This window comes from Paenibacillus sp. FSL H3-0321 (assembly GCF_038002865.1).
GTDB lineage: Bacteria > Bacillota > Bacilli > Paenibacillales > Paenibacillaceae > Paenibacillus_AQ.
This window is the reverse complement of the sequence record NZ_JBBODH010000001.1, coordinates 6,630,848-6,861,533: the sequence shown is the minus strand read 5'-3', so window position 1 is coordinate 6,861,533 and position 230,686 is coordinate 6,630,848. Positions and strand designations below refer to the sequence as shown.

The following is a 230,686-nucleotide window of genomic DNA, read 5'->3' as shown; positions in this document are numbered from 1 at the left end:
GAGAGATAAGCATCCTGAATAGCACCGTCACCAATGGTGGTCCGCATGGAGACCCGGTTCCCGTCACCGTCATACTTGTATGTGGTGATATCGCCGTATGCGTTGGTATTTCCGATCAGCCGGTTCGATGCATCCCAGCGGTTGCTCTCCAGCACCTGAGGGCCTGCTGCCTGCGCAACCTTCAGCAGTGCGTCAGGATTCAGGACTTTGTCTGCCCCGTATACCTCTTCCGTGACGCCAGATTCAAGATTTGCATCCGGCAGGCCGGATAATGAAGCTTCTTCAGCATCGGTTGGAATTGTTCCTGCTGGATTTAAGGATGGATTTGCAATCGATGACAGCGGATCTAATAGCTCCGACAATGCATCTGTATTGGTAACTGCATCTGCATTTGCGTCTGCGGCCCTGCCTGCTTTCAGTCCTTTTACTTCCTTATCCGAATAGACACTTTCCGGCACTGTAACCTTCTGCGCATTGGTCTTCGCCGTGAACAAGCTCAAAGCCGTTTCGCTGTCGATCCCGCTCACTTCCAGCAAATTGCCGCGCTTATCGTAGGCGTAGTCCTTGTAGTCGCTGCCTTTTTCGTAATGGGTCAGCTTGTTGGCCGCATCGTAAGTGTAGCTCTCCAAGGTGGTAATTCCGGCTTCAGTTGTTTCTTTGCCCAGACGATTGCCTACGGTGTCGTAGGAGTAGACGACCTTGGAACCATTCTGCTTCTGCACTTCAACCAGTTGGTTCAGCGCATCGTACGCATAATCCGAGATGTCTGCCGGACGCTGTGTGCCGGCCGGATTATCCTCATCGCTGCCGCCTTCCTGGCGTTCCGTGCGTATTTTGTTCCCTGCCGGATCGTAGACATAGGTCAGCTGCTCCAGAAGCGCGCCGCCCGGTGCCTGATGCTTCATCTCCAGCAGTTGTCCAACCCCGTCATAGGTATAAGTGCTTTGACCGTTGTTCGGCAGCAGCTTCTCCGTCAGTCGGCCGCCTGCATCGTACTGATAGCTGGTCGTCTGGTTCTGCGCATCCGTCACCTGCTTGATGCGGCCCAGCTTATCGTACGCATAGTTAACCACCGAGTTATCCGGATAGATCACTCTGCTGCGCTCTCCGGTTGCGGTCCATTCATAACGCACGTTATTGCCGTCCGGATCAATGACCGACGTTGGCCGGTTAAGTGCGTCATAGGTATATCTTGTGTTTCCGGTACTGTCCGTCATCAACTCACGGCGTCCCGCGAGGTCATATTTGTAATTTACAGTAAGATCGTTACCGTACTTAATCTGCTCCACTTGATTGCCTTTATTATAGGCATATACGGTTGTATTACTGTCCGGTTCAGTAACCTTCTGCAGGTTGCCGTTCTTATCATAAGCAAGGCTGGTCTTCTCCTGCAGCGGATTCACTGATTCAATCACCCGGTTCAGTGCATCGTAGTGATAGGAAGTCACTGCTCCCAGGGCATTGGTTTTGTCCAGCAAGTTGCCGGAGGCGTCATAGGTGTAATGGGTGGTGCTGCCCTCCGCATTCTTCACATCTGTTAACCGGCCCAGCGGATCATACGTAAAAGCAGTTTCACGCTGATTCGCATCCACGATCTTCTCTACATTGCCTTGAGCATCATAAGCATATGAAGTTTCGTACCCGAGCGCGTTGCGTACCCGTGTACTGCGTCCCAAATCATCGTATTCGTAGGTGGTCTTCTGGCCTGCCGCATCGGTGAACCCGGTCATTAGTCCGCGTGCATTGCGGGTTACGACCGTTTCCTCATTCAGCGGATTGATTGTCCCTGCATCCAGACCTCTGCTGTCGTATTTGGTCTTCCAGATGGAATGGTTAGGGTCGATGACGGCAATCTGATTACCGTTCTTGTCGTACTGGTATTCCGTTACCCCACGTAGCGCATCTGTTACCTTCACCAGTTGTCCCAGTGCATTGTAGTCATAATAGGTGCTATTGCCCAGTGCATCCGTCTCTTTGATGGTATTGCCAGCCGCATCATAACGGTAACTCGTCTTGGCATCGAGTGGATCGGTCACACTCAGCAGTTCATTGCGTTTACTGTAGGTGTAGGAGGTGAGGTTACCCTTGGCATCCTTCCGGGTGAGCATATTTCCGTTATCGTCGTAGGTATAAGTGCTCTTCCCGCCTTCAGCATCGGTAACTTCCTTTACTTGTCCGACACTGTCGTAGCTGTAAGCCGTTGTCTCACCCGCCTTATCTTTTTGCTCTATCACGCGGCCAAGCGCATCATACGTATTGCTGGTACTATGCTCAAGTCCGTCCTTCGTGCCGTTTAACCGGTATACCTGGTAAGAGCTGACGGTCTTTGTTCCGGCTTCATCCGTTTGTTCTTCCACATTGCCATTTGCGTCAAAAGTGACCGTGCTCGTCTGGCCAAGTGCGTTGGTTATGGAAACGGCACGGTCCTTCTTGTCATATTCGACACCTTGCAGCTTGCCATCGGCATCTGCCACTTGGGTGGTGCGGTGCAGGGTATCACGTTCAATCACTGTCGTATATCCGCTCGGGTCCTTAATTTCCTGTGCGAACCCGGCAGCATCATTGATATATGCTGTTGTATGCCCTTCGGCATCGGTTATGGAGACCGGAACCCCTGCACTGTCTCTGACAATGGTGACAGTGCTGCCGAGGGCATCCGTACTTGTGACAAGATTGCCTGCGGTATCATAATCGTAGGTGGAAGGGTTGCCGAGGGCATCGATCTTCTCAACCGGACGGTTCAAGGCGTTATAACGTGTGAGGGTGGAAGTACCATTCTCATCTGTCAGCTGAGTAACATTGCCGCGCTCGTCATATGCCAATTTCTCTTTATTGCCGTTAGCGTCTGTGATCGCGGTTACCCGGTCACTGCTGTCATAGCTGTATTTAACGATCGAGCCATTCGCCGCTTGCCGCTGAACGACTTGGAAATTATTATTCCACACATAAGCAGTATCTTGATCAAGCGCATTGGTCCACGTTGTCTTATTCGCAGTAGTAGCAATGGAAGAGGCCAATCCGGCAGCACTCACCGTTCTGGCAATCCCGGAATTCACATCGCTTGCTCCGCTCTCCGAGTAGGTCAAAATGGTCTTGCCTGCTCCCACTCCCGTATGAACAACAGGAGTCTGGTTCGGAGTCATGTCTCCGCCAAGGACGAATAGACCGCCCGTCTGCACATTCAAATTATTGTTAACACTGACGTTGTCACGAACGAACAGATCGCCGCCGGACACGGTTAGATTCGCCGTCTGGTTGTTGGATACGATCCCGCCAACGACCATCTCCTGGGCGATGTTCATTTCCACCCTTGTGTTAATGGACAAGTCTCCGGCAATCAATATCCGCTGCGCATCAATGGTCAGCCCGCCGCTGTTATAGGTCAAACTGCCCGTTTGCAGCGTATCCCCCACAGTTACGGAAGAATCATTGTTGAGATGAATCGTTCCGCCGGACCACAGATTGCCGTACAAGCCTTGAACCTTCTGCACATCCAGTGCAAGCTTGGTATTGGCATTAAGTCCCTGCTTCAGAATCAGCGTACCGTACACACGCACGGTAATATCCCGGTTCGTATTCATACCATCCACGATCAGCACCACAGGCTTGTTCGGCGACCCGAATGTTACGCTTTCTTCAAGATTTAAATGACCCGAACTGACAACTGCCGGGGATGTACTGCTGGCCGCAATTGCACTTTGGATGGCAGCAATCCCGCCTGGAGCGGCAACCGCAGAAGTAATGAAGCCATCCCGTTTGTTCTCGATGGCTCCGATGCTGCCCGCCAAATAGTCAGCAATGAGCGGCTTCAGCCCGGCAACCTGCCGGTATGCAGGTGCATGAGCAAGATTATGCATCGTACCGGACAAAATCACTTCATCCGAGTCCGGAATATCCCGTCCGTTCGCAGGATTTATCCCAGTCTCGCCGCCTTCCGACACCTCTCCCCGAACTACTGGAGCTACACGCCCTTCATAGCTGGATGAACTCGTCTGCCCGTAAAAATCGGTAAAGCCGGTCACGCGTTGATGGTCATCATAGGTCACGCTCATCGTGGCGGTCCCTTTGGCATCCGTAACACTAAGCACATGGTGCTTGTTATCATAGGTAAGCTTGGTTATAGCTCCGTCCACATCAGTAATCGAGGTCAGGTCTCCAGTGGCCGGGTCATAATGAAATGACATTTGGCGGCCGGTTGGATCACTTGCAGTCATCAGTTTCCCTGCTCCGTCGTAGCTTAAGCTCAGAGAAACCCCGGCTGTACTGACCGTTGCCAGCTTCGTACCCTGGTAAGCAAATGTGATCTTATTCCCGTTCAAATCCGTAATGGACTGCAGCAGCCCCTCTGCATTGAACCGGTAGAGATCGCCTTGAGGTGATGATAGAGTATACGCCCCTGCTGACGGAGCACTCAGCGTCCAGTCCGTGCCGCGCGGTGTCAGATACTCTCCTCCCGACAAAGGTACGTACTCAAAACGCGAGCCATCCGGGCTCATCACTTCTACCTTGCCGTCTTCTACCGCAGTCAGCTTCCATTCATAGCTGTGATGCCACCCTAATCCACTTACACCTGTAAAAGGGTCACGGCTTAAATAGTTCAGGCCGAATTGCAGCGGCATCAACGCCTGCAGCGAGATTGAATCACTGGAGTAGACAAAATCTCCCCGTGCCGGATCAACCGGTGCCTGTCCGGACGGGTTCACAATCCGCAGCCGATCCTGAAGTGCCGCTTCCGTAAACTGCGGCAGATCCCCGCTGTTTATAGCCCGGCTGGTTTGCGGATTGGTCAGCAGAATGGAGGTCAGGCCGCTGATTGTTCCCGCAGAGGTTGCAGACTGGTTCAATAATGCAATGTCCTGAGCCTTCTCCTGCATGGCCTGAACAGTATCCAGCTTATAATAATAGGCTGCCAGCGCCTCCCAGCTGAGTGAAAAAGCAGGCATAGGCGCACGCAGCACTGCGAGCGGCTCCGAAACCCCCGAGTACTTACCTTCCTCTTTCGCTCTTGCCGTGATATGCACGGCTTTACCCAGCGTTATCCCGATCTGTTCACTCCATTGTCCTGCGCTGTTGACAGCAATATTAGAGTACAGCCGTTTTTCCCCACTGGACGGATAATAAAGTTCCACTTCCAGCTGGGCCCCTGGTTCAGCAGTTCCTGAAACCACAGATTGTCCTGCAGCAGCAGGTTTGATCTGCAAAGCTGCCGGAGGAGGCAATTCATCGCCTCCAAGGATTTCAAAGCTGGCGATCTGCCCGTAGTACACGCCAACACCGTTATACTCGGCAGGGGAGATACAGATGTTATAACGCCCTTCATCCAGCGGTACACCGCCGATTTTCCCGTCCCATTCATACTCATGAACGATATATTGGCCGTTAAGCTTCGTTGGATATTCACCGCTCTTAATCAGATCCCCGAGGAGCGGGGACGATCCGTCCCGCTGTGGAGTACAGAGGCTGATATTCGTTTTATGATACTCCTGACCGTTGTCGGCCGCGTTGAAGCTGAAGGAGATTTTAACCGATTTTCCCGATTCCGGGTTAAGTTCACTGGGTTCAATCCGCATATTGGTAGCTGCATAGGCCGGAGAGATGAACTTATCCAGACCTGGAAGGATGGGAATATAAGAAATGACCAGCAGCAAAGCAAGCATGAGGTTAAAACGTGCCTTCATGCTGCCGCCGCGCCACTTCCTTTTGAGCGCTCCGAATTTCATGATTTGATCTCCTATCCGTTATAAGTTAGAGTAATTTCAGCTCAGCCAGCAGCTTGTACATCACGACCGCTGCTTCTGCTCTCGTTGATGAGTCTTTAGGCTTCAAAAGCTGTCCGTTACCCTGCACCAGCTTCTTGCCCACCGCTGCAGCTACGGAATCCCTTGCCCAACTGCTAACGCTGCCGTTGTCCTTATATCCGCCCAATTCAGCTTCAAGCTTGGCAGATTCTGCAGCAGAAGCCCGGCTGCCGATAGTGCTGTCTATTGCCCGCATCAGCATCACCATCATCTGTTCACGGGTCAGCGGATCATTACCGTGAAAAAGTCCACTTTCTCCCGTTACGATTCCTGCCGCTGCAGCTGCTTCCACATAAGGGTAGGACCAGTTCGCAGCTGAAACATCACGGAAAGCCGGCGTCTCCGGCCGCTGCGGCTGCAATCCAAGAGTTGCTGCCAGCAGCTTGGTGAATTCAGCCCGGGTCAGGATCCCTTTTGGCGCATAAGCGGTTCCGTTCATCCCGTTCACAATCCCCCTAGCCCCCAGCACCTCTACAGCTTGCTGCGCCCAGTGGCCTGACATATCTGTGAATTCAGCTCCGCGCAGCATTACCGCATATAGTCCGGAAGCTGTAATTCCGGTTTGAACAACGGCGTCTTCCGCCGCAGTCACTCCGCCAATATAGTTCCATATGCCTTTTGCCGGATCGTTGCTATAGATTCCAAGCTTCTCACGGCCTGTCGTCCAAGGCGCTTCCTTCGGGTACCCTACCGTCAGCTTGGCCGGCTTCAGGAACGGAGCACTCGCTTGTACCTGCCACGCTGAACCTGCCTTCAGCAGTTTTTTGCCGGTTGCGTCGAGCAGTACTTCTTTCTCCAGCTCAGCTTGGGCCAAGCTTACAGTGGTATTGTCAGGGAAGGTTCCTGCTGAAATCTCCAGCCGTGCCCAGCCATTCAGTACAGACAAAGTACCTCCAGCACTTCCGATAACCTGACTGTCCTTGGCTCCGGTTACTACAGGGGTCTTCACTTCCGGGGCTGAACCCGGGTTCGGATCTGCGCCTGGATTTGGAACTGCACCTGGATTTGAGGTTGTCCCTGGAGCTGGAGTCGTTCCTGGGGTTGGGGTTACCCCTGGACTTGGAGTGGCTCCCGGACTCGGAGGGGTTGATCCTTCTTTCAGGTCAATCGACTCTATGTAATCATCCTTCTTGCTGTAAAGCAGTTTATCCCCGGTAATGCCGATCAGCTTCGTTCCGGGCTCTATTGCTGGCAGTGATTTCACTGCATATGTAGAAAGGTTCACTTGCTGCAATGTGGCAGCACCGTCCCTCTCCTCTTGAAAAACTGCCTGCCCTTCACCTATCGACATGAAGGCATACTGGGTTCCTCCAGGCTTCATCTCGGTGAGATCCACAGGCAGAGCAGTCAGATCCTTGATATTCAGAATCACATATTTGCTCTCGGAAGCCCCATTTTTTTGCTTAAACAGTACATCGCTGCCGTTAAAAACAAACCAGTCCACATAGCTTGCTCCGCCCAGACTAACCAGTGCACGCGTAGCTCCGCTTTTCAAATGGAGCAGACTGAGCCCCCCGTCACGGGCATTCTTATACACCACATTGCCACCGGCCAGCACCGGGAAACGTCCTTCGCCGAGGTCGGCTTCAACACCCGTAGCCAGATCATGATAGATCATGCTGCCGTAATTTTTGCGCTCGTACCAAACCACACCGACTCCATCCGTAGTCGGATTGCCATATGTGCCAGACTGTTTGTTAAGCTTTCTTCGTGTACCCGTCTCAAGATCGGCAGTGTAAATATCCCAGTTCAGTGAAGACTCCTGCTCTGTTCCTTTGTCGGCCCACACTGCAACGTTGCCGCTCACATAAGGCGCATCCTTGGCAGATGAACCCGATGTAAGAACAGTGCTGGCACCACTGGCCTGATTCATCGCGTGAACCTGCTTCACCCCGTCAGCCTCTGCTTCCAGCCATACGATCCGGTTGCCGGATACGTTATAGTCCGTTCTACCCGGATCGGTCCCGGCAGCCAAAACCTGCTTCATGCTAAGGCCTCCGCTAAACAGGCCCACAAGCATACTCACCGCCACTGCGGACACAACCGTCCGCGAAAACTTCCCTTTCTTTCTAAACCTCATTTACTTCTCTCCCCCAGCGCTATTTGTAGGCACGCCAAAAAACCAAGTGCCTTGAGCGGCCCGGCTGTCTTAACATCCTCCTTTGGATGAAGTAGACCCGTGGCTTTGCGTCTCCGACTTTCGTACGGATTTGCCTTTGTTTCAAACTCGGTTTTTTCTGTCCCGTTATGGGTATGCAGGTGTGACTTTAGTTGTACAGGACTCTTTCTTTATCGGAATTTATCCCTATAAAATTAATAAGTTCTAGTTCTCCCTTACTTATATACCTTTTCCTTTTTTCGGAAATAGGTCTCGTTCTTCGGCATGTGTAAAGATTTAAAACAAATTTAGAAACAAAAAAACGGCATCTCTGCCGTTTAATTGTGTTATAGACTCTCAGGATTCGAACCCAGGCCTTATATAAAGGATTTCACTAACTACTCCTGCTTTAAATGCTTGGCTGCGGCTGCAGGTGCAAACAGTGAGCTTGCAAGCAGAGCTACCGTTCCTTTATACACTGCGTGCGACGCTGCGACACTTCCCAAATGTCCTCCTATGTGCAGGTGAATCACTCCGTGAAGAGAGGACCAAATCGTACCTACAATAAATTCCGCATTTGAATCACCAGCAATTAGGCCTTGCTCTTGAGCGCTGACAATCACGGACAACAAGCGCCGCATAGCAGTAACAGTGCCTTTCATGCTCTGCTCATCCGGTTTGAAATCTGCAAATGCTCCCCCAAACATCAATTTATAGTAGCTGGTATAGCGCTGGCCAAATTCCCAATACACTTCTGCCAGATTAATTAAATACTGCTGCAGATCCTCTGACTGTGAAGCACTCTCAAATTCGCTCGAGAGTATTTTGCAGCCCTCCAGATATAATTGCTGGGCTAAACCTTCTTTATTAGCAAACAGACTGTAGATGATCTTGGTCGAGCAACCCATCTTCTGAGCTACTTTTCGCACGGTGACAGCTTCCGGCCCTTCTTCCTGAAGAATAAAGGCTGCTGCATCAACTACGAGTTGACGAAGACTAGCTGTGTTCTGTAAGCGGGCTTCCTGATAGGTTGTCAGCTTTCTATTGCTTGCGTCAGCAAAATTGTTAGGTTCATTCAACTTAATCGCCTTCTTTAGTTATGTTGTTATTCTCGGGAAACGCAGTTTCCAATCATATACCACGCATTCTATACAGTCGATTCCACAAAGTCAATCCTACATACACATATCTTCTTGCAAATTTTTAAAAAGAAGGTTTGACTTTCTCCAGCCAGCAGGTTACTATGATTTCAACAGGAAACACCGTTACCAACTAACAAGCTAATATTGCTTTGGGCACTGCTTTTAAAGTAATTTTTTTTGCTCAATCGGTAACATCGTTTCCTAACGAATACATCGTTTTAATAGGAGGAGTAATTATATGAATATTCAAGGAAAATGGTCGCTAGTCACGGGTGCCTCTTCCGGCATTGGCGAACAATTTGCAATACAGCTGGCTAAACAAGGAAGCCATCTGGTTCTCGTAGCCAGATCTAAGAACAAACTCGATGACTTGGCAGCGGAACTCGAAAGAAGCTATAACATCAAAGTCGAAGTCATAGCTATGGATCTTACGGAAGCAAGTGCACCAAGGGAATTGTTCCAGCAATGCCAGCTGTTGAAGCTTGAGATTGAGCTGCTGGTCAATAATGCCGGATTTGCCACTCATGGGATGTTCGAGCAAATCTCAGGCCAGCGGCAGCATGAGGAGATTATGTTGAATGTTGCTGCCGTCGTAAATATGACTCATTTATTCTTGCCGGATATGCTGCGCAGAAGCTCTGGTACTGTGATCAATGTATCGTCCACTGCAGGATTTCAGCCGCTCCCCTATATGGCTGTGTATGGGGCAACCAAAGCTTTTGTCTTGTCCTTTACAGACGCATTATGGTGGGAGAATCGTGACCGTGGAGTCCAGTTCTTCGCACTTTGTCCCGGTTCTACAGATACGGATTTCTTCACCGTCGTGGGGACGGACGAAGCTTCAGTCGGGAAGAAAGCAACTCCACAGCAGGTAGTTGAGACTGCGCTGCGCTCACTCGCGAAAAAGAAGATATACACTATTCCAGGCTCGCAAAATTACCTCGGAGCACAGTTGTCCAGATTCGTTACCCGAAAACTGAGTCTGCGGATTGTTGGAAACATGCTTCGCCCAAAATAGCGTATAATGAACAAAATAGAAAATCCACAAAAAGGGGATAGGATACATGATATTGAGCATGAATTGGATTACGCTCAGGGTGCGGGATCTGGAGGCATCCCTTAATTTTTATCACAGCATTCTGGGACTTCCGATTGACCGCAGATTTGAGAGCAGAGGAAGACAGATTGTTATGTTAGGCACGGAGGGGCAGCCCAAGATCGAGCTTATTCAGGGAAGCGACCCGGCTCTGAAGCCGGAATGCGGTGTATCCATTGGGTTCGAGGTGGCGTCGCTGGATGAGGCAATAGAGAGTTTCAAAAGCCAGGGTATCCCGGTAGCGCGTGGTCCGATTACGCCGAATCCACGCATATCGTTCTTTTATGTACTGGATCCGGACGGTTTCGAGGTACAGATTGCAGCGCACAGCTAAGCCTGTGTTTTCGTCTTTTCCCTATGGAGCAGAAGCAATAAAGCTGCACCCCGTCACAAGATTCATAAATCACCCGAAACGGGGCACGGCATTCAGACAAATTTGTTTCAGTGTCCTGCTAGGGTGTTAGTTAACTTTGGTAAACAACCACTTCTGAGCATCAGTTCCATTGTCGGTCCATTGCTGGACCACTGCCCCATCTGCCGTAGAAGATCCGGATACGTCTATGGCCAATCCGCTCACTTTGGAAACAAGTTTGAAGTACCCGCCTCCCGCATCCACGATTCTCCACCGCTGGGCATTGGAACCATTATCGTCCCATTGCTGAAGCTGTACACCGGTGGAAGTACTTGAGCTTGGAACATCCAATACTTTTCCGCTATGCACTGCTGTAAGCTTGTAGTATCCGTCGCCCGTACTCTCCACCTTGAATCTCTGGTTATTGGCAGTGTAATTGGTCCATTGCTGCATTTTCGCTCCACTGGCTGTGGAAACGTCTACTACATCCAGCGCCTTGCCGCTCACCTTGTTTGTTAAGGTATAAATACTGCCGCTTTCGATGTTTGGCGAAGTGGATGCCTGATACACGCGTACATAATCAACCAGCATTTGTGCCGGGAATGGAGTTGAATTGTCGGGACTGCCCGGCCAATTCCCGCCCACGGCAAGATTGAGCAGTATAAAGAATGGCTTCTGGTATTCTTCCGTATTTCCAGTTCCGTTCTCAATATAGAAGGCATTATATTGGTTGCCGTCTACAAACCACTTTATATAATTTGCATCCCACTCAATGCTGTAGACATGGTACTGGGAAAAATCCAGGTTGCCGGATACCTGTCCATACTCAGCATGTCCATTGGCATCCCAATGCACTGTGCCATTAACAAAGGCATTATTGTTTACACGTTCCATAATGTCGATTTCCCCGCACTGAGGCCAATGCGCCGAATCGATGTTCGTTCCAAGCATCCAAAATGCCGGCCATATTCCCTGCCCTGAGGGCAACTTGATTCTCGCTTCGATTTTTCCATAAGTAAAACTTTTTAATCCTTGAGTCTTTATCCTTGCAGAAGTGTAATTTTTTCCGCCATAGGATTCTTTTAGTGCAGTAATGACGAGATTCCCCCCGGTAACTTTCAAGTTCTGCGCACGGTTGGTGTAGTACTGCAGTTCATTGTTTCCCCCGCCATCGCCGTTAACTTCGGCAGACCAATTGCCAGTATTCAGAGAATTCCCGTCGAATTCGTCGCTCCATACCTGATTCCAGTTAGAAGCTGCATTTGAATGCCCAGCGGGTACTAAAGAAATCAAGAGTGTGAACAGAAGTAATAGAACCAGAACTTTTCCCCTTCTCAACATCATCTTTCCCTCCTCTTAAAATGAAAGTTTTAATAGGACGCAGGAAAACAGACGGTAACAGTCTACCCATGATCAGCCCAGTAATATCACCTCACTTATTTTCTCTTATTTCAATGCACGGCGCGCGCTCCGCACATTTGAAACCCGGAATAGCCAGAGCATAAATACGTGTTTTCCACACTGTATAGGTGCCGACGCCTTTGGAGGGGGGGCAGTCTAATCGGCCCACATTATTGTTATTCCAACCGGTTTCGTATATAAACGCCTGTTGTCTTCGTTACAGGGATAGTTTCACAGGAAGTTATGTAAGCGCAAACATCTTGTATGAACCTATTATAAACCGGTTTCGGTTCATCAATCTACCTAAATTTTGTCCAATTTTCAAAAAAATAGTGGATGTAATGTTAGGAGCTCGCACAACTTAGCAGCCTTGATGCTGAGACATCCTCACAATCCGGCGATAATAAACAACAGTGAGCACAGCGAACAGAAAATAGATGAGCGTATATACCGACATGGCAATAGCTGCCGGGAAGGTGAGGTTGGATAAGGACAGCGCAGAAGCCGCTTTTACGGCGAAGATGGAATGCAAAAGCCCGATCGCAAGCGGTATCGCGAATACAAACATCTGCTTGCGGATAATGCCGCCCATGATCTCACGCTCTCCGAATCCGAGCTGCCATAGAATCGTATAGCTATCCCTCTCCTGCTCCGCCTCTGTCATTTGCTTGAAATACAGAATACTGCCCGTGGAGATCAGGAAGATCAGGCCGAGAAAACCTGCTATGAAAATGATCAGCCCGAATTTTCGGAGCGACCCTTTATAAAAGCTATCGAAATCGGGATTGTCCCCCTCTTCCTTGACATATTTCGCATAGATGCCAGATGCCGCCGCACGCTCATTCTTATCCGCAATTTGGTAGGTGTCGATCACAATCGCTTCATATGCAGGGGAAGATGGCATTTGCTCACGAATAGCCCTTATCGAGTCCAGCGGCATCACCAGCTGATGACCGTTTAAGCTGAAATTCATGGCATAGCGATCATTTCCCCGTGTTAATTGTATGTTGGCGTGAACCCCACTTGCCCCGAAATCAACAGCTTCTGGAAAAGTAACCGGAAACGGCTGCTTGCTTAGCGCCTTCTTGAGGCCAGTGTACCAGACGGCCTCACCCTGTCCTGGGACAATAATGTCTGCACCGCTTGCCTGCAATTGCTCTGCCGCGAGCAACAACAGGCTGCGTCCGTCCCCTTGCCCTTTACCGATCGTGCCAGGCAGCCGGACAGCCTCAACCGGTTGATGAGCAAACGCAATTCCGGCCTTCTCCAGCTCAGAACGAAATGACTTTCCATCCCGCTCATTATTGGCAAAGATAAAGTCGTAAGGCAGCATTGCTCTAGACTCACTCTCCGCCGAATAGTACAGCGAATAAGAGATGGCTACCATCGTCAGCGTCATCGCAGATAGAATGGTAATCAGGGTGAGCGAGTTCGCATTCCCTTTCATGCGATGCATGATCGGGGCTAGCGACAAACTGTTTTTTAGCCCGAGCTGTCCATCCTTCCCCTTTCGTATCCGGAAGAACAGCCAGCCTATCGTCACACGAAACAGCAAATAGGTCCCAAGTATGGTCGAGGCAAGAATAACAAGCACCTGCTGGAACAGATTTTGGCCGAGGGTTTGGCTGGAGAGCAGATAGCCCGTAACGATCAGTCCAATCCCAAGCAGCCCCATCAAAGCGGACAGAACAGTCTTCGGCTCTTGCGGATAATCGCCCTGCTTGTCCGCCTTGAATAAATCGAGCAGCGTTGAGCGGTAAACCTTGAACAGCATTTGTACCATGGTAAGGCCGATAAGCACAGTAAATACGATGACGGTCTGCAAAGCGGCTCCACTCGAGAAAGAGAGGGTTACAACGCTTTCTATACCGATCAGTTTCATCAGAATAAGCATAAAAATCCGCGCCACAAGCGCTCCCCCAACTATTCCGATCAGGAGCGCCCCCATCCCCAGCAGTGCACTCTCCGTGATGAGCAACCTTGCTACCGCGCTGTGCGTCAGGCCCACCAGCTGATACAGCCCGATTTCCTTGCTGCGGCGTTTCAGAAAAATGCTGTTCGCGTAGATCATGAATACAACCACAATCGTGAGCACCAAAATTCCGGCCACATCAAACACCAAAGTAAATGGAATCTCGCCGAATGATGCTGCCATTACCGATGAGTCATTCTGCAATGTGGCGAACACGAAATAAAGGGCTGTACTGAAAATTAGTGCAAAATAATATAAGTAGTAATTTTTAATATTTTTCCGCACACCACGGATAATCAACTCAAACAGTGTCAATATGATCACCCCCGAGCACGGCCTGCACATTCAATATATCTTTAAAGAAAGCTTGCCGTGTCTTGCTGCCTCGGTACAATTCGGAATACAGCATTCCGTCCTTCAAAAACACGACGCGGCTGCAATAGCTCGAGGCCACAGGATCATGAGTCACCATCATAATGGTAATATTGTGCTGCCCGTTAAGCTCCTCCAGCATTCCCAATAGAGAGGAGGCCGCCTTCGAATCCAAAGCACCAGTCGGCTCATCCGCAAATACGATGGAGGGCCGGTGGATTAATGCGCGTGCAGCAGACGTCCGTTGCCGCTGCCCCCCGGAAATTTCATTCGGATATTTATGGGCAATCTCCCCGATGCCGAGATCTGCAGCCATGGCCTGAAAATCAGCCTCCACCGACGCTTTCTTCATCTTATCGAGGGAAAGGGGCAGCAGGATATTCTCTTTTACCGTCAACGTATCAAGTAAGTTGTAATCCTGAAAGATGAAGCCCAGCTTCTTGCGCCGAAAAGCAGACAATTCGGTATTTTTCATAATCGAGACGTCCGTATCTTCGACGAGAATTTTCCCTTCCGTCGCTTTATCAATGGTCGCCAACACTTTGATTAAAGTCGACTTTCCCGACCCGGACGGCCCCATGATTCCGACAAACTCACCTTCCATTACACGCAGGTTGATGCCCTTCAGCACCTGCTGAACATTTCCCCTGACACCAAATGATTTACGGACTTCCTGCGCATGCAGCACGGTTCTCAGCCCATTGTTATGATTCATCTCCATAGCCTCAGGTAGCCTCCACTCTGATATAACCTTCATTTTAGAGAAACAGGCCATGCCCGTCGCCCGTATCAGATGACAAGCAGGAGGTTCTACGTGACAATATTATCATATTGAAGTCCGGACAGATTCGAACGCATTGACCGCGGTGAAGGTCATCTGCATGGCCGTTCCTGATTGGGGCTCCGACTCTACCGTTAACCTAATCCCGATTTTGTCCGCGACAGTTTGAGCTAAATAGAGTCCCAGTCCAGTTGCCGCATTTTGCAGTCTGCCGTTCCCTCCGGTAAAGCCTTTATCGAAGATACGCGGCAAGTCCTGTGCGGCGATGCCCGGTCCTTCATCTCTAATCGTAAATCTGACAGGCCCAGCCTCTATGACTGTAGTTGACAGTACAATCATTCCGCCCTCCGGGCTATAGTTAACCGCATTCGTCAATATTTGCCTGATAATAAAACGGCACCATTTGCGGTCTGTTCTAACTAAAGTCTCTTCGCCTTCAAACTCAACAGCTATGTTTTTCTCCATACACCAGGAGCTAAGCTCACGTACTTCCAGTGCAGCAAGCCGCTGAATTCCCGTCTGTTCCAACACATAATCAGCCTCAAGTGTCGGCAAACGTGAAATGTATAATTGCTGGTCGATGAGTAAATGAATCCGCAGCCATTCCGATTCGATTTTACGCATCGCCGGATGGTCTCTGTTAGCATCTATGATTAACTTCACCGCAGTCAGCGGCGTCTTTACCTCATGCACCCAGGCAGCGATATAATCCTGCTCCATAGATCGGGCAGAATGGCTCTTCGATATTTTATGCCAGTACCAGTGGTCCACTGCCCGTAAGAGCTGGCTCGTCGCCTCCTCCTGATACAAAAAAGTTGACGGCAAGGTTTCAATCCAATCCTCGTGGATCCCTTCAGCCAGTTCTGCCAGCGCTCGCGGATACCTCGTTTCTTTGCGAAAACGCCACCCAAGGAAAACGATCATCGCCAGAATTAGCAGCATGTTTAAATAGAGCATCGAATTTCCACGGATGGAAATGCCATTGTCGATCCAGATCAGCAAATCTACAAACAACAATGAGAACAGGAAAAACACAATCCAGCTTTTCCTGTCATACAGATAGCGGAGGAATAAACGTTTCCCGCTCATAACGTACACGCCATATATCCAAGTCCTTTTTTTGTTACAATCGCTTCTTCCAGTTGAAAAAGCGCCAGCTTTTGACGTAGCCGCGTTATGTTCGCTGTCAGCGTATTGTCGTTGACGAAGGTCTCATCATCCCACAGCTTGCGGATCAGATCCTGGCGTAAAATCACTTTATCCTTCTCCTTGACGAGCACCACCAGAATAAAAAATTCGTTCTTGGTCAATAACACGTCCTGCCCATCCTTGCGGATCAGGCCACGCTTCATATCAATAATGGTGCCGTTCCATTCGATAAGGTCATCAGCTTCCTCTCTATAAGCATAGGTCCGGCGGAGAATCGCTTGTATTTGCGCGAGCAGCACGTCTATATGAAACGGCTTTTGAATATAATCGTCCGCCCCCATATTCATCGCCATCACCATATCCAGCGGATGATCGCGCGAAGATAGAAAGAGAATCGGCACTTTTGACACTGCCCGAATTTCCCGGCACCAGTGAAAACCATCATACATTGGAAGCTGTATATCTATGATGACCAGCTGGGGCTGCACTTTAATGTAGGTGCTCATCACATCATCAAATCGCTCCGGTCCCGTGACATGAAACGACCACTGCTCCAATCGTTCCTTTAAGGAAGCAAAAATGGCCTCATCATCTTCGATAATAAATATATTAAAATCCATATCGGCCAACTCCCTTCCGGCTGTTGCTCCTTCATCATACCATTCCGTGCTTCCATACAAAAAGGGGAGGCAAATGAATCGCCCCCCACTGTAATGAACTTATTGCGGAAGCAGCATCGTGAACAGCAGAGCCGCCAGTTCCTGCTTGTTCAACGCCCGCTGAGAGCCGTAATCGAACATGCCGTTCGATTCGGTCACCTCCGGTCCATGCAGCTTCCAGATGACCGCAGAGCTGACAGCATCGGCAGCCCATTTCGACGTGCCCGGTGCAAGGACAGCCGTGGAATCCGGCACCCTAATTCCCGTTACAGTAAGTAAGCGGCAGACGATAGCCGCAGCTTCTTCGCGAAGAATCGGACGGTCCGGTTCGAACATTCCGCTCCCTGTTCCATTCAGCATACCGGCCTCGACAGCGGCTTGAATATCCTTTCGGTAGGGAGAATTTTCAGTATCCTTGAATACAGACGGATTTGAAGATTCAGGGATGCTCCATATCGCGTTAAAAGTATGGATGAACGCTCCACGGTTGACCGTTTGCGTAGGCTCGAATGGCTCTGACAAATCATCCGTTAAGAAGCCCAGTGACTTTAAGCTAAGAATGTAGCTGGCATACGGATGATCGGCCGATACATCCGGGAATTCGGCTGGATCCTCCGGTATTTTGGCCGCATAGCTGTATAAATTAGAGTATTTCATATAAAGGATACGGCCCTCGGCATCCGCCTTGAAGGCTAAAGGATTCCCCTCCTCATCATCGAACAGCAGCTCACCGGTCTGCTTCAACTGGTGACGGCTAAGCATATCGCTCACCCTTAGGGTGCCATCTCCTGCCACTTCGACTTTGGTCAATAGTTTAATCCGCAAATCGGAGTACAGGCCTTCAAACTTGGCAAGTTCTTCCGCGGACTGTACCTTGAAACCCTTCGCTTCATACGGCGATTTGCCACTCGCATAATAATGATTCATAAAAGCGGTAAACAGATCATTACGCAAATCCTGATTCGTATTGTAAGAAACGAAAACACCCGTTTTACGGTCAGGTAGAATCCATAGCAGCGAACTATAGCCCAGAATGTCGCCACCTTTGGAGATCACAGCTTCACCCTTCGTTTTGGCCGGAAGAACGGGCGATTCAAAGCCATATGTCATATCCGGCAAATCCGGATGGATGGCCATCTGGTAAGCCGACATTGCCTTCACCGATTCAGGTGATAGGATAACCGTACCGTCCGCCGCACGGCCATCATTCAGAAAAGCTTTCATAAACAATGCCATATCGGAGGCGGTCGATAACATGCTGCCCTCCGGCCATTCACTCGGCGAAAACCCATACACCGGAATAGCATTGCCCTCCGCATCATAAGAGGTTACAAGCCGGCGGGTCAAATCTTTGGTCATGCTAAAGCTGCTTGAAGTCATACCGAGCGGCTTGAACAGATGTTTTTGCACATAACTCCCGAAGGATTCTCCACTTACCCTCTGCACAATGTATCCTTGCAGCCTGGAAGCAAAATTATCGTACATATAGGACGTTCCCGGCTTGCGAACAACAGGGGGGAACACATCGTAGATGCTTTCTTTTAAAGAAACCGGTTTCTGGGAAGGGTCAAATAAATAGCTGGCATCCGTAGGTTCGCGTACTTCAAAACCGGTCGTATGCGTCAACAGATGCTCTATCGTTACCGGTGTATCGAAGGGATTTGTTACTTTATAACCATCCAGGTACTTTTCAATGTTGTCCTGAAGCGAAATTCTCCCTTGATCGACAAGTTGCATAATGGCTGCGGCTGTAAATACTTTGGAAACAGAGCCGACCCGGAAGGTACCCAGGTTGGCATCTACCCGTGCCTTCGACGTTTTATCAGCTACGCCATACCCTTTGGAGACAAGCACCTTCCCGTCTTGAACGACAGAGATCGCAGCCGATCCGGCTTTTTGCTTGATGGCATCCCGGGCAAAAAATGCGTCAAGAAACGCCTCAACTTCCTTCGCATCACGGGGCCCGTTCTTTAAATCTCCCGGGGCAGCGCTGCTGAGTGCGGCAACTTGTTGGACCGAGGCTAAATGATCCGATGGCTCAGACGGCTGAGCATACGCGCTTGCTTCACCGGCAAGAGTCAGCAGCAGCAGAGCGGCCAGCATGCCGGAGGTGCGGCGGGTTTTGTTATTCCTATTCTTACTCAACGAAAATCCTCTCCTTGCTTCCCTTAAATTTGGGCTTAACCCAAGTCAGATCGAACAGGCAGTTCCAACCAACACATTAATTGTATGGTTAAGCGCAAACCCTGTCGTTCGATCCAGGTGATAAGCAGGAGGGGGTTTGTTACATTGTTGTCACTTTGGGAATCAATTTCTAGCGAGATGAGTTATCGCTTCGATCAATTCTTCCTCGGATAGACCGTTCTCCCGGGCCAGACGGATATGAAAGGGCAACTGCTCGGAAAGTCCACCAGCGACTAGCGCCGATACCGTAAGGAGACTACGTTCCCGAAGCGATAATTGCTCTCTCCGCCATACCTCCTCGAAGAGCACTTCTTCCGAATAGCGGGCAAACGCTGGGGCAATCTCCCCAAAGGTTTCAAGGGCTTTCGATGCAATTTTACGATGCTTCATTCCAATCCCCTCCTTTCCTTCTATGGATGTTCAATCATTTGTGCGATGCCACTACCAAACGTCCAGTCCTCAAATTCCGTATCGACCAGCACGACGAAGACGTCTTCTTTCCTGATGTGGAGGGTGTTCGACAACAGTTGAGCCAACTTGCTGTAAAAACTCTTTTTTTGCTCCGTGCTTCTTCCGGATTTGAGCGTGATTTGAATAAAGAGCAGTCCATCCGTTCGCTCTATGTTCAAATAATTCGGACTATAGTAAAACTCACTTGCTTTGTGTGCATGAAATACTTGAAAAAAATCATCTTCAGGTACGTTAAAATGCTCAACTAGAGCACTCATGATATCACGGCTAATAATGGGTAATTGCTCCGCATCGTATTTATTTTCCATGTAACTTACCCTGACGAATGGCATGTTCACTTCACTCCTTTAGCGATTTATCCTTATTGTACTCCCCATCACTTATTCTGTATAATTGAATTAAATGATATAAAAATTCAATTTTTCCGATGGAGATATAGACTATGGACTTAAAGGAACTCACTACATTTCAGACTATCCTTCAAGAAGGAAACTTCTCCAAAGCCGCCGCAAAACTGAACTACGCACAATCTACGATTACGAACCAGGTTCAGCGGCTGGAGAAGGAACTGGGCATCAAGCTTTTCAAACGAGGCTGGGATTCAGAGCTTACCGCTGCCGGGCAAATATTTGCAACAGAGATCGACAAGCTGATTCAACATTGGAACTATGTAGCAGAACAGGCCAAAGCTTTGCAAAAAGAGGAGATCGGCACTCTAAGTATCGGAGGACTGGAATCATTAACAGAACAGGTACTGCCAAACTCGCTGAAGCGGTTCCGAGACTATAAGCCCAATGTATCCTGCCACTTCGTAATCGGGAACACAGCCTCTCTGTCCCGTTCACTGCTTCAGAACGTATTGGACTTTGCCATATGCGGAGAACCTGCCGAGGCGGCTTCGTTTCACTTTGAGCCACTGTACAACGAGCGTATCTCTTTCATCGCAGTGGACAACCATCCTCTGGTGGGGAGAGACAGAGTCCCTTTTGAAGAATTACTGGGTTACCCAATCATATCCGGGGGAACTACCTGTTTATATTATTCGCGGTTATCGAAGCAATTTTCCCGTTACACGGAAACTCCTTTTCTGTATACAGTAAGTCATATCTCAGCCATTGCAGGGTTCGTCCGGCAAATCCCTTCCTCCATAGGAGCCGTTCTCGATTCTACGCCATTACCGCCAAATGTTGTGAGAATCCAAGTTGAACTTAAGGATTCCGCCATTCCGGTCGGCCTGCTGCAAGCACGCAATGATGAGTATATCTCCTCTTCCAAGAAGCTTTTGATGCAATATATAAAAGAAGAGCTGGGGCATGATCGACGCCGAAATTAAACGCAAAAAAACACGCCGGTATTTGGCGTGTTTGGTTCGCTTGTCCGATAAGAGCAAGAGCTTTGGAGGCCTTTGTATGTGCCGACCGCCCTGGTCCAAAGGATGCGGTCTATCTCTGCCCGTAATACCTTAAAGCCGCCGCCCTTAAAAGCGGCTATTGCCTAGAGAGTCGTGTTGACGCACGGCTCTCTTTGCATTGTACGTCTTTTCTATCCAAACTCCACGATTCAAACCAAATAAAAAACCACTCCGCTACCCGAACAGCAGAAAAAACGGCATCTCTGCCGTTTCTTCTGTGATGGACTCTCAGGGACTCGAACCCTGGACCAATTGATTAAGAGTCAACTGCTCTACCAACTGAGCTAAGAGTCCAAATAGATGTCTAATTATTCGAATTCCACTAGACTGGTATCTTTCAAAAAAAGAATTCATCTTCAAAAGACGCTTTAATATCATATAACTTTATATTACTTATGTCAAGAAAATTATTACTCGAGTTCTTTCATTATTTTAAAACTACCGGTTTTTGCGGGACAGCACATAGTAGACCGGGAGTCCGGCCAGCGTAATGCCGATACCCACAAGAGAACGCAGCGGATCACTGACAATTGTGCTGGCCAGAATATAGATCCCGCCTGCCACCCCTAAGATAGGGGTAACCGGGTAGAGTGGCACACGGTAACGTCCTTTCTCCTGCGGCAGTTTTTTACGCAAGATGAACACACCAAACACACCCATTGTAAAGAAAATCCACAACACAAACACCAGCAAATCCGTCAGCGTATTAAAGGTTCCCGAGAAAATATAGATGACCGCCAGCACACTTTGAAAAATGAGCGCATTGGCTGGAGTCTGGAACTTGGGATGGATACTTCGGAGTACCCGGGAAAAAGGAATCTGATTCTTCTCCCCCATTGCCTGAGGCACCCGCGCCGCGGTCATTAAATACCCATTCAGCGCACCAAGTACAGACACGATAATCCCCGCAGTAATGAAAGCTCCGCCGCCGCTGCCAAACAAAGCCTCGGCTGCATCAGCCCCAGGAGTCTGAGAAGAAATGATCTGATCGTAAGGCAGCGCCTTGAAAATTGCAATATTGAACAACACATAAACGGCGATCACGAACATCACACCAATGGAGATGACCTTCGGCAGGGTCTTGGCCGGATCTTTAATTTCACCTGCCATATTGGTCACGCTGATCCAACCGTCATAGGCCCATAATGTGCCCAGAACCGCCGCCCCAAAGCCCGCACCAGTCGCAGTAGCTCCAATCCCTCCAAAGCCGGGAGCCAAATCCGAGAATAAACCTACTCCTACGATACCTGCAACCGGAATCAGCTTTCCAACAGTCGCAACCGTCTGAATAATACCGCCGAATTTGGTCGCAATGACGTTCATGAGGAGAATGAATGCCAGAATGGACACCGCCAGCAGCTTCTGCTGCCATTGATTGAGCGGCAAAAAGTATCCGGAGTATGTGGCAAACGCTATCGCCAGCGCCGCAACGGAGGCCGGATAGGAGATTACAGCCTGCACCCAACCCAGCAAATAACCGAATACCCCGCCGTACAGTTCACCTAGATAAGTATAGAGACCTCCTGACTTAGGAATGGCGGCTGCGATTTCCGCCACGCTCAGCGCCGAGGCCAGCGTTATGATTCCTCCAATCCCCCAGGCCAAAATACTCATCCATGCCGTACCCGCATGATTCAGCACAATACCAGGCTTCAGAAAAATCCCCGATCCGATGATCATCCCCACCACAATGGCCAGAGCTTCAATGAATGTTACAGTTTTTGTCAGCGGCTTCGTATTCATAGTGAAGTTAAAAGTCCTTCCTGTCACGAAATTATAGATCTCCCGGTTGTATTATATGTATTGGGGAACTGCAGCAGCTTCACCGGTTCATCCGGGTTTACGCGAAAATCACGTATATATAGTTTACGACATAACAGCAAAAAACACATCACGAAACCGCAAGGTGTATAAGGAATTTATCGGGAATTCCGTATGCTGATTCTTCTAATAACGGATACGCTAAAGGGTCTAAATATTCGCTTATTTTTTAAGTAATTGTGTGCTAATATATTCTGATGAAACGTCACCAGTCTCCACACCTATTCTGCAGAATCTGAGGGGGCTTCCTAACAATGCATGAGAAAAAGGTTTCTTGGCTAGAGCTTTTTTATGATTTGTTATTTGTAGCTGCTGTTTCCAAAGCTACCCATGTATTACTGCATGTCGAGCATAACAGTATTTCCGTTGAGCATCTGGTGAAATTCATCCTGATTTTCGTTCCGATTTGGTGGGCTTGGGTAGGGCAATCCGTATACATCAACCGATTCGGCCGTGACAGCAATGCGCAACGGCTCTTTATGATCGTGCAGCTGTTTTTTGTTTTGATCATGACCGCCAGTCTTGATGTGGACTTTGATGCGAATTATTTGCCGTTTTTTGTCGGATATATCGGTTTAAGGAGCTTAACCGCCGTCCAGTATGTGCTCTCTTCGCGGACAGAGGCTGCACATAAGCAAAAAACAGCCCGATTCTTAGGAGCCTCCTTTGGGCTGGGGATCGTTATCTCCTGCGTTTCCCTCTTTTTTGACTCCTCAGTACGGTATTTGTTTCTATATGCAGGCATTGCTGTGGACATTATTGTACCTCTGCTCGGACGAAAGATTTTGGTCAAGACGCCTATTCATACTGCGCATTTATTAGAACGATTTGCGTTGTTCACCCTGATTCTGCTTGGTGAGTCGGTAGTCAGCATGCTGTCTGTCCTGCAATCCTATAAATTCACAGGATCTTCTGTTTTATTTGCAGCCCTGGCTTTTCTATTAGTGATAGCCATCTGGTGGCAATACTTCGAGAATGTGGAGAAGCACGTAGACAAATCGAAACAAACAGCAGGACAGAGCCTCATATACGGACACTTGTTTATTTATTTTTCACTCAGTATGATTGCCGCTTCCATACAACTTCTCTTTATAGATCAATTGGAGTACGTATTTATGCTTTGTTTTGCCTTTGGCTCTGTGCTGATCTATTATATTTCCGTGATGTTCATACTCTATCAGTACAAATTCAATCATCTTAGACCCAGCTTCACCGTTGTTACTCTGTTAACCGGCATTCTTTGTGCCCTGTTTACCCTGGACCTATTTATAGCGGCTTCTCCACATCTTATATTAGGCGAGTTGATGTTGTTCTTCATCATTTTTGCCAAAGCAACGGCTTGAAATAGGTTATCACCTAAACGGCGGTTGAGCGAAAACACAAAGCAGCGAATCTCCCAATAACCGGGAGACCCGCTGCTTTGTTCGCCTTTCGGATTCTCGGGACGATTTCCGCCAGCCGCTATTTATTTTATGTGTCCCTTATACAGATTATCAAATAGGGACTCGGAGCAAATCTCCTCCAGTGAAAAACCGTTTTTCCCTTGCTCTCGCATGTTCTCTGCAAATTTGGCTACCGTATTCAGGGCTCTTGTGCTCTGCACAGGATAATGACCAACCGAGCTCTCAGCTGACAGCATCACGGCATCGCTCCCGTCCATTACGGCCTGAGAGACATCTGTTACCTCTGCGCGCGTCGGAACCGGATGATCGACCATGGATTGCAGCATTTGGGTGGCCGTAATTACATAGGTCTTCGACAGGCTGCACTCGCGAAGAATCGCTTTCTGAATAAAGGGGATACGTTCAAAAGGCAGCTCCACGCCAAGATCTCCGCGCGCAATCATGATTCCCTCGGACGCCTCCATGATGGATGGAAAGTTACGCACGGCATGAATAGTTTCGATTTTAGAAATAAGGCCAGGTTGACTATATTTCCCCAGTGAAGCTACATACTCTCGAATTTCCTCCAAATGCGACGCCTCACGGATGAAGGAACACGCAATCCAATCCACATGATGCTCCAGCAGAAACTGAAGATCCCGTTTGTCTTTTTCCGTAATGGCCGGCAAGTGAAGTACCGTTCCTGGAAGATTAACACCTTTTCGGCTGCCGATCATTCCACCGACTATAACCCTTGTAGTGATCCTAGACGGATGTTTGTCCGTCACCTCAAGCTTGACTTCCCCGTCGTTGATTAAAATAGTCGCTCCTTGTAAAATATCTTCCATTACACCAGGATTATCGAGCGCTGCGCGTTCCCGGCTCCCCGGTTCATCAGACTGGTCAAGGATAAACGTTTGGCCCTCATCTAAGCGAATCGCGTCCCCTTTTACGTTCTTCAGACGGATTTTCGGTCCCTGCAAGTCACCCATAATCCGCACGGGCTGTCCCGATTCGGCAGCGGCTGCCCGCAAAGCTTCGATTACCCGCTCATGCTCTTCATGGCTCCCGTGCGACATATTGAGCCGGGCAATCGTCATACCGCTCAGCAGCAGTTCCTTGAGAACAGCAGGAGAAGAACTAGCCGGACCTATCGTGCAGATCAAATCAATACTCATGTGAACTCACCTCTCAAACTTGATTGGCTTCCCTGTCTTTTCCTTTAGTTTGCATTGTTCGTTTATTCTAACTAAACTATACATGATTGAAACAGTTACCATTCACTTTATGGAAGGGAAGGGGAAACGACCATGAATACGAAACAATTGGACCGGATTCACACGGGAAAGGGCTTCATTGCGGCTTTGGATCAAAGCGGTGGAAGCACGCCTAAAGCACTGCTGCAATACGGTATTCAGGAAGACCGCTATTCCAATGAAGAAGAGATGTTTGAACGGGTTCACGAAATGAGGACACGTATTATCAAGAGCTCAGCGTTTGATTCCAAGCACATTTTGGGTGCTATTCTTTTTGAGAACACGATGGATCGTTTCATTGACGGGCAATTAACCGCCGATTATCTCTGGGAAGAGAAAGGCATTGTGCCTTTTTTGAAAATCGATCAAGGTCTGGATGAACTTGAAAATGGGGTTCAGCTCATGAAGCCTATTCCCGGATTGGATGACCTCCTGAAGCGCGCAGTGCAGAAAAAAATCTTCGGGACCAAGATGCGCTCGCTGATTAAGGAAGCAAATCCCGAAGGCATTCAAAAAGTTGTCGAACAGCAGTTCACCATCGCTAAGCAAATTGCAGGTTATGGTCTGGTGCCGATTATCGAACCGGAAGTGGATATCCACAGCGCAGATAAGGGACAAGCTGAGAAGCTTTTAAAACATGAGCTCTCCACTCAATTATCCGCCCTTGGCAAAGATGTAAAAGTCATGCTAAAACTGTCCATACCGACTGAGGACAATTTCTACAGCGATTTGATTGAAGATCCGCATGTGGTACGGGTCGTGGCTTTGTCTGGAGGCTATTCCCAAGCTGAAGCCAATGACAAGCTGGCACATAACCATGGACTGATCGCCAGCTTCTCCCGCGCTTTATCGCAAGGGCTCAGCGATCAGCTATCGGACGATGAATTCAATGCTATGCTCGCAAAATCTACAAAGGATATCTACGAAGCCTCCATTACCTAAGGGTGGCTATCGGACACAAAATAAACCCCGGGCTTTTATGCAGCTCGGGGTTCATTTATATGGAAGAGCCGTGATTTACATAGTTTGTTTCGTCGGAACTTTGGCTCGATTATGGTATGGTAGTACCAATTACATACCAAGGAGGATCCATGGATAGCATCCAGTATTTATCCCAGTTTAATCTTCTGAATAATCTGTCCACTGAGGACTTAATGGAGATGGAGGAGATGACTTCCATTACAGCAGTCCCGGCGAATACGTTGATCCAGACACCGTCGACATTTACAGAAGGTTTGTTTTTTGTCAAAAAGGGCAAGGTTCGTCTTTACCAGCTGAGCAGCACCGGCAAGCAATTTACGCTCGATATTCTGAGTGAAGGAAATGTTTTTGGCGAAATGGCCGGCATCTCGCTGGGGACAAGAGAGCTCTTTATAGACACGCTGGATGATTGCGATATTTGTCTGATGAATAAAGACCGCTTCGAAGGGTTCCTGCTGAGCCGGCCCCGTTTCATGTTGAACCTGATACAGACGTTAAGCAGCCAATTTAATGAAATGGGCAGTCTGATGTTGCAGTTGGCACTTGGGGATTTGCGGTTTAGGCTTGCGCATATTTTGCTGCGTTTGTCCCGCAGATTCGGCTGTGAAGAGCAGGACGGATTATCCAGGATCAACCTGTCCTTATCCCACCAGGAACTCGCTAATATGGTTGGAGCCACCCGTGAGGCAGTAAGCGGCGTCTTGCGGCAATGGAACAGGGACGGCCTGGTCCAGACAGGCTTTAAAACGGTCCGCATCCATCCGCAGCGACTTGAGAAGTTGATATCAGATCGTCTTTAAGCTGTAATCTGCATTACATCCTCCATGCGGTTGCTCAGGGTATTTTAAGGAAAGCAACCCATGAGGAGGTACTTTTTTTGATGAACGAAACGGCTTCACTTCCCGCAGATATCCTTAAGCGCAAAGGCGCCAACAAGGCTGCGGATATTCCGCAAAATGTACTGGAACTCTTAAATCAAGGTCTTATTGAGAGCGTCAATCTGACAGAATGGCTGGCAGTGGATCACCGGGCGTTATTGTCCATTGTGCTGAACACCTCCGGTCTTTCACATGAAGCAGAGGTAATGCTGCCAGCTTTAAATAAGCTTAAAGAAGACAAGCCGATGAAGATGATTCCGGCCATTGCAGCGCAGTGGAATCGCCTGCTGAGCGAGTTGCCCGAGACCGGGCGTGGCCAATTGTTCGCCATGCTGGCGTCACACCGCTCCGACAGCGTCCGCTGTTGGGCGGCTTATATCGTCGGAGTCACTCCAAATATGGATATTGCCGGCATACTGCAGCATATCCGCCCGTTTGCTGCCGATTCCCATTTTGGAGTGCGTGAGATTGCCTGGATGGCCGTAAGAGCCCATATCTCAGCCAATCTGGAGGCAGCCATCACCCTCTTGGCGAAATGGGTCCGGGACGAGGACGCAAATATCCGCAGATTTGCCGTGGAGTCGACACGTCCCCAAGGCGTCTGGGCAAAGCACATACAAGCTTTGAAAGAAAACCCAACACAGGGGCTTCCACTCCTTGAACCCCTTCGTTCCGATCCGGTCAAATATGTGCAGGACTCAGTGGCTAATTGGCTGAATGACACCAGCAAAAGCCAGCCGGATTGGGTGCTGCAGCTTTGCTCCGACTGGCTGGAGTCCTCTGACACGAAGGAAACGAAACGTATTACTGAGCGGGCGCAACGGACCCTTACGCGTAAGTAAAGCGGTGACGCAGTTTGCATTTCTAAAAACAAATCTCTGTATATTCTAATGTTCGAAAATGAGGGATACAACATGGAACCAAGATTAAATCATTCATGGATTCTAACGGAAACAGAAGCAATATTATTACAGCAAAAGTTATCCTTAAAAGTTATAAAAGAAGATCTATTTGCTGAAATTCGTTATATCGCTGGAGTAGACGTGGCATATAGTGAACAACGTGACTTGCTGATCGCCGCAGTAGTCATTTTAGAAGCAAACTCATTAAACATAGTAGAATCAGTGGTGGTTGAAGATTCTGTTCAATTCCCTTATATCCCCGGACTGTTTTCGTTCAGGGAGCTTCCCCCTTTAGTTAAAGCATTTAAGCAGATCAAGACCGCTCCTCAGTTAGTTGTCTGTGATGGTCAGGGGATTGCCCACCCGAGGCGATTTGGTCTGGCCAGTCATTTAGGTGTTCTATTTGATATTCCTACAATTGGTTGTGGAAAAACCAGGTTATTAGGAGAGTATGATGAACCCAATTTAACAAGAGGATCTATTTCACCACTGCAAGATCAAGGAGAGATTATCGGAAATGTTCTTAGAACACAGAATAATGTTAAGCCTATCTTCGTCTCCACTGGTCATCGTATTTCATTAGATACCGCTTGTGAATGGGTTCTACACCTATCACCCGATTATCGTTTGCCAGAGACAACACGTCAGTCAGACCAACTTGTTAAAAAGGCTTTAGTAAGTATCGAATAAACTTTATTCAGGGCGGATTACCGCCCTGAATATGTTATCCTGTCTTCATTTTCTAACCCCCGGTTAACATCAACAAGTTGCTAATTCGGATAGACAGATCTACCTTCTCATTTTCTGTTAACTGTGCACCTACATCATTTATATCGAACTGTTCCAGCTCCTTTGTGATTTCTACAAATTGTTCATTTCCCTTAATATCATATCTAATTAGTAACTCTACAAGCGTAGTTTTAACAACAATATTTTCGCTAAGCGTATTCGTACATTCACGTTCAAAACGCTCCAAGACTTTCTCTATCATTTCATTTTTATTATTCACTTTATTCATAATGATCCCAAAGAAATTCTTAACTTCTTTCTCCATTTCATGGTAATACCATCTTGTGTATGGGCAATAATCTACTGGAATATTATCAATTTCATCCAGTACCATATCTCTGCGCTCTAATATATCCTTATACTCATCAGGAGTTGTTTCAATTTGAAGCTTATGTACATCTAAAGAATTTAATGCCTCGACTATTCTTTCTTTTGCTTTAATGAATATTTTTGAATGCGTTAAGCAGATTCTTCCTTCTGAAATATATACAACAGCCTTCTCCATTTCCCCTCTACTTTGTACACCAAAATATGCATCAGCTGTACAGGCAATGGCTTCAGCGTCGCTCATCTTCTCGCTTTTATAATCAAAATATATTTCATAAAACGCACCAAATAATGCTTCATAATTTCGTCTCACCTATCTGTCTCCTTTATTCTCAACGTACGGATGATTAATTCGCAAGGTGTAATATCCCCCATTTTGTGTAGTCTTTAAGTTCATTCTATAGAAGGTTAATCTAATACATACAAATTATGATTGAAGCATTTTTTATGCTTTCTTTTTTACTGTATTAATAACCTCAAGTATATTATGTCTCAAATTATCAAGCATATTTTTTTCATACTGATAGTGGCCATCTATTCCTCTATGAATTATTGCATTCATGACAGGATGATATTCTTTATTTGTTGCATGAATTAAATCCTCAGCAAAATCAACTGCTTGTTTTTCACTGTATTTAAACTCGTTAATTAGTAATGCTACTATCAGAGCATGAGCCTGTGGTTGGTTTAACTCGTCCCTTTGAACAATGGCATTTAGTGCACCAAAACAAAATGCTGCGATAACCTGCCTCTCAAGCTCAGATGTATCTTCAAATCTAATTCCGATGAGTTCAAATAGTTCAGTTGAAAAAAGTCTTAGTTCACGTGATCCGTGATTTACTTTTAATCCTTCAAATTCATGCGGGTTTAAAAAGTCAGTCATTATCTATCTCCTATCATAAAATATATTAATAAGGGTTTAGTATATGTATAACGTACCTTTGGGCCATCTTCCCGTCCATCCACATGGACAGTGCCCGAGTTTGAGAACTTCTAGCATTTCGCTAAAAAACTTTGGACAGCCTTTAAACCCGGCAAACGCACGTTCAATACCTGCATTAAGCAATAACCAACTTAATGTATCACCGAACTCTTCTTTTATATTCCGCTCTTCAACACTATCATAAAGTTTAGCTATGGCTGTTTTATACTGTTGTGACTCTCTTACTGCAGCAACAATTGAATTGAAATTCCTAACACTATATCCTAATTTCCTCATAATAAAATCTGCAAGATTATCCCTACTCTTTGATATTACCTCCTCCCATTCATCTTTTTCGTCAAATTCCTCTGCTTTCTCCCACCCATCAACTTGTTGTACCGAACATAGTAAATCTATTTCTGCTTGTTTACCGCAATTTGTAAACCACTGAATATTCTCAAACTCGTTTAATAACTCTTGACTAACTATTATCTCTTTCATTTAGGATTAAACCCGCTTTCCATCAATATTATTAAGAGTTTTCTGTCTGTGAAAGTGGTCCGCTTGATACGCTTTGCAAAAAAAGACTTAGCTCAACTCAAATTCCGAGTGGAGTAAGTCTGCCAGGCTAAATTTTGGCCTGCGGTACTATGTATTAATCCTCAGGGAACAAATTTGGAAATCTATCTTGGTCAAGTTTAGGCAAAATAAGCAATAAGTCTGCCTTCGTCTGGATAATCACCATCCCATCCGCATGGAAAACCACCAGCCTTATAGATTCTAAAAACTTGTTCATAAAAATTTTCAACCTCACCGTTTATTGCACGATTGATTGCACAGTTTCTCAAATCCACTACAACAGTTTCAAAAAAATCGTGATAGGGGTGAGTTATTTGACTTCTAAGACCATCCGCTATTAATCCAGTTAATTCATCCAAACCCCTAGGTTTTTGGGTAGAATCTAATTTATATAACTTCCCCTTAACTTTTCCCATTTCAAGTTGTCTTATATCAGACCAAGTATACTCATCTTCACCAAAAACTTCAGTGCCGGCTAGCCTTTTCGCCTCTTCATATTGATTAATTATAACGATATTTTGGGCTCTCGCTATTTTCGGGAAATCCATAATAGAATTAGAGAATTGAATAACTTCCTCAACTAAATTGCTGTATATTCCGTTCTTCATAACTTATCAAACCACCTTTGCCACAAGTCTATCTGTTCCCGGGTTATACCTCTTCTGGTTTTCTAAATAAACATAGAGTATCTAAGGCTTCGAAAATGTTATCTCCGAACTTGAATAAAGAATATCCATTTTTTCCGTATACCTTCCCGGATTTCGAAATAAACATTATTAAATTTCCGCGATATGCTTCTCCAACTACAACAAGCGGCTCTTTTACTCGCGTCTCGAATTCCTCAAAGTCTTCTTTTTCATAATAATCCCCAACAGCTTCTTCAGGACTAAACATAAAGGTTTCCAAACTTCCATCGGGATGCTTAAATTTATATTCGATTCCACCAAATACTCTTAGTGCATCAATCACTGAATCGAATACTTGATACCCCATTGCTTCTAAAAACTTTACTGTCTCGCTTAAATCAACCTTATTATTTGGGTTCCAGCCTGCTTGTATCAGTATTTCTTTCACATCAAATGATAAGTTATTCAAATCGCAACATCCTGATAACCTACTTCAGTTACTTTTTCATTCAATAAACGAATTCCCACTCCATTCTCTATATCCCAGGTACAATCAAAAAGTATTCCGATATCTCGGCCTTCATAAATCCCTGCATATGAAACAACAATTCCAACCAAAGTAATCATCTCAAGAAGTTGGCTGGTTGTTGCAACTAAGGGATAATACTCATTAAATTCAATATCATAACCCAGTTCATATCGTTTTTGATGGTAATAGTCTAAAATGGGTTGCAAGAAGCTTTGCTGTAATTGCTGCCAGTTTTGCATTAATGATTGATACGCCGTATATTGATCTTCATCAAACTTGCCATCTTCTTCACCATCGATCATCAATGCAATCTCAGTTTCTTTTCCAAAAAAATGAATCGTAGTATCCTTAGCCCAAGTATAATTATACTCAAGTTCACCAAAAATCGGATCGTTTATTGTCATTTTAAAATCTCCTCTTTTTATTTGCCGCCGATGATGATTCTGTAATCCTTACCTGTAATAATAAACTCGCTATTTAATTCAATGAATACGCCCTCATATTTTCCGCTAAGTATTTCTTTAAGTTTTAACTTATCTAACCCTTCCTGAACATATAAAAATAGGTCTTTAATATTTCGATTTATAGGGTCTAGGTACATCTCGACTCTTATAATATCATTTAAATTTCTTTCAATATTGCTTATTTTGTATACTACTTTCTCAACATCCCCCTCCACCTTTGTATCATTACCGAACATTTCACCCAGTGTTGAGTAGTTCGGTTGTCCACCTATAAATATTTCCACCAACCCTACAACTAACTCCTGAAAAGAACTTTCTGAAAATTTCACTTTTAACAATTCCCAGGAGTTATCCACCATCCAGCTCATATCATTGAAATCATTATCACTATCGTCCAATACCCCAATAACTACAGGCTTTCTATAAAGAAACTTCACATTAATGCTTTCGTCATTATTTATAAACATTAAACTCCCTCCAATTTTCTGTGCTAGTTGAACTCGCTAAGACTTTTTATGATCCCATAAATTCCGATACATATAAAAAGGCTCACTCCTAACTCATGATTCAAGTTGGAATAAGCCTTTGAACGTTTGCCAAGTTTGTACGATGTATGTTCTGATAGAGGCTATCTTCATATTGAATCATTATCTTAATCGTCATCTAAATGAGGGGCTGACAACGCTTGTGATGCAGAAAGTTTTGGACTAGACATCTATCCCCCCCCTTTCAAAAATATCCTATAAATTAATGGATTACTTATTTTTACAAAATCACTCTTTAAGCGTTAATTTAAAATCTCTATCAATAATTACAAACTCATTGCTAACATTAACAAGTAAATCGGAATAACTCTCCTCGATCCTGCATTTAAGTTCATTCATATGAGGCAGTACTTGCATATGTAAATAAATCTCTGTGATTATGTGGCTATCAGGATGAAGAAACATTGTAACATTAGTAATGTCGTTTTCCTTCCGATTCACCTGATTAACAGTGTAGATAATCTTATTTTTGTCATCTACCCTCTTTTTTTCAATGCCGAACAGGCTACCTAAATTGATGTAATTGGGATTCCCTTTTCTAAATATCGAGACTAAATCAACCAACAAGCCGTCAAGAGGCTTTTCAAAGAAATCCTTTTGTAATGCTTCCCATTCATGATCCGTAAAAGTAAACCAAATAGGGCTTACCGCTGAAGTATCAATCATCCCAGGTTTTGATCGTTCGTATAAATCTCTTTTTAAACCAACTTCGTCATTATTTGAATACACTATACTTTCCTCCAACTTTATACAAAATGACGAAATCTTTTAATGCGTATTGGTTATTTCTTATTCAAGATCTTTTCTTATTCTTTTTTTTGAAATACATACCTATCTTTAATATACCTGCGTTGCAAGAATTCTGTGAAAGTATCTGTAATCTTATAAAAGCCATCCTTCTTTTTACCTTCTGAGTAAAAGTATACAGGTGGATTTTCCCCTTCATCTAATTTAAAGAAGCAAAACATACAACCTTGACTCATCCAAAAAATAAAATCGTTTGAAGTAAGTTTTAGAGGTACATTGTTTTCTGCTAACAATTCTGCACCCCCTTCATTTAACTCTAACAATTCATCCATAAAACATGATTCACCGCGCAAAAAGGTATGATCAGTGCCGTTTCCCATTGTTTCAAGAAATTCAATATAAGCCATCGGTAATGTTTGATCACTAATCATTTTTCTCACATTAATTAAATCTTCGTTTGTACAAGGACTCATAGGAATTTTATCAATTCTAAATTGTGAGACCAACTCATTTAAATATTTCAAAATGTTTCACCCTCATTAGAGTCATTTACTTTTTAGCTAAAATATTCATTTACTACTGCAGTTAATCGGTCGTTTCCTAACTCAATGTTAGTCAAATAATAAAGGAAATAATCTTCTACTTCACTTTGATTGAATAAACTCAGATATTGAAATGCAAGTAGTGTAGTATTATGTAATCCATAATTTTTTCCCACTTTTGTTTTTACATATTGAATCGCTTGATTAATGAATCTATTGTCTTTAGTCTTAAAGAGAACATTAAGAACGAATGTAATCTCATCCTCATTCTCTATTTCAAAAATCTCACGCACCTCATTCTCTTCTAATTCTTCCTGAAATAGCTGTTCCTTAACCAAATTAAATATACTCAAAGCCTCTAATTCATCATTATAATAATCCTCCCAAAAACTTAGATAAGCAAATTGCTTCGGCAATAGAGCTGAGCTATTATTGGGCTTGTTCCACAATATCCAATCAGAGTTCACTTTAGCGGATACAACTTTAAATAAAGAGATTGAATAAGGCACAACTTGATTGACATCATTTTCTACTCTGAAAAATTTCTCGCCATTTTTACTGGTTTCCACAGAATAAACTATATATTTTTTATTCATTGATAGATTCTCTTTTTTCGCTAAATCCTCTTTAAGGCATACTCTCATTTAGCTTGCTCCTACCTCCAGTTTGCTTCATTAGTTTCCGTCAAAATGCATGGTTCTCTTTCTGTCTTGCTTGAAGCTCTGTTCGATTAGCCGCCCGTTACTGTGTCTTATGCTTCATCATGCTGTAGATGATGTTTACAAGCCTAAAGCATTTCTTTCGGCACTAAGTAACCCTCTCAAAGAAAGAAATCTTGAGAGAGCGAACTAGCACCCTCAAGATTTAAGTTATGCTAAACCTATTCTTTTGAGAAATTGATACCAGTCGTCTAAATGAGCATCAGGTATCAGTTCCTCGTATTTTCCGCCAAAAACGTAATTAAGCAAAAAATAATGGAAATCCCCTAAGGTTTGGCCCACCCTAGCTGGATGACCTTGACAGAAACAGTATACTTGTCCAGAATTCTTATCAATCACTAAAGGCTCATATAAAACTTGCCCAACTTCAATCCAGTTTTCTATTCCTCCCAAGAAATCAGAAACACGAGACTGATGTGAAGGAAATTCATCGAATGACCATAAGTCAACTGCTCCACACCTTGCACCATCGGATTCTTTCAAGAACTCAAAATACTGTTTAATACAATCATCGTTGGATTTAATACCTGTGTTACCTTCATTCAATTCACCAAAAATTATACTATCAGGTTCGGCTACCAGTTTTTCTTTTACCTTTTTTATTATAGACAGCTCATTGATATATTTAACCTTCTCGTCCACCAGACTTTCTCCCCTTCTATTGTTAAAGCATTTTAATGTGCGTACAAACATAATGAAGAAATCTTTATACAGGTATACAGGTATTACATGCGTTATATGTATTTTTGATTGAATACGGGCGTTCATAAGTTCACATAAAAATCCATAGCTTATTGCTGCGGCTAAATCTTTAACTTTTAAAATATTTAAGATATTTAGAACTACCCTTAGCTTCGGGCGGCGTATGTTATAGTTGCGATATATTTTTTATCACGGGTTATTTCACATCATGTTATCACAGAGGGTATCTTATAACCGTATATTATACTTTAAGTCCATAAAAATACTTTTGCCCCTTCTCCCAGTTTTTCTTTGAAAGTCCTTTGACATAATTAATAAAACCTTTATAGTTGTCAGCATTTATTACTGTGTAGTAATCGCCTGGCACTTTCTCCCCGGACCAAATCGATAGTAAGGATGGAACTAACTCCATTTCAAGACGCTGTCCGGTATTAGCGGCAATCATAACTCTTTCAATTAATTTTTTTGTTAAATTACCAATAAATATAATTTCTTGATTATAGTAATACTTTTCCGAGTTACAACTGTTAATGTACTCCAAATAATAATGACCAATCTCTTCCACGGCTGCACCATCACCTAAATGCTCTTCATATTCAATAAAAGCATCTATCGAATCCCTTATAATGATCGACGTATCATTAATTTCATCCCAATCTTCAAGTAATGCTAATAGATATGGAACAACTTCGAGAGAAAGCGTTGTAACTGCCGCTGAAGCAAATGTATTAACCACATCTTCTGTAGCATTTTCTAAAAACAGAAGATTGTTCGAGTCTCTTAAATCTTCATGCGTACAAATTGAGCAAAAAATCCGAATGCAAAAATTTAATATTGCTTCATCTTCAGAATGATTTAACAAGTGAATTAAGAGTGTTTTTTGCGTAAAATCTCCTAACTTGAAAAGTTCTACGAGTTGGAATATAACATCTTGTTCCGTCTTTGAACGTAAAATGCTTTCTTTAATATCCGAAATATTGGAATTTGATATTTCACCATACCAACTGCTATTCATAAGGTGCGTATAGTTCGCCATTTTCCACCACCCTTTTATTTTTTCCTTCGTCCAGTATCCATCTGCCACTGAGACTCTTGCCATGACACATAACCTGGTGTGCGAAATAACAATTCATCTAGTTCTTTATCAATAACTTTAGGAATTTCATCGTAGTTTAAAAAATACACAAAATCTTTATTTTGATCATCGTAAGTGACAGAAAGGAGTCCACCATTATACTCTACAGCAGCTTGGAAAACACCCTTGTACCATGTAGCAGCAGTTCCATTATAAATACACCAAGAACACATCTCATGTACATCCTCAATAGAGTAAAAGGGGCCAGCATAAATATATTCAGTTTCTTGTTTACAAATAGGACATATTTTATTGCTCCTACCTATTATTTAAGCGCTTAAATCCATTGTATCTGTTCGGTTTTCAATCTCAACATCCTCAAAAAATCATGTATATAATTCTTAAAAACTGTTTCAAAGCTTTGAATTGGAACATATTCCCCCAAGATTCAGCAAGCAATCCCTTTTCATTAAAAGAATTCGTTGTAAGTACCAAACACCTTCAAACTTAGTCACCACACTTGTTATTTAATCAAACTTTTTTTGTGATATAATGGCTGCTCCATTCAGTTTCATAATCCGGTTTCATAGTCTTCTATTAGGTGGGACCAATATCCTTCAACATCTTTCATTGCTACGGGATCAATTTGTTCATACACCTTACGTAGCTTAATCGCATAATTATATGAAGTATATTCACCATTTTGGATCATTTTCATTGCCACTTTATTCCTAATTAACTGAAACAAAAAAAATGTTCTCAAATTTTTATTTAGCAAATAAATTTGAGGTTTATGATAGGAAGAGCTAGTGAAAAGCTCATCGCTACCCTCTTTTACGTACAGTCCATATTGTAAAAATGAGAAATGGCCAATTTTTATAACTCGCACATCTCCAATTACCAATTTTTGAAAAGCATTCGATTCATAGAATACAAAGTCAGCAAATTCTTCTGGGACTCCAATACCAATCATAAAGTTAGCATTTTCAAGGCTTATACCAATCTTTTTCAACGCATTGAAATCATAGTCTCGTAAATCCGAGTCATAATATCCCCGGATCTCTCGAATATCAAAATCCATGCTCTCACTCCTTTAACTTTTCAAGCTCTTTAGCAAGAAGCTCTTTACAATCATACTCCAAGAATCATCCCCCCTGATTATACTGCATAAGCTGCTTTCACTCAGTAGTTTCAAGCTCTAAGCTATCTATGAGTTGTAATGTTGCCGACGCGGCAATCCATCCTTCTGCTTTGCTACCGACACCAAATGCTCCGCGCGGGCCTGTGCTATAGACCGTACCTTCTTTTCTGCTTCCTGCACTAGTTGCTGTTTCTTCAATTCTGTTGTCACAACCTGTACACGTTTTGCCATTTGTTTCATCGTTCTTTGATTTTGAGTATGTAAAAAAGCTCCTTCCTACTCAAGGTTCAAGTGGGAATGAGCTTTGGATAGTCCATCAAGTTTGTGCCAAGTTATACTCTACCAGATACTCACACGCTGCTCTGGCGCTACATACATCGTATCTTTTTCTGTAATTCCATAGGTATCATAAAATTCTTTAAAGCTGGCAACTGTGCGATTCACACGAATCTTGTTAGCGGAATGTGTGTCATTACTAGAAAGATAAGCTACCACTTCCTTACTCATTGTTGTACGCCAAATCGTTGCATATCCTTCAAAGTAAGCTTTGTAATCCGCATTTTTCGTTTGAGACAATACTTGCAAGGAGGCGGCCATACCACCAAGATCAGCAATATTTTCGCTCACAGTCAAGCTACCATTATTATATACACCTGGAATGACTTCCAGTCCGTTATAATAAGAAATCACTCGCTCCGTTTTTTCTTGGAACTTCTTATAGTCCTCAGGTGTCCACCAGTTTACAGCATTTCCATTTTCATCATAGGAAGAGCCGAGATTATCAAATGCATGGCTGATTTCATGGGCTATCACCATACCAATTGCACCTAAATTTGTTTCGTGCTTCGCATTAATATCATAAAATGGTGCTTGAAGAATACCTGCTGGGAATACAATTTCATTATTGAGTGCGTTGTAATAGGCGTTAACATTGTAAACACTCATTTGCCATTTACTTTTATCCACAGGTTGACCCAATGTTGCTACTTCTGTTTTCCATGATGCTTTGCGAATAGCTACAAAGTTATCAAATAATGTTCCACCCTCTTTAATGGATACGATGGATACGTCTTTAAATCTGTCATCCCATTTATCAGGATAACCGATCTTGTAGGTCATTTTATCTAGCTTCAGCATAGCTTTAGCTTTAGTGGTTTCAGACATCCAGTCGAGCGCTTTAATACGCTCCTTGTACACCGCAATAAATTCCTTCACCATTTTTTCCACGTCTTGCTTCGCTTCAGCTGTAAAATGGCGTTTTGCAAACATTTGACCTAAGTAATCACTCATTACACTTTGTGTTAATTGAATTGCAATTTCATCTTGTGTTTTTTGACCTTGAATACCAAATAGATTAGCTTGGAAATCCAACGATGCTTGTTGCAACTCTTCACTTAATACGCTACTGGTATTAATAAGCCAAATCGCTTGCATATAGTTTTTAAAATCTTGCACATGCTCATCAGTCATTAATTGTGAAAGCTTATTGGCTTGCCCCTTGTCCATTACAATTAATTTATCCACGGAACCAAGCTGTAGCTGCTTCAAATAATTAGCCATATCCAGTGAAGGGAACAGCGCATCAAAGTCTTGGATCGTATATGGATTATAATATTTATTTACATCATTCTGGTCTTGAACGTCCATCGTTGCTGCTGCTATTTGCTTCTCAAACTCATACAATGAGTTTGCCTTTTTCTCGGCAACTTCCTTGCTGTCACCAACAAGTTGGTATAACTTGCTCAAATACGAGACATACACTTGTTTTGCTTGAGCATTGTTAGAAACATAACTCGTCTTGTCTAAAATCAAGCCTACACCTGCATAATATAATGCATTAATGTCACTTTTTTTAGCATCTGCCATGATACCAAATGATAAAATAGATCCAAAGCCGAGCTCTTTCTCCATCTTCAAGCCTACATTCATTACCTCCTGGATTGTAGAAGCTTGATTCAAGGATGCAATATAAGGTGCAATTGGCTTAATTCCCAAAGCATTACGATGCTTCAAATCTTGTGCATTCGTATAAAAGTCTGCAATTTTCTGTTCTACTGATCCTTTAGCATGTGTGTCCTTCACAACTTCTTGCAGCATATCTTTAATTCGTTCTTGATTTTGTTTATCCAATTCGTTAAATGCACCGTTGGTCATTTCTCCAGCATCAATGGTAGATGCATTCAGCCACTTTTTATTTACAAACTCATAATAATCATCACGAGGGTTTGTCCCCTTTAACGCTACCATTCTTTTAACTAGTGCAGTTAATTGTTCAAGTGTAACTTGATCCTTAGCTCCAAGTTTGCCATCCGTATAACCGTTAACGATACCTGTCGCAGCAATTTTAGTCATCTCATCTTGTGCCCACACCGGGATGTCACTAAAGGAAGACGCTGTATTTAAGCTACGCAAATCGTTTCCTTGTGGCTTCGGTAGGTCTGAGAATGCTCTACTTAGCATAATTAATGCTTCGGTACGAGAGACATACTCACCGTCTTTGGTTTTGCCTTGAGCATCACCCTTCAAAATGTCTTCTTTCTTCAAGCCAGGGTTGTAATCATCTGCAACATTTAATAAATAAGTAACAACCTCTTCTCGTGTCATTGCTGCTTTCTCATCCTTAGCCAGTGCATGTGGCGCTAGTGAAGTAAGTATCAAGGATGAAGACAACAAAAATGCTAATAATTTCTTCAAAGCTTCCCCTCCTCGGATAAAATAAAAACTAATTGGCATTATTTTCATATATCATTTTGTTATTACGTGGTGTTCGTTCTGAGGTTTCACTTTGCTATATGTCAGCATTAAGTTACATATTGGGATTAATCAACAGGCTTGGGCTGGTAACTATATTGCTTCGTTAAAGCCAATAAATCATCTTCTATCCCACGAAGTAAGTCTTCAGTAAATTGGGATATCCAATAGGAAGCCGTAATTGAAGCACCCATTGAATAATCATCCAGCGCAAATTCCACCAATACATCTAGTAATATGTTCATTCGGCACTGGATAGCCCCAGATTATAGGACTATATCCTGGAAGCCTACATCAACTATTTTTTCATCCTCAATTTTCACAGCAAGCCCATGTTCTATTTCCCAAGTGCAATTAAAAAGCAAACCAATTCTTCTAATTCCATTCTTACGTACTCTTCTTATAATCAATTGAGTAGGTTCAACTAATTTGCCCATTTCTTCTTTATTTTCTATAATGGGAGCAATCTTGTCAGCTACATCCTCCCCCACCATATCTCTATACTCCACATAACTTTCTTGATAATAGTCAAAGATTGCATCCTCTATTTTCGTTATCATATTTTCCATATTACCAACAAAATTAATATACGCTTCTTCTTGAGCACCTTGAAACTCACCTTCTTCGTTTCCATCAATACTTAAAATAACGATTCTCTCTTGTCCAAAGATCTTTACCTTCTGCTTTCCACTCCAGTATAAGTCGTATGTAATTCCACCAAATAATTCATGGTTAAGTCCAGCCATTATGTCATTCTCCTAACTTTTACTTAATAGTTGAGATATATTTGAAAAAACCGAGATAAAACGAAGGTAGCGAAAAACAGACCAATCATGGTAACGGAAAAGCGTTATTTAGGTTATAAAATTTTAAACATTTCTCTATGCCTTATATGATTCTGATTTAATAAAGTTATCTACTAGAAATTTATCATTTTCACTTAGACTCTCAAAAAGTTCATAGAATTTATCCTTGGCATTTTCATTGTCTAAAAGTGCTAACGTTGCTAAAGCAACGTGTCCCATTTGCCATGGCCCAAGAAATTTATTGTGTTTCAACAGTTCACTGAGTTCAGCTAATCTATCAACTATTCTTTGATTACAATAATTTCTTTCTATCGCTTTAAACATCGCCATAACAACAACTCTATAACTGTAAGCCTTCATACAAACAATTAAATCTTCATTTTGGATTGTATCATTTTCAAGTTCTTTTACTAATTCAGCTATTAAAGCCACTGTTCTTTTCCCTTCTAGGTTTTAGACTAGGCTCGCCTTCCTTCTCAACTTTCCGGCCAGCTTCTTCCAGGTTTGGTAACGCAATCACCTTATTTATGTATAACCCTGAGCGTATTCTGAAACCTCATATGTTTGATTTCTTTCAAAAATAACATCAGTACCAAAAATTATGACACCTTCTTTTGTTTCAAAGCCGTTAGTTAACTTTAGGAGATCCCTAAATACTTTGGGGAATTTAAAACCTATTTCTATCCCAATCTTGTTGATTTCATTTTCATCAACTGGAGGATAAAGATTAAAACTTTCTTAAGATTGTAGATTTGTCATTTAAATCCTCCTAGTCCAACAAAGAATCTGTATGCTTCCCCAATTACCTCATTACCACTAAAAGTTGGAAACTGGAGGTAACCAAAAATTTGCATACGACATGCATACACCTGTCAAAATATCAGGGTCATTACTCAGAGTGCTATAAAATTCATTTCAATATCAATTAATAACGCGGAAGTTCACCATTATATTTCTTTATCAAAAACTCTGAAAAGGTCTCACTTAATTTCGTGAAGTCATTTTGAATGTAAGACTCATCATAGCTTTCTTCAAAAAAGTAGACGGGAGGATTGTCTCCATCATCAAGATTGAAAAACCAATACATGTATCCTTGATGCCCCATAAAAACAAATTGATTATCACCGATTCTTTTATTAAAATTACATTCTTCTAATAGCTCCAATGCTCCTTCTTTAAATCCATTAAATCTCTCCATATTCCTAATACTATAATCCGAACCACTGAACATCACATAACCCCTGCCAGCGCATTCCATAAACTTCAAATATGCTTCAGGCAATTTTTTGTTATCTGCTAATTGTGTTATTAGTATCATGTCATTTTCATCACAAGGTTTAAGTTCGTTACTATAATGCTCCTTTAGGAAAATTAAAAATGAATCAATATTGTCTTCTTCCAAGTATTGCTTTTTAATATTATTCATCAAATACAACTCCTCTTAATATTTTTGAATTCTTCTTGAAATTGCTTTTATAAACATCATTGTCTCTAAATACACGGTAGGTATTATTTACAGAATTGCCTGTCCCCTTATTAAAAATCTTAAACTCTACTAAGGAAAGATGGTAGTTTATTCCGGTACAATATCCATCGAGGTATCTATTCGTTAAGTTGCGACCGATTTCAAAAACTGTGGAAAAAAAAGATAATAAAAACAGGTCAATCATGGGGTTATCTGACCATAATCGACCTGTTCTAAGTACGCTCTTACGTTATTAACCTTATACTTTCCAAAAATGTGTTATTGATTGATAATGAGTTCCTTCTATACCTACCCACTAAAATCACTACTTAAAAAATAAAATAATAGGATTAAAAATGATTTCAATATTATTCCTCATCATCTTCTAGGTCTTCACCACTCATAATATACTCTATATCTTCATCAGTGAACTCGTTACCTTCTGATACTGGATGTCCATTAGGATCTAACATCCCCATTACCGCTTTATCTCGGTCTGATACCATTATAGTATAATCTTCAAACAAAAATGGATTTGGTGGTAAATCTACAGTAACTCTCCAAGCAGGTCGAATATCATCATTCTCTCTATTTTCTAAATCTACTTTAAACGTATAGGCTTCGTCAAAAAACAAACTTTCTATTTGCTCATTAACCGTCCCATCCAATTCATGTTCTTGATGGTACTTTTTTGCGATTTCAATGGCTTCTTCTGGGGTCGAAACGACATCAATCGGGATTTCTTCTATTTTACGATGATGTCTAGGAAAATCTTTATTTACTGATTCTATCAACTTTTCAAGTTCTTCTTTAGTTCTAATGTATTTTTCCACTTCTGTACTCCTTTCAACTATTTAAATTTTAATCGTAATCTGTTGATATACTCAATTGAATGTTTAATTGACGCATCATCGAACAAATGTTGATTTTTCATTATTTGTTCAAATACATATTCTTCTCTGTCTAGACGACTCAACTTCATATAAGCGTCTTTCCCTATACCCAACCATTGTTCAGCGTGATAACCTTCGTGGTATATATTCACAACCGTAGGGTTTTTCTTTATAAATATCCTCCCTTTTCCATAATCGAATGCCGCTTCGTGATTACCTGTGAGTACCTTCCCTTTTTTATCCATTTTTACAGGTATCCCTAATTGTCCCCATTTCTCCTTGAATTGTTTCACCTGTTTCTTTGTTGCGAGTGTTTCTCCTATATCATTAGTTTGTTTATTTACTTTTCTATAATCATAACTTTCATTAGCTCTCTTATCACCTTCTCCGGTTCCCTTAGAACCCCCACCCTTCCCTTTCTTCAACCTACTCCGGCCCATAAGCATACTCAGGGTAAACACCGCTGCCTTCACAATATTCGAATCTGCATGTTCGCTCAGTGCATCTACCCCGGAGCCCATCGCCAAAGTTGCCAGGTAGTTGACTCCCATTCCACCTGCTAGGTGTAGCACTTTTTTCAGCTTTGAGTGTTTTTCCAGGAGGGTATTCATGCCGCTCTTCAGCTTGCCAGCTAGATCGAACGCGCTCACATTGCTCGCCAGCTTCTTCGCTTTTGTCAGCACTTTCCCTAGACCGGCATTCAGCGCATCCCCTGCGGTATCCGCTATTCTTCCGATCGCCTTCGCGACATCGGCTCCCTTGCTTGCCACGGTTTTGATTGCGCCGTAGGCTTTGCTCGCCTGCCCTGCCAGGTCTATTTTCTGCAGTACTCTCCTGACTTTGTTTCCCAGCTTCACTCCCGTCGGCCCCCAGCCTGCAAAGGGTACTGAAGCACCTACCGAAAGGAGGGCACTCGTATAATCCCCGCGTAGCGCATAGATCCCCGCATTCGCCAAATCTGCGATTTCTCCTACACCCGGGATCAGGCCCGCCACATCCAGCACCGTCTGGCTTACATCCAGCACCTTGCTCCAGAAGCCTTTTTTCTTCTTCTTTGGTTGCTCTTCGGGGGCGGCTTCTTCCGGCACGGCCACTTCGCTCACGAACGGGGCTTCGTATTGCGGCTCCAGGTCTTCCACCTGCACGGGCAGCTTTATGATGCCATTCATCGTCAGGCTGCTTCCCCGCAGGTCCGACATCCCGTCTAGCACCAGACTGCTGTCTCCGCATTGCAGGAACAGAATTTCCTTCGCTTCGATCTCTATACTCTTCTCGCTGTCCAGTACCAAATCCTGCACGGTGTTCATCTGGATGCCGCTATTACTCGTGATCGAGATGCCTCCGTCGTCCAGCGTGATGTACAGGCTGCCTTCGGTCGCGATCAGCGACATCTCCGCATCAGTCATCCGCATCTCTTTCCCGAAGTTCGTTCCCCAGCTCTTGGTCGCCGGATCCGCGGTCTTCGGTGACGGACTGCTTCCCCGTCTCACCGAACCCATCGCGAACGCATCTTGTTCACGCCCGCTTCCGAAATACACCTGCACCGAATCTCCCGCTTGCGGCATGCAGTAGAACCCGCCACCGTCACTCGCGTAGACCGCGGAGTACGGCATCCAGCTCGCTTCATTCTCGGCTTGGGTCGCATCCACGTCCAGATGCACTTTTACGGTATCCTTCTTGACCGCCAATATCTTGCCTTCCAGCGAGGCTCCTGCCAGTTCATCGTTGCGGATTTCATTTTCCCGGATCCCGCTGTGGGGACTGAGGGTATACGTATGTATGAGCATGCCCTGCATAAGCCTGCTCTCTGCCGCTGCTACCCGCAGCTCCTGTTCTTGAAATTGTACGGTATCTCCGAGTCCGAACCAGCGCCGCGTCTCTACCCGGTAAGAGGTAAAGTCTGCTTCTCTTACGTCTGCGGCTCCCGCCGACCAGGACATCTTCAGCGCGTGCAGATCTCTTGTTACTGTATAATTCTGATCCTTAAGCTCATGATATCCGCCATCCGGGACACCAAAATACAGCTTCGGCGCATCCGCCGTCACCTCCGGGATCACCACCGCTCCGAACCGGGATGCGATTCGCCGCAAGAACTGCCAATCCGTCTCGCGGTACTGTACCGTCAGCCCTCCCAGCTTCGTGCCGCTGCTCACGTAGTCGATGAGGTCAGACTTTGGGTAGGCTGATAATACCTGACGGATCACGTCCTCACATTCCATCTCGCTATGCTGAAACGAACGAATTCGTGGCTCGATGTCCAGCAGATACGAATAGGAAACAGCCTCCAGTTCCAGGATGTATACCCCCTGAACATCCCGGACACCAACCTCCTGGATGATCCCCTGAAACAGCTTGCGTATTTCTTGGCCCCGTTCACCAGTCTCGATGAGGGAGATATTCTCTCCGTTTGTGGTCATATCGATTTCCCGGTCCTGTTGTTCTTCGGGAAGAACAGCGGTCAGGAACAAGCGTGCATGTCCGCCTGCCTTCCGCTCCATATGTATGCTCTGGATGCTGTGCACGGGATAGGGCGAATGGCACTTGAGGTTCCATGTGCCTGTTGCGGCTTCCACAATGCCCATTGTCTCACTCCTCTCCTTTACATTACCGGATGGCCCCGCCGAACCCGCTCGTCGTCCCCTCCAGGCTCGATCCCCCAAGCTCCTGACCGTCATCCTCGATCACAATCCGTCCCCCATAAACACACTGGTTCACACATGTGCTGAGCAGCGCGGGATGTCCATCCACAAGCACATCTGTTTTTCCGTCCATCCACGAAGTCGAAATCCCCGGAACACACGGCGCCTTCTTCCGCCCTTCAATATCGAGTTTCCCGATCTGGACAGCCGGGTTCAATAAGCTGGTACAATTCCCGAATGGCATAATGTGGATCATCGGGTTCTTGTCCTCCACATTCAGCTGTGCTTTTTCTTTCAGGTGTACGCCGTGGCTGTAAGGGACTTTCAAGCGATTCAGCTGAGTTCCGCATGTACAGCTTAAGATTGCCCCGGCAACCACGTAGCTCGGCTCTGCCCCTCCTCCGTCCTGTTCCACAACATCCGGTCTCGTTATTCCTTTGATTTCTGCCATAGAGATTCCCCTCCTAAATTCAACTGCCTATGTTAGTTGAAGTGCCTACGATAAACGATTTCCATTTGCCTCACACCATCGGCTCCGCTGTTGTCATCTCTACCCGCTGCATACATAACCCAGTAAAGTCCCTGCGCAAAATGGCTTCCGCGAGGGCGAGGTTGATCAGGAACACATTCTCGTGCAGCCGATTATCCACGGCCTGGACAATCGGCCAGACGCAGGTCTGCAAGCAGTCCGCATCCGCCTTCAGCCGGGTGAGACGGCCGCTGCTGTCGAACTGGCTGTCTTCGTTCAGACAGGCAAGCTGCGGTGGAACCATGAACCAATAGGGGTACAGCTGCTCTCGTTCGGCATCCATCAGTCCGGCCAGCCGGAAGATCAGGCGCGGGGCAAAGGTCTGAAGCAGCTGCTTCAGCGGATCAGACCACAGCGGATAGGGCCGCTCAATGAGGTCCACAGCCACCGGCTGGTGACTGGGCTGCAGTGCAAAATGCAAATTGGCCCGCTCCAGTTCCCGTAAATCCTCCCCCTTCAGCCATTCCGGACGGATGGCTTCTTTTACACCACGCGGTTCAAGTGCCCCCCGCACACGCATGTCCTGTGAGAGCTGAAACCAGTCGTTTCTCATTGCTGTTCCTCCTTCAGCCAATCCGTAATGGCTTCTTCAGTGAACGGAAGTTCCGGCATTTCCGGACGTTCGCTGAGCAAGCTGCACGCGCCCGTGTCCATCTGCACTCCCATTAAGCAGGAGCCTGAGAAGTTCGTTCCACGCAGATCAGCTCCCCGGAAATCCGCATCGGTCAGATCGCACCATCCAAGCATCGCTCCGGTCAGCTTCGCCCCCGTGAATCTGGCACCCCGCAGCTTGGCCAGAACAAATTCAGCCTCGCTTAAGTCTGCTCCGGCAAAGGATACTTCATCGAAGCCCGGAATCTCCCAGTTCTCTGGATCAGGAAGCCCGCAATCCGCCTCCACCCGATGAAATAATGCCCCCACCAGACGACAATTCTCAAAGCTTGCACCGTGCAGCCACCCCTGATTCCATTCCGTATCCGTCAAATCACAGCCTTCCCAGACTGTACCCACCAGATTGCTCTCTGCGAAGCTGCTACCGCCAAAAGCGCTCTCGCGAAAGGCAGAATAACGAAAATCCATTTCACTGTAATCTCCGCCTGCCAGATCCAGCCGCTCCAGCGCGCCGTATCCGTAAGCACCTTCGATCCGCTCAGCCAGCCATTTCCGAATCTCGGTCTCATCCGTAGGGTCGCTATCCTTGCGGTAGACAGACTCGCTGATATCGAGATACTCGCCCACACGCACTTCAACAATTCCGCATTGCTCCAGCTCACGGAATCCCTCGGTAAGCATCGCCTCCGGCATCGCCGAGCGGAGCAGTGCAATGACATATTGATGCCCATGCTGCGATTCACGCAACAGCAGCTTCTCCAGGTCGGGACGGCTGATACCTCCGGCATACGGGGAACCCGGGCGTTGTCTTTCCTCCTCCAGCAGCAGCAGGAGCTCATCCAGATAGCCGAATGCCCAAGAAGCATCATACTCACCCGCCACAGAAGCAGGATCAAACAGCCACGTCTCATCCGAAACCTCCACCAGATAGACTCCGTGTCCTTCCTGCAGCCGGGTCCGAAGCATCGAATAGGTGAAATGCCCGATGGCTCCTTTCTCTCCTATGCTCTGCAGCTCCGCCACCTCCCGGCACAGCTTGTCAAAGTGGCGGATGAACGCCTCCTGTAGAGGCTTGCGGTTGGCCTGATACAGCTGCTCCCAATGCAGCAGCACCCGGTTACGAACCGGTTCCACAATTTCTTCCATAAACATCTCCATCACGGCAGTCTGAGCCAACAGCTTCCCCTCCTGTTATCGCTTGCTCCAGTTTAGGCTTTCCTTCATAGCGATACTAAACCGTTGTTTATAGGATGTTATCTGCACATCTTAGCTTAGTTCGTACGTACTTCAGTTCCGCTTAAAGCAGTCGTGCCGTCCATCTTCAGGCTGCTGTCCTTACAGATCAGGCTGAGCTGATCCTTGGCGGAAATGACAATGCTTTTATCCGCGCTCATCATGATATCTTCCTTAGCATTGAGCTTGATCAGCTTGCTGCTGATAATCTCGATCCCGCCGCCCTCACTAAGCCGGATATAGATCTCTCCGTCCTTGCCGGTCACAATTACCTCATCCGGCGTCATCTTCAGCTCCTTGCCGGCCGGTGTGCGGAAGAACTTGTGGTCAGGGTTGCTCAGCTTGTTGCTCTCGCCTTCTTCGGCATTTTGCCGCACCGAGCTGGTCGCTACCCCTTCTTCCTCCTTGTTCCCCGGAAAATACACCCGAACATGATCGCCCTTCTCCGGCATGACGTACCAGCCGCTGTTGCCTTCTGCCGTATACACAGATGAATACGGAAAGTCATGCGCTTCTCCTGCCTGCTGCTCCGAATCGATGTAGAGATGAATTTTGAGCTTGTCCTTGTTGATCCCGATTACCTGGCCTTGCAGCGAAACTCCGATAATTTTGTCATTATAAAAAGTGTTCTGGCGAAGTCCATGACGCGAGCTTAAAATATAGCGGTGACGAAGCAGGCCCTTCTTCATTTCAGTGTAAGCTTCGTATACATACAGCAGCTTGCCTTTGAATTCGATCGCATTGCCCAGATCCAGTACCCGGCCCGTCTCGACCTCATAATATATGAAATCATCCTCGCCTACCTTGGCTGACGTATTCTGCGTAGTGTAACGGAATTTGTCCATTCTTTTGCGAACCCGGTAGTTAAAATCCTGCAGCTTACCTTTCGAGGAGGTATCGAACACGCCAAAATAGAACTTCGGCGTATCAAAGACCGATGCAGGCATCAGACCGGTACGCAGACGTGAAGCGATCCGCTTCAGAAACTGCCAGTCTGTCTCTTCATACTGAAGCGTGAACTTGCCGATAGCCGCTCCATCTGTTGCCGCGTCCATAATATCAATATTTGAATAACCCTCCGCGATCTGATCCAGAAGCTGCGGGTAAGTCATGCTGTGGTTCTGGAAGGAGCGGCTTTTCTTGCGAATGTCCAGCTCATGGGTATGGGAGACCCCCTCTACTTCAAGGATATGGACACCGCGGTTCACCGACACACTCAAATTCAGAATAAGTCCACTGAACAGCACCCATTTGCCGCCTTCTTCATTCACCTGGGTGATCTCCACCACTGTATTCGATGAGCTCAACCGGACATAGCTGTCCTTCTTCTCTTCATCCACAATACCGGTGAATTTCACATAGGTGTGCTCATTCATTTGTTTCGTAATGGTTAACTCCTGCAGACTGACCAGTTCAAACGGGCTAACCCGCAGATTATCGTAAGATAAGGCTGGTTCACTCATGAGACTCGTCTCCTTCCTTCTGTGGAATGAACTGAATGGATTTCATCATGGCCAGTGCGACCGGCTTCCAGTCATCAAGCTCCTCGTCTGTACAGTTAAAGGTACACATCAGTGCCCGATCCTCAAATGAAGCGAACAGAATCAGATTATACAGATTGGCATTAACCGCCGGGGTCAAAAATTCACAAGTGGCGACCGGCTTGCCGTTAATGCTGAACTCATGGTCTCCATACCATTTCGTCAGCTTCTGCGTCCGGCGCAGCATCTGGATCATGGCCTTCTTGAAATCGGACAGCTCGTCCTCCGGCAGCGGGTTCATGGTGTGATTGATAGCAATGTTAATTCTGGCATTGGAAGTCGTATATATAACACTGGGTCGATGCTCAGAAGGATATTTCCGCTTTGCCATCTCCTTACTCATGAGCTTAAAGGTCTGCGGGATCAGCATGCGCATCGCACCGTCCAGCAGCTCCGTTTCCACAAAGGTGTGCGGCTCGTCTCCAATCTGCACCACCGGTGCGGTTAAATCCGGTCCTGCCTCTTCCGGAATCACTCCGTAATTATCCGCAGGCTGTCCGCCTGTATTGCCGTTAAGCATGGACACAATCTTCTCATCCCAATGCTCCATCTTCACCCCATCCTTCCAATAGTCGATTGATGCGCAGCCGTTCTACTCCACCAGCATTCGCTGCATACCCCCGTGGGCTTGCCCCTTATGTCCCTGTCCTCCGCGCGCATTTGTGAGAATCCGGTCCAGATAGCGGTGAATCTGCAGGCTCGGATAATCCCGGTATTCCTGTCCCAGCCGGCTCGCAATATAATGCAGGATAACGCTCCGGGCGATGACACCTTCATTCATACACAGCATGCCGAACATCACATCATGCGGATCCGGCGTACCGGTACGCATAAGGCGCTGAGCATAGTCCTGAAGCACAGCCGGAGGAAGGGTACTGGCACCGGGAGCCGCATAGGGAACCTGCAGCACCTGGAGCGTATTGTATTCGGTGGCCAGATCCGCGAAGCTCTGGTAATCCTTGCGCAATCTGGCCCCTTCCTTCAGCTTGAAGCGGGCGAGCTCCATCTCATGGGAACCGCTCCCGGACGCCGCATCTTCCAGTGCAAGCGAGGTCTGCCCCAGAGACAGGTCATGACCTGTCTCCAGCTCTGTGAAGCGGAGCTTCAGAACAGTCTCTTGACCTGTGGCCTTATAAGCAATTTCCGCCGGCTCCGTCATCATATAGAGCCGCCTCTCATGCAGAAGTATGCCGGGGCTTACCGATAACCGTTCGGCGTGTACCTCCACCTCTGCCCCAGACACAATTCCATCTGCATAATCCCTGTAGTACAGCTCCCAAAACTGCCGGGGGAAATCACGCAGATCCTCAAGCATCCGGGTCTTTAGAATCCGTCCCTTATGAAACTCAGGGTAAGTATAGGTGAACATTTGCGGCGCTCCTTTCCCAGACTTGCCTTTTTACTTCAGTCCATCAAAAAAGTCCAGTTCCGATGATTCATTCTCATAGGCGAACAGCCTTTTGTGACCCAGCAGCAATTGCTCATCACGGCGGGCCACAGGCAGGACATGGAAACCCCAATGCGAATGATCCGCGAACACGAAGAACTTCGTCTCCCCGTTCATAATGGAATCCGTATCGTCCTGCGGAATCTTCGTACCAAAGCGGGACTGGATGTCCTCGTACACCACCTGCTCGTAATTCTCCTTACGATTGACATATACACATTTCTGCCGCAGGGTTCCGTCGCTGCCGCTCACATACAGCTCGACCTCGGCCGTCTCGAACGGCCGGGAAATGCTGCCGGGCAGACCGTCACTCCGCTCCAGACTGTTAATCAATACCTTCTGCCGCAGGTTGTGGGTATACGCGCTGACCGTATAAGGAATGACCGCAGCCTCGTGGGTGATTTCCGCCTGAATTGCCCCCGTCTTTCTGGCACTGAGATAGCGGATCGCTCCCCGCAGGCATGCCAGCTTCAGATCAGGAACACGGCCTTCCGCCGGTTTCTGGCGGAATTCTATACTGCGCCCAGGTACGAACTCCTTCAGCGCTTCCCGGAAAACATCGATCCGGCAGGACTGGCCCGTCAGCTTAATCATCGAATACTGGCCAAGCCTTCCCTCCCGGTAGAACTCCTCCAGGAACTTGCGGACTACATCATAAATATCCGCCTTGATGAGCTGGGTTATCTCCTTGATGTTAAAGACCACATCCGGAAATTCAAATTCATCACGGAGTTCGCCGTTCCGCACCACGGACAGGAACCAGCGCTCCATCGTGGTAATCTGCAAATCGCTGTCCTGTCCGTCCTCGATGGCGGAGTGGAATCGGTTACGGAGCATACCTGTCTTGCGGAAGAATTGCTGCTTCATCTCTTCAGCAATCTCCCAGAGGAAATGGAAATTTCCGCGGACCCGCAAATATTCGTCCCGTGAACGATGCTCCCGGTGGGCGTAGGCCGTAGGAATAATCTGCTCCGCCTCCAAATACCGGCGATCGAGCTCCGCATATACACTCTGGACTCCCGCTTCATCGACCTGGCGGAACACATCCGCCCCCGGTGCTGCAATCAGGCTGTCAATATCGGTTGCGGCCCGCCGTCCGGAGTAATAATCCGCGAAGACAATCTTCATGAACTGCATAATTCTGTAAGTGATATTATTGCCGCCGAAATTGGTATCCCCATTCTCGTAGGTGGTGTGGATGTCCAGCTTGTAAGCAATCTGTCCGTCTTCCACAGTAAAGCGGCAGGAGGAAAGGTCGGTTGTGCCCCCGCCGCAATCAATTACCAGAGCTTGATACGGCACGCCCTCCATAAAGGCATTGCGTTCGATACCGTCGGCAATCGTGTTGTACAGCACCGACATTCCTTCATCGAGGGCATGCTCGCTCTCGATTTCATATTCGGGCAGAATCTCGCTGAACATCTCAAGGAACTGGGCCTTCATCTTCACAGGAGCAGACAGATGCAGCCGTTTGAACCTGCATTTGAACTGGTGCTCTGCCGTCAGAATTACATGTTCAAGGTAGGCGCGCACAATGTCCAGACGCGTCACTACAGCTGCATTGCCCTGGGCATCCACCACTTCCTCCTGTTTACTGTAATCGCTGATCCAACGCTTGATGCCGCGGAAGACACTGGCCCGGCTGCTGTAGCCCCCCCTGCGCATGCTCTTCAGCGCTTCATATCCGAATTCGTACAGGATATTGCCGGGTTCCGAGCAATCAGCGATGCTGACTGCTGCCGGGAGCACTTCAATCCAGTCCGTATTCTTAAAGGTTGTATCCGGAAAGGTCACATAATTAATCTCCTCCAGGCGTACACGTCCGTTCAGCAGGTCCTGGCTGCTGGGTTCCTGAATATAACCTCTATGCAAATAAGCACCCGCCGTCGTATTGGAGGTGCCAAAATCGATGGCAAGCACGGCTTGCGTCTGTTCCAGCTCACGGATGTCCAGATGGGCTAGCGGAATTTTAGTATATTGAATGTTAACAGGCGGAAGAGGCTTGTCCGAATAATAAATCTTGTACAAATACTCCGAGTCACGCTTGCGGAAAAACAATAGACTGTACTGGCGGTTCCTGCTTCTCTCCCATCTCGCTCCACTGTCGGCGGTTAAGTAGAAGGTGCCCGGCACGGCTTCATCCTGCTCCAGATTGAAAATCCCGCACAGCTCCATACTTTCGTTCACCAGCAGCACATTGGAGTCCGTAAGCCCTCCCGCTGCAGTAACGATGTAGCGGTCCAGCCTGTCCACCTTAAGCCCTTCGTACAGAATCAGACGTGCGGGAACACTAATCCCGCCATCACTGCTTAGCGGCGAGGTCATATGGCGGTTGATCGCCTGCTGAATCCGTTCGAACCCGCCCTTATGCACACGGCCGATACACAGTACATCATCCGCTCCCAGAAATTTCAGGATAATCCGGATCAACTCTTCGCGGTCCGTCTGCGGACCCAGCCCTTCTACCATCCGTTCTTTGTAGCAAATGTTGCGAAGCTGAAAGGTCGTCATGTCCATAAGCTCTGCCCGCGTATATCGGGTGGTTCCCCGAATGCGTTCACGGCTCGCAGCGTCAGGATGCAACCTGTATGTATAACCGTTCATGTTCGTAACCTCCTAGGCGGCTGCTCCCGCAGCATCCGAATCTGCCCTCTCTTCTTGCTCCTTTAATACAAGGCAATGCAATCCTGAACCATCGTGTGATCCACGTCGATAATGCCGAAATGGCGTTTCCAGTAAATCTCCGTTTCGAAGCGTACCGGTAAAAAAAGCTCCAAAATCAGTTCCAGCTTCTCCCTTGTCTCCGGGCGCTCTTCCTCACCGATGTAGAGCAGCAATTCGTCCTTATCCTCACAATTCGCATACAATGTGGAACGCGGGAACATCCGGACCAGCAGTTCCCGCAGAAGATGCACCGCTTCGCCGGTATCGAACAGCCGCAGAACATGCCCGGCGATGACTTCCTGCTCTTCCCGTCCAAACAGCTTCAGCCGCTGCCGGATCCGTTCTCCGAAGACTCCCTCCTGCATTTCCCGCAATGTGAAGCGGATTTGATATTCCCGTTTGTTCATCCCCTGCATCAGGTCCAGTTCAGCCAGGAAATGAATGATCAGATCGAATAAGGTCTCACGCAGTTCGGAATCCTCAGCGTTGTTAGGATCGAACAAGTCTCTGAAAATATCGTAAAAACGATAGTACGGGTTCACCTCAACCTCCTGCTCCACAGCAGCCGCATTGAGATCGGCATGGCTCAGCTCCATATAAGGTGAATACACCTTCGCCGGAACAAAGTGAATGTCGCTCCGCTTTATTCCCGACCGCCCCGCCCGAACCAGCAGATCCCAAATATAGTTCATACCCAGGCTCCTTCACAGCGGTACTCCGGAAAGACCAGTTGAACTTCAGAGACGAGGAAACTGAGCACATCGTCACTTAGATAGGATCCGGCAAGTGATCGGTCCCTGGCCACAGCGCTGAACAGAAGGCGCATCCGGTACTTATCCGTCTGTACGCGGACCTGGTCGCTGACGAAGCTATTCAGTTCATAAGTCAGCGGAATCTCTTGTCCCGGCGGCAGAATCTTGACATCCTCCAGTTCTACCTCTCGCGAAACTTCAAATGCCCCGGTCAAACGGGCAATGCCCCCCTTGGATCGAACCGGACTGCCGGCCTGACGGACATATCTGCCGATATACCCTTCCTGTCTGCGGTTCGACAAAAGTGGATAATGCATCCGGCCAATTCCAGAATTCATCGGCCTCGTCACCTTCAGCATGGTCCAGGAATCCGATTTATCCAGCGGAGATACAACTGTAATCTCTTCCTCCGAGCGTTTAATATAACGGATATTTGCTTCCTCGCCATCTACAAGATATCCGTGTTCTGTGCCTGTTCTTCTTAGCGGCAGCACATGCTCGTAATTCACCCGGTCAGCCGCCGGAACGGGAAAGCCGCCGATCTTCATCTCCATTCTCTGAATATTCCAGATCGGCACCAGATTCATATGTTTATACGGTTCCAATTCCTCCAACTGTATGGAAATCTGCTTCACCGTCTCTTGGTTGTCCCACTCCGAAGCGCAGGATATCAGGATGCAGTCCATAAATTTGTAGGCATAAGGGATGTGGACTGTTTTCCATGGCAGGCTGTTTTTACGGAATATCCGGTACAGTTCTTCAATGCGTTCGGTGTACACTGAGCTCTGCTTCAGCCGGACCGTTATCTCATACCGCCCTCCGCTGGTGATCATCTCACCCTTGAACTGGCGCTTGCTCCGGGCAAGCGAGCGAATCTGTGAGGTATCGCACTGGAGGAACAGCGTACATAACTTCATTTCCTCCTGCTTCGATAGTGCAGCCGCAACTTCAGCCAGATTGATAAACTGCGGCTCTGAATCGCCTGGGACCATGGGGTACAGGAATTCATGCAGTGGATCAAGCTCTTCGCGGGGACAGAGTGACGCATACACATCATGCCGCACCTCCTCCGGCTCCAGTTCATTAAAGACGCGCTCCTCAATTTGCCGGTTCAGCGTCTCCTGATATTCCACCAGATTCAGAAATAAACCGGTCATTACATCCTTCAGCATCCGGCGCTGCTCCAGATCCTCCATCTTGTTCAGACGGTCACGAATGATATCTTTCATGGCTGCACCTCCTCTTCAGCGGATTTCTGGACCGTTTCCTCTTTCGGCAGCGCGGCATCCACGCCGCTGCCCGGTTCTGTGCTCGCTGCACCTTTTGCGGCACTTTCCTCTAAACCCTTACCAGCTTCATTATTAGTTGAATCCCCTGTGATACTTCCGTTGTTATCCGTACTTTCATCTGGAGTCACCAGAGGCAAATCCATACCTCCCGTAAGGTCTGCAGCTCCGGCTGCATTCGGGTCTACAGCAGGTACAGGCGGGTTCAATTTCTCTTCCAGCTTGGAGATCTTGCGCTCCATTGCCAGTACCCGTTCCAGCATATCAATACTCTGATAGACCTCTTGTGCCGCTGCGTAAGCATCGAGCGCCCCGCTGTAATCAGCGGCTTCATTGTAACGGTCGCCCTTCGCTTCCAGCTTATCGGCCTGTAGCTGACTTACTTGCCGCTCCACATCCGATTTTTTGGCTTCCGCCGTTTCCAGCTTGGTTGTAATTTCGGCAAGAGCCTCTTTATAAGCGTTCTCCGTGGCGGAGGACCGCGCCCGCAGGTACAGCGTAATGGCGCCGCTGGAGTCACCGTTCTGGAATTTGAGATCTGCTTCCCGAAGCCAGTCCTGTACCTTCTGGAAGGCAGTCATCTGTCCCAGTCTGTCTTCAATCGCCTGCCGCTTGAAGATACTGTACGGTTCCGAAAGTTCCAGCGCTTTGGTATAGCTCGCTTTGGCTTTTACAATATCCCCCTCCTTGAGGTGGGCTTCGCCGTCAACCAGCTTTTGCGCAGCCGCCATTTTGTCTGTCAGCAGCTTTTTATGAATCCGGTCCTTGAGCTTGATCGAGTTGTTGCGGCCCAGACTATAGTCGGATACTGCCTTGCCATACTCCTGCTCTGTAACATACACGTCAGCACTCTGTTCGTACTGGAGCATATCGGCAGCTAATTCGGCCTTCTTAGCCGCACTTTTGACCTTATAGAAGATCCCGGCGCCACCTACCAGAAGCACCGTTAATAGAATAATAAGAATGCGTTTGATCCACTTCTTGCGGTTCTTCGGTTCTTCCTGATAGGTCTTATTAGCGTAGATACATGCTGCCGTATAATTGTCTATCCGCATCCGCTGTTTGCTGAGCATGACTTCCTCAAGCGTATCCGCCAGCATGACCGGGTCATTTGCCGCCTGAACAGAATCAATCATCTCCGCGTCCTCGACAGCCTGCCACAAACCGGAGGTGCACATCACCAGCACATCGCCATCTGCCAGCGGAATCTTCCCGGAGACATAAGGCTTCAGCTTGCCCGGCATCCCGGCATATTGCAGCAGATTGCCACGCTCATCATTCGTATCGATCTTGTCCTCGGCAATTTGTCCTTCGTCTGCCATCTGCTGGGCAAGGCTGTGGTCCCGGCTTTTCAAGATCAGGCGCTCCCCGCGAAAATGATACAGTCTCGCATTTCCGGCTGATGCCCATACCATCTTCGTATAATCCGTCACCACAATTAGTATACTGGCCTTCAGACGGACTCTTCGGCTCTCATAATGCAGCCACTCATGGGCAATCCGGATGTAATCGGTCAAACGCCGCCGGGAGAGGGTGGGTTTCTCCAAAAAGCTCTCCAGAATCGTCTGCACAATCATTTCGGCACTGTGAGCCTCTTCATCTGAATCCAATCCATCGGCAATGATATAACAGGCCTTATCCTCCAGCTCAACGCACCCGAAAAAATCCCGGTTAGTCATAAAAGAACCCGATTCGGAGACGAAACTCATTAAAAAATCGCTGTTCTCCTTCCTCATGCGTATCCCCATTTCCCGTATTGATGATTTATGCTATGTACCCGGCGGGACATCTCCTGTTCTACCAACGCCTCTCCACAATAATGACTGTAGCGTTATCCTGATGTACAAGCCTTTTCTCCTCTATCAAATCAATCATGGCCTGAGCAGCATCATAGGGTGACAGCGGCCGGGACAGTATCGTCTCCATTTCCATTTCCGTGAGCGTGTTGTATACCCCGTCGCTGCACAGCATAATCTTGTCCCCCTTATACAGCTGAAAAGGTTCTTCTGCCAGCTCCATGCTCCTGAAATTCTCGGACCCCAAATAATTGACCAGAGTCTTGCGCTGCGGATTGCCTAGCGCCTCCGACTCGGTAATCTCACCGGACAGATACTGTTCCTGCAGTGTGTTCTCCAGCGTATGCTTATGGTTAACCGGAATCAGAATACCGCTGCGGTATACGAACAACAGGCTGTCCCCTACCGCCCCCCAGTAGAGCATACTACTGCGGATCAGCGCCGCAACCAGCGTGGTTCCCCCCTGCACCCCGTGCAGCTGGTTCATAATTTCTCCATTGGCGTTCATCGCCGCATCACCGAAGAATTCCGGCGGATCGGGGAAGCGCTCCAGTTCCCGAAATTCTTTAACAAAAGTATGGACGGCCGCCGTACTGGCCACCCTTCCCCCGCTTAAACCGCTGATTCCATCCGCGAGCACAGCTAGCAATCCGAAAGGCATATTGACCGTCGCAAAATAGTCATCCTGCTCCTCACGCGCACCGATCGTCTGGCCGTTCCCGATTCCGTCCCCGGAACCGGTACCAGCCTTCGGCATCTTTTGAATGCGATGCCTGAACATAATCAGTGGCCAGATCAGCAATATCCAGACAACAATCATCCAGTATGGGGTCAATGCACTATCATCCAGCAGTTGCTTCAGCATATTCATTGCTGCTGCTCCCATTCAAAGTGAACACCGCACAGGGGAACAAAAATAAACTTGCTGCGTCCCAGCTGAATGACATCATAAGCAGCCAGCTCTACCGGGGAATATACCGCCTCGTTATTGTGATAGGCAAGTCCGGAAGCATCACCGGGCAGCAAGTAGAAATTGCGTTTCTTCGGATCATAGACAATCACCGCATGATTGCGTCTGGAGATCGTATTGTCACCCAGAATGCGCACATGCATCTCTTCCGAGCGGCCGATAAAATTCTTCTCCGCCATAATCCGGTAGTCCTGTCCCATTTGAGCCCCTTCAATACAGACCAGCCAACCCGTCACTGGTTCAATTCCGGTGGCCTCTCCTAAATACGGCATCGTTCTGTCATCTTCGGAGGGACGGGACGCCATAGCAATGGCTGCTCCCTTGCTGCCGGACGGAGCCGGGCTCTCCACGGTAAGATTACAGTAAGGACACGTGTTGCCGTGTCTTCTTGTGCTGAACATATGTCCGTTAGCGCATCTTGTCAGACTCATTCGCTCTCATACCCCCGCATGTGTTGTTCATTTCACCAGAATCCTCGTGTTGGCAATATAAATTAAGTCCCCCGCCTCAAGCAGGCTGGGTTCCTCGATTTCCAATTTAACTGCTTTGCTCTGATTGCTTTTGCGTATACCGACACCGCTGGAGGATTCAATATCCTCTATGTACCATTTGCCGGATGCTTTGTTCAGCACAGCATGCTGGGCGCTGATCAGAGAAGCATAAGGTGTATCTGACAGATCTATATCTGCTTCGCCGTGCCTTGAGCTTTTGCCGATCAGAACACTTGTCTCGCCTTCTATGTACCATTCCTTTACACTTTCACCGTCTTCACTCAGCAGCACCAGCTTTACAACCTTGCTGCCGGGTTTGACCTTATTCTGCACCTTGATCTTCTTGGTTCTTGTTCTGACTGCAATTATGACTACCGACAACAAAAGGATTGCTGCCGCAACCACCTGTGCCCCCCTAACCTTTGCAACCACAAATATGTAATAGAATATTACAGCCGAGATGGCTGTTATCAATAGATCCAGCACCAGGGTCCAGATCGACCTTCCTTGTTTCACTCCCATAACCTCCGCCTTACCGGGCTACGCCCCAGAATGACTGCCGGATCACTTCTTTCGGATTCCAAAATAGCGCTCGAACAGCTCCGATGCTTCCATACTTTTTGCTGGTTCAGAGTGTTTGGGAATATTCCGGTCACTCTGCTTTTTCTGCTGGAAACCAAAAAAACGTTCGAACTGCTCTTCCATATTTCCCGGATTAAAACTGACCCGCTCCTTGCCTGCGGATGGCTTCTCCGGCGGCTCTCCGGATGCTCGGGTTGTACGCGACTGCGACTGATAAGCCGTCCTTGACTCTTCATTACCTAGTACCTTATAGGCCTCATGAACCTGCTTAAACCGCTCGGCGGCCTGCGGATCTCCTCCGTTCGTATCGGGATGATACTTTTTGGCCAGCTTCCGGTAAGCTTGCTTCACTTCGGCGGATGATGCATTTGGGGCAATACCAAGCACTTCATAATAATCTGTCAATCGCCTCACCGCTTCCCGTTACGATTTAGAGATAAATAAACATTAAGAGGCGCATAAAGGCCCCTTAATGTTCTGAACATCAGGCAGACACAGCCAGCCCGATGTCCCAGTCCGATTACCTAATATTAGGCCGAAAATCCGCCATCGATTTTGGTAAGTTCGGTTTTGTCTTTCTTTTGTTTGATGTACAGTGTGAACTCACCTACACCTTCGGTGTCCCCGTAACGTTCTGTGTAATCCACAACGAATGCGTTAGGGAAATGGATCTTGCGCACTACTTGGTCTGCTGCAATAACTTCGAGCGTTACCTTGCGGTAGCAGTCCGCTTTTTCAGCAGGAACAATAGACCAGAGCGCCAGCTTGATGGTGTCATCTGCATTATCGCCGTCAGTAGCCGTGATAATTTTACCAGTGATGCGCAGGGTTGCTCCAACATCGGTCGATCTTGCGTTTGAATCATCCGGAGTGTCCGTGTCGTACACAACAGAACGAATATTGTCCATTCCCAGTTCGATTGTTTCTGCACCTTCAACTTTTAAAATAAAGCCCATAAATAAAAAACCTCCTCGAAAAATAGTGTTGAAATATGTATAAAGGCTAGCTCGGATGAACAAGCCTCTGATACCTTAATAAGTTCTTTGATATAATTCTTTATCGTTGTTATATGAATTATCAAGCCTTAACAGCGCTGGTTCCCTTGGTTATCATGACCTCAAGATTCTTCACATTGCCGTTGAAGACCAGATCTATATGGCACAGGTTGCTCTTCTCGTCGATAATATAGCTCATATCATCGCCTTCTTGAATGATCGAGTTAACCGATCCGCGTTTGCCCAACCAGCGGCTCTTCTGACTGCTCGGATTGTTGCTGAAGAACTTCACTATGTTCTCATGCTTGAAATCTCCGGTCTGGAAGCGCAGGAAACGTTCGATATAGGTGCTCACCTGTGTTTTGTAAATGGAATCATATCCGTCCTCTGACATAGCCATACTTCTCGATTTATATACGGTAATCCGTTTGATATCCGTATCCTGAAGCTGTGCGTTCTCAGAGGAGAAAATAAATCCGAAGTTCTTGCGGTTAATGGAGTCCTTGATTGTATTCGTGAACCCCGAGATTTCTTTGGTCATCGTTGTTACGGAGCGCAGACTGTTGTCTCCCGCTTCGATATCGAAGCGTACCCCCGGAAATTCCCGGTTTACATTCTTAAAGTTGCTTCTCAGATATTCAGGACATTGATAAGCAGCTACAATACCAGCGGCAACGTAAGCGGCTCCAATATATACGCCTTCGATCCATAACTTCAGAATGTCTTCTTTATCCTTGGACAATTCCACACCGTTCTCGGTCTGCAGCATTCTGCTGTCAATGATAACACCGGACTTCTCCTTAGGAATCACCGTGAAATTCGGTGCACTCGGGATCGCAAATTCACTGTATTCCTTCCGTGTCAATCCTGCACATTTGTCAATGTACTTGTCGATTCCGGCAGTAGCCATACTGCTGAACGTAGTGTCCTCGCCGGACTCGAAACTGAAGAACAACTGAACCTTGTAGTCCTTGATCACTTGCAGCAGCATTGTAAGTGATTCCATGCTGTTGCCATCCTGCTTGACCACTTTGTCGTTTCCGCGAAAACGTTCTCGGCTAACTTTGACCTTGCCGGTTGTCTCTAACTCAACGGAAGGAACAATCCCGAACCAGATCGTATCGGAGAATTCATTTTTCGAGTTCACTGTATTCAAATATGTCTCCAGCCGCGGGATATTGCTGCTCTTCACGAGCATATCCAGCTTGCTGTTGGCAATCAGCATTGAAGGCTGCATGCCTTTGTTTTTAACCGCATACTGGTCGAAGAACATCTTAACACCCAGTATTTTTTCCACTAGCGGCTTAACCGTCTTGACGAAATCATCTTTGGCATTCTTGTAGAATTCCAGGTATGTATTGTAATTCTGTACTTCCAGTGCGGCGTTGACTTCAGCCCGGACCGCCGGAAGCGGACAGAATGTGCGTACTACCAGGTCCTGCACATAAGTAGACGGAGATTCGGACAAAGAGCCGTAATCTTCAGCAAATACCTGTGTGAGGTCTGTATTTGTGCTTTCATCCAGAAGCATCAGGTCGGTACTGTCACTCTTGGGAGCCTCGATGATCTTCAGTTCACCGCTCTCACCGATGGTAAGCTGGCCTACTTGAATCAATTCGGAAGATGTATCTTCCTGGGCCCGGCCGAGCAGCAGCCGAGTCTTGATATCCTCGATGGCCAGAGGCAGCATAGCCATGACATTGTTATAGTTGCGGCTGGCTTCCTCAAACATAATATTCAGTTTATCGCCGACATCCAGTTTTTTGGGATCTCCGTCATCCAGCTTGTCATACTGGCCGTACATGTAGTGAATCTCTTTGCGGACCTGGCGGATATCATCCATAACCTTCTTTGGAGAGATCATGTCCAGCAAATTCTCAAATTTGAAATCAACATTCGTAATCCCTTGGCTTCTTTTCGTATCGATCAGCGTGAACAACATTCGCAGGAAGTCATTGCTCTGATCAATCTTAATCTCCGAAATGGTATCATCCGGAATGCCTTCAGGCTTCTTCAGCGTGTACATTACTTTCTGGTTCGCCGCATTAAAAAAGGAGTAAATGCTCGGTGAAAACTTGTCGAGGAACTCATCAAAATTGTGCACAAGAAGATGCTCATTAATCTCTTTGATCTTATCGTCACTCAAGCTGTCGATACCTTTTACATCCCCGACAATGGTGATCAAATCGAGCTTTTCCGGGTTGATTTCCTCAAAAAGCAAGGTTCGGTTCGTTTGATTGATAATGTCCATTCAGGCAGCATCCCATGTTAAAAAGGGCTCATGAGGATGCCTTCCCCCCTCCATTATTTTCTGTTGCCCGGCATGCATTCGTGAGTCTTTGGTTACACCATTCGACTAAATACTGCCATTTGATGCGATAATTTTTAGATTCATGGGACCCATCTTAACCAGTAAAGATAATTTTTGTCAATATAAAGGCATATAGTTCCATTTAATCATTTTTATTACTAACTAGACTTAAAGGACTATTTTGGAATTTTTCCTTATTTTCCCTCAAAGAGCAGCCGATGATAACCTTATCCCAGCATTTTATGGAGCTGCATCAATATCTTTAGGCCTAAACAGATACAAGGGGGGATTCCGCAGCTTATGTACTTTAGATCACTCAGGAAAATTGTAGTAGTGATGATACTGATTTCAGGTTGCTTGGCAGGGAACGGCGGGACTTCCAGCTACGCATCATCCGGCAAGGACTCTACCGCTCCTTCTCCGGCAGGAGGTCTGGATGCCATGTTTGTGCTGGATGTCAGCTACTCCATGAATCAGACGGACAAGGACCGGATAGCCGATGAAGTTATCCGCATGTTCATGGATATGAGCGGGGGGCAAAAAACCAGGCTGGGCTTCGTGGCCTACAACGACCGGATCACTTCTTCTGTCCCGCTCACGGATATTACGTCTTCCGGCGCGCGACAGCAATTACGGAGCAAGATCGACAGCTTGAAGCGGACCGGCTACACGGATCTTGGCCTTGGACTGCGGCGCGGCGCGGAGCTGCTGGAGAAATCCCGGACAAATGGCAGACAACCCTTCCTCATTCTTCTCTCCGACGGAGAGACGGACATTGGGAACAGCTCCGGTAAACGGACTTTTGCTGATTCAGCAAATGATGTGGACAAAGTCATTAACATGGCCCGAAAGTCAGGATACCCGATTTACACCGTCGGCCTTAATTATGGAGGCAAGGTTAATTCAAGTGAATTGGAGCGGATCTCAAGTGAGACGGGCGGTACCTCTTTTATTACCGGAAGTGCAGACGATTTGCCTGAAATATTTAACCAGATCTTTGCCAGTCAGATTCAATCCGTACTTACATCCGTAGCAGCCGTTACAGCAAATGGCTCCCTTCAGGAAATCACCGTGGAGATTCCTAATTCCAGCATGGCTGACGCCAATATTATCATGCTGTCGGAGCATCCGGTAACGGAGGCCCAGCTCTATTACAAATCAAGCAATGTAAGCTTCATCCAATCGGATAAATACTCGCTGATGAAAATCGTCAAGCCGGTTAAAGGCAATTTCGTGCTGAAATTCCGCGGACATGCCGGTGATCTTGTCAAAGTCAATCTGCTTGGCAATTATAATATGCGTGCCGAAGCCGCCATATCCGGCGGACAGAAAGCCCTCAAAGGACAAGCCACTGTCTTCGAGGCTGCACTATACGGAATAAACGACGGTTCTAAAGTACAGGATACCGATATTTACAATCGGCTAAAAGCAGAACTGATCGTAACACCCAAAGAAGGCAAAGTTGAACGGATTCCACTAACCAATACGGGAAGCGGCTTTCAGGGCACCTACATATTTCCTAAATCAAATACATACCAATACCATATCCGTGTAGACGGTTCGGATTTCTACAGAGAAGGCAAGACTGCAGTCATCGAGATTAACAATCTGCCGCCGGTCGCTTTGAATAAATCCATTGATTTGTCCAAGGATGACGGAGCTGTTAAGCTTGACTTAACCAGCTACTTCGAAGATCCCAATAAGGATTCGCTTACTTATACCGTGGATACAGAACAAGGAGATCGGAGCCTGGCTCAAGCAGACATCAAAGATGGACAACTCTTATTGTCTTCGCTGCATTCAGGAAAGTCCTATCTCTCAGTAACAGCCACAGATGATGAAGGCGCCAAAGTAACCGCCCGAATCCCTGTACATATCACTTCCATGGTGGAAAAGATGCTGCGTATTGGCGTACTTTCCGTACTGTTACTGATCGCTATTGGACTGCTGTACTGGTTCGTGCTGCGACCTAAGCCAGTATTTCGCGGCAGACTGGAAGGTTATTTCCTAAGTACTGCAAGCGGTACAGATATTCCTGTGACCCACTGGCCGATGACCTCGTTTCAACAGCGCAGGATGAATCTGGCTGAATTGCTTAACATGATGGAGATCCGGGAACATGTTCCGGAAGCGGGGAATATCTGGTTCAAAGCCGGCAAGAATGAAACCTTGATCGTCCGGCATGATTCCCGCTGCACAGTCGTACATGGGCGAATCCCTGTGGAGCGTGGCAAGCAGGAAGTGCTTGAATACAATGACCGGCTCTATATTACATTCGAAGATGGTCTGACGGAGATTGAGATTCGTTACAAGGCCATTAAGCCAAAAACTAATATTTATGTAGGCCAGCAGAGGGATTCGGAAGCTATATAAGCTGTGGAGAATAACCGGGGGCTTGTGAGTGCTGCTTCCAGGCAAAAGAAAAGTGACCCTCAATTCAGGATCACTACCGGTTACTGTATGGGACAACCTTTTAGGGTTGTCCTATTTCTTTCCGGACGACAGATCCATCGCCGCCTTCCCAAGTACTGCTGTACCTTTCCACTTCCATAGAAAAGACTGAACTTGCAGTGCCCTCCTGAACTTGGCGAGTGACGGGCAACGTTGTTCCTGCCGCATGGCCAGGCCCCAATGAACTGTTCGCGACAGCCAGCGGCTGACTTCCGGATTCTTAGTCCTAACCGCAGGAATTTGTTCATCGAACAAGCGCAGCTTCACATCGGCAGGTGCTTCACCGCAGAAGCAGTAATGTAATAGCGCAGCCAGACTGAATATATCAGACATCTCATTATGAGGTGACAATTCAGAGTAAAGTTCCAAGGGAGAGTAGCATGCTGATGTAAAGATTGTCTGCTTCTCCCCTTCCTTAAGCGGAAGACGGACCGCAGACCCGAAATCAATAAGCTTCGGAGTGCCATCCTCCATAATCATAATATTGGAGGGCTTGATATCCCGGTGAATAATGCCTTGAGTATGTATATATTCCAGCGTCTCCACCAACGGCAGCAGGGTATGATTGATGAATAATGCGCGGTCAACCGCTCCACGTGCACTCAGCCACTTATCCAGAGATGTTCCCTGGCAGTACTCCATAATAATATATCCTGTCCCATTAGCTTCCAGATGAGCAAGATACTTCAGAAGATGAGGATGCTTCAATTCAGAAAGAAGCTCCGCCTCCTGCATAAACGAATGCAGAAGCTCATCATATTGGTCCAGGCTATTCCCCAATCGAATTTCAACCGTACGCTTATCAGCTTTTCGCCGAGCCAGCACCGAAGGATAAAACTCCTTAATTGCGACAGGTTTCCCCGTCTCCTTTTCCTTTCCCAAATAGACGATTCCAAGCTCACTGCGTGATATTACTTTTTTGATCTGATAGACGCCATTCAGCAATGTGTTACGCGGCAAGGCAGAAGCATTTGATTTTCCGTCCACAGCCAGCCCTCTCTTTTGTTAGAATTCTATTAGACTGCATGCAAATCGAGTGAACATGAATATTGCATTATTCGTATATGATGTTTATCGACCGCTGTTGCTCAATTTTTTAATCAGTCAGCAAAAAATCTATAAATGTTGTCAAAAAGCTTTTGATCCAGCAATGAAACGGCATCTCTACCGGACAAGTCACATATATATTTATACCTTTTTATATGTCATTTTTGCAATCTTTTTCTTCTTTGTAAATATAATCCTCTATCGAGGTTCTTACACAACACATCACCCGGGTAAGTTTGGTTATATACAAATTTGCCGTTGTAACACCCATACTCTGGAAATATACTTAAGTGGTATCGTGCTGAAAGCTATTGCCATGCAGAGCAGCACGAATAGGCGAGCCCCTGTGAAAGCGCTTAGATAGATTAGGTACCCTTGCATGGTGCTAATAATTTCAAGGAGGCATATATGTATGCTGTTTACTCTAGGCAGTACCGACTGTTCACCGGCAGAGGTAGGTTATGATACTTCGAGAACCGGAGTTTTGCACAACCACTTCCAGAACTTGATTGATCAAAATAAGATCCAGGCCGCATCTTACTGCGTCTCAAGGTATGGAAAGACCTTTATGCACGGTGCTATGGGACCGCTTTCGTTCCGGGAAGACAGGACCGAGCCGCTTTTACCGGCAACCGTTCATAATATCGCATCCATTACCAAAGCCGTTACCTCAGTAGCAATGGCCAAGCTTGTTGAGGACGGTATTCTCCGGTTTGACCTTCTTGTCAGCGCGTTCCTGGAGCAGTTTAACGTGGAACCTTTTAACAAAATCGATATCTACAGCCTTCTGACCCATACCTCGGGCCTGTTTCCCGACTGTGCGGGCAGCTTAATCCCCTATCATAAATCTTATTGGCAATTAATTGGTGAATATTTCGAAAAGTATAACCCTGAGAGTGGTGATCCGGACTGGATCACAGCCGCGCTGAGCTGCGGGGTCAATAAAAAAGTCGGCGAGGAATGGCAGTACTGCTCATTTGGCTTCTGCCTGCTCGGAGAAATCATCAAAAAAGTAACTGGCATAACTGCTGAACAGTACATAGAAGAGCAAATCCTGAAGCCTCTTGGCATGAAGGATACCGTTTGGGAACTGACTCCGGAGCTAGCCGGACGCGCCATTATAAGAAACGAGAGACATGAGAAGCGGCTAAATGATCTAATTAACGGTAATCAGCCAGAAGTCTCTCCAGAGGAAAAGCTGTGGGATACAGTCTCCAGCACCGGCGGAGGCCTGGCCTCTACGCCAGCCGATCTCATCCGGTTCGCCAACATGCTCCTGGGCATGGGAACACTGGGCGATACCCGTATCGTCGGCCGCAAAGCGGTTGAGAAGATCACGACCCGCACCCTGTACGGAGTTCCTGATTACTGCTGGGGTGCCGATAACAAGGACCGGAGCTATGGCATTGGACTGGATATGAGGAGAGGCCCCGCCTTCCTCTACTCTCCAACCAGCTATTTTCACGAAGGCGCTGGAGCCTGCTGCATGGCTATCGACCCTACAGAGCAGCTTGCCGCTGTATGGTTTGTGCCTTTTACCGGTGATAATTGGTACGCAGAGGGCCTATATAATGTAACTAATATCATTTGGTCTGGACTCACCTGATGAATAGCCTGCAACGCAAATGGCTCATTTGCCGGACGGTGGCGGAGGTAACCTACAAAGAGTGGAGTGCCTACCGCACTCATTCCATGGTGTCGATTATCGTCGGTCCTGTATATTTTATGGTGCAATATTTTATCTGGACAGCGGTATATGGAGAGCATGCTTCGCTCGGCGGTATCAGCCTCCCCCAAATGATCCGCTATTTCGGCGCTACTGCGCTTATCGGTTACCTGGTCATGGATTTTGCCGATTGGAACTTATCCATGCTTGTTCGCACCGGTAAATTCCTTACCTTTCATTTGCGCCCGATTCATCACCGTTCTTTCGCTTTGCTTCAGAAAATCGGGCATCGGTCTCTCGGTTTCCTGTTTGAATTTTCACCCTGCCTTTTGATCTTCATTTTTATTTTTGGAGTTGATATGCGGCCGGCAAGCTTTCCATGGATGCTTCTATCGGTGCTGCTTACCTTTCTAATGATTTTTTATGTGAACTACATGATTGGCCTGACTTCATTTTGGCTTGTCCAGTCAGCTGGAATACGAAGTGCTTTTATGTTGGTGTCGGGTATTTTTTCAGGTGCGCTTATTCCGCTTGATTTTTTTCCGCACTGGCTTCAGGTGATCCAGTTCTTCCTGCCGTTTCAGTACATGGCCTACCTGCCTGCAATGGTTTTTACCGGCCATTACTCACTTGGAGGCGTTGAGCTTTCCATTGAGCAAGCCGTGGGCATACAGGCGGCGGCCTTGTTAGTTACGTTCGGATTGAACGAGCTTGTTCGCCGTCTGGCTATGAAGCAGTTTACCGCTGTCGGCGCGTGAATGACCCCATGAAAGGACAGTTCTTTACATGAAACGGTATCTGGATATTTACAAGCAGTGCATGTATTCTGCTTTGCAGTCGGCTGCGGCCTATCGTATGAATTTCATTATCAGCAGTCTGATCACCCTGGTCGGCAACATTCTGTTTCCGCTGGTGACCCTGCTTATTTACCGGGCAGGCACCAGCTTTCCCGGTTGGAGCTTGTTTGAGGTGTTGTTGATCCAGTCTGTATTCACCATGTCCAGCGGCCTTTCGAGCCTTATTTTCGGCGGCGTTCTCTGGACCACAATGTCGCATGTCCGTGAGGGAAGCTTCGAGGTTATTCTTATGAAACCGCTGAATCCGCTGTTTTTTATTATTGCCACAACATTTTCTACAGAAAGTGTTGGCCTGTTTCTGGGCGGGGTTTCGCTATTCATTTTCTCCGCTATGCATGTCGGCGCCATTCCGGTCCTTTTCTGGCTCCAATTTGCCGGGATGTTTATCGCAGGGACGGCGGTCCTGGCAGGATTATCTCTAATGATGGCCGCTATGTCCTTCAAATGGGTGGGCAACTCGAGAATTTCCGAACTTGCTGACAGTGTGCTGCATATTGGAAAATATCCGCTGCCCATATTTCCGAAGGCTGTACAAGCTCTGGCCACGATGATAATTCCTGTGGGAATGGTAGGCTTCTTCCCTGCTTCCGCTCTTCTAGGACGGGTGCATGCCAGCGATTTCGCTGCTGTTCTGCCCTGCTTTTTATTTCTGGCGGCAGGAGTATGGGTTTACCGGCATATGATCAGATTGTACGAGGGGGTAGGCGGATGATGCCGGTCATTGATGTGAAGCATTTGACTAAAACGTATAAAACCTATAAGCGGGGCGCAGGTATGGGCCAGACCTTTAAGAGCTTCTTCCAGCGCGAAGAGGTTGTGGTCAACGCCGTCAACGATATCAGCTTTGCCATTGGGCAGGGGGAAATCTGCGGCATTCTGGGTCCCAATGGGGCGGGAAAATCAACGGCGATCAAAATGCTCTGCGGCGCGCTTTATCCCACAAGCGGTGAAATTCAAGTTCTTGGTTATTCGCCTGCCCGGGACAGGAAGCGCTATGTCGGCAAAATCGGAGCCGTATTCGGTCAGAAATCCCAATTGATCTGGGATATTCCGCCTATCGACAGCTTCAACATGAACAAGGCAATCTACGGAATCGCCAATCAGGACTTTAAACACCGTCTGGAAGAGCTGACGGGGATGCTGGATATTGCGCATGTGATCGAAAAGCCCACACGAGTGCTGTCCCTTGGCGAACGCATGAAATGCGAATTCGTCATGGCTATGCTGCACCGGCCGGAGGTTTTGTTTCTGGATGAGCCGACCATCGGGCTTGATGTGATCGCCAAGGTCAAAATCCGCGAATTCATTCACCAGATGAACAAGAAGCATAATATGACGTGTATTCTGACCACCCATGATCTTGAGGATGTGGAGGAGCTTGCCCACCGGGTCATTGTCATTAACCACGGGGAAAAGGTTTTCGATGAATCGCTTCAGCAGCTGAAGCTTTTTCTGGGGGATAAGAAACGGGTCAGTTTTACTTTTGCGGAGTCTGTGCACAAAACCATCTTCGACAATGCCTACACCAAAGTGGTCGAGCGACCGTCTGACTTTCAAATTACGCTTGAAGTGGATACGGCGCTTATTTCGATCAGCGATTTTATCGAAGAAATCTCCAGGAAACACCGGTTCTCCGACATTTCGGTCAAGGAACTGCCGATCCAGCAGGTGGTCATGAATATTTACGAAAATGCTGAAGGTGTGCCCGGATAGCGTTTTGATTCCTGCCAGATCAGATTTCTGTAAGGTATGGTGAAGAGTCGTGTGAATCGCTACGGACCGAGGAGCCTTTATTTCCACCAAAAACACTGTTTTGTCTACCTTCCGGACTCAGATGCAGCTAATTGCTGACATTCCGCGTGAAACATGCCTGATGGAGGGGAATAAGTGCAGCACGGTCCGCTAGCATTGCTAAATGTGCCAATTTGAGAAAATAGAGGCTGTGGGGTCCGAAGTTCAGGAGAAGGAATTCAGGGACTCGATAGCCTATCGCAGAAGCTGGTGTTTGGGGCTTTGGGTTGGATTAGGCGGACGCGAATGCTTCCCTACCAACTGAGCTAAGAGTCCATATGATGTTTTTGGTTGAGCCAAGGGGGATCGAACCCCTGACCTCTTCGCTGCCTGCGATGCGCTCTGACGTGATGGTCAGGGGCACTGCCTTAAACAAACTTTTAAACATTATTACAATGTTTTTTGTTTCTCTAGGCTTCGCATCAAAATTCTTCATTTTCGGCGCACAGCAAAATTTGTATTTAGCTCCACTGCCACAGGGGCAAGGATCATATACATTCGCTGGACTGAACTCATCCTTAAGGGCCTTTTTCAAATCACTCAAATCCTCTGCAAAATCTATTCCCGCTATAATCTCCCAGCCAAAATGTTCACAGACTCTAGTAGCCTGTTTCAACCTTCGCGGGTGTCTGAACCTTGATGAAAATTAACTTTTGATTCTGATTATTCAGATACTTTCCTCTATCTTCAATCAAAATGAGTATCCCAAATCCGTCCAGTATACCCAATCTTCAATTGCCTCTGTAGTATCTTCATCCGGCTCAATCGGCTGCAGTTGAACCAAAGGTACTGCAAATTTACGATTCTGCCATTCTACTTGAACCCACATGCCGTCCAAACATTCGCTCTCAGGCGCCATTTGTATAACGGTAACTTGTTCACCACTTTTGAGTGGCGATTTAGCCAAAGTCTGATTACATTTCGCCATAAAGGGAAAGTGAATCTTGTCCTTTAGATAATAGTACCAACCCATTGCTTTTTCTTCCTCGTCATACGCATCTACAATAATTTCCATTACAATGCGTTCTTCCCGCTCAGGTTCTTCCGCTCTGTCATGTGCCTGAGTTTCATCCTCATCTTCAAAGCCGCCATATTGATCAGGTGCTTCACCTTTAGTCTCCATAATCAGGGGCAGTTTCTGGCCTGGCTTCAACTTTGTATCTCCAATATACTGGACGATAAAATGCCATTCATCGCCATAGTCGAATAAGAGCAGCAGCTTTTGTTTTGGAGTATGGAAAACTTTACTGATTTTTGCCCCCTTCAAACCGGGGAACTTCATCTTCTCCCCGATATCAGCAAACAACTCATAGCCCTTTTCAGAGCGCGACCAGTTTTTGATATTATCATAGAACCCAAAACCATGGTCCAGATCAAAATCAAAGGATTCGATAGTAACTACCGCAAGATCATATAAGGAAGAAACAGCAGCAATTGCAATTTTACGAAAAGGCCGTCCACGAACTGTACCGTTCCAATCGCTTAAGGTCACTTTAAACAATTTAGCTTGATCATTTATTGTTATGTTTGCTCTCCTAAATGTATCAAATGCGACGCTCCGCCAGTATACGCTGGCACCTCACTTAATCTGGCCTTCCTTTAGCAAATACTGCACAGCACTTTGGAGTTCTGCCTGCACCTTCTTATATTCTATGGCTTGCCAGGTTCTAAGCAGTGGCACAAAACGGGCATTGCCTGTCCCTTTGATCTTCTCAATCAATAGAAGGATCATTCCGCGATTGCGATCCTTAAGCGTTTCTACATAAGAATAGTCATGCCCGTCCAGCAACGAGCCAAGCTTGAGCAGCAACTCCTCAGCATATGTTTCACGTTCTATAGCCCACCCTTTTTCCGAAAAAACTATCAACGGCAATCTGTCGCTATATTCGATTTCCAGATACCCTTTGCGGATCATCCAGTCGATTCGATGCATAATATCCTCCAGCTTCAATTCATGATAAAAGCCATAAGCTGGACAGAGCTGGAGCTCATATTTTAATATCCGCTTGTCTTTGGAGCCTTTAAGAATTTTGGCGAGCAGGTTCCTCCCACCAGTCATAATTAGTTCATCAGCAGCACGAAGGATGGCTTTGATCTCTTGGTCCGCCAGAGTGCGAATATCTCCAGAATCCAAATGAACTTTGACTTTCGGGCTTTTTTTGCCCATCACGTATCCTCCTCCCCATTGGGATGTACATGTACTTTTATACATTACCAAATTACTAAATCCGTTGTAAATAATAAAGGGGAAAATCCGCTCTCCCAAGATTCCCCATATTCTGCTATGCTAATATAATCACACAGAACGAAGAAGCAGGAGGCGCAAGTAGAATAATGGATGCATTTCAATATGAGCTTACTTCAGAGACTGCTATCAATCTGAAATATGAATATGGAGGTGAATACTTCACGTTCAGCCTGTATCGGGATGACAGGGGATGGGTTCTTCACCCTTTTGATGGTATGCTGCTGGGGAATCAGACGATGTGCGCTCTTGTAGTACAAGAGTTGTTCAAGCACAAGCCTTTTCAGGTAATGCTGGCGAAAGAAAGTATTCTCTTTTCCGATATACGTTCTACTGTTAACCTCGAGAATGTTAACACTCCGATTGCCGCACGCAATGAGCGGGAGTCACACGACAGCCCGGCCGATGACATGATGGAATTTGTTGAGCAGCACACGGTTGAAGAGGTCATTGATTACGAGTGTGGGCTTATCGGAAGCCGCATTTCGTTTTATAAGGAAATCCTGCAGCGTATGTTCATGGACAATCTGGGTCCTTCGGATCCGGAGTTCCAAAAGGTGCAGGATATTGTACGTATTTACGAACATGCCTTGGATAAACTATCCAGTCTGAACGGTCCGAATCTCGACGCCGGAAGACGTGGCAGATTCTAACCTGCTTCAGGTATTGATCCAGCGCTACTAATCTTTTGAAAGGCTGATTCTAATGACATTTGATCTGATCAAGGGACAAAAGTGTAATTTAACGAAAGACGAGCCTCTACTTACCCGTATTATAGTCGGAATGGGCTGGCACAATACCAGATCTGAGGTTGAGGTTGATTTTTCTGCTTTTTTGCTAACGCCGGCCCAGACTGTCTCTAAAGATGAGGATCTTATTTTTTATGGCAATCCTTCTACTTCGAACCAATCCGTAGCTGTATTGCTGTCCGATAAAAGAGCCTATGCGGGGTTAACCGACAACACCCAAATCGCTGTTGAGCTCCGGCAAATTCCTACGGACTACGAACGGATTGCATTTGCACTAACGATTTATGAGGGTGAAAAACGGCAGCAAAACTTCTCGCTACTGGACGATGCGTATTTACGGATTATCAACGCCGCTGATGGAACGGAACTTATCCGCTACAGGCTGGGTAAAGCTTTTTCTGTAGAGACCGCCATTGTCGCCGGAGAAATCTATAGATACAATAATGAATGGAAATTCAGCGCTGTGGGTTCCGGATATGCAGGAGGCTTAGCTGCCTTATGCGAAAGTTATGGAATAAAGGATAATAACATAGTGCCGTCAGTTCTACCCTCTAGCCCAGTAATTCAATCGCAGCAGTTACCCTTTCCTCTCCCGGAGTTGCGGTCACGGCCTAAGGCGGGCAATTTGCCCCCCTCTTCACCAGCATCACCTCCAGCCCCTCCTCTAGATCTCAATACCATCTTGCTTAAGAAACGCGGGGAGATGATCAATCTCCAGAAAGGGACTGAATCCCTGGGCGAGATACTGATCAATCTCAACTGGTATCAAAAAAAATCATCGGGCTGGTTCGGAAGTAAAGGCATCGACCTTGACCTTGGTTGTCTGTTTGAATTAAAAAATGGCATTAAAGGCTCTGTCCAAGCACTCGGTGAATCCTTCGGAAGCCTGAACAGACCGCCTTATATCTCCTTAGACGGGGATGATCGCACCGGATCCATTGCCACGGGCGAGAATCTGCGGATTAATGGCCATTATCTTTCCGAAATCAGCAGAATTGTTATCTTTGCTTTCATCTATGAGGGAATCACGAACTGGTCGGAGGCTGACGCTGTTGTAACCATCAAGCAGCAGAGCGGACCGGAGATCGAAGTCCGGCTGGATGAGCATAATAACAATAAGGGTATGTGTGCCATCGCCATGATTCGTAATCAGAATGATGATACATTCAGCGTGGAGAGACTCGTAGAATATTTCGGCGGACACCAGGAATTGGATCAGCATTATAACTGGAATCTAAGATGGGAAGCCGGTAGCAAATAGCGCTCTCTCCAGACGCAATGAGTAAGAGACTTTTTCCAGCAACGCACCCATTTAGCTTTATGGAAAATAGCCAGTTCTGTATTTTGTTCATATGAGACAACTTGCTTGTCTGTTCCTCTTGCGTAAATCATTCCTTCCGTTTATCGGAAGGAATGAACGTTAACGGAAGACTATGAATGGAGTCTAGTACGAACATACGAGTACTACTCGTTGATGCTTCACTCGTCTATTCCCTTCATAAGTTCAATGAAGATCAATTCCTTTTCCTCTTAAAAGCTATACAGCCCTTTATCTTCCGCTTTCCGTATCCACACCTGCATGTATCCTGATTCCCTGTTGTCCCAGGCATAATAAGGGATGAATTGACAAGGTCTACCTTCCCCATCCTTGCCTTTCAGAACGGTAACGCCGCCGAGCAGTTCCGGTTGATGATCCACCAGCAACGTCTCATGGGCAGAAAATGAATACGCATCATAGGAAAGCCGGGAATTATCCAACTGCTCCAGGCAATACACGATAGGACCTCGTTGAATGGCAATCCGGCCTTGATTCTCCAGCACCTCCGGCCTCGCCTGAATAATTTCTACTGGCATATCCAGTTCAAGTTCAATCGTATCGTTCTGTGACCAAGCTCGATGAATAGCGATATAACCCCGCTCAGTCAACGCCTCGACTCCCGGCAAGGATTTACCTCCAACCTTAACCTTATAACCCCTGCACCAGCCAGGTATCCGCAAATAAATGCTGAAAAAATCACTTTTATCCGCTTCCACCGCAAGCTCAATTTTACCGTTCCAAGGATATTGAGTGGTTTGCTTGAGCTTAACGCCCAGCCCACTCTCCATTACGATCTCTGCTTCACCATTCATATATTGATTGACTGCAATGCCCTGACCGGTCTGAGCATATGAATATTGACCAATGGACGGGAGGAACCGTGCCAAATTAGTCGGGCAGCATGAGGTGTCAAACCAAGGCACCCGGTGGTGATCGCCCTTCGAAGCCAGTGGATTAACATAGAAAAACTTGTCTCCGGTCAACGATATTCCTGCCAAAGCGCCATTGTACATTTCCCGCTCCACCACATCCGCATATTTGGCATCTCCAAACAACAGATTCATGCGATGGTTCCAGAAAACCATGGCGATAGCGGCACAGGTCTCACAATAAGCGGATTCATTCGGCAAATCATAATCATGTGTAAATCCTTCATTATGGCGAGATGGACCGATCCCCCCAGTCACATACATATTGCGCTCTACCGTATGTGACCATACCCTATGCAGGGCATCAACAAAATCAGGATCCCCCGACACGTGAACCACGTCCGCCATAGCGGTATATAAATACATCGCCCGGACAGCATGACCAGTCACCCGCCGGGTGTCACTGACCGGAACATCGTCTTGGCAATACGCAGGTCCCCACTCCTTAGTGTCCCATATTTCTCCAAATCCATGTCCATGTCCACGTTCCTCAAGCAACCATAAGGAGAGCTTCCAATAGCGTTGTTCCTGGGTAACACGGTAGAGCTTCACAAGAGCAAGCTCAATTTCCTCATGGCCTTCCACCCAATGGCGTTTGCCTGGACCAAACAGATCGTCATAATGGTCCGCCAATTTGCAAGCGACATCAAGAAGCTTACGCTTGCCGGTTGCCTCAAAATAAGCAACCGCTGCCTCGATTAAATGCCCTCCATTGTACATCTCATGCTTCTCCATATCCGTCCATTTGGACTCGGGTGCTTCAAGCGTATAATAAGTGCTCAAATAACCGTCCGATTCCTGGGCTGAGGCTATAAGGTCAATAATCCGGTCCGCTTGCGCTTCCAGCTCCGGGTCCGGCTCCGACATAAGCGAATAGGCAATACCTTCGATGACCTTATAGACATCGGAATCATTGAAATAAATGCCTTCAAAAGTCCCTTCTATTAATCCTCCTGCTTTGGCAAAATTCGATATACGCCCTGTCTCCTCACATTTCGTGAGGCAGGCAGGCAGCGTAACCTTTTTCAACACCTCCAGACGCGGACGCCAGAAAACATCCTCAATGATTACATTCGTGAACGGTACACCCTGCCAATTACTTAGCTGTGTTTTAATTTTTGTCATTATGAGGTATCCTCACTTTCCTGTCATTACCCCTTCAGGCCTGATAATGTAATCCCCTCAAGGAAATATCGTTGTCCGATTAGAAATACGATTACACAAGGTAAGACAACTGCTGCTGAAGCCGCCATAAGCAAATCCCACTGCGCAGTGTACGAACCTTGAAACATTTGCAGCCCAAGCGCCAAGGTAAAGAGTTGATCACTTTTTAAATAAATCAGGGGGCCCATGAAATCATTCCAGGAAGCCAGGAAGCTGAACAGTGCAACTACGATAACCGCCGAACGGCTTAGTGGAAGTATAATTCTCATGTATATTTGTAAATAGGTAGCTCCATCCACGAATGCTGCTTCATCAAAGTCCCGTGGAATCGTCAAGTAAAACTGGCGCAATAAAAAAATGTTGAAAATTCCCCCACCGAAATAAGCAGGTACGATTAATGGATAATACGTATCGTAGAAACCAAACATTTTCCAGCCAAGAAAGCTTGGAATGATTGTTACGGCGGCAGGCAGCATCATACTGGTCATTAGAATAGCGAATACTGTGTCCCTGCCCTTCCACACGATCCGTGAAAATCCGAATGCTGCAATGCTGCTCGTTAAGACTGTACCTACAAGAACACTAGCTACAATAATAAGCGTGTTGGTGAAAAAAGTATCGAACGGCAGCACAGTAAGGGCTTTATGGAAATTCTCCCAATGAAACGGCCTCGGAATCCATTCCGGCGGCATCGTAAATATTTGCGATAAATCCATGAGTGAGCTGCGGATTAACCAGACGAACGGTACAATAAACAAAAGGGAGATGAATATAAGCGCTGCATAACCTGATCCAAGGGAAAGCTTTGATTGTCTCAAGTACGCTCACCTCCTTCGTAATACACCCATGACTTCGAGGTTTTGAATACAATAAACGTAAAGAACATGATGACGATGAACAGGATCCAGGCCAGAGCGGAGGCATACCCCATTTCGGTATCTCTAAAGCCTGTACGCCAGAGGTAAAATACATAGAACAAGCTTTGGTTATTCGGTCCACCTTCAGTTAAAATATAAGCTTCATTAAACACCTGGAAGGATCCGATAATGGTCATGATGGTATTAAAAAATATCGTCGGTGTAACCATTGGAATCGTAATATGGCGCAGCTTGCTGTACCAGCCTCCACCATCCACATCAATCGCTTCGTAATACTGTTTGGAAATACCTGATAGGCCTGCCAGAAAAATAATCACCGTACTTCCAATTCCCCATAATGTTGTAAGTACAACAGACGGGATAACACTATTCTCCGCATATAACCAGTTGCTGGTTGGTAAATGAAGCCAACTGAGCACGGAATTGATCAGTCCCAGGTCGGGATTCAACAGCCACATCCAGATCATCGCCGATGCCACGGCTGGCACAATGCTGGGAAGATAGATAATCGTCCGAAATATGGCTCTGCCTCGAACGTTCATGTTCAGCAGCAAGGCAATACAAAAAGAAAGAATAATAACGGCCGGCACCCGAAGTATAACGAAATAGAAAGTAACCCCTAACGATTTGAAGAACAGCTCATCTTCACCTGAGAACATTCTCGAAAAACTCTGAAAACCAATAAAGGAAGTTTGCTCCTTGAATACGTTATAGTCCGTCAAGCTAAGCACCAGACTTGCAATCATGGGACCTAGTGTAAAAATAATAAACCCGAGTATAGCCGGAGACGTAAATAATAGTCCATAAAATAGTCCCTTTCGCATAGCTGCCTCCAATCTTCTATAATCAGAACGCCGTCCCTTCGATTATTGTGCGATATCCCGGCGTCCTTGAACTTGTTCTTGGGCTTTCGGCGCTATGGAATCCATTGCTTCTTGCGCGGTCTGTTGACCAAGCCATACTTTATCCAAGGCCGGATTCACGATATCCATTATTTTATTGAAATTTTTCACATAACCCGTTGGTGTCTGATGACTTTTCGTCAATAGCACATCTATAATAGCTTCTTTATAAGCTGAAGGTCTTGCATCCAGGTTCTCCGTCCATTTAGCCAACAATGCCGGGTCCGTATACCAATCCTTGTAGGATGGCATCCATGTGCCTGCAGTGATCATATCAATAGAAGACTCTGGATCAAGCAACGCCTTCAACAACTCCCAAGCCTCCTGCGGATGTTTGGTTGACTTAAAGATAGAGAACATTCCCGCAACAACGGTAGTTACTGGCTCTTTCAAGACTGGCAGTACCCCTACATTAAAGTTAAACTTCGATTGCGCCAAGGCTGCGCTTGCCCATTGCCCATCTATAGCCATCGCTACCTTTTTGGTTTGAAGCGCTACATTCGTCGCCGGTATATTTTTGGCTTGCACGGGTGATGGCGAAACATGGTGTACATTCATTAAATCAGACACCTTCTGCAACGCCTCGACGGCTTCCGGCTGGTTAAGCGCAAACGTCTTCCCATCCTCCGAGATAAAATCACCGCCGTTGGAGTATATAAAGTTGCTGTAGACTCCCCACCAAGTGGAAGCATTAACACCATATTGCTTTATATTTTTAGAATCAAAATCAGCATCCTTTGCCGTTCTGCCTTTCGTATCAACAGTCAGTTTCTTAGCAACATCTACAAACTCATCCCATGTCCATGCTTCCGAGGCTTTAGAAGGCGGAGGTGAAATCCCCGCTTTTTTAAAGATATCTTCGTTATAAAAAAGACCAAAGGATTCCGGACCTGGTCCTATGCCGATCACATTACCAGGCTCAAGAGAATACATAATATTGGGTACCAGTTTGTCTATGCTGATATCCGGGTCTGAGTCCATAAATTCCTGAAGGTTATAGAATTTACCCTGTTCTGCTAATGGAAAAGCAATGGTACCAGACTCCATCATGGCAATATCAGGCACATCATTCCCTGCTACCATTGTTGTCAGCTTCGTATCATAATCTGTCGCAATATGCTGAAGATCAACTTTGACATTTGGAAATTTCGCTTCAAACTTCTTAATCGCTACCTTGTAAGCAGCAACTTCATCGGGTGAACCCCATTCCGAAATGCGCAGCGTAACGGGATCTTTTGATGCTGCATCGCTGGATGCTGAGGGTGACGTGTTATTTTTGCTGCCGGTACCGGATTTCGAGCACGCAGGTAAAATGGTAACCAACATCAACAACAGAGCCATCAGCACAAATAGCGATTTCCTTTGTCGTGTCATATCTTGAACCCCTCTCAATTTCAATCCCACTTGGTTCATAGCTGCAGTCTATGATGCTTAAATTATAAGGTCTATAATAGCGCTTACATAACCCGAACCTTTTTGGATTGGTGGATTATTATTAGGTATTCAGTGGTAAGGTGATCACTATCATGGTGCCTCTCCCCGGCAAGGAGTTAATGGCCACACCATAGCTGTCACCATAAGTCATTTGAATACGTGCAATGGTATTCTTAATGCCTATCGAAGTGGATTCCTTGTATAAAATCTCATCGATAGTGTCATTACTCATGCCTCTACCATTATCTTCAATGACATAATAGCGTTTTCCGCTGTCGATCCAGCCACGAATGCTGATCATTCCACCTGCTTCTATCTGATCGAAGCCATGCATGACAGCGTTTTCAACAAAAGGCTGAAATAGAAGTCTGGGCATTTTGTACTCGTAAAGCTTCGGTTCAATCTCATAATGTACAGTGAACTTGTCCTCGAAGCGAACGGACATAATATAGAAGTAGTTGTTCATCCACTTGATTTCCTCCGACAAATGAACAGCTCTCCAGTCTTTCCGTGAAGTATAATGCAGCATATTGGATAAATTGACCAGCATTTTGCTTAATTCCTTCTGATTGTTTTCAATAGCCGTCCAGTTCATTACGTTGAGCGTATTATACAGAAAGTGAGGATTCATTTGCATACTCAGTGCTAGAATCTCGGCTTCCTGTTCTTTTAATTTTATCTCGTAATTTTCTATAACCAATAGCCGAATCCGGTCGTTCATCTTATTAAAGCGCTGAAGAAGTATGCCAAACTCATCATTTGTTCCAACATCAACTTGCTTTTGAAAATCCCCTCCACCTACGGATCTCATAGCAGCAAGCAACTTCTTAATGGGCTTAGTAATCCTGCCTGCGATAAAAAAAGCACAAATGAGCGCCACAAGCCCCATAATCGCGGCGAGGAGGATAATAGATGTCTCGATGCTTTGCAGCAAGCTGCCAACCAGTGAGGACTCCGGCATCCATACAATGGATATCCATCCCGTTACTTCCGAACGATCGAAGCAGACGATCACGGCTTTGCCCCCCAGTGTCATACTTCGCGCACCGCTGCTTTCCAGCTGCAGTTCCTCTACCCATGAGTCCGAGAAGGTTTGTGTGATTTTCCCTGGTTCACTGCTTGCAACAACTTTTTGATCCTCATCCAGCACCAGGAAATCCGAGCCTTCGGGGATACTTTCGTCATATAGAGATTTCAACGCTTCCGCTTTAAAGCTTATTGCTAAAATGGGTCGTTCCACCTGAACATCCATCTTCTCGAGTGTCGTATTGTTCAGCAGAGAGAAATCAAGCAGTCTGGTCGCAGAAAATAAATGGCGGAATTCCAAATTTCCGGACTCTAAGTAGGGCTGATTAAACATATCAACAAAATCATATGTAGGGTACCATACCAATTTCCCGCCTGCCTGCTGTGCCTTACGGTATATATCCGATTGTGTAGGATCTCCTTGCGGCAGCAACTGGCCGAAAGTAAAATAGGAAGTCCACAACTGGTAAGCATACACATCCTCATTGTTGGAGAAATATTTACTTAGTACGGCGGTTACCTGACGGTCTGCTTCAAACAGCTCTACTTCGTTCTGGGGATCCATTTGGTTAAAAATTTTGAATAAATCCTTATCTATGAACATTGCTTGGCTATTCTGATCAATGATCTGCAGCTTAGTGTCCATAATCTCATTATTTTTTCTGACAATCTCATATACATTTTTCTGCGCTTGCTCCGTCACGACCCGCAGGCTGGTTCGATAGAAAAGAGACCCCAAAATGAGGAGTGGAATTCCGATCAGAAAGATATAGCTGACAAACAATCGGGATCGAAATGTCATCTTCATTCCTCATTTCTCCTCTGTAGAAGTGAAGTGTGTTTAAACGCTTCGGGTGAGATTCCATTGTATTTCTTAAACACCCTGCAGAAATATTTGGTATCCTGATAACCACACTCTGCGGAGATTTCATATATTCGGAGCTTGTTCGCGGACAGCAGCAATTTAGCCCGCCTCATTCTGGCTTCCGCTACATGATCGGAGAATGTTTTTCCCGTACGGTTTTTAATCAATGTACTAAAATAGGAAGTATTAAAAGAAAAGTGTGCGGCTGCTCGTTCAAGAGACAAATCTTCCTTCAGATTTTCCTGAATCCAACTCAAGCATCCCGTAACGATAATTTCGTTTTTATCCAGCCGTGCCTGTTGTAATGCATAATGAACCTTCTGTAAAGTAACCTCTACAAGCGCAATCAATTCTGTATAAGACCCACAAGCTTGAATTTCCATAATCATCGTATTCGTTAGAAGATCCCCAAGCTGGCGGTCAACGATATTTCCCATCCTGCTTTTAACCTTCATAAGCAGAAGCGAGGCATTTTCTTTTAAAATAATCGGCTCCGTATGCCCATCATCTGAAAGCGCTCTGAGCGCTCCAATGCACATTTCTATAGCCATCTCCGCATCATTTCCCTGCAGAGCTTCAAAGAGTTTCTCCATGTCAAGTGTCATTAGATACTGAGACAGACGCAGCTCATCCTGAAACAGAATCCCTTTCCAGCAGTCATGAAAGTTAAACTTATTTACGGTTTGGGCTGCCCTGTAAGCTTGCGGTGCTTGTTCCAATAATGATTTACATTCCAGCCCTATTCCGTGGGTAAGCTGACCCGTATTCTTCCATTCTGAGGATAGAGCAGAAACGATGGCACGAATCTCATTTCTTTTCTCCGGGGTAAGGGTGGCTTTACGGATAATTGTGACGGCTTGGAATCCATCCTCCAGAAGTACATTCAAAGGAATCGTAACACCTTCCCCCATTGCCATCCATCCTTGCTCCAGGCTTCGCAGGAAGTTAGCGCTTTCAAAATTGTTATGGCGGCCGGGACGGATTCTGAGCTCTGAGAAAATAACCACACCGCCACCCTGCAGCCAATCATACGTATCCAGTTCATCTCGCTCGAGAGTCGATAAGCTTCCGTTTAGCCAGGTTAAATATAAGCGGTTTCTATAAGCTGAGGAGGTATGGTGAAGGCGTAACTTCAACTCCTCTGCTTCCAGGTTCAACATTGATTCTGTGAGCAGCTCCTGCTCTATACGCCGCAATACATCTTCTACCTTCTCTGCCTCTACAGGTTTTAATAGATAGTCATATGCACCATGGCGAACGGCAATCTGGGCATACTCAAACAGATTATAAGCTGACACCATCACAACCTTCGTTTGGAGTTCTTCTTCTTTGAGCTGCTGCAAAAATGTAAGCCCGTCCATATTGGGCATACGGATATCCGTCAGCACGACATCCGGACGTTCCAGTCTAACAAGTTCTAACGCGCTGGCCCCGTCTTTTGCAACCAGGACTCGAACGTTAGGACGCAGATTGTTGATTAAATTCGCCATTCCTCGAAGGTGTCTGGGTTCATCATCAGCGACCACTATTTTCATCCTATTCAGCCCCCTGTTCAATTTGGTGAAAGTTTCATTTATTGTAACGGAAAAAAGCGCCTTCATGTAATAAGGCGCCAAAATTCCACTCAGGCTTATTGCAAGCCATTCCCATATTTAAACTATCGTGAATATTGAACAGATCCGTCTCCTTTAATCGAAATAAACGGCTTTCCCTGTGCGCGCGGATTCATAAAGTGCCTCCAGAATCAAGGAAACTACATATGCCTGCTCAGGTCTTACGACCGGTTCCTTATCCTGATCAACCGCTTCAATCCACTTTCTCATCTCCAGGTCAGGCGCACTTTCCTGTGTGCCATCATAGAATGCTACTCCACCTGCGTTCAGCTCAATCTCATTTTTATATAAGCGGCCATGCTGTTCTCCGTTGATCCGCAGGCCCTCTTTCATATCGGCGCCGGCTTCCGTTCCGCTCAAGCTGCATTTTGCCTCATCAACCTCCAGCGAGTTCAGGGCCCAGCTGGATTCCAGCATGATCGTTGCACCATTCTCCATAACAATCATTCCAAACGCCGAATCCTCCACTTTAAATTTGGCGGGATCCCAGGGTCCCCAGGCATTTGCAGCATTCTCCCGTTGGGACAGCTCATGGTATTTGGTTCCCAAGACGACCTTGGGCTGGTAATTGTCCATCATCCATAAGGTCAGATCAAGTGCATGCGTTCCTATATCGATGAGCGGTCCTCCACCCTGCTTCTCCTCATCAAGAAAAACGCCCCAGGTAGGTACTGCTCTTCTTCTGATGGCATGCGCCTTGGCGTAATAAATATGGCCTAATTCTCCTGCTTCGCAGAGCTTTTTCAGAAATAGACTATCCTCTCTGAAGCGGTTGTTATAGCCTACCGTTAGTTTTTTTCCTGTTCGCTTGGCTGCATCAACCATTCTTTTGGCTTCTGCTGCCGTCTTGGCCATCGGCTTCTCACACATGACATGCTTGCCGGCTTCCAGCGCAGCGACAGAGATTTCTGCATGAGACTCATTGGGAGTAAGCACATGAATAATATCAAGTGTGCCATCTTTAAGTAATGTTTGATAATTCGTGTAGACTTTTGCGTCTTTGCTTCCATATTGTTGTGCTGCTGCTTCAGCCCGCTCCTGAACGATATCACAAAATGCAACCATTTCAATATTGTTCAGCTTGCTTAAACTTGGCAGGTGCTTCCCGTTCGCGATTCCACCACACCCGATTATGCCTAACCGATACACTTTACTCATATCTATCATCCTCACTTTATCGTATGTTTCCCGTTTCTATAGGTCGCGGGAGTTATTCCTAACCGCTTGCGAAAAACAATATGCAAATAGTTGGCATTCGTAAAACCTTCAGACTGAGCAATCTGTTCAATCGGCTGGTTGCCCTCCGACAGCTTGCGGCAGACACCTTCCAAACGGATATTCTCAAGAATCTGTGAGAAGGATTGATCAGGATTGACCTTATTAAAAATCCGCTGCAGCTGTCTGGAGCTGATTTTTAGCTTTTCTGCAACATTGTCCAGCGTGACAGCCCCGGAATAATTAGCCCTGATATACTGAATGGCGTATTCATATCTGTAAGTCAGCATATCCCGCACCGGCGCTTCCGCTCTAACCCCTTCCGGATCATACGCTCTTGCTGTTTTTAACAAAATACTGATTACAAACTGTTTGATGGCTGTATAATATCCGGTGAACTTATCCTCACAAGCTTCATAGGCTTCCAGAAAGCAATTCATGGCATGATGCCGGTCATGGATCGGAATGAGGGGGAGTTTCCGCAGTTTGTCGATACATTCCTCCGCTTCTGCGACCTCCCACGGATCCACTTCTGCTCTGCTTTTCTGTCTAATATCAATATGGAGGCAAAGTTCGTCCATAGCTTCTTCCTGGTCAGCCTCCTGGTAATGCATCACACCCGGCCCCGTTAAATAAAGCATACCCTGCGATAATGGGTACTCCTGCTCAGCGAGAATCACTTTTCCTTTACCTTTAGGAATAAAGTGAAACTCAAACTCTGCATGATTATGGAAATCTATGATTTTTCCGGCCGGGAATGAGGTTAAATGGAACCTGAGTACAACAATCTCATAATGTCCCCATTGAACTGTAATATCGAGTCTCTCCAGCAAATCCGACTTTTGAGACATCGTTTGGTAGATCATGCGCTTACGTCTGCTAACGGGATGACCCGTCCTTCTTTTGCCGAGCGATTTGCAGCTTCCATTAATCTGGTCAGTTCTATGGCAGTCTGAACATTATTATCCGCAAAAGTATCACTCTGTATATGATTGACCCATTGATGAAAGGCACTGTCGTGATTATCTTTTATTGGAATCTCCGTCCAGCTATTCGCGGTACCCTCAGGTTTATTTGTCTTAAGAAGTAATTTATCCTCCGGCGTTCCGAAGAGCAGAGTTCCTTCTGTTCCGTGAACCTCGATGGTAAACGGCGAATGGCTGTTCACAAATCCGGCCTCTACCACACCGATCGCCCCCGAAGTAGTAAACAGGGTTGCTACTGCATTGTCCTCCACGTCTTTCCCTGTGATATATCCAAAATTGGCACTTACACCGGTCACATCCTGACCTAAAAATAGGCGGGTTAAATACATAGGATGACATCCCAAGTCGATCAAAGCACCCCCTGAGCATTGTTCCTTATTATAAAAGTGCTCAGGCAGCCAGCCGGCAATGGCCCCATTGTGGGATAAGCGAACTCTGACATACGTTATCTCCCCCAGTAGCCCCCCGCTAATCAACTCCATAATGGACAAAGTGTATCCGTCGTTCAATCGCGGCAAGGATACGGTAATTTTCACTTCATTCCGATTTACCTCGGTAATAATATCATCAACTTCCTGCACTGTTGGAGCGATAACCTTCTCGGTAAAGATATGTTTGCCTGCTTTGGCGGCGGCCACTATTACATCCTTATGAATGTTTGTCGGCGCATCCACGATGACAGCGTTAACATCTTCCTGAGCCAACATATCATCGAGAGACTCGAAGTAAGGAACCTTCAACGTTGCAGCCGCTTCTTGTCCTCTTATCGCATCTTCGTCCCATACTGCAGCGATAAACGTATCCTCATGCGCCTGCGCTTGCTTAACATAGTCCCAAGCATGTACATGCCAAAAGCTGACTAGACCAATGCCAATGCTCATTTGCTATAACCTCCAACATATAGTATTCTGACATCCCACTATAAGGTAACATATCTGAGTCGCTTTTTTTAATAGGAAAATACGACAAATTATATATAATATTACGACATACGTTTACTGACTTAAACACAGCAAGCGCACAAAAACGCCCCCAGACATTTCTGCCTAGGAACGTTTTTTGTATCTTTTCCAGACTTTCCAATTTAATGATTTGTTAGATCGGTCCCTCTGGAGGCGATGACTTTCTTGTACCAATAGAAGCTTTTTTTGCGTATGCGTTCCAGGGAGCCGTTACCTTCATCGTCCTGATCGACGTAGATATAGCCGTAGCGTTTTCGCATCTCTGACGTGGAAGCTGAAATCAGATCAATGCAGCCCCAGCTCGTGTAGCCCAATAGTTCTACACCGTCAGCAATGGCCTCGGCCATCTGCTCGATATGCTGAGCCAGATATTCGATGCGGTAATCGTCCTTGATTGTACCGTCCGCTTCAATAACATCTGCTGCACCAAGACCGTTCTCCACAACAAACAGCGGGATCTGGTAACGGTCATGCATCTCTTTAAGGACAACTCGCAGACCGGTCGGATCAATCTGCCAGCCCCAATCTGAGGTCTTCAGGAACGGATTCACCAGACCCGACGACAGATTACCCTCTGTCCGCTCTGTGATACTCTCGTCCGTACTGACCGTTGAGGACATGTAGTAGCTAAAGGAAAGGAAATCAACCAGGTTCTCCTTCAGAACAGCTTCGTCCCCCGGCTCCATCTCAATGCTTACTTCATAATCAGCCAGATGCCGTTTGATGTATGACGGATAATATCCCCTGACCTGAACGTCGGAACAGAACTGGGCCATTTGGTTCTCTCCCTGTGCCTTCAGCACATCCCCGGGATGGCAGGAATACGGATAGATCAGTTTGCGGGCCAGCATGCAGCCTACCTGGAACTCCGGATTAATCTCCCTTGCACGCTTGATAGACAGAGCACTGGCAATGAACTGGTGATGCAGCGCCTGAAACGCAGCCTGCTTCTCATTCTCTTTACCTTCGGTCAGCACACCTCCCCCCAGAAACGGAAAGCGGATTACTGCGTTGATTTCGTTAAAGGTCAGCCAGTACTTCACCTTGTTTTTATAGCGCAGGAAGACCGTGTCCGCATAACGGACGAACAGTCCGACCAGTTCGCGTGACTCCCACCCGTTGTAACGGGTAACAAGCTCCACTGGCATCTCGTAGTGCGAGAGCGTAACCAGTGGCTCAATGCCATATCTGTTCAACTCATCAAAAACATCATCATAGAAGCGTAATCCAGCTTCATTCGGCTCATTCTCATCCCCGTTTGGAAATATACGGGGCCAGGAGATCGACATCCGGAACACTTTAAAACCCATTTCTGCGAATAATTTAATGTCTTCTTTGTAACGGTGATAGAAATCGATCCCTCTGCGTTTGGGGTAATTCTCCTCCTGCGTATCCGAGATGGCGGCAGCAAGCTCCGCTCTGGAGATGCTGAGAGCATGCTCAAGAGCTTTGCGCTGTCCCGGCGGAACGTATTTGACCACATCTGCGGTAGACAGCCCTTTGCCGTCCTCGCAATACGCGCCTTCAACCTGGTTGGCTGCAACCGCTCCGCCCCACAGGAAATTCTCCGGAAACTGGTTAGGCATCGGATAAGCCTCCCTTATTCATTTAGTTTACTGCGGCCGCCGTCTTAGACTCAGCCTGCTGCTCCAGCTCGTAGGCTTCGAAATCGGCTTTTTTGAAGAATGGATAATAAATTGCAAAGCTTACCCCGATCATTACCAGTTGGAACGCGGATACGCGCCAGCCTCCGTTCATCCAGCCATTAACCAGCACCGGAATACCAAGCGGCACTTGAATACCGTGCAGAACCGGCAGAATTCCGATCGAAGTCAGAAGAATAGCCAATCCGCTGCTCACCAGTGGCGTTAGAATAAACGGAATCATGAACCGCACGTTAAGCACCAGCGGCATCCCGAAGATGACCGGCTCGTTAACTCCAATAATACTTGGAATAATTGCAAGCTTGCCCAGCGTTCTATACCGGGTAGACTTGGCGAACAGCATGGCAATAATCAGGCCAAGCGTTGCACCCGCACCTCCAATCAGCACATAGACCGGGAAGAACGGCGAACCGATAATATGAGTGCCTTCTACACCTCTTTGGTAAGCATCCAGATTTTCAAGTCCAAGCGCTACCCAGATCGGGCCTACTACGGAGTAAACCACCAATGTGCCGTGAACACCGAAGAACCACAGCAAATGGATTAAGAAAATACAGATCAGCATCGCCCACCACGTACCACCGAGACTCGTTAGCGGCAATTGGATAATGGAAAAGACAAATTCATGCATGTTTCCATATTTCGTCGCTCCGAAAATCGCTGTCAGGATCAGCATCACGAAAACAATAATGAAGCCAGGAGTCAATGCGGCAAAGGATTTCTCAACAGTAGGCGGAACACCCTTTGGCATCTTGATATAGATTTTTTTCTCCAGCAGGTAAGTATACAGTTTGCCGACAATGAGAGCTACGATAATGGCTACGAACAGTCCCTTGGCTCCCAGCCAGGAGTAACCGAAGGCTTTGGTGGCGCCATCGTCCAGGAGCCCCTTTGGAGTAACCAGCAGAAAGCTCATCAGCGCGAGAATTCCTGCCGAGAATCCCTGTTGTTTAAGCTGTACCGCAAAATTGTAAGCGATGGAGAACACCGCATACAGAGCGATTAAATCGGTTGTTATCGTAGCCGGAATCGCAGTGTACGTCTTCAGGCCGGAACTTTCCAGGAAGTTCTGGTAAGGCTCCAGCTTCAAAGCATTAATCAGGGAAAATATCGCACCCAGGATCAATATCGGCATCAAAGCCATCAGCCCGTTGGAAATAGCACTGATATAATTATTTTTCTGAATCTTGGTACTGACTTTCTGGATTTTGACCCTCCATTCTGCCCCGCTTGACATGAACTAAGCCCCCTTCTCCATAAGTTCAATTGCTGTTTCCAGCACTTTATCCCCATCCATCATGCCATAAGCCATCATCTCAATTGTCGTTACCGGGATACTAGGATATTCGGCAGCCAAATCCCCTTCGGCATGGCCCATTTGCGGCCCAAGCATAATAATGTCAAACGGTGCCTGATCAGCAATATCGCTCTCCGCCACAGCATCAATGATAACCTCTATTCCCTTGGCGCGTGCTGCATCCTTCATGCGCTCCACCAGCATACTTGTCGAGAAGCCTCCTGCACAGGCGAGAAGAATCTTTTTCATCTTCAGTTCACCAAACCTTTCAATTGTTGTTCCAGCGCTTTGCGCTCCTTAACTTCTTCAATCAGCTCCACGGCCAGTTCACGAACCGTCAGAGCATTCATCAAATGGTCCTGTGCATGAATCATCAGCAGCGTGATTTCTGTTTTTTCGCCCCGGCCTTCCGCCTGGATCAGACCCGTTTGGACTTTATGCGCTTTGGTAAGACTCAGTTTCGCGTTCTTGATCATTTCTTCTGCTTCATCAAGGTTCCCTGCGCGTGCTGTGCGTACCGCTTTGAGGCTGAGGCTCCGGGCTTCCCCGCTGCTCGCGATAATCTGCATAATTGTTTGTTCGTAATCCATGGTTTCTTCACTCCTGATATTTATAGTAGGTTCTCTATCTCCATCATAAATTGCTCATAGCTATTCACGGCCAGCAGCCGGTTCCTGCTATCTTCTTTCTCCATCAGGACCAGCAGCAGCTTGCTGATTTCTTTGTGCAGGAACAACTGCCCCGGGCGCAAATTAATCAAAAAGATCAACTGTACCGGCTTTCCCTCATGCAAGAGCTGTTTTTTCAGCACAGTTACATTGATGCAGTCGCGGATGGCGCTCATCCGCATTGGATGTGGACCGGCAATACCGTTTTTATAAATGGTTGTAAATTTATTCTCCCGAAACAGTACCTGCTCAGGGAAATCCTCAGCGGCATAATGAAAGTCTGTAATCTCACGGCAGCGCTGCTGCAGCAGTTCTTTGTAATCATCCGGCCCGTCCGTATGGAACAGCTCTTTGCGGAATAAGTCCTTGAAATCCATCAGCTTATGGGACGGCTGTGTATGGCCCATCTGCAGCGACAAAATCTCCTTGATCCTCTGAATCTCCTGGTCATCCAGCAGCTGTTTAATATGAATGACCAGTTTCTCATTCATTTCAGTGTCAATCGGCACCGTGGTCAGAATCAGATCAACCGGTCTGCTGCTGATTTCCTTAAGCTCAGTAATGGAAGCTGTGATAACGGACGCCTTGGGAAATACCGCCTCAAGCTTCAGGCGAATGAGTTGTGCGCTGCCTCCACCCGTCGAACAAATAACAGCAATACGTTTGAACTGCTCCAGATTGCGCTGCTGCATCCGTTCAAGATGCGCAGCGAAATGGAGGGCGACATACCCTGCTTCGTCCCGGGACATCTTGAACCCGTATTGCTCTTCAATAATCTCAGCGAACCGGAAAGAGATCACGAACACATTGGCATACTGGCTGTAAACATCCTCTACGAGCGGATTTCCCAACTGAAGATTATAGTAAAGACGGTTCAGTAGCGGGAACATATGCAGAAGCAGCGCTTCCTGCAGGGCATGGTCTTTATTGAAGCCGGTGAGGAACTCCCCATCCAGCCGCTGCAAAATCTCGTTAATACCTTGACGCAGCTGCGATTTGGTCTCGTCTGACATTCGCTCCATAATCGTTTTGCCCGAAATATGCAACGCCAGATAATCCACTTCAACCAGAGGTAACGTTATCTCATAGTTGGACTCGATCCATTTGGCAATTCTCTCTGCTATATCGTGATACAGCGGCTCCGGCTTGCCCAGCATCGCTTGTCCGGGTACGATGTAATTATGCTTTGAGACCCGGTATAGGAGAATAAACAGATGGGTGACAATATTATTCAGGAATACATCCGAAATTTTCAGTTCCTTATCCTTCAGCACCTGCAGAAGATAGGCCGTGAGCCTCTCCGTATCAAATTCCCGCCCATAAGCATGGAAATCCTCGGTTTGCTGGAGGGTCTGGCTGGATTGCAGGATAAAATAGGAGAACGCCTTGCGGAAATCCTTCTCGTCCCCCTCAATTTTCATTCCGTAATGGGCACGGCGGGCCAGGCTTAAACGAAACGCGCCCAATCTCTGCTCCACTTCCTTCAAATCAGAAATAATGGTGGATCGGCTGACACCTATCTCCTCTGCCATCTTATCGATTGACCGATAGCTGTCGCTCTGCAGGAGATAGAACAGCAGGTATTGCTGCCGTGACTGCTTATTGTCCAAATCCACCTGATCGCTCTGGAGCAGTCCCTTCTCCCGGTAAATCTGGAATAATTCCGGCTCCTTGATCTCAAGCTGATAGCCTTGACCACGAATCATTCGGATCTGAAACCCGTGCGCTTCTCCGGTCTTGTCGAGCGAACGGATAATATCACGGACCGTCCGTTCGGACAACCCGACCTCCGCAATTAATTCGCCCATCTTAACCGGAACCTTTCTGCTTAATAAAATATTGACGATCGTATATTCCCTCATCGGTCACCCTCGTTTGTGATACTAGTATCGGTGTGAAGCAACTCAGCTGGTTATGGCTCTATCTTACTTGAAAACGTTATCTTAAGAACAGTTTGTATTCTGCAATTTGGAACGGCAAAATTTGAAGGATATCCCCTCAGGAGATTATAAGAGTGTATTTATTCCTGTACTGTATTACGCTCACTTGCTTATAAGATGCCCCTGAGATGTGCTTTTATAAACCGCCTAAGGAATGACTCTTGTTTTAAGCATGTCAAAAAAAGGATCAGAACTTCTCTCAGAAAAAAATGGCTCGAACTCTGGATATAGATTAAGAGTCTACTGCTCTACCAACTGAGCTAAGAGTCATATGATGTTTGGTGGAGCCAAGGGGGATCGAACCATTGACCTCATCGCTGCCAGCGATACGCTCTGGCGTGATGGTCAGGGGCACTACCCAGATCTGCTTCTTATTTACCGGAATAGTAAACCAGCTCACTCTAATCCTCTCTGCAAATACTATAGTCAACATGTTCGTAATTAAAATGCTTATTCGGATTGATCGTTTTTCCCTTTAGCAAAAATCTAATGACTAAGTGTCTAGATAGTTCATACCCGATGGAACGAGCGCTTTGCTCTATTTATTAATCTTATCTAAAAAAATAAAAGATCCGTTGCCAAATTTGGCACGGATCTTTTATTACTAATTGGACATCGTTTTATTTGAACCGCTGGGCTTGCCTTGAAGGCATAATGGTTAGTTCCGGAATGCTGACATGCTCAGGCTGCTCCAATGCATAAAGTGCCGCCTCTGCAACATCATCGGGATGTAACGGCAGAACTTTCGAAGCAAACGCCCGTATTTCATCCTCGGAATACCCGGCCACCTGAGAAAATTCCGTTGCCACCGCCCCGGGCAGAATCGTCGTAACGCGAATTCCCTGATCGATTGTCTCCAAACGTAATGCAGACGCTATGGCGTTAACGCCGTATTTGGTAGCGCTGTATGGACCTCCTCCGGCAATCACTTCCTTGCCGGCAATGGAGGAGATGATGATGACATCTCCCTTACCCTGACCCAGCATTGGCGGAAGCCCGTAGTGCAGCGTCAACATTAGACCGTGTACATTCGTCTTGTACAGCTCCTCCCATCTTTCCAGATCCACTTCTACCAATGGACTTCGATACCCGAATCCGGCATTGGCAACTATAATATCGAGACGGCCCCAGCGGTTAATCGTTTCATTGACCACATGCTGTACTTCTTCAGCCTTTTGAATATCAGCAGGTACCGCCATAACCTCGTATAATCCCTCTTTATGCAATTCCTGAATCAGCTCATCCAATCGATCCTGCCGACGTGCCACTACAGTCACATGGGCGCCGCGTTTTACCAGTTTCCTGGCGATCGATGCCCCGATTCCGCTGCTGGCGCCTGTCACCAAGGCCACTTTACCGGTCAGACTCTCCTTCTCATTCCAAGATAGCTCCAAATCATCCAGATTCATTTTGCACCCTCCCAGATTCCAATCTTATTTTGTTAAAAGCACACGATGAACACCCTTGCTGCCTCCAGGTGCCGTTCCAATATATAAATAACCATTATGGCTTGCGGCCGTAGTTACACCATACAGTTTGCCTTCCGGATCATGCCAGCTTCCGATAAGCTCTCCCTGCGGACTGAACTCCGCAGCAAGCCCATGCTTCGCCGGTGCACTTGCGCCGTTAAGCAGCGACTGCGGCACTTTGGCCATGGTACTGGCCAGCCAAGGGTTGCTATGCATCTGATCTACAAAAGAAAGGCGAGTCGTGAAGATACCGACCCAGAAATGACCTTGGTCATCACGCGTAATGTTGTCTGGAAAGCCTGCGAGATTGTCTGCGAAAATATCAGATGTGCCCTCCTTCGGTCCTTTGAGCCAGTATCTGGTCAACTGATAATGATACGATTCTGCCACAAGCACAAAATCTTCATCCGCAGACAAGGCAACCCCGTTTGCAAAATAGAGGCCTTCTAACAGAACGGTCGTCTTCTTGGTCATTGGATCGTACTTCAGCAAACGTCCATGCGGCTTGTTCTCGGCCATTTCCTTGAAGGTCACTTTACCATAATTAGAAGTATCGGAGAAATAAATGGAGCCGTCCTTGGCAATATCAAGCTCATTAGCTAAATAGATCGGCTTGCCGTCCACTTGATCGGCCAATACCTCTATGCTCCCGGATGGGTTTATAGACAGCAGTCCCCTCTGGACATCCGTAACGATCAAATCGCCTTTGGCATCGAATATAAGTCCATTAGGCGTTCCTTGGGTGTCTGCAAACAGTTGGGCTTTTTGCGGATTACCCTCTGCATCGAAAGGAACCCTGTAAATTTTCCCGTCTGAATCTCCTGTATATAGCTGGCCTTCTTTATCGAATGTAATGAATTCCGGGAATTGAGGGGCATCAGTAACTAGCTGAGCCGAACTAAGTTTGTTGTTCTGTTGCCACGGACCCGCTTCCTCAAAAGAGGGAGCCGTCGGTGCGGACCATTTTGCCGGTTTGACCGGTGAAGGATAAAGTAAGAAAACGAGTAATCCTACAACGAGCACCGCAAGCAGTGATAGAACCCATCTGGATATCCTAGCACGCAGTGAGCGTTTAGGACGATTCACGCTTTCAGTAGATTTAACGGAGTTAACTGGTTTATTGGGCATTAGAGCGCCTCCTGTATCATTTTTGAGAGATTTTAGATTTGGACTACGATTTTACCAAAATATTGCTTTCCTTCAGCCAAGAGCGCGATAGCTTCTCCAATTCGTTCTAGAGGGAATACGCGGTCGATGACGGGATGTAAACGATGATGGGCAATCGCCCGATTCATCTTTTCAAAGTGATCCCGGTTGCCGACTTGACTGCCGCGAACCGTTGCGGCTTTGTGCAAGATGCTGGAGACATCGTATTCCGAGATGGTCAAGCCCGATAAGAACCCGACCATACTCACGGTCCCTCCAGTGCGGAGTGCATTTATGGATTTCCCCATCGTAGCCGCTCCTCCAACATCCAGAACATGGTCGACGCCGCCAGTCAGCTCTAACGCTGCCTTATCCCAATCAGGAACCTCCGAATAGTTGATCGTTTGCCATGCGCCAAGAGCTTTTGCTCGTTCCAGCTTGTCGTTGCTGCTCGACGTGATGATGACTCGTGCTCCGGTCATAAGCGAGAATTGAAGCCCGAAGATGGAGACACCGCCTGTTCCTTGCAGCAGCACAGTATCACCCGCTTGCAAACCACCGTATTCGATTAGCATGCTCCATGCGGTTAATGCCGCGATCGGCAGGGTGGAGGCCTCCTCATAAGTGAGGTGATCGGGAATAGGGACGACTCCGTCTTCATGCAGAACGACATACTCGGCCGCTACTCCGTTCAACGGACCTCCCAGACTTTCTTCTAACACCCCTGGTCTTGGGTTGCCGCCAATGAAGCGTTGTTGAAAATTACCTGCTACTCGTTGTCCGACCTGAAATCTAGTTACGCCTTGTCCAATGGCTACAATTTCTCCCGCTCCGTCTGATAATGGAATGAAGGGGAATTTAACTTCGATCGGCATTAATCCGCCGAGGACCACTAGATCCCGATAATTGAGAGAAGCTGCCCTCATGCAGATCAGCACCTCCTTAGGGCCTGGCGTTGGTTTGTCGAGTTCCGTCATGGTTAATTCCTCAAAGCCGAAGCCGTTTGTCAGTTGTATAGCTTTCATCGTATTGTCCTCCCTGCAAGATCAGATTGATTACCCGAATTCTTATTATTGCTGCTGTATCTTTCACGCGGACGAAGCATGCTTCCAACAAGCCGAAGACTTTGCTTTCGTGTAATGAAACGCGATAACTGCGCCCCTAGATAATTCTGTACACGCGAATTGCTCTCCAATACCGGAAGAAGCTTCCGTACGAGCGCCTATTCCCCCTTATTTGTCATAGTGGTGCTCTCCTTTTTGATACTATGTTATACTATAGAAACACCGTTACCAAAACTCAGAACTATTTTTCGATTTTTTTGAAAGTTAAGTAAAGCGCATTTTACGGTAACAGTGTTTCCTGTAGGTATCATTGTATCCACTCAATTTCAGAAAGTCAATATGATCTTTGAGCCTCCATCGTTTATTGACAAGTGAAGGAAGAACTACTGTATACAATTCCTGGTAACGAAAGTTGAAAACCTACCGAGAAGCTCGCATGCAAAATACTGAAAATCTCCGTAGGAGGACACTTGGAGATGTGCAAGCAGCCTATGTGATGGAGGAGTCGAGTGAATTCTTACGGACCGGGGAGCCTTTATTTCTCCAAGAAACGCTCTTTCGTCTATCTTACGGACTCAGATGCAGTTATTAGCTGATGTTCATATGAAATATTGCCTGATGGAGGGGGATAAGCGCAGTATGGTCCGTTAGCTCTGCAATATATGCTGATTAGCGAAAATAAAGTCTGTGGGGTCCGCAAGGAATTCAGGGTAGCAATGGTTAGTCTGAAGTTGGATTTCGGAGTTAGCGGGCAGCCAGCCAATCGTAACTGGTGGTCGACGTTGGCATACAGCGTTGGGAGTGGCAGTCAGCATTAGCATTTGACGTTTGGGGATTTGGACTAGGCAGTTGGCGTTTACCTTTACATCTGGGGATCAGAGGTTGAGCTCCGGATTGGATGCATGAGCGGGCTGTTGCCGTTGGCATTTGCAACTCAGAACCCCCCCACTCTCTGCTTATTTCTCCAACTCCCATAAACGGCAAAAAAACGGCATTTCTGCCGTTCTTTAGGATGGACTCTCAGGGGCTCGAACCCTGGACAAATAGATTAAGAGTCTACTGCTCTACCAACTGAGCTAAGAGTCCATATGAAATTTGGTGGAGCCAAGGGGGATCGAACCCCTGACCTCATCGCTGCCAGCGATGCGCTCTCCCAGCTGAGCTATGGCCCCATGTGGCTGATTTAGAACTACAACTATGTATTCTAAAATCCGGACTGAGCTGTTAGCTCCCATCGCTTCGTCATGTTTAAGTTCCGTAGGCGACTTCTATATAATATAAAAAATCGCCTTCGGTGTCAACACTTTTTCAAAAAAAGTTTTTCGGGGTGCGCAAAATGCTTCTACAACCCCTCAAACTCCTCGGTGTTTTTAGAGAGCAGTCCCTTCAGTTCCTTCATAAACATGTTGATATCCTTGAACTGGCGGTACACGGAGGCGAAGCGGACGTAAGCTACCTCATCGACAGGGTAGAGCTGCTCCATGACCAGCTCGCCGATCTGGCGGCTCTCCACTTCGGCTAAGGCGATGCCGCGCAGCGACTTCTCCACCTCGGAGACAATGGACTCCAGGCGCTCTACGGAGACGGGACGTTTCTCGCAGGCACGGATAAGGCCGCGCAGGATTTTGTCGCGGCTGAATTCTTCGCGGCTGCCGTCTTTTTTGATCACGATCAGCGGAGTTTCTTCAATCATCTCAAAGGTGGTAAACCGCTTGTTGCAGCGCTCACATTCCCGCCTGCGCCGGATGGACTTATTCTCGTTGGCCGGACGCGAGTCAAGCACTTTCGTATTCGTGTGATCGCAGTAAGGGCATTTCATAAGCCTTAAGTCACTTCCTTTTGCATTAATGGTCGCTTTCCGGTCCGGCATACGCCGGCTACCGGTAAGCTGATTTTATTTCCAGAAAACACCGTTTATTTGTTGTTATGAATATGCCATGTCCGGCACATAATACAGTTACCAACCGATAGGAGGTGAACAGCAATGAGCCAAAACAACAGCTCCAATAACCTGGTAGCTCCAAATTCACGCGGTGCCTTGGAACAACTGAAATATGAAGTTGCCCAAGAACTAGGTATCACGCTCTCCCCAGATGGATACCAAGGCAATAAAACTTCTTACGAAAACGGTTCGATCGGTGGTTACATCACTAAACGTCTTGTAACCCTGGCTGAGCAATCACTGGCAGGTCAATACAAATAACCTGTCCCCATAAGCTTGCCTAAAGAAGTATTAAACGGCCCTCAAGGCTGTTTAATGCTTCTTTTTTCGTACAAAACAGTCTTCTCCCTTAGAACTCGCTGTAAATCTCCGTGTACTGGTCGTAATAATAAATGACTCGCTGCACATAATGCCGGGTCTCGCCAAACGGGATATCCTTCACGGAAGCCGCTGTACCGTCCCAATTGCCCTTTTCCAGCCAGCTCTTCACTTTCCCGGGGCCTGCGTTATAGGCCGCGATTACAGCGGTACGGTTGCCATCAAACTGGCGGGAAAGCGATGACAAATACCAGGTTCCAAGCTCAATGTTGGCCGATGGCTCCCTCTTCAATTGTTGCAGTGAGACATCGGGAAGCTTGGCCTTTTCAAGCGCCCACTTCGCCGTATCCGGCATCAGCTGCATGAGTCCCAGTGCGCCTTTTTTGGACTCCCGGCCGGTCTTATAGTTCGTTTCCACCCGGATGATGGCCGCCACAAGGAACGGGTCCATATCGTAGGTGATACTGTGCTCACGAATTTCTGCTTTATAATAAATCGGATAAAACCAGGACATCCAGTTGGTACTCAAGAACAGGATTGCAGTGAATCCAACGAATAACAGGAGCAGCACTCTTTTTTTACGCAGCCATTTCATCATAGGCCCAGCCTGTCCCACAATACGGCAACCTGCTGCTCAGTTTGGGCAAGAGTACCGCTGTTGTCGATGATGTAGTCCGCTCTGCTGCGCTTCAGTTCAATATCCAGCTGGGCATCCAGTCTTCCTTGGGCCTGCTCCAGAGACAGCCCGTTGCGCTCCATCAGCCGGTCCAACTGGACCTCCCGGGGAACATAGACGACCACAATTTGCCCGAAAAGGTTGTCCAGCTCCGATTCATACAGCAGAGGGATATCTACAATAGTCAACCGCTGCGGGTCTTCTTGTTCCATTGTGTTCATACGATTTTTGATTTCCTGGCGAATCGCCGGATGCGTCAACTGATTCAGCACCTGCCGGGCTTCCGGATCATGAAAAACGATCTCCCCCAGCTTGGTGCGGTTCAGTGTTCCATCCGGCAGCAAGATTCCTTCTCCAAAATGCAGCACAGCTGCAGCCAGCACCGGATGTCCCGGGAGCATGACTTCTCTGGCGATGACATCAGCGTCCACGAGTCTTGCTCCCTTTTCCACAAACAGTGCGGACACGGTGCTTTTTCCGGAAGCAATGCCTCCGGTTAAGCCCATAATCATGTACTCACCTCATAATAGCTTCATTATTCCCATTGCAATTAACATTAACGCAGGCAGTACGGCAGCATGCTTCATCCAGTAACGTCCAGACAGCTTAAGGCCTGTTCTCATGCCCAGCAGTAGAAAGGTTCCGCTGAACAGGGCGATCATAAGCGAAGTGGATACCGGACTGAATCCCAGCAGTGCAGCCCCAAGACCCGCTCCGAAAGCATCCAGCGACAGTGCTATTCCGAGCAGCATCGCTTCCATGGAGGAAATGCTCCCGGAGGCGTCCATATCGGCCGAAGACGGCGTACGGAGAATCTGGATGACCACCCCGAGATGGCGGAGCTCCAGTGAAAAGACTGCCGCCTTCTGCGCGTCTTTTTCGATCTCACTCACAGAATCTGCAGTCGTATCTGCAAGGTCAGCAGTTGCAGCCTCCCCCTTGGAAGCCACTCCCGACAGCAGTACCGTTCCTGTCTCCCGTCCTCCCGGACTGTGCTCCTTCTCCTTCTGAATCAGCATCTGGACGAGGGACCAGCAGCCCATCAGGACCAGAATAATCGCGCCGATGCTTGAAGCGGCCTGCGGTGAAATTACCTTCGCCAGCAGCACACCTACCTGCATAGAGACACAAATGACTATCCCCGAGCAAAGCGAGATAATCATAATGGAGAGCAGCGGTATTTTCATTTTGCGGAGTCCATATGTAATGCCTACACCAAAACCGTCCAAGCTCAGGGCAAAAGCCAGCAGCAGCAATGAAAACAAGGGGCTGAGCACCCGCAATCCCTCCCGTGAAGAACCGGCAGCCCGTGCGGAACGTTCCGCGGGCTCCGTTCGCTTTATTGAGCATTCTTCACACAGTATATGGGCGGGACAGACAGTCGGTGCCTCGCTTTTGCAGCAGCATGAACAGCAGTGGTGTATGATGCCTGTAAATCATCTCTTGCTCTAGTGCGATGCCCTACTTAACCGCCGCAGCCAAAGGCTGGCAGCTTGGGCAAATATGAGTGCCCCGGCCGCCTACAACACTCTTCTCAATGAGTGTACCGCAGGTGGCGCAGGGCTGGTCCTTGCGTCCGTAAATGAGCAATTGCTGCTGGTAGCTGCCGCTTTCTCCCTGGCCGTTGACATACGACTTCACAGAGGAACCCCCGGCATTCACCGCTTCGGTCAGTGTAGCCACAATCGCATGATGCAGCTTGTTCAACTGCTCTTCCGTAAGCGCCTTCGCGCTCACCTCCGGGTGAATACCGGCGCGGTGCAGCGCCTCATCTACATAAATATTGCCGATGCCGACCACATATTCCTGATTCAGCAGCAGCGGCTTGATTTTGGTATTTTTGCCGGAGACAATTTCCTTGAATCTCTCCACTGTAAAGGAAGGATCAAGCGGTTCCTGCCCCAGCTTGCTCAGCGGCTTAAGGAGAAGATCCTCGCCCGGCTGGAATAAATGCATGGTACCAAATTGACGCACATCCGTATAACGCAGCTCGGTGCCGTCAGTGAAATGGAAGATGACATGCGTATGCTTGTCCAGCGGCTCATCTCCCTGGAAAAGACCGTACCGGCCCTCCATCCGCAGATGGGAGACCATTACCAAACCGTCAAATACAAAACGCAGAAACTTGCCTCTGCGCTCCACATGAACCACGCTATGGCCTGCCAGCATATGGGCAAAAGCCTGAGTATCGTCCGGACGCTGGATAATCCGCGGCAGCCGGACGGTGACATTCTCTATCTGCTTGCCTTTAATTAATTCATTAAGTGTTCTCTTGACTGTTTCTACTTCCGGCAATTCCGGCATAATGGCTCACCTCTCCTCCATTATACCGGAATTGCCGGGCCTGCGGGGAGTCTATTTCGCCTCATACCAGTTACTTCCATAACTTACCTCTGCTTTCAGCGGCACAGAGAGCTTGAGCGCGCCGGCCATAACCTTGGGCAGCAATTCCTTCATCAGCTCAAGCTCATCTTCCGGCACCTCGAAGACAAGCTCATCGTGCACCTGCAGCAGCATGCGGCTCTTCAGCCCGCGCTCATACAGCGCCTTGTCCATATGGACCATAGCCAGCTTGATAATGTCTGCAGCCGTCCCTTGAATTGGGGTATTCATCGCCGTACGTTCGGCAAATGAGCGCAGATTAAAGTTCTTCGCATTGATCTCCGGCAGATAGCGGCGGCGTTCCAGCAGCGTGGTTACATAACCTTGCTTGCGGGCATCAATCACGATATCGTCCATGTAGCGGCGTACACCCTCATATACTTCAAAGTACTGCTCAATAAAATGTGATGCTTCCTTGCGGGAAATCCCCAGGTTCTGCGACAGTCCGTAATCACTGATGCCGTACACAATGCCGAAGTTAACCGCCTTGGCGGACCGGCGCATGTTGCTGTCTACCTGGTCAGCCGTGACTCCGAACACATCCATCGCTGTCTTGGTATGAATATCCATATCATGCAGAAAGGCTTCCTTCATCCGCTCATCACCGGAAATATGTGCCAGCACGCGGAGTTCGATCTGCGAGTAATCTGCCGCCAGAATTGACCAGCCCGGTTCGGACGGTACAAAGACCTTGCGGATCTTGCGGCCTTCCTCCAGCCGGATCGGAATGTTCTGCAGGTTCGGAAATTGGCTGCTAAGCCTTCCTGTTGCGGCAATGGTCTGCCGGTAGAAGGTATGAACCTTACCGGTCACTTCGGAGACTTCTTTGAGCAGCCCCTCTACATAGGTGGACTGGAGCTTGGCGATCGAGCGGTATTGCAGGATCAGACGCACCACATCATGATAAGGGGCCAGTTTCTCCAGCACCTCGGCATCAGTGGAATAGCCTGTTTTGGTCTTCTTGACGACAGGCAGACCCAGCTTCACAAACAGGATTTCCCCGAGCTGCTTAGGCGAATTCAGGTTGAACTCGGTTCCGCATATCTCGTAGATTTCAGCAACCAGCTTGGAAATCTGGGCTTCGAATTCTTTCCCCAGCTCTTTAAGATCTTCTTTATTGACGGCAATCCCCTGTTTTTCCATATCGGCAAGAATGCGCGACAGCGGCATTTCGAGATCTTCGAACAGTCCGGTCATTGCCGTCTCGGTCAGCTCCTGCTGCTGCTTCTCGACGATACCAAGCACGGTAGCGCTTTTGCGCGCCACATGATTGCCGAGGATTTCAAGCTCCGGTATTTTATATTTGGCGCCTTTGCCGAACACCTCTTCATCCGGAGATAAGCGGGGCAGGCCATATTTGGCGGTAAGATCATTCAGGTTCTGATTCGCTTCCGTCGGATCCAGCAGATACGCAGCAAGCTGCACATCATCGGCTGCTCCGGCAAAAGGAATCCCCTGCCAATGCAGCGCCAGGTCGGCGCGGTGCAGATCGTAACCGCTCTTCGGTGCCTTGCTGTCTCCCAGCCAGGCCCGCAGCGGAGCTGCAGCATGGCTCTGCAGCAGTGCAAACGGCACGAAGTAATGCCGCTCCGGCGAAGACAGGCCAAGGCCAATCACTTCTGCACGGTGCGGGTTCTCACCGTTTGATTCCACATGTAGCGCGGAAATGCCCGGGAGAGCGGAGATCAAGTCCTCCAGCTCACTTTCACCGACGATGGTAATATCCAGGACGGCAGCTTCAACCGCTTCAATAGCTCCATCACTGCTGGGCGAATAAGCGCTCAGCGACAGGCGCTCAAGCAGGGATTTGAATTCCAGCTTGGCGAGTGCCGGGCCGGCGGTATCCCCCTTAATTCCGGTGAATTCCATATCCTCCCAGGCATGCTCCAGCGGAACCTCGCGGTAGATCGTTGCCAGCTTCTTACTCATCACAGCACTGTCCGCATGTTCCTCCAGCTTCTCTTTCATCTTGCCCTTCAGCTCGCCGGTTCCGGCCAGCACGCCTTCGACCGAACCGAACTGGTGCAGCAGCTTAAGTGCGGTCTTCTCGCCTACGCCAGGCACTCCGGGAATGTTATCACTGGCATCGCCCATCAGCCCCTTAAGGTCGATGATCTGCTCCGGCGTCAGATCGTATTTCTCGCGGATTTGCTGCGGCCCGTACAGCTCGACTTCTGTAACGCCCTTACGGACCAGTGCCACCGTCGTATACTCAGAGGCCAGCTGCAGCATATCCTTGTCCCCGGACACGATCATTACCTGGCGTCCGGCTTCATCAGCCTCACGCGAGATGCTGCCGATAATATCGTCAGCTTCGTAACCGGAAATCTCAAACTGCGGCACCCCCATATCACGCAGCAGGTCCTTCAGCATCGGAAACTGCTCGGAGAGCTCCGGCGGTGTCTTTTGACGGCCGCCCTTATAATCTTCATATCCTTCATGCCGGAATGTAATCTTTCCGGCATCGAATGCAACGATCAGATGACTCGGCTTATGCTCCTCTATTAAACGCAGCAGCATCGTCGTAAATCCGTATACCGCATTTGTCTGCTGCCCCGCCGTATTCGTCAGCGGCGGCATGGCGAAAAATGCGCGATAAATGATGTTATTTCCATCGATTAGTATCAACTTGTCCACTATAGCACCTCGCCTTTATCTTGCTTACTCCCTACATAGTAACATATGCCCCGCTCAAAAAAGAACCAAGACATCCGAAATGAACTGCGGATTCTACCGCTAAAGCAAGTTCCTGCCCGCTAATTAGAGGAAGTGCCCGAATTTATGTATTTAATGTAGGATTTCCATTATTACCCTTGCTAAAACTGCTTAGCCTCTAAATAAAAATGAAAAAAGCAGCAAGCCTCCAGTACAGGAGTTTGCTGCTTAGTAGGTACACGCGAAATTCATCCGGGGCTGCTCAAGAAGGTCAGCCAGCACCGGCTCTATCGTGCCTTCGTTATTGATTCAGATCCGGGCGCTTGCCTGTTACGAGATAAACCACACTTTCGCCGATGTTGGTGGCGTGATCGGCAATCCGCTCGATATAGCGTCCAACCAGCGTCAACAGCATCGCCTGATTCAGCGATTCCGGCTTTTCGACCATATAAGTGTACAGCTCATTAATTGTTGCGCTGTACAAATGATCGACCTGATCGTCATCCTGGGCCATCTTGTACGCCAGATCGGTGTTCTCATCCAGATAGGATTGAATCGCCTCGTCGATCATGACGGCCACAATTTCAGCCATCCGCGGAATATCCACCAGCGGTTTGATCAATTGCTGGCCCTGAATGCGCAGTGTAACCTTCGCTACATCCAGTGCCAAATCGCCCATACGCTCCAGATCGCTGGATATTTTGAACGCAACAATAATTCGGCGCAGGTCCTTGGCTACGGGCTGCTGGGTAATAATCAGCCGTGAACCGATTTCCATTATTCTGTCTTCCATGGCATTCAGCCGTAAATCGGCTTTGACGATTTCTTGTGCACGTACGGTGTCAAGAGTCTGCAAAGCTACGATTGCACCTTCCAGAGCATCCGTTACATGCTCGCCCATCTGCTGCAGCAGACTGCGTAGTTCTTCCAGATCTTTATCGAATTCTTTTCTGCGAATCATAATAAAAGCGATCCTCCTCAAAAACGTATGGTCAGCTTGTCATTTCCAGGAACGGGTCCCTGCGGGGGGGTTAGCCGAAGCGGCCGGATATATAGTCTTCTGTGCGGGAGTCCTTTGGATTGGAGAACAACAGTTCCGTATCCGCAGCCTCTACAATTACACCGTTCAGGAAAAACACGGTTTTGCCCGATACCCGGGCCGCCTGATGCATATTATGTGTGACCATAACAATGGTGTACTTATCGCGCAGCTCCTGAACCAGTTCCTCAATCTTCAGTGTGGAAACCGGGTCAAGCGCGGAGGTTGCCTCATCCATCAGCAGAATATCCGGTTGTACCGCAAGCGCTCTGGCAATGCAAAGACGCTGCTGCTGTCCACCGGACAGGCTAAGTGCAGATTTCTTCAGAAAATCCTTAACTTCCTCCCAAAGCGCGGATTGCCGCAGACTTTGTTCTACGAGTTCGTCCAGCTCCGCTTTGGCGCGGACGCCATGCAGACGGGGGCCGTAGGCCACGTTGTCGTAGATCGACTTGGGAAATGGATTGGGCTGCTGGAATACCATGCCGACCTGCTTGCGCAGGCTCTCCACCTCAACCTCATCGCTGTAAATATTTTTGCCGCTGATGTTCACTTTACCTTCAATACGTGTTCCGGGAATCATGTCGTTCATACGGTTTAGTGTGCGCAGTAATGTAGATTTACCACAGCCGGAGGGACCGATAAAAGCTGTCACCTGTTTCTCCGGAATCTGCAGATCCACAGCCTTCAGTGCATGAAAAGACTCATAGTAGAGATCAAGTTTCTCTATGTCAATGATGGATTTCATTAGTTTTTGCGTCTCCTTCTCATCATCTTCGTTCCCCATGATAAGCTTTCAGTGTAAATAGAGTTGAAGAGAATTGTTAACGCAGTGTAAAATCGGTAACAATCGTCCCGTTTTCACGAAATGCCGATGATCTTATTATTTCATTTCTTTGTATATTTTAAAAAAAGAACACCGTCATTTCAAATGACAGGCGCTCTTTTCTTGCTAACTACCAGTTTGTAACCTACACCGCGAATCGAATCAATATGGACCGATTCCGGATCAAGCTCCAGTTTCTTGCGCAGTGAGCTAACGTGGACATCCACCGTCCGCTGTCCGCCAATATAATCAAAGCCCCACACGGCATTCATCAAATCGTCGCGCGTCAGCACCACTCCCGGCTTGCGCGCCAGATACAGCAGCACTTCAAATTCCTTCGGCCGCAGATTAATGCTGACTCCGCCCAGAGAAACCTCATACCGTTCAGGGTAAATCTCCAGCTGTCCCAGAATAATCGTCGATGCCGATACAACAGCTTCCGGCTGGACTTCTTCGGCAAGTCCGGAGATCCGCCGGAGTACAGCGCTGACCCGGGCAAGCAATTCCGATACACCAAAAGGTTTGGTTATATAATCATCAGCACCGGATTTCAGGCCGCGGACTACATCCTCTTCGGCATTTTTGGCAGTCAGCACGATAACAGGCGTACGGATGCCTTGTCCGCGCAGTTTATCAAGAATATCAATCCCGTTCATTCCCGGAAGCATAAGGTCCAGTACGATCAGGTCAAAAGGTTCTCTAGTCGCACGGTCATATCCTGCCGTTCCATGATCCTCCACCGTCACTTCATAACCTTCCTGCGTCAAATTATAGGACAGCAGCCGTGCCAGCGTCGGTTCGTCTTCAATGACAAGCAATCGTTGTGCCATAGGTTCCCCCGTCTTCATATGTTTTTAAATTTACAAATCAGTTCGCAAGCCCATCATATCACCGGAATGTTAACTCGGTGTAAAATCTTAAAGACTTCTGAATTTTTAAAAAGAATTCAATTCCATAGTAAACCTTGAAGGGCTCACTGGCAAATTTGAAAACGCACTGCCGGGAGCGTGTCCAGCTGTAAACGGGGCTTCATCCTATTCTGCCTGCTCCTGCAGCAGCGGCAATTCCAGAATAAACGAGCTGCCGATGCCGAGATCACTCTCCACCGTAATCGAACCGCGATGCAGCTCCACCAGATGCTTCACGATTGACAATCCGAGGCCGGTTCCGCCAGAGCTTCTCGATCTCGCCTTATCCACCCGGTAAAAGCGTTCAAAAATCCGCGGCAAATCCTTGCGGGGAATGCCCATGCCGGTATCGCTGACGGTAAAGACAACCGTTTCCGTGCCGTCCGCTTTATGGCCGTTGACGACGGTTACTTTCACACTTCCCCCATCATGCGTGTAATTGATTGCATTGGAGAGCAGATTCATAAAGATCTGGCGCAGCTTGTCTTCGTCACCCTCGACGAACAGCTCGTTCGGCACATTTGCACTGAGGCTGATTTTTTTCTTTTCTGCCACTTTGCTGAGCGTCCCCAGTACGGAATCAAAAAATTCAATTAAATGGACAGGAGAGCATTCGAGCTGCACGCGCTTCGATTCGATTTTGGACAATTCCAGAATATCCCCGATTAACCGGTTCAACCGTTCATTCTCATCATAAATAATCTGCAGGAAAGAACGTGCCGTCTTCTCATCCGTAACGCCGCCTCCAAGCAGGGTCTCGGCAAATCCTTTTACCGCAGCCACCGGTGTCTTCAGCTCATGTGAGACGTTGGCCACGAACTCACTGCGCATCTTCTCCAGACGGCGGATTTCCGTCACCTCCTGCAGCAGGAACAACATGCCCCGGTAAGAGCCATCCTGCATCATCGGTACGCCGTCAAGCCGGACGATCCGCTCGGCCGGGTTATAAATGCTCCGCTCCTCGTGGATTGCCTCCTTACGGGTAACTCCCTCGTCAATCAATCGGGTAAGCTCATAATGATGCTTAATTTCCTTGTAGGAATAACCGGCCATTTCACTGTTCTTCACGTCCAGCAGATGTTCCGATGCCCGGTTCAGCAGCGCGATCTCGCCCTCCGCATTGATCATCACAATGCCGCCGGTCATATTATCCAGCACGCTCTGCAGCAAATCCTCGTTGTCACGGATCGTCTTCAGCTGGGTCTGCAGGCTGTCGGCCATGGCATTGATTGCTGTGGCAAGCTGACCGATCTCATCCTTACGCTTCATCGGCACTCGGGCATCATAATCCAGGTCGGTAATACGCCGGGCCACTCGTGTAATCTGCTCCAGCGGAGAGGTCATGCTTGAAGCCACCTTGTAGCTCACCAGGGTTGCTGCAATAAACAGCAGAACCAGTCCCCCGGCCATAATCAGCCAAGCCCGGCTGAGTCCTTCCGTCACCGCGTTCAGCTCCATGGAGAGCCGGATATAACCGTCGAACCCCTGATCCGAGACTACAGCTCCGGCTACATACAGCATTTGCCGGTCGAGTGTATCACTGTAACGGATCGCCCGTCCGATTCCTTCCTTGGCGGCCAGCACTTCCTCCTCACGGGTGGAGTGATTGTCCATTTGCAGCGGATCCTTCTCCGAATCGCCGATGACCTTGCCGTCCTTGGTAATGAAGGTGATCCGGGAATTGGTCAGCTTAGAGATATGCTTGGCCTGCTCCGTATAGAAATTCAATGCGCCGGAGCTGTTCATATCGGCAAACTGAAGCGTTCCGGAGAGCAGCTTTATTTCCCGGGACATGTTTTCCTCCAGGGCCGCAATATGGGAGTCCTTAAACAATTGGGCCATGGTAAGTCCGGCGCCGATCATGGAAATCCCGATCATAGTCATCAGTATAAAAGTAAGCCGGATACGAAACGGTTTCATCTGAAAATCCTCTTCCTTGTCATTATGTCATTGAGAACATCCTACCTCCATTTTGGCTAAAATACCAGTTCTCCAGGCAATTATCAACGCAGTGTAAAAATAGGACAGCATGTGCTTCCAGCAGAGACGTAAAACATTAAGGCTCCACCCGATTTATGGTATTATCATTACAAAACCTGTTAAATTCGAGAGGGAAATCTAATGAAAGTAACGATTTCGGATGTTGCAAAAGCCGCCAATGTCGCCAAGTCTACTGTCTCCAAGGTACTGAACGATTCTCCGAAAATTTCGCAGGACACCAAACGCAGAGTCCGTGAAATTATGAAACGAATGAACTATACCCCGAGCAGCATCGCCACCGGTCTTGCCAGGCAGAGCAGTAATACCGTGGGGCTGCTGGTTGACATGTCCAAAGGAAGCGAATTTCTGAATCAATTCTTCTATAACATTATAGGTGGAATAGAGAGCGTGATCGGTCCGCTGAAATATGAGCTGACCCTCTGCAATGTGCAGCATAATGATGAAGAGGGAGATTTCCTGAACAGACTGGTCTACAATCAGCGTGTCGACGGAATTATCGCTAACAATTCAGTTCTGACGGAAGAACTTTCCGCGCAGCTCGATCAGCTTGGATTTCCCTACATCTCCATTGGCGAAAGCAACGATCCGGCCAGCTGGGTGGATTTCGATAATGAAGCCGGCGGCAGAATGCTGACACGCCACCTGCTGGAGCAGGGCTACTCCCAGCCCGCTTTCATTGGCGGAGAGCCGCATGAGCGAATCTTCACCTCCCGCTTAAACGGCTATCTTAAGGCTTTGAACCAGGCAGACAGGTCCGCCCCGGAAAGATTAATTGTGAATGGGCAAGCCGACGAGCATGAAGGCTACCGCGCCGCCATGCAGCTTCTGCAGGGTGGTGACCGGCCCGACTGCATCGTATGTATGACCAATTATGTCGCCTTCGGCGTGCTAAGAGCCGCCCGCGAGCTAGGCATCGCAATCCCCGCACAGCTCGGTGTGGCCGCTTTTGATGAATATCCTTTCTCCCGATACACCACACCTCCCCTGACCTCATTGAATATAGATACCTTCAAGCTTGGGGTAACCTCCGGCCAATGGCTGATGGATCTTATCCAGAGCAAAAATACGGGATCACGACAGCTGCTGCTGGAACCGGAGCTTATAGCCCGGGAATCCACGTTAAGACATGTTGTCCGGAATTAGCTTAGCCATGAGCTGTTCTGAGCTTGAGATTGCAGAACTAAAAACAAGGAGCGGCCTCCCGGGGAGCCGCTCCTTGTTTTTAAACATCCATTTGGAAACCGATTAGTGTGGCAGAGATTTAATGGCAGCTGTTATTGATCCTTCCAGCGCTGCACGGTCAGCGTGACTGTCTGCGCTCCGCCTGCCGGTGTCAGTGTCCGGTTGGCGATGTCCGTACCGCCTGAGGCGGTTTCTACGGCCGCCCAGCTTCCGCGGGTCAGCTTATACTGCACAGCAGTTCCTGCAGGCAGGCTGAGTGTAATCGAATATACGCCGTCGCTTCCCTTGGTCAGCTGGTAAGCAGGGTCCGCTGCGTTCCAGCTGTTAAAGGAGCCGGTCAGATACACCGGTCCGCTTGCAGGCGTAGTACCCGGAACACTGACCCGGAACGTCACGCTGTCAGCCTGCGGTTCTCCAGCCGACAAGCTGCCGTTCACCAGACTCGAGCTCCCCGCACCAAAGTGATAATTGTTGCCGCCGTTGCTGTCCCATGTGCCGCTGCCATTATTAAAGGCAGCGGTCAGACCCGCCGCATTGCCCAGCGGAATCTCTAGTACTTTATAACCCGCATAGGAGGATGACTCCATCTGCACGCCTGGCGTGGTCGTCCAGGTCGTTGAACCGTCCAGCTTGTAATGGATATAGGAATTGCTGAAAGCTGCATTCTTGTAATAGATCGTCGCCGTATTGCCCACAGGTGTCGCTGTTGGCGTCACCGTTGCTGTTGGCGTTGCTGTTGCAGTCGGCGTTGGTGTTGGCGTCACCGTCGGTGTGGCTGTCGGTGTTGGCGTAGGTGTCACCGTCGGTGTAGCTGTCGGCGTTGGAGTCGGTGTCACCGTTGGTGTAGCTGTCGGCGCCACGGGTCCGCCGGATTGGATATTTCCAGTCGGTGTATAGGTCCAGGTGCCGGTGCCGAAGAAATAATTGCTGCCGCCGTTGCTGTCCCATGTGCTGCTTCCGTTGTTGAAGCAGGCCTCAAGCTGGGTAGCAGCACCGATATTGACCGTTATTTTATTGTAGCCTGCCACTTCTGCTGCCGGTATGGCTACGCCAGGTGCCGTCGTCCAGGTCCCTCCGGCCGGACGGTAATGGATATACGGTGTGGTATAGCCCTGCTTATAGTAGATCGTCACATTGTTCCCCGCAGGTGTAACAACTAGAGCGGCTAAGCTGAATCCCGACAGATTGGATGCAGCATCAAAAGCTTTTATTGTATAAGAATAGCTGGTATTACCCGCTAACCCGTTATCCGTATAAGATGGGGTAGTAGTAGTCCCAACCTTGACACCATTGCGGTAAACCTCATAGCCAGTTACCCCAACGTTGTCCGTTGACGCTGTCCAGCTTACCAGTACACTGGATGCATTTTGCACAGTGGCTGTCACATTGGTTGGCACAGACGGAGGTTCGTTTTCTGAAACAGGCTGTGTTTTGGAGTAGACTTTGGCTGTATTTGCGCCCACAGTTACTGTGATTTGCTTGCCCGTTGCTCCTCCCGCTTGCACTGTCACTTTGTCAGACGTATTGAACTGGTTCAGCAGAACCGTTCCAGCAGTCAGTGTGCTTTCAGCGCGCAGCGGGATAGTGAGGGTCTGCGAACCGTTCGAGGCATTGCTGAATACAGAGATGACCTCCTGGCCGACATTGGCTCCGGTGTCAATGCGGCGCGAGAACGCGTACAGGTTCTGGGCAGACCACATTTCACGCTGGGTGCCGGTGCGCAGAGCCGGGTTATTTTTGCGGATTTCATTCAGCTTGGCGATATGCTTGAAGGTGCTCGCGTCTTCATTAAAATAGTTCTGAATCACATTGCCGCTTGCATCCCGTTTCACCATCGACCAGCGGTTCCAGGTATCGGCGATTCCGCCGGTCATAATCTGGCCGTTGCCGTTGCCCTTATTCTGCTCTGTGCCCTGGAAGACCACCGGGGTTCCGCGTACAGTGAAAATAAAGGACAAAGCATTTTGCAGCTTCTCGACGTTTCCTCCGGCTTCTGTCAGGAAACGGTTGCGGTCATGATTATCTATAAAGGTGACCATATGGTTAGCATTTCCATTGTAAAGGGAATCGAGCGCCAGCGTACTTTTGATATTGGACTCGAAAGACTGACCATAGGCGAAGCTGTTCAGCACGGAGAAAAACAACGGGAAGTCGAGCATTCCCCATTCCTTGTTATTACCCACCCAGCGGGAGACAAATTCGGCATTGCCGTCAAAGTTCTCGCCGAAGGTATTGACGTTCAGCAGATTCTGCAGCTCTCCAATGTCCGTAGGTTTCATCAGCTTGGCTGCATCGACACGGGCGCCGTCTGCCCCTGTATAATCAAACCAGCCCTTGATGGAATTGAACACAGCCTGCTTGGCAGCCGGAACATCGAAATCAATATCATCCAGCCCGCCGAGATCATGATTCTCCAGGTAGTCCTGAGCCCACTGATCATATCTTCCGTCGGCCAGCGACCAGTTGATATCCCCGTTATGATGATACCAGGATGTATTATTAAAAGGGGCAGCTGGCTGCAATGCCGGGATATCATAATAAGCCTGACTGCCGAGCATATAGTCCCCAATATGATTCGGCACAACATCAATAATCACTTTTATTCCCAGAGCATGGGCGCTGTCCACCAGCTCCTTAAGCTTTTCTTTAGTCCCGAAATACGGGTTGGCAGCATTGGGGTTTTTCACGTTGTATCCATGATAAGCCGTGTTTTTCCCTGTACCGTTGTTCTCGCGGTTCGTCATTTGTGGTTCAGCGACCGGAGAAATCCAGATTGCCGTATATCCCATGTTATGAATATAGGGAAGCTTGTCGATAACCCCCTGCCAGTCGCCGCCCTTCATATAACGGAAATCTTCTTCTGAGTTCTCCCCGTAACGGATTGCTGCGCCGGTGGCATTATTGGTTGTATCCCCATCATTAAAGCGGTCAACCATAATCTGATAAATCGTATCATTTTCGGTAACGGTGCCTATGCTGGCGGCTTCAACCTGCGACGGCGGGACCACAAATAAATTCATCGTGATCGAAAGAACAATGGACGTGATTAGAACGGGAATAAGCCATGGTTTACGTTTCATTCTCATCTCCCTCTCATAAAAGCGTTTACAAAACCTGTGTTAGACTGTACATGCATTTCCATCACTTGCCTCACTGCATTGCAATTCGGGAAACCGGTTTCCTTCTAGAAGAAATTACCATGCAAACGTATGCCTTGTCAAGAAATTTAAATTTCTTCGTTTTTTCTCCTTAATTCTTCTGAACATCGGCAAAAAAAGAAGCCTCGCTCCAGAGTGAAAATGAAGGTTGGCTTCTGTTATTGTGGTCTTTATCTTCCTGATAACTTATTTGAACACAGGTTCGCGGAACTGGGCCAGCTTGGCTGCAGAATCCTTCTCCACATCAGCATGCAGGCTGTTGCCGTGCGAATCCATCGTTACGATTGCCGCAAAGCCGTCTACCTGCAAATGCCACATCGCCTCAGGGATTCCGAATTCCATAAAGTCGACTGCATTGACCTTCTTGATACATTCGGCATAATATTGCGCGGCTCCGCCGATAGCGTTGAGATATACGCCGCCATGCTCCTGCAGAGCCTTCAGCGTTTTGGGGCCCATTCCGCCTTTGCCGATCACGGCGCGGATGCCGAATTTCTTAATAATATCCCCTTGGTACGGTTCTTCGCGAATGCTTGTAGTCGGCCCTGCCGCTTTTACATGCCAGCCTTCCTCATCCTTCAGGATGACCGGACCGCAGTGATAAATGACTGCACCGTTCAGATCAACCGGCGTTTCGTGGTCCATCAGGTATTTATGCAGCGCATCGCGGCCGGTATGCATTTCCCCGGACAGGATTACCACATCGCCCACCCGCAGGCTGCGGATATCTTCCTCGCTGATCGGCGTCGTCAGCCGGACCTCGCGCGATCCGCCGGCCGTTGCAGGTTGCCCTGCTCCTTCAGCAGCTTCAGCGGCCGACAAAACAGCCGGAGCCCCTGGAATCGTGGCATCCCCGGGAACGACACCGGACCCGGCAGCACCTGCGGCATGCACAGCTACCGGCTCGGGCGAAGGTACTCCAGCATCATCAACGGAAATCCCCGTGCCGCTCTCATACAGCCATTCCCTGATCTTGCCGGTCGCAGGATCAACCAACACGCCCTGGCGGCGGAAGGCCCAGCAATTATAGGCCACCGAGACGAAGAAGCTCGCCGGAAGCCGGTTCATCACTCCCACCTTGCAGCCCAGCAGCGTGACTTCGCCGCCGAAACCCATCGTGCCGATGCCCAGCTTGTTGGCATTCTCCATAATATATTCTTCCAGCTTGCCCAGATCCTCTACCGGGTTGATATCCTCCACCTTACGGAACAGCTGCTTCTTGGCCAGCTCATAGCCTGTCGTGCGGTCTCCGCCGATGCCCACACCGATGAAGCCCGCACTGCAGCCCTGTCCCTGTGCCTGATAGACGGCATGGAGAATACATTTGCGGATGCCGTCGAGGTCACGGCCAGCTTTGCCCAGTCCTTCCAGCTCTGCCGGAAGGCTGTATTGGATATTTTTGTTCTCGCAGCCGCCGCCCTTCAGGATGAGCCGGACATCCACGCCCTCTTCTTCCCATTGTTCGAAATGGATTACCGGTGTCCCGGCGCCCAGATTGTCTCCGCTGTTCTCGCCGGTAAGCGAATCTACCGAATTGGGACGCAGCTTGCCGTTTTGGGTCGCCCGGACAATGGCGCTGTGTATATCTTTTTTCATTTCTATCTGGTTAACGCCTACAGGTGTATGAATAATAAACGTCGGCATCCCCGTATCCTGACAGATCGGCGATACCTGAAGCTCAGCCATTCCGATATTCTGTGCAATCGTGGTCAAAGCAAGTCCCGAGCGGGTCGCCCTGTCTTCCAGCGCGCGCCCCTTCGCTACCGCCCTGCGCACATCGCCCGGCAAATTTGTGGAGGTCTCTACGATCAGATTATAAATGCTGTCTTCAAAATGCTGCATCTTCATTCAGGACTCCTCTCCATCAGTTCCAGGTTGTCTAAACTCTGTTACAATTAGTTATTATAATATCATATTAATTGGCTCATGAAAGGGGTTACTTAAAAATTGAACTACCATTTTTCAGCCTATTTGTATCGCCTGCAATATATTCAGCGCTGGAGCCTGATGCGCAGCACCGCCCCGGAGAACGTGGCGCAGCATTCATTCCAGGTAGCCCTGCTGGCCCATATGCTGTGCTCGATCGGCAACGCTCATTTCGGGCGGTCGCTAAATGCCGACCGGGCTGCGGTGATGGCGCTGTTCCACGACGCCTCCGAGGTATTCACCGGCGATATCGCTACGCCGGTGAAACATAACAACCCGCGGCTGCTGTCCAGCTTCCGCGACATGGAGCGGGTTGCCGCCGAACGTCTGGCGGCGATGATTCCGCCGGAGCTAAGCGCGGTGTACACGCCGCTCCTGCAGCCGCAGGACAGCCCGCCCGGCTCAGAGGATGCCGGGCTGCTGCGCTATGTCAAAGCAGCGGATGTGCTGGACGCCTACCTGAAATGCGTCTGGGAGGTCGCTGCAGGCAACCGCGAGTTCGCCGCTGCCAAAGAGCAGACCGCGACAAAGCTGCGCATACTGGAACTGCCGGAGATGGATTATTTCCTGGCCCATATGGCTCCAGGGTTTGAAATGTCGCTGGACGAGCTGTCCGCTGGCATGAGCAGTGAACCCGGGGCAGATTCGGCAGATTGAATGCAGCATTTGATCGCTTCCAATTTATTAACGCAGGGAGTCCACCTGATGGTGTGGTGTAATCTTTGGTGAATGGAGCGGCTCTGTCAGGATATCCCAGTCCTTGAATACCGGCTGCAGCCCCTTGGCATACAACATTTCTGTAATTTCATGCACTTTGCGGCCATCCGATATTTCAAACTGCGGGGTTCCGCCTTCAAGGGTATGCCCGCCTACCTCGGTGGATACTCCTGCGGACATTTTAGTGATGCCGAGATGGACCAGATGATCGCGTAAAGCTGCCGGTTCCCGCGTGGACAATGAAATGCCCGCACGGGGCAGAAACAGGCGGTAAGCCAGTATGATCTGCACCAGCGCACGGTCGGTTACATCACTTGCCGGATTGAATTCTCCGAGATACGGGCGAAAACGGGGAATCGACAAGCCGATCTCGCACTCCGGGTACTTGTCCTGCAAGTATCTGGCATGCAGGGCAGTTGCCAGAGCCTCCTGGCGCCAATCGTACATCCCCAGCAGGGCACCAATATTCACGGATCGAAACCCGGCGCGGCAGCCGCGTTCGGGCGCATCCAGACGGTTGCGGTAGACTCTCTTCGGACCCTTCACATGCAGCTTTCGATAAGTCTCCTGATGATAGACCTCCTGATACAAGGTAAGACCGTCTACCCCTGCCACCCTCAGTTCATTGTACTCTTCTGTAGAGAGCGGATTAACCTCAATGCTGACAGAAGAAAAATAGTCACGGAGCACCTTCACACACTCCCTCACATAAGTGGCCGGACTTTCACTCCGGGATTCGCCGGTCAAAATCAGAATGTGGCGCAGGCCTGTGGCGGCGATAGTTTCCGCTTCTTGCCTGACCTCCTCCAGTGTCAATTTTTTGCGCGGAAAGTCATAAATCGAGCTAAAGCTGCAATAAGTGCAATGATTCACGCAAAAATCGGCCAAATACATCGGCGTAAACAGCTGCATCACATGCCCGAAGTGCGTACGTGTCAATCTTTGCGCTTTCTGCGCCATTTCCTCCAGGTAAGGCTCCGCCGCGGGAGACAGCAGTGCCATCAGCCCGTCTTCGTCCAGCTGTTCCAATCGTAGCGCCCGCTTCACATCCACCGCAGTATACTGCTTCCATAAAGTCTCGTAAGGAAGCTGCTCTAACCGAATCACCGTATCAAAAAAGCTCATGCTCTTCCTCCCTTCCTTCTCTGCATTGACTAGAACAAAAAGCCGGTCAGCGGCGAAGAGGCCGTTGCCGCCTCCTCCACCGGCCCCAGTCCGGCCAGATAAGCCTTGCGCCCTGCGGTTACCGCCTCACGGAATGCCTCCGCCATCAGAAGCGGATCACGCGCAGTAGCAATTGCCGTGTTCAGCAGCACGGCGGATGCGCCCATTTCCATTGCCTCAGCAGCCTCGGAAGGTCTGCCAATACCGGCGTCAACAATCACCGGAAGATCCACTTCTGCGATCAGAATCCGCAGCAACTCCTTGGTCTGCAGGCCGCGGTTCGAGCCGATGGGCGCACCCAGCGGCATAACAGCGGCAGCTCCGGCTGCCTTGAGCCGGATAGCTGCGGAAAGATCGGGACTCATATACGGAAGTACAACGAAACCCTCTGCAGCCAATATTTCCGTGGCTTTAACTGTCTCCATATTATCGGGCAGCAAATATTTCTGATCATTAATGACCTCGATCTTCACCCAATTGCCCAGCCCTGCCGCCCTGGCCAGTCTGGCAATACGTACCGCTTCTTCAGCTGTGCGCGCGCCGGAGGTATTGGGCAGCAACGTCATATGGGAGGGAATATGCATAACAATGTTGTCGTCACTCTCCGGATCAACCCGGCGAAGAGCCACCGTAATGACCTGAGAACCCGAGCGTGCAATCACTTCGGGAATAAGGGTATTGCGGCTGTATTTCCCGGTTCCGATAAACAGCCTGCTGGATAAAGGGATTCCGCCGATAACGAAAGAATCTTGCATAAAATCGCCTCCTGAGATAGTGGCCCGCTAAAATGCGGAGCTTCTGTTGCTGATACGCCGAGTTTTTATCTTACCTCTTATGTCTTACGTCTTACGTCTTGCCTTTAACTCTTGCTTACTACATCTTCCCCCCTGCCCTTGCTCCTTGCTTCCTACTTCCTGCTTCCTGCTTCCTGCTTCCTGCTTCTTACCTCTTGCTTCTTGCCTCTTGCCTCTTGCTTCCTACCACTTACCACTCACCTCATACCATTTGCCTCTTGCTTCTTGCTTCTTGCATCCGGCAACACACACTGGCACTTTAGCCCCCGCCGACAAAGTGGACCAGCTCTACGCGGTCACCTTCGCTCAGCAGCGTATCTCCATAAACGTCCTTGCCGACGATCTCACCGTTCAGCTCCACGATAACCAGTCTCCCGGTCCACTCGGACCGGCTTAGCAGATCAGCTACAGTCCGGCAGCTCTCTTCATAGGCCCCGCCTTTTCCATTCACGATCAAATTCATGCTTGCTCACCTCCTTTAACTGGTGCAGGAGCATTATTCATGGCTTCAGACTTAAGGTACGGCCTGAACTGCTGATCTGTAGGCTGTAGCGGCGGCCACAGGATCTCCTGCACTGCATATTCCGGACATTACGGCAATTCCGGAAGCACCCGTTGCCAGAACCTTTCCGGCATTGCCCGGCTCAATTCCGCCTATGGCGATCAGCGGAATGCTGCTGCAGCGGACAGCCTCAGCCAGCTGCTGCAATCCGCGTTCCCGCTGCCCCGGCTTGCAGGCTGAGGGAAACACATGCCCGAACAGGCAGAAGTCCGCTCCCTGCCGGCCGGATTCAGCCGCCTCCTCCGGGGAATGCACCGACCTTCCCAATCGCAGGTCCGGTGCTACGCTGCGCGCTACGGCAGGCGGCAGGCTGTGCCAAGCCAACTGGACCCCGCCCGCCCCTGCGGCCAGAGCAACGTCTATCCGGTCGTTGATCACCAGCTTGGCAGGCGGAACCCCCGCTATGATCAGCTGCTCCGTTAGAGCTATGAGCTCCCGCGCAGACATTGCCTTTTCCCGGAGATGGATATAATCCACTATGAATTGCACAGCCGCAGCCAGCTGAACAAACTGCGCCGGATTCTGCCTTCCATCCGAGATCAAATGTATCTCTTTCAACACGTTCACCTTCTCCTGTTCTTTTGCATTACCGGCAAATACAAAAAAGACCGCCCCCGTAAAGGAGGCAGTCTGGAATATATACAGGAATACCGGGCCATTCAGCCCCGCTGCAGTTATTCGTTCTCCACTTCCCTACGCTGGTATAAACCAGATCAGGTTCAAAGGGTCCGAACGGGTATGTTCGTCTCAGCCTTGCGGCACCCCTAGTGACAAATTCATATTCAATTACGCTTAACGTTTCATATACTAACATATTATTCCTTGAAGAGCCATCCTTTAAAAGAGGCCTGCATCAAAAAGAGCGGAACCCAAGGGTCCGCTCCAGACTCTAATTATTCATAGCAGTGGAATCAGCAACCGCGTTTAGCCGTTTACGACCTCGCCGCCATTCACATGCATTACCTGTCCGCTTACATAAGATGAATCATCGGAAGCCAGATACACATAGGCCGGAGCCAGCTCCTCCGGTTGTCCCGGGCGTTTCATTGGCTGCGTGCCGCCGAATTCACTGACTTTCTTCGCGTCAAAGGTCGACGGAATAAGCGGTGTCCAAATCGGTCCCGGCGCTACGGCATTGACCCGGATGCCTTTGTCCGCCAGATTCATCGACAGCGAACGGGTAAAGCTGAGTATCGCACCTTTGGTGGACGAATAGTCCAGCAGCTGCGGGCTGCCCCGGTAGGCTGTGATCGAAGTCGTGTTGATGATCGTGGACCCTTTTTTCAGGTGAGGCATGGCTGCCTTGGTCAAATAGAACATCGAAAAAATATTCGTGCGGAACGTCCGCTCCAGCTGCTCGGAGGTAATATCCTCAATCTTCTCCTGCGGATGCTGCTCGGCCGCATTATTAATCAGGATGTCCAGCTTGCCGAGTCCTTCCACCGTCTTATTGATCAGATCCTGGCAGAACGCCTCCACGCCAATATCGCCGGCAATCAGAATGCACTTCCGCCCCTCTTGCTCCACCTGGCGTTTAGTCTCTTCGGCATCGGAATGCTCATTGAGGTAGGAAATAACGACATCCGCACCCTCCTTGGCAAAATGAACGGCAACCGCCCGGCCAATACCGCTGTCTCCTCCTGTAATCAGAGCCGCCTTGCCCAGCAGCTTGCCCGCCGCCTTATAGGCTGAAGTCTCGAACTCCGGCAGCGGATTCATTTCACTTTCAATTCCGGGCTGGCGGTCCTGCACCTGCGGAGGTAGTGTTTTTTTGGTTTGCGTGTTGTCTGGCATGATCCATTCTCCTTTCGCTGTGTACCTGTTGGTTACTCATCGTTTTAGGGTTGGCTCAGGGTGCCTGGTTTATGCACCTGCAGATCATCTCTTCATTTGCTTTACGTTATGTTACTTACCACACCTTGGGCGCGGTCAAACTAAAATGTCAGTCGTTTTTGCCGGGGAAGGCGATATACTTTAGAGAGAAAGCACTAATCCAGCAAATGGAGTTGCAGATTTATGCAGACTCTGCGCAGAGGGGAGAGCACGCAATATGGTCAAACACACTCGCAGCATCATCGTTGCTGTCAAAGGAGTTATTGTACATGGAGGCCGGATTCTGCTTGTTCGGCGTGCGGCAAGAGATTCTGTCGGAGCGGGCACCTGGGAATGTGCGGGCGGGAAAATAGAATTCGGAGAAGACCTGGAGGCGGCTCTGGAAAGGGAGATTTACGAGGAGACCGGACTTGCGGTTACTGTCGGCAATCTGCTGTATGCAACCTCGTTTCTAACCGATCCGGCAAGGCAGCTTGTCATTATCACCTATTTGTGCCGGAGCACAGACCATGCAGTACAGCTGTCCGAAGAGCATTCGGATTATAAATGGTGTACCCGGCTCGAGCTTCAACGCCTGCTTCCGGCGGGAATCCTCGCTGAATTTGAGAAAAGCCATGTTTTCTCCCTGAACGAACTGCTGTAAACCGTTGTCTGCGCTGAGCCGTGACACCGGCATGGCGGGGTGGTACCCGATAGACTTGTCCCGAAGTAATGTCTGCACCCAAAAGCCCGCTCTCCTTGCCATTCCGGAGGCGGGCTTTCTGTAGTCTTTCTATGAAGGGAAGTCTTAAATAATGCTGTTGTACACCATAAAAAACACCATTAGCACCAGCGCCACCATGAGCAGCAGGCTTAAGGTACGGATTTTGCCAGTCTCTGCGGATACGTCACGGTTCTCGCGCATGCCGGCTGCGGCAAGACGCAATGGTTTGCTGATGATGCCGCCGAGTGCAAACATCGCAAGCAGCAGAACAACAACCACGATCATCCACGGCACCGAATATTCACCCTTCGTCATCATATAGCCGCCAGTCAGCAGTTGGATGACGAGACCGTACTGGGCGAAGCGGTTGAAGCCGCCGATTGCACTAAGCGTTCCTTCTCTCGCAGGGACGCTCAGCTTCTGGACACGCCCGAGAACAAACGGCAGCACCAGATAAAAGCCCAGCGCCAATGTACCGATCATATGTAGAAAAAACAAAAAGTGACCCATAACATACCTCCTCTATTGTTTTCAGTGATTTTAGTTACACTTCAATTATACATAACCAACAAATAGAAGAAAAGAAAACCCCCATTTTAATTTCTAAAATGGGGGCTCCCGCAGGCTAATGCTCAAATCGTAACTACTGAAGTAACGGCACGTACCGAATCTGCCGACTTATCCAAAGCCGCTTTCTCCTCTGCCGTAAGCTCCAGTTCATATACCTTCTCAATACCGTCCGCACCCAGCAGCGCCGGAATGCCCATGAACAGCCCATCATAGCCGTATTCACCTTCAAGCAGAGCGATTACCGGAATAATCCGCTTCTTGTCCTTCAGGATCGCTTCTGTCATCTGGACCAAGGAAGCCGCTGGCGCATAATAAGCGCTGCCGTTGCCGAGCAGGCTGACAATCTCGCCGCCGCCGACTCGTGTACGCTGTACAATCTCGGCAATACGCTCTGCGGAAATCAGCGTATCAATCGGAATGCCGCCAACGCTGGAGTAGCGTACGAGCGGTACCATATCATCGCCATGTCCACCCAGCACAAAGCCGCGTACATCTTCAACCGAAACGTTAAGCTCTTGGGCGATAAAAGTACAGTAGCGGGCCGTATCCAGCACGCCGGATTGTCCGATTACCCGGTTTTTGGGGAAGCCCAGTGCATTGTAAGCCACATAAGTCATCGCATCTACCGGATTGCTCAATATAATTACGATTGATTCCGGAGCGACACGTTTCACATTTTCGCAGACCGATTTCACAATTCCTGCATTGGTATTCACCAGATCATCGCGGCTCATGCCCGGCTTGCGGGCGATGCCTGCCGTAATAATCACGATATCCGAATCCGCAGCATCCTCATAGCTTGAGGTTCCCGTAATCTGGCTGTCGAACTTCTGCACAGGGCCGGCTTCCAGCATGTCAAGCGCCTTGCCTTTGGTCGGGTTCTCGAGCTGCGGAATATCCAGCAGCACCACGTTGCCGAGTTCCTTCTGGGCAAGCATAAGCGCCGTGGTAGCGCCGGTGAAGCCGGCACCCACGACTGTAATTTTATAACGTTTGATGGCCAAGGGATATCCTCCTACAGGCTACAGATTATTGATAATTTCGTCGGCAAACGCAGAGCATTTCAGCTCTGTTGCGCCTTCCATTTGACGGGCAAAATCATAAGTCACCGTTTTGTTGTTGATCGCGGTGCTCATTCCTTTGTAGATAAGGTCAGCCGCTTCCTGCCAGCCCAAATGCTCCAGCAGCATTACTCCGGAAAGAATGACCGAACCCGGGTTCACAACGTCCTTATCGGCATATTTCGGAGCCGTACCATGTGTTGCTTCAAAGATAGCATGCCCTGTTAAATAGTTGATGTTCGCTCCCGGAGCGATGCCGATGCCGCCGATTTGAGCAGCAAGCGCGTCGGACAAGTAGTCGCCGTTCAAGTTCAGCGTAGCAATCACGTCGAAATCGGTCGGACGGGTCAATACCTGCTGCAGAGCGATGTCGGCAATTGCATCCTTGATGATGATTTTGCCGGCAGCTTCCGCTTCCTTCTGGGCAGCGTTGGCCGCAGCTTCACCATCACGTTCCTTGATGACATCATATTGGTTCCAGGTAAATACTTGGTCGCCGAACTCCTGCTCAGCCACTTCGTAACCCCAGTTCTTAAACGCACCTTCGGTAAATTTCATGATATTGCCCTTATGCACAAGCGTTACGCTCTTCCGTCCATGCTTGATCGCATATTCAACTGCAGCGCGCACGAGGCGCTTCGAGCCTTCGGAAGACACTGGCTTGATGCCGATACCGGAGGTTTCCGGGAAGCGGATTTTGTTCACACCCATTTCCTTCTGCAGGAATTCAATCACTTTCTTGACAGCCTCGGAGCCTTCCTGGTACTCGATACCCGCATAAATGTCTTCTGTATTCTCACGGAAAATAACCATGTCCACCAGCTCCGGATGTTTCACCGGTGAAGGCACGCCATCGAAATAACGCACTGGACGCAAACATACATACAGGTCCAATTCCTGGCGCAACGCCACATTCAAAGAACGGATTCCGCCGCCGATTGGAGTGGTAAGCGGGCCTTTAATAGCTACAATATATTCACGAATGGCTTCCAGCGTATCATTAGGCAGCCATTCACCATATGTATTGAAGGCCTTTTCGCCGGCAAATACTTCATACCAGGCAATTTTCTTTGAACCGCCGTAAGCTTTGGCAACAGCTTCATCAAGCACCCGTTTGGAGGCTTTCCAAATGTCGCGGCCAGTGCCGTCACCCTCAATAAAAGGAATAATCGGATGATTCGGAACCACCAGTTTGCCGTCTTCAATCGTGATTTGTTCGCCTTCTGTCGGCAGATCGTATTTTTCTAGTTTCAACATTTGTGGGGAATCCTCCTAAAAAGTTTAGTTTAGTTTGGTTAGTCACTTGCGTACATTCATTCTACTAGAGGGGTGGAGCGGCCCGCAAGGGCCGCCTTTATCTCTCGTCAACGGGAACGTATTTCTGTTCGGACATCCCTGTGTATTCAGCACGCGGGCGGATGATCCGGTTGTCTACATATTGCTCCAGAATATGCGCTGTCCATCCCGAAGCGCGGCTAATGGCAAAAATCGGCGTAAACAACTCCCGCTCAATGCCAAGCTGTGTGTATACCGAAGCCGAGTAGAAATCCACGTTTGGCTTCAGTCCCTTCTGCCCGGTGATCAGCTCCTCAATCTTGACGGACATATCGTAGAGTGTAGTGTCATTCTTCATGGTGCCCAGCTCGTGGGACATCTTCATCAGATGTTTGGCACGCGGATCCCCATTCTTATAGACACGGTGTCCGAAGCCCATAATTTTCTCACGGCGCTCCAGCTTCCCGCGAATATAGGGCTCCACTGCATCCAGACTGCCGATCTCCTCCAGCATCTTCATTACGGCCTCATTCGCTCCGCCATGCAGCGGACCCTTAAGGGCACCAATCGCAGACGTCACACCGGAATACATATCGGAGAGAGTAGCCACAGTCACGCGGCCGGCAAATGTGGAGGCATTCAGCTCATGGTCCGCATGCAGCACCAGTGCAGCATCCAGTGCCTTGACGGATACGACATCCGGCTGTTTGCCCCATAGCATATAGAGAAAATTCTCTGCGATGGACAAGCCTTCTTTGGGTGCAATGGGCTCCAGACCTTTGCGGATACGCGCCAGCGCAGCCACTATGGTCGGAATCTGCGCCTGAAGCTTCACTGCTTTGATTTCATTCGCTTCACGGCTCATGTCATCCGCCGCTTCATCATAGAGCGCGAGACTTGATACGGCGGAGCGCAGGGCAGCCATCGTGTTCGCTTCTTTGGGATACAGCTTCATTTGTGCAATGACCTGCTCCGGAATCGGTGCAAATGCGCTGAGATCACGTCGCAGAGCCTGCAGCTCAGGCGTAGTAGGCAAATTGCCAAACCACAGCAAATAAGCGGTTTCTTCAAAGGTGGCATTCTCCGCAAGATCATCAATATCAAATCCGCGGTAAGTGAGGACGCCATCCACAATCGAGCTGATTGAAGAAGTTGTGGCGACGATGCCTTCCAGGCCTTTAGTAGCTGTCATAGTATATCTCTCCTTTGCGAACAAGGGTATAAAATCCATTTCTAACATCGTGAAAACATTTACATTTTAAAGGTTTAAAAACATAAAAAGAAGGCGATAAGACATCCTTAAAGATTGCAACCAACTTTCAGGGTAGAACCTTTAATAATCATACCGGATTTTGACGGTTATGTGAACAACGTGGAAGCTTTGACACGCATCAAATGATTTTATCGGAGAGATAGAAAAAAACTTCCGATCTTCCTGTTTCATGATTGCGCTTTCAGGTTATAGAGTCTGCCCTGTTTTCATGCTTTATGACTTTTGATAGTCTGTAAAATCAATCTATGAATATACATAAGACGAGCAGTTATTTTCATACGGAAGCAGCAATAGTGGAGGGATGAACGATGGACACGCTAGTGTTAAAAAGAGTGCTGCGCGGCCTTTGGGTCGTTCTCGCCGCTACGGGGCTGATGCTGGCCATCTATGTATTGCTTCCGCTCCTCTATCCGCTCCTCCTGGCCTGGCTGCTCGCCTATATCATTCATCCGCTCGTAGTGATCCTGAAAGGCTTTAAGCTTCCGGGCTGGCTCGCCGTCTCGCTCTCGCTGCTGTTCTATATCGGAGGTACGGCCCTTGTACTGACTGCACTGATTACCCGGCTGGTGAAAGAGCTGATTGTGCTGCTGCAGACCTTAGATCTCCATACCGACCAATGGCGGGAGCTGCTGCTGTCGCTGGGCCGCAATGCCAGCATTCAGAATATTATTAACCAAATCAACCAGTTTTACCACGACAACCCGGACTATCATGCCACTATCGACAGCAACATCAGCCGGACTACCGAAACCGTGGGCCACGCCATGACCCAGTTGATCACCGGTTTTTTCAATATGATTCTGAAGCTGATTTCCGCGCTGCCAAGCATGGGAACCATCCTGATTGTGATCGTGCTGGCCGCCTTTTTCCTCAGCACCGGCTGGGATCGCCATAATGCAAAATTAACTTCATTGCTGCCGGCGCCTCTGCTTAGACCGGTCTCCGAGATTTGGAGTGATTTGCGCAAAGCGCTGTCCGGCTATCTGCGGGCCCAGTTAGTGCTGATTTCCGTTACCGGGGTTATCGTCATTATCGGGCTCCTGCTGCTGGGCGTAGACTCCGCCTTTGCCATCGGTCTGACGGTCGGCATCGTTGATTTGGTCCCTTACCTTGGCGTCGGTGTTATATTGCTCCCTTGGGCGCTGTACTCCTATATGACCGGCAACCTGGCTCTGGCCATCGGATTGCTGGTGCTCTATGGGATCATTCTCGTGACCCGCCAGGTGCTTGAGCCCAAGGTGCTCGCAAGCAGCATCGGGCTGGACCCGCTTACCCTGCTGGTCGGCATGTTCGCCGGTCTGCAGCTGTTCGGCATGCTCGGTCTTCTACTGGGTCCTGTTATTCTGGTCATCCTTGACGCCTTCCACCGTGCCGGTGTGTTCCGGGCGCTGCACAGCTATATTGTGAGCGGACGTCTGCATTAGTCCAACTAGGTGTATGGAGTACTGCGGGAACTGTAAAGCAGTCCCTTATAACGAAACAGAGCGGAAGCCGTCTAAGTAGACGGCTTCCGCTCTGTTTCGTTTCCTAGGTTCATGCTATTCGTCTGGTACACAAAGCAGCGCATAGACAGGTTTCGGTTACCTGCGGTAAAAGGTGAAGGTGCCATTTTTCATTTTCTTCTCAATCCATCTAAGCAGAAAAACCCGGTACAGCGGCCGGGTCAGCGGAAACACCAAAGAAAAGCCGATTATATCCGTTACAAAGCCCGGCAGAATCAGCAGCAGGCCGCCGAAAAAAATGCACAAGCCGTCCAGCATCGTCCGTCCGGGCACTTTGCCTTCCTGCATTTGTATTTTGCTGTCCTGCAGTACCTTTTTGCCTTCGAACCGCATCATAAGCAGTCCGATCACTGAAGTAGCCAGAATGAGCAGCAGCGTTTTGGGCGCTCCAAGATAACCAGCGACATAGATGAACCCGAATAATTCCACGGCCGGGATAATAAACAAGGCAGCCCACAGCCATTTGTTCCTGATCATACTGCTCCTCCTTCTTCTTCCCTGAGCGCCCCGGTTATCGCTTGATACAGCTCCGGCAGCGCCCGATCCAGCCTTACCGGCTTCCAGTCCTTGTTCAGCCAGACATGACTGGTAGAACCGCTAACCAGAAGTTCACCCGGAAGAGTCTGGGCAGCAGTCAGCGCGGAAAGCTCTCCGTGTTCCGAAGAACCTTCGCCGCCACTTTCCCCATCCTCCTCAATCCGGCGCACCTCATATTCATACACAACTCTCAAAGCTGAAAAAACCTTAAGCCGCGCATACACGGCGATAAGATCATCATATCGCGCCGGACTTTTAAATTGCAAATCTGCCGCAGTCACAGGAAGAAGCACTCCCATGTTCTCCAGCGAACGGTAGGCGAAGCCGAGCTCGCGGAACATCTCGGTGCGCCCGCTCTCGAACCAGCTTAAATAATTGGCGTGGTACACCACACCCATTTGATCGGTTTCCTGGTAACGCACGCGGAAAGCCGTGCTGTGCCAGCGGCTGGAAAGCACCCGATTACGTGATTCCATAACATATGCTCCTTTCTGTATTAACTTGCGGAAGCGGCAGCTAGACGCCAACTCCGCCCGAGGACATCGTCTTCGGAACGCTGCTCCTTGAGCTTCTGGCTACATAGAAGAGCAGAACTGCCCCGACGGCAGAACTTATCATGCAAGACACATTCATCAGCCCGACACCGCCCTGACTAAGCAGAAATCCATTCAGCAAATTGCCCAGAATCCCCGCAAAACCGGAAAATACGATATTGAAGACACTTTGGCCTGTTGCCTGCATCTCGGATGAGGTAATCTGCGACACATATTCAACAGCAGCAATATAAAAGAGCCCGAATGACAGACCGTGCAGCACCTGCACGCCGATCATCACCGAAGGATGGGGAAAGGCCACCTGAATCCCCCAGCGCAGCACATAGATCAGCGCACCCAGCAGCAGCGTGCGCTCCCGTCCCAGCTTACGGATGACTTTCGAGGCATACAGCATGGAGGGCACGTTGGTCACAGAGGCAAGGAAAAGCGCAATTCCGGCATACCCGGTGGAGCCGCCGACAGATTGGAAGGCCACCACAAAATAGGTGCCGAAAGCTGTCATCGTCTGATTCACCAGGAAGCTGCCCCCTAGAAAAGCCAGGAAGATGCGGTTGCCGAGCAGTTTTTTGACCCCTTGAGCCAGCGATTGGCTCATCATATGATTCTCTTCCGCCTGTCTGGGCAGGGTCAGGGCAAAAATGACGGCAACTGAATTTAAGAGCAGGAACGGGAGCCATATCGTAGAGACTGAAAATCTCTCAACATACTGGCCACCGGCATAGGCCCCTACAGCCGCTCCTATGCTCATCATCAGCCGGATGCTGCCATAGGTGGATCCGGCCCTGTTTGCCGCTGCAATGGCGTAAGAATCGGCGATAGGGGCCTGTGTGGACGAGAAGATCGTGGACACCGTGTATACCATCAGAAGAACAATGAAATATTCCGAACGGTAGAATACGGCCAGCACTGCCGGTACAGCCACACTTAGAATAAGTACAAGACGCGCCTGGTTATACCTGTCAGAGATAAGACCCCATACAGGCTGAATACATATGGCAATAAGTGTTCCCACCGCCATCATCATACCAATTTGGCTGACATCCATTCCGTTATACTTCAGCAACAGCGTCAGATAGGAACCAAACGAGCCGCCGGCAAGTCCCAGGAAGAGATAAAAGCCGCGCAGCTTCAGTAGTTTTTCCATTTGTGCTATATTTCCTCTCCAATCCTTTTTAACAGAATACCCAACCTTTGCAAGACTTCGCCGCATTAAATAGAGCAGAACCTAATAGAGGCGGTGAACAAGTGAGCACAGTTTATAAATTAAAGCGCGGTCGGCCTTGTCTCACGGACAAAACCAACAAGGGTAGAGCTCAAAGCACGGGCTTCGGCTGGACCTCCAGCAACTGGAGCGGATATGCCATCACAGGCAAAAAAGGAGCCTTCCGGGGGATCTCCGGCGAGTGGGTTGTCCCCTATGTCAAGCCCACTTCCAAAGCCAGCTATTCCTCGGCCTGGATCGGAATCGACGGCTTCAAAAACAGCAATCTGATTCAGACCGGCACCGCACATGAGTCTATAAATGGAGTCGTCCGCTACTATCCCTGGTGGGAAATACTGCCGGCAATGGAGACGGTTATTCCTCTCCCGGTCTCTCCCGGAGACCGCATGCGGGCAACGATCGCCAAGATCAGCCGCGGCAAATGGCGCATAACCCTGCGGAATCTCAGCAAGAACTGGATTTTCCGCACCATACAGCATTACACAGGCCCGCAGTCCTCCGCTGAATGGATCATGGAAGCCCCTCAAGTCGGCGGAACTATAGGCGCGCTTGCCCGGGTAACACCCACACGGTTCAGCCGCTGCACGATCAACGGCAAAAGCCCTAAGCTCACTCCAGCCGATGGAGGCATTATGGTACAGAACAAAACCGCAGTTGCCGTCCCTTCAAGCCCCAATTCCGCCGGAGATACTTTTGTAGTTAAACGTGTATATCATAAGGGCTCGCCTCTCGTTAACACAAGAAACCCCATTCTCATACGTTCCTAGTGTTCATTTTGCCCGAAACTCTCAATCCAATATATACATTTGACCCTCGTATATCAAGCAAAAAAAAGCAATGGTGGAATCCACCATTGCTTTTTATGAATAGAACAATCTGCGTTATAGAAGACTCCTAAGCTTAGTCAGCTGGAATGGTGTCTACTTTCACCAGGTTTGTGGAACCGGAACGTCCCAGTGGGATACCCGCTGTAATTACAACAAGATCGCCTGCTTTAACCAGACCGGAATCTTTACCGCCTTTAAGGGCAGTTTGCAGCAATTCGTCTGTCGAAGTAGCTTCTTTACCGAATACAGGAGTTACGCCCCATACGAGAGCCAATTGACGCATAGTTCTTTCTTGAGTAGTTACGGCAATAATTTGCGATTTAGGACGGTATTTGGAAACCACGCGTGCAGTGTGGCCAGTTACAGTCGAAGAAATGATAGCTTTAGCGTTCAGGTCCAGAGCGGAAATCGCTACGGATTGGCTGATGGCTTCAGTAACCGTTGTTTCTTGAGCAATTTGTTGCTTCATGAAGATTTCACGGTGGTTCAGGGCAGATTCAGCTTTCTCAGCAATGCGGGACATTGTGAGAACGGATTCTACCGGATATTTCCCGGCAGCAGTTTCACCGGACAGCATGATTGCATCTGTTCCGTCGAAGATAGCGTTCGCTACGTCACTCGCTTCAGCGCGGGTAGGACGCGGGTTGCGCTGCATGGAATCCAGCATTTGTGTAGCTGTGATTACCGGTTTGCCAGCGATGTTACATTTTTCGATCATCAGCTTTTGAGCCAAAGGCACATCTTCAGCAGGGATTTCCACACCAAGGTCGCCGCGGGCAACCATCAGGCCGTCGGAAGCTGCCAAAATTTCATCAAGGTTGTCAACACCTTGTTGGTTTTCGATTTTGGAGATGATTTGAATATGGGAAGCATTGTGCTTCTCAAGCAGTGCACGGATTTCCAGAACGTCGCTAGCTTTGCGAACGAAGGAAGCGGCGATAAAATCGATGTCCTGTCCGATCCCAAAAACGATATCGTTGGTGTCTTTTTCCGTAATACCCGGCAGGGAGATGGCAACTCCTGGTACGTTAACGCCTTTCTTGCTCTTGATCGTACCGCCGTTAACAATACGGGTCTTGATTTCTGTGCCTTGAATGTCGACAACGGTAAGTCCGATAAGGCCGTCATCGATCAGGATGGTCGAGCCTACTTGAACATCATTAGGCAGGTCGCTGTAAGTGATGGAAATACGGTTTTGGTCGCCAAGGATCTCTTCCGTAGTCAATGTCAGATACTCGTCCTGAACCAGTTCAATCGGTTCTACTTCCAGCTTGCCTGTGCGAATCTCCGGTCCTTTGGTGTCGAGCAGGATGGCAACAGTTTTGCCCAGTTCTTTAGATGCCTGACGGATCGTTTTGATCCGGTTGCCGTGCTCTTCAAAATCGCCGTGGGAGAAGTTCAGACGGGCCACATTCATACCAGCCAAGATCAATTTTTTGATATTCTCCAACGATTCACTAGCAGGACCGATCGTACATACAATTTTACTTTTCCGCATTAGGTTTTCCTCCGTTTTTTCGTTCTCTCTGTCTCACTTTTTCCAACTACAAAATCTACTATAAGGCTCTCTGTTTGTATAGGAACTTTATCACATGTACCTTTTACTGCGCCCTAATGAATATTACTGCAACTTGGACACAAAATCAATGTTATAGCCTTCTTTTGCTGTAAATTTAAGTCGAATACATGAAGTTTTAGGGCAAAATAAAAATAACCCTGCGAATGCCGCAGGATTATTTCAATGGTAATAAATGTTTATTCAGGCCAGTCCATATTTTGGACCTGCTGATAGGACTATATGTCTGAAAGTGCAAATGAAACAGAGAGTATTACTCCACGTTCTGCACTTCTTCTTCCGGGTTAACGGCTTCCTGCTGGGCTTCGGAAAACTCGCCAATTTTGCGGAATTTGCGGTAGCGGTCTTCTTTAAGTTCCGCAAAATCAAGGCTGGACAGCTCCTGCAAATGGCGCCATATGACATCCTTGAGCGCAGCGGCAGTAGACTCGTAATCACGGTGTGCGCCGCCCCGCGGTTCAGGAACAATTTCCTCAATCACTTCCATCTCCAGCAGATCGGCGGCGGTGATCTTCATCGCTTCTGCGGCTTGTTCCGCCTTCGAGGCATCCTTCCAGAGAATGGACGCCGCGCCGTTCGGGGAGATCGCTGAATAGATGGCATGCTCCAGCATCAGAACACGGTTGCCTACAGCCATCGCCAACGCTCCTCCGCTTCCGCCTTCACCAATGATGATGCAGATGACCGGCACGCCAAGCTGAGACATCTCATACAGGCTGCTGGCAATCGCTTCGGACTGGCCTCTCTCCTCCGCCGTATTGCCGGGGTAAGCCCCTTTGGTATCGACAAAGGTAACGATTGGACGGCCAAACTTCTCCGCCTGCTTCATCAGGCGGATCGCCTTGCGGAAGCCTTCGGGATGCGCGCTGCCGAAGAAACGCAGAATGTTCTCCTTCGTATCCTTGCCGCGCTGCTGGCCGATCACGGTAACCGGGACGCCGTTCAGCTTGCCGATTCCGCCTACTACAGCCAGATCATCGCCGTACAGACGGTCGCCGTGCAGCTCAATAAAATCAGTAAAGATCAGCCCTATAAGATCAAGCGAAGTCGGACGTCCGTGATGCCGGGCCAGATGCATCTTCTGTGAAGCAGAAATATCGGTATAAATTTCTTCCTCAAGTACGCGGTAACGTTCCTCAAGCCGGGCGATCTCATCGCTGAAATCAATGCCCTTCTCTTCACCGAACTGCTTCAGTTCGGCGATCTTCTTGCGCATTTCTACCAGAGGCATTTCAAAAGGCAACTCTCCCGCCAACCTAAAAGCCCCCTTTCACGTCGTGCAAATCCAAAAGCTTGGTTAGCGTGGACCGTAATTCCTTGCGGTGTACGACCAGATCAAGCTGACCATGCTGAAGGTTGAATTCAGCAGTCTGGAAATCATCCGGAAGCTTCTGGCGAATGGTCTGCTCAATGACGATTCTTCCGGCAAAACCGAATACTGCTCCAGGCTCGGCAATAATAATATCGCCAAGACTGGCAAAACTGGCGGAAACTCCGCCCGTTGTCGGGTCCGTAATGACAGAGATATAGAGCCCTCCGGCTTCGCCAAACCGGGCCAGCGCTGCGCTTGTCTTCGCCATCTGCATCAGACTAAGAATACTCTCCTGCATCCGGGCTCCGCCCGAAGTCGAAAAGATCAGCATCGGGAGCTTCTTCTCCGTAGCTTCTTCTACAGCCCGGGTAATCTTCTCTCCTACAACCGAACCCATACTGCCGGTGAAGAACTCAAAATTCATCACGGCAACAATCACCGGATGACCGCCAATGGTTCCCTGGCCTGTAAGCACGGCTTCAACCTGTCCAGTTTTGGACTGCTGCTGTTCCAGCTTGGAAGCATAGCCCGGAAACTGCAGCGGGTCTACGGATGCCATTTCACTGTCGAACTCGATAAAGCCTTCCGGATCAAGGATCATTGCGATCCGTTCCGACGCGTTTAGCCGCATATGATAACCGCATGAAGGGCATACTTTCAGATTCTTCTCCAGCTCCTTGCTGTACTGGATCGTTCCGCATTTGCTGCATTTGCTCATTAAGCCCTCGGGAATCTCCCGTTTGGGGCGTTCGCCTTCTACCGGTCCGCCGCTCCGCTCCAGACGTTCTGAAGGAATAGTCGCGTACTTCCGTTTTTTCTGAAATAAATCTTTGAACAAGGGTCGCACCTCTTCAGCCGTTTATTTGCGCATATAGCAGCTTGCCGCTGTCTTGAATGCCATCTTGATGTCTATTCAGGGATGTAAAATTAGATTAAGGACTTCCTGCACTTCCTCCAGTTCTCCTGAAGGAACCAGAATTTCGAACTGCTGCTTGGACATATTGACCGGACGGCACTTTACCATAAATCCTTCTTCCGTAAGCTTGCTCTGAATCATATCCGCCACTCTGGCGGTTGGCGCAATATAGATTACCGTCCACATGCCCTGCAAAGCCTCCCTAATCTCAATTCCCAGCCGTATCCCGTATAATGGAATTATGATAACACAGTTTTCTTTTTTCCCGCAACAGGAGTAAGGCGCAGAAAGCAAGACCAGGGAGCATTATTCACCAAATAATGGGGGTTAATTATTCCGTACCGCTGACATGGGGATACACCTTGGCCCCTTCATGCCGGTGCGCAATTCTGGCGGATGCCGCCGCCGCAATTCCCGCGACAAGATCGTCCAGAAATACATGAATCCCCTGCTCATCATCATTCAGCTTGCCGATGATGCCGAGCTTTATTTTATCCAGATAACCGAAGCCTGTCAGCCCGATCATTCCGTATACGCCGGTGATGCCAAGCGCCAGAGTCTCGTCCGCTCCGTAGAGCGATTCATCCGCTTCCATCACCGCCTGCAGCGGCTGCGGCAGCAGGCCTTTTTCAGCCAATTCATCCAGCGCAACGCCTGTCATCAGTGTGTACTGCACCTCTCGTTTGCCCAGCACCGACTTAACGCTCGATAGACACTCTTCTTCGGTTAAATCCGGATAATACACCGACTGCAAAATATATACGATCTCAGCGATGGACGTTAGTGTGACTCCCCTGCGCTCCAGCAGCTCTGTTGCCATTTGATAGGACATGATGTGATTCCCCTTTCCGCACGGGACAGTTCCCTGTGGTTTCCTAATGTATGCGGAAAAAGGCGGAAATGTTCTTATTTTATTCGGACTGTACCTGCTCCAAGCATCCCCTCGATCGCTGCGAACAGCTCCTGGGACGGCTCAATCCGGTAGCCGTCGCTAAGCGCGAGCAGCTTCTGGTCACGCTCGTAGAACAGCAGGGTGGCTGCAGGGCCGGGATGGGTCTGCAGCAGCGCCTGCAGGCGCGAGAGCAGCGCCGGGTTCTCAGAGTCCGGCGTGATCTTGATAAAGACACGCTGGCTGCTCCCCGCTGCGCCGGAACTCCGGCCAGCGGACTCCACAGCGTCTGCGGCTGCAGGACGCTGGCCTGCCGGCCCCGGCGCTGCGGAGCGCGGGGCTTCCTGCGGCGCCGCTGCTTGCGCGGCAGCGGACCTTGCGGGCGCAGGCGCGGTAACGCCGCCTGCGGTGCTGCGGGCGGCGCCAGGGCCGCCTGCGCCCGCCCGGGAAGCAGACGCGCCTCCGGGTGCGCCTGCCGTCTGGGTGCGGCCCGCGGCGGACGCGCGGGCGGCAGCTGTGCTGCGGCGCTGCAGCAGGCTGCGAATCGTGTCGGCGCCAAGCGGCGCGACCTCTTCGGCCAGCAGCTTGAAGCCCTCGTCCTCCTGCTGCACCTTGGCGCGCAGGGCCAAGAGCGCACCCTTCTCGATCAGGCTGCGGCTCCGCTTCCACACCTCAGGGAACAGCACGACCTCGCAGCGCTCGATCTGGTCCTCCCATTCGACAAAAGCCATCGCTTTGCCGGATTTTGTCGTAATTTCCTTGAGCGACACAACCATGCCTGCCGTTACGATCTGGCTCTCATCCTCGGCCTCGCCGAGATCCATCAGCCGCTGCATGCCCGGCTCCTCCAGCAGCTCCGCGCTGTCGTCCAGCGGATGGCCGGACAGATACAGCCCGAGCAGCTCGCGCTCCAGCTCCAGCTGCTGGCCGATGGTGAATTTCGGGATATCCGGATAGCGGATTTCCCAGTTCGGCATTTCAATCAGGTCGTCGAACAGCTGGATCTGCAGCTCGTCGCGCTCCTTGCGCCATTTCAGCGCGGCATCGACTGTCTCATCCAGCATCGCAAGCAGCTGTGCCCGGTGGCCTTGCAGACGGTCGAAGGCGCCGGCCTGCAGCAGCGATTCTATCACGCGCTTGTTGCAGACCCGGAGATCAACGCGGCGGCAGAAATCCAGCAGGCTGTCGAACGGCCGCTCCTTGCGGACGGCGATGATGTTCTCCACAGCCAGCGTGCCGACATTCTTGACCGCGGCCAGACCAAAACGGATATGGCCGCTGCCTTCTCCCGGCACAGGCGTAAACAGCACGCCGCTCTCGTTGACATCAGGCGGCAATACGCCGATGCCCGTGCGGCGGCATTCCAGCACATATTCGGCCACCTTGCGGTGTGTACCCATTACTGCCGTCAGCATCGCCGACATAAACTGCACAGGATAATGTGCCTTCAGATAAGCCGTCTGGAAGGCCAGCACGCCGTATGCTGCGGCATGGGCGCGCGGGAAGCCGTAATCGGCAAACCTTACAATCATATCATAGACAGCGTTGGCATCGGTCTCCAGATAGCCCAGCCTCAAGCTGCCCTCCACGAAGTGACTTCGCTCTTTATCCAGTGTCTCACGTTTCTTCTTCGACACCGCGCGGCGCAGCAGATCGGCTTCACCAAGCGAGAACCCGGCCATCCGCGAGGCGATTTGCATAATCTGTTCCTGATATACGATGATCCCGTAAGTATCGGCAAGGATCGGCGTCAGATCGGCATGCGGATACTCCACTTCGATTTCGCCGTGCTTTCCGGCAATAAACTTAGGAATAAATTCCATCGGACCCGGGCGGTACAGCGCCAGCACGGAGACTATGTCCTCGAACCCTGAAGGCTTCAGATCCTTCAGCACGCGTCTTACCCCCGCCGACTCCAATTGAAAGACGCCGGTCGTTTCACCCGCACCAAGCATCTCATAGGTTAGCGGATCGTCATCGGGAATGCTGCGGAAATCGGGTGTACTGCCACTCATTTCCTTGATCCAGTTCGTGCAGCGTTCAATAATCGACAAAGTCCGCAGCCCCAGAAAGTCCATCTTGAGCAGTCCGACACTCTCCAGATGCTCCATGGAGTACTGGGTGAGCGCGGTGCTCTCGTTGCCGGCCTGAAGCGGCACAGCATCGGTCAGCGGACCTTTGGAGATGACGACCCCTGCGGCATGTGTGGAAGCATGGCGGGGCATGCCCTCGACCTTCATCGCCATGTCCAGCAGACCTCTGGTCTTCGGATTGCCTTCATACAGCGCCTTAAGATCAGGGCTGCTCTCCAGCGCCCGGGCAATGCTGATGCCGAGCTGGCCAGGAATCAGCTTCGCAGCCTTGTCCACCTCGTTATAGGGCAGGTTCAGCGCCCGGCCCACGTCACGCACGGCCGCCCGCGCTGCCATCGTTCCGAAGGTGATGATCTGCGCCACATGCTCCTGGCCGTATTTATCAACAACATAAGCGATGACCTCATCGCGCCGTTCGTCGCTGAAGTCGATATCAATATCCGGCATCGTGATCCGCTCGGGATTCAGGAAACGCTCGAAGAGCAGATTGTACTTCAGCGGATCGACATCGGTAATCCGCAGACTGTACGCGGTCAGGCTGCCTGCGGAAGATCCGCGGCCCGGTCCGGTAGCGATGCCCTGCCGGTGGCAATAGGCAATGAAGTCCCAGACGATCAGAAAATAATCGCTGAAGCCCATGCTCTCAATGACACCCAGCTCATAGTCGAGCCGGTTCTCGGCTGTTGCCTTTTGCTCCGGCGAGGCCCACAGCGGTGTATCCGCATAACGCTCCTCCAGCCCGCTGCGGCACAGCTCACGCAAATAAGCTGCCGCATCCAGCCCTTCCGGCAGCGGGGAATATTCCGGCAGAATATGGCCCCCGAACGTCAGCTCCAGATTGCATTTCCCGGCAATGGCCCCGGTGTTGAGAATGGCTTCCGGCACATGCGGGAACAGTGCCGCCATTTGCTCGCCGCTTTTGAAAAAGAGCTGGTCCGTCCCGATCTTCAGCCGTTCCTCATCATCCACCGTCTTGCCGGTGCCGATGCAGATCAGCACATCCTGTACCTCGGCATCCTCCTTGGCCAGATAGTGCACATCATTCGTGGCGACCAGCGGAATATCACATTCGGCGGCTAGGGCGATCAGCTTCGGATTCACCCGCTTTTGCTCCGGAATGCCATGATCCTGCAGCTCCAGATAGAAGTCCCCGCCAAAAATCTCTTTATATCTCAGCGCCGCCCGGCGCGCTTCGTCATCGCGCCCATGCAGCAAATGCTGCGGCACCTCGCCCCCCAGGCAGGCGCTGAGGCAGATGATGCCTTCAGCATGCGCGGCCAGGGATTCCATATCGATGCGGGGCTTGTAATGCTGGCCTTCCAGATGGCCGATCGAGATCAGCTTCATCAAATTTTTGTAGCCGGTTTCATCCTTGGCGAGCAGGATCAGGTGGTAGATCGGCTGATCCTTGCGGCTGCCCCGCTCACGCCGCGAGCCGGCAGTCAAATAAGCTTCACAGCCGATGATCGGCTTGATGCCATTAGCCTTGCAAGCTTTATAGAAGGGGATTGCCCCGTACATCACGCCATGATCGGTCAGCGCCAGCGACTTCATGCCGTATTCGCCGGCCCGGCGCACGAGATCGGTAATGCGCGCCGCCCCGTCCAGTAAACTGTATTCGCTGTGCACATGCAAATGCACGTAAGGGCTCATATCCCCACTTCCCTTCAGTCAACAATCAAAACATAAGATGAAACTATTTTATCATATTAAAGGGGGAATCGCCCATAGAATGGAGTAAGAGCACAAGGACAGGCTGAGCTGACGAACAGGCCTGGTCCGGAAAGGGGCCTTGTATGAACGTGTTTTTGAGCAAAGCCGTCCTAGACTTCTTTATTGCCTGCGGCATCGTACTGGGTGGAGCCATGCTGGGCGGAATCGGTGCGGTAGTCTCCCTGCAGCCGCCTACACAGACTATGCTGGATATCGCAGACCGGATTAAAATCTGGGCGCTTGCCGCCGCTGTAGGCGGAACGATTGACCCGATGCGGGTCATTGAGAGCAACATGCTGGGAGGCAACCTCTCCCCCGCCATCAAGCAAATTCTCTATCTAGTATTTGCCTTCCTGGGCGCTCATATGGGCAGCGAGCTGGTCAAATGGGTGTGCGGCAAGGGGTGATGCCGGAATGAGAATTCCCCCGTTCCACCGCTACCGCCGCTTCTCGCAGATTTCCGCCGTTTTTGTACTCGGCATGGTCGCAGGAGCTGTCGCGTACAATGCTATTTTTCATATGGGGTATAATGTGCTCTGGCTGAACAATCAGGATCTTCGTGTGCAGATCGAGCAGTACCGGAAGGATATCCAGACACTCAAAAAATACAACAACACCTCTACCGTCATCCGGGAGATCAAGCTGCGCACAGAGGACAGCAAGGTTAAGGACGGCGCTGCGGCTCTTGATCCCGTAACGACCAAAGAGATTATCAGCAAAATGGTCTCCGACCTTGAACCGATGCGCGGACGCAGCATGTTCGAAATCGACACGGACGGCAAGCTGGCCCGGCTGCTCCTGGACGGTAAAATATACATCGTGCGCGAAAAAGAATACGCGGTCAAAATCCGCACCATGCTCGTCATGGAAGGGGTACTGCAAATCTGGGTGGAAATTAATCCGTATAAGCGCAGCTGAGGTCAATCATGCTACAATAGTGGACAGGTGATATACGGTTACATCATAGGGCAAAACTATCATTTTCCACTACATTGATAAAGGAGCTGCCTGTCCATGATTCTGCTCATCAAGTATGTGCTGTTTGTCCTGCTGGTGGTTTGTATGATCGGTGCCGCCGTGTACAGCTTATCCTCACGCAGAGCGTCAGATCCGATGGAAAAAGGCCGCAAGCGCGCTATTATGAATGTGCTGCTCGGCGCCATGCTGGTGACGCTGTCGCTGATATCGATGTTCCTCTTCCGCGGTTCCACGGTCAATGTCATCGTGGAGGCGGTTTTCCTGGTGATCGGTGCCTTCAACATTTTCTCCGGACTGCGCAGCCACGGATACTACAGCCGGAACAGGAATGAAAATCATTTTACCCGCCATTAGACTGGCGGCATTACCGGCATCCTCAGCATCCTTAAGTGAAACCGGTTCAATTAGAAGACCACCGCTGTATCGTATATGTGTAAAAGACTATCCCGGCGGGATAGTCTTTTTGGTAGAACATGAAGGTTCAGCCGTGGTCGATCGACTGCAGCATCAGCACCGCTTTGGCAACTATTGTGTCATTGTGGGAGATCTCAATTTCCAGCTTGCAGGTCCGGCGGCTGATCTCCAGCAGCCTCGGCAAGACGATAACCGAATGTTCAATCTGCACCGGGCGGATAAAATACGTTGACATATTGTCCAGCACGTAGTCGTTCCCGGTAATGTCCTTAGCCGCCTTGAAGGCGGAAAGCGTCATCAGCGTGGATAACACACCTTCGGAGATGGTACCCAGATCCGTCGCCATTTGCGGTGTGATGAAGCCGTGGAAGAACAGCTTTCCTTCCTCGTCCCGTTCCTCGGCAAAGCCGTTCCAAATCAGGTGGTCGAAAGTCTCCCCGAGCTGCGGCTGATTGCTGACGTCACGCAGGCTCTGCAGTACCTCCCGGCGGGTCAGCGAGCCCACAAGCTTGCGGTTGCGGTCCACGATGGGCAGGAAGTCAATACCCTCCCACATCATGATCTGCGCCGCCGAGGCCAGCGACGTCTGCAGGGCCGCTGTGACTGGGCTGCGGATCATCGCCTTCTCGATGCTGTGCTCCTCGCTGAACTCCTCCACATCCCTGCGGCCGACGATGCCGATAACCCGGTTCCATTCATCCGTAACCGGGAAACGCAGTTCGCCGCTGGTCTGTGACAGCATCCGCAATTCCCCTACGGTGCTTGTGACTTTCAGGGTGTTCAGCCGCGGCTTGTTATCCACGATATCTTCAACCAGCATGATCTTTTTCTTAATCAGCCTGTCAAATATGGCCCGGTTAATCATGGAGGCCACAGTAAACGTATCATGTCTTGAAGAGATCACCGGCAGGTCCAGCTCGTCAGCAAGCGCCTTGACCTCACGGCTTGTCCCGAAGCCCCCCGTCACAAGCACGCCTGCACCCTGCTCCAGCGCAAGCGAATGCACATCATCACGGTTACCCACGATCAGCAGGCTGTCAGCGTCGATATAACGGATCATAGCATCAACCTTCATCGCGCCGATGACATATTTATGGAGATGCTTATTCAGGCCGTTCACTCCGCCGAGCACATGTCCTTCTACTATATCCACTACATCCCCGAAGGTAAGCTGATCGGATATATTCCGCGGCTTCTTCTCAACGCGGACAGTACCGATGCGCTCCTTCGTAATGACAATGCCGAGATTCTCGGCCTCTTTCACTGCACGGTAAGCCGTACCTTCGCTGACCACCATTTCCTTAGCCAGCTTGCGGACGGAAATTTTGGTGCCAACCTTAAGACCTTCAATGTGCTGGAGCAGCTGTTCATGTTTTGTAATGTTATCGCCTTGACCCTCCAACTGTTACACCCCCATAGCCCGATCTGTACTATTCTGTACCTATTATACACGGAGGCAACAGTGGAGTACAACAGCAACGGAAGCTTAGATTTGGCTATATCTGTGAACATATTGCTATACCGGAGCAAGCCTGAAACACACTGCGCCTCAGGCTTCGACTTTACAGCTAAGCAACTACGCAACAACCCCTGCCCCCGCCAAAACGGCGGATGCAGGGGTTGTCCTGACTGCGGAAGAAATTCGGGAACGGGACTACTTTTGGCGGAATTACATCATCTTTCTGCCACACGGGACTCCTCATTCCATTTGCCCTGCCACTGCTCCAGCTTATGCTTGCGGACAGACTCCAGGCGTTTCTGTTTCTCTTCATCCACACCGATTATAAAATGCAAATGTGACGCTATCACCAGAAAGGCAAAAACGCACCAGACCACGCCGAACCCCAGCACCCAGCCAGGCCCGTTCTGAAAGGACAGCTTGGGCAGTGCATAGAGCAGCATGGCCAGTGCCGCCAGCAAATACACACCATGCTTGAACTTGTTTCTTTTCTTCATTACAGACAGCTCCTTCTCTCTTAAAAGGTTGTTCCATGGAATCTATATCTCTACTCTATGAACATGCAGCCGGAATTATGAGACAAGTTGCAAAATACTTCCGGGAAGTAATCTACACCATAGCCTGCACCGTTCTGATATGAGATGATGTTAGCATTACGGGGAGGCGATTCTACATTGAATAACGCATTCAATCATACCGAGTACATAATCCGCAAAAAGGTTTTTTCCATTATGGGCGCTAAGCTGCACATCTACAACAGTTCGGAAGAGCTTGTGCTCTATTCGCAAATGAAAGCCTTCAAACTTAAAGAGGACATTGCACTGTTTACGGACGAGAGTATGGAAAAGGAGCTGTTGCGCATTAAAGCCCGTAATGCGATCGACTTCAGCGCGACCTACGATGTGCATGACTCGGAGACTGGTGAACATATCGGGGCGCTCCGCCGCAAGGGGCTCAAATCGATCCTGAAGGATGAATGGACCATCCTGGATCAGCGGGATACCGAAATCGGGCTAATCAAAGAAAACAGTACACTTATGGCTCTCCTGCGGCGCTTCATCACTCTCATTCCGCAAAAATATAACATTGAGCTTGGGAATACCGTCATTCCTGCCTTCCGGCAAAATTTCAATCCCTTCGTCACCAAAATCATCGCCGACTTCTCCGAGGACCGCAGCGGCCAGCTGGACCGCCGTCTCGGCCTGGCTGCCGGGATTCTGCTCTGTGCGGTGGAAGGCAAGCAGGAGTAATCTTCATCGCTATAAACAACAAACAGGAGGGTGTCCTCTAGCCATCAGGCTAGGAGACACCCTCCTGTTGTTCATACATTGCAGCCACCCCAGGCAGCAGTGTGATCGGATACAGAATTATTGACCGCCGTACATTTGCGACAGGCTGTCGGTGATGATTTTGTTCACGTCCTCGATAACGACACTTAGGCGGCGTTCCGCATCAAACAGGCGACGGATGCCCAGATTCAGGTTCAGCACCTCGAACAGCTTCTCCATCTTCTCCATTTCTTCCTGTGGAGGCATCTCCCCGCTCATCATGCGCTGCTGCAGCTCAATCTGGTTCTGCCGGAAGCTGTCGAGCATCCGTTTGCTTTCCGGATCGGCCTCAATTACCTTCATAGCGCTGGAAATATCCGAAAACTCTGTACTTTCCTTAATGGCTCTCGCCAGTTCATGCGCCTTGTCAATTACGTTCATTATAATTCCTCCTAAAAGTTTTGTAAGCATTGCTTCCTGATTGAGCCTCGTTCAAAACTCGCTTCGGAAGCATCTGCCTAAGTTTTGTAAGCATTGCTTCCTGATTCGCTTCGTTCAAACCCGGCACGGCTTTTTAAAGAATAGGTCAATCACCAAGGGTCAGATGTCTCCATATGATGAATGATATGTAACCCTTAAGATTCATATTGCCGGCATCATGCTGCCTACTGGAAGGAGATCCACGATGTCCAAATTCAAGATCCCGGTCCACACGGTCCACTCGGGCATCCTGCAGGAAAACGCTGTAATGCTGGGCGAAAAATCCATGAAAAAGCTCAAAATACCCGCACACGGAACGATCCGGCTCACGTTCGGCTCTTTCCGGCAGGAGGTCACCGTCATTCCGGTTCCCAAAGCCGACAGTCTGCGCGTAAGCGAAGCGCTGGCACGGAAACTCGGACTGCGGCAACGGCTTTCACTGAACGCTTCATACAGCTCCGGCAGCCGCACCTTGCGGCTCGGACCGCTGATTGGGGTTCTGGTGAGCCGGGACCATCCGGACCGTCCCGAAAGGGTATTCGGCCCGATCACCCTGTTCTGCCGGGAGCTTACCAATGCCTGCCATGCACAAGGCGCCTATGTATATTTCTTTACCCCGGAAGGGCTGGAAACACACAGCTCCTCCATTGAGGGCTGGGTATACGACGAGGGATGGCGGAAGCTGAGTCTGCCTATTGCCGATGTGATTAACAATCGGCTTACGACTCGAAAGGTGGAGAATAAACCTAGCGTACAGCATTTTTTGGCGGATGTAAAATCCCGCTACGGAACTCATTTCTTCAATGAAAAGTTCCTTGACAAGACAGAGGTGTTCGAAGCACTGGCACAGGATGCCGCCCTGCAGCGGTATTTGCCGGAATCGCATGCCTTAACCGGCTTCGCTGTATTAAAAAGAATGTGCAGCAGCTATCCCAGTGTCTTCCTGAAGCCGGTACGCGGCAGCCTTGGAAAAGGCATTCTCCGCATCTCCAAAGATGAGGGGGGCGGCTACCGGCTGCTGTCCACGACACCGCTTGGCACGCGTAAACAAGTCTATCCGACCTTGGCGAAGCTATTTCAATCCATTGCGCCTAAGATGAAAACCACCCGCTACCAGATTCAGCAGGGGCTTCCTCTACTAGAGCTTGGACGGCGTCCGGTAGATTTCCGGGCACTCGTGCAGAAGAACGGCACCGGTAAGTGGGGCGTCACCTCTATAGTTGCCCGTACCGCCGGAAGCAACCATTTTGTCTCCAATCTGGCGCGGGGCGGCACTCTCAGCACTGTCCGCGAGGCCATCGGCAAGAGCGGCCTCTCGTCCGGGACCAAAGAAAGCACACAGCTGCAGCTTCCACGGGCGGCTCTGGCGATAGCCAGGGGTGTGGAAACCTATATCCCCGCGCATTTCGGGGAGCTCGGCATTGATCTTGCCCTGGATCAGTCGGGAAAAGTCTGGCTGCTGGAGGTCAACTCCAAACCGTCCAAAAACGACAACACGCCCCTCAGTGATGTGAAAATCAGACCGTCCGTCAAACAGATGATTCTATATTGCCGCTACTTGGCCGGGTTATAAGGAGGGCATTATGACAGAGACAGCAATGGGGTTCCTTGGCATCATGACGGGCCGCCGCCGCGGGAATCCTCCCATCGCAGAACCGGAGTTCTGCAGTCAGTTATGCCGGGTAGCCCCGCTGTATGATCTGCAGGTGCTTATCTTTCACCCGGAGGGAGTTGCAAGAGACGGCCAATCCATACGCGGCTATATCTGGAATGACGGACAGTGGCAGCCTACCCTGGCAGCTCCGCCCGACATTCTGTATAACCGTTGTCTATACTCAAGCCTGCAGGAAAAAAGATCCGCCGCTTCCGCCCTGGCTGCCTTATCCCGGTCGCTTCCCTGGTCGCGTGGATTACCTGATAAATGGAGCGTCTATGAAATTTTGCGGCGCAGCCGCAGAGCTTCCGCATGGCTGCCCGAGACCAGACTTTACACTGGTACCGGTGATTTGGGCACGATGCTCGCAGAAAGAGAGGACGGCGTTTTTCTGAAGCCAAGGTCCGGTACCCATGGCAAACGCACAATCCATGCAAAGCGCCTAAGCAATAACGAGGGCGGGCGCATAAGCTTAAGAGGTCGTGATGAGGCAAATGTCCCCTTTGAGAAAGGTTTCCGCACGCTGGACGAAGGTCTGGGCTGGATCCATGACTTTATCGGCCCGCGCCGCTATATTATACAGCCTTACCTTCATCTGACCGGCAGCGGAGGACAGCCGTTCGACGTGCGTGTACTAATGCAGAAGAACGGCAGAGGCGTCTGGACGCTTACCGGCATGGCTGTCCGGTTGGGCAGCCGCGGTTCGTTGACCTCGAACCTCCATGGCGGGGGAACAGCGGTTCCTGCCCAGCCCTTCCTGCTTGCAGAATACGGCAAGACGGGAATCGAGCTTATGGAGGAACTTGCAGCAGCATCGGCTTTGCTGCCGCCGCTGTTGGAGGAATCATGCGGCAGGCTGGGAGAACTCGGCCTGGACTTCGGTATCGATGAAGGTGGCAGGATCTATCTGCTTGAAGCCAATTCCAAACCAGGGCGCACGGTGTTCCGGTTGACGGGCGACCGCCGGGCTGCTAAGCTCGCCGCCGAGAACCCCCTGCGCTATGCGCGTCATCTGCTGCTGAATTCAGCAGCAAACCGCAAGCCATCTACGCGGCAGTTCCGTTACAAACGGGAGAATGATATCAATGGTTCCTAAGGAGGATTCATAAATGGGTCTCACTTTTTGCAATGTGCATTTCACCAAGCAGCCCCAAAGAGTTGTCTACGTCTCGGGTGAACTGATGAAAAGCCTGAAACTAACCGGCAAGAAAAATATCCGCCTGCGGCTCGGAAAAGATGCCATTCCGGCAACGATCAAGCCGATCAAACGTGCCGGCAAGCATCTGTTCCTCGCCACTGGAGTAAAGAGTGCAATCAAGGTCCCCAAATCAGGCGGCATCTATCTGCGCAACCTGCAGGATGAAGTACAGCTTGGACCGCTGGTCGGTGTATTGTCCGACGGCCCCGGGTCCTCGACGAGCCCCTTCGGGTCCCGCACCGGCTTTATTAAGCAGCTCCTGCGGGAAGGCAGCAACAGATGTTATATTTTCGCCTTCATGCCGCGTGACATTGACTGGCAGCAGGAGCAGGTGAACGGCTTTTTCCTGAATGCAAGCGGCAAATTCGAACGCAAAGTAGTACCGCTGCCGGATGTCGTATATAACCGTCTGCCCAGCCGCAGAGCTGAGGTATCCCCCTATATTAACCAGTTGCGTGAACGGTTTGCACGCAAGAGAATTCCGTACTTCAACTGGAGCTTTTTCAATAAGGCAGATATCTACCGGCTGCTGGAAAATGACGGGGCAGCAAACCGCTATGTACCGGAAACGCACAGCAACCCTAATCCGGATAAAATGCGGGAGATGCTCGAACGGCATCACTTTGTCTACTACAAACCTTCCGCAGGCAGTCTTGGCCACGGAATCTACCGGCTAACCTACCTGCCAAAGAAAGGCTATTTCGCCCGGTATCGCCGAAGCGGTAAAAATGTGCTGCTGCGGTTTACCAGCTTCGACAGCCTCATGCGCATGCTGCGCGCCCGCCATGGCCAAAGCCTCAGTAATTATGTGGTGCAGCAGGGCATCCGCCTGATTGAAATTGACTCCTGCCCCATTGACTTCCGCTTCCATATGCATAAGAACGGCAGCAATCAATGGGTGGTCGTAGGCATCGGAGCCAAAAAAGCCGGCAGGGGCAGTGTGACCACCCATTTGAAGAACGGGGGCGCCCTGCTGACACCGCAACAGGCCCTGGGCCGCGTATTCGGCGCCAGAGCGGATGAAGTGCTGCAGCGGGCGAAAACAACCGCCGTTAAGCTGGCCGAGTCGCTGGAGACCCAGCACCACCATCTGCTTGGCGAAATCGGCTTTGACCTTGGAATTGACCAGGATGAAGATATCTGGATGTTCGAGGCGAACGCCAAACCGGGACGCTCGATCTTCCGCCATCCTTCCCTGCGCGCTGAGGGCAAAGCTTCCATTGAGCACATCCTGGAGCATTGCCTCTATCTCAGCAAATTCCGCAGGAGGGATGATCTGTGAACAGCCGAATCCCTGACCCGAGCAAACCCGTAATAGCTATACTAACGACCAGTGACAGAGTAAAGCAATTTCGCGGCAACCGCAATAACTTCCGCGATATCATCCGCACCGGCAGAGAAATGGGCTTCCTTGTGTACGTTGTGACTACGCGTGATTTAAAGCTGGAGGAGCGGACGGTGAACGGCTACGTCCCTTCCCCCAGCGGCAAGCTGTGGTACAGCATTCCTGTCCCGCTGCCGCAGGTCATTTATAACCGGATTTCCAATCGTGAAGAAGAAGAAAGAGCACCAGTCGCCCGCAAAATTGCCGAGTGCCTGGAGCATGACCATATCAAGCTCTACAACCCGAGTTTTTTTAATAAATGGGATTTGTTTGAATGGCTGAAGGCATCGCGCGCAACCTCGAAGCATGTGCCCAAAACGAGACGGCTGCGCAGCTCAAACACCCTCATCGCCATGCTGAGTACTCATGACAGCCTCTACCTGAAGCCGGAAAGCGGCAAAGCCGGAAAGGGGATTATGCGGCTTAAATACCGCGAGGATGTAAGCCTGCCCTATAGGCTGCAGATACAGAGCGGCAAAAAGAACGCGACCTACAAAGCGGCCTCCATGGACCGCTTGTGGGCACGGATCAGCAAGGAAAAAAAACAATCCCGTTATATTGTGCAGCAAGCCATTCAGCTCGCAACACACCACGGGCGGCCTTTCGATCTGCGGGTACTCCTGCAGAAGAATGGCCGGGGAGGCTGGGCAGTGACCGGAATCGGTGCAAGGCTGGCCGGCGCCCGGAGCATTACAACCCATGTGCCGCGCGGGGGCAGCATTGAAGAGCCGGCAACCATGCTGGAAGGAACCTTCGGTCCAGAAAGAGCCGCAGCTATTCTCAAGAATGTCCCTACCACCGCGCTGCTGATTGCCCGCCAGATTGAACGGGCCTCCGAAATGATGCTGGGTGAGATGTCCATGGATCTTGGTGTCGATGAGGCCGGTGACCTATGGTTCTTCGAGGCCAACTCACGGCCGATGAAATTCGACGAACCGGCCATCCGCAAGCTGTCCCTGGAGCGGATTTTTCAGTACAGCCAGCATTTGGCCCGCATGAACAAGTAGAAACCTGTAAAGGAAGTGACACGCCATGCAGATATCCTCTATCTATGACAGCAGTCCGGGCCAGTGGAATTCCAGATTGGCCGGGCTGCTGGAATTTTTGAGGGAGTACGGGGAGCAGCGGATTACGCTTCGTGCATGCAGGATGCTGGCCCGTCTGACTCCGGAGCAGCTTGCCGAGCCGGGCGTCTCTCTGCTTGTCGCCACCGTACGCGGTCAAAGCGGCCGTCAGCTGGCAGGCGTGAGCTTCGTATCCGGCTACGGCAAAGAAGCCTGTCTTGTTGCCGTCCATCCTCTATACCGGAACAGACATACCGGTACAGCCCTGCTGTCCGGGCAGCTGGAGCGGCTCGGCCGCCTGGAATGCAACGTCGCTACCGACAATACGGCAAGCCTGAAGATGTGCTTTAACAGCGGGCTTGCCGCTGTGGCATTGAAGAGCGGACCTACCGGCAAGCCCACGCTGCTGCTGCGGTCGCCCCAGAGCAGAGGCAGCGTGGAAATTTACCCACAAGAAGGTGAGCTCCTGTGCCAGAACCCGTCTTAGGCATCCTTACACTGTACCTGAACGACGCCAAACAGCTTGAAGAGAAGAGTGTATACAGGAGGATGATTATTGAAGGCAGCCGCATTGGATTGGATGTCTTTGTATTCACCCCCGCAGATGTGAATCCCGGTAAAGAGTTGATCCATGCAATGGTCTACGATCCGGGGAGCGGCAAATGGTCGCGCAAATGGCGGCCATTCCCGAATATGATCTATGACCGCTGCCGGATCCAGCGCAACGCCCGCTTTCAGCAGCTGCTCAAATTCCGCTCCCGCTATAATCATCTTACCTTTCTGAACCGGCCGCTGCGCAATAAATGGACCGTTCACCAGACCTTTTCGCAGAAAAGCCGCTTCCGCCAGCATATGCCGGAAACTTTGCTATATCAGTCTTCCGCCGATCTGCACCGGATGCTGAAATTCAGCCCTGTTGTCTACGTCAAACCGATCAACGGCACCGGTGGGCGCGGCATCTTGCGGATTGAACGGCAGCGGGACGGCAAGCAGCTCTTCGATATCCAGGGACGCCGCCAGAACCGGCAGATTATTGCCCCCCGCAAGGTGTCGCTCACCCGTCTGGAGTCCATTGTGCGCCAATGGTGCCTCGGCGGACGCTTCCTGGTCCAGCAGGGCATCCCGCTGCGCCTGCCCAGCGGACGCTACCACGACTACCGCATGCTCGTGCAAAAGAACGGCCAAGGCGTGTGGGAGCTGACCGGCATGGCCGGCCGGGTGGGAGCAGCCCGCAGCGTAACGTCTAACCTTCACGGCGGCGGACATGCGGTACGTGCGGAAGTCCTGCTGAAGGAATGGCTCGGCAGCGAAGAAAAAGCAACCAAGGCCATGAAAACGGCTGAAAAGCTGGGGCTTGAAGGGGCCGCTTTCCTTGAGGACAGCTTCGGCGCCCTGTGCGAGCTGGCGCTGGATCTCGCTATCAACCGCGAGGGAAAGATTTATGTGCTGGAGGTCAATCCCAAGCCGGCCCGCGAAGTGTTCGCCCGTACCGGGGACAGCGCCACTTACCGCAAAGCGATGCTGCGCCCGCTGGAATATGCGATGTGGGTGTATAAGAACAAGAACACGCCGAGTCCGGTGAAGACAACTGATGAGTAAATCTGTTACTCAAAACCAAACAACCGCCTCTCTGAGTGATTCAGAAGGGGCGGTTGTTGTTGCGAAAGTTGAGTTTAATTTCAAAAAAACTATTCAGAGGATTGAGACAATATTTACATATACCCCTGGGTACTCTATGGATGCTAGAAGATGCATATACGAAAAGAATACCACACCTCCCTTTAAATTTATAAAGTATGATAATGCAAACATATATCCTAAGAAATGCATTAGTTGTTTTTTGGAAATTTCAATATCCATAGTGCTATAACAAGAACTAATTGTATTAACAAGTACGAAAAAGGAAACAAAATCATCAATTCAACAAAGCCATCGTCAAATTTAAAATCAATAAAACCAGATCCAGTGGCCTTATTCTCTTGAATTTTATTTAGGAAGAACAGAATACTAATACTAGGAATAGTACTTATACAAAGCCAAATTAAATTATATCTAAACTTTCTGGTTACTAATGACATCATGCAAGTTACGTACAGTAGAATTATTAGAACAGAATAAACTATAAATATTTGCCTTATCCCTTCTCCCCCCCACTTTCCTACTTTTAAATCCATAATATGAATAACAAATAAATGCAAAATCACAATAAATAGCACTTGTGAAATTGCTCTTATCCTAGTAATAAATTTGTTTTTCAATTATCTACACCTCACAGTTATGCAGTTATGAATCTGATAGATATTCCTGCTGCAACGCAACCATACACTAATCACCATGGTGCTTGAATGGTGCTTGAATGATGCTTGAATTATGATTTAACTTCTTTTCTTATTTTGATGAGATAATATAAAGCCAAAATAAATTGGATTACTAAAATAATCCCAGGAAGCAGAATGAGCATTTCCACCTGATATTTTGGGAATAATTCAATAGAAACGACAACTGCATCCTCACTATCTCCACTAGTTTGTATTGCTTTGAAAAATAACAAAAGTAAAAAATTTGGGAGCGTAGTTAACAGAAACCAGGTGACATCGTACTTAATCCTCTGAGTCCTTATAAACAAAAAGGAATTAATAAAACATAAAAATAGCGGCACAAAGTATACCTTAAATGAGAATTTTAATAATCCTGTCCCCCAGCCCTCTATCCTTATCTCAAGAAAATAAATCAAAATTAGATGTAATCCAACAACTATTAGTACATAAAGAATGGCTTGGAGTAAGGTCTTTATCAATTTCTCCATTTGTCTCCCCTTTTAGGACAAAATCACATACAGATATCACGATCTCCAATAGACTAACAGACTTTGTAGCCTTCAAATAATCCTTAAAGGTGTTGACGGGTTCATTATGTTTTTCATTGAAAAATAAGGAGATATTCGAGTAACCCTTATCATTTGCACGAATGTTGTACTATTAGAGGGTAAGCTGATTTCTTGAAAAACATTAAACTCTCGGGAGGTTCGAAACTTGTCAACAATCAGTAACGGGACAACAATCCCTATATTTCCTTGCAGCGCCATAGACGAACAGCTGAATTTCTATCAAGCATTAGGGTTTGAAATAACTTATCGGCAAGCCAAACCAAACCTTTACGCTTGTGTCCGTCACCGGATTGCGGAATTACATTTTTTTGTGCTCAAAAAACTGGAACCCGCAAACTCTTACAGTATATGCTATGTAAATGTTCCAGACGTGGATGCTGTGTACAACGAATTTTGCGGGAATCTAAAAAAAGCCTATCACAAGGTCCCTTCCAAAGGTTTGCCTAGGATCACCAAGGTCAATAATCTTGCAGAGGATCGGAGATTCAACCTCATCGACCCTGCCGGCAATCGATTGATAATTGGACAAAAGCATGCCTCATCCATGCCAACTGAACAAGAACCTCCGTCAAGATTTGCCACTGCCTTCGAAACCGCATACCAATTGGCCTATGCCAAAGATAAACCCGCTGACGCAGCGAAAGTGCTTGACCTTGTGTTCTCGAAAGATGAAGAAGCAACATTAACACTACAGTACAAAGCTTTTGTATTACGAGCCGATATTGCTGCATCCATGGATGAAATCGAACTTATGAGTAGTTTTATTGAAAAAGTCGACAGTTTATCTTTGACAGGTGCAGAGCTTGAAGAAGTGGTAGAAGCAACCGCAAGATTAGATGAACTCAAAGCCAAACAACCGCCAATCTGAATGAGTCAGAAGGGGCGGCTGTTTTAGAAATAACAACAGGCCATTCATTCTCAGTTATTTCCATTTCATCACACTCATCATTTGGATAGCAGTATGTAATACCTTTCTCATAATGCACAAATATTTTTATATAATTCGCTTTAGATAGATCATAAAATAATAAACTCACTTTTTTAAATTTTTTGCTTTTAGCCACATCCACAAAAAATTCGACCTCATCTTTTGTAATGGCTCCCTCACTTTGTTTCACTAGTACTACAACATAATATGTTTTTAATTCCTTTACTCTTTCCTCGCTTGTTTGAGAATCGATTAGATATGGAATATGTTGATTGTTAATATCCGCTTGGATTTTGTTTATGAATTTATCATTACTTTCTATACTCACTTTATGGAAATAATCGTCCACATTAGATATCCACCCTAGAACTAGAGGGGCCACAAGAAAAAAGACTATTGAAATAATAAAACAGATTATCATCAGGTTCTGATTATTGTTTTTTATCGAGTGTATTATGAATAGTAGATAGCAGAGCACAATTGCCAATAAGATGAGACTGGGAATTACAGAACTGTCATATTGAGGCTCAATATAATTGGTTCCCCTATTCGTATTGAATACTATATTCACTACTGACAACCAAATTCCCACTCCCGCAACGGCACTAAATATGATGAATAATATGCTAACTAGAACAACCAGGATATATCTCCTCCTTTCGATTTCCCCTTTTAGGTAATTATCGGATTATATCCCTTGTTTGCATACGTACCACGAGGCATTAGGAGGAATTACAATGGCTTCCACTCTTTTGAACCGAATTCCCGTATACAAGTTACATTCAATCTTAGTATAATTTAACAGGAAATTATTTCATTTACCATTGTTGAAAAATACTATGTGACTTATGAAAGGTGCTAAAAGAATGAAGCTTTTAAAAAAAGCATGCTTGATATCGTCAATACTTGTGCTTCTTTGTAACTTGAGCCAAGTGTATGCTGAACCAGCCGATGTAGAGTCATTGAAAAATAACGCCAGCTATTATCAATACTCCAATGGGAGCAGCAGATTGAATTATAAAATATCCCCCTCTGAAACAACTTATTACCTATACGACTCCAACGGCAATACGACTAAAAAAATCAGTTCAAAAAAACCTCCCATGTTTACCTCTTCTGAATATAGTGGTTTTGAAGCTTATAGATTAGGTGACAGCAGCTCTAGCACCTTTTGGTCAAGTAATGGTCACCCTGTAGAAACTGGACAGGAATGGGTTGCTACGGATTTAGGTGAAAATCATATGATTAGTGGAATCAGTTTAACTCCCAGAACCACATTAGGCTTTCCAAAAGATTTCAAAATCCAATTCAGTGATAACGCTGTAACATGGTCTGACGTCCCACATCAGTCTTATACAAACTATGTTAATAACGGTTCTGTGCAATCGTTTAAATTTGATAGTTCAGTGGTGGCCAGATATGTTCGGGTGTATGCAACAAAGTTGGGGAAAGATGATATGGGCAACTATTACTTTCAATTATCCGAGTTCAATGCTGATCTTAGCAATATTGCAGCCTCATCTAGCTTGCAAGGTTGGTCTGTTAACAGATTAACTGATAATAATACCTCCACCCTTTGGTCTACTCCGGCTCATGGGAGTGAATCAGCTACAGAGTGGATTGCCTTCGATTTAGGCAACATGGAGACCGTAGGCAGTATTAGCTTAACTCCCCGAGGAACCTATAGTTTCCCTAAAGATTTCAAGATCCAGACCAGCAATGATGCTTTAACTTGGTCTGATGTTCCAAACCAAAGCTATACCAATTATGTAAATAACGGAAGTGTGCAAACCTTTACTTTTGAGAGCTCAGTACTGGCTAAGTATATCCGGGTCCACGCCACTAAACTAAGTAAGGATGACATGGGCTCGTACTATTTCCAGCTTGCCGAATTCAAGGCTAACATCACCAATGTGGCTGCATCATCAAGCTTAATTGACTGGCCTGCCAGCAGATTATCAGATAATAATACTGCGACTTCGTGGTCAAGTGTGGCACATAACAATGAGTCAAACACAGAATGGGTTATTTTGAATTTAGGAAGTATAAAATCGGTTAGCGGAATTACGCTAACCTCGCGGGCAACCTTAAGCTTCCCAAAGGATTTCAGTATTCAAGCTAGCAATAACGCTATACTGTGGACAGATATTCCAAATCAATCATATGCCAATTATGTTAATAACGGATCTGCGAAGAATTTCAATTTCACTACTCCCGTTTCAGCAAAGTTTATAAGGATTTATGCGGCGAAACTTAATGCTGATGATAGGGGGAGTTATTATTTTCAACTGAATGAAATAAAGGCTACTCTCAGTAGCCTAAAACTCTAATCATAGCAAAAACCCACCTGAATCAGGTGGGTTTTTATCAAGGAGACTTTATTTAATGAAAAAGAAATGGTTTTTTTCTTCTTTCCTCATATTTAATCTCTTGTTATTTAACTTTAATAACTTCATCTTTGCTGATTCTTACGAGCCGGCTCCGAATGAACAGATTAAAACAACTATACAAAATGAATTCAAATTAAAGTATCTTAATTCGTTGAATTCAGTGAAATCAGAATACGGCCTCGATGGAAAAGAAAATTTTGAAAATGTACAATTAAGTTCAGGAACTGCTTACTACAAAATATCTGATAATGCAAATAGTAGTGAGTTAGTTTTTGCAGGTTATATCTTTTCAATAAAGTTGAATAATATAGATGTTGGAACAATTTATTCAAACAATGACTCAGGCTCGTGGGAGATATTCAACATTACTAGTAATATAAATAATGAGCAATCATTTTTAGCAACACAATCATCCCTTAAAGAAGGAGAAGACATAAAACTTGTTAGTGACGTTAGATATGGTATAGATGCTTTATACATCCATGGGATAGCAGGGGAACGCGTAATAGATCTGAACAGCAACAACGCTACATCAGGTAGCCTCCACGCAGAGAATACAATATCCAAATCCGTTTTTGATGAAAAAATAAAAAACATTAAGGAAAAACGGGCTGCTTCTCCTACTAAAAACGGAGTCCTTGAAATGGGGGCAGGACAAGTTAATTTCACTGAACCTGAGGCTACCTCTAATAACCTTCCAGTAATTTTATTTCTTTTTGGCGTTATCTTAGTTATTCCTGTCTTATTTGTCTTAACACTTATTCTAAGGTTACATTAGGACTCAAGGTAATCTCAAAAGCACGGCCCCAAATAAAATCAGGATCATCATGAAGGAGTTCTGCACTGACATATTCCGAAAATGACCAAGTGGTTCCACAAATCTGGCGGACGTTATAAGCCGTTCCAGAACCGCCGTTAAGGAATGTACTTTTCCCGGAAAGTGAGGCTGTATGCGTCTGCATCCGCTCCCTCAGCACGTCTTGTAAATGCAAATAGTCTGCTGGACTATTGAACAAAATCATATTTTGATCTGCAATCGTAGCGATATTTGTATACAAAGAATTGGCTCTCGAGTACTCCCGGATTTCACCAATGGCCAACGTTTTGTAATAATAGTCTTTCAAGAATCGCTTAAACAAAAGCGTACCGTGAGCGTTGACTGCTGAACTGAGTGCCTCAGCATCTTTTTCCGTAACCAAGTACGTATACCGCGCCTGGCCCATACCCAGTGCAATCCCGATCTTGTTACCTGGTGTGTTCCAGCCACTGTATCCTAAAATACTCCCCGTATGCTCGCTACTCAGCAATGCTTCGGTTACAGTGGCATTCGCTGCGCCACCACCCACGAAATCAATGACTACAGTTGGAACGTGCTGGGTACTATTGGCAGCAATCCGGCTGACCGCAGCCGTTACCTGATTCGCAGCAGTTATCGCGATAATTTCTAAGGTAGGTGAAGTGCTCACAGACTTTCCGCCAACAATATCCACATGACGCAAAATATTTTGATGCACATCCATATATTCATATGGACTGGTGATGGTGGAGCCATGTGGTCCAAAGTATTGCACGGCATACCTTGGCTTTATTCCGCAGCGGTAGAGCTGATTCGCCATACGTGCCACTAGCGCCTGCCCCAGTCCGTCTGCATCTGGAAGAATAATAGCCCGATCTGGGTTTTGACCATTCGTTCCGCCAAGACAAGTATTGATGCGCCCTTCCAGAAAGTTAATCTCATTGATTTGTACCCCCTGCGTATTGGCATCATCGACACCCACCGCAAGGAAATCAATGTATCCCGCTTGGACCAGCTTCTCTAGAATGTAACGATTACTCTTGAACTTGTGCTGTCTGGTATTGTAATACTGGTCTTTATTAAAATGGGCCGTACTGCCATAAGAACCGGTTGGCGACAAGTGATATCCGGTGAGAATATCAGCAAACTGTGAAAAACTTTTCCGTGGCTGCAACATGAAACTGCGTGATTCTGTATAGGCTTCAAAGGTTAAACCTTCTGCATAAATCGTTGTGGCCAACCTCAAAATGGTATCCATTACATAGACCGGCTTCTTAGGATAAGATTGTTTAACTAAACGAATCACGTCGAGCAAATTCGTGATAGTCGCATCATAATCCGGGTAAGCTCCGCCTGCACTCGTCCGAAGACGGCGACTTCCGATCAAGCCCCCATAAGCTAGCATATCTGTTGAGATGATAAAGCCATCTACAGAGGCTGCATTATCAAGAATAAACTGCCGGATGTTTGCGGTATTTCCATAGGCGGGCGAAGAGGTCGCCAGTAATGTTGTTCCCGATGCTGTCTTTTGTGAATCCAGCCGGTTTCTAAGGTCGCCCACGCTTGGCGTGATCACATTGATCCCCGCCGATCTCCCTTGGACAATGACATCATCCAGATTGACCGGTCTATCATCCAACGGTACATACAGTACATTTTTCATTTTTATCAAGCTCCCTCCTAAACCCATGTCGTTCTCCTTTATTTGCGCCTTCACTTACAGGGTAATTTAAGCGGACGTAATACAACCAAAAAAAATATTTTGTTTGTTGTTCGTCCAGCGAGGTACTGGGGCACCGGGGGGCAAAAAAAAGACCTTGAGGACTATTATATCCTCAAGGTCTTACACCGAAAACCTGTTATTGTATTTGCCTTTTTAACTCTTCAATATCATCAGTAGTTTTTAGCATGCATTTCTTTAAGTACTTTTTTCGAAGCTTTTGCAATTGATTTTTTCAAAAAGTAAACTTCTGTATCAAGTGAAGCAACTACCTCCAAGCCAAACCTTATTTCTTCGTATAAAATGATGTTCTAACAGGTGAAGATTCATGTGATTTTATGCATTTATTCCACCCTGTCAAAATGAGGAACGAGTGCAAAGCAAACTAAACAAACTGACGCCAGTGGAGTACCGGCGCCGCTTTGCAGCCTAGGTGTTTTTTCAAAGTTTATTTTTGGGATCTTGACCGCTAGTCCTAAGCGTGGTTGTCCATCAGAAATTAGTGGTTTAAGTTTTAAAGTTGTCCTATAGGGTTCCAATTGGGATGAGATTTCCTACCCTTGGAAAACCATAAACATCCTCCATTAACCCATTTCTCGTTTCATATCTTGTATACAATTTTTTATCATCCATATCGTCATCATCAAAGCCAAAGTGAAATCCACAACATCGACATATATTCGTCATGTTGATCTCCCCAAGATAATCAAAAATCCCTACATTATCACCAGCTTGCCTTTGCAAAAATGTTACAACTAAACATTACCTTGGTTTCAGAACCCCAAATTTTTGTGACCTGACCCAAGCCTCGGTTCTTGAACGCAACTTATCTTACGCCAATATTATTTCTATGATAAATACACAGCCTCATCAATAAAGTCTTCAACAATCGATAAGTTTAATACGGGAATAAGTATTATCCTGTTACTTCTTCTTAGTACATCCGAACAATGGGCCAACCTTCCTCTTATTAAATTTTTCCACTCATCGTCCAACCACGGAAAACAAAAAACTTGCTTTCCATGCGCCAATCCAATAGCGGCTGAAGCATTCCATCGTTCGTTACTGATATACCTTATCTCCCGATCCAGTCGTGAAGGTGAAAGCTCAAAAGAATCAACTAATTCATCAACAGTATAATCAACTGATGTTCCCCTCTCCAGTTGTTCTCGTACTGTCAATTGTCTTTTAAACAAGCCTCCTTTAAGACCCTCTCCAACGTACCAGCCGTTTGTATAAAGCAGGTTCCTCTCCACCAGCCGATCATTTATTAGGATTTCGCCTTGGAACTTCTTGCAATTACCTGAAAGTAAATAGGATAAAGCCCAGCCACCCTTGGTTGGTTGGCCTACAATACCATAGACTTTTCCTGAATGAAACCGACAGGAAAAGTGCTGAAGCTGATCTGTCCAAGAAACAAAATTTCGCATAGTCGGTTTACATTTTACAGATATATCTTGCATTTCAAGAGAAGCAATTTGTTCCACTATTTAAACCTCACTTTTCTAATATTTGTGATATTAAGCGGCCCATTCGCAGCTCTTGCTATTTGTTGCAATTCGAGGCTACGGTCCTATCAATACTCAGTACACCTCGCGGTATTTCGAATTCAATAACAGTCTCCAGTGAACGGGCCCCGGAATTCCTTGCTTGAGCCAATGTGGCTTCAAGGTCCTTTTTTTTCAAATAATACAATATCCATATTTACTGTAGAAGCGCTAAAATCTCGGTTGCCTCTTCGTCAACATATTCTTGTCTTTCACGTTCAGTAGGGTTTAAAGCTAACCTTTTTAGATCAGCCTCCATTTCCGATAATACAGTTGGTGGTAATTTGTTCACCAAATTCACAAGTATTGAGTATTTCCAACAGTCATCATTAGAATCGAAAATCCCCCTTAGATAAGGTATTAATTCAGTGCCTAAGGGAACGAGCATATCTCCGATTTCCTCTGTAATTGGCCAATTTGAATCTTTAGTCCACTCTAATAGATCAGAAATAATAGGTTTAATTATGTTTATATCCAATGTTTTCAAAGTATTAACTGAATTGAGATCGAATTTATCCTTTGGGATTAAACTATTGATATCCATTACTATTCCCCCTACTTAAAATTATTTTTAACTGTAATTGCCTTTAAACTAAAGTTAGATAATAAGGACTAACCTCGGCATTCTCTCTTGATTCCATCCATAACATGGTGGTATCTGATGATTTGGTGAAGCATAGCAGCCCGACTCATTCAGCACTGGTTGGGGGATACAATAAAGAAAAACCACATGGAGTTGTCCACTCGCATGTGGTTCTATACTATTTAAATAGCTTTCTAAAAATACTTTTCTTACTTTTTCCTTTAATAAAGTTGTAAAATCTTTCTCTTGGTAAGCATTTAACATTCATTGAACCATATCGAATGTTAAACTCTTTATATTTTTCTTGGTACAATTCATTAATAAAAATCAAAAAATCCTCTTGACTCGAAAAAGTAAGACAATTACCATCATGATCCTTCAACAATATTGGAAAAATGTGATTGTTAATCATTGATGAAATTTCATAAATTTTAAGAGAGCAATCATGAAACCAAGAAAAACAGCCCTCAATTGAAAGTTCCTTTATAATTTCAAAGTCCGAATGTACTGTCATAATCAAAAATTCTTCCACTTCATATTCATTTGCACTATTCGAACTATATTTAATCTTCATCTCATTTAGTTTATTTAGAAATTCATTTTTTGAAATGCCATTGTCTACAACGGATAACTTAATATAGAAACTCTCTGCTCCCATTTATTTCTCCACCTTAATAGGTACTTGTTTTAGACCAGCTTGCTGCGCTGGCCACCAACGATGATGGCCATCCACGATCTGCATAGTCCCATCATCAAGTATTCTCACTAATATTGTACCATTCTGATATATATATTCTCTAGCTGATTTCAATGCCTCTGTATTATAATTACCACGATTGTAATCAAATTCATCTAATGGATTTCACCAAATTCGATATATTCGTTTTAATCTTTTCATAAGAATTTAATAAGCTATACAGATTGCAAATAATAGACTAACCGATCTACTCCAAACACCAAACAGGGTAAGAATAGTAACTTTAACCCAAGGTGGCGATGAAGATGAAGAGTGAAGAAATTCAACGATTGAATACAGCCATGAAAGAACTCTTAGATAAATGCAAGAAAAAACCACAAGGAGTTACGATAGTAATCAAAGTTTCCACTTCATTGAGCTATTAAATTTCGAAGTGATTGGATATAGCTGTTTGAGGATTTTACCAATAGCTTTTCATAATCATGGAATTGCGTATTTTTCCACTCTTGAAAATCACTTTCGTTATTAACACCTTGTTGTCTTAAATAATATTCAATGCCCATGATAGATAAATTACAAAAAGAGATGTAATCGTTAAAACTCACTTCGCTATTCACTATTGAACTAAATCTCTTTTGTGCTTTATCAACAGCCTGATTAAGAATCCCCTTCCAAAGGTCTTTACTAAAGACCCCTCTTTCAAAGAAATGTTGTAATATCTCATAATTAAGAACTTCATAATTAGCAGTGACATTAAATAAGGTCTTCTCAAAATCAAACAAGTCATTATTAGCAAAACCATTAAATAAATAATCAAAATGACCATATGTATCATCTATTGAAAACCACTCAACTATCTTTTCTGCGATAACAGGAATCAATTCATTAATGTGTCCTAATAAGAATGAACCTATAATTTCATGTTCATCATCATGATTTTTATACAATTTTCGAAATAAGTTTAGTAAAATCTTATAAGAACCTGGCTCGTGTTTTAGCGCATTCTGTTGAAGTGATTCTATAACATTGTTAATATCCATTTCACACCCCTCACCAGTTTTTCCTACGATAGATTTGAGTATAGTAGTGTCAACACTATCACATTTATCCGTATTGAATTCATCCACACTCACACCGAGTCTAGTAGTAACTCATTCACCTTTTATTACCCAATATCAGGATGGTTAGAGAAGTGATTGTTCGGCCCTTTCCGAGAAATAAAAACTTCTGGGTACTACGGCCTCTGCTGACTTCTCACAGCAAGCGCTACTCCGTCTTTCGGATTTTTTCCCTACCGGGCGTCTGTGAGATCTCCCCGGGTAAGAGCGATAACTTTCTCCTCATCCATCTGCCACATTTACATCCTGGGATTCGGGCAGTATTGGACTTCGCTTTGTTAGGCAAGCTCGTCCGTCCCAGCATGCCTTCTATGTGATTTCTGTTCGTCAGACCGAGGGTTTGCCTCTGGCTTCCTTCAGATTCCGCCTCACGGCGGACACCCTTGCCTTTGGCTAACAGTTCCTACTGCCAAGCCTGTAGCGGACTTTCACCGCCTAGTTATTGCCTATGCCGGGCGCACCTATAAAAAAACCTTTGCTTAGTAGGACTAAGAAAGGTCTTTGAGTGACTATTATACCATTACATTTAGAGTACTAATTCGTATCATCAGAACTACTGAAGCCCAAATCAGAAAATATATGATACAAGGTCATTATAAATCTATTTAATAAAAGCAATCAGTCTTTGAAGCCAAGCATTACTTGTCCTTCATGAAAATACTCAATTACATAACCGGATGATGGACAAAAAATCCATGTATCTGAACCTACTGCAGTAACGTCATCGATGTTATTTAATACTTGACTTAACTCTGTATAAATGCTAGGAGCATCAGTATAATTCCAGAGTAGAAACACTTTCGAATTAAAATCACCGTTAAGTTCATTCTTTATAATTGATATAACCTCTTGAGGCTTTGAGATTTCATAGCGCCTTGATATGTTATCCCAATTTATTCTTCCCCAAGATGTGACTGGAAACCAGCTCACAAGATGATTAAACAGTTCTTCTGTTTTTTGAATAGTTACTATCTCCGTACCGTCTCCTAGCGCTTGAATACATTCCTCAAATAAAGTCATATAGCCTCCTATGGTTGAAGGTGCTTTAATAGCGACCTAAATGTATCTTCATTTCCTTCAAAGGGAATTACCAGTTTAATTGCATTATTACCTTTGCCACCACGATAGTCTTCAATATTAATGTGAGTCCCCTTATTTGGATCGTAATCTAGTCTCCATAATAACTTCCCATCAGCAGATTGTCTCCCAACAACTTGACCGTATCCTGCACTACTAGGTAATCGACCAATTACTGACTTAGAGCCTGGGCCTAGGTCACCAACAATATCAAGTGCTAAGTTTCTAGCCTGTTCGTAAGACTTAAGAGTGGATTCAAGCGTTTTTTTTACTCCGATACCAGTAAAAGTAATAGCCCTCTCAATTTGCCTACCTTCTTTGCTTGCCAACTTAACAATAAGTCGACCACCTTTAAACAATTTTGCAATAGGTATAAAATTAGCAGCGGCAAGGGTTTTATCAAATGATGATGCATTAGGGTTTAATATTGTATTTATGTCATCTACAACTAAAAAGTCTGCAACTGCGATGGAGGCTTCGATAGTCCCCGCCCTAAATTCATTCCAACATGTTCCAGCACCAACATTCATACAATGCTGAATCATTTTTTTGTTACTATAGCCTGTTCCAGTTGGAGATAGTTGATGTCCACTGGGGTCAGTATAAATCAACGGATTATTACTCACATACGTATACAAATTCTGACTCAGCGGATTATCAATCTGCCCTTCAACCGTATCCTCATTTAAAAACCGCCCGATACTCGGATCATAATACCGTGCACGCAGATAGTAAAGTCCCGTTTCTGCGTCGTAAATCTCACCAGCATATTTAAAGGAGTTTTGTATCCCTTCCGTCTGGCTCGTGATATTCCCCCATTCGTCATAGCTGTAGGTGTTAACTGGTGTTCCGCTGGTATTGACGATTTGCACCACATCGCCATGACCGTTGTACAAATAGTAGTAATCCTTTGCTGCCGTCTTGTCCTTTTTCACCAATACCCGGTCTCCACGGACAAAGGAGGATTTTTGTATTACAGTGCTGCCGCTTAATTTCTCCTCTGCGATAACTTGACCACTAAAATCATAGTTGACCTGAGTATGGCTCGTTCCAGTGCTCTTCAAATACCGAAGGCCGTCTGCATAGTAGGTAAAGCTGGTCGTATTCCCATTTTTGGTCAATCCGGTCAAGGTGTTTTGTAAATCATAGGTGTAGCTTGTATCGCTCAGATCCAGACTGGAGCTGACGCTCTCGCTTGAGGTTAGACGATTGCCACGCACATCATACGTGTACTGTGTGCTTTGACCATTGGGCCGTTTGATTGACAGTAGACGATTTAAAGCATCGTATCCGTAACTTGTCGTTTTTGCTGCTCCATTATTGAGGACTTCAGTTACCGCTGTAATATTCCCATTATGATCATAGCTGTAGTTGTATCCCGAAAGCACGGAGCTACCCTTTGTATTCTTCATGCTTTCAATCCAACCGAGTGCTTTGTTGTACGTGTACTCTGTTTTTAAGATACTTCCATCCGTCAACGGCGGGTACGTAATTGTCTTGACTCGGCCATTGGCATAGTAGCTGTACTGTACATTGTCGGATGCGGCTTTGCTTAGGGACGCGCTGCCGTTGGTTTGGACGTTGATCAGGCGCTGACTGTCAAACTGGTAGTTTACATAAAACCCAAGATTGTAATCATTTATTTGTGTCATTCGGCCCAGTACATCCAACTCGTTTAAGATGTACGACGCGTGGCCACCCGCACCCGTAGAAGAATATCCAACGGAGTAGTCGTTGCGTACTTGGTTCATGCTATCCAGGTAACGCTTCTGCGTTGCCCTTATGGTTCCATCAACATAACTATTGATCGTACGGTACTTTGGCGATCCATCTCCATAGATAACATCGATTTTTTGCGTCGTAGACGTATTATTGATTACTCCACTAACGGAACTGCTCTTTAGTTGACCTCTCTCGTCGTAGTTGTAACTGAACACACTGCCCATACGGTCCGTTTTACCGGTCTGTTGACCCAGATTATTATAGGACAACTTTGGGCTAATTGGTCATAGGAAGATGTGTGACATTCGGAAATGTTGAATACGATCCTGACTTGCATTACTGTAATTACATCTTCAAACAGTTTAAGATAGTTCCAGAAGGGGTTACTTCACCAAAAAAATCAGAAATTTTGATGATTTCTTAACCAAAACAGATGAACATGAAGAAGTTGAGGTTACAACCGAGATGATGAAGGATACTAATACACAACAATACAGCACTATTTGCAGAATAGGCACCTTATTGAGTGCATTCAGGAGAACAAAAACAGGAACGGCTAATTGAACAGTTAAATGCATTACTGACATACTGATCCAATCGAAGCAAATGAAAATCAACGTTTAATTCTCGATTCTGAATAAATTGGACAGTTGCTCGAGAAGGTTTACCGAATTTTACGTCTTTCTTGATCCAATCCTGAATCGTTTGTTTCTAAACACAAATTTCTTTTGCAACTTTTTTGTACTCCATGTGAAACCTATCTGCTATTATTGTAATCCTATCATCTTATTCACTGACATACTCAGTCAGTCAAATGTCTTTTCAAAAGAAAAACCACATGGAGTATTAATCTCACGTGGCTTTGATAACTAAAACTACATTTATTCATTGGAGTAATTAAGTATCTTTCTTATATATGTCGCCGCTTCACTCATTAATTGAAATAGATCAGATAATTGTTTAGAACGTCTTTCCCAAAGTGAATTAGACCAATCCAAAGATTCTATAATCAATATTGCGTATTCTGTTCCATACCAGCCTAAATCAAGGACATACTTATCGTCACCGTATGTCACTTGAAATAAGTCTTCTTCTTTTAAATATCTAGGTTCGTTTATCTCATTATAAGTAATAGTCCCTGGGGAAAAGTTGATTTATTCAAACATAATTCACCTCTATATAGACCGATTAAGATTAAAACCTGACAAGCAGACGATCCTTTGTTTCCATCGGTGCTGATTGATTCGCTTCATAAATTGGCTACCATGAAGCTTATTTCAAAAAGATGTTGTGACCACATCAGCTTTGAGTCACAGCTACAGCCCTTCCGGCCGGATTCGGGATTTAAGTTGTAAGGCGGCAGAAGGAACACCTGCAGACCTGTTCATAATGCAAGAGCAGCCCCTATTGATAAAACAATGGGCTTGCCCTACATTTTGAAATAAAGAATATCACTCCTCAGTTTCCTTCATATTTACTGTAGAAGCGATAAAATCTCGGCTGCCTCTTCGTTGACTAATTCTTGTCTTTCACGTTCAGTAGGGTTTAAAGCTAACCTTTTAAGATCAGCCTCCATTTCCGATAATACAGATTTCGGTAAATTTTTAACCAACTTCACTAGTATTGAATATTTCCAACAGTCATCATCAGAAGCGAAAATTCTCCTTAGATGAGGAATTAATTCACTGCCCAAGGGTAGCAGCAACTTCCCAATTTCTTTTGTAGTAGGCCAATTTGCATCTTCAGTCCACTCTAATAAATCAGGTATAATAGGTCTAATTAAATTGATATCCAATGTTTTCAATTTATTAACTGACTCGATATCCATTTTATCTTTCGGGATTAATCTTTTGATATCCATCTTTATCCCCCTACCTATGATCATATTGAAAAGTGATTGCTTTCAAAACTAAAGTTAAATAATAAGGATTAGTATCCGCACTCACTCTTGATTCCATCCATAACTTATGTTCGTATGGATCAGCAGCTCTGATACTCACATGACCTGTTACAGGATTATCTACCTTTGCAGTCAAGACTCCTGTAGCGTTAATCGCTTCGATTGATGTAAACCAACCTTTAGGTTCATCTGGCGTAAGAAACGCGGATAATCCCTTTGTATCTTTAAGTCGAGGTGTATGATTTGTATTGGTCATTGAGCCACTATGATATATTATCTGCTGTTTCTTATCTGAGGTAGTAGTATCACTTATAGCGGTGTCCATAGACAGTGCAGCCGTTATTCCTACAGCTTGAACGAATGCATTAAGTATTGAACCCACTTGTGCACCAGGAAGTGGAACGGCTGCTGCACCGCCTTTGACCACGTAATTATGGGGGTCAATCTTTGCAGCATTAACAACCGCTTGTGCTTGAGCGTTTTTATAGATTTGCAGTAGTTCTGTTATGCGTTTTCCAGAGTTGTTATTCTTAATGGAATCTGGAACATATATAGAGCTAGATCTGCTACACCCCCCACTATGCCCATATCGACCATTACCAGACTCACAATAATGTCCTGTAGGATCAGTATTAATTAGTGGATTATTATGCACATACGTATACAGATTCTGACTCAGCGGATTATCAATCTGCCCCTCAACCGTATCCTCATTTAAAAACCGCCCGATACTCGGATCATAATACCGTGCACGCAGATAGTAAAGGCCCGTTTCTTCGTCGTAAATCTCACCAGCATATTTAAAGGAATTTTGTATCCCTTCCGTCTGGCTGGTGATATTCCCCCATTCGTCATAGCTGTAGGTGTTAACCGGTGTTCCGCTGGTGTTGACGATTTGCACCACATCGCCATGACCATTGTACAAATAGTAGTAATCCTTTGCTGCCGTCTTGTCCTTTTTCACCAATACCCGGTCTCCACGGACAAAGGAGGACTTTTGTATTACAGTGCTGCCGCTTAATTTCTCCTCTGCGATAACTTGACCATTAAAATCATAGTTGACTTGTGTATGGGTCGTTCCAGTGCTCTTCAAATACCGAAGGCCGTCCGCATAGTAGGTGAAGATGGTCGTGTTCCCATTTTTGGTCAATCCGGTCAAGGTGTTTTGTAAATCATAGGTGTAGCTTGTATCGCTCAGATCCAGACTGGTGCTGACGCTCTCGCTTGAGGTTAGACGATTGCCACGCACATCATACGTGTACTGCGTACTTTGACCATTCGGCCGTTTGATTGACAGAAGACGATTTAAAGCATCGTATCCGTAACTTGTCGTTTTTGCTGCTCCATTATTGAGGACTTCAGTTACCGCTGTAATATTCCCATTATGATCATAGCTGTAGTTGTATCCCGATAGCACGGAGCTTCCTTTTGTATTCTTCATGCTTTCAATCCAACCGAGTGCTTTGTTGTACGTGTACTCTGTTTTTAAGATACTTCCATCCGTCAACGGCGGGTACGTAATTGTCTTGACTCGGCCATTGGCATAGTAGCTGTACTGTACATTGTCGGATGCGGCTTTGCTTAGGGACGCGCTGCCATTGGTTTGAACGTTGATCAGCCGCTGACTGTCAAATTGGTAGTTTACATAAAACCCAAGATTGGAATCATTTATTTGTGTCATTCGGCCCAGTACATCCAACTGGTTTAAGATGGACGACGAGTGGTTACCCGCACCCGTAGTAGAATATCCAACGGAGTAATCGTTGCGTACTTGATTCATGCTATCCAGGTAACGCTTCTGCGTTGCCCTTAAGGTTCCATTCACATAACTATTGATTGTACGGTACTTTGGCGATCCATCTCCATAGATAACATCGATTTTTTGCGTCGCAGACGTATTATTGATTACTCCACTAACGGAACTGCTCTTTAGCTGACCTCTCTCGTCGTAGTTGTAACTGAACACACTGCCCATACGGTCCGTTTTACCGGTCTGTTGACCCAGATTATTATAGGGCACACTTTCGCTTTGGGCGGCGGCGTCCTGCTTCGTCGTCATCAGTCCGATTTCGTTGTAACTCTTCGTGTTTAAGGTTTGTTCCGACTCACCCTTGCCCTGAATGGTCACCTTAGATATTTGTCCATTTCCGTCATAGCTGTACCGTGTGGTCTGATTCAGCGCATCCTTAACACCAGTTAACTGATTTAATGCGTTGTAACTGTAAAGGGTTGTCACGCCAGCCTCATTGAGATGGTTCATCGGGTCGGTATATCCCGTAAGATTGCCGATAATATCGTAACTGTAGCGTTCTGTGATGGGCTGCGACTGATTCGGCCAATCTCTAAACGTCCGCTTCGAAATCACCCGGCCCCAAGCATCATACCCCACCGTTATTTCATTGGAAAGCGCGTCTTTCTGATAGATGGGTCTGCCCATATCGTCATAGTGATACTGGGTGAACACCCACTTTCCAGCGTTATCATCCAAGTGTTCCTCTAAAAGGGCCAAACCCATTCCGTTATAAAGCACATTCGCATAGGTTTTGACCACGCTGTTATTCGATAACTGAGTGACAGTTCGGATAGAATCCACTTTTAAGACTGGTGTTCCCGTATTGACAGCATCAAAGTTTAGGGAACTTGTGTTGTAGTAGTTGTAATCTACTACCTCGCTGTACACTTCTCCGTTAGCGTTGGAGCGATTTGGATAGGTCTCTTTTTTCAGACGCCCTGCGGCATCATATTCAATGATGCCCTACCTCCCTATCCAATTTTCTTACAATATAATCCTACACTCTTTAGGCACGCAAATCGTTCGAAGGACGTGCTAAAATTCTTCAAAACCTCTATAAAGCACACGACTCAATCTTAGGATGCCTCATGAACAACAAAAGAGCTGCGCAAATGCAGCTCTTCTGAATTTATTATAATTTTGTTAGGTGTTGCTATTATTTCCAATATATACACAAAGTTAACATTATATGGTAATTCATAAAAATTAGTGTTTAGATTTTTGAAGTGTATTTTTAATTTTCAATAATAATTGATAGTATTCTTCTCTTTCTTGATCAGAATATACCTCTTTATCTTCCGGAAAATTCAGTTCATTATTTTTTAGTAAACATAAAAACTCCTCCACAAAAGAACTAAGCATACTTGTAACAATCGAATTTTCATCCCATTCGTTTTCGTTAACTTGCGCAATTGCTTCCATTATTTCTCCATCCCCTAAATAACCAACAAGAGGGTTTATTCTTAACCTATTCAATGCTTCTGGAATAATGTATTGAAGATGCATCGTTTGTCTAATCAACTTCGCTATGTCTCCATGATTTAAATTTTTTATTTTTTTCTTCTGAATACTGTTATACCAAACCGAAAGCGGTACATCTTCGTCAACCTCAAAATCCTCAGTAAAACCTTCTAATTTTGATATTTCATTAATTGTAAGTTCACTTAAGTTTTCATTCATAATATCACTCTCCTATGGATTAACCGAATCTCTAATTTTCTTTACTTCATTTAGAAATTTTTGTCCTTTATTAATTGCATCTTGAACTGCCTTTTTTGTTACTTCTGAATTATTCTCGATAAATGGTTTGCTTCTTTGAGCATTTTTCAGTTTTTCTATCAATTTTTCAATCTTGGCTTCTGATTGCTCAACTTCCCTAATATGATTCCACGGTTTACCATTTCTAGGATTTAATTTCACCTTTCCATCTTTATCATATAAGAAACCATCTTTTAACTCTTTTTCGTATGCTTCAAGATGATCTTCATCATTTACAGCTTCTAAGTTTCTTTCAATTTTGTCGATTTGATCTTTTTGTGTTTTTGATAGTTCGTTATCAATAATCTCTTTATCACTAAGCGGCTTATCACTTGTAGCCCATCGGTATAGTTTATAGATACCATATCCTGCCGCTACAACACCCGTAGCAGCTAATGCTATTTCCCCAACTCCTGGAACTAAATAAATACTGGCAGCCGCTGCAACATGACCACTAGGATCAATATAAATCAAAGGATTATTATGCACATACGTATACAAATTCTGGCTCAGCGGATTATCAATCTGCCCCTCAACCGTATCCTCATTTAAAAACCGCCCGATACTCGGATCATAATACCGTGCACGCAGATAGTAAAGTCCCGTTTCTGCATCGTAAATCTCACCTGCATATTTAAAGGAATTTTGTATCCCTTCCGTCTGGCTGGTGATATTCCCCCATTCGTCATAGCTGTAGGTGTTGACCGGTGTTCCGCTGGTATTGACGATTTGCACCACATCGCCATGACCGTTGTACAAATAGTAGTAATCCTTTGCTGCCGTCTTGTCCTTTTTTACCAATACCCGGTCTCCACGGACAAAGGAGGATTTTTGTATTACAGTGCTGCCGCTTAGTTTCTCCTCTGCGATAACTTGGCCACTAAAATCATAGTTGACTTGTGTATGGCTCGTTCCAGTGCTCTTCAAATACCGAAGGCCGTCTGCATAGTAGGTAAAGCTGGTCGTATTCCCATTTTTGGTCAATCCGGTCAAGGTGTTTTGTAAATCATAGGTGTAGCTTGTATCGCTCAGATCCAGACTGGAGCTGACGCTCTCGCTTGAGGTTAGACGATTGCCACGCACATCATACGTGTACTGTGTGCTTTGACCATTGGGCCGTTTGATTGACAGTAGACGATTTAAAGCATCGTATCCGTAACTTGTCGTTTTTGCTGCTCCATTATTGAGGACTTCAGTTACCGCTGTAATATTCCCATTATGATCATAGCTGTAGTTGTATCCCGATAGCACGGAGCTTCCTTTTGTATTCTTCATGCTTTCAATCCAACCCAGTGCTTTGTTGTACGTGTACTCTGTTTTTAAGATACTTCCATCCGTCAACGGCGGGTACGTAATTGTCTTGACTCGGCCATTGGCATAGTAGCTGTACTGTACATTGTCGGATGCGGCTTTGCTTAGGGACGCGCTGCCATTGGTTTGAACGTTGATCAGCCGCTGACTGTCAAATTGGTAGTTTACATAAAACCCAAGATTGGAATCGTTTATTTGTGTCATTCGGCCCAGTACATCCAACTGGTTTAAAATGGACGACGAGTGGTTACCCGCACCCGTAGTAGAATATCCAACGGAGTAATCGTTACGTACTTGGTTCATGCTATCCAGGTAACGTTTCTGCGTTGCCCTTAAGGTTCCATTCACATAACTATTGATCGTACGGTACTTTGGCGATCCATCTCCATAGATAACATCAGTTTTTTGCGTCGCAGACGTATTATTGATTACTCCACTAACGGAACTGCTCTTTAGTTGACCTCTCTCGTCGTAGTTGTAACTGAACACACTGCCCATACGGTCCGTTTTACCGGTCTGTTGACCCAGATGATTATAGGACACACTTTCGCTTTGGGCGGCGGCGTCCTGCTTCGTCGTCATCAGTCCGATTTCGTTGTAACTCTTCGTGTTTAAGGTTTGTTCCGACTCACCCTTGCCCTGAATGGTCACCTTAGATATTTGTCCATTTCCGTCATAGCTGTACCGTGTGGTCTGATTCAGCGCATCCTTAACACCAGTTAACTGATTTAATGCGTTGTAACTGTAAAGGGTTGTCACGCCAGCCTCATTGAGATGGTTCATCGGGTCGGTATATCCCGTAAGATTGCCGATAATATCGTAACTGAAGCGTTCAGTGATAGGCTGTGACTGATTCGGCCAATCTCTAAACGTCCGCTTCGAAATCACCCGGCCCCACGGATCATAAGACTCCTCGATGTAATTCATCGTTTCGGAGGTGCCCGCCGCAGTCAGGTAGCTTACCGCTTTCCGCTGCTTCAAATTATAATTTGTCACAAAGACATTACGATAGGAATCCGTTAAACTTTTTTGTTGGCCCCAAGCATCATAACCCACCGTTATTTCATTGGATAGCGCGTCTTTCTGATAGATGGGTCTGCCCATATCGTCATAGTGATACTGGGTGAACACCCACTTTCCAGCGTTATCATCAAAGTGTTCCTCTAAAAGGGCCAAACCCATTCCGTTATAAAGTACATTGGCATAAGTTTTAACCACGCTGTTATTCGATAACTGAGTGACAGTTCGGATAGAGTCCACTTTTAAGACCGGCATTCCCGTATTGACAGCATCAAAGTTTGCGGAACTTGTATTAGAGTAGTTGTACTCTACTACCTCGCTGTACACTTCTCCGTTGGCATTGGAACGATTTGGATAGGTCTCTTTTTTCAGACGCCCTGCGGCATCATATTCATATGTTGTGGTCTTGCCATTCCCGTCGCTCTGACTTTTCAGCAACCCGTAACCCATCTCATAGCTCATCGTGGTTTTCACAATCTGCTGATTGGATGTACCAATGTTGAACCACTGCTGTTGTTCGGTAGGGTAGGCACGGCGGCCTTCGGGCCCGTACTGGGTCACGCTTTTGGCCACCAGTTGGCCTTGGGCAGTCTTCTCCGCCGTTGCCTGGGATATCCCTCCCGTACTATTAAAATAATTATAACTGTATACCGTCCTGTCTCCTAACGCATTGGTTACCGTTGCCGGCCGCCCTTCAGCAGTATAGGTATAACGTTCGTTTTGCGGCGTTGCATCATTTTCATTGGTATACCAGGACTGCGTTTCCAGCAAATGATACTTAGGTTCATACTGGTAGGTGGTTGTATAATGCTGTTTGATTGCCGGATTATTAAACTGATCTCCGGTCAACGGCTTCGTTTGACTCTCAACCTGCCCCCAGCTGTTATACACGGTTTCGGTGTATAAATGATTTGCGGTTGCTTCACTGTCTTGGGGAGCATACTCCGAGAGGGTAGTCCTTGTGGGATACCGGGTAAAGACTCCATGAAACGCCGTATTGTCAGTGATCTTCCGCTCGCCTCCAGCCTCACGGGTTTCCGTCCGAAGCACTCTGCCATCTTTATCAAATGTATGAGTGGTTTGGAGCCCATTACTGGCAGTCGTGCTAACCACAGTTGATGTCGTACTAAACCGAAAATCCGCAGGCAAAACAGCGGGATATTGATCCGGGGTATTCCCCGTATAATCACCTGTATACGAATAGTTTATTTCCTGATACGTCTTGGATGCCGTCTTGTCCTTTCTAGATTTCGCCCGATACTCTACGACGGTGGAATTCGGGCCGGTATGACGATCGGCTTGTTCATATTCATATTCTGTAACAGAATTGGGATACGTAATTTTTTTCAGTAACGAATTAAAAAGAAATCCGTCGTAAGAACCAATATAAGACGAAAAGCCATTTTGATACTCGAAATAGGTTTTCTCTCCGTTTTGATCGGTAATTGACGCAAGGTACGGAATATACTTTTGAAGTGGGGGTATGCCTATATTTCTTTGAATTTCCCCCAATACTCTCCCTTTCGTCAATACCACCTTCTGAACTTCTTGCGTTGCGTTCTCTTCGCTATAGACCCGAATATCTACGTTTTCCCCATCAAACACCTCGGAATCCAGGTCTTCCTCGTAATTAAATTTCACCACACGGCCAACGGTATCCGTTATCGAGAACAATCTTCTTGATCCGTCGTATTTAAATGTAATCGTATTGCCGAAGCGATCTACGATTCCAATTAAATCCCCATCAATGGTAAAGTATTCTCGTTTAAGATCTAAGTACTCAATATAGAAACTTGATCTTTCTTGCCCGTTACTGAATGCGCCGTCTGTATTCGCATTTTCTGATACCAGTCGCTTGTCTTTGCCTTTATAATTGAGTAAATTTGTATAAAGTGAGAGTTCATCATTACTATAGTCATCACGAACTCTATACGCATTGCCTGTTCCATCGTGGTAAATCCACCCAAACTGACTAACCCTTTGTAAGTGAGGGAATTGATACGACCACCCACTGCCTAAGACCGGAAGACGATAATTGTAGCTATATTCCCAACTCTGAAAGTTGGGATTCCACCATGTACTAATAAGAAAGGGAATACTTTGGTTGGAATTGTACATAAGGCCAATATCTAAGTCCAGTCCGTCCACACCGGGCAAATGAATCAGGTTTTCTTTCCGGGTCACACTTCCTGACACCGGATCGACCATTTCACTGGAAGTGTTGCGGTCATTAAACTGTGGCTTATAAGTTTGATTGATTTGAGCTTGAATGACCAAGTTGTTGATCACACCGGATACGGCTGCATCGAAGGTACTCATGGAGAGGGCTAATTCTGATCGATATCCTTTTCCGGTACCCTCTTCTTGTCCATATACTGAGGAGGAAACTGTTTGCTTTCCGTTAAAAGAAAAATGGTTCATAATCTCAGCTGCATATACATTTTCCTGTACAGTGGGCTTACTGAATATTCCTGCTTCTTTTTCAAGCTCCTGCTGGATATCTTCCCAGGATCTTTTCTCATTCAGTTTCCATTTCCAAAGTTCCAGCGGGGTTCGCTTCTCCTGTAGCAAGCTCAGATAGTTTACCCAATATACATCAACCTTGGAGGCTCCAGCCAGAACAAGCGGTTCAATTTCTGTTTGGGTTAAATCCAGGGACCTGGGTTTAGATGCACGGGCAAGAGGCTTCTCTGAATTTTCCTTTGTGTTCCTGGGAACTAATTTCACACGCGTTTCATAGGTTTTCTCTCTTAACATTTGAATGGTTAACATGTTCGGATCGTAAACGTCTCCAGTTACGGATACAACCTCGTCTATAAGCTTTTTATTTTCAGCAAAGGCTGATTTCATCTGGATATTTCCGGGATTAAATGTAGGCTCAATTTGCTGTTTGGATATTGTATTCAATGGGGCTGGAGAAGGAGCAGGACTTTCCACCTTAGTTTCGGCCTTCACATATTCAGAGGAAAGGTTCGGATTGCTCTCAGCAGCGGCTATACGTTCATTTGTAACTGGAAAACCGCCTACTAATATAGTAAAGGATAAAGCAACGTTGAGAAATGAATTCATCTTTTTTCTATTCTTCAAATAAATACTCCCCTATCATTCATTTTTAAAGTCATGTATAGCAAAGAACGAATCTAGTGCAAGAGCGGTCCACCCCCTAATTCAATTCACATAAGCTATTACCGGTCTCCAGATTGTTCCGTCATAGGCGGCTTCGGCATTTTTACCCGAGTTTCCGAAAACAAAGGGAGGTTCTATAAAGAAAGCTGATAATAGTAAAACTATGACGCCAAATATCCATACAGCTGACCTTTTCTTCATTAGCATTCCTCTTTCGTAAATTACTTTCAGCGCATAGTAGCACTATTCCGTTCGAGTCCCCTTCAGATTGCCATTCGAGTCATAGTTATAGTAAATAATCTTATTGTTGGGTTGTTTGATCTGCACCAGCCTTCCATTATCATCGTATAGATAAGTTGTCGCTTGCTTAATAATAATGTCATCAATGGAGAGAGCGCCTCCACCATAAATTCCCCAGAACAAATAGTAGTTTTCTTGATTCCCGGTAGTAAAGCTGACCGTTTCTACTCCTTTTGTTCCCGAGGCACTATTCCATGTAGTCCAGCCTTTGGTTTCAATATCATCTAGCCCACGTGCTGAGAAGTAAAAATAGCGGTTGGCATTGGTTGAATCCATATCAATAGATTTATAAGAAAAGGTCACTGAATAAGTCGTATTGCTCTGAAACTTCACTTGATCCAAATCTGTACTTGCGAAATTCGCCCACTGCTGGGAAGCTGTGGAGCTTAAATAGGCAGAATATGAACCGCTGACGGTTTTTGAGGATTCATTGGTAATCATTCCGGATACGGGTGAAAAGCCAGTCCCGCTATACGAGCCACCTTCAAAAGATTCGCTTACTTTAGAGATTTCTATATCATCCAGCGAAAGAGCACCACCTTGACAGATGCCCCAAACCAGAAAGTAATTATCCTTGCTCCCTGTCGTGAACGTAACGGTTTTGCTGCCCTTACTGCCACTAGGGTTCTGCCAAGTAGTCATTCCTTTCTCTTCTAGCTTGTCTGAACTTCGGGCCAGGAAATAGAAATACCGGTTGGCGTTCGAAGAATCCATGTCAGCTGATTTATAGGAGAAAGTTACTGAATAAGTCGTATTAGGTTCGAATTTATACTTATTAAGATCTGTATTTACAAATTCCTTTGTTGGTTCGGTCGCCAGTGATTTAAGGTAAGCTGAATATTGTCCAGTAACCACTTTGGACGATTCATTAGTAATGACTCCAGAGCCAGCATTGAAATTAGTATTGGTAAACGAACCACTCTCAAAGGATTCATTCACTTTTGTGATTTCTATATCGTCAATGGACAGGGCGCCGCCTTTAAATATTCCCCAGATCAAATAGTAATTCTCTTTGTTTCCCGTTGTGAATGTTATCGACTTTCTTCCCTTATTCCCACTTGCGTCGCTCCAGGCCGTCCAGCCTTTATCATCTGTATTATCCGTACTTCTGGCTAAAAAATAAAAACGGCGATCACTTCCGGTTGGCACCATATCGATAGTTTTATAGGAAAATGTAACTTTGTAGGTCGTATTTTTTTCAAACTTCACTTTGTTAGTATCCGTATAGGAAAATGCTTTCCAATCCTCTGAGTTTAATGAAGAGAGGTAAGCTGAATATTGACCATTAACTATTTTTGCTGGGTCACTCGTAATAACACCAGATCCGGCAAGGAAATTAGTCTGATCAAATGAACCCTTTTCAAATGATTCGCTCTGTGCGGAAATTTTCTTCACGATTGTTATATCATCAACAGAAAGGGCACCCCCTGCGTGGATTCCCCAAATTAAGTAATAGTTAGCTTTATTTCCGGTTGTGAACGTCATCGTTTTTATGCCGTTTCCCCCACTTGCATCATTCCAGGTTGTAAACTGCTTGTCTTCCAGGTTGTCAGTACTGCGAGCAAGGAAATAAAAAAAACGGTTCGCATCCAGCGGCTGCATATCCAATGATTTGTAGGAAAAAGTCACCGAGTAGGTTGTGTTTTTTTCAAACTTAATTTTGCTTTGATCTGTATAGGAAAATTCCTTCCACTCCTCTGATGCTTGAGAACTCAAATAGGCGGAATACTTTCCACTAACTATCTTTTGTGCATCACTGGTAATTGTCCCATTCACAGGGAGATAGCTGGTTCCATTAAAAGTACCACTTTCAAATGATTCTTTAGGAGCCACTACGTTATCTGCAGCAAAAGCCTTGTTCTGAAGAAGGCTGAATACAACAATAATCATTAAAAATGGCAGTACATAGCTAGTAATTTTATTGGTTTGCATTCTTGCTCTAATCATCCTCTCCACTTTTCCAACTCCGTTCTAATTACTACTTGGCATTCGTTATCTCTGCTATTTGTACCTCAGCTACCTGTTAACATTACAAACTAAAGCCCCGGCATATTTATTATCAGCATAGATATGCGTGATATAGCTTCCCACCTCAGAGTTATGTCTTTGAAAGAATACCGTGGCTTTCCAGACTCCAGGGGCAACCTTCACACCTTCAATCCACTCAAGATCATCCTGCTCTTTATTAGAAGTCCATGTAGGGAACTGAACACGTTTTATATTAGGGTCTAGTCCGTATATCAAAACATCGTATGAACCGGCCGAGATATTGGCTGTTTTCGGTCCTGATACACCTACACCTCCCTTAACAGCAACTGACGTTCCTCCGATATAGTTTGAATTGCCATACTTGTCATGGGCATAGATATGTGTGAAATAGTTACCTGCTTCATAATTGTGCTTACTGAAGGGTATCCGTATCTTCCACGTTGTATTGCCAATCCGCTCACCGATCACATAGGGCCGCTCAATATCATCCTGGTCATTCTTTTCTGTCCATGTCGGGAATTTCACTTCTTGTATGGTTCTGGACACGCCTTCTATAACCACCTCATAGTATTCAGCATCTAATCCGACCGTTTGAGGAGCTCTGACGGTTTGAGTATTCTTAACTTGAGTCGTTACACCCGCTACAACTTTGTTATCCGCATAAACATGTGTTGCATATGCACCAGTTTCCATCCCATGTTTGGACAGAACGACCGTACCTCTCCAGAGATTTGGAGCAACCTTCACACCATCAATCCATTCGAGATCATCTTGCTGATTGTATTCCGTCCATGTCGGAAAACGTACGGTTTTAACACTGTCAGGAACCCCTTTCAGATAAATATCATAGGAGACTACCGAAGTGCTGAAGATATACGGTTCTGCGGGTGTGGCCTTACTGCGCTTAAGAAGGTTTCCATTCGCATCATAGGTATACTGAATCATTGAATTATCGGGAAGAATCTCCATCTCAAGCCGACTCTGATTGTAAATGTTGATCTTCTGCCGCTGTGACGTGCCGTTCATATCTTTGATTATATAATTGGAATCAACACCTTCTAATACCGCAGCCGCTGAAGTCTGAGAATTAAAGATAAAAAAAGTTAAAAAGACACTGGCTAGCAGGGTCACTATCATTGATTTTTTCAAGAACGTCCCTCCAAAATCCTGTTATTTATTGATAAAAATATTAGATTGCAATTCCTAGAATCGATTTATTATAGCAAATCATTTATCCAGAAATTGTCGAACTTTGTTATAAAATTCTGTGTAAATTTATTTAATGCTATCTCATAAAAAAAACCACATGGAGTATGTGACTCACATGTGGTTAACATTACATTATTTACACAAGCAGGTTAACTATTCTACATTAGATCGGGCATCTGTTAACGATTAACATTGCACGTCCAGACTCCGGCATATTTATTATCAGCATAGATATGCGTGATATAGCTTCCCACCTCAGAGTTATGCCTTTGAAAGACTACCGTGGCTTTCCAGACTCTAGGAGCAACCTTTACACCTTCAATCCACTCAATGTCATCCTGATCTTTATTAGAAGTCCAGGTAGGGAACTGAACACGTTTCACATTAGGGTCTAGTCCGTATATCAAAACATCGTATGAATCCGCCGAGATATTGGCTGTTTTCGGTCCGGATACACCTATACCTCCCTTAACAGCAACTGACGTTCCTCCGACTCCAAGCATGTTACCAGATTGATCAAAAAAATAAAGGTGTGTTGAATAGTTTCCTGTTTCGAAATTATATTCGCTAAAGGGTATGCGAATTTTCCATGTCGTATCGTTTACCTTTTCTCCGATGATCCATGGATCCTTAATGTCATCTTGACCTTTATACTCTGTCCATGTGGGAAACCGTACTTCTTTAATTGTTCGTGCGACTCCTTCCACATAAACTTCGTAATATCCGTCAGTTAATGACACTGTTTGAGGAGAGATGATTTTTGTAGTATCTTGGATGTTAATATTAAGACCTTTCACTAACTGATTGTCTGCGTAGATATGTGTATTGTACGCACCTCTTTGCCCCCCGTGTTTCGACAGGATAACCTTACCTTTCCAGAGGTTTGGGGCAACTTTCACACCAGCTATCCATTCGATATCATCTTGCCCTTTGTCTTCCGTCCATGTTGGAAAATGTACATTTTGAACACTGTCAGGAACCCCTTTAAGATAGATATCATAAGAGACTGCTGAAGTGCTGAAGAGGTACGGTTCTGCAGGTGTAACCTTATTTCGCTTAAGAAGATTTCCATTTGCATCATAGCTATACCGGATCATTGAGTTATCCGCAAGAATCTCTGTCTCTAGTTGATTGTAATTGTAAATGCTGATCTTCTGCCGCTGTGGCGTACCATTCATATCTACAATCAGATAATTGGAATCGATCCCCTCCGGTCTCCCAGCCGCTGAAGTCTGAGCATTAAAGCTAAAAAGAGTTAAAAGCACACTTACAAACATGGTCACTATTGTTGATTTTTTCAAGAAAGTTCCTCCAAGATTCTATGATTGGTTGCAGGTGATTAAAATAAGGAATAACGGGCTAAGTTAAGACTATTGCTTTTCATTTTACTAGCTTCCATTTTTGAGAGGATGTTCCGTTGTCTGTGTATATCTGCAAGCGTGTTCCATCCGCATTGCTTCCTCCGGGTATGTCCAGCACCTTGTTGCTGTTTACATTCTTCAGAACCATCTTCATTCTCATTTATTGTCCAATGTTGAGAAGCCGTTCCATTATCTGTCCATACCTGTACAGCTGATCCATTGTTTGTGCCTCCCCCGGACACTTCAAGCGCCTTCCCACTGTTTACATTAATCAGTTTATACTTGTTGCCTCCTGTATCGAACACTTGCCATCGTTGAGAGGCAGTACTATTATCTGTCCAAATTTGTACCGGGGTGCCATCAGCAGTGTTTCCTCCAGTAACATCTAACGCTTTTTGATTTCCATAATTCAACACTTTGAATTCAGCTCCGTTAGAAATTGCCTTGACCAGTCTCCACTTCTGTGCCGATGTTCCATTAGCTGTCCATATCCGAACAGCTGATCCGTTGCTCACGCTCCCGTCTGCTACATCAAGCACTTTATTACTGTATACATTTAAAAGTGTATAGGAGCTATCACGGTTATCCACCATACGCCATGCTTGAGCCTCGGTTCCATTATCATCCCAAAGTTGAACTGATGTACCCTCAGCCGTTTTTCCTCCCGTAATATCAAGCGCTTTTCCACTATTCACATTGATTAATTTATAGGTTTCATTTGGTGCATTACAAATCAGCCAGCGCTGCGCATCAGTCCCATTGTCTTCCTCAATCTGTATTTTCGTACCGTTGCTTGTGTTCCCTGCAAAAACATCCAAAGCTTTATTACTATTTACATTGATTAATTTGAACTCAGAAGTTTTGCAGGTTAAGCTTTTCCTCCCAATCATATTTCCATTGTTGTCGTACTGAAAATTCATATATTTACCTTCAGAAATGCTGATAAGACCTAACTGTCCTGTTTTTAGATAGGTATATTTCATCGCAGTAGTTGTACTGGGATAAAACAAGATGCACATACAAAATACTATAAAGAATATGAACTTTTTCATTAATAACATCTTCCTATCTTCTGATAATTTTCTTGATTTCCCAATGAAAAGTATAGGCGCGATCTTCAGAATCCATTTAATATAGCTCAATCTAAAAACACCTCTCGTTTCTTAAAGGCATTATAGCAAATCATTTATACGGAAATTGTCGAACCTTGCTATAAATTCTGAGTATATTTATTGACTCCTAAAGTGATTAAATCTGGGCTATAATAATAGGTAAATAAGCTTATGAGGTGTATTAGTGAAAGAAGACAGATATGAACATGTGGATGAATTATTGGGGGCTTTTCAGCAATTCTCCAAGATGAATTGGCAGAAGCTAACGATGTTTGGGCTAAAGCCCAGTGAAATACGGGTGCTGATCACGATCAGGCTCCGCAATACAAAAGCGGACAAGCAGGTACTGACTGTCTCCGAGATCAGCAAGCTGCTTAAGGTAACTTCCCCTACGATTACGCAGATGGTGAACAGCCTGCTGTCACAAGGTTTTGTTGTGCGCACCAGCGACTCACAGGACCGGAGAATCAGCAGCATTGTATTGACGGAAAAAGGCGAGCTGCTCGCAGATAAAGCCGTCGCCAAGATCCGGGAGATGTTTAAAGGCATGGTCGATTATTTGGGCCAGGAGCAAAGTGAAACTTTAATTGATCTCCTGAACAGGGTACATGCCTACTTTGAACAAATACAGGATCAGCCGGATGGCTACTAGAGTGTACAAAAAAAGCACAAAGCGTAGGTTGACAACCTATACTTTGTGCTTTTGATTATTGTTCCAGGTCCGGCAGCTGTAAAATATAGCTGTTGGACAGATGCAACAGACGCTGTACAGCATCAAATTGCGCTTCTGTAGATCCGCCCTCAAGACTGGAGTTATCCAGCTGACTGTAGTTGGTACCGTCCGCGTAGGCATCTCCTGTTACATAAATGCTCTTGTCGTTAATGAAGGAGCCTGTCGGCAGGAAATGTCTGACCGGCAGCAGGTTGGTCTGCTGATTAAACAGATCTTCACCAAAATGCAGCTGATTCTGAACCGATACTCCCAGCAGATTGGCCACCGTCGGCAAGATGTCGACTTGGCCGCCTGTGTGATCCATTACCGCAGGCAGTTTAGCACTCGGCGAATGGACGATGAACGGAATGTTGAACATATCGGTGTAGCCATATTCATGGCCGACCAGTCCATTGATCAGTTCCTTCTCATCGCTGCCAAGCGTGTACATCGGCAGTCCCTGGTGATCGCCATAGAAGACGACAAGGCTGTCATCCCACAGGCCGCTTGTCTTCAGTTCCTCAAGGAATTGCCCCATCGCATAATCCGCGTAATTCTGGGCGCGAATATAATTGCCTAGCAGCGTTCCCTCGAAGCGCTCCGGCAACTCCATCTTATATTTATCTTCCGGCATATGGTAGGGATGATGGGCAGTCATCGAAATCACCATCGCATAAAACGGCTTATCCCCGGCATCCATCTGGGAAAGCTGCGGCACTGTTTTGGCAAACAGTACTTCATCCGATGCGCCAAAGGCAATATGGTCATCGTCGCCAAAAAAGGCCTGGTCATAATAGGTGTCAAAGCCTACCGCTTTGTATAACTCCTTGCGGTTCCAGAAATCCACACTATTGGTGTGGAAGGTTGCCGTGTCATAGCCATTCGAGGCTAGCAGCTTCGGCAAACTCGGTACAGATTTCTCCATATACGCCGAAGAGGTAGCCGGCTCATTCTTGGGAACGTAGAAAGAGGTGTTCACCACAAACTCCGCATCCGAAGTTGTCCCTTGGCCCGCATTCGTATAAAAATTATTGAAATACGTGTTTTCTTGTACCAGCGTATTAAGATTGGGAGTGATCTCCTGGCCGTCAATGGTCAGTCCGAGCAGGAAGCTCTGGAACGACTCCATTTGCACTACAATAAGGTTTTTGCCTTTATCAGCCCCATAAAATTGCGCTGTTACCGGCTCCTGGATTCCTTTCACCTCATTGACCGCCTGCTGGGTAATCTCCTTGCTGTCAATAAGCTCCTCGTCCTCGGTGGTATCCGCAAACAGGGTATACAGTTCGTAATTGAGAATCCCCATACTCTCTGCTTTTTTAATCTCATTCATGCTCGCATGATTAGGCCAGATGCTAAAGAAGCAGAGTCCGATGGAAACGGCCGTGATGACCAGCAGAACTGCCCGGTTCATGCGCTTCAAACCTCGTTCCTTCCATTTGGCAATATATTTGGGACGGAACATAAAGAAGAGGAAGAAAATAATATCCACAAAAATAAACAGGTAATAGGGGGCGATCAGAGAATACGTGCTCTCTCCTACCTTAATGACTTTATCCGCTTGCTGCAAAGCATGATATGTAGCGATCACACCGTAATACTTGTAATACATCAGAACGGAAAAATAAATAACCGTAATCAGCAGATTGGCGATCATGTAGTACAATATCTTCCGCTTCGAGGCCAGCCATTCAATCAGACTGAACACAATAATGAAAAAGGGGATTTCCGTTAACACCATACTCCAGTTGGGACCGTCGTTAAAGACGACAAACCAGGCAACTGCACTCTTTATAAGCAAAACTAAGCTGAATAATACTATAGGCTTGTATAATTTATTTTTAATATTGAATTTGTTCATAATGACTCTATCCCTTTCTTTAAAAACTTGGCCAGCCGCCGCACCTCCTCCCGATTTCAGAAAGCTTCTCGTTAATCCGGATTAGGCATAGATCTGATGCGGTACCGGATGACCCTTTTTTTCAGCCAACCGATGACAACAGCGTCTACGAATCCTGTAATTGCCGGACTGAGCACACCATATTTGGAATGTCCGTGTTTTCGCTCTTGATGCGTTACTGTAACCTCGATGACTGTAAATCCGTTCATTTTGGCCAGTGTAGGCAAAAAACGGTGCATGCCATTGTATAAAAAGAAGCTGTCCGCCACTTCCCGCCTCATAAGTTTTAAGGGAGATACAGAATCCTGGATCCTTTCGCCTGTAAGCCAATTCCTTACTCCGTCGCCGATCCATGAGGATATCCTTTTCAAAAAAGTAACCTTCCGGTTCTCCCGTTTGCCGTTCACAAAATCCACTCTGCCGATAAAGGGCATCAGCCTGAATATATCGCGCGGGTCGCTTTGCAGATCGGCGTCCATGAGTGCGACCAGTTCTCCCCTGGACTGCCTTATGCCCGCCCAGACAGCAGCCGTCTGCCCGCAATGTTTCTCGAAATGAATGACCTTCACCGACTTGTCAGACCGTGCAATCTCATCCAGAATCAAGGCGGTCCGGTCCTTGCTGCCATCGTCGACTAGCACAATTTCATAGCTGTCCATCTTTTCTTGCACCGCATCCGTTATGCTCTGGTGAAGCTCCCGGATATTGCCTTCTTCATTATAAACCGGTACGACCACAGACAATCTAACCAAACAGACTCACCTCAGTACCAATTAATATATTCACGCCGCACCCGACGGGTTACAGGACAGTAAAAAAACGCAGGTTAGTGCGTTCCGGTCCGATCCAAAAGATTTAACAGTACTACTGCATTAAATCACAAAATAGATAGGTTATCAACCTATTTTTCCAGGCGTTTTGTCCGGCAAACCGCCGAAATACTTAATCTTTTCCAGAGTAGAAAAATAACGCCCCTTGTCCGCAGCACCGCGGAGCAAGGGGTGTTTGTAGGCAGGCTTGAACTGCAGATGTACCAGGAATGGAGCATCCCGCTTCTATCCGTTACTCAGCCCGGTCGTACAATCCGATTAATTCATCGAAGGAAGTAATAATAACGTCTGAGCCCTTCAGCTCATCCTGACGTCCGAAGCCTGCATAGGCACAGCCGATTACGGTCTGTCCGTTTCCTTTGCCGGCCTGCACATCGGAGGAACGGTCCCCAACCATCCATGCGCTGCTGATCCCGTGATTGTCCAGCAGAATGCGCAGCAGCTCGGTTTTGGTCGCAGTGCCTTGTCCACCAGCGCTGTACAAGCCCTCGAACAAATCCTTCAGCTCATGCACAACAACGATGCTGTGGATGTAATCCTCCAACCCGTTGCTGGCCACGAACAGCTTGACTCCACGTTCATGAAGTGCGGCAAGGGTCTCCTTAACCATTGGATAGAGCAAGGTGCCGCCTGCTTCCAATCCCTCAACCTCCATCTGCAGCAGCAGTTCATCCGCCCGGCGGTGTACAGCTTCATCGGCATCCGGCATTACATTCTTCCAAATTTGCTCCAGCAGCATGCCAAGACTGCCCAGAATAAGTTCCTCCGGCGGAGTCGGCCCGGTATGCAGCCCTTCTTCCCGCAGGATATCGAACATTTTATGGTAAGCAGGCAATAACAGGGTTTCCGTCTGGAACAACGTTCCATCCATATCAAATACAATTGCTTCCGGTTTCTTTAGCATCAGGTGACTCATCCTTTCCAAATTGTTTTGCGAGTGATCTCTGCTCTGCACATGCAGCTCTAGGTTACATTCCTTTATGATATAGGAAAGCAGTGTGAATTGTCTATGGAGTCGAGATTAACAAAAGGGGACCAGTGGCGGACACTGTAACGTGTCTGCCACCGGTCCCCCGCTGTCATTGGAATCTGTAAGGTTAGGAAAAGAAATTAGATATGGTCAAAACTTGAAATCAATTCATCAAGAACATCTTTGCTTACCATTTTACCTTTGAAGTTAATCAGGTTTTCCGCACTTCCAGAGAAAATGCAGGTAGGCTCATATTTTCTGAGAATGATTTTTTCACCATCAACAAAGATCTCCAGTGGGTCTTTTATGTCAATTCCCATTGTTCTGCGAAGCTCAATCGGAATCACGATACGTCCCAGTTCATCTACTTTTCTTACAATACCTGTTGCTTTCATCATTATGCATCCTCCCTTGATATAAACACTTTATATAATCATTTGTGTTAAAAGCTATCATAGCTTCTAAATAGTAGTAATGATTACGCTATATCTGCATTTTAAAGTGCTATTTCTTTCCTGTCAATTTTATTTCTACAACTTTTGATATTTATCGACAAATTATTCGTTATAATCTAGAGTCGATTCGACAAAATATTCGAAGTTTATACATTATAATAGCCGAAAACGGCTACCATTGACAGTTTTTTATGGAAAAATGTTAAATTAAAATTTATTAATTGTAAGCAATAGAATGAAGATTCAAATGGCATAGCAAAAACCGCCTAAATGGTCGCAAACGCGTTGACCTAGGCGGTTATCATGTTCCAAGAAGTTATTAATCAATTAATTAAAACAGATCCTTTTTCCGCAGCATTGAATCCAGACTGGCTTGACGCACACTATTTATATACACGCTATTTGCTTCTTCATTGCTACTGGAGGTCTCTGTAAATGACCCGAATTGTGAGAGGAGCGTGCTGCTGTTTAATTTACTCAACAAGTCCAACTGCTCGGCCTTCTTCTTTTGGTCTGCCTCTACTTCTTTCTGAATCTTTTCCCGCTCGGCAGGTGTCAAATAATCACCAATAACCCAAAACGTAGCTGTTCCATCCGGATGTATAATTACCCCGCTGGCATCACCCGGTTTATCATTAGCGCTGGACGCAAAATGGTCCTGTATGATATCTTCTACTTTTTTTTGCAATTGTGGATCTGTTGCCGACTGAATCAGTATATTGGGAGCGATCGTAACATTTCCTTTGCCAACACTATGGGAATACACACTCTTTACTGCTTCTTCGGTCTTGGGTATAGCTTGCACATTGATCTTAATGCCGAATTTATTTTCCAATTCCGTCAAAACTGCTTCCGAATTCGTTGTCGATAATGCATCTTGAAAAGAAATCCCTGAATTCTGACTTTTCTGGCTTGCTATTGTTGCCCCCGCACGATTAAGGCTGCTGAGTGGAGCTACATTCAACAAATTAAACCAACTCCTTTATTCTTTTTTTCCGAAGCATCCATTTAGTATATCGGCTTCCGGAATTTGTATTTTAGACTTTCCTCAATATGTACAAAAAAAGAACCAGCACCCGCTCCCCAAGAATCAGGTTGAGGGGGAGCCGGCCCTGGCTGCAAGCTTTACGAACTTTACGAAGTAATCTCAAACAATCTCGCTGTTTTTCCCGGTGGGAGGGCCACCGTCAGTACTCCTGCTGATTTATCCCAATTCCAGGCCAAGTCATGCTGCTGCGGATAGGCACAGGCGATGGCTGGTTCAAGCCCCTTCAGCTCTTCTATCGGCAATTGGACATTCTCGGCTTCTCCGGCAATCCGCCATACCGCGACGTACCTGCGTTCCCCGCGCCGCAGCCCGAGGCTAACCCATTCGCCCCCGCTATCCGGCAAGCCGAGCGGCCAGAAAGGCGTGGCATGCGGGATATCACTGCGGATGGTTTTGTAATAATCCAAAGCTTCCTTCACCAGTTTTCTGCGGCGGGGCTCTAGCTCCGCCAAATGTCCGCTCTGGTGCACACGCAGCAGCAGCGCATTGACCATATTGAAGATGACTTCCTCATCATCGCCCTCACGCAGCGGATACGACCAGACCGCGGACTGCTCCGGTGTCAGTGCCGCCGGCGAGCCTGCGGCTATGGCCGCGTACTGTACATAATCCTCCTGGTCGCTGGTCGACTGGATACTGTGCCGGCTGAGCATCGCATAATCCATACGCATGCCGCCGCTGGAACAGTTCTCAATCACAAGATTTGGATAACGCACAAAGATGCTGTCCAGCCACGCCAGATAGGCACGGTTATGCTGCAGCAGCCCATCGCCGAAGCTGTCCGCATCTGTCTCTGTTCCAATGCCTGCATTGATGTTGTAATCCATCTTAATGTATCCTACGCCGTACTGCTCAACCAGACGGGCAATAACACCGTTAGCATGTTCAATCACTTTCGGGCTGCGGTAATCGAGCTGGTAGCGGCTGCGGTCCTTAACCCGTTTGCCATGCCGCATGAAAAACCAGCTGCCATCGGTCTCCGCCAGCTTCGGACTGTTGATGCCTATAACCTCCAGCTCCAGCCATAGCCCGGGAATCATTCCTTTGCTGCGGATATAGTCCAGCACATATTTAATCCCTTCCGGGAACCGCTCACTGGAAGGCTCCCACTGCCCTACGCCATCCCACCACTCTCCAGGCGCATACCATCCGGCATCGATGCAGAAATATTCACAGCCGACATCGGCGGCGGCGTCGATTAAGGGCAGCAGCTTCTCCGTCGTCGGGCTTCCCCACAGGCAGTTCATATAGTCGTTAAAAATAATCCGCAGCAGCTCATTATCCTCATTGGGTCTGCGGATCATCCGGCGGTACGCCGTAAGCTGTTCCGCTGCTCCCTGGAATCCTCCCTGTACAGCACCCACAGCTACAGGCACCGAGGTGAACTCCTCACCCGGGGCCAGCTTCAGCCACCAGTGATTGTCATGCTCTGTAGGCCCGCTGGCCAGCAGTGTAAGCTGATCATACTGATCCGTCAGCTCCCAATGCCAGGAGCCGTTATGCTCAATCTGCCAGAACAGGCTTGTCCCGCTCTCCTTGTTGTGCAGCACAGCCATGGGAAGCAATTCTGCCGCTGACCAGGAGCCTGTATTGCTTGCGGCAATCCGTTTCGAGCCGCGGTCGGCCAGATGGGACATCCCCAGCTCAGGCAGCCGGTAGGTCCGCCACTGCAGCTCACTCTGCCACCCGCTATGCGCGAGGGTTACCTCGATCTTGTCGTTGCGGTCTCCGCTTCCCTCCTTGTCTACACCTGTAAGAGCAAATGAGGAGATGTATTCCACGGCCGCCTCTGCTTCCCCGGCATTCTTCAGCACTGTCCAGCTGCGTACAATCTGCACGCCCTTATAGAACTGAAAATGCTGTACCGCCTGAATTCCCGTAATGTGATCGGTCAAGGTTAGCTCCAGCTTGCGTCCCAGCGCATTCCCCGTGTCGCTGTGCCCGGCATATACCATCCGGAGCCCCGGATAGGAGGCCCGGTGGGTGCGCCCGTGATATTCGGCGCGGTCTTCACCCGACAATTGCAGCTCCAGCAGCCGGAAGCCCGGTTTATTCTTGTCGGCGATAGCCCCGGCTTCCAAAGGTGACGCTCCGAAGTGCAGCAGCCGGACATCCTGCTCCGCTGTAATTTCAATCGTAAGATAAAGTCCATTTTCGGCGATTTCAATGATCTTGCTGTCCATATTTAATTTAGCCTCCTGCCATATGTTGGTGTCTCTCCTGATTATAAGGTCTGTTTTTGTATTCGTAACTGTTCGCGCTCTACAACTACAAAATAAACTCCCAGCGGTGAAAGAGTAACGGAGGGGAATTTTGGAATTGGAGGAGCGGAAGCGGCCGGAAATCCAAACATTCACCGCAGTTACGGCATTCACCGCCTCCCGCCAACAAAAAAGGGACGGCCCCCCCGGTAAATGAATCTTACCTTCGAGACCGTCCCACATCGAAATGTTTTATTGAGCCGATCCGAATTGGATCCAGGCTTTCTGAATTTCGTTGACCGCTTGATCCTTAGTTTTGCTGCCGCCGATGTAAGCCTGCATCAGTTCACCAAATTTCTGGTGGAAGGTATCCAGGGAGTAGTTGACCGACAGGTCGCCGGATTTCTCCGTCTTCAGGATTTCTTCCATTTCCTTAGGCATTTGCAGGTCAGGCATTGGGGCATCCTTGATTGGCGGGATTACCTTAGCCACGGTGGAGAACCAGTTTTTGCCGTACTCGGAAGTATACAGCCAGTTGAAGAACTCAATAGTTTCCTTAACTACAGCAGAATCCTTGTTGATGCGCAGCGCCTGGTCAGCACCAGTAATAATCTGGGACTGTTCCGGTTTGTCGCTGACAGGGTAGCCGGCGATGCCAAGGTCAAAGTCTGGTGTAATTTTCTTAATGGCTTCTTCATCCCATGCGCCTTTACCGTTCATGAATGCGGTTTTGCCAAGAGCGAAGTCGCTGACTTGAGCATTGCTGTCGCGCTCCAGCGGCTTGTCCGTACCGTGCTTAACTGTAGTGTCAATGTAATTAAAGAAGTTATTGTACAGCAGCGGGTGATCCTTGATGGTCGTCTTGCCGGCGATGAAATCTGCTACAAGCGTTTTAGCGTCTGTTCCCGCATCGATTGCAGCCGCATCCACAAAGTGTTGGAAGATGTGCTTCCATACCCACCACTCTTTGTAGGCATTGGCGAACGGTGTAATGCCTTTTGCCTCCAGCTTGGTGATCGCATCATCCAGCTGGGCGGTTGTCTTTGGAATTTCTGTGATTCCGGCATCAGACAGCAGTTTTTTGTTATACATCAGTACGAACAGGTTGCCTTTCACTGGAAGTCCCAGCACCTTGCCGTCGGTAGAGCTCATATTGGAGCGGACCGCATCGGTCATCGCTGCCGCAAGCGGCTCATTCGTAAGATCGGCACTGTATTCAGCAAAGGTATCAATATCTCCACCGGCTGTCGTCTGGAACACGTCAGGAGTGCTGCCGGCAGCAATTTTCGATTTAAGTACCGTATTGTAGTCAGCCTGCATAATTTCCAGGTTGATGGTAACGTTCGGTTTTACCTTTTTGTATTCTGCGATGTAGGCATTGAACGCCTCGGTGTACTCCGGAGATGCGGTAAACATATTAATCGTTACGGGCTTGGAAGAATCAGTTGTGGCAGCATTATCCGTCCCATTTGTACCAGCCGTATTATTAGTAGCGGCATTATTGTTGTTCCCGCCGCAACCGGCCAGCAGACCGCCGACGAGCAGCAGACTTGCAGATAGTCCCATAAATCGTTTTAACATGATGTTGCCCCCTCTTTCTTATGCATCTTGTGTGGTCTTGTTGCTATTCTAAATAAAAAGAAAAAGGATAAGAATGTACATAAGTGAACTTATAAGGGTAAAAAAGTGGGCTAATGTAACCGTTTCACTTTTCTACCCCGGGCAGCAGGAGCCTGAATTCAGAAGGTGAACAGTCGTAATAATTGCGGAACGCCTTGCTGAAATAGTTTTTGTCCTTATAGCCCAGCATCTCGGAGATATCCTGGATTTTGAGGGCAGGATCAGACAGCAGGTCCTTGGCCTTGTCCATTCTTACCTTTTGTACATACTCATGAATGCCGTAACTGTATTGGGCCTTGAACAGCTTCATCAAGTATTCTCTGCTCAGGAAATATTTATCCGTGAACATCGATATTTTAATATTCTCGAAATAGTGGTTATCAATGTATGCTTTAATATTTTCCAGTACATTGCCACGGTTACCGGCAAGGGATCTGCCGATTTCACCGGCATAGACATCCAGAATATGATTCAGCACGCCTTCAAACTGCTCAAAGGAGGCAAAATCACCGGCGATCCCCAGCCCGCGCAATCCCTTGTCTTTGCCGCCGCGCAGCCGTTCAGGAACCGCATTCAGTTCCTTGGCGATATCGTTCAGCAGAATAATGAACTCTTGAATCGTCCGGTCAGCCGCACCGAGGCTGAAATGCCCGGAAGACTGCCATTGTCCGGTGAATTCGCCGAGGATGCTTTTGGCATGATTCACATTTCCGCTCTCCAAAACATTGCGGATAAGCGGCATCCGGCCAGTCAGAGAAGGGCTGTCCTTAACTGGTAGTTTAGTACCTGCACCGGCAGCAACAATGCCGCTCTTTAGATTCAGCAGATCAATGGCGTCCAGCGACGCTGTGGCGGTGTCATACGACTGTGCGATATCCATACAATCGCTATAAGGCTCTCCAATGCCTCCTGCACAGGCAATTCCGAACAACTCCTTCAAAGTCGAAGCAGCCTTTTTCATATGATGCAGGGACAGAAAGGCCGCATCCTGCCCGTAACCGCCCTTCATGGTAAAGATAGCGATAAATTCACGCTCTGCCCGGGGGCTGACGAAGCTGAACGCTTCAAAATCCCCGCCGCTGTTCTCATTAATGACATTCGTTACGGCAAAATGCATCAGATCCCGGTCCTCATGAAATCTACCCTTGCGGACCTGCTCCAGATTGAGCAGCCGGACAATCCCGACAGCAAAAAAATGGCCGGGTGTATCTGCACCGATCAGCGGCAAAAAGGCTTCATTGGACTGGTTCTTGAAGCTGCGCTCGATAATCGACAGATACATTTTCTCCTTCAGCTTCGGAATGGACATGTTCAGCGTGATGTTCTGGCTGATAAATTCGCTTTCTTTCTTGCGTTTCGCCTCCAGCAGGTCGACGGCCTTGTGCAGCGCACTGTTCAGATCAGTCCGGTTAACCGGCTTCAGCAAATAGTCGACAACCTTGGAACGGATGGCCTGCCGGGTATATTCGAAATCATTGTAGCCACTGATAACAATCAGCAGCAGATCCGGAAATTCATGCTCGGCGATTTGCAGCAGCTGGCTGCCATTCAGCTCCGGCATCTTCATATCGACAAGCGCGATATCTATTTTGTGCTGCCGCAGCATGGCCAGTCCAACGTTGCCGTCTGTAGCCTCCAGCACCTGATCTACCCCTAGTCCCTTCCAGTCCCCCAGAATGTTTATGGCTTCGCGCAGCGGCTCTTCATCATCTATGATCAGTACTTTATACATGTTGTCCCAGACCTCCCTGCGGTAATTGCATTTCCATTGCCGTTCCGTGCTCATTACTGCTGATCGCCAACCCCGCTTCTTCTCCATATAAGAGCTTCAGCCGTGTATTCAAATTTTTCAGCCCGATGCTTTCATTTCCGTCATCGGACAGGTCTCCTCCAAATTCCTCCCACTGGATCTGCAGCGAGCTCAGCACTTCCGCAAGCCGTTCCCCGCTAATGCCAGGCCCGTCATCCAGTACAGAAATCACATTGTAGGTTGGAGTAATCCGCGCCACAATCCTGATCGTGACTGTAGAGGATACCCTCTCCAGCGCATGCTTAATGCAGTTCTCCACCAGCGTCTGAATGGACAGCTTGGGAATACTCAGCTCCAGCAAGGTCTCGTCCCAATCGTAGACGATCTGCATCCGGCTCCCGAAACGGGCCTTCTGCAGCGCCAAATAGCGTTCAATATGCCTCAGCTCTTCCCTGGCCGCAACAACATCACGTCCGCTGATGCAGTAACGCAACGTCAAAGCCAGATTATCAACCATCTCAACGATATCGTCATTGTTGTTCTTCAATGCCTTCGTAGAAATCGCCTGAAGGGCATTGTATAAGAAATGCGGGTTAATCTCCGCCTCCAGCGCTTTGAGCACCGCGTTTTTCTCGACGATTTTCATTTTATAACGTTCATTGATCAGTTCATTGGTTTTCTCCACCATCTTATTGAAATGGCGCGACAGATACGCGATCTCATCGTTGCCCTCCACCTGTGCCTCGGCATCAAAGCTGCCGGTACTGAACCGCTTCATTTGCAGCGACAGATTTTTCAGCGGATTTGTGATCCTGTTGGAGATGAAGCTGACAAGGATCACCGAGACGATCAGAAACAGCAGGCCAATGAAGTAGTTTAATTTACGTGTCGTTGTCGCCGCTTCATAAATTTCTTTGTAGGGAATCGGCTTGATCAGCTTCCAGCCCTCTTTTTTATTAATGTCATAGATCACCAGATATTTTTGTTCATCAGCCGACCACGTAAGTCGTCCGCCTTGGGCTGGGGTCAGCTGGTCCAGCAGGCCTGCCGCTTCACTTTTGGCATAAAATTCACGGTCATCCACCACAAACGCCTCATTATCCGGGCTGACATACATCAAATGCTCTCCGCTGTTGAACGGAATGTCCTTCATGATCTCATCGGTGACGCTGGAGTTGAAGTACAAGGACAATACCGCCTGCGGTTCTCTGGACGCGATTGAACGGAGCAGCCTGTGGTAGCCCATGAAGCTTTTGTCTTTATTAATAGGATAGTCATCCTGTTCCGAAGTGTCCTGCACAAAGGATTGATAAGAACGGTTAAACGGGCTTGCCAGCGCACGCTTATACCAGGTGAGATTCTCAATCGGGGGGTGCTGGGCGACCCGGATTGTAATATTATAGTTCTCTTTGGTGACATAATAATACTTCTGCTCTTTGATCACGTAGAGGGTTATGGCCTCCAGGTCATTGCGTGAAAAATAGAGGTTCTTCAGGTAATCCTCCACATACATCTTGGAAGCATAATCTTCCGATTCGTGCATGATGGCGTAAGTAATCTCATCATAGGAGATTTGCGGCAGGGACAGCTGCTCGATCCCGTCAAGGTAACTCTCCAGATTACGGCCGACCAGCAGCAAGTTGTTGCTTGTGCTCGTTATTCTGCTGTTCACTGATTCCTTGCGCAGCATTCCATAGGAAATGAACGTCAGCGAGGTAACCACCAGGATAATAATGGTCGTGAACAGCAGAATCAGCTTATTCGCCAGACGGCGTGAAATCCGCTCCAGTAAAGGCTCAAACAGCTTATGCAGAATTGATCTAATGATGTGCGGCGGCCTCCTTTGCTTGCAGGGTTCAATACCGGAAATGGTGGCCTCCATAAAATGCCAGGACCCTTTTCTCCAGCTTCAGCATCTTTTTGGTGTTCTTTTCAGTTCACCTTTTTACCCCTAACTGTACTCTTAAATCCATTTTTGAGTATAGGGGTCTGCTCTATAATACACAATATAGACTAACCGGAATGGTTATGTGTGGCAAGCCAGGCACATTACTCCCACCCTATAAATACAAGAAGAGGTGCTTCCATGTTAAAAACACTCGGCAGAAAATGGCGTGAGAAAATAGAATTCGGAATTTTCACGCTTCCTGTTCTGATCTGTATCGCTGTAGCATTCTACATTCCTTTTGCCATGACCATCCGTTATTCGATGACCAAATGGAACGGGATATCCAAACACCCCAAATTTGTCGGACTGGATAACTTCAAGCAGATCTTCACCGGAGATACCAACTTCTCCGATTCGGCGTGGTTCACCATCAAATATGCGGTGCTCTACATCATACTTGTTAACGTGCTGGCCATCCTGCTGGCCGTGCTTCTGGACATGAAGCTGAAGACGACTTCCTGGCTGAGAGCGGCTTTCTTTATCCCTTATATCCTCAGTCTTGTTATCGTCGGCTTCATCTGGAAATTCATCTTCATGCAAGGCTTCAACTCCCTCGGAGAAAGTACAGGCTGGGGCATATTCGGCCTAAGCTGGCTAGGGACGCCGGGACTGGCCTTTATCTCGATCTTAGGAGTCTCCATATGGCAATCGGTCGGCTTCTATCTCGTCATCTATATTGCCGGTCTGCAATCTGTACCTGAAGACCTGAAGGAAGCAGCCACCGTGGACGGTGCCGGACCGCTGAGAAGATTCTTCAGCATCACCCTGCCGCTGCTTGCTCCATCCATCACCATTTCGGTATTTATGGCCCTGACCAACTCGATCAAGGTGTTCGACGTTATCCTGTCGCTGACCGGCGGCGGCCCTGGCGGAACTACCTACAGTATCGCTTATGATATTTACCGGGATACCTTCCAGAACAATCTGTACGGATATGGTACGGCAAAAGCGCTCATCCTCTTCCTGGCTGTGCTTGTCGTGACGATCATCCAGCTTACGTTCTTCAAGAGAAGAGAGGTTGAGGCATAATGAAAACAAACAACAGCAAAGCGGGCAAGATCATTCTGGAAGTTGTTCTGGTCCTCCTATCTCTTTTGTTCTTGTATCCGCTGTTCCTGACCGTAATCAACTCTCTGAAAAGCTTCAGTGAGGTCATGACTGACGTTATTGCCCTGCCGAAGAAGTTGACCTTCAGCAACTACTCCTATGTGTGGGAGTTCATCAATTATCCAAGATTGTTCCTGAACAATTTCATTATTACCGGCGTCGGCCTGCTGGGAATCGTGTTCATTTCGTCCATTGCGGCTTATAAGCTTGCACGGACAAAATCCAGATGGAGCGGAGTGATCTACTTCCTCTGCATCATGCCGATGCTCATTCCGTTCCAGTCGATCATGCTGACCGTACTGCAGACTGCCAAGAACCTGAACCTGTCCGAAAGCACTTGGGGACTGGGTCTGCTGTATTGGGGCTTCGGAGCTCCGCTGGCTGTATTTATCTATCACGGCTTCGTCAAAGGCATTCCGCTGGAAATCGATGAAAGCGCCACGATCGACGGGGCTTCCGGCTTCCGCCTGTTCTTCAGTGTAATCTTCCCGCTGCTGAAATCGGTAACGACGACCATCGTCATCATCGACGTCATGTGGATCTGGAATGACTTCCTGCTTCCGCTGCTTATGGTCAACGGCTCGCCGGATACGAAGACACTTACACTTGCAGCTTATACATTCGTGGGCCAATACACTTCGGACTGGCAATATGCGATGACGGCCATGGTAATGGCTGTACTGCCGTCCATCGTCGTATTCATCTTCCTGCAGAAGTATATTGTTAAAGGCGTTGTCGCCGGGGCAGTGAAGGGCTGATTTCAATACAGTGTTAAACTTCATATGACAAAAAAAGAGCATGTGATTAGCCATTAGGCTCGATCACATGCTCTTTATATTATTGAGGTCAAAGATCCTCTGTAACTGTACCGTCTGCCGCTATGACAGCATTGAACGACAGCTTGTTCATTCGCTTGATGGTCTCCTGATTATAGGCATTGCCCATAAAATTCGGCTGTCCGCCGATAATCTTAACCGGCGTAATTTTGCCGGTTACGCCGCTATCGCTGATTGTAAAGTTGACCAGCATCGAATGCAGGGTCTTCTCTCCGCCGCGCGTAGAACGGTTGAACACAAAATTGCCCAGCGAATAGTAGATCGGCTTATGCTTGTAATATTCGATCCCCATCAGGTTGTGGCTGTGCGCGCCAAGGATAATATCCGCACCGCAGTCGATCATTTGCTTCGCCAGCGTCCGGGCGTAGTCCTCGGGATAGTCCTTGAACTCCTGGTTCCAATGGATATACACAATGGTATAATCGTTGTCCTTAGCCGACTTCTTAATCGCACCCATCAGCGGCTCCGCAGTGTAGGCTGAAGCAGCTCCGGGATTGTTTTTCCCGGCATACCAGGAGGTGCCGGATAACACGCGGCTTGTGCCCAGCACAGCTATCCGTTTGCCTTTGACAGTCTTAATATACGGTTTGAAGGCTTCCTCAATATTGTTGCCTGCACCTGTATGGCCGATCTTGTGCCGGTCCAGATGCACCAACGTATCCAGCATGGCGTTCTGCCCGTAATCCAGGATATGGTTGTTGGCCACGGTCACGCCGTCAATTCCCGCATAGGTGAGTCCACCCAGTGTTTCCGGCTTGGAGCGGAAGGCAAAGTTCTTCTCGGCCGCCTTCCCTCTAACCGATACCGGCGTCTCCAGATTCGCAAACGCAAGATCCGCTTTCTGCAGGACCGGTGCCACTTTGGTGAATGGAAAATGAACCCCGTATTTTGCAATCTGCTCACCTACAAAACCGTCCAGCAGAATATCTCCGGCAAAAGCAAGTGTGATGTTCTCCTGCCCCCCTGCTCCTTTGCTAAATACAGCAGACGAGGGAACAAGCAGGCACAAAATAACTGTAATGATTGCCAATCTTTTCAATACTCTAGCCCCTTTTTATAAGATATTGTTCTACTATACTGAAAGCAGATTCTTAAAAGAAGGGTATAAAGTCCTGCTAGTTTTGCGCTTTTTTGAGCACAGCTCTGAAACAATTCAGTCCGCCCCACAAATCCGTTCGCACAGCATCCTCAGGAAGATTGAAATCCGTCTCCCCCCAATACTGGAATCCGGACTGCAGCAGCACGTCGTTCATCAGCGGCAGATTGACTGTAGGATAATCAAAGGTCAGTACCAGCAGGCCCTCTCCGTTCAGCGTTCTGTGGAACTCCTGCACCGCACGCACAGAATCCTCCAGCGACAGATGCTCCAGTACCGAGATGCAAAAAATCGTATCAAAGCTCTCATCGGCATACGGCAGCTTGGTGAGATCGGCCTGGGCCAGATGAAGACTTGTTGTCCGTCTCGCCCCCGCCTGCCGCGCCGCTTCGGCTCCGATATCTTCGGCAATGTTCTGGAGGATCGCTTCCTTTGACAGGATGCGGGCATCAAGATCACAGGCATAAACCTCGTCGCTGAATCCGGCGAGATAGAACTTCAGCGGATGGGAAATGCCGCAAGCGGCATCCAGCACCACATCATGGGGTGAAATAAAGTTTGTACACCACTCGTATTCATAAGGGCGGCTCCACCAGGATTCCGGCAGATCGTAAATCAGCTTCTCACGGCGTGCATCGGAATTTACAAAAAAACGGGAGACATACGGATGTGTCGGCATGGCCAGGACTCCTTTTAAGGGAATTTCGGTAGTGAGAGTATATTCAAGATTCCCCGTTTCATGCCACGCCTCACATCAGCACGTATAAGCAACAAAATTCCCCACAAAAAGACGGTGATCCTTATTAGGAATCACCGTCTTTTGAGCTTATGTGCACCCTATGAGCTTAAACTTAAACGTAATAAGAAAGCAGCTTGGGATCAATGCCATGTTTGCTGATCAGGTTGTCCAGCATCTTCGACCATTCCTGGTCCATCAAGCACAGCTTAGGATGACGCTCAAACCACGCCACCGACAGCTTCACTCCTTCTGCGAATGGAACCGTAGCCTCGTAATCCGGCACAAGCCGTTTGATTTTACTGTTGTCGAACACACTGCTTACCGCCTGGTCCCCGATCAGGCCATCCGCTGTGCCCGCCGGTGTATGGGCTGCGATGAAATCCGTGGAGATATGCACAACCTTCGGCTCTCTGCCTGCAGCCTCCCCAATGGCAGCATAAATCTGATTCCAGCTCAGCACTTCATCAGAAGTGATATGGACAGCCTCTCCAATGGCTTCAGCATGTCCCAGCAGGCCGACAAACCCTTTGGCAAAATCGGTATTGTGGGTCAGCGTCCAGAGTGAGGTTCCGTCCCCATGAATCACGAGGGGCTGGCCTTTGCGGATACGCTCTACCAGTGACCAGGGATGCTGCCAGCTCGTCAAAGCTGCAGGAATTGCTGTAACGCCATAAGTATGCGACGGACGGACAATCGTAACCGGGAAGCCGTTGCTGTGATGGGCTTCCAGCAGCAGTTCCTCACAGGCGATTTTATCGCGTGAATACTGCCAGTATGGATTGACAAGCGGCGTCTCTTCCGTGATCCGGTAATGCCGCTGCGGCTTCTGGTAAGCCGATGCCGAGCTGATAAAGACATATTGCTTCGTCTTGCCGGTAAACAGTTCGATGTCGAGCTGTACCTGCTCAGGAGTGAACGCGATCCAGTCTACCACAACATCAAATTCATACCCCTTCAGCACTTCACGGGCTTCCGCCCCCTTGCGGATATCTCCCTGGATCACCTTCGCACCTTCCGGCACGAATTCGCCCCGCTCTCCGCGATTAAACAGATACAGCTCTATCCCGCGCTGAACGGCCAGTCTGGAGACGGCCTCGCTGATTAATCCTGTCCCTCCGATAAATAATACCTTCATCTCTGTCTGCTCCTCTCTTTAGCCCAGAATTTCTTCAATCTTGGTCACAATATCCCCGGAGAGTTCTATGCCTGAGGCCAGAACATTCTCCTCAACCTGCTCCGGACGGCTTGCACCGACCAGCGCGCTTGCCACATTTGGCTGTCGCAGAATCCAGGCCAGCGCCAAATTGCCGACAGAAATGTCCAGTTCAGCCGCAACACCCTCAAGCAGACGCACTTTGGCAATCTTCTCATCCGTTATCCCTTTGCGCATCCAGTCCAGCTTAGCTGCCCGGCTATCCTCAGGAATATCAGAGACGGAGCTGTATTTCCCCGTCAGCAGACCTTGGGCCAGCGGGGAAAAGACAACCTGTCCGATTCCTTTGCGCTGGCCGAGCGGAATGATTTCTTTCTCAATATAACGTTCGAACATATTATAAATAGGCTGGTTAACAACGATATGATCCAGCAGGTAACGGTCGGCGACCGCGAGTGCTTCCGTCATTTGTGCTGCCGTCCATTCACTTACACCCACATAGAGCACCTTGCCCTGACGGACCAGATCATCCAGTGTCCGCAGTGTTTCTTCAATAGGAGTTTCCGGATCATAGCGATGGCAGTACATAATGTCCACATATTCGGCCCCAAGCCGTTTCAGACTGGCATGGCACTGCTCGGTAATATGCTTGCGGGACAATCCGCGGTCATTGGGCCCCTCCCCCATAACGCCGAAAACCTTGGTCGCCAGAACATAGGACTCGCGGGGAAATCCGCGTAAAGTTTCGCCCAGCACTTTCTCCGCCGCTCCTTTTTCATATACATTGGCCGTATCAAAAAAATTAACACCCAATCCGTAAGCGGTTTCAATGGCTTTAACGGCATTCTCACGTTCCACGTAACCGCCGTAAGTCAGCCAGCTTCCCAAGCTGATTTCACTGACCTTAAGCCCTGTTCCACCCAATCTGCGATACTTCATTTCACACTGCTCCTCTCCATAGATCCGGCTCTAATGGCTCCGGTTGTTTTGTACACAACTTTTATTCTAGATCAGTTCACCTGTAAATTCCATCCTATTTGAATAAAATAGAAATCGTATGGTAAAATTTAAAGGTCTATTTTACCAATATACGGCAATAAAATGATAGGAAGTGGAGACCAGATGGTTATGACAGAAAAAGAAAAATCACATTTAGGTTTATTGTACGATGCAAATTATGACAAGGAATTGATCGAAGAACGTTTATACGCTAAGGGAATGTGTTATGAATACAACCGGCTGCATCCGGCAAATACCGAAGGTAGAGAAGAAATCATCAGAAAACTTCTGGGAAGCACAGCAGAGCGGTTCCTGATCGAACAACCTTTTGTCTGCGACTATGGCTATAATATTGAGATCGGAGAAAATTTCTATATCAACCACAACAGTGTAATGCTCGATGGGGCGAAGATTACCTTCGGCGACAATGTATTCGTAGCGCCCAACTGCGGATTTTATACTGCAGGGCACGCACTTGACGTGGAACAGCGCAATCAAGGGCTGGAAGTTGCCTTTCCGATTGCAGTTGGAAACAACGTCTGGATTGGCGGCGGCGTAAGCGTCCTGCCGGGCGTGGCCATCGGTGACAACACGGTCATCGGCGCCGGAAGTGTCGTAACCAAGGACATTCCCTCCGGTGTGCTGGCAGCCGGCAATCCCTGCCGGGTCATCCGTGAAATTACGGAAGCAGACCGGGATAAATACCGGCGGGAATAGCCGTTAGAGTCCATTGGATATTGTGATCTTAAAAAAGCAGCCCTGGTGAGGGCTGCTTTTTTCTTTGGCTTGCTGGACAATAGCAAAAACTCAGGGTATATTATTTACAATACTTTTAATAACCAATATCGAAAGTGTCAAAGGTATGGAGGATGCACCCAATGAATCAGATCGCCAACAATTCCATTCGCGTCAAAAGGATAAATCAGGAACTGATCAAGGAAGCCTTAAAAGCGATGAAGCAAGGCACAAAGGCTGCGGTAGCCAGCGTTACAGGGTTAAGTATAGCGACCTGCGGAAACATCCTCAATGAGCTGGTCGAAACCGGCGAGGTTATTGAAACCGAACTGGAAGCTTCCAGCGGAGGACGCCCGGCAAGGCGTTTCCTGTACAATGCCGATTTCTCCTATATCGCCTGCATCTATGCCAAAACGGAGGACGGCTCGTTATCCTTAACCTTTGCGGTAACGAATTCAACCGGTGAACTTGTGGAAAAGGGTCTGCTGGAACCCGAGCTTATCGACGCGGCAAGCTTTGATCATCTGGTCGCAACGCTCACACAGAAATATAACAATATTAAGGCCGTTGGCATAGGTATTCCGGGTCTTGTACATCAAGGCGTTATTAATATATGTGATATCCATTCGTTAATCAATGTTCCGCTGGAATCACTGCTTAAGGAGAAGTACAACGTCGAGGTCACTGTTGAAAATGATATGAATCTCACCGCCTACGGATTCTACAACAAACAGTCCTATGATGAAGACAAAACCATCGTGGTGCTGACCTTTATCCGCGGCAGCTTTCCGGGCTCGGGGATTATAATTGACGGACATATTCACAAGGGAAATACCCGGTTTGCTGGCGAAGTTTCTTTTTTGCCCTTTGGAATTTCCCGGGAAGAGCAGTTCATCCGCTTGGGTGGGGATGACACCTTTCTCCCTTTGGCAGTGCATGCTGTAGCTTCATTGACCGCGGTTATTAATCCGAAGACCATTGCACTTACGGGAGAGCAATTCAGACAAGAAGATGTGCAGCACATTCTGGAAAGCTGTCTGGAGATCATCCCCGCAGAACATATGCCTCAGCTTATTCTGCTAGATGACCCTGATGATGATTACATGAACGGCCTTATTGCCATCACACTCGAAAGCATGACCTATTCTTTACAGCTTATAGAGAAACGCCGGTAATTCTGGCGGCAATCTTGCAGTAAAGATAATAAAGAACACTTCAGGAGGCCGAAATCATGGCGACAAACAAAGAAAACATGCTAGCGGGCAAGCTCTACCTTGCCGGAGGCGGGGATTTAGCCCGAGACCATAAGAAATCCAGAATGCTCACCCGTTTGTTCAACAACAGTACGGAAGAACAGTTAGGATATAGAGTGGAATTGCTCAAGGAATTATTCTGTTCTACAGGGGAATCCTTGTATATTGAACCCCCTTTCCGCTGCGATTATGGCTGCAACATCTCAATCGGCAATAACTTCTATGCAAATTATGACTGCATCATCATTGACGTGGCACCCGTAACCATCGGCAGCAATGTGTTATTTGGTCCAAGGGTAGGTGTATATACTGCCGGCCACCCCATTGATGCGGAGGTCCGCAATACCATGCTCGAATTTGGCAAACCGATTACCATTGGAAACAACGTGTGGGTCGGCGCAAATACAGTAATAAATCCCGGTGTAAACATCGGCAACAATGTGATCATCGGTTCCGGGGCCGTAGTCACCAAGGATATTCCCGATAATGTTATTGCTGTGGGCAACCCCTGCAAAGTGCTTAGAACCATTACCGATGAAGACAAACAGCATTGGGAAACTCTCAAAGACGAATATTATAGAGATATTGAGATTGATCAATAAGCAGCATTAGAATCCGCCGTTTTGGCGGATTTTTTTAAATATAAGAATTTATATGCTTCACGCTATAAATTATCCTTCTATTTCTCGCTGAAACGGATACCGTCCTTTTGAGGACGGCGAAGCCGTTTCCACTTGTAGTACGCCTAGTAATTTCTGCTCAAATTCAAAAAAATTAATAGTTTCGAAAAACCACTTGCTTTAAAAAAGTAATATGCTATAATAAACGCATAGAAGTTATTAGAAACTATAACTAAGAAATCACTCAGGAGGTAATTCAAATGACAAAGTTAAACATCGGTATTATACTCGGCAGCACTCGCCAAGGACGGGTAAGCCCGCAAGTAGGTGAATGGGTAAAAGGAATCGCAGACGCACGCGGAGATGCCAACTATGAGATCGTGGACATTGCTGATTTCAAATTGCCGCTGCTTGGTGAAAGTGATGATTACGCACCCGCTCAGGCTTGGGGAGCAAAGCTTGCCACACTCGACGGATTCGTATTTATTGCCCAGGAATATAATCACAGCCTTACGGGAGCACTCAAGAATGCACTGGATTCTGCCCGTGATGAATGGAACAATAAAGCTGCAGGTATCGTAAGTTATGGTTCTGCAGGCGGTGTACGCGCCGCTGAACACTTGCGTGGAATTCTCGGTGAACTGCAGGTTGCGGATGTCCGGGTACACCCGCTGTTGTCCTTGTTCACAGACTTCGAGAACGGTACAGTCTTCAAACCGGCTGATCTGCATACCGCAAATGTAAACGCGATGCTTGATCAAGTGCTGGCCTGGAGCGGAGCGCTAAAGACATTGCGTCAATAATAGTAGAACGGTATTTCGGGCCACTTCACACCGTGAAGTGGCTTTTTTGCGTTACTCCCTTTCCCCTCTCCTCATCTCCTGGTGCCCAGCGCTAAAGTTTTAAAAGATCATGAGCCTTGGACCGCCCTCCGGCTAACCGGACGATTAGCGACGCTGCTGCCAAAAATACAGTTACACCCGCAAGAATAATAATAAAAGAGTGGTCAAAGGCAGTACGGCCTGCCTCTTTCAATGCTTCTGCAGCCTGAGGAGGCAAGCCTTCTGCAACCAGCAGTGCTTCATCCAGACTGTCCTTCACAATCGCAGGCACCTTAAGGCCCGAAGGGATTTTCATAGACAGGGAATACACTAGCGCCGACATACTTCCGATGATAGCTATGCCCGATGCTCCCCCCATCTCATATGCAACCTCTTCAATGGACGCAGCCATCCCTGCTTTATGTGAAGGGGCATAGTTCATAATCGAATGAGAGGCTGCTGTCATACCTGCTCCCAATCCGGCACCCAATAAAGCCAGTCCAACAATTTGCCCGGCTATACCTGCATTAAACTGCGTTAAATAGATGCCCATCCCCAGACTGGCAATCAGCAGAGAGAGGCTCTTCAACCGGATAACATCAAAACGATGCATGACAGCCCCCGTTATCGGGCCGGCAATTAGAGCTGCAGCCGGGATGCTTATCGTGAACAACCCTGCTTGGAGCGGTGTCAGACCTTCCACCAATTGAAGACGCTGGGTCACAATATATTGGATCCCCATTTGTGCAAATGCACCAACCAGGGCAGTGATAAAACCAGTGGAGAATCTTGTGATTTTGAATAAAGAAAGATCAATTAGCGGACTGCTGCTTTTGTTCTGGCGGCGGATAAAGATAATCAGTGCCAGGGCACCGGCAACGGCCCCCATTATAGCGAATGTTATGGATCCGTCACGCCGCGCAAATTCTTTAATTGAATAGATAAGTCCCACCATAGCGATCATGATTTGGATCGAACCGATGAGGTCCCATTTCTTATCTTTATTGCCAGCATGTTGCGGAACATAAATTACTGTTAAGGCCAAGGCAATGATCGCAATCGGCAGGTTAATCAGAAACACGGAACCCCACCAGAAATGTTCCAGCAAAAGCCCGCCGACAATCGGACCAAGTCCTGCACCGCCGGAGGAAATGGAGCCCCAAATGCCGATTGCGAGTGCACGTTCACGATCATCCGTAAAGGTAACTCTGATAATGGACAATGTCGCAGGCATCATCATGGACGCTCCAACTGCAAGAAGAACCCGGGCTGCAACCAATACTAGAGGGACGGGGGAAAAGGCTGCGGTAAGTGAAGCAACAGAAAATACGAGCAACCCGAGGGTGAAAATTTTTTTATAACCCAAACGGTCCCCAAGTGTCCCCATCGCCGGAAGCAAACCCGCCATAACGAGAGAGTAACCATTGAGAATCCATAATTTTTCTGACGCAGACGCACCGAGATCATGCGTTAAGCTGGGCAATGCAGTATACAGGATGGTCATATCCATCACAATAAGCAAAAGTGCGCTTGATACGATAGCCAGAATCATCCAAAGTTTGAACTTAGACATGTTGTTCCTCCAATAATACAAAGTATATTTTACATTTCAAACGTTAAACTATAGGGTAACCCTATAGTCAAGCGATGATTTTCAGGATAAAATATTAAGCTATATAGATTGAACTTGAGAATTACATTTAGGGAAAAGTGGCGGAGGGGAATTTTAGAACTGGAGGAGCGATAGCGTCCGCCTGAAAGCTTTCCGTAGGAAAGCTCTCTTCGGAAGCATGGGCAAGGTTTGGATTTCTACCGCGATTCGCGGTTAAATTCAGGAAATCCAAACCTAACAACGGCCGGAAGTCCAAACATTCTCTGGAGTCACGGCCATTCCCAGAATAGAAGAATTATAAGTTCAATTTATATAACACATCTAGAATCGGATGGAGGAACTGCATATGCCGGAAAATCACAGTCAATACCTTACTACCAGCGAATTTGCCAAAACTTGCGGAGTCACCAAACATACCCTGTTTCATTATGATGAAATCGGGCTATTAAAACCGGAATATACCAACTCAAAGGGCTACCGTTATTATTCCATTCCGCAATCTTACACGCTTGATATTATAAATGTGCTGAAAAAGGCGGGAAGTTCACTTCAGGAGATCAAGGGATTCATGCAAAATCAGAACACCCCTTTGCTCCTGGAGCTGCTCAAACAGAAGCTGGATGTCCTGGAAGTCGAGCGGAATAAAATTAAAAGGATGCAAAGCCTGTTGAAAGGCGCTATTGAAATGACGGAGCAAGCTCAGGGGAAGGCAGACGATGGGCCGTCGATAGAGGAATGTGAAGAGGAGTATTTCATTGCCGTGCAATTACAACAGGGCGATGGTGATAAGGAGTTTGCACACAAATTAAGCGAACACCGGGAATATTGCGAGCATCACTTTATTGATTGCGAGTTCCCGATTTGGACCATTTTAGGCAAGGACCGCCTGGAGTCGGGAGATTATTATGCGGATTATATTGCCAATAGGCTCAAGACCCCGATTCCGGGGGAGCGGATGATCATCAAACCCAAAGGACGCTATGTCATCATGAATCATAGAGGATCGTATGAAACAATGCCCGTAACGTACTCAATTATAAATAAATATATAAGCAGCAAAGGAATGGCTATCTCCGGGAGTGCTTACTCAGTGGATCTCCTCAACTATTTGGCAGAAAAAAATCCGGACAACTATGTCATACAAATATCAGTTGAAGTTTCAGACAGCTAACCTGCACGGAACAGAAGGCGGAGCATTCCTGGGAATCCTCCGCTTTGGTTAGATAGGATCATGACCTTGTGATCTGCGTTGTCGGAATAATGCTGTATGCATATCTATTATCATATTGTAATGGAGCAGTTGTTGCCTTCCCCAATGATACGCGAATCGGCATCTCCTGGAGTTGTCTTAACGGCCCCTCTTCTCTTCCTCTTATAGCGGATGCTTCCTTCTCAGCGGATGGTTGTGCCGAAGGCCCATCACAAACTGTTACATGCAATCCGATTTGTCCATCTTCTGTAATTGAAACCGCCTGTGACATCTGTTCAACCGACTTCGGATCTATCGCTTTATTGATCTTTATGTCGTTTTCAAAATATTTCTCGATTTTATCTGCAATCCATTTCGCATATTCAGGATCTTTGTCCATCTTTTCCTGTGTGGCAGGATGTATAAAAACTACATGAAGACCTTTTTGTATTTTTTCAAGATCACGTTGCACCCATGGTTCATAGCCTGTCGCAGTCTGGGTGGTTGGTTTCCAGGTTTTTAAGGCCTCAGCATCTATATGATCTTCAAAAAGCTTTGAATCAGGAAAGTCCAGCCTGTTCCAATACGTAAATTGAGACGAATCCAACACATGATATTTTAAGTCAGGGTAAGTCTCTTGCAGACTCTGCTTCGCACTGATAAATGTATTTGTTTTTTCCACTTTTTGTTCAACGCCATTTAATAGGTTCTTGAAATCAGACACATTTGCTTTGCTATTGTTGAGATTATTATTGGTAATAAGCGGTCTGAAAGAATTCAATAACGCAACTCCCTGCATACCCATCACTCATCCTCCTCATTTTGAATAGGATACCATTTTTTTCAAAACCATGCTGTTAATTTTTGCAGACATCAGGCAACCCATTTACGAACCTAATAAAACCATGATTGAAACAGGCTGTTGACGGGCCTATAGATCACCATGACCAGAAGGAGCGGGCTTGGTACTTTGATTCTGTACAAGAAGCAGACAGTCGCACCAAGGCCCATGATCCAGAGCGTACCCCAGACCAGCAAATCCCGGGTCCTGCTTCCCCGCTTTAGCAAAGGCACATCGACGGCTATACAGACAGCCGCAATAGCCAGAAATAACAGCAACAGCATTTCGCTCACTCCTTGACATCGTCAATAAAAGATCTGTCTGTAATACCGATCCGGTTAATCGACATGGTGGCTTTGTAATGGACAGGCAGCGATTTCAGGTAATTGTCCCCCTTTGTCTGCTGCAGCCTGGCCCAAGCTTTAGGATTGGCACGGTAGATCATCTGTCCAAAGCCCATGACATCCACATTGTAGCGCTCGATAATTTGCTTGACGGTAGTTTCCATCCGCAGAATTATCCGCTCTTCCGATTTCCTTTCCAGTTGTCTAATCACACTCTCCGCCTCCAGGTTATCCTTGCTCTGGACTTCTTGCACATTGCCCTCCGCCTTTACATGAATATAAATATGCGGTTCACCGCCGACCATCTTCATTTTCCGTTTAGTGGTTGTCCGTATCGCTTCAATAACAATAGGCCGGCCGTCGTCCCCTATTACATTACCTGAGGTTTTGACAACGTTATCGGTGATGTAATTGTAGCCGATTGTCTCTTTATCACTTAACCACCCGACCATCCTGTCTTTCTTGAATACAGCTAAGCTACGGTATTGTAAATTGGCTTTAGGTACGCTCTGTTCCAGATTGCTCATCTTGTCGCCTTCGCTGGTATTGCCATCCACCTCCACTCCGGTCAACACCGGGTTAATTCCTTCATACAGCAGATCATCAACGAACTTGTTAAGGGAGACAGCAGTTGTTTTGGCTGATATCTTGTAGGATTTGTCCAGGGAACTAAACAATTTATTCGCCGGTATTTTATCAAGCGGGGTGAGAACCTTCAGCACTTCTTCGGCTGTGGTCCCTTTCGCGACCATGACAAAGTAATCATTCCGCGGCTCCCGGCTGCGCTTCAGTACATCAAGTGTCTCGGCGATCCCGGCCCGGGCTAGCTCCTCTCCGATCACCAGTACACGGATATGCCCTTTGTAGCTGGTTCTCGAACTGATGAGAGTGTATTGCCGGTCCGCTTCATAGATCGTGGGCACTGTGAAGCTGGATACAACCACTGGTACCCCGCCGCCGCCGCCCGCTCCTCCAGCTGTCTGTGAAGAAATCGAAGAAGGAATAACCACCTGCATCGTGACCTTGTAGCCGGATTCTGACTTATCCAGTCCCATTCCCAGCACAAAGGCTATTTCATTTAATTCCTTTCTTTCCCAGCAACCGCTAAGCAGCAGGGGAATGAGAAGGGCAAGCAGCAGCCGAAGGAGTTTACTTTTTATTGGGCTCATAAGCCGGTTCCTTCCCCTTGGAAGTGTCTTGACGGTTTAAATTCTGTACTTTCAAGTTAGCCGGCCTTGTCTTTAAAAGCGGCCAAGGAAGGCGGAAGATCGAATCCTTCAGATCTTTCGATTCGTATGGAGCGATTGGACTCATATAAGGCATGCCGAATGAACGAAGGCTTGCTAAATGCAGCACAATCAAAAACACGCCAAACAATATCCCGTACAATCCTATAAAACCAGCAAGCACGATAAATACAAAACGAATCATTCTTGCGGCAATGGCCATGCCCGACTCCGGTATGACAAAGCTGGAAATGGCCGTAATGGATACAATAATAACCATCGCCGATGAGATAAAACCCGCCGCAACAGCTGCCTGGCCAATGACCAGCGTACCGACGATAGAGATGGCCTGCCCTATATTCTTCGGTATTCTCACGCCCGCTTCCCGGAGAATCTCATACGTCAATTCCATAAGCAGCGCCTCCACGAAAGCCGGAACCGGGACGCTCTCCCGTTGTGCGGCAAGGCTTATGACCAGACTGGTAGGGATCATCTCCTGATGATACGTAGTAACCGCCACGTAAAAGGAGGGGGCAAGCATCGTAATAAAAAAAGAAAGAAAGCGAACAAACCGCAGCAAGGTACCAATATCGGACCGCTGATAATAATCTTCGGCAGATTGGAAAAAGGAGACAAAAAAGCAAGGCACCAACAGGACAAAAGGCGTTCCGTCCACAAGAATCGCCACTTTCCCTTCCAGAATTCCCGCCGCGATGGTATCCGGCCGGTCACTGTTATAGATTGTCGGGAAAGGCGTGGCAGTCTTATCCTGAATAAATTCTTCGATATATCCGCTCTCCAGAATGCTGTCTGTATCTATTTGGTCCAATCGGCGCTTTACCTCCAGCACCAGGTCAGGGCTTGCGATATTAGTGAGATACATAATGGACACGCTGGTCTGCGTCACCTTGCCGATCTGGAAGGTTTCGAGCCACAGGTGACTGTCTTTTATTTTTCTTCGGATCAATGACGTGTTCGTTCTCATATTCTCTGTGAACGCCTCCATCGGTCCCCTCACAACCGATTGCGAGCTGGGTTCACTTACACTCCGGTCATCCCACCCGGGAAGCCCGATCCGCAGGGCACTCGATATTCCGTCCACCAGCACCATCACATTGCCGGACATCAGCTGATACACAAATTGTCTCAGATCATCAGTAACAGATAGATCTCCTGCGATGAGGATACGTTTCTGCAGAAGCTCAAACTTCTGCCCGGCATCAAGATCCCGCAGCAGCTCGGGGGCACAGCCTTCCTGAAGGGAAAAAAGAATAGAGTTATGCAGCACCTGCGTGTCTATAAGACCATCTATATAGATCACTGCAATTTGCGTACATGGATCCAGCTGCAATTCTTTGATTATCAGATCGGTGCTTTTCCCGAGCAATTGGGATAGCTGCTTCTGATTATCCTCTAGCCGGTGTGACAATGGGCTCCTAAGGATATCCTCCATAACGTAACCTCCGTTTTTCGTGAACAAGCTGTCCTTAGTATGATGCGGAATTTGATAATTATCCCGATTCCACCTCTATTTTGTTTAGGGTGCATAATTATGGAAGGATATTGCATGCTAAGGAAAATGATATTGAAACGCTGAAGAGGGCTTGCAGCAGATACGGAGGAATCACATGGGACTTGAAAAGGACCAGATCAGTACCGCTCAAATGATAGTACTCGGGCTTTTTACTCTTATTGGGGACATGGCGCTTACATATCCTTCTGTAATGACAGCAGGAGCTCACGAAGATGCGTGGATCGCCGGCCTCATTAGTATTCCCTTGGGTCTCGCAACCCTAAAGCTGATGATAACTACAGCCAATATTGATCCTAATAAAACAATTATCGAGCTTTCACAACAAATTTTAGGAAAATGGGCAGGTGGAGCGGTAGCTCTGAGTTATTTATTCTTTTTTCTCATTGCTGCCTCTACCTATGTCAGGGAAATTGAAGATTTTATGTGCACACAGGTTTACGAGGCGACCCCCGGGGGAGTTATCCGCTTCATGGCCATTGTTCTGCTGGTGTATGGCTTAAGACTGGGTCTGGAAACGCTGGGGCGGGCGGCCCAGATTTTCCTCCCTTTCTTTACGGTTTTTCTGATTGGTATGCTCGCTCTGCTGATTCCCGATATGCGTATAGAGCAGATCTATCCGATTATGAATACACCGTTTCCTGACATGCTGCACACGGTTTTTTTCGGGGTGTTTTATCCGTTTGGGGAATTATGCGTATTCTTCATGGTGTATCCCTATGCCAAAAAACAAAGCAATACAAGCCGGAATATATTCATCGCCCTGCTCATCGGAGGGGTTGGACTAAACCTTATTTTGTTTCTTTCCCTGACGGTGTTGGGTGCTTATTTCTCCGAGCACAACTTCTATGCAGCCTATATTCTTGCCCAAAGAATCAACATTGGCAATTTTCTCCAGCGGCTGGAGGCTTTAATGGCTACCACATGGATTATTAGCACCTATTTCAAAACAGCGCTTTACTTCTACGCCTTTGTCTTAGGGACCGCCCAGCTGCTGAAGCTGAAATCATACCGTCCCCTAATTTTTCCGGTGGCATTTTTGCTTTACGGGCTGACCCATCTGATTGCAAAAGATATTATTTTCTACGTCAAAGAAGTCCCCGCCTCCTGGGTAGACTGGGACTTCACTTATTCCATCGTTTTCCCGCTGATGCTGCTCATTGTCTATCACATCAAAAAACGCATCTGAACCTACGCCCGTCCCGTACTGTAGCTCTCCTCCGGCCCAAGGCAGGTATAGGGCAGTGTGAAAGCAGACAGCACTAGCTTTTGCACAACCAGGCCGGCAGTGAGTCCGTAAAAACGAAGAGTGTGCACCCCTTGGGTCAGTGCATGACGGGTGACGGGCGTATGAATATTATCCATAACGGCGCGGCACCAAGGTTCATTGTCATGGTTTCCGCCTTCATAATCCGGCGGCAGGGCGTCTGCAATCACCGGAGTTTCGCCATCAAAACCTGCCGCATATTTCAATCCTCTGACCGGTGACAGATTGTTCGTCGGGGCAAGATAAGCGGTCAAGGTGTACTCCCCGTCCTGACGCACCAGAATCCGGTACTCGAGATATGGCGCATGCTCCGGCCCGGCAAAAGATGCTCCGTCCGGGAACATTTTGACTGAGGATAAAGAACGGCCATAGTTCTTGATAATCCTCCATTCAACTCCAGATTTCGAAACACGGCTTAGGGCATGCTCCGCCTCAATCGCCACGATATTATGAGCTTCAATAAAGGTTGCCGGCGGCACCTCCCGGAGGTCAAACCAGTCCAAGGATACCTCGATCCTAACCGTTCCTCCGACACCGGTGAGGGTAATTTCACCCGATTCCTTCCCCTTTGCTTTCTCCCAGTCCACACTTACCTGTATCGTCTTCCCTGTGTCCACCCACTCCTGCGTGCTATCCAGCCTGATCCAGTCCGCATTGCAGTCTGCCCTATACATGAAGCCCGCCGCTCCGCCATTGCTGATCGTAATCTCATACGTCTCTTGGTGCAGATTGCTGAATACCGGGAGATTAGCCGTACCCGTAACATATCCTTGCTCCGTTCCCTCTACATCAACGATCATTTGAGATTTCTGGCCAGGAATTATGGTGTGCACCGCCGGATACTTCCACCCTTCCGCATCCCAGTGGACATACCCGACATGAGCGGAACTCATCATCCCCTGCCATTTCCCTCCTGAAAGCCGGGTATTATAATAACGCTCCAGTTCCTTATCCCGCTCGATTGCTTCCGTTGTCAACTTCGCATAGGTATTGGCCAGAACACTGCCCCGCTCAGCGTACAGCTTGCTCAGTCCGGCATAGATGTGCATTTTGACCACATTGGCCGAAGCTACCGCAGGATAATAGACGAGCTGATAATAGGCATCTGTCTGCGAATCAGGGATCAACGCATTATAGGTATCGGCTGCGTTCTCAATTCCAAGCGCCAGCTGCAAAACTCTCTGTGCCTCGTGACCGTTCACAAGACTAAAGGTTGAAGTGCTGATAATTTCCGGTTTGCGCCGGCCGTTCATTCTAGTGTAATCCGATAACAACTGGCCGATTCCTTCTACACTTCCTGCCTCCAGAGAATGGCTGAATTGCTGCTCCACCCACCGTCTGGTATATTCGCCAGTCCGGTTGATTGCACGGCTCCCCCAAGCTTCAAAGTCATATGCCAAATCCAGAAAATAGGATATCGGCAATTCCATGGGCTTAAGGTCTCCTACATTAACGACCCATACTTCGCGGATGCCGTAATCGAACGCCATGGACATTTGCTCCCAGATCTTCTCCAGCGGAATGGTATTCACCCATTCATAGGAATGCGGACCGCCATGATAGTCAAAATGATAATACATGCCCCAGCCGGCACTGCGGTGCTGCTCGTGTACCGCGGGGATTTTCCGCAGATTGCCGAAGTTGTCGTCAGCCAGCAGAATCGTAACATCCTTCAGTACCTCCCAGTCCTTCAGTCCCTTTACCTCTGCAGTGCCGTACCAGTATTTCTCTACTTCCTTGTATACAGCGAGAATTTGCGGCGCATGGTCCAGATTATATTTCCGTAGTAAGTCTTTCTGGGTCAGGATGATGTCCTTAAGCAGTTCAATATTCTCCCGGTCAGAACCCTCCAGGGCGGAATCGGCCTCCCCCCGCATGCCGAGGGTGATCAGGTTATGAAAGCTCTTATTACGCTTGATTCCGTCTTCCCAGAAATCGGTGATCGCCTGTTTATTCCGGGCAAAATCCCACAGGTTGCTTGTTCCATACTGCTTGTATACCTTCTGCCATTCGCTGCCTGCCCGGAACAGAGGTTCATGATGGGAGGTTCCCATGATGATGCCGTATGCTTCAGCATGCCTGGCATTGGCGATCGGGCTGCTTTTGCCGTTCAGGCTGAATTCAGCGCTCCACATGGCCGGCCATAAATAATTCCCTTTCAGCCTGAGAATCAGCTCAAATACCTTATCGTAGAACTCTTCGTTGAAGTCGCCAAACGCCTGAGTCACCCAAGAGCCCAGGGAGGGCCAGTCGTCATTCAGAAATATCCCTCTGTATTTGACGGAGGGTTCCTTGGATGTGATATTGAGCTGTTCTGCAGAAAAATCCAGCAGCGGCTTCTTGTCCGGGACAACATCCCCCCAGTATACCCACGGGCTGACTCCAATCCTTTCGGAAATTGCATAGATGCCGTATATCGTGCCCCGCTTATCACTCCCGGCGATCACCAGCGCCTGATCTACTCCGGGAACCGGATGTTCCACCCTCTGAATCCGGTAGCATTCCCGCTTGCCCTGAATGGAGGATACGTCCAGAATCCCCTCTGCAATTAACGTATCAATGACATCATTGCTGCCAATCGATCCGGCAATAACAGCCATTCCAGCCAGGTGCTCCTTTTGTGTAAGGATGGAAGGCTCTGTACCCGTCACGAGATGTATATCCGCTGCAAATGACTTGGCTACCCGGCGTAATCCGTCATAATCCTCCCCCTTGGGATCTATGTAAATCTTGCCCGCGATTCCCTCTTTTACAAGCGTAAATTGCTTGACCGGCGAGGAACCAGGCTTTGTACGATTCGTTATCATTGCATTGTCGCTCCTTGTTTTTCTTGATTAATGTAGGTTCAGACAAAACTCTGCTTAGGCATATTATATAATTAAAGCGGTTTCAATCAACATGTACAAACTAAAGGACTTATTGTAATAACTATTGGGATTTATGAATATCGTTGAGCTCTCCCGGATTTCAAGTCTATAATGAAATTGTTCGAAAGCGCCTTCATACACATTGGAAAGTGAGGCTGGTTTAAAGTGGAAGACAATAGCAAGGTCCATTCTGCCGGTAGAAATGAAGGTCCTAAGGCACCCAAGGACCCGGCTCAGAAAAGAAGCGGATTTTTCGTGCTGTTTGAAACAGCTATTGAGGCGACAGCGCGGACTCAGGGCAGGCCTTCACAGGAAATTTATCTCGAAGGCAACTATCTGATAGATAAGGCCAAATATATAGGTGGGGTCACAGATGAGAAAATTCTGGGTCTTTTGGGGAGCTGGACTGGATTTCGCCGTCTGGTTCATAGTATCGGGGTGTCCGTAAAGACAGCCAGGGCAGATGCGGAGGTGTCTTTCCATCTCCAGAACTGGGGCAAAACGAGTAAATATGAGACAGGCACCCGGCTGGTTGTTCCCTGCCCAAGCGACGGAACCGAAATCATGCTCAAGCTAGAGGATTACACATGGTCCGAGGATGATGAGTCTCCCGGAAAATTCGCCTTCGAATTCAGCCGGGAGGGCGAGCTGGCGACGGTTAGTATCATTTTCTATCTGAATGACGGTTATGCCGTGCCTGAACTTAGCACTGAACCTCAAGTTTCGTTCGGCTCGAATGAATACAGGGACATGATCGCAAAATCCTTGATGCATTCAGGCAATAATACAAGATTGAAGACAGCGATAGCAAAAGCAGTGAAAGGCGAGGACGTCACGATCGCCTACATCGGAGGTTCCATCACTCAAGGTGCGGGGGCCAAGCCTATACATACCGGGTGTTATGCCTATCAATCCTATTTAAGATTTAAGGAACTATTCGGCAAGGACGGCGGAGAGAACATTCATTATGTGAAGGCCGGAGTAGGCGGAACGCCATCGGAGCTTGGGGTCATCCGCTATGAAAGAGATATTCTCAGGGACGGTGCCGTTACACCGGACATCGTAGTGGTGGAATTCGCGGTAAACGACGAGGGCGATGAAACAAAGGGCAACTGCTTTGAAAGCCTCTGCCTGAAGATCCTTTCCGCGAGCAACCAGCCGGCGGTTATCCTGCTGTTCAGTGTTTTTGTGAATGACTGGAACCTCCAGGAACGGCTCTCCCCCGTAGGCATGCACTATCATCTCCCTATGGTCAGTGTAAAGAACGCAGTGACAGAACAGTTCCGTCTGAGCAAGGCTGAAGGTAATATCATATCGAAAAGGCAATTTTTCTATGATATCTATCATCCCACTAACGAGGGTCACCGGGTAATGGCGGATTGCCTCACCTTCTTATTCTCCGAGACCTATAAATCGCTTACGACCGGCGGGGATATCATACTGAATAAACCGCCAGTTCTGGGGAATGATTTTGCCTGCACCCGGCTGCTGGACCGCAAGAGCCATATAGGCGCTGCCAGCATTGAAGCAGGCGGTTTTTCGGGAAGCGATACGGAATTGCAGATGGTGGAAATGGACGCGAACCCTTACGGGACCCCAGAATTTCCGCATAACTGGATGCATGAGGCTGCTTCGGGGCAGGACAGCTTCAAGCTGACGATAACAAGCAAAAACCTTATCCTGGTATACAAGGATTCAGGCAGTCCCGAGTTTGGAAAAGCGGACATTCTCGTCGATGGCAAACTGGTGGTCACTGCTGATCCGCATGAGAACAACTGGACACACTGCAACCCGGTTATCCTGTACCAGAATGAGCTTAACTTGGAGCATGTGATAGAAATAAGAATGGCCGCTGGTGATGAGGACAAATGCTTCACGATCCTGGGCTTCGGCTATAACGTATAAGAGCTACATATCTGTACAACCCATCAAGACAAATATCAAAAAGAATCAAACAACCCGAATAAGGCGCTGTTTGATTCTTTTTTATAGTCCTCGTACAAATCAGCCAGCGGGTCATTACCGATCAATAAAAAACGGCCTCAACCATGACATCAATCAAGTCGTTGCTGTTCATTTTCAATGTATGCAATAAACCGCTTGGCAGTTGGAGAAATATGACGATCCTCTCTCCACTTTAAGCCTATTTCCCAATACCATCCCTCATCAGTAATCGGAATCCAAACAAGTTCATCCAACATCAATCCCATAGTCTTAGGCAGGACAGATACACCGAGATTTGACTTAATAAATCCGGCTACTGTGATTAAGTCCTCGGCTTCATACGCCGAATCAAGGACAAAACCAGTATGCTGGAAACGTGACATAATCGTCGCTTTTAATCCGCAGTTGTTTTTCAAACCAATGAATGGTTCGCCCGACAGCTCTGCCAAACTCAAAGCTGGACGATTCGCTAAATGATGCTGGGAGGATACAACAATAAACAACGGTATATTTTGCATAACCACCCATTTATGATTGTCTAAAGTAGATTCCTTCGATGTAATCATAAGATCCGAGTGTCCTTGTTCCAAATGATCATCTATATCTCCAAGATTTCCTTGTGTCAATTCAAAGCGGACTTTGGGATAGTCTAATTGATAGCTTCGGACTAAATGGGGAATTAAGTCAACGCCAAGAATATTGAGATAAGATAAAGTAATAACCCCCGTATCCGGGTTAGACCATTCTTCGATTTCTTTTACGCCGTTTTCAATATTTTGCAATGCTTTGCCGACCCATTTAGAGAACATTGCGCCATTACGGTTCAGCTTCACATTTCGCCCATTGCGCTCAAACAAGGGAGCGCCGATTTCGTTCTCAAGTTTGGCAATCGCATGACTTAGGGCTGGCTGGGTAATGCCGAGTGCCTTTGAAGCCATCGTCATGTGTTCTAACCGTGCAACAGTCATAAAGTACTCTAATTGTGTAAGCTCCATAACATGACCTTCTTTATATTAATATTATTCATAAGTTTTATGAATATAATAAATTGGACGTTATAAAAGAGTCAAGTGTAATATTATATCCAGCTCCTCTTGAACATTACATAAAGGTTTAAGGGACAGAGCGCAGAACACACCGATTCAGTTATTCATAATAAGGAGGTATAGATATGAGTAGATCATTTGAGTACTCGGCAACAGAATTTAAAGGCAAGAAAGTGCTTGTAACGGGCGGAACAAAAGGAATGGGACAAGCTGTTGTGAATAGACTTGCAAGCAGCGGAGCAACAGTCCTGACAACGGCCCGTTCCGTTTCTGCTGACATGGCACATTCGGTTAAATTCGTTCAAGCTGATCTTGTGTCACCTGAAGGGGTAGAGCAAGTGATTACAGCAGTGAAAGAACAGCTTGGCGGTATCGATATTATTGTCCATTGTGTAGGCGGATCAACTACTCCGCCAGGTGGCGCTCTTGTTCTTAGCGATGACGATTGGCTGCAGGCTTTAAATTGGAATCTTCTGGCCGCAGTCCGGCTTGATCGCGGCCTTATTCCATTAATGTTGGAAAATAAATCAGGTGTTATTCTTCATTTCACCTCAATCCAAAGGAGATTGCCCCTTTATGAAACTACATTAGCTTATGCAGCAGCTAAAGCTGCTCTCGCTAATTACAGCAAGGGACTTTCTAATGAATTTTCTCCCCGTGGCATTCGGATTAATTCATTGTCTCCTGGTTTTATTCAAACTGAGGCAGCAGATGCGTTAATTGATCGGATGCAAACTACAACAGGAAGCAGAGAAAGTGCGCTCCAGCAGCTTATGGATTCGCTCGGAGGAATTCCAATTGGCAGGCCGGGATTACCTGAAGAAGTCGCTGAGCTGGTTGCATTTTTGGTTTCTGACCGTGCAGCATCCATTACAGGAAGCGAATATGTCATTGATGGCGGTACCATTCCGACAGTTTAATTGTTCAAACTAAATAAGGGGGAGAAATAATGGAAATCGATCAAATCCCTGCTGCGATCAGTAAATTTATTGATGCATCGAATAAGCCCGATCCGGAAGCATTTGTAAACTGCTTTTCAGAAGATGCCGTTGTGTTGGATGAAGGAAAAAAGCGGATTGGCCAAAAAGCGATTAAAAAATGGAGTGATCAATACCATTTTGGAGCAAACGTAACATTAGAGCCAAAAGCAGTAAAAGAAAATAAGGATGCGGTTGTTGTAACATGCAAGTTGGATGGAACTTATGACAAAACAGGTTTACCCGATCCGTTATTGCTGGAATATCACTTCAGCATTGTAGATGATAAAATTGTGAGCTTATCCATTTTCTAAGATATTACAAAAGAGATTAAAGAGGACAATCGGATAGAGGTGTACTCCCGGTTTCACCGTTGGGAAAAAGCAGTCCCAGCCATTGGTATGTAGCCAGGGCTTTCTCTTCGGCAGCGATGTCTTCATAGAGGCCGGCCAGCGGATCGCCCTGATACAACCAACAAAACGAGCAACCCGGCTTGGGCTGCTCGTTTTATTCAGCTTATTTACATAAGCCTTAGTCGTTAAACTCTACAATGAGAAATTGAACTGCTTCTTAAGGTGCAAGGACCTTATCCAAGAGACGGATGATCATCACTACTGATTCGGCGCGGGAAGCAGCTTCGTTCGGTTTGAAGACTCCGTTGCCTTTACCCGATAGGATACCTGCATTAGCGAAGGCATTGATTTGCTCTGCTGCCCAGTTCGTAGAAACGTCGGAAAATTGCGTCGATGTGCTGGTAACATAGTTCGTAAGACGAGCCAGCATGGTCACGATTTCCGCACGGGTTATCTCCTGCTTGGGATGGAATGAACCATCGGAGTAGCCCATAATCACTCCATTCTCTTGAAGCGCAACAATCGCCTCCGAAGCCCAATGCCCTTGCGTATCGGAGAATCCGGTCCCCCCCGAAGCTGTCAGACCAAAAGCTTTTACAAGCATTGCAGCAAACTCAGCGCGCGTTACTTTGGCGTCAGGACGGTATGAACCATCCGCATAGCCAGTTACGATCCCCATCAGGGCCGCACGTTCAACGAACGATGCACTCCACAGAGCTGCAGGTACGTCCGGGAATTTAACAACAGAAGCTGTTCGCTCTTTCGCCACTATAGCTTTAACCTTATCTAAGTCTACTCTGTCGTTGAACACAGGTTTCACTCCGTTTGGCTTCGCAGGCTCTACAGTTACAGCTGGTGTTGCTGTCGGCGTTGATGTTGGTGTTGGCGTTGCTGTCGGCGTTGCTGCCGGTGTTGGCGTTGCTGCCGGTGTTGCTGCCGGTGTCGTGCCTCCATTGTTGTTGCCTGTGGCCGCCGTTACCGAAACCGAAATCTCCTTCTTGATTCCCCCAAAAGATATTACGATCGAGGCCGTCCCCGTGCCAGCCGCTGTCACTACCCCTGTTTCACTCACAGTAGCAACAGAAGTCGCGCTCGATACATAATTCGCATCCAAGGTCTTAAGGACAGTAGAAAGATCTGAATACTTTGCCGTCACCGACAAGGCTTGCGTTTGACCTGCTTTCAAGGAGAGCGAAGCAGGTGTTACAGCCAGATCAACCAAGGTCAGAATTGGAACCTCAGTAACCACAATTGGAATCGCAATTGATTTGCCGCCGAACGAAGCCGTGATCGTTACTCCTTTACCTGCTACAACGCCCGTAATGACACCTTCACCCGATACCGAGGCAATGGCAGGGTCCGAAGTCGTCCAAATGACCTGATCCGTTACAACTGTATTCACTGCATTGTCATATACTGCCGTGATAACAGAAGCAGCTGTCTGACCCGCTTGCAATGTGTGAGTGCCTGGATCGGCAGTCAGCTTAAGCAGAACAGGAACCGTACCTTCGGTCTGAACGGTTACAGAAATATTAACTGGCGACATATTGGCGTAACTCGCCTGGATTGTAGCCCCGCCAATTCCGACAGCGTGAATGATGCCTTTGGCATCTACCGTAGCTACACTCTCATTCGAAGAAGTCCATGTTGCTTGATTCGTGACATCGACAGCGGAGTTATCGCTATAGGTAGCGGTAAGTACAGTCCCGCGCTCGTCACCGACCTTTAACGTCAATTGGGCCGGTGATACTGCCACGGAAGTCACCTTTAGCTCATCCTTCTTCTCAATCGTGTAGTTGTCGATCAATTCTTCGCTTTCCGTAGTACGAGCTTGAATTATGATTTTATCATGGCTAACTTGAATTGCAGAGTATACCGGAACATCATCGTCAAACATGAAATTCAGATACTCATATTTTGTTCCATCGTAGAACTTCCAGCCAGATGCGCCTCCGTCCAAATAGACAGTCCCCTGCTCTCCGTTCAACAATGGCTTCCCTTCACTCATTGGATAGGTGCGCGCGTACACGTGGTCGTGGCCTTCCAGCACCAAGTCTACTTTCAATTCTTCCAGAATAGGGGCAAAATATGTTTGTGTATATTCGATCATATTTCCGCGTCCATCTTCGGTATGATAAGCAGGCTTATGGAACATAACAATCTTCCATTTTTTATTACTTTTTTGAATATCCTCACGAAGCCATGCTGCTTGCTTGTCCATGGTTACTTCGTCTGCTTCGGAGTTCAGCACAATGAAATGCACCTCGCCTGAATCGAACGAATATGCATACTCCTTCTGGATCTCAGGCCCATTATTTGGAAGATCCAATCCCTTGGCAAAAATATCTTTGCCTTCCCCTTTAACATCATGATTCCCCATTGTGTAACCAGAAGGAATAGAGGATGCGTAGATCGATGAAGCTTCCCAGAACTGGTTCCACTCATTCAAGATCGACCCATCGTCAACCATATCGCCGCCATGCATAATGAACTGGGTATCCGGATAATTAGTTAAAGCATTGCTGATCAATTGTTGATAAATTGCAAGCCCATTATCACCTTTGGTATGCGAATCGGTTACAAACACAAAAGAAACGGGATGATCCGGTACTGCCTTCAATGTCTTGTAATCGTACCATGTACTCCAATGTCCTTCGTAGCCAACTCTGTAATGATAATCCGTACCTGACTCGAGGCCAGTAACCAATGATTTATGGAACTTAATTTCGCCCAGAGGCCCACCTGCGACCTCATGAATGACCTCCACATCAGAAAGCGCAAGCTGCTCTGCCGCTTTTTCCGGTGCATTACTCAAGTCACTATTAACCAAATCGCTATCTTTCACATATTGGATAGAAGTTTGTTGAACTCTAGGTGCCGTCTGCCACCCTACGCTCATCATCGTACTCATATCTTCGGTAACAAAGGTTTGTACATATTTCGGATCGTCCCCACCAAACTGAGAAACAACCGTCATGCTGATACTCTCGCTGGTACCGCCATCCTTGACCGCTTGCACTTTCCAGGTGCCTATTGCAAGGTTAGCTAGTGACGTATGGATCTCTCCCCTGGCATCCGTCAAGCCCAACCCTTCGGTAAGATCCTTCTGCTGTACATCAGCGGATGGTATGTAACCGGTCTTGGTTCCATCTGGCATATACACTTTTACAAATCCGGTTGTACTTCCTGTTGCGGCGAAAAATTGCCCGTTTTTCTCTGCCGCCAGTAACACTGCGGACGAACTATCAGCGCTCGTATATATATTGGAACCCTCAGCTGTTACGGTCACATAAGTCTGAGGGCCGTTTGTATCGGTAAAATCAATTTCCGCTCCTTCTACCGGATCTCCTGCGTGAGTTGTGACGGTGATTATATTCTGTGTTTGCAGGCCTGATCCCTTAACTTTTAGAGTGTACGGAAACCCGATCTTATAATTAACCGGTGAGGCAAAGGAATTCACCGAAGGGCCGCCGTCATACCCAAAGCCGCCCCCCACCATAGCAATATGCTTATACGTCTCGCCACGTTCTATCTTCGCGGATCTATTCACGTCGAAATCGATGATTGCCAGCGCATCCGCATGGTCGCCTTGCAGTCCCTCTGCACTAAATTCAACATAACCGCCTGCATTATCGATGGTAGTCTGCACATTGCTTAAATCGGAACGTGCGTTAATAGCATTCGCTTGCAGCGTCTCTGGATCGAACTTGATCTTAGCATGCACGTGCTTGGCTTCGCCTACATCCTTCGCCTCGAGCTTCAACCGGTAGGTCTCGTTGCTGACAGCTTCCGCTGGAGCTTCTAATGTAAACATGGCGCCATGCTCAATATTAAAAGCATACTCTGCTGCTGCCGGATTGCCGGCCAGATCTTTAACTTCTGCCAGCACTTGATGATAGCCGCCGCCGAGCGGTATAGCCGGGTGATAGGTTATCACCTTATTATTCAGATCATATGTATAGGCCGCCGGTGCAACAGACTGACCATCCACAGTTAACCGGATTGAGTCTGGATCGATACCCGACTTAGTATCATCCGCTGACAGGATAATGTCAGAAACGGGGGCGTTCAAGGTTTGATTGGGAGTGGGTGTAGTTGGACTTAACACAGGAACACCCATATCTTCATCCACCGGTTCATCATATATGAGCCTGACGTCGTCAATCCAAACCGAGCCTTTATTCTTTTTGCTCATTTGCCTTTCTTTCATCTGGAAGTAGAACGCCAGGGTGCCCGGCAGAGTCAAATCAGCCCCTATTTCAGCCTCTACATACTTCCAGCCGCTCCAGTCTATACCTACCTCTTCACTCCTAATCTCATACGTTTTGGATTTTCCAGTGGATGAAACGTAGAACTTAGAGGTTAGACCATGTCCTTCGTTATTGGCGTATACCCACATCCCGATTTTTTTGGGAACTCTGTTTGTTAACGCCAACTGAGTTGCAGGCCCTACCGCAACTTGGGATGGATTATCGGTTACGCCAATGAAGTCATAATCAATCCGCAAGGACTTTGCCCCGTTACGAACGTATTTCGGATTCGTTTCAAGCGCCATACTGCCGCTATGAATGCGTGCACTGTCAAAGGTTAAGTCAGCTAAGTTAACCTTTTCGAAATCTTCTGCCATGACGATACCGCTAGGCTCCGCTGCATCCCCATAGACAATCGATGACGATGAAAGGGAGGGTGGAATAAGCGGGAGCAGAACCGTCATTGCCAATATCCCGCTCAATACTCTCTTTACAAATGGATGATGATAACTCACTAACTTTCACGCTCCTTGTTGTCTGTTCTTGTTAACTTCGAAACCTCTTTTTTAAAAATTAAAATTTTAAAGGACTAGTTATTACAGCATAACGCGGCAACATGATCGTGAGATCATCGCAATGTAAGCGAAAAAAATTCTTAGTATACTATTTGTTGAATTTGAATTTTTTAATTTCAGAACATGAAAAAAGAGCCGCAGAATTATCTCTGGGCTCTTTCTTCTCAAACCGAGTGCTTACTACATCGTTGCAGCTTCTTAAAACACCTTCTTCTTCCCCCGCTCATCAATCAATATCTGCATGGACTCCTTGAACCGGATTGCATGAATAATCTCCCGCTCCCGCAGGAATTTCAGGCTGTCCTGCAGATCCACGTCATCGGTCATATCAATCAGCCATTGGTGTGTAGCCCGGGCTTTCTCCTCAGCGGCGATGTCTTCATAGAGGTCGGTCAGCGGATCGCCTTTGGCGGCAATATAGGCCGGGCGCTCTCTTCGGCGCTGATTTCATTGTCGAACAGATATTTTTTATGAAAATCCTCATCCAATAACATTATTTCAGCCTTCCTGCTGACAGCCTTGTTTCCAAGCTTAACATCAATGATAAACTCATCGCTCAGCATCTGGCGGTATTGGGATATAATATCTTCTACAGGCAATTCACCCATTAACTTCGTTTCAGGCGGAATTACCGGAATTCCGGCTTGCGCTACCAGATGAATATTTTGTTTAATATCTGCGGCAATCTTGCTTAGAGTACTCTCGTTTCTTGCTGTCTCTATATCCACCATTCCGTCGTTCGTATAGAGATGCTTGTTCACTACAGCGAGCGCAGCATGCGAAACATGGAATGCTTGAATGTCTTTTTGTATTTCATAAGGCAAATCAACTGTTTCAAATATTTGGGCAAGCCTCGTCACTCTTTCAGTCAATTGTCCATTTATTTCACCAAAAAAAGTTTTGGAACCGAATTGGGCGTATAGAACACCGTCTTTGATGTCTCCACCTGCACCCGGAAATCCTGGAAGTAAACGATCACCCACGATTTCAAGCCAGCGGTCGTATCCCACGGTGTTGCTCAAGGTGATTATTGTTTTGCTCTGATTATTCTTGATCGCAGACAGGGCAGATTCTGCCTGATCATAGCGCACAGGAACAAAGATGAAATCGTAGGTATCGTCGCTCGCAAGCTTTTCTATCATCTTGATAGATATTTGCTGTATCGTCTCATTATCGTTATATCGCAGCCCATCCGTTTTAAGCGAATCCAACCTCTTTCCCCGGGCAAGCAATGTGACGTCCAGTCCTGACTGTGCAAATCTGAGTGCGTATAAACTGCCAATCACACCGGCGCCAACTATCAAAAGTCTATTTTGTTTGATGTTCAATACTATCCTTCCTTTCAGCTAACTATCACAGTTTGTTTAAGCAACACCTGTCTGATACGATAATAGTATGGTACTATTACGATTTCAATCAGCAGAGTAAAGAAAAAGTTGCATAGACAACACATTTAGATATCTGATGTTTACATAGGGAGGTATTGATATGGCAAAGCAGGAAGATCCAAGAGTTTTGCGCACACGACAGTTAATTAGGGAAGCATTCAGAGATTTGTTGCGGTATAAAGGATTTAATGCAATTACCATAAAAGATATAGCACAGAGAGCTACCATTAACCGTGCCACCTTCTATGCCCACTATGAAGATAAATACGCTTTGCTGGAGAAAATTACAGAACAGGCTTTCCAAGAGTTGATTCCTGAGCAAGTGGTGAAAGCGCAGGGGTTCACGGATGAAATATGTACAGAGTTGATCTTGCTGACACATAACTACATCGTAGATTTTTATCAGGTATGCAGAATGGACTCCAAATCTATTGATACGCTTGTTCATGAAAAGGTAAAAAAGATGCTGCAGCAAATGATCGAAAGCATAATTTTGAACGGTGATAATCAGCGTATGGCAGACCGCCATCATACCAAAGTCATTTCGGCTATGACAGGCTCTGCGATCTATAGTGCTGCGTATTACTGGTTTATAAGCGGGGAAAAAGATCGAACCGATCTACTTGTAGATACTGTCCGCTCTTACGTGATGAACGGTTTACGGCTCTAATCGAAACTGCATTGAGTTGTTACCAGAAAAAAAGAACCGCAGATACTTCTCTGGGCTCTTTTCTATCAATCTGAATAATTACTTCATGTATACATCTTATTAAAACACCTTCTTCTTCCCCCGCTCATCAATCAATATCTGCACTGACTCCTTGAACCGGATTGCATGAATAATCTCCCGCTCCCGCAGGAATTTCAGGCTGTCCTGCAGATCTACGTCATCAGTCATATCAATCAGCCATTGGTATGTAGCCCGGGCTTTCTCCTCAGCGGCGATGTCTTCATAGAGATCGGCCAGCGGATCGCCTTTGGCGGCAATATAGGCTGCCGTGAACGGAACGCCAGCGGCGTTGTTATAGAACAAGGCGTGATCCCGTGTCGCATAATTCGGGCCAAGGCCTGCCGCTTCCAGCTCACAGATAGAGGCATCCTTGGTCAGCTTGTAGATCATGGTGGCAATCATCTCAAGATGGGCAAACTCCTCCGTTGAAATATCCGTGAGTACGCCGATAACCTTATCTGGAATCGCATATCTCTGATTCATATAACGAAGCGCTGCCGCCAGTTCCCCATCCGCGCCTCCATATTGCTCCATCAAATACCGCGCCATCCTCACATCGCATTTGCCGACACGTACCGGGTACTGCAGTTTTTTTTCATATATCCACATTCGGGAACGAACCCTCCTTTTAGTTTTATTCGCCTAGCCGCTTCGCCGGGGTCAGTGTGCCGCTATACCTGCCAAGGCCAAGGACTCTGGCTCCATTCCCACGGACATTTAGAGTAAGCGCGGCCAAAGTTCTGCAGCGGACCGTACAGCTCCTGAAATTGATTGGCCAGCCGGGTGCGCTCCTGAGTCAGCTGATTGAACTGTTCAATCGCTCTTAAGTCCTCCGGATGGGTATCCAGATACAGGTTAAGCTCCACCAGGGCAAAATCCAGAACCTGCAGCTGCTCCAGCAATTCATAGTAACGGGGCTCGCAAGGATTTGCTTCCATCGTCCTAAATTCCTCCTTTGCCGGATTTGGATTCATACGGGCTGAACAGCGCGGGCCAAAGTGTACCCGCCCTCAGTGCTTCAGATAATGGAAACTGCGGCAATCCCGGGGGCTGAAAAGCAATAAATTGATTAGGCGGCACTACATACGTTTTGAACGGCACCGGCGGACAAGGGTCAAATGGTCCCCTATACGGTGTCCATACACGTTCCTCGGAGTTCAATAGAAACACCCTCCTCAAAGTTTTGTTAGCAAATACTTCCTAGATTCAGCTTCGTACAAACCACGCTTCGAAGTATTTGCTTGATTTACCTTTCTTCTGAACACACATCTCTTCGTAACTAATTTATGACTGGCTGGGGTGGTATCAGAACGCCCACGCAAAAAAACCGCATCTTTACAAAGAGAAGGAATGCTCCATGTAAAGGTACGGTTATTAAACTGTCCGGCTGCATTGAACCGGCAATATCATAAAAGCTTATTCCTTTTCTTCATCCGTCTCGGTATCGTCCTCTTCACTTACAACCAGCTTTTCCCGGTGGATATTGATTCTTGTAATCCGCAGCCGGGTGGATTCTTCTACTTCAAAGGTGACATCGCCCACAACAATCCGCTTACCCTTGGACGGATTACCCTCCAGCTCTTTGAACAGCCAGCCGCCGATGGAATCGACCTCATCATCCTCAATAATCACACCCGTAAGATCGTTGACATCCTCAATCAGCATCCGGCCCTCAACTGAGATATAATCTCCATTGCGCTCGACGCTCGGACGCTCATCCTCGAATTCATCATGCAGATCGCCGACAATTTCTTCAAGAATCTCCTCAGCGGTCAGAAGTCCGGCTGTACCGCCGTATTCATCGACAACCAGCGTAAGCTGGGCTTTGTTCTTCTGCATCAGGCGCAGTGCATGGCTGATTTCCATCGACTCCGGTACGTTCAGAATCGGGCGGACCAGCGAAGCCAGATCATTCTGCTGCTCTAAAGGTGCGAACAACAGGTCGGTAATGTGGATAAAGCCGATAATCCGGTCCTTATCCTCGTTGGCAACCGGATAACGCGAATGTTTCGTCTCCGTAATGATCCGCATATTCTCTTCCAGTGTAAGATTGCTATAGAGCACATCCATATCAGTACGCGGAAGCATAACTTCACGGGCCAGTAAATCGGAGAATTCAAAAATGTTATCCATCAGCTTCATCTCGTCTTTATCAATGACACCGCTCTTAGCGCTCTGATTCATCAGAATCCGGATCTCCTCTTCCGAGTGAGCCGCCTCGGCTTCACTGGCCGGTTCAACCCCCACCAGTCTAAGAAGAGCATTGGCGGATGCATTCAGCACCCAGATAAAGGGCAGAAACAGGTTATAGAAGAACATTAGCGGCGCAGAGAGCAGCAACGCTGAGCCTTCAGTTTTTTGGATCGCCAGGGACTTTGGAGCAAGCTCGCCCAGCACAATATGTAAAAATGTAATAATGGAAAACCCGACAACGACAGACACAGTGGAAATCAGTGTATGATCGGTGACGCCGAGTTGAAACATTAGCGGTTCGACCAGCAGCTCTGAGATGGCCGGCTCACCGACCCAGCCTAGACCCAATGAGGCGAGGGTAATACCGAACTGGGTCGCTGAAAGGTAGGAATCGAGCTTTTTGTTGACCTTCAGCGCGTATCCAGCCATCTTGTTGCCTTCACTGACAAGCTGGGTCAGACGCGACTGTCTGACCTTTACCAGCGAGAACTCCGCTGCTACAAATATACCATTCAACAATACAAGCACCAGAACCAGCAAAAGATTAAGCAGCAATCTTCCTATGTCAAATTCCGTATGCACCACTATAACAACGCCTCGTTTCTACAGAGTGATCGCTTTCCTTGATTTGAAATCTACCTCTGGATAGTACATATCGGCCACCAAAAGGTTGGGCCCGCAGCAGCCAGCTTCATCACAGTGGCAATTCACTTTCTGATTAAGCGGATGCTTAGTCTGCCACTCGGCGAAAATGTCATCCAGCTTGCTGGTACTGATGTTGCCAAAGGCAGAAATATCGGCAAAATCCGTGACAAAGACATCACCTGTAAATAAATTTACATTCACACGGTTTCTTCCGTCCGGATCATTGCGCAGCGTCACATTCTTCTCGGTACGCAATCTGCGCAGCAGCTTCTGATCCTGTTCCAGGAAGCTGCAGGCAAAAAACGGCAGAGTGCCAAACAGCATCCACATCTCCGGATCGCGGTGATCCAGCAGGGAATGAATGGCATCACCCATTTCCTTCAGAGACAGCACAGGGAGCGAAGAGGCAAAGCTGGAAGCGTACATCGGATGCACCTCGTGCCGTCTTGCGCCCATATCGCCAATCAGCTTATGAATTTCAGGCAGCTTGGTGTGTGTACGATAGTTAATCATAGATTCTGCTGAGATCAGCATACCGTCTTCACTGAGCCGCCGTGAATTCTCAAGCATCGTGTCATATAAACGATACGCCGCTTCACGTGACACCGGATGGCCGCTGTTGGCGAAGCCTACCTCATGGAAGTCGTCTCCGTTCACATAATTGAATGAGATATGCATCACGTCCAGATACGGCAGCAGCTGCTCGTAACGGGCGTAGGGCATAGTCAGATTGGAATTGATCTGCGAACGTATGCCCCGCTCACGGGCATATTTCAGCAGCGGCACGATGATATTCTCTACAGTCGATGCGCGGAACATCGGCTCCCCGCCGGTAATACTGATCGTTTGCAGATGTTCTACCTGCTCCAGGCGGTCCAGCATATTCTTCAGAGGCAGCATTTCTCCTTCTTTCATCGTCAGGCTGTCGCCAACCGCACAATGTTCACATCGCATGTTGCATAGATTGGTAACCGTCATCTCCACACTGGTCAATACATGCCGTCCATGCTTGCGAAGTGAAGTAATCGGATCCCATGGATCGTAGCTCGGCGACAGTTCACGGACAGTTGTGGAGGATGGTTCTAATATACTCATTTCTTATTGCTCCTTTAGTGCGTATTCCTTATTATTAACCCAAAATAAATCAAAAAGAACGTTGACTTAACCTATATCATACCACGAGCAGCAAAAAAACTGCACTTTCTGGCAATTATGCCGCTCCAAGCGGCGTAATTGCCAGATCCTTTTGTTGCGGCCCGGGGAACCTTTCCTTTGGAAGAGTATAAAAAACAGCGGGGAAGAAAGCAGGCCGCACCGCTGCGTAACCTGCTTTCTTCCCTCGCTGCGAAACGGCAGGGAAGCCGAAAAGCTATCTCCCTGCCGCCAACATCAGTTAGGTCACCTTCACCATAGATTGATCCTCATCTGACACGCCGACGATCACAACGGAAAGTGCCCGGCCAAGATCCCGTTCAAAGGGAGTAACCGCCTCACCCTCGGGGCCGGCAAATACCCGCACAACCGGCCTGTGGGGGATACTGGGATCAATTTTGACCACGACGCCGCTCTCGCCGGTGCTCAGCTTCACTGTGAGCCCAAGCGGGTAGATCGCTACACGGTCTCTGAACAGCTCCAGCTGGTTTTG

Annotated in this window: 196 protein-coding genes, 3 tRNA genes, 4 pseudogenes and 2 riboswitches (2 of these 205 cut by a window edge); of the genes and pseudogenes, 47 read left to right on the top strand and 156 right to left on the bottom strand. The window is 47.5% G+C overall.

Annotated features, from left to right (window positions below):
• The 3 genes from MHI45_RS30175 to MHI45_RS30165 all read right to left on the bottom strand — a co-directional run.
• A protein-coding gene (locus tag MHI45_RS30175; protein WP_340899370.1) for a DUF3289 family protein crosses the window boundary here: on the bottom strand, positions 1-5,720 show its 5' portion. The gene continues 1,363 nt to the left of window position 1, outside the view; the window shows 5,720 of its 7,083 coding nt (coding positions 1-5,720); the start codon lies at positions 5,718-5,720; its stop codon lies off the left edge, out of view.
• A 25-nt stretch (positions 5,721-5,745) separates the two neighbouring features.
• Positions 5,746-7,878, bottom strand: a complete 2,133-nt coding sequence (locus MHI45_RS30170) for an S-layer homology domain-containing protein (RefSeq protein WP_340899371.1) — start codon at positions 7,876-7,878, stop codon at positions 5,746-5,748.
• A 51-nt stretch (positions 7,879-7,929) separates the two neighbouring features.
• Positions 7,930-8,023, bottom strand: a riboswitch (cyclic di-GMP riboswitch).
• Positions 8,024-8,294: 271 nt separating this feature from the next.
• Positions 8,295-8,975, bottom strand: coding sequence for a TetR/AcrR family transcriptional regulator (locus tag MHI45_RS30165; RefSeq protein ID WP_076110572.1), 681 nt, complete (start codon positions 8,973-8,975; stop codon positions 8,295-8,297).
• A 301-nt stretch (positions 8,976-9,276) separates the two neighbouring features.
• On the opposite strand from MHI45_RS30165, the gene MHI45_RS30160 reads away from it, so the two are divergent.
• The gene (locus MHI45_RS30160) at positions 9,277-10,056 is read left to right on the top strand and encodes an SDR family NAD(P)-dependent oxidoreductase (protein ID WP_076110573.1); all 780 of its coding nucleotides are present in this window, start codon (positions 9,277-9,279) and stop codon (positions 10,054-10,056) included.
• A gap of 46 nt (positions 10,057-10,102) precedes the next feature.
• A complete protein-coding gene (locus MHI45_RS30155; RefSeq protein ID WP_083675605.1) occupies positions 10,103-10,468 on the top strand; it encodes a VOC family protein in 366 nt (121 codons plus the stop codon).
• A gap of 126 nt (positions 10,469-10,594) precedes the next feature.
• Here the strand turns inward: MHI45_RS30155 and MHI45_RS30150 are convergent, their stop codons facing one another.
• The 8 genes from MHI45_RS30150 to MHI45_RS30115 form a co-directional block, all read right to left on the bottom strand.
• On the bottom strand, positions 10,595-11,827 hold the full coding sequence (locus MHI45_RS30150) for an RICIN domain-containing protein (protein ID WP_076110574.1): 1,233 nt from the start codon (positions 11,825-11,827) through the stop codon (positions 10,595-10,597).
• A gap of 421 nt (positions 11,828-12,248) precedes the next feature.
• Positions 12,249-14,174 (bottom strand): ABC transporter permease, encoded by a 1,926-nt coding sequence (locus tag MHI45_RS30145; RefSeq protein WP_341118505.1) that lies wholly within the window; start codon positions 14,172-14,174, stop codon positions 12,249-12,251.
• The gene (locus MHI45_RS30140) at positions 14,161-14,946 is read right to left on the bottom strand and encodes an ABC transporter ATP-binding protein (RefSeq protein ID WP_445667526.1); all 786 of its coding nucleotides are present in this window, start codon (positions 14,944-14,946) and stop codon (positions 14,161-14,163) included. The genes MHI45_RS30145 and MHI45_RS30140 overlap by 14 nt, the downstream gene beginning before the upstream one ends.
• Before the next feature lie 111 nt (positions 14,947-15,057).
• Positions 15,058-16,101: a sensor histidine kinase gene (locus MHI45_RS30135; RefSeq protein ID WP_076110576.1), complete on the bottom strand. Its 1,044-nt coding sequence runs from the start codon at positions 16,099-16,101 to the stop codon at positions 15,058-15,060.
• Complete coding sequence (locus MHI45_RS30130) at positions 16,098-16,781, bottom strand: response regulator transcription factor (protein WP_038599269.1); 684 nt, start codon at positions 16,779-16,781, stop codon at positions 16,098-16,100. Before MHI45_RS30130 ends, MHI45_RS30135 begins: the two co-directional genes overlap by 4 nt.
• A 99-nt stretch (positions 16,782-16,880) precedes the next feature.
• Positions 16,881-18,965 carry a serine hydrolase gene (locus MHI45_RS30125; protein ID WP_341118503.1) on the bottom strand — a complete coding sequence of 695 codons (2,085 nt, stop codon included), beginning with the start codon at positions 18,963-18,965 and terminating at the stop codon, positions 16,881-16,883.
• Positions 18,966-19,127: 162 nt separating this feature from the next.
• A complete protein-coding gene (locus MHI45_RS30120; RefSeq protein ID WP_341118502.1) occupies positions 19,128-19,394 on the bottom strand; it encodes a carboxymuconolactone decarboxylase family protein in 267 nt (88 codons plus the stop codon).
• A 20-nt stretch (positions 19,395-19,414) separates the two neighbouring features.
• Positions 19,415-19,807 (bottom strand): tautomerase family protein, encoded by a 393-nt coding sequence (locus MHI45_RS30115; RefSeq protein WP_341118501.1) that lies wholly within the window; start codon positions 19,805-19,807, stop codon positions 19,415-19,417.
• 110 nt (positions 19,808-19,917) lie between these two features.
• On the opposite strand from MHI45_RS30115, the gene MHI45_RS30110 reads away from it, so the two are divergent.
• Positions 19,918-20,808: a LysR family transcriptional regulator gene (locus tag MHI45_RS30110; protein WP_341118500.1), complete on the top strand. Its 891-nt coding sequence runs from the start codon at positions 19,918-19,920 to the stop codon at positions 20,806-20,808.
• Between the two features lie 299 nt (positions 20,809-21,107).
• Here the strand turns inward: MHI45_RS30110 and MHI45_RS30105 are convergent.
• Positions 21,108-21,180, bottom strand: a tRNA-Lys gene (locus MHI45_RS30105).
• Between the two features lie 144 nt (positions 21,181-21,324).
• On the bottom strand, positions 21,325-22,656 hold the full coding sequence (locus MHI45_RS30100) for an APC family permease (protein WP_341118499.1): 1,332 nt from the start codon (positions 22,654-22,656) through the stop codon (positions 21,325-21,327).
• Positions 22,657-22,961: 305 nt separating this feature from the next.
• On the opposite strand from MHI45_RS30100, the gene MHI45_RS30095 reads away from it, so the two are divergent.
• Positions 22,962-24,050 carry a low temperature requirement protein A gene (locus tag MHI45_RS30095; RefSeq protein WP_038589141.1) on the top strand — a complete coding sequence of 363 codons (1,089 nt, stop codon included), beginning with the start codon at positions 22,962-22,964 and terminating at the stop codon, positions 24,048-24,050.
• Positions 24,051-24,172: 122 nt separating this feature from the next.
• Here the strand turns inward: MHI45_RS30095 and pyk (MHI45_RS30090) are convergent, their stop codons facing one another.
• Positions 24,173-25,267 carry a pyruvate kinase gene (pyk, locus tag MHI45_RS30090; RefSeq protein ID WP_341118498.1) on the bottom strand — a complete coding sequence of 365 codons (1,095 nt, stop codon included), beginning with the start codon at positions 25,265-25,267 and terminating at the stop codon, positions 24,173-24,175.
• Between the two features lie 132 nt (positions 25,268-25,399).
• Here pyk (MHI45_RS30090) and MHI45_RS30085 point away from each other — a divergent pair, with 132 nt between their 5' ends.
• The 4 genes from MHI45_RS30085 (at position 25,400) to nfi (ending at position 28,796) form a co-directional block, all read left to right on the top strand.
• Positions 25,400-26,287: a fructose bisphosphate aldolase gene (locus MHI45_RS30085; RefSeq protein ID WP_341118496.1), complete on the top strand. Its 888-nt coding sequence runs from the start codon at positions 25,400-25,402 to the stop codon at positions 26,285-26,287.
• Between the two features lie 149 nt (positions 26,288-26,436).
• Positions 26,437-27,126 carry a Crp/Fnr family transcriptional regulator gene (locus tag MHI45_RS30080; protein WP_341118495.1) on the top strand — a complete coding sequence of 230 codons (690 nt, stop codon included), beginning with the start codon at positions 26,437-26,439 and terminating at the stop codon, positions 27,124-27,126.
• Positions 27,127-27,206: 80 nt separating this feature from the next.
• Positions 27,207-28,046 carry a DNA alkylation repair protein gene (locus MHI45_RS30075; protein WP_341119135.1) on the top strand — a complete coding sequence of 280 codons (840 nt, stop codon included), beginning with the start codon at positions 27,207-27,209 and terminating at the stop codon, positions 28,044-28,046.
• 72 nt (positions 28,047-28,118) lie between these two features.
• Entirely contained in the window at positions 28,119-28,796 is a 678-nt protein-coding gene (gene nfi / locus MHI45_RS30070; protein WP_341118493.1) for a deoxyribonuclease V, read from the top strand.
• Positions 28,797-28,848: 52 nt separating this feature from the next.
• Here the strand turns inward: nfi and MHI45_RS30065 are convergent, their stop codons facing one another.
• From MHI45_RS30065 to MHI45_RS29880, 38 genes and pseudogenes are all read right to left on the bottom strand, one after another.
• Complete coding sequence (locus MHI45_RS30065) at positions 28,849-29,535, bottom strand: Imm3 family immunity protein (protein WP_340899382.1); 687 nt, start codon at positions 29,533-29,535, stop codon at positions 28,849-28,851.
• A gap of 132 nt (positions 29,536-29,667) precedes the next feature.
• Positions 29,668-30,105 carry an Imm48 family immunity protein gene (imm48, locus tag MHI45_RS30060; protein ID WP_341118491.1) on the bottom strand — a complete coding sequence of 146 codons (438 nt, stop codon included), beginning with the start codon at positions 30,103-30,105 and terminating at the stop codon, positions 29,668-29,670.
• A 36-nt stretch (positions 30,106-30,141) separates the two neighbouring features.
• On the bottom strand, positions 30,142-30,645 hold the full coding sequence (locus tag MHI45_RS30055; protein ID WP_341118489.1) for a hypothetical protein: 504 nt from the start codon (positions 30,643-30,645) through the stop codon (positions 30,142-30,144).
• 197 nt (positions 30,646-30,842) lie between these two features.
• Positions 30,843-31,331: a hypothetical protein gene (locus tag MHI45_RS30050; protein ID WP_038589114.1), complete on the bottom strand. Its 489-nt coding sequence runs from the start codon at positions 31,329-31,331 to the stop codon at positions 30,843-30,845.
• Between the two features lie 43 nt (positions 31,332-31,374).
• Positions 31,375-31,818, bottom strand: a complete 444-nt coding sequence (locus MHI45_RS30045) for an SUKH-3 domain-containing protein (protein WP_341118488.1) — start codon at positions 31,816-31,818, stop codon at positions 31,375-31,377.
• Complete coding sequence (locus MHI45_RS30040) at positions 31,815-32,282, bottom strand: DUF6985 domain-containing protein (protein ID WP_341118486.1); 468 nt, start codon at positions 32,280-32,282, stop codon at positions 31,815-31,817. Before MHI45_RS30040 ends, MHI45_RS30045 begins: the two co-directional genes overlap by 4 nt.
• Positions 32,283-32,299: 17 nt before the next feature.
• On the bottom strand, positions 32,300-32,809 hold the full coding sequence (locus MHI45_RS30035) for a hypothetical protein (RefSeq protein WP_076110593.1): 510 nt from the start codon (positions 32,807-32,809) through the stop codon (positions 32,300-32,302).
• Positions 32,810-33,115: 306 nt separating this feature from the next.
• Positions 33,116-33,616, bottom strand: a complete 501-nt coding sequence (locus MHI45_RS30030; RefSeq protein WP_341118483.1) for a hypothetical protein — start codon at positions 33,614-33,616, stop codon at positions 33,116-33,118.
• 77 nt (positions 33,617-33,693) lie between these two features.
• Positions 33,694-34,158, bottom strand: a complete 465-nt coding sequence (locus MHI45_RS30025) for an SMI1/KNR4 family protein (RefSeq protein ID WP_341118482.1) — start codon at positions 34,156-34,158, stop codon at positions 33,694-33,696.
• 32 nt (positions 34,159-34,190) lie between these two features.
• On the bottom strand, positions 34,191-34,820 hold the full coding sequence (locus MHI45_RS30020; RefSeq protein ID WP_341118481.1) for a hypothetical protein: 630 nt from the start codon (positions 34,818-34,820) through the stop codon (positions 34,191-34,193).
• Between the two features lie 225 nt (positions 34,821-35,045).
• Entirely contained in the window at positions 35,046-35,537 is a 492-nt protein-coding gene (locus MHI45_RS30015) for a hypothetical protein (RefSeq protein WP_076110597.1), read from the bottom strand.
• Positions 35,538-35,838: 301 nt separating this feature from the next.
• The gene (gene imm47 / locus MHI45_RS30010) at positions 35,839-36,633 is read right to left on the bottom strand and encodes an Imm47 family immunity protein (RefSeq protein WP_076110598.1); all 795 of its coding nucleotides are present in this window, start codon (positions 36,631-36,633) and stop codon (positions 35,839-35,841) included.
• A 14-nt stretch (positions 36,634-36,647) separates the two neighbouring features.
• A complete protein-coding gene (locus MHI45_RS30005; protein ID WP_256718102.1) occupies positions 36,648-36,980 on the bottom strand; it encodes a CbrC family protein in 333 nt (110 codons plus the stop codon).
• 263 nt (positions 36,981-37,243) lie between these two features.
• A complete protein-coding gene (locus tag MHI45_RS30000; RefSeq protein ID WP_076110600.1) occupies positions 37,244-37,753 on the bottom strand; it encodes an SUKH-4 family immunity protein in 510 nt (169 codons plus the stop codon).
• Positions 37,754-38,152: 399 nt separating this feature from the next.
• Complete coding sequence (locus tag MHI45_RS29995) at positions 38,153-40,507, bottom strand: M13-type metalloendopeptidase (protein WP_076110601.1); 2,355 nt, start codon at positions 40,505-40,507, stop codon at positions 38,153-38,155.
• 125 nt (positions 40,508-40,632) lie between these two features.
• Complete coding sequence (locus MHI45_RS29990) at positions 40,633-40,809, bottom strand: hypothetical protein (protein WP_179091739.1); 177 nt, start codon at positions 40,807-40,809, stop codon at positions 40,633-40,635.
• Between the two features lie 21 nt (positions 40,810-40,830).
• Entirely contained in the window at positions 40,831-41,310 is a 480-nt protein-coding gene (locus MHI45_RS29985) for a DUF6985 domain-containing protein (protein ID WP_076110602.1), read from the bottom strand.
• 135 nt (positions 41,311-41,445) lie between these two features.
• Positions 41,446-41,802 carry a hypothetical protein gene (locus MHI45_RS29980; RefSeq protein ID WP_076110603.1) on the bottom strand — a complete coding sequence of 119 codons (357 nt, stop codon included), beginning with the start codon at positions 41,800-41,802 and terminating at the stop codon, positions 41,446-41,448.
• Between the two features lie 93 nt (positions 41,803-41,895).
• Positions 41,896-42,075, bottom strand: a pseudogene (locus tag MHI45_RS29975) (SMI1/KNR4 family protein); the annotation flags it as partial.
• Between the two features lie 220 nt (positions 42,076-42,295).
• Positions 42,296-42,796, bottom strand: coding sequence for an SMI1/KNR4 family protein (locus tag MHI45_RS29970; RefSeq protein ID WP_076110604.1), 501 nt, complete (start codon positions 42,794-42,796; stop codon positions 42,296-42,298).
• 407 nt (positions 42,797-43,203) lie between these two features.
• On the bottom strand, positions 43,204-43,668 hold the full coding sequence (locus MHI45_RS29965) for a hypothetical protein (RefSeq protein WP_076110605.1): 465 nt from the start codon (positions 43,666-43,668) through the stop codon (positions 43,204-43,206).
• A gap of 17 nt (positions 43,669-43,685) precedes the next feature.
• Entirely contained in the window at positions 43,686-46,310 is a 2,625-nt protein-coding gene (locus MHI45_RS29960) for a zincin-like metallopeptidase toxin domain-containing protein (RefSeq protein ID WP_076110606.1), read from the bottom strand.
• Between the two features lie 22 nt (positions 46,311-46,332).
• Positions 46,333-46,818, bottom strand: a complete 486-nt coding sequence (locus tag MHI45_RS29955; RefSeq protein ID WP_076110607.1) for a DUF4280 domain-containing protein — start codon at positions 46,816-46,818, stop codon at positions 46,333-46,335.
• 70 nt (positions 46,819-46,888) lie between these two features.
• Positions 46,889-47,449, bottom strand: a complete 561-nt coding sequence (locus tag MHI45_RS29950) for a hypothetical protein (RefSeq protein WP_076110608.1) — start codon at positions 47,447-47,449, stop codon at positions 46,889-46,891.
• Positions 47,446-48,684, bottom strand: coding sequence for a pentapeptide repeat-containing protein (locus tag MHI45_RS29945; RefSeq protein WP_076110609.1), 1,239 nt, complete (start codon positions 48,682-48,684; stop codon positions 47,446-47,448). Before MHI45_RS29945 ends, MHI45_RS29950 begins: the two co-directional genes overlap by 4 nt.
• 95 nt (positions 48,685-48,779) lie before the next feature.
• A complete protein-coding gene (locus tag MHI45_RS29940) occupies positions 48,780-50,204 on the bottom strand; it encodes a contractile injection system protein, VgrG/Pvc8 family (protein WP_076110610.1) in 1,425 nt (474 codons plus the stop codon).
• Positions 50,197-50,832: a hypothetical protein gene (locus tag MHI45_RS29935; protein ID WP_038589076.1), complete on the bottom strand. Its 636-nt coding sequence runs from the start codon at positions 50,830-50,832 to the stop codon at positions 50,197-50,199. Before MHI45_RS29935 ends, MHI45_RS29940 begins: the two co-directional genes overlap by 8 nt.
• A 42-nt stretch (positions 50,833-50,874) precedes the next feature.
• Entirely contained in the window at positions 50,875-51,651 is a 777-nt protein-coding gene (locus tag MHI45_RS29930; RefSeq protein ID WP_076110611.1) for a DNA and RNA helicase, read from the bottom strand.
• Between the two features lie 30 nt (positions 51,652-51,681).
• Positions 51,682-54,333 carry a molecular chaperone gene (locus tag MHI45_RS29925; RefSeq protein WP_076110612.1) on the bottom strand — a complete coding sequence of 884 codons (2,652 nt, stop codon included), beginning with the start codon at positions 54,331-54,333 and terminating at the stop codon, positions 51,682-51,684.
• Positions 54,334-54,395: 62 nt separating this feature from the next.
• Positions 54,396-55,085 carry an iron-dependent peroxidase gene (locus MHI45_RS29920; protein WP_341118478.1) on the bottom strand — a complete coding sequence of 230 codons (690 nt, stop codon included), beginning with the start codon at positions 55,083-55,085 and terminating at the stop codon, positions 54,396-54,398.
• Positions 55,082-56,374 (bottom strand): normocyte-binding protein, encoded by a 1,293-nt coding sequence (locus MHI45_RS29915; protein WP_341118476.1) that lies wholly within the window; start codon positions 56,372-56,374, stop codon positions 55,082-55,084. Before MHI45_RS29915 ends, MHI45_RS29920 begins: the two co-directional genes overlap by 4 nt.
• On the bottom strand, positions 56,371-58,167 hold the full coding sequence (locus tag MHI45_RS29910; protein ID WP_341118475.1) for a PP2C family protein-serine/threonine phosphatase: 1,797 nt from the start codon (positions 58,165-58,167) through the stop codon (positions 56,371-56,373). The genes MHI45_RS29915 and MHI45_RS29910 overlap by 4 nt, the downstream gene beginning before the upstream one ends.
• A gap of 61 nt (positions 58,168-58,228) precedes the next feature.
• Positions 58,229-59,098 carry a PP2C family protein-serine/threonine phosphatase gene (locus MHI45_RS29905; protein ID WP_340899419.1) on the bottom strand — a complete coding sequence of 290 codons (870 nt, stop codon included), beginning with the start codon at positions 59,096-59,098 and terminating at the stop codon, positions 58,229-58,231.
• A complete protein-coding gene (locus MHI45_RS29900) occupies positions 59,095-59,628 on the bottom strand; it encodes an FHA domain-containing protein (protein ID WP_038589064.1) in 534 nt (177 codons plus the stop codon). Before MHI45_RS29900 ends, MHI45_RS29905 begins: the two co-directional genes overlap by 4 nt.
• Before the next feature lie 27 nt (positions 59,629-59,655).
• Entirely contained in the window at positions 59,656-60,204 is a 549-nt protein-coding gene (locus MHI45_RS29895) for an FHA domain-containing protein (RefSeq protein ID WP_076110617.1), read from the bottom strand.
• 48 nt (positions 60,205-60,252) lie between these two features.
• Complete coding sequence (locus MHI45_RS29890; RefSeq protein WP_341118472.1) at positions 60,253-60,675, bottom strand: J domain-containing protein; 423 nt, start codon at positions 60,673-60,675, stop codon at positions 60,253-60,255.
• 125 nt (positions 60,676-60,800) lie between these two features.
• Positions 60,801-61,226: a hypothetical protein gene (locus MHI45_RS29885; protein WP_038589056.1), complete on the bottom strand. Its 426-nt coding sequence runs from the start codon at positions 61,224-61,226 to the stop codon at positions 60,801-60,803.
• Positions 61,227-61,347: 121 nt separating this feature from the next.
• Entirely contained in the window at positions 61,348-63,516 is a 2,169-nt protein-coding gene (locus MHI45_RS29880) for a transcriptional regulator (RefSeq protein WP_076110619.1), read from the bottom strand.
• A gap of 396 nt (positions 63,517-63,912) precedes the next feature.
• Here MHI45_RS29880 and MHI45_RS29875 point away from each other — a divergent pair, with 396 nt between their 5' ends.
• Complete coding sequence (locus MHI45_RS29875) at positions 63,913-65,949, top strand: vWA domain-containing protein (RefSeq protein ID WP_341119134.1); 2,037 nt, start codon at positions 63,913-63,915, stop codon at positions 65,947-65,949.
• Between the two features lie 111 nt (positions 65,950-66,060).
• Here the strand turns inward: MHI45_RS29875 and MHI45_RS29870 are convergent, their stop codons facing one another.
• Positions 66,061-67,014, bottom strand: a complete 954-nt coding sequence (locus MHI45_RS29870) for a serine/threonine protein kinase (RefSeq protein WP_341118471.1) — start codon at positions 67,012-67,014, stop codon at positions 66,061-66,063.
• Positions 67,015-67,486: 472 nt separating this feature from the next.
• Here MHI45_RS29870 and MHI45_RS29865 point away from each other — a divergent pair, with 472 nt between their 5' ends.
• The 4 genes from MHI45_RS29865 to MHI45_RS29850 are packed head-to-tail and all read left to right on the top strand — an operon-like array spanning position 67,487 to position 71,310.
• A complete protein-coding gene (locus MHI45_RS29865) occupies positions 67,487-68,680 on the top strand; it encodes a serine hydrolase domain-containing protein (RefSeq protein ID WP_341118470.1) in 1,194 nt (397 codons plus the stop codon).
• The gene (locus MHI45_RS29860) at positions 68,680-69,498 is read left to right on the top strand and encodes an ABC transporter permease (RefSeq protein WP_341118469.1); all 819 of its coding nucleotides are present in this window, start codon (positions 68,680-68,682) and stop codon (positions 69,496-69,498) included. Before MHI45_RS29865 ends, MHI45_RS29860 begins: the two co-directional genes overlap by 1 nt.
• 28 nt (positions 69,499-69,526) lie before the next feature.
• Positions 69,527-70,309: an ABC transporter permease gene (locus tag MHI45_RS29855; RefSeq protein ID WP_076110624.1), complete on the top strand. Its 783-nt coding sequence runs from the start codon at positions 69,527-69,529 to the stop codon at positions 70,307-70,309.
• Entirely contained in the window at positions 70,306-71,310 is a 1,005-nt protein-coding gene (locus MHI45_RS29850; RefSeq protein ID WP_341118468.1) for an ABC transporter ATP-binding protein, read from the top strand. Before MHI45_RS29855 ends, MHI45_RS29850 begins: the two co-directional genes overlap by 4 nt.
• A gap of 310 nt (positions 71,311-71,620) precedes the next feature.
• Here the strand turns inward: MHI45_RS29850 and MHI45_RS29845 are convergent, their stop codons facing one another.
• From MHI45_RS29845 to MHI45_RS29835, 3 genes are all read right to left on the bottom strand, one after another.
• Positions 71,621-72,004 carry an SEC-C metal-binding domain-containing protein gene (locus MHI45_RS29845; protein WP_076110626.1) on the bottom strand — a complete coding sequence of 128 codons (384 nt, stop codon included), beginning with the start codon at positions 72,002-72,004 and terminating at the stop codon, positions 71,621-71,623.
• A gap of 75 nt (positions 72,005-72,079) precedes the next feature.
• Complete coding sequence (locus tag MHI45_RS29840) at positions 72,080-72,880, bottom strand: calcium-binding protein (protein WP_076110694.1); 801 nt, start codon at positions 72,878-72,880, stop codon at positions 72,080-72,082.
• An 87-nt stretch (positions 72,881-72,967) separates the two neighbouring features.
• A complete protein-coding gene (locus MHI45_RS29835) occupies positions 72,968-73,555 on the bottom strand; it encodes an RQC-minor-1 family DNA-binding protein (RefSeq protein ID WP_341118467.1) in 588 nt (195 codons plus the stop codon).
• Between the two features lie 167 nt (positions 73,556-73,722).
• Here MHI45_RS29835 and MHI45_RS29830 point away from each other — a divergent pair, with 167 nt between their 5' ends.
• Entirely contained in the window at positions 73,723-74,286 is a 564-nt protein-coding gene (locus MHI45_RS29830) for a hypothetical protein (RefSeq protein ID WP_341118466.1), read from the top strand.
• Between the two features lie 52 nt (positions 74,287-74,338).
• Positions 74,339-75,643 carry a TerD family protein gene (locus MHI45_RS29825; protein WP_341118464.1) on the top strand — a complete coding sequence of 435 codons (1,305 nt, stop codon included), beginning with the start codon at positions 74,339-74,341 and terminating at the stop codon, positions 75,641-75,643.
• A 269-nt stretch (positions 75,644-75,912) separates the two neighbouring features.
• On the opposite strand, the gene MHI45_RS29820 is transcribed toward MHI45_RS29825, so the two are convergent.
• The 20 genes from MHI45_RS29820 to nrdR all read right to left on the bottom strand — a co-directional run bounded on the left by MHI45_RS29820 (position 75,913) and on the right by nrdR (position 98,741).
• A complete protein-coding gene (locus tag MHI45_RS29820; RefSeq protein WP_341118463.1) occupies positions 75,913-77,754 on the bottom strand; it encodes a glycoside hydrolase family 127 protein in 1,842 nt (613 codons plus the stop codon).
• A 26-nt stretch (positions 77,755-77,780) separates the two neighbouring features.
• Positions 77,781-78,611 (bottom strand): carbohydrate ABC transporter permease, encoded by an 831-nt coding sequence (locus MHI45_RS29815; protein ID WP_076110630.1) that lies wholly within the window; start codon positions 78,609-78,611, stop codon positions 77,781-77,783.
• Positions 78,608-79,495 carry a carbohydrate ABC transporter permease gene (locus MHI45_RS29810; RefSeq protein ID WP_341118462.1) on the bottom strand — a complete coding sequence of 296 codons (888 nt, stop codon included), beginning with the start codon at positions 79,493-79,495 and terminating at the stop codon, positions 78,608-78,610. Before MHI45_RS29810 ends, MHI45_RS29815 begins: the two co-directional genes overlap by 4 nt.
• A gap of 42 nt (positions 79,496-79,537) precedes the next feature.
• The gene (locus MHI45_RS29805) at positions 79,538-80,947 is read right to left on the bottom strand and encodes an ABC transporter substrate-binding protein (RefSeq protein ID WP_341118460.1); all 1,410 of its coding nucleotides are present in this window, start codon (positions 80,945-80,947) and stop codon (positions 79,538-79,540) included.
• Positions 80,948-81,068: 121 nt separating this feature from the next.
• Entirely contained in the window at positions 81,069-82,841 is a 1,773-nt protein-coding gene (locus MHI45_RS29800) for a cache domain-containing sensor histidine kinase (RefSeq protein WP_341118459.1), read from the bottom strand.
• Positions 82,838-84,433: a response regulator transcription factor gene (locus MHI45_RS29795; RefSeq protein WP_341118458.1), complete on the bottom strand. Its 1,596-nt coding sequence runs from the start codon at positions 84,431-84,433 to the stop codon at positions 82,838-82,840. The genes MHI45_RS29800 and MHI45_RS29795 overlap by 4 nt, the downstream gene beginning before the upstream one ends.
• 153 nt (positions 84,434-84,586) lie before the next feature.
• Positions 84,587-85,669 carry a Gfo/Idh/MocA family protein gene (locus MHI45_RS29790; RefSeq protein WP_076110634.1) on the bottom strand — a complete coding sequence of 361 codons (1,083 nt, stop codon included), beginning with the start codon at positions 85,667-85,669 and terminating at the stop codon, positions 84,587-84,589.
• Positions 85,670-85,680: 11 nt separating this feature from the next.
• The gene (locus MHI45_RS29785; RefSeq protein WP_076110635.1) at positions 85,681-86,592 is read right to left on the bottom strand and encodes an AraC family transcriptional regulator; all 912 of its coding nucleotides are present in this window, start codon (positions 86,590-86,592) and stop codon (positions 85,681-85,683) included.
• Positions 86,589-87,593 (bottom strand): Gfo/Idh/MocA family protein, encoded by a 1,005-nt coding sequence (locus MHI45_RS29780; RefSeq protein WP_076110636.1) that lies wholly within the window; start codon positions 87,591-87,593, stop codon positions 86,589-86,591. The genes MHI45_RS29785 and MHI45_RS29780 overlap by 4 nt, the downstream gene beginning before the upstream one ends.
• A gap of 203 nt (positions 87,594-87,796) precedes the next feature.
• Complete coding sequence (locus MHI45_RS29775; RefSeq protein WP_076110637.1) at positions 87,797-89,260, bottom strand: glycoside hydrolase family 1 protein; 1,464 nt, start codon at positions 89,258-89,260, stop codon at positions 87,797-87,799.
• Between the two features lie 22 nt (positions 89,261-89,282).
• The gene (locus MHI45_RS29770) at positions 89,283-90,575 is read right to left on the bottom strand and encodes a PTS sugar transporter subunit IIC (RefSeq protein WP_038588999.1); all 1,293 of its coding nucleotides are present in this window, start codon (positions 90,573-90,575) and stop codon (positions 89,283-89,285) included.
• A 3-nt stretch (positions 90,576-90,578) separates the two neighbouring features.
• Entirely contained in the window at positions 90,579-90,884 is a 306-nt protein-coding gene (locus MHI45_RS29765) for a PTS sugar transporter subunit IIB (protein WP_038588997.1), read from the bottom strand.
• Positions 90,885-90,886: 2 nt separating this feature from the next.
• A complete protein-coding gene (locus MHI45_RS29760; protein ID WP_038588994.1) occupies positions 90,887-91,225 on the bottom strand; it encodes a PTS lactose/cellobiose transporter subunit IIA in 339 nt (112 codons plus the stop codon).
• Positions 91,226-91,245: 20 nt separating this feature from the next.
• Complete coding sequence (locus tag MHI45_RS29755; RefSeq protein WP_340899448.1) at positions 91,246-93,165, bottom strand: BglG family transcription antiterminator; 1,920 nt, start codon at positions 93,163-93,165, stop codon at positions 91,246-91,248.
• 698 nt (positions 93,166-93,863) lie between these two features.
• The gene (locus MHI45_RS29750; protein ID WP_341118456.1) at positions 93,864-94,652 is read right to left on the bottom strand and encodes an SDR family oxidoreductase; all 789 of its coding nucleotides are present in this window, start codon (positions 94,650-94,652) and stop codon (positions 93,864-93,866) included.
• A 24-nt stretch (positions 94,653-94,676) separates the two neighbouring features.
• Positions 94,677-95,840 (bottom strand): SMP-30/gluconolactonase/LRE family protein, encoded by a 1,164-nt coding sequence (locus MHI45_RS29745; RefSeq protein ID WP_341118454.1) that lies wholly within the window; start codon positions 95,838-95,840, stop codon positions 94,677-94,679.
• Positions 95,841-95,872: 32 nt separating this feature from the next.
• On the bottom strand, positions 95,873-96,883 hold the full coding sequence (locus tag MHI45_RS29740; RefSeq protein ID WP_076110639.1) for a zinc-dependent alcohol dehydrogenase family protein: 1,011 nt from the start codon (positions 96,881-96,883) through the stop codon (positions 95,873-95,875).
• A 1,052-nt stretch (positions 96,884-97,935) separates the two neighbouring features.
• Positions 97,936-98,008 (bottom strand) — tRNA-Lys (locus tag MHI45_RS29735).
• Positions 98,009-98,018: 10 nt separating this feature from the next.
• A tRNA-Ala gene (locus tag MHI45_RS29730) sits at positions 98,019-98,094 on the bottom strand.
• 170 nt (positions 98,095-98,264) lie between these two features.
• Positions 98,265-98,741: a transcriptional regulator NrdR gene (gene nrdR, locus MHI45_RS29725; protein ID WP_341119133.1), complete on the bottom strand. Its 477-nt coding sequence runs from the start codon at positions 98,739-98,741 to the stop codon at positions 98,265-98,267.
• 165 nt (positions 98,742-98,906) lie between these two features.
• On the opposite strand from nrdR, the gene MHI45_RS29720 reads away from it, so the two are divergent.
• Complete coding sequence (locus MHI45_RS29720; protein ID WP_038588982.1) at positions 98,907-99,125, top strand: alpha/beta-type small acid-soluble spore protein; 219 nt, start codon at positions 98,907-98,909, stop codon at positions 99,123-99,125.
• A gap of 88 nt (positions 99,126-99,213) precedes the next feature.
• Here the strand turns inward: MHI45_RS29720 and MHI45_RS29715 are convergent, their stop codons facing one another.
• The 9 genes from MHI45_RS29715 to pnpS all read right to left on the bottom strand — a co-directional run bounded on the left by MHI45_RS29715 (position 99,214) and on the right by pnpS (position 109,588).
• On the bottom strand, positions 99,214-99,777 hold the full coding sequence (locus MHI45_RS29715) for a lytic transglycosylase domain-containing protein (RefSeq protein WP_340899886.1): 564 nt from the start codon (positions 99,775-99,777) through the stop codon (positions 99,214-99,216).
• Positions 99,777-100,370, bottom strand: coding sequence for a dephospho-CoA kinase (gene coaE, locus MHI45_RS29710; protein WP_076110641.1), 594 nt, complete (start codon positions 100,368-100,370; stop codon positions 99,777-99,779). The genes MHI45_RS29715 and coaE overlap by 1 nt, the downstream gene beginning before the upstream one ends.
• Positions 100,371-100,379: 9 nt before the next feature.
• Positions 100,380-101,135: a manganese efflux pump gene (locus MHI45_RS29705; protein WP_340899457.1), complete on the bottom strand. Its 756-nt coding sequence runs from the start codon at positions 101,133-101,135 to the stop codon at positions 100,380-100,382.
• Positions 101,136-101,319: 184 nt separating this feature from the next.
• A complete protein-coding gene (gene mutM / locus MHI45_RS29700) occupies positions 101,320-102,162 on the bottom strand; it encodes a DNA-formamidopyrimidine glycosylase (RefSeq protein WP_038588975.1) in 843 nt (280 codons plus the stop codon).
• Positions 102,163-102,213: 51 nt separating this feature from the next.
• A complete protein-coding gene (gene polA, locus MHI45_RS29695; RefSeq protein WP_341118451.1) occupies positions 102,214-104,877 on the bottom strand; it encodes a DNA polymerase I in 2,664 nt (887 codons plus the stop codon).
• Between the two features lie 319 nt (positions 104,878-105,196).
• The gene (phoU, locus tag MHI45_RS29690) at positions 105,197-105,856 is read right to left on the bottom strand and encodes a phosphate signaling complex protein PhoU (RefSeq protein WP_076110645.1); all 660 of its coding nucleotides are present in this window, start codon (positions 105,854-105,856) and stop codon (positions 105,197-105,199) included.
• 70 nt (positions 105,857-105,926) lie between these two features.
• On the bottom strand, positions 105,927-106,682 hold the full coding sequence (gene pstB / locus MHI45_RS29685; protein ID WP_038588967.1) for a phosphate ABC transporter ATP-binding protein PstB: 756 nt from the start codon (positions 106,680-106,682) through the stop codon (positions 105,927-105,929).
• 179 nt (positions 106,683-106,861) lie between these two features.
• Positions 106,862-107,590, bottom strand: a complete 729-nt coding sequence (locus tag MHI45_RS29680) for a response regulator transcription factor (RefSeq protein ID WP_038588964.1) — start codon at positions 107,588-107,590, stop codon at positions 106,862-106,864.
• Between the two features lie 204 nt (positions 107,591-107,794).
• Positions 107,795-109,588, bottom strand: coding sequence for a two-component system histidine kinase PnpS (gene pnpS / locus MHI45_RS29675; RefSeq protein ID WP_076110647.1), 1,794 nt, complete (start codon positions 109,586-109,588; stop codon positions 107,795-107,797).
• A 201-nt stretch (positions 109,589-109,789) separates the two neighbouring features.
• Between pnpS and MHI45_RS29670 the strand changes: the two genes are divergently transcribed.
• Entirely contained in the window at positions 109,790-110,812 is a 1,023-nt protein-coding gene (locus tag MHI45_RS29670) for a LacI family DNA-binding transcriptional regulator (RefSeq protein ID WP_341118450.1), read from the top strand.
• Positions 110,813-110,943: 131 nt separating this feature from the next.
• Here the strand turns inward: MHI45_RS29670 and MHI45_RS29665 are convergent, their stop codons facing one another.
• Together MHI45_RS29665 and MHI45_RS29660 are read right to left on the bottom strand one after the other, a co-directional pair.
• On the bottom strand, positions 110,944-113,931 hold the full coding sequence (locus MHI45_RS29665; protein ID WP_341118449.1) for a carbohydrate binding domain-containing protein: 2,988 nt from the start codon (positions 113,929-113,931) through the stop codon (positions 110,944-110,946).
• 264 nt (positions 113,932-114,195) lie between these two features.
• On the bottom strand, positions 114,196-115,851 hold the full coding sequence (locus MHI45_RS29660) for a fumarate hydratase (RefSeq protein WP_341119132.1): 1,656 nt from the start codon (positions 115,849-115,851) through the stop codon (positions 114,196-114,198).
• Between the two features lie 105 nt (positions 115,852-115,956).
• On the opposite strand from MHI45_RS29660, the gene yfbR reads away from it, so the two are divergent.
• Complete coding sequence (gene yfbR / locus MHI45_RS29655; protein WP_341118448.1) at positions 115,957-116,592, top strand: 5'-deoxynucleotidase; 636 nt, start codon at positions 115,957-115,959, stop codon at positions 116,590-116,592.
• Between the two features lie 27 nt (positions 116,593-116,619).
• Here the strand turns inward: yfbR and thiH are convergent, their stop codons facing one another.
• The 5 genes from thiH to MHI45_RS29630 all read right to left on the bottom strand — a co-directional run bounded on the left by thiH (position 116,620) and on the right by MHI45_RS29630 (position 120,966).
• Positions 116,620-117,777, bottom strand: a complete 1,158-nt coding sequence (gene thiH, locus MHI45_RS29650; RefSeq protein WP_340899464.1) for a 2-iminoacetate synthase ThiH — start codon at positions 117,775-117,777, stop codon at positions 116,620-116,622.
• 29 nt (positions 117,778-117,806) lie between these two features.
• Positions 117,807-118,571, bottom strand: coding sequence for a thiazole synthase (locus MHI45_RS29645; protein ID WP_340899465.1), 765 nt, complete (start codon positions 118,569-118,571; stop codon positions 117,807-117,809).
• 298 nt (positions 118,572-118,869) lie between these two features.
• A complete protein-coding gene (thiS, locus tag MHI45_RS29640; protein ID WP_341118447.1) occupies positions 118,870-119,073 on the bottom strand; it encodes a sulfur carrier protein ThiS in 204 nt (67 codons plus the stop codon).
• Positions 119,074-119,124: 51 nt separating this feature from the next.
• A complete protein-coding gene (locus MHI45_RS29635) occupies positions 119,125-119,733 on the bottom strand; it encodes a thiamine phosphate synthase (protein WP_341118446.1) in 609 nt (202 codons plus the stop codon).
• 112 nt (positions 119,734-119,845) lie between these two features.
• Positions 119,846-119,948: riboswitch (TPP riboswitch) on the bottom strand.
• Positions 119,949-120,096: 148 nt separating this feature from the next.
• Complete coding sequence (locus tag MHI45_RS29630) at positions 120,097-120,966, bottom strand: SDR family oxidoreductase (protein ID WP_076110654.1); 870 nt, start codon at positions 120,964-120,966, stop codon at positions 120,097-120,099.
• Positions 120,967-121,222: 256 nt separating this feature from the next.
• Here MHI45_RS29630 and MHI45_RS29625 point away from each other — a divergent pair, with 256 nt between their 5' ends.
• Entirely contained in the window at positions 121,223-121,648 is a 426-nt protein-coding gene (locus MHI45_RS29625; RefSeq protein WP_341118445.1) for an NUDIX hydrolase, read from the top strand.
• A gap of 144 nt (positions 121,649-121,792) precedes the next feature.
• On the opposite strand, the gene MHI45_RS29620 is transcribed toward MHI45_RS29625, so the two are convergent.
• The 4 genes from MHI45_RS29620 to MHI45_RS29605 all read right to left on the bottom strand — a co-directional run bounded on the left by MHI45_RS29620 (position 121,793) and on the right by MHI45_RS29605 (position 125,806).
• Positions 121,793-122,218 carry a hypothetical protein gene (locus MHI45_RS29620; protein ID WP_038588945.1) on the bottom strand — a complete coding sequence of 142 codons (426 nt, stop codon included), beginning with the start codon at positions 122,216-122,218 and terminating at the stop codon, positions 121,793-121,795.
• 122 nt (positions 122,219-122,340) lie between these two features.
• Positions 122,341-123,282 carry a malate dehydrogenase gene (mdh, locus tag MHI45_RS29615; protein ID WP_076110656.1) on the bottom strand — a complete coding sequence of 314 codons (942 nt, stop codon included), beginning with the start codon at positions 123,280-123,282 and terminating at the stop codon, positions 122,341-122,343.
• Between the two features lie 18 nt (positions 123,283-123,300).
• Positions 123,301-124,596, bottom strand: a complete 1,296-nt coding sequence (gene icd / locus MHI45_RS29610; protein ID WP_076110657.1) for an NADP-dependent isocitrate dehydrogenase — start codon at positions 124,594-124,596, stop codon at positions 123,301-123,303.
• A 97-nt stretch (positions 124,597-124,693) separates the two neighbouring features.
• On the bottom strand, positions 124,694-125,806 hold the full coding sequence (locus MHI45_RS29605; protein WP_076110658.1) for a citrate/2-methylcitrate synthase: 1,113 nt from the start codon (positions 125,804-125,806) through the stop codon (positions 124,694-124,696).
• A 389-nt stretch (positions 125,807-126,195) separates the two neighbouring features.
• On the opposite strand from MHI45_RS29605, the gene ytvI reads away from it, so the two are divergent.
• On the top strand, positions 126,196-127,311 hold the full coding sequence (gene ytvI / locus MHI45_RS29600) for a sporulation integral membrane protein YtvI (protein WP_076110659.1): 1,116 nt from the start codon (positions 126,196-126,198) through the stop codon (positions 127,309-127,311).
• Between the two features lie 156 nt (positions 127,312-127,467).
• On the opposite strand, the gene MHI45_RS29595 is transcribed toward ytvI, so the two are convergent.
• Genes MHI45_RS29595 through MHI45_RS29585 form a run of 3 tightly spaced genes read right to left on the bottom strand, consistent with a single transcriptional unit; the run spans position 127,468 to position 129,624 of the window.
• Complete coding sequence (locus MHI45_RS29595; protein WP_076110660.1) at positions 127,468-127,866, bottom strand: FxsA family protein; 399 nt, start codon at positions 127,864-127,866, stop codon at positions 127,468-127,470.
• Positions 127,863-128,402, bottom strand: a complete 540-nt coding sequence (locus MHI45_RS29590; protein ID WP_076110661.1) for an acyl-CoA thioesterase — start codon at positions 128,400-128,402, stop codon at positions 127,863-127,865. Before MHI45_RS29590 ends, MHI45_RS29595 begins: the two co-directional genes overlap by 4 nt.
• 40 nt (positions 128,403-128,442) lie before the next feature.
• A complete protein-coding gene (locus MHI45_RS29585) occupies positions 128,443-129,624 on the bottom strand; it encodes an MFS transporter (protein ID WP_076110662.1) in 1,182 nt (393 codons plus the stop codon).
• Positions 129,625-129,725: 101 nt separating this feature from the next.
• Here MHI45_RS29585 and MHI45_RS29580 point away from each other — a divergent pair, with 101 nt between their 5' ends.
• Positions 129,726-130,469, top strand: coding sequence for a G1 family glutamic endopeptidase (locus MHI45_RS29580; RefSeq protein WP_076110663.1), 744 nt, complete (start codon positions 129,726-129,728; stop codon positions 130,467-130,469).
• Positions 130,470-130,602: 133 nt separating this feature from the next.
• On the opposite strand, the gene pyk (MHI45_RS29575) is transcribed toward MHI45_RS29580, so the two are convergent.
• The 6 genes from pyk (MHI45_RS29575) to MHI45_RS29550 all read right to left on the bottom strand — a co-directional run bounded on the left by pyk (MHI45_RS29575) (position 130,603) and on the right by MHI45_RS29550 (position 138,968).
• Positions 130,603-132,027 (bottom strand): pyruvate kinase, encoded by a 1,425-nt coding sequence (pyk, locus tag MHI45_RS29575; protein WP_038588922.1) that lies wholly within the window; start codon positions 132,025-132,027, stop codon positions 130,603-130,605.
• Between the two features lie 331 nt (positions 132,028-132,358).
• Positions 132,359-133,360: an acetyl-CoA carboxylase carboxyltransferase subunit alpha gene (locus MHI45_RS29570; RefSeq protein ID WP_076110664.1), complete on the bottom strand. Its 1,002-nt coding sequence runs from the start codon at positions 133,358-133,360 to the stop codon at positions 132,359-132,361.
• Position 133,361: 1 nt separating this feature from the next.
• Entirely contained in the window at positions 133,362-134,255 is an 894-nt protein-coding gene (accD, locus tag MHI45_RS29565) for an acetyl-CoA carboxylase, carboxyltransferase subunit beta (RefSeq protein WP_339225824.1), read from the bottom strand.
• A gap of 75 nt (positions 134,256-134,330) precedes the next feature.
• Positions 134,331-134,519 (bottom strand): hypothetical protein, encoded by a 189-nt coding sequence (locus tag MHI45_RS29560; protein WP_038588919.1) that lies wholly within the window; start codon positions 134,517-134,519, stop codon positions 134,331-134,333.
• A gap of 145 nt (positions 134,520-134,664) precedes the next feature.
• Positions 134,665-135,165 (bottom strand): phosphatidylglycerophosphatase A family protein, encoded by a 501-nt coding sequence (locus tag MHI45_RS29555; protein ID WP_076110666.1) that lies wholly within the window; start codon positions 135,163-135,165, stop codon positions 134,665-134,667.
• Positions 135,166-135,239: 74 nt separating this feature from the next.
• Positions 135,240-138,968 (bottom strand): DNA polymerase III subunit alpha, encoded by a 3,729-nt coding sequence (locus MHI45_RS29550; protein WP_076110667.1) that lies wholly within the window; start codon positions 138,966-138,968, stop codon positions 135,240-135,242.
• Between the two features lie 143 nt (positions 138,969-139,111).
• On the opposite strand from MHI45_RS29550, the gene MHI45_RS29545 reads away from it, so the two are divergent.
• The 3 genes from MHI45_RS29545 to MHI45_RS29535 all read left to right on the top strand — a co-directional run bounded on the left by MHI45_RS29545 (position 139,112) and on the right by MHI45_RS29535 (position 140,360).
• Complete coding sequence (locus MHI45_RS29545) at positions 139,112-139,435, top strand: YtrH family sporulation protein (RefSeq protein WP_038588909.1); 324 nt, start codon at positions 139,112-139,114, stop codon at positions 139,433-139,435.
• A 7-nt stretch (positions 139,436-139,442) separates the two neighbouring features.
• Positions 139,443-139,946, top strand: a complete 504-nt coding sequence (locus MHI45_RS29540) for a hypothetical protein (RefSeq protein WP_038588905.1) — start codon at positions 139,443-139,445, stop codon at positions 139,944-139,946.
• Positions 139,947-140,042: 96 nt separating this feature from the next.
• On the top strand, positions 140,043-140,360 hold the full coding sequence (locus MHI45_RS29535) for a YtpI family protein (protein WP_340899472.1): 318 nt from the start codon (positions 140,043-140,045) through the stop codon (positions 140,358-140,360).
• A 127-nt stretch (positions 140,361-140,487) separates the two neighbouring features.
• Here MHI45_RS29535 and MHI45_RS29530 read toward each other — a convergent pair whose 3' ends face one another.
• Both MHI45_RS29530 and MHI45_RS29525 read right to left on the bottom strand, forming a co-directional pair.
• Positions 140,488-141,822 (bottom strand): DRTGG domain-containing protein, encoded by a 1,335-nt coding sequence (locus tag MHI45_RS29530; protein WP_340899473.1) that lies wholly within the window; start codon positions 141,820-141,822, stop codon positions 140,488-140,490.
• A 272-nt stretch (positions 141,823-142,094) separates the two neighbouring features.
• The gene (locus tag MHI45_RS29525; RefSeq protein WP_076110670.1) at positions 142,095-142,376 is read right to left on the bottom strand and encodes a hypothetical protein; all 282 of its coding nucleotides are present in this window, start codon (positions 142,374-142,376) and stop codon (positions 142,095-142,097) included.
• A gap of 177 nt (positions 142,377-142,553) precedes the next feature.
• On the opposite strand from MHI45_RS29525, the gene MHI45_RS29520 reads away from it, so the two are divergent.
• Positions 142,554-143,129: a hypothetical protein gene (locus tag MHI45_RS29520; protein ID WP_218642521.1), complete on the top strand. Its 576-nt coding sequence runs from the start codon at positions 142,554-142,556 to the stop codon at positions 143,127-143,129.
• 117 nt (positions 143,130-143,246) lie between these two features.
• Here the strand turns inward: MHI45_RS29520 and MHI45_RS29515 are convergent, their stop codons facing one another.
• Entirely contained in the window at positions 143,247-143,588 is a 342-nt protein-coding gene (locus MHI45_RS29515; RefSeq protein ID WP_340899474.1) for a YlbF family regulator, read from the bottom strand.
• Positions 143,589-143,832: 244 nt separating this feature from the next.
• On the opposite strand from MHI45_RS29515, the gene MHI45_RS29510 reads away from it, so the two are divergent.
• Genes MHI45_RS29510 through MHI45_RS29485 form a run of 6 tightly spaced genes read left to right on the top strand, consistent with a single transcriptional unit; the run spans position 143,833 to position 150,526 of the window.
• The gene (locus MHI45_RS29510) at positions 143,833-145,200 is read left to right on the top strand and encodes a YheC/YheD family endospore coat-associated protein (RefSeq protein ID WP_076110673.1); all 1,368 of its coding nucleotides are present in this window, start codon (positions 143,833-143,835) and stop codon (positions 145,198-145,200) included.
• Positions 145,201-145,210: 10 nt separating this feature from the next.
• Positions 145,211-146,377: a YheC/YheD family endospore coat-associated protein gene (locus MHI45_RS29505; protein WP_076110674.1), complete on the top strand. Its 1,167-nt coding sequence runs from the start codon at positions 145,211-145,213 to the stop codon at positions 146,375-146,377.
• 13 nt (positions 146,378-146,390) lie between these two features.
• Positions 146,391-147,761 (top strand): YheC/YheD family endospore coat-associated protein, encoded by a 1,371-nt coding sequence (locus MHI45_RS29500; RefSeq protein ID WP_076110675.1) that lies wholly within the window; start codon positions 146,391-146,393, stop codon positions 147,759-147,761.
• A complete protein-coding gene (locus MHI45_RS29495; protein WP_076110676.1) occupies positions 147,758-148,870 on the top strand; it encodes a YheC/YheD family endospore coat-associated protein in 1,113 nt (370 codons plus the stop codon). The genes MHI45_RS29500 and MHI45_RS29495 overlap by 4 nt, the downstream gene beginning before the upstream one ends.
• Before the next feature lie 25 nt (positions 148,871-148,895).
• The gene (locus tag MHI45_RS29490) at positions 148,896-149,414 is read left to right on the top strand and encodes a hypothetical protein (RefSeq protein ID WP_038588879.1); all 519 of its coding nucleotides are present in this window, start codon (positions 148,896-148,898) and stop codon (positions 149,412-149,414) included.
• Complete coding sequence (locus MHI45_RS29485) at positions 149,396-150,526, top strand: YheC/YheD family endospore coat-associated protein (RefSeq protein WP_076110677.1); 1,131 nt, start codon at positions 149,396-149,398, stop codon at positions 150,524-150,526. Before MHI45_RS29490 ends, MHI45_RS29485 begins: the two co-directional genes overlap by 19 nt.
• Before the next feature lie 769 nt (positions 150,527-151,295).
• On the opposite strand, the gene MHI45_RS29480 is transcribed toward MHI45_RS29485, so the two are convergent.
• Complete coding sequence (locus MHI45_RS29480; RefSeq protein WP_076110679.1) at positions 151,296-151,733, bottom strand: hypothetical protein; 438 nt, start codon at positions 151,731-151,733, stop codon at positions 151,296-151,298.
• Between the two features lie 226 nt (positions 151,734-151,959).
• On the opposite strand from MHI45_RS29480, the gene MHI45_RS29475 reads away from it, so the two are divergent.
• A complete protein-coding gene (locus MHI45_RS29475) occupies positions 151,960-152,682 on the top strand; it encodes a bleomycin resistance protein (protein ID WP_083675615.1) in 723 nt (240 codons plus the stop codon).
• Here MHI45_RS29475 and MHI45_RS29470 read toward each other — a convergent pair.
• Positions 152,657-153,091, bottom strand: a complete 435-nt coding sequence (locus MHI45_RS29470) for a hypothetical protein (protein WP_144024310.1) — start codon at positions 153,089-153,091, stop codon at positions 152,657-152,659. The two genes, MHI45_RS29475 and MHI45_RS29470, sit on opposite strands and share 26 nt — an antisense overlap.
• Positions 153,092-153,608: 517 nt before the next feature.
• Between MHI45_RS29470 and MHI45_RS29465 the strand changes: the two genes are divergently transcribed.
• Both MHI45_RS29465 and MHI45_RS29460 read left to right on the top strand, forming a co-directional pair.
• The gene (locus MHI45_RS29465; protein ID WP_076110681.1) at positions 153,609-155,072 is read left to right on the top strand and encodes a discoidin domain-containing protein; all 1,464 of its coding nucleotides are present in this window, start codon (positions 153,609-153,611) and stop codon (positions 155,070-155,072) included.
• A gap of 55 nt (positions 155,073-155,127) precedes the next feature.
• Entirely contained in the window at positions 155,128-155,910 is a 783-nt protein-coding gene (locus MHI45_RS29460; protein ID WP_076110682.1) for a hypothetical protein, read from the top strand.
• Here MHI45_RS29460 and MHI45_RS29455 read toward each other — a convergent pair.
• The 16 genes and pseudogenes from MHI45_RS29455 to MHI45_RS29380 form a co-directional block, all read right to left on the bottom strand.
• On the bottom strand, positions 155,891-157,591 hold the full coding sequence (locus MHI45_RS29455; protein ID WP_340899888.1) for a DUF4127 family protein: 1,701 nt from the start codon (positions 157,589-157,591) through the stop codon (positions 155,891-155,893). The genes MHI45_RS29460 and MHI45_RS29455 overlap by 20 nt on opposite strands.
• A 905-nt stretch (positions 157,592-158,496) precedes the next feature.
• Entirely contained in the window at positions 158,497-159,135 is a 639-nt protein-coding gene (locus tag MHI45_RS29450) for a hypothetical protein (RefSeq protein ID WP_340899486.1), read from the bottom strand.
• Positions 159,136-159,352: 217 nt separating this feature from the next.
• Positions 159,353-159,739, bottom strand: a complete 387-nt coding sequence (locus MHI45_RS29445) for a DUF5071 domain-containing protein (RefSeq protein WP_340899487.1) — start codon at positions 159,737-159,739, stop codon at positions 159,353-159,355.
• A gap of 217 nt (positions 159,740-159,956) precedes the next feature.
• A complete protein-coding gene (locus MHI45_RS29440) occupies positions 159,957-160,436 on the bottom strand; it encodes a hypothetical protein (protein ID WP_340899488.1) in 480 nt (159 codons plus the stop codon).
• Positions 160,437-160,601, bottom strand: a pseudogene (locus MHI45_RS35280) (ParB N-terminal domain-containing protein); the annotation flags it as partial.
• 284 nt (positions 160,602-160,885) lie between these two features.
• Positions 160,886-161,515, bottom strand: coding sequence for a hypothetical protein (locus MHI45_RS29435; RefSeq protein ID WP_341118443.1), 630 nt, complete (start codon positions 161,513-161,515; stop codon positions 160,886-160,888).
• Between the two features lie 696 nt (positions 161,516-162,211).
• Positions 162,212-162,613 (bottom strand): CDI toxin immunity protein, encoded by a 402-nt coding sequence (locus tag MHI45_RS29430; protein ID WP_340899491.1) that lies wholly within the window; start codon positions 162,611-162,613, stop codon positions 162,212-162,214.
• Between the two features lie 8 nt (positions 162,614-162,621).
• Positions 162,622-164,322: an RHS repeat-associated core domain-containing protein gene (locus tag MHI45_RS29425; protein WP_341119131.1), complete on the bottom strand. Its 1,701-nt coding sequence runs from the start codon at positions 164,320-164,322 to the stop codon at positions 162,622-162,624.
• A 1,544-nt stretch (positions 164,323-165,866) separates the two neighbouring features.
• Positions 165,867-166,253, bottom strand: a complete 387-nt coding sequence (locus MHI45_RS29415; RefSeq protein WP_340899493.1) for a DUF5071 domain-containing protein — start codon at positions 166,251-166,253, stop codon at positions 165,867-165,869.
• Positions 166,254-166,263: 10 nt separating this feature from the next.
• Positions 166,264-168,972 (bottom strand): RHS repeat domain-containing protein, encoded by a 2,709-nt coding sequence (locus MHI45_RS29410; RefSeq protein WP_340899495.1) that lies wholly within the window; start codon positions 168,970-168,972, stop codon positions 166,264-166,266.
• 318 nt (positions 168,973-169,290) lie between these two features.
• Positions 169,291-169,764: a contact-dependent growth inhibition system immunity protein gene (locus MHI45_RS29405; RefSeq protein WP_340899496.1), complete on the bottom strand. Its 474-nt coding sequence runs from the start codon at positions 169,762-169,764 to the stop codon at positions 169,291-169,293.
• A gap of 12 nt (positions 169,765-169,776) precedes the next feature.
• On the bottom strand, positions 169,777-175,260 hold the full coding sequence (locus MHI45_RS29400; RefSeq protein WP_340899499.1) for an RHS repeat-associated core domain-containing protein: 5,484 nt from the start codon (positions 175,258-175,260) through the stop codon (positions 169,777-169,779).
• 282 nt (positions 175,261-175,542) lie between these two features.
• Entirely contained in the window at positions 175,543-177,531 is a 1,989-nt protein-coding gene (locus tag MHI45_RS29395) for an RHS repeat domain-containing protein (protein WP_341118442.1), read from the bottom strand.
• Between the two features lie 84 nt (positions 177,532-177,615).
• Positions 177,616-178,737 carry a GBS Bsp-like repeat-containing protein gene (locus MHI45_RS29390; RefSeq protein WP_340899502.1) on the bottom strand — a complete coding sequence of 374 codons (1,122 nt, stop codon included), beginning with the start codon at positions 178,735-178,737 and terminating at the stop codon, positions 177,616-177,618.
• Between the two features lie 239 nt (positions 178,738-178,976).
• A complete protein-coding gene (locus MHI45_RS29385; RefSeq protein ID WP_076110692.1) occupies positions 178,977-180,098 on the bottom strand; it encodes a GBS Bsp-like repeat-containing protein in 1,122 nt (373 codons plus the stop codon).
• A gap of 38 nt (positions 180,099-180,136) precedes the next feature.
• A complete protein-coding gene (locus MHI45_RS29380; protein WP_340899506.1) occupies positions 180,137-181,300 on the bottom strand; it encodes an RICIN domain-containing protein in 1,164 nt (387 codons plus the stop codon).
• A gap of 154 nt (positions 181,301-181,454) precedes the next feature.
• Between MHI45_RS29380 and MHI45_RS29375 the strand changes: the two genes are divergently transcribed.
• On the top strand, positions 181,455-181,922 hold the full coding sequence (locus MHI45_RS29375; RefSeq protein ID WP_076114293.1) for a MarR family winged helix-turn-helix transcriptional regulator: 468 nt from the start codon (positions 181,455-181,457) through the stop codon (positions 181,920-181,922).
• A gap of 55 nt (positions 181,923-181,977) precedes the next feature.
• Here the strand turns inward: MHI45_RS29375 and MHI45_RS29370 are convergent, their stop codons facing one another.
• From MHI45_RS29370 to MHI45_RS29330, 9 genes are all read right to left on the bottom strand, one after another.
• Entirely contained in the window at positions 181,978-183,843 is a 1,866-nt protein-coding gene (locus MHI45_RS29370) for an LTA synthase family protein (RefSeq protein WP_340899508.1), read from the bottom strand.
• Between the two features lie 71 nt (positions 183,844-183,914).
• Complete coding sequence (locus MHI45_RS29365) at positions 183,915-184,634, bottom strand: glycosyltransferase family 2 protein (RefSeq protein ID WP_340899509.1); 720 nt, start codon at positions 184,632-184,634, stop codon at positions 183,915-183,917.
• 310 nt (positions 184,635-184,944) lie between these two features.
• Positions 184,945-185,616, bottom strand: a complete 672-nt coding sequence (locus MHI45_RS29360; protein ID WP_439823196.1) for an HAD family hydrolase — start codon at positions 185,614-185,616, stop codon at positions 184,945-184,947.
• Positions 185,617-185,822: 206 nt separating this feature from the next.
• A complete protein-coding gene (locus MHI45_RS29355) occupies positions 185,823-186,080 on the bottom strand; it encodes an AbrB/MazE/SpoVT family DNA-binding domain-containing protein (RefSeq protein WP_038588784.1) in 258 nt (85 codons plus the stop codon).
• A gap of 388 nt (positions 186,081-186,468) precedes the next feature.
• Positions 186,469-187,104, bottom strand: coding sequence for a DUF6033 family protein (locus tag MHI45_RS29350; RefSeq protein ID WP_340899511.1), 636 nt, complete (start codon positions 187,102-187,104; stop codon positions 186,469-186,471).
• A 167-nt stretch (positions 187,105-187,271) separates the two neighbouring features.
• Positions 187,272-189,368, bottom strand: a complete 2,097-nt coding sequence (locus MHI45_RS29345) for a glycoside hydrolase family 36 protein (protein WP_340899512.1) — start codon at positions 189,366-189,368, stop codon at positions 187,272-187,274.
• A gap of 270 nt (positions 189,369-189,638) precedes the next feature.
• On the bottom strand, positions 189,639-190,967 hold the full coding sequence (locus MHI45_RS29340; RefSeq protein ID WP_340899513.1) for a sugar ABC transporter substrate-binding protein: 1,329 nt from the start codon (positions 190,965-190,967) through the stop codon (positions 189,639-189,641).
• Positions 190,968-191,091: 124 nt separating this feature from the next.
• Positions 191,092-192,738 carry a response regulator transcription factor gene (locus MHI45_RS29335; protein ID WP_340899514.1) on the bottom strand — a complete coding sequence of 549 codons (1,647 nt, stop codon included), beginning with the start codon at positions 192,736-192,738 and terminating at the stop codon, positions 191,092-191,094.
• The gene (locus MHI45_RS29330; RefSeq protein WP_340899515.1) at positions 192,731-194,638 is read right to left on the bottom strand and encodes a sensor histidine kinase; all 1,908 of its coding nucleotides are present in this window, start codon (positions 194,636-194,638) and stop codon (positions 192,731-192,733) included. Before MHI45_RS29330 ends, MHI45_RS29335 begins: the two co-directional genes overlap by 8 nt.
• A gap of 204 nt (positions 194,639-194,842) precedes the next feature.
• On the opposite strand from MHI45_RS29330, the gene MHI45_RS29325 reads away from it, so the two are divergent.
• Together MHI45_RS29325 and MHI45_RS29320 are read left to right on the top strand one after the other, a co-directional pair.
• Complete coding sequence (locus MHI45_RS29325; protein ID WP_038588766.1) at positions 194,843-195,733, top strand: carbohydrate ABC transporter permease; 891 nt, start codon at positions 194,843-194,845, stop codon at positions 195,731-195,733.
• Positions 195,733-196,569 (top strand): carbohydrate ABC transporter permease, encoded by an 837-nt coding sequence (locus tag MHI45_RS29320; protein ID WP_038588763.1) that lies wholly within the window; start codon positions 195,733-195,735, stop codon positions 196,567-196,569. The genes MHI45_RS29325 and MHI45_RS29320 overlap by 1 nt, the downstream gene beginning before the upstream one ends.
• Before the next feature lie 88 nt (positions 196,570-196,657).
• On the opposite strand, the gene MHI45_RS29315 is transcribed toward MHI45_RS29320, so the two are convergent.
• From MHI45_RS29315 to MHI45_RS29300, 4 genes are all read right to left on the bottom strand, one after another.
• Positions 196,658-197,686: a CapA family protein gene (locus MHI45_RS29315; protein ID WP_340899517.1), complete on the bottom strand. Its 1,029-nt coding sequence runs from the start codon at positions 197,684-197,686 to the stop codon at positions 196,658-196,660.
• 76 nt (positions 197,687-197,762) lie between these two features.
• Positions 197,763-198,422, bottom strand: coding sequence for a class I SAM-dependent methyltransferase (locus MHI45_RS29310; protein ID WP_340899519.1), 660 nt, complete (start codon positions 198,420-198,422; stop codon positions 197,763-197,765).
• A 172-nt stretch (positions 198,423-198,594) separates the two neighbouring features.
• Positions 198,595-199,617 carry an SDR family oxidoreductase gene (locus MHI45_RS29305; RefSeq protein ID WP_340899520.1) on the bottom strand — a complete coding sequence of 341 codons (1,023 nt, stop codon included), beginning with the start codon at positions 199,615-199,617 and terminating at the stop codon, positions 198,595-198,597.
• Between the two features lie 18 nt (positions 199,618-199,635).
• Positions 199,636-200,574, bottom strand: coding sequence for an aldo/keto reductase family protein (locus MHI45_RS29300; RefSeq protein WP_340899521.1), 939 nt, complete (start codon positions 200,572-200,574; stop codon positions 199,636-199,638).
• Positions 200,575-200,763: 189 nt separating this feature from the next.
• Between MHI45_RS29300 and MHI45_RS29295 the strand changes: the two genes are divergently transcribed.
• From MHI45_RS29295 to MHI45_RS29280, 4 genes are all read left to right on the top strand, one after another.
• Positions 200,764-201,351 carry a sugar O-acetyltransferase gene (locus tag MHI45_RS29295; RefSeq protein ID WP_340899523.1) on the top strand — a complete coding sequence of 196 codons (588 nt, stop codon included), beginning with the start codon at positions 200,764-200,766 and terminating at the stop codon, positions 201,349-201,351.
• Positions 201,352-201,512: 161 nt separating this feature from the next.
• The gene (locus MHI45_RS29290; protein ID WP_076114282.1) at positions 201,513-202,544 is read left to right on the top strand and encodes an ROK family protein; all 1,032 of its coding nucleotides are present in this window, start codon (positions 201,513-201,515) and stop codon (positions 202,542-202,544) included.
• 56 nt (positions 202,545-202,600) lie between these two features.
• Complete coding sequence (locus tag MHI45_RS29285) at positions 202,601-203,224, top strand: sugar O-acetyltransferase (RefSeq protein WP_340899525.1); 624 nt, start codon at positions 202,601-202,603, stop codon at positions 203,222-203,224.
• Between the two features lie 278 nt (positions 203,225-203,502).
• Positions 203,503-204,045 (top strand): NADPH-dependent FMN reductase, encoded by a 543-nt coding sequence (locus tag MHI45_RS29280; RefSeq protein WP_076113308.1) that lies wholly within the window; start codon positions 203,503-203,505, stop codon positions 204,043-204,045.
• A 91-nt stretch (positions 204,046-204,136) separates the two neighbouring features.
• On the opposite strand, the gene MHI45_RS29275 is transcribed toward MHI45_RS29280, so the two are convergent.
• Positions 204,137-205,636 (bottom strand): MFS transporter, encoded by a 1,500-nt coding sequence (locus MHI45_RS29275; RefSeq protein ID WP_340899526.1) that lies wholly within the window; start codon positions 205,634-205,636, stop codon positions 204,137-204,139.
• A gap of 385 nt (positions 205,637-206,021) precedes the next feature.
• On the opposite strand from MHI45_RS29275, the gene MHI45_RS29270 reads away from it, so the two are divergent.
• Positions 206,022-206,846, top strand: coding sequence for a MerR family transcriptional regulator (locus MHI45_RS29270; RefSeq protein ID WP_340899528.1), 825 nt, complete (start codon positions 206,022-206,024; stop codon positions 206,844-206,846).
• Between the two features lie 58 nt (positions 206,847-206,904).
• Here MHI45_RS29270 and MHI45_RS29265 read toward each other — a convergent pair whose 3' ends face one another.
• From MHI45_RS29265 to MHI45_RS29250, 4 genes are all read right to left on the bottom strand, one after another.
• The gene (locus MHI45_RS29265; RefSeq protein WP_340899530.1) at positions 206,905-207,669 is read right to left on the bottom strand and encodes a hypothetical protein; all 765 of its coding nucleotides are present in this window, start codon (positions 207,667-207,669) and stop codon (positions 206,905-206,907) included.
• An 89-nt stretch (positions 207,670-207,758) separates the two neighbouring features.
• Positions 207,759-207,989: a hypothetical protein gene (locus MHI45_RS29260; protein WP_340899531.1), complete on the bottom strand. Its 231-nt coding sequence runs from the start codon at positions 207,987-207,989 to the stop codon at positions 207,759-207,761.
• A gap of 5 nt (positions 207,990-207,994) precedes the next feature.
• Positions 207,995-209,218, bottom strand: coding sequence for a Ger(x)C family spore germination protein (locus MHI45_RS29255; RefSeq protein ID WP_340899532.1), 1,224 nt, complete (start codon positions 209,216-209,218; stop codon positions 207,995-207,997).
• On the bottom strand, positions 209,199-210,728 hold the full coding sequence (locus MHI45_RS29250) for a spore germination protein (protein WP_340899533.1): 1,530 nt from the start codon (positions 210,726-210,728) through the stop codon (positions 209,199-209,201). The genes MHI45_RS29255 and MHI45_RS29250 overlap by 20 nt, the downstream gene beginning before the upstream one ends.
• A gap of 175 nt (positions 210,729-210,903) precedes the next feature.
• On the opposite strand from MHI45_RS29250, the gene MHI45_RS29245 reads away from it, so the two are divergent.
• Positions 210,904-211,995, top strand: coding sequence for a GerAB/ArcD/ProY family transporter (locus MHI45_RS29245; protein ID WP_340899534.1), 1,092 nt, complete (start codon positions 210,904-210,906; stop codon positions 211,993-211,995).
• Positions 211,996-211,997: 2 nt separating this feature from the next.
• Here the strand turns inward: MHI45_RS29245 and MHI45_RS29240 are convergent, their stop codons facing one another.
• Positions 211,998-214,880: a glycosyl hydrolase 115 family protein gene (locus MHI45_RS29240; protein WP_340899536.1), complete on the bottom strand. Its 2,883-nt coding sequence runs from the start codon at positions 214,878-214,880 to the stop codon at positions 211,998-212,000.
• A gap of 225 nt (positions 214,881-215,105) precedes the next feature.
• Here MHI45_RS29240 and MHI45_RS29235 point away from each other — a divergent pair, with 225 nt between their 5' ends.
• Positions 215,106-216,845 (top strand): SGNH/GDSL hydrolase family protein, encoded by a 1,740-nt coding sequence (locus MHI45_RS29235; RefSeq protein ID WP_340899537.1) that lies wholly within the window; start codon positions 215,106-215,108, stop codon positions 216,843-216,845.
• A 149-nt stretch (positions 216,846-216,994) separates the two neighbouring features.
• Here MHI45_RS29235 and MHI45_RS29230 read toward each other — a convergent pair whose 3' ends face one another.
• Positions 216,995-217,879, bottom strand: a complete 885-nt coding sequence (locus tag MHI45_RS29230) for a LysR family transcriptional regulator (RefSeq protein ID WP_340899538.1) — start codon at positions 217,877-217,879, stop codon at positions 216,995-216,997.
• 176 nt (positions 217,880-218,055) lie between these two features.
• Here MHI45_RS29230 and MHI45_RS29225 point away from each other — a divergent pair, with 176 nt between their 5' ends.
• A complete protein-coding gene (locus MHI45_RS29225) occupies positions 218,056-218,850 on the top strand; it encodes an SDR family oxidoreductase (RefSeq protein ID WP_076113297.1) in 795 nt (264 codons plus the stop codon).
• A gap of 29 nt (positions 218,851-218,879) precedes the next feature.
• A complete protein-coding gene (locus tag MHI45_RS29220) occupies positions 218,880-219,221 on the top strand; it encodes a nuclear transport factor 2 family protein (RefSeq protein ID WP_340899541.1) in 342 nt (113 codons plus the stop codon).
• Positions 219,222-219,297: 76 nt separating this feature from the next.
• On the opposite strand, the pseudogene MHI45_RS29215 reads toward MHI45_RS29220, so the two are convergent.
• From MHI45_RS29215 to MHI45_RS29200, 4 genes and pseudogenes are all read right to left on the bottom strand, one after another.
• Positions 219,298-219,372 (bottom strand): annotated as a pseudogene (locus tag MHI45_RS29215) (spore coat protein CotJC); the annotation flags it as partial.
• A 105-nt stretch (positions 219,373-219,477) separates the two neighbouring features.
• Positions 219,478-224,025 (bottom strand): S-layer homology domain-containing protein, encoded by a 4,548-nt coding sequence (locus MHI45_RS29210; protein ID WP_341118440.1) that lies wholly within the window; start codon positions 224,023-224,025, stop codon positions 219,478-219,480.
• Between the two features lie 258 nt (positions 224,026-224,283).
• Positions 224,284-224,508, bottom strand: a pseudogene (locus tag MHI45_RS29205) (manganese catalase family protein); the annotation flags it as partial.
• Positions 224,478-225,413: a ketopantoate reductase family protein gene (locus MHI45_RS29200; RefSeq protein WP_341118437.1), complete on the bottom strand. Its 936-nt coding sequence runs from the start codon at positions 225,411-225,413 to the stop codon at positions 224,478-224,480. The gene MHI45_RS29200 and the pseudogene MHI45_RS29205, both read right to left, overlap by 31 nt.
• 160 nt (positions 225,414-225,573) lie before the next feature.
• Between MHI45_RS29200 and MHI45_RS29195 the strand changes: the two genes are divergently transcribed.
• Positions 225,574-226,143: a TetR/AcrR family transcriptional regulator gene (locus MHI45_RS29195; protein WP_341118434.1), complete on the top strand. Its 570-nt coding sequence runs from the start codon at positions 225,574-225,576 to the stop codon at positions 226,141-226,143.
• 99 nt (positions 226,144-226,242) lie between these two features.
• On the opposite strand, the gene MHI45_RS29190 is transcribed toward MHI45_RS29195, so the two are convergent.
• From MHI45_RS29190 to MHI45_RS29165, 6 genes are all read right to left on the bottom strand, one after another.
• Complete coding sequence (locus MHI45_RS29190; RefSeq protein ID WP_341118432.1) at positions 226,243-226,812, bottom strand: manganese catalase family protein; 570 nt, start codon at positions 226,810-226,812, stop codon at positions 226,243-226,245.
• A 62-nt stretch (positions 226,813-226,874) separates the two neighbouring features.
• A complete protein-coding gene (locus tag MHI45_RS29185; RefSeq protein WP_076113291.1) occupies positions 226,875-227,141 on the bottom strand; it encodes a spore coat protein CotJB in 267 nt (88 codons plus the stop codon).
• A 4-nt stretch (positions 227,142-227,145) separates the two neighbouring features.
• Positions 227,146-227,364: a spore coat associated protein CotJA gene (locus tag MHI45_RS29180; RefSeq protein WP_341118430.1), complete on the bottom strand. Its 219-nt coding sequence runs from the start codon at positions 227,362-227,364 to the stop codon at positions 227,146-227,148.
• Positions 227,365-227,619: 255 nt separating this feature from the next.
• On the bottom strand, positions 227,620-228,978 hold the full coding sequence (locus tag MHI45_RS29175) for a hemolysin family protein (RefSeq protein WP_076113311.1): 1,359 nt from the start codon (positions 228,976-228,978) through the stop codon (positions 227,620-227,622).
• A 21-nt stretch (positions 228,979-228,999) separates the two neighbouring features.
• Complete coding sequence (yfkAB, locus tag MHI45_RS29170; protein WP_076113289.1) at positions 229,000-230,136, bottom strand: radical SAM/CxCxxxxC motif protein YfkAB; 1,137 nt, start codon at positions 230,134-230,136, stop codon at positions 229,000-229,002.
• Between the two features lie 298 nt (positions 230,137-230,434).
• On the bottom strand, positions 230,435-230,686 hold the 3' portion of the coding sequence (locus MHI45_RS29165; protein WP_340899546.1) for an HD-GYP domain-containing protein. The gene runs 852 nt beyond the window's last position; the window shows 252 of its 1,104 coding nt (coding positions 853-1,104); its start codon lies off the right edge, out of view — the gene reads right to left on this strand; it ends in the stop codon at positions 230,435-230,437.

What these genes read in the sequence shown, in the direction of transcription:
- MHI45_RS30170 (WP_340899371.1), bottom strand. Translation starts at nt 7,878, where the DNA reads ATGAGGTTTAGAAAGAAAGGGAAGTTTTCGCGGACGGTTGTGTCCGCA.
- MHI45_RS30160 (WP_076110573.1), top strand. Translation starts at nt 9,277, where the DNA reads ATGAATATTCAAGGAAAATGGTCGCTAGTCACGGGTGCCTCTTCCGGC.
- MHI45_RS30155 (WP_083675605.1), top strand. Translation starts at nt 10,103, where the DNA reads ATGATATTGAGCATGAATTGGATTACGCTCAGGGTGCGGGATCTGGAG.
- MHI45_RS30150 (WP_076110574.1), bottom strand. Translation starts at nt 11,827, where the DNA reads ATGTTGAGAAGGGGAAAAGTTCTGGTTCTATTACTTCTGTTCACACTC.
- MHI45_RS30140 (WP_445667526.1), bottom strand. Translation starts at nt 14,946, where the DNA reads ATGAATCATAACAATGGGCTGAGAACCGTGCTGCATGCGCAGGAAGTC.
- MHI45_RS30135 (WP_076110576.1), bottom strand. Translation starts at nt 16,101, where the DNA reads ATGAGCGGGAAACGTTTATTCCTCCGCTATCTGTATGACAGGAAAAGC.
- MHI45_RS30130 (WP_038599269.1), bottom strand. Translation starts at nt 16,781, where the DNA reads ATGGATTTTAATATATTTATTATCGAAGATGATGAGGCCATTTTTGCT.
- MHI45_RS30120 (WP_341118502.1), bottom strand. Translation starts at nt 19,394, where the DNA reads ATGAAGCATCGTAAAATTGCATCGAAAGCCCTTGAAACCTTTGGGGAG.
- MHI45_RS30115 (WP_341118501.1), bottom strand. Translation starts at nt 19,807, where the DNA reads ATGCCATTCGTCAGGGTAAGTTACATGGAAAATAAATACGATGCGGAG.
- MHI45_RS30110 (WP_341118500.1), top strand. Translation starts at nt 19,918, where the DNA reads ATGGACTTAAAGGAACTCACTACATTTCAGACTATCCTTCAAGAAGGA.
- MHI45_RS30095 (WP_038589141.1), top strand. Translation starts at nt 22,962, where the DNA reads ATGCATGAGAAAAAGGTTTCTTGGCTAGAGCTTTTTTATGATTTGTTA.
- pyk (WP_341118498.1), bottom strand. Translation starts at nt 25,267, where the DNA reads ATGAGTATTGATTTGATCTGCACGATAGGTCCGGCTAGTTCTTCTCCT.
- MHI45_RS30085 (WP_341118496.1), top strand. Translation starts at nt 25,400, where the DNA reads ATGAATACGAAACAATTGGACCGGATTCACACGGGAAAGGGCTTCATT.
- MHI45_RS30080 (WP_341118495.1), top strand. Translation starts at nt 26,437, where the DNA reads ATGGATAGCATCCAGTATTTATCCCAGTTTAATCTTCTGAATAATCTG.
- MHI45_RS30075 (WP_341119135.1), top strand. Translation starts at nt 27,207, where the DNA reads ATGAACGAAACGGCTTCACTTCCCGCAGATATCCTTAAGCGCAAAGGC.
- nfi (WP_341118493.1), top strand. Translation starts at nt 28,119, where the DNA reads ATGGAACCAAGATTAAATCATTCATGGATTCTAACGGAAACAGAAGCA.
- imm48 (WP_341118491.1), bottom strand. Translation starts at nt 30,105, where the DNA reads ATGACTGACTTTTTAAACCCGCATGAATTTGAAGGATTAAAAGTAAAT.
- MHI45_RS30055 (WP_341118489.1), bottom strand. Translation starts at nt 30,645, where the DNA reads ATGAAAGAGATAATAGTTAGTCAAGAGTTATTAAACGAGTTTGAGAAT.
- MHI45_RS30050 (WP_038589114.1), bottom strand. Translation starts at nt 31,331, where the DNA reads ATGAAGAACGGAATATACAGCAATTTAGTTGAGGAAGTTATTCAATTC.
- MHI45_RS30040 (WP_341118486.1), bottom strand. Translation starts at nt 32,282, where the DNA reads ATGACAATAAACGATCCGATTTTTGGTGAACTTGAGTATAATTATACT.
- MHI45_RS30035 (WP_076110593.1), bottom strand. Translation starts at nt 32,809, where the DNA reads ATGTTTATAAATAATGACGAAAGCATTAATGTGAAGTTTCTTTATAGA.
- MHI45_RS30020 (WP_341118481.1), bottom strand. Translation starts at nt 34,820, where the DNA reads ATGAGAGTATGCCTTAAAGAGGATTTAGCGAAAAAAGAGAATCTATCA.
- imm47 (WP_076110598.1), bottom strand. Translation starts at nt 36,633, where the DNA reads ATGGCGAACTATACGCACCTTATGAATAGCAGTTGGTATGGTGAAATA.
- MHI45_RS30000 (WP_076110600.1), bottom strand. Translation starts at nt 37,753, where the DNA reads ATGGATTTTGATATTCGAGAGATCCGGGGATATTATGACTCGGATTTA.
- MHI45_RS29990 (WP_179091739.1), bottom strand. Translation starts at nt 40,809, where the DNA reads ATGAACATATTACTAGATGTATTGGTGGAATTTGCGCTGGATGATTAT.
- MHI45_RS29985 (WP_076110602.1), bottom strand. Translation starts at nt 41,310, where the DNA reads ATGGCTGGACTTAACCATGAATTATTTGGTGGAATTACATACGACTTA.
- MHI45_RS29970 (WP_076110604.1), bottom strand. Translation starts at nt 42,796, where the DNA reads ATGAATAATATTAAAAAGCAATACTTGGAAGAAGACAATATTGATTCA.
- MHI45_RS29960 (WP_076110606.1), bottom strand. Translation starts at nt 46,310, where the DNA reads ATGGGCATTGTGGAAGCCGCAACAGGCACATGGAACCTCAAGTGCCAT.
- MHI45_RS29955 (WP_076110607.1), bottom strand. Translation starts at nt 46,818, where the DNA reads ATGGCAGAAATCAAAGGAATAACGAGACCGGATGTTGTGGAACAGGAC.
- MHI45_RS29950 (WP_076110608.1), bottom strand. Translation starts at nt 47,449, where the DNA reads ATGAGAAACGACTGGTTTCAGCTCTCACAGGACATGCGTGTGCGGGGG.
- MHI45_RS29940 (WP_076110610.1), bottom strand. Translation starts at nt 50,204, where the DNA reads ATGAGTGAACCAGCCTTATCTTACGATAATCTGCGGGTTAGCCCGTTT.
- MHI45_RS29935 (WP_038589076.1), bottom strand. Translation starts at nt 50,832, where the DNA reads ATGGAGCATTGGGATGAGAAGATTGTGTCCATGCTTAACGGCAATACA.
- MHI45_RS29930 (WP_076110611.1), bottom strand. Translation starts at nt 51,651, where the DNA reads ATGTTCACCTATACTTACCCTGAGTTTCATAAGGGACGGATTCTAAAG.
- MHI45_RS29925 (WP_076110612.1), bottom strand. Translation starts at nt 54,333, where the DNA reads ATGAACGGTTATACATACAGGTTGCATCCTGACGCTGCGAGCCGTGAA.
- MHI45_RS29920 (WP_341118478.1), bottom strand. Translation starts at nt 55,085, where the DNA reads ATGAACTATATTTGGGATCTGCTGGTTCGGGCGGGGCGGTCGGGAATA.
- MHI45_RS29915 (WP_341118476.1), bottom strand. Translation starts at nt 56,374, where the DNA reads ATGAAAGATATCATTCGTGACCGTCTGAACAAGATGGAGGATCTGGAG.
- MHI45_RS29910 (WP_341118475.1), bottom strand. Translation starts at nt 58,167, where the DNA reads ATGAGGAAGGAGAACAGCGATTTTTTAATGAGTTTCGTCTCCGAATCG.
- MHI45_RS29905 (WP_340899419.1), bottom strand. Translation starts at nt 59,098, where the DNA reads ATGAATATGCTGAAGCAACTGCTGGATGATAGTGCATTGACCCCATAC.
- MHI45_RS29900 (WP_038589064.1), bottom strand. Translation starts at nt 59,628, where the DNA reads ATGAGTCTGACAAGATGCGCTAACGGACATATGTTCAGCACAAGAAGA.
- MHI45_RS29885 (WP_038589056.1), bottom strand. Translation starts at nt 61,226, where the DNA reads ATGGGCTTTATTTTAAAAGTTGAAGGTGCAGAAACAATCGAACTGGGA.
- MHI45_RS29880 (WP_076110619.1), bottom strand. Translation starts at nt 63,516, where the DNA reads ATGGACATTATCAATCAAACGAACCGAACCTTGCTTTTTGAGGAAATC.
- MHI45_RS29875 (WP_341119134.1), top strand. Translation starts at nt 63,913, where the DNA reads ATGATACTGATTTCAGGTTGCTTGGCAGGGAACGGCGGGACTTCCAGC.
- MHI45_RS29865 (WP_341118470.1), top strand. Translation starts at nt 67,487, where the DNA reads ATGCTGTTTACTCTAGGCAGTACCGACTGTTCACCGGCAGAGGTAGGT.
- MHI45_RS29860 (WP_341118469.1), top strand. Translation starts at nt 68,680, where the DNA reads ATGAATAGCCTGCAACGCAAATGGCTCATTTGCCGGACGGTGGCGGAG.
- MHI45_RS29855 (WP_076110624.1), top strand. Translation starts at nt 69,527, where the DNA reads ATGAAACGGTATCTGGATATTTACAAGCAGTGCATGTATTCTGCTTTG.
- MHI45_RS29850 (WP_341118468.1), top strand. Translation starts at nt 70,306, where the DNA reads ATGATGCCGGTCATTGATGTGAAGCATTTGACTAAAACGTATAAAACC.
- MHI45_RS29835 (WP_341118467.1), bottom strand. Translation starts at nt 73,555, where the DNA reads ATGGGCAAAAAAAGCCCGAAAGTCAAAGTTCATTTGGATTCTGGAGAT.
- MHI45_RS29830 (WP_341118466.1), top strand. Translation starts at nt 73,723, where the DNA reads ATGGATGCATTTCAATATGAGCTTACTTCAGAGACTGCTATCAATCTG.
- MHI45_RS29825 (WP_341118464.1), top strand. Translation starts at nt 74,339, where the DNA reads ATGACATTTGATCTGATCAAGGGACAAAAGTGTAATTTAACGAAAGAC.
- MHI45_RS29820 (WP_341118463.1), bottom strand. Translation starts at nt 77,754, where the DNA reads ATGACAAAAATTAAAACACAGCTAAGTAATTGGCAGGGTGTACCGTTC.
- MHI45_RS29810 (WP_341118462.1), bottom strand. Translation starts at nt 79,495, where the DNA reads ATGCGAAAGGGACTATTTTATGGACTATTATTTACGTCTCCGGCTATA.
- MHI45_RS29805 (WP_341118460.1), bottom strand. Translation starts at nt 80,947, where the DNA reads ATGACACGACAAAGGAAATCGCTATTTGTGCTGATGGCTCTGTTGTTG.
- MHI45_RS29800 (WP_341118459.1), bottom strand. Translation starts at nt 82,841, where the DNA reads ATGAAGATGACATTTCGATCCCGATTGTTTGTCAGCTATATCTTTCTG.
- MHI45_RS29795 (WP_341118458.1), bottom strand. Translation starts at nt 84,433, where the DNA reads ATGAAAATAGTGGTCGCTGATGATGAACCCAGACACCTTCGAGGAATG.
- MHI45_RS29790 (WP_076110634.1), bottom strand. Translation starts at nt 85,669, where the DNA reads ATGAGTAAAGTGTATCGGTTAGGCATAATCGGGTGTGGTGGAATCGCG.
- MHI45_RS29785 (WP_076110635.1), bottom strand. Translation starts at nt 86,592, where the DNA reads ATGATCTACCAAACGATGTCTCAAAAGTCGGATTTGCTGGAGAGACTC.
- MHI45_RS29780 (WP_076110636.1), bottom strand. Translation starts at nt 87,593, where the DNA reads ATGAGCATTGGCATTGGTCTAGTCAGCTTTTGGCATGTACATGCTTGG.
- MHI45_RS29775 (WP_076110637.1), bottom strand. Translation starts at nt 89,260, where the DNA reads ATGCCTAACCAGTTTCCGGAGAATTTCCTGTGGGGCGGAGCGGTTGCA.
- MHI45_RS29770 (WP_038588999.1), bottom strand. Translation starts at nt 90,575, where the DNA reads ATGTCAAGCGGGGCAGAATGGAGGGTCAAAATCCAGAAAGTCAGTACC.
- MHI45_RS29765 (WP_038588997.1), bottom strand. Translation starts at nt 90,884, where the DNA reads ATGAAAAAGATTCTTCTCGCCTGTGCAGGAGGCTTCTCGACAAGTATG.
- MHI45_RS29760 (WP_038588994.1), bottom strand. Translation starts at nt 91,225, where the DNA reads ATGGATTACGAACAAACAATTATGCAGATTATCGCGAGCAGCGGGGAA.
- MHI45_RS29755 (WP_340899448.1), bottom strand. Translation starts at nt 93,165, where the DNA reads ATGAGGGAATATACGATCGTCAATATTTTATTAAGCAGAAAGGTTCCG.
- MHI45_RS29750 (WP_341118456.1), bottom strand. Translation starts at nt 94,652, where the DNA reads ATGAATCTGGATGATTTGGAGCTATCTTGGAATGAGAAGGAGAGTCTG.
- MHI45_RS29745 (WP_341118454.1), bottom strand. Translation starts at nt 95,840, where the DNA reads ATGCCCAATAAACCAGTTAACTCCGTTAAATCTACTGAAAGCGTGAAT.
- MHI45_RS29740 (WP_076110639.1), bottom strand. Translation starts at nt 96,883, where the DNA reads ATGAAAGCTATACAACTGACAAACGGCTTCGGCTTTGAGGAATTAACC.
- nrdR (WP_341119133.1), bottom strand. Translation starts at nt 98,741, where the DNA reads ATGAAATGCCCTTACTGCGATCACACGAATACGAAAGTGCTTGACTCG.
- MHI45_RS29720 (WP_038588982.1), top strand. Translation starts at nt 98,907, where the DNA reads ATGAGCCAAAACAACAGCTCCAATAACCTGGTAGCTCCAAATTCACGC.
- MHI45_RS29715 (WP_340899886.1), bottom strand. Translation starts at nt 99,777, where the DNA reads ATGAAATGGCTGCGTAAAAAAAGAGTGCTGCTCCTGTTATTCGTTGGA.
- coaE (WP_076110641.1), bottom strand. Translation starts at nt 100,370, where the DNA reads ATGATTATGGGCTTAACCGGAGGCATTGCTTCCGGAAAAAGCACCGTG.
- mutM (WP_038588975.1), bottom strand. Translation starts at nt 102,162, where the DNA reads ATGCCGGAATTGCCGGAAGTAGAAACAGTCAAGAGAACACTTAATGAA.
- phoU (WP_076110645.1), bottom strand. Translation starts at nt 105,856, where the DNA reads ATGATTCGCAGAAAAGAATTCGATAAAGATCTGGAAGAACTACGCAGT.
- pstB (WP_038588967.1), bottom strand. Translation starts at nt 106,682, where the DNA reads ATGAAATCCATCATTGACATAGAGAAACTTGATCTCTACTATGAGTCT.
- MHI45_RS29680 (WP_038588964.1), bottom strand. Translation starts at nt 107,590, where the DNA reads ATGGCACAACGATTGCTTGTCATTGAAGACGAACCGACGCTGGCACGG.
- pnpS (WP_076110647.1), bottom strand. Translation starts at nt 109,588, where the DNA reads ATGAAACCGTTTCGTATCCGGCTTACTTTTATACTGATGACTATGATC.
- MHI45_RS29670 (WP_341118450.1), top strand. Translation starts at nt 109,790, where the DNA reads ATGAAAGTAACGATTTCGGATGTTGCAAAAGCCGCCAATGTCGCCAAG.
- MHI45_RS29665 (WP_341118449.1), bottom strand. Translation starts at nt 113,931, where the DNA reads ATGAAACGTAAACCATGGCTTATTCCCGTTCTAATCACGTCCATTGTT.
- MHI45_RS29660 (WP_341119132.1), bottom strand. Translation starts at nt 115,851, where the DNA reads ATGCAGCATTTTGAAGACAGCATTTATAATCTGATCGTAGAGACCTCC.
- thiH (WP_340899464.1), bottom strand. Translation starts at nt 117,777, where the DNA reads ATGAGCTTTTTTGATACGGTGATTCGGTTAGAGCAGCTTCCTTACGAG.
- MHI45_RS29645 (WP_340899465.1), bottom strand. Translation starts at nt 118,571, where the DNA reads ATGCAAGATTCTTTCGTTATCGGCGGAATCCCTTTATCCAGCAGGCTG.
- thiS (WP_341118447.1), bottom strand. Translation starts at nt 119,073, where the DNA reads ATGAATTTGATCGTGAATGGAAAAGGCGGGGCCTATGAAGAGAGCTGC.
- MHI45_RS29630 (WP_076110654.1), bottom strand. Translation starts at nt 120,966, where the DNA reads ATGCCAGACAACACGCAAACCAAAAAAACACTACCTCCGCAGGTGCAG.
- MHI45_RS29625 (WP_341118445.1), top strand. Translation starts at nt 121,223, where the DNA reads ATGGTCAAACACACTCGCAGCATCATCGTTGCTGTCAAAGGAGTTATT.
- MHI45_RS29620 (WP_038588945.1), bottom strand. Translation starts at nt 122,218, where the DNA reads ATGGGTCACTTTTTGTTTTTTCTACATATGATCGGTACATTGGCGCTG.
- icd (WP_076110657.1), bottom strand. Translation starts at nt 124,596, where the DNA reads ATGTTGAAACTAGAAAAATACGATCTGCCGACAGAAGGCGAACAAATC.
- MHI45_RS29605 (WP_076110658.1), bottom strand. Translation starts at nt 125,806, where the DNA reads ATGACAGCTACTAAAGGCCTGGAAGGCATCGTCGCCACAACTTCTTCA.
- ytvI (WP_076110659.1), top strand. Translation starts at nt 126,196, where the DNA reads ATGGACACGCTAGTGTTAAAAAGAGTGCTGCGCGGCCTTTGGGTCGTT.
- MHI45_RS29595 (WP_076110660.1), bottom strand. Translation starts at nt 127,866, where the DNA reads ATGATCAGGAACAAATGGCTGTGGGCTGCCTTGTTTATTATCCCGGCC.
- MHI45_RS29590 (WP_076110661.1), bottom strand. Translation starts at nt 128,402, where the DNA reads ATGGAATCACGTAATCGGGTGCTTTCCAGCCGCTGGCACAGCACGGCT.
- MHI45_RS29585 (WP_076110662.1), bottom strand. Translation starts at nt 129,624, where the DNA reads ATGGAAAAACTACTGAAGCTGCGCGGCTTTTATCTCTTCCTGGGACTT.
- pyk (WP_038588922.1), bottom strand. Translation starts at nt 132,027, where the DNA reads ATGCGGAAAAGTAAAATTGTATGTACGATCGGTCCTGCTAGTGAATCG.
- MHI45_RS29560 (WP_038588919.1), bottom strand. Translation starts at nt 134,519, where the DNA reads ATGTGGACGGTAATCTATATTGCGCCAACCGCCAGAGTGGCGGATATG.
- MHI45_RS29555 (WP_076110666.1), bottom strand. Translation starts at nt 135,165, where the DNA reads ATGTCCTATCAAATGGCAACAGAGCTGCTGGAGCGCAGGGGAGTCACA.
- MHI45_RS29550 (WP_076110667.1), bottom strand. Translation starts at nt 138,968, where the DNA reads ATGAGCCCTTACGTGCATTTGCATGTGCACAGCGAATACAGTTTACTG.
- MHI45_RS29545 (WP_038588909.1), top strand. Translation starts at nt 139,112, where the DNA reads ATGAACGTGTTTTTGAGCAAAGCCGTCCTAGACTTCTTTATTGCCTGC.
- MHI45_RS29540 (WP_038588905.1), top strand. Translation starts at nt 139,443, where the DNA reads ATGAGAATTCCCCCGTTCCACCGCTACCGCCGCTTCTCGCAGATTTCC.
- MHI45_RS29535 (WP_340899472.1), top strand. Translation starts at nt 140,043, where the DNA reads ATGATTCTGCTCATCAAGTATGTGCTGTTTGTCCTGCTGGTGGTTTGT.
- MHI45_RS29525 (WP_076110670.1), bottom strand. Translation starts at nt 142,376, where the DNA reads ATGAAGAAAAGAAACAAGTTCAAGCATGGTGTGTATTTGCTGGCGGCA.
- MHI45_RS29515 (WP_340899474.1), bottom strand. Translation starts at nt 143,588, where the DNA reads ATGAACGTAATTGACAAGGCGCATGAACTGGCGAGAGCCATTAAGGAA.
- MHI45_RS29510 (WP_076110673.1), top strand. Translation starts at nt 143,833, where the DNA reads ATGTCCAAATTCAAGATCCCGGTCCACACGGTCCACTCGGGCATCCTG.
- MHI45_RS29505 (WP_076110674.1), top strand. Translation starts at nt 145,211, where the DNA reads ATGACAGAGACAGCAATGGGGTTCCTTGGCATCATGACGGGCCGCCGC.
- MHI45_RS29500 (WP_076110675.1), top strand. Translation starts at nt 146,391, where the DNA reads ATGGGTCTCACTTTTTGCAATGTGCATTTCACCAAGCAGCCCCAAAGA.
- MHI45_RS29490 (WP_038588879.1), top strand. Translation starts at nt 148,896, where the DNA reads ATGCAGATATCCTCTATCTATGACAGCAGTCCGGGCCAGTGGAATTCC.
- MHI45_RS29480 (WP_076110679.1), bottom strand. Translation starts at nt 151,733, where the DNA reads ATGGAGAAATTGATAAAGACCTTACTCCAAGCCATTCTTTATGTACTA.
- MHI45_RS29465 (WP_076110681.1), top strand. Translation starts at nt 153,609, where the DNA reads ATGAAGCTTTTAAAAAAAGCATGCTTGATATCGTCAATACTTGTGCTT.
- MHI45_RS29460 (WP_076110682.1), top strand. Translation starts at nt 155,128, where the DNA reads ATGAAAAAGAAATGGTTTTTTTCTTCTTTCCTCATATTTAATCTCTTG.
- MHI45_RS29455 (WP_340899888.1), bottom strand. Translation starts at nt 157,591, where the DNA reads ATGAAAAATGTACTGTATGTACCGTTGGATGATAGACCGGTCAATCTG.
- MHI45_RS29445 (WP_340899487.1), bottom strand. Translation starts at nt 159,739, where the DNA reads ATGGATATCAATAGTTTAATCCCAAAGGATAAATTCGATCTCAATTCA.
- MHI45_RS29440 (WP_340899488.1), bottom strand. Translation starts at nt 160,436, where the DNA reads ATGGGAGCAGAGAGTTTCTATATTAAGTTATCCGTTGTAGACAATGGC.
- MHI45_RS29435 (WP_341118443.1), bottom strand. Translation starts at nt 161,515, where the DNA reads ATGGATATTAACAATGTTATAGAATCACTTCAACAGAATGCGCTAAAA.
- MHI45_RS29430 (WP_340899491.1), bottom strand. Translation starts at nt 162,613, where the DNA reads ATGACTTTATTTGAGGAATGTATTCAAGCGCTAGGAGACGGTACGGAG.
- MHI45_RS29425 (WP_341119131.1), bottom strand. Translation starts at nt 164,322, where the DNA reads ATGACACAAATAAATGATTACAATCTTGGGTTTTATGTAAACTACCAG.
- MHI45_RS29415 (WP_340899493.1), bottom strand. Translation starts at nt 166,253, where the DNA reads ATGGATATCAAAAGATTAATCCCGAAAGATAAAATGGATATCGAGTCA.
- MHI45_RS29405 (WP_340899496.1), bottom strand. Translation starts at nt 169,764, where the DNA reads ATGAATGAAAACTTAAGTGAACTTACAATTAATGAAATATCAAAATTA.
- MHI45_RS29395 (WP_341118442.1), bottom strand. Translation starts at nt 177,531, where the DNA reads ATGCAAACCAATAAAATTACTAGCTATGTACTGCCATTTTTAATGATT.
- MHI45_RS29370 (WP_340899508.1), bottom strand. Translation starts at nt 183,843, where the DNA reads ATGAACAAATTCAATATTAAAAATAAATTATACAAGCCTATAGTATTA.
- MHI45_RS29360 (WP_439823196.1), bottom strand. Translation starts at nt 185,616, where the DNA reads ATGCTAAAGAAACCGGAAGCAATTGTATTTGATATGGATGGAACGTTG.
- MHI45_RS29355 (WP_038588784.1), bottom strand. Translation starts at nt 186,080, where the DNA reads ATGATGAAAGCAACAGGTATTGTAAGAAAAGTAGATGAACTGGGACGT.
- MHI45_RS29345 (WP_340899512.1), bottom strand. Translation starts at nt 189,368, where the DNA reads ATGGACAGCAAGATCATTGAAATCGCCGAAAATGGACTTTATCTTACG.
- MHI45_RS29340 (WP_340899513.1), bottom strand. Translation starts at nt 190,967, where the DNA reads ATGTTAAAACGATTTATGGGACTATCTGCAAGTCTGCTGCTCGTCGGC.
- MHI45_RS29335 (WP_340899514.1), bottom strand. Translation starts at nt 192,738, where the DNA reads ATGTATAAAGTACTGATCATAGATGATGAAGAGCCGCTGCGCGAAGCC.
- MHI45_RS29330 (WP_340899515.1), bottom strand. Translation starts at nt 194,638, where the DNA reads ATGGAGGCCACCATTTCCGGTATTGAACCCTGCAAGCAAAGGAGGCCG.
- MHI45_RS29325 (WP_038588766.1), top strand. Translation starts at nt 194,843, where the DNA reads ATGTTAAAAACACTCGGCAGAAAATGGCGTGAGAAAATAGAATTCGGA.
- MHI45_RS29320 (WP_038588763.1), top strand. Translation starts at nt 195,733, where the DNA reads ATGAAAACAAACAACAGCAAAGCGGGCAAGATCATTCTGGAAGTTGTT.
- MHI45_RS29310 (WP_340899519.1), bottom strand. Translation starts at nt 198,422, where the DNA reads ATGCCGACACATCCGTATGTCTCCCGTTTTTTTGTAAATTCCGATGCA.
- MHI45_RS29305 (WP_340899520.1), bottom strand. Translation starts at nt 199,617, where the DNA reads ATGAAGGTATTATTTATCGGAGGGACAGGATTAATCAGCGAGGCCGTC.
- MHI45_RS29300 (WP_340899521.1), bottom strand. Translation starts at nt 200,574, where the DNA reads ATGAAGTATCGCAGATTGGGTGGAACAGGGCTTAAGGTCAGTGAAATC.
- MHI45_RS29295 (WP_340899523.1), top strand. Translation starts at nt 200,764, where the DNA reads ATGACAGAAAAAGAAAAATCACATTTAGGTTTATTGTACGATGCAAAT.
- MHI45_RS29290 (WP_076114282.1), top strand. Translation starts at nt 201,513, where the DNA reads ATGAATCAGATCGCCAACAATTCCATTCGCGTCAAAAGGATAAATCAG.
- MHI45_RS29285 (WP_340899525.1), top strand. Translation starts at nt 202,601, where the DNA reads ATGGCGACAAACAAAGAAAACATGCTAGCGGGCAAGCTCTACCTTGCC.
- MHI45_RS29280 (WP_076113308.1), top strand. Translation starts at nt 203,503, where the DNA reads ATGACAAAGTTAAACATCGGTATTATACTCGGCAGCACTCGCCAAGGA.
- MHI45_RS29275 (WP_340899526.1), bottom strand. Translation starts at nt 205,636, where the DNA reads ATGTCTAAGTTCAAACTTTGGATGATTCTGGCTATCGTATCAAGCGCA.
- MHI45_RS29270 (WP_340899528.1), top strand. Translation starts at nt 206,022, where the DNA reads ATGCCGGAAAATCACAGTCAATACCTTACTACCAGCGAATTTGCCAAA.
- MHI45_RS29265 (WP_340899530.1), bottom strand. Translation starts at nt 207,669, where the DNA reads ATGGGTATGCAGGGAGTTGCGTTATTGAATTCTTTCAGACCGCTTATT.
- MHI45_RS29260 (WP_340899531.1), bottom strand. Translation starts at nt 207,989, where the DNA reads ATGCTGTTGCTGTTATTTCTGGCTATTGCGGCTGTCTGTATAGCCGTC.
- MHI45_RS29255 (WP_340899532.1), bottom strand. Translation starts at nt 209,218, where the DNA reads ATGAGCCCAATAAAAAGTAAACTCCTTCGGCTGCTGCTTGCCCTTCTC.
- MHI45_RS29250 (WP_340899533.1), bottom strand. Translation starts at nt 210,728, where the DNA reads ATGGAGGATATCCTTAGGAGCCCATTGTCACACCGGCTAGAGGATAAT.
- MHI45_RS29245 (WP_340899534.1), top strand. Translation starts at nt 210,904, where the DNA reads ATGGGACTTGAAAAGGACCAGATCAGTACCGCTCAAATGATAGTACTC.
- MHI45_RS29240 (WP_340899536.1), bottom strand. Translation starts at nt 214,880, where the DNA reads ATGATAACGAATCGTACAAAGCCTGGTTCCTCGCCGGTCAAGCAATTT.
- MHI45_RS29230 (WP_340899538.1), bottom strand. Translation starts at nt 217,879, where the DNA reads ATGGAGCTTACACAATTAGAGTACTTTATGACTGTTGCACGGTTAGAA.
- MHI45_RS29225 (WP_076113297.1), top strand. Translation starts at nt 218,056, where the DNA reads ATGAGTAGATCATTTGAGTACTCGGCAACAGAATTTAAAGGCAAGAAA.
- MHI45_RS29220 (WP_340899541.1), top strand. Translation starts at nt 218,880, where the DNA reads ATGGAAATCGATCAAATCCCTGCTGCGATCAGTAAATTTATTGATGCA.
- MHI45_RS29195 (WP_341118434.1), top strand. Translation starts at nt 225,574, where the DNA reads ATGGCAAAGCAGGAAGATCCAAGAGTTTTGCGCACACGACAGTTAATT.
- MHI45_RS29190 (WP_341118432.1), bottom strand. Translation starts at nt 226,812, where the DNA reads ATGTGGATATATGAAAAAAAACTGCAGTACCCGGTACGTGTCGGCAAA.
- MHI45_RS29185 (WP_076113291.1), bottom strand. Translation starts at nt 227,141, where the DNA reads ATGGAAGCAAATCCTTGCGAGCCCCGTTACTATGAATTGCTGGAGCAG.
- yfkAB (WP_076113289.1), bottom strand. Translation starts at nt 230,136, where the DNA reads ATGAGTATATTAGAACCATCCTCCACAACTGTCCGTGAACTGTCGCCG.